This window comes from Granulicella sp. dw_53 (genome assembly GCF_018449545.1).
Classification (GTDB): domain Bacteria; phylum Acidobacteriota; class Terriglobia; order Terriglobales; family Acidobacteriaceae; genus Edaphobacter.
Genome location: NZ_JAAVUR010000002.1, coordinates 344,690 through 572,497 on the forward strand (window position 1 = coordinate 344,690; position 227,808 = coordinate 572,497).

Genomic DNA, 227,808 nt, shown 5'->3' on the forward strand with positions numbered 1-227,808 from the left:
ATGGGCCTATGTGGGATCTGCCAGAGGATAAAGAGTCTATTGCTTTAATCGAGTCCACCTTCGCTGCCGGAAAGCCAATTGCCCTGATGTGCCATGCGCCAGCGGCACTGCGTCGTACCAAGACAGAAGACAGAGCTCCTCTGGTAAAGGGAAGGCGAGTTACGGGTTTCAGCAACACCGAGGAAGAGGCCATGCACTTGACGAAGGCCGTTCCGTTTTTGCTGGAGGACGAGTTGGTTCGCCTGGGCGGACGATATGCGAAGGGACTCGATTGGGCTTCCTTTACGCAGGTCGAGGGAAACTTGATTACCGGGCAGAATCCGGCGTCGTCTGTTGAAGGTGCAAAGGAAGTGCTGAAGCTATTGTCTGTTGCTTAGAGGTGAGCGATAGACGAGGCGCGATTTGCATGCTGCGTCGTCTATCGCTGATTCATCCCGCTAGCAGGATTGCTGTGCGGCGTACCTCAGGGTGTGCCACTGATAGCTGTTCTGAATAAGCGATAAGCGAGGCAGAGCCGGTGTGCTGATGCCTTCTATGCGATATGTAGGGCTGGCTCTCTCGCGATAAAGAATGGCTGTCATACGCGGTTTCTTAACTCTTCCATCCCGCAGTGCCTCAATGCCATTTGAACAGAAGATCAATCAGAGATCCGTAAGGATGCACTTGGCGTCTGTGGTCTTTCGGCGACGCACGGTTCGCGCATTTGCATGGAATCCAAAGTGTTTTCCATTGACGGAATGTTGAGTACACGAACTCTTTTTTTGTCGTTCAACGCCCTTTGAAGAAAGGGAATGAAGATAGTGGTGCGGTGTTTAACTTGACGAGTGAATGAGCAGGCAAAAAGCTCTTCGCTACGGAAGGCAGAGGGAGATTCGACCTTTTCGCTTCAACGGCCAATAGGAGCCCATGGCAGATATAGCGCACAGCCTGCCTCGAATGTGTCACCCCATCTTAGCGAGGGTCGATTGCCGATCGAACTCACGACCAGGAGAGCCGTACATGTTTGAGATGTCCAGTGGTGTCGATGAAGAGGTGGTATCCCCTTCTCGTCGATTTGAGGTTTGCGTTCGTGGGGAACCGATCAGCAGTACGAACGCGCTTCATGGTTTTGCTCTCATGAAGATAAAAGCGGTTCCGTCCATAACCGAGACAGAACGCTTTGCATTGGGGCCTGCAGAGTGGCTGTGGAGTTCTCTGACCTATTGGAAGAGAAGACCGATCCACGTTCCGAGCGAGGTCATGATTGACACAGAGGCTATTCTGACCTCGTGGAAGAGATCGAATCTACTGCGATGAGTTGATCCCGTTTGCGAGCATCGTCCCTGTTAGCTCTATCATCCAATTTCTTTGGGCGGCGAAATTGTTGCAGCGCATCTGCAACGTAACCGCAATGTAGCTGCAACGTATCCGGGGAGAGAACGCTATGAATCGTATCCGAGCTATTGCCATCCAGGCGGCCGTCTTATCGCTTTTTACGGTCAGGGCAGTTGTCGCACAAGATCAGGCGACACCGCCTGCGCCTCCAGCCCAGAGTGCGCCTTCGGCTCCGATGACGAAAGATCAGATCAAAGAGCAGCGGAAGCAGCAGAAGCGTGAAGAACAGGCCGCCAATGCTCAGGCAAAGGCCGCCAAGAGCAATGCGAAGGCCGCGAAGGCTCAGAACAAAGCAGTCCAGGACCAGGAGAAAGCAGCCCAGGCTGCGCATACCGCTAAGCCGGATGCGGCTCCCGCAGAGACTCCGGCCCCGGCCGCAGGGAATTCTTCACACATCTAGAGATTTCAGAGCGGGCGGCTCTTAGAGCCAGTTGAGCCGCCCTGCTCTATTTTCATTTCAGTGAGAGGTGTTCTTTCGTGCTGCTTCGAACTCGTCTCCTGTCTTCCACGCAATGGCTTTCTTCGTTGTTATAACCCTCCAGCCTAACTCCATTCCGAAGCGGTCCAGTTTTGCGTTTCCAGCGAAGTCCCAGTCGGGGTGATAGTTGTCGCTGAAGTTGTGATAGTCGTGGTCTTCATAGTCATTGATCTTCGCTCTTCCCCAGGCCTCATCGTGGCCTTCGTACATGACTCCCGTCTCGACGGAGAAGGCGGGTATTCCCACACGCGACAAGCTAAAGTGATCGGACCGATAGTAGCTTCCCGCTTCGGGTCTGGGGTCCGGTACGATCGCGAATTGAAATTGATGCGCAGTGGCCTCGACGATGGGGAAGAAGTTCGTCCGTTGCGCTCCGTTCACGTTGATCTGCCTGGGTACTCCGATCGGAAGGATCATGTCGTAGTTGATATCCAATGCGATCTCGCTTGCTGGCAATGGAGGATGCTGGCCTAGATATTCGCTGCCAAGCAGTCCCTGCTCCTCTGCCGTGACTGCCGCAAAGATCACGGAGTGCGGAACCTTCAGGCCAGATGCTGCCCAGGCGCGGGCCATCTCGAGCAGCATTCCGCAGCCGGTCGCGTTGTCTACGGCTCCGTTGTAGATGTTGTCTCCGGCCATTCCGGGAACAAATCCGAGGTGGTCGTAGTGCGCTGTGTAGAGGATGGCCTGATCTTTGACCGCGATGGCAGGGACCGCTGGCTTGCCCTGCGACGACTTCGTGGGCGGAGCCAGGATGCCAACCACGTTGGCGCTTTGGAAGGGGCGCACTACGCTCTCTACGTGCGCACGGAGTCGTACTGGAAGCTCGACCGCCTTGAAGCCCTTGCGCCCCGCGGCTGTCATCTGCTCGTCCAGATTCATTCCGCCTGCTGCGAACAACTTTCGAGCGATCTCCAGTTGAATCCAACTGGCGGCTTGTACGCGGGGATTTTCATCGTCGCGCAGATAGGTCTTCTCGCTGGTATTCGAGTTTTTCACCACGTCCCAGCCGTAGCTCGCGAGGTCGGTACGGTGGATGATCAGTGCGCCGACCGCACCCATTCGCGCGGCCTGCTCAAACTTGTAGGTCCATCTTCCGTAGTAGGTCATTGCGCGTCCGCCAAAGAAGGACGGGTCGTCCGAGGGTGGATCTCCGACGATGCACAGGATTACTTTGCCTTTTACATCTACTCCCGCGTAGTCGTTCCAGGCGAACTCCGGCGCTGTTACTCCGTAGCCTACAAAGACGATCGGTGCATTGACATCGACGCTGGCTGTTAGCGTCGGATTGCTTACGGTGTAGTCGTCCGCGTAGCTCAGATCGATGGCCTTGCCTTTGCCGGGCACCAACGTAAACTTCGTCTTCGAGGGAATTGCGTTCATTCCCACAAAGTTGATCTGTTGCAGATAGGTGCCGTTGTCTCCGCCTGGCTTCAAGCCGTAGAGCGCGAACTGTGTCGCGATGTATTGAGCGGCGATCTCCGCGCCTCGCAGCCCGGGGCCGCGGCCCTCCAGGAGGTCGTCCGAGAGAAACTTTACGTGGGCGCGGATCTTCTCCGGATCGATCGACGCCTCTGCCGTGGCTAGAAGATGCTTCGTCGATGTTGCGGCGGCGCTGCTGCTTGCTGCCGTGGGTGCCGCGGTTGTTGGAGCGGCCGCAGCGGGATCCTGAGCTTTTAGACTTCCTGCTCCACCTGCCAGAGTCAAGCCTAAGACGAGCGCCAGTTTCTTCATATTCCGAGCCTCTTTCGAATGTAGCCAAGAATAAGAAAGATATCCTACTAGGACACTGCCTCAGAATTAAAAACTATCGAAGCCGACAACATCGGTCTCTTCAACCGCAGACGGGATCGCAGCGTTCGGCTGGTCCAGCCCTTCCAGCCGCACCTTTCGCATCTCCATTACATCGAGCCGTTGGAGCGCCTTGCGCGTGAGGCCCGTCAAGGGATACTCCGCCAGCCGATTCGTCTTGACCCACTCCAATGCTTCTTCGCGCACTGGTACGGCCTCGAGCAGGGGTTTGTCCTTCGCGCTACGGATAGCGTAGATCTGAACATAGTAGTTTGTATTGGTGATGGAGTGACGCAACCGCAACAGCGGTTCGCGGGCGGTTACGGCGTCCTGCGAGAGCGGCGGCAGCTCCAGCATGCCGGGCATCAGGCTCTCCTCGTTCGCTCTTCGATGGAGCAAAACCTCGGTGAGCGCACCACTCTTACGAAGGTGCAGAAGAAAGGCGACCGGCAGGCTGCGTTGCGCGGTACGCGGAGTCGTCAGGTGTTCGCCGCGCGTCACGCACAGCCCGTAGACCGGGCACTCCAAGCATAGCGGATTCTTGGGGAGACAGATCGTCGCTCCCAGTTCCATCATGGCCTGGTTGTGATCGCCTGCTGCGTTCACGCCCTCTTCCATCTTCTTCTTTGGAACCAAGACTGCTGCCTGCTCCTGCACGAACGCCCGCCCTGCAGCGGTCGCAACCTGGGGGCGTCCGGTCACGCGCAGGAGTACCCGCTCGACGTTTCCATCCACCACGGCGACGCTCTCGCCGAAGGCGATACTCGCGATCGCCGCACAGGTGTACTCCCCGATGCCGGGCAGCGTGCGGAGCCCCACGGAATCGGTGGGCAGAGCGCCGCCAAGCTCCTGCACGATAAACTGCGCGGCCTTATGCAGCATTCTCGCCCGCCGGTAGTAGCCCAGCCCCGACCATGCCGCGAGTACCTCGGCCTCAGGAGCCAGGGACAACGCTACGATGGTCGGAAACTTCCGCAGGAAGTCGTTGTAGTGCTCGATCACCGCTGCCACTCGCGTCTGCTGCAGCATGATCTCGGAGACCCATGTGCGGTAGGGATCGGTTACTCCGCGCCAAGGCAGTTTCCGTGCATGGTTGCGATACCACTGCATCAGCTTGCGCCGAAAGAGTGGTATCTCCGCGGGCCGCAGAGCTTCGCCTTCGGGCCGCACCAGGGGCCTCTCGGCCTTCTTTGTAATCGAAGAAGTCACTCACAGCAGTCTACCGCCAACGGCATCCTCTCCGCCGGAACTTGATGCGTCCTTATCGCTCCTTTCCGGAAAAGGGCCTAAATCGCAGAAACACATTGAAGCCTACAGGCCGCGACCCGTAGATGGGTTGCAGTATCTGGGGGACTCCGTAGGTGGTGACCTGCGCCCCCACCGCGGATCGCACATGGGGCAGCAGATCTATATCGCGGTCGTACCCGAAGGTGTAAGCCTGCACATGGCCGATAGGTTCTTCGTGGAATCCGGGGGGCAACGGATTCTCTCCATTCAACAACTCATTCGTCCGCCCCGCATTTTCGAGCCGTGTCGAGATATAGTTCCGCGTCTTGAATCGTAATGTCGACTCCAGCAGATAGCTGTTGAGCTTTGATTGATCCGTCTGCGAAAGTGTCCGCCCCCACAGTACCGTGCTTGCCCAGTTGCCGTCCTTGAAGGGACGGTTGTACATCGCCGAGGCCGTCATGCGCGTTTGGTTCTCGGTCGGATATAAGCTCTCCGGGCTCACGATATGTCCATACGAATATTGCCCGCTCCAGTTTTTGCCCGGCTGCAACGTGATCCGCGTGGACCATGAGTCGATCTTCCCGTAGTTCACATCCCAGCGGAACTCATCCGGCTCTCTGCCGTGGAAGCCGCTCGCCTCTACCCGCACGATTCCATGGGTCAGGCCCATGGTTAATACATCGGCGGCGATGTGGGTCGAGTCCTCCTGGTGATGGCCCAGCGTTCCTACCGGGTTCTCCGCAGCCGATTGCCGGTGGGGATAGGCGGTTGGCCCCAGCGCCGGATCGCCCATCGCCGCGGCATAGAAGGACAGCAACGTCTTCTCGCCCAGCTTCAAGTCGTATAGGGCCGCGATCTCCATAAGGAAGTCATGGGGATGCTGGCCATCTACGATCGGAACTCCAAACGCCGTCTCGCCCTGTTGAAACAACAACGGATACCGTCTTCCGGTTATCGTCGCGGGCTCCAAGCTGAACATCGTCCGCAAGGTTAGCTGCCCCGGCCCCCACATCCGTTCTCCCATGAACATCAGCCAGTTGGTGGAGAACAGCTTGTCGCCTCCGCGCGGACTGGTCTGCTGCTCCTCCGTTAGAAATACGTTTCCATGGGCCATCAGCATCCACGGCCCTTTCATCGTCATCAACATCGGCGCGGGCGTGGAGTCGGGCTCTGCGCTGGTTCCTGACGATACGTGATGCCTTATCTGTTGCAGGAAGGTCTGGGGACTCATGTTGTCCATCAGCTCCTTCATTCCTGAATTCATCTGCATCCCGGAATCTGTCTTTGCGGATGATTCCTTGGGGCACATCACCATTCCCGGCATCGTCTCCACGCAAGGTTGCGGAGCTGTTTGCTGCTCTTTCTTCTCCATCTGCATTCCAGGCATGGAGTCCTGCGCCGACAGAGCCGACGGCATGATTAAAGCAATGAACGCTACAGCACGAAAGATCTTCATCTACGGTCCCCAGCCTTCGCCGCGTCAACGGACGAAGGCCCTCTACTCAACTTTTTCTGGATCGCCTCGAAGGTGTGTGTCGGCTGCAATCAATGCAGCAGACACAGCTTGGATGAGGCAGATTAAAAGAGAGGGGATGGATCTAGACGCGCAGGCTTACAACCAGAGGATCGACCAGCCTGCCAGGAAGGAGGGATCGTTTCGCTGTGCCCAGATAGCTCACGGATAGATTCGGATCGACAGGGACTACTGAGACCGCCACCCATTGGACAGCAGCGAACGAAGTTGCAGACGGTCCTGCTTTATCGAAGGCTGCAACGGACGTATGACTGCAACTTCCATCAGCGCACTCGCCAGCGCCGTGTACGATTGCCTGTGCCGGTGCGGTCTTCTTTGTGTGCAGGCAATGAGAGTGATCCATCTCCATCCCTGCAATAGGGGCAGATCCGGACATAGCATCCTGCATCGCATGGCACTGCGCAGTCTGTATTTGCAGCCCACAGGCCAGTTCGCAGACCGCTGCCTCGGAAGACACTCCCAACAGGAAGAGCGCTACGACCATCGCCAGCACGTTTTTGATCCGAGTAGACATGAAGCCTGTAGCTATTCTAACGGACGTCTCGGCTCACAAAGGGTAAGCGAGCCGAATCAGCAGTTCTGGTACTTCCAGTTTCGCTGCCTTCCCTCCGCCATCCACTCCACCGCCTGCGCCACCCTCTTGTCTTTGGTTTCCGCGCGCTTCGCCTCGACGATCCACTCTGTGTACTCCCGCTGACAGCTCGGACTGAACGCTGCAAATACCTTCGCCGCGGCTTTGTTCTTCTTCAAGGCGGCAGCCAGCTCCTCCGGAACCTCGGGAGCGGGCTTAACCTTCTTGCTGGCTGGCCTTGTGATCGACGTGGTTCGCTCTCCGGTCAATACGAATCCCGCCGCCTGTTGGAGGTATCCGAGCAAGACCTTGTCGGCTGGCAGATCCTTCAAGCCTGTGATCCTGCCAAAGGCGCCCATCCCACTGTCAGCCTTCGATCCATCATTCTTCAGAACCGCACTTATCTGCGGTCCCCACAGTCCCAGGCTGCAGTGTTGCTTGAATCCAGCCATATTCCCCAGGATCACGCCGTGCAGCATGAAAAACGGCATTCCCCACTTCATCGTCTCTCCCACCTCCGGGGATGCCTTGTGCATCAACTCTCGTATGTGGGTCAGGATCTCCTGGGCGAAGGGCTGCGCTTTGGCGATATAGGCATCGACTCTCGTGTCGTGATTCTGTCGCATAGGGGCTCTCAGATATATTTTGATTTCGGCGGAACTCGGGCCGACGATCTGAGTAGGATTCCGCCTTGGGCGAAAGCATAACAAATATTCTGTTCAGAGAGCGGTCCTTATAACGGCATTTCCATAAAGACATCTGCTCGCGTGTATGGCGATACCCCCGGCGGCAGATGCCGAAATCCAACCGACTCATAGAGATGAATCGCATTCCGCAGCGTGCTGTTTGTCTCCAGCGTTAGCAGCGTCGCTCCCATCGCCCGCGCCTGTGCCACCGTGGCTTTCAGCACCTTGCGTCCGATGCCTCGTCCGCGGGACTCTTCCGACACTGCCATCTTCGCCACCTCATACACGCCGGGCCGCATGGGAATCAAAGCGCAGCATCCCACTGCGCGCTCCTCGATAAACGCCATGACGATGTGGCCGCCGGGCCGCAGAATATATGTCTCCGGATCTCCCAGCATCTCGCGGTCGTGCTCTTCCAACCCGAAGTACGTCTCGATCCAGGCTTCGTTCAAGCTGCGGAAGGCGGCTGCGTCCTCTGCCCTGAACGCTCGAATCTCTACCTGCTTTTCCGCCATCTCCATCTCCATCGTCTTTTCCAAAGTCGGCATTTGCTTGTCCTCTGGGCTTTAAACTATGAGGGCGCCGGCGAGATGTCCAATATCTTGTTCGTTCTTATTATGATGTTCTGAGTATGGATCGAGAGATTGAACTTCGCCACCTTCGCTACTTCGTCGCTGTCGCTGAAGAGCTACACTTCGGCCGTGCAGCCCTGCGGCTTCACCTCGCTCAGCCGCCTCTCTCCCAGCAGATTCGCAAGCTGGAAGAGATCCTGGGCTACGCGCTCTTTGTCCGCACCTCCCGCGCCGTTCGTCTTACCAGCGCTGGAGAGGTCTTCCTCGAACGCGCCCACCGTACGCTCCGCAATGTGCAGGAGGATCTTGAGGAGGCCCGCAGTATTGGCCGGGGAGAGGTCGGCTTCCTGCGCGTGGGCTTCATCGGCTCCGCCATGCTCACGCCGCTTCCGGCTATGTTCGGTGAGTATCGCCGCCGCTACCCAAAGGTTCATCTCCAGTTGCACGAGTCCTTCACCTCCAAGCTCTTGCTGCTCATCGGGGACGAGACGATCGACGCCGGCTTTCTACGTGACGGGGGTCCGACTCCCGGCTTTGAAGTAGAAGTTCTCTTCTCCGAGCCCTTCATCGCGGTCGTCCCCAGAAGCCATCCGCTCGCGACCCGCAAGACCATCTCTGCCGACAAGCTCCGCGACCAGCCCTTCGTCTTCTTTTCCCCAGCCGCCGGCGCCCATGCCTACGAGAAGGCCATCGCTCCCTGCGTGGAACGCGGCTTCCGTCCCCAGGTCGTGCAGGAGGCCCCGCAGTGGCTCACTCTGCTCCGCCTCGTTGGAGCGGGCCTGGGAGTCACGATCGCTCCCGCCTGCGTTCGCCAGATCGCCTCGGATGACGTCGTCTGCATCCATTTGAGCGGCACGCAGGCTCGCAGCGACATTGAACTCGCCTACAGGTCCGGCGAAGACCGCGCCATCGTTGGCAGCTTTGCCTCTATTGCCCGGGAGCACTTTCAGCGCACCCGCCGCTAGCCGGACGCGCGATAGCCAACTACGACAGAAACAGTTGCTCGACTTCGGGCCAGTCCTTTACGCGCCGGAAGCCGGTCACGTTCACGTTATGCGGCGAGCTGAACAGAATCCCTTCGCCCTCAAACCGTCGCAACTGGCGTGGGTTGTCGTCGATCAGATAGTCCGCCCGCAGAATCCCCTTATCTCCGCAGTACACGATGTGGGAGGCCGGAATGAAGGGAAAGTGCTTCTCCAGCCAGCGGTATTTTTGCTCAAATGAGGTGGGGACCTCCATCGCCGCCGTCGCGATAAATACCTCGTAGCGGCTCTGCAGAGCTCGCAGCACTCGCTGGGACTCGGGCATTACCTGCAACACGGAGAAGAAGTCCTCCGACCGCAGGTAACTTTCCAGCATGGGATGGCGGTCCAGCGCGACCACTTCCCATAACCACTTGCCATGCAGGTCGGCCAGAGTGATCTTTTCCTCGTGATCGCGGTTGTAACGGAGGAGATGCTCCGACACTGCATCCGCGATCACCTCGTCCATGTCTACACAAATTCTCTTCACGGCAGGCCAGCCTCTAGTCCGACAATCCTAATTTCTGAGGGAACGAATGATGGAAACAGCGATACTCTCCACAGGAACTGCCTTCTTCTGGGGAGCATCCCGGGCCGGATCGTAGTACAGCAAACGTCCGCAGCTCTCGCATGTCATCATCTCACCGTCGTTATCGCGGTTCCGAAGGTCGTTCCAGCGCTGTGGCCGCACCATCATCTGGCAGGCCGAACACTTCTGGTTAATCCCCTCGGAGACGGCCGTTCCCTTCGACTTTGCGATACGGTCGTAGGTCGAGAGGGCCGCCTCGCCGATCTGGGGCCGAAGCTCCTCGCGCAGCTTCTCTACCGCCGCCAAAGCGATCTTGTCCCTGGCGATGGTCTCCGCAGCCCGCAGCCGCTCCCGCTCCAGAGTTCCAGCCGCATCTGCTACTGCATCGTTCGCCAGCCCGCGTTGCTGCTCCAAGCCCTCGCTTCGCTCCATGCTCTCCAGTTCGAGGTCTTCGAGCTTGCTGATCTCTCCCTGCGCGAACGCCATCTCATGCTCGAATGCCGTGACTTGGACCGTTGTTGTGGCCAGTTCGACCTTCTTTTTGGTTCGCTCGATCTTTGCCTGCAGGTCCTTCACATCGGACTCCTGCCTGCGGCGCAGCGCCTCTTCCTTGGCGATCAGATCCAGCACGACCGAACGCTGTCCCTCGACGGCCTTCAGCTTCGCTTCGAGTCCCGCGACCAGCTTTGGAAGCGCCACCAGCTCGTCGTGCAGCCGTTTTGCCTCCACGTCGTGGGTCTGCAGCACAATCAATTTTTCCAGGTCCGGATGCATCTCTTTTCACCTCGCTACGCCGCTGTCACGTCAAATATCACACAACAGCGGAAAACTCGAATCTACCACTCTCGCCCCTCTGACCGAAGCCTCGGCTGGCATCCTTGCATTGAGCGCATGCGTCCGGTGCGTCATAATGGACTCTATTCTCGAGACGCTCGCCCGCGATGCTGCGGTGACAGAGTACTCCTGCTTCACTCGCCTTCCTTTGGCATCCGACCTTGAAAAACTTCCTCCCGGACTGGATAACAACTATGCAACTTTGGAACGAGTACGAAGGTAGAACGATCGCAGAAGCCTATCCTCTCGAAAAGCTTCTCTCTCCTGAAGGCCGGAGCGCCTTCTTCTCCACCTCGAACGGCACCGGCACTCCCGCCGTCATTCGACTGATCGAGTCGCACTTCGACGAGGCAGAGATTCTGGAGCGCTGGCGTCAGGTGACGGAGATTAAGGAACCGCATCTTATAACCCTCCGCCGTTGCGGTCAGACTGAGCTTGATGGAACCTCCCTCGTCTACGCCGTCATGGAGCCCTCCGACGACAATCTCGCCGAGATTCTCAAGCAACGACCTCTTACGCCCCAAGAGACGCGGGAGATCGCAACCAGCCTCGTCCCCGCCCTGGCGGCTCTGCATGCCCATAACCTCGTCCATGAGCATGTAGAAGCAGCGAACGTCCTCGCCACCGGAACGGTCGTCAAGCTGCGAAGCGACTGCATCCGCGAAGCTCCCGAAGGGGAGGAGGGAGCTGCAGTTCGGGCCCGCGACGTGCACGATCTGGCCGTGGTGCTTCTGCAAGCGCTCACGCTTCGGGATACGCTTCCCGGCACCCCGCTGCCGGCTCCATTCGACGCTGTAATCCGGAACGGCATCAGCGGAGCCTGGGGGCTGGCGGAGATCTCCGCGGCTCTCCCTCCACCAGCGCCTATTGCACCGCTGGCCCGGCCTGTTACGCCTGCCCCCACGACGGCTGCGGCTGCCCAGCCGGCCCAGGCGAGCGCTTCAAGACCCTCACCCGAGCCTCCCGTCGCGCCCAAGCTCGCCCCCAGGGTAACGGACCGCCTGATCAAGCCGGTGGAGACGATGCCTTCCCGCCCTCGCGGTCTCTGGATCGCCGGCGGAGTGGCCGCCCTGCTTGTGCTGATCCTGGTCTGGAGGCACTTTAACGCCACGCCTGTTGCGGCTCCTGTCACCCTTGCCCCAGAGACCACCGCGACCGCTCCGGCTCCGGCTCCGTCGCCGGCGCCCAAGCCTTCGGCTTCCGTGCCCGCAGCCGGGCCGGTATCTGCGGCTCCCGCTGCGTCTTCCGCAGCTCAGCGCAGTCAATGGCGAGTCGTTGCCTACACCTTCAACCATCAGGAGCAGGCGCAGAAGAGGGCCGCAGAGCTCGCCACTAAATACGGATCTCTTCATCCTGAGGTCTTTACCCCTACGGGAAAAGCTCCTTATCTGGTTACTTTAGGAGGCCCTATGGACCGGAATCAGGCCACCGCCGTCAGGAACCAGGCCCGCTCTGCCGGTCTGCCTCGAGATACTTACACGCAGAATTACTCCCGCTAACTGGCGTAAGACCTTCTCAGTCCGAGGGTTCCTAGTTTGGAATTCTCGGCTGAGAGAAGTAATTCAGTGAATCCGACCCTCTCCCCATAGAATCAAACAAGCTCATGGCTACAGCTTCCCTCCAACTGGACGACGCTCGCTCTCTTGGTGCGCCTGTGGTTGAGCGTCCCTGGCGTCCTCGCGTCAACCCGTGGATCGTCGCCATGACGGTCACGCTCGCGACCTTCATGGAGGTGCTGGACTCCTCCATCGCCAACGTCGCCTTGCCACACATCGCCGGAGGACTCGGCGCTACCCAGGATGAAGCCACCTGGGTCCTCACCTCATACCTTGTAGCCAACGCCGTCATCCTTCCTGCCGGCGCGTATATGACCACCTTCATCGGGCGCAAGAAGTTCTACATGATCTGCGTTGCGCTCTTCGGCATCAGTTCCGCCCTCTGCGGGCTTGCGCCCTCGCTGCCGATCCTGGTCTTCTGCCGCATCCTGCAAGGTATCGGAGGCGGCGGACTTGCTCCTTCCGAGCAGGCGATTCTCGCCGACACCTTTCCGCCGGAGAAGCGCGGTCAGGCCTTCGCCATGTATGGCCTTGCAGTCGTCGTTGCGCCTGCCATCGGTCCAACCCTCGGCGGCTATATTACGGACAACTTCGATTGGCGATGGATCTTCTTCCTGAACGTCCCGATCTGTCTCGTCTCGCTCTTTCTCACCAGCCGCATCGTCGAGGATCCGCCTTACGTCAAGAAGCAGGTGGAGCTATCGAAGAAGGGCGGTATCAAGCTCGACTTCCTTGGCTTTGGTCTGCTCGGACTCACCTTCGGCTCCCTGGAGTTCATTCTCGACAAGGGCCAGGAGGATGACTGGCTCGCCTCCAAGCTGATCACCTTCTTTGTCGTCACCATGGTGCTCGCGTTTATTGCCATGATCTGGTGGGAGCTCAAGCAACTTCGCGTCGGCAACCGTCCCATCGTCAACCTCACCCTCTTCAAGCGCCGCAACTTCGCCATCAGCTTCGTCCTGATGTTCGTCCTTGGCTTTACCCTCTACGGTTCGACCATCCTGATTCCACAGTTCGTCCAGACGCTGCTGGGCTATACCGCCGAGCTTGCCGGAATGGTGCTCTCTCCTGCCGGACTCATGATGATGGCCATGATGCCTGTGGTGGGCTTTCTGGTCGGCAAGGTCGATCCTCGCAAGCTCATCGCCTTCGGGTTTCTTCTGCTCACGACGTCGCTGCTCAAGATGCACTCCCTGAATCTTGGCGTCAGTTATGGCTACCTCGTCTTGCTGCGTATCTTCCAGGCCTCGGGGCTGGCGTTCCTCTTCATTCCGATCAATACGATCGCTTATATCGGGGTGAAGCAGTCCGAGAACAACGACGTCTCCGGCCTCACCAACCTGGCGCGTAATATCGGCGGTTCTTGCGGGACTGCGTTCGTCGCTACCATGCTTACTCGTCGGACCGCAGCTCACGAGACCAACATGATCCGAAATCTGACCAGCGGAAATCAGAGTTTTATCGATCAGGTCTCGAGGCTCAAGGGCTCGTTCGGCGGTCACAGCGGAGGCAATATCATGGACGGTCCCGGAGTCCACACCGCACAGGCCTACATCTACAACCAGATGCATCGTCAGGCGGGAATGCTTGCCTATCTCGACATCATTCTCTCCCTCGCCATCTTCTGCGCCTGCATGTTGCCTCTGCTCTTCTTTATTCCACGGCCACCGAAGCATGCCAGCCCTTCCGCTGGACACTAGTCGCTAAGCCCTCGCCATAGCCCCTTGTTATGATCGACTATGGAATTCCTGTGGTCTCTTTTTACGCTTGCTGGTGTCCATCTCATTGCAGTTGCTAGTCCCGGGCCCGCCTTCCTCTCCGTCGTTCAGACCTCCGTTCGCAACCCACGCCGCATTACTTTCCTCCACGTTCTCGGACTTGGATCGGCGGTAGCTCTCTGGGCGGCAGCCACGCTCTTCGGGCTCTCAGCCATCCTCACTGCTGTCGGCGGACTCTATCGTTTTCTCCAACTCGCTGGCGGACTCTACTTCGTGTGGATCGGCGTTCAGTCCTTCCGTCATGCCGCCGATCCTCTTCCACCCTCTACCGAAGTTGCCGCGCACATTCCGCCTCTCCGCGCCTTTAAACGTGGTTTCAGCACGAATATCGCAAACCCTAAGGTGATGGTCTTCTTCGCGAGTATCTTCACCGCGATCCTCAAGCCCGGAACCCCGCTGTGGGTTCGATTCACTGCCATCGCCATCGTCTTTGCCAACGAGACCCTTTGGAACGGCAGCCTCGGGCTGTTGCTGTCCACGCCGCGTGCTCAGAGGACCTACGCCCGCGCCAAGTCGTCCATCGACCGCACCGTTGGGACGGTTATGTTCCTCTTCGGGCTCAAGCTGCTCTGGGGAGCCGCTTACCCCAGCACCCACTAACCCTGCAGTTCAAGACAAAGGCCACGGAGGTCGTTCCCCGTGGCCTTTTATCGTGGTTTCGTTACGTCGGCGTCTCGGTTAGATCGGCCTTGGGTTCCGTTCTTCGAATTGCCGCTGGTGCCAGTAGGGGTAAGACAATGCCGTCTCGCTCGCTGCGTCCAGCTTCGCGATCTGTTCTGCCGTGAGCTTCCAGCCCACTGCGGCCAGATTCGCCTTCAACTGCTCCTCGTTCCGAGCTCCTATGATCACGGTAGAGACGGTCGGCCTTCCCAGGACCCAGTTCAGTGCGATCTGGGGAACGGTCTTGCCGGTCTCCTTCGCGACCTCGTCGATTGCATCGATCACCCGGTACATATACTCTTCGTCCGGTCTCGGTCCGTCGTTCACCACGACCTTGGTCTGGAGGCGGCTGCCTGCTGGGAGCGGTTGGCCGTGACGAATCTTTCCGGTCAGTCTTCCCCAGCCGAGCGGAGACCATACCAGCGCTCCTACTCCCTGATCCAGCGCCAGAGGCATCAACTCCCACTCGTAGTCCCGGCCGATCAGGGAGTAGTAGACCTGATGTCCGACGTAGCGAGACCATCCGTAGCGCTCACTCACGCTCAGCGACTTCATCAGGTGCCAACCCGAGAAGTTCGAGCAGGCGATATAACGTACCTTGCCGTCGCTCACCATCTTGTTCAGTGAGTTCAGGGTCTCTTCCACCGGTGTCGTCGCGTCGAATCCGTGGAGGTGATAGACGTCCACATAGTCCATTCCGAGCCGCTTCAGGCTGTCTTCCAAGGACTGGATGAGGTGATACCGGCTCGATCCCACATCATTCGGTCCTTTTCCAAAGCGGAAGGTGGCTTTGGTCGAGATAAGGACATCTTCGCGCTTCAGGTGGGCGAGCGCCTTGCCCAGGGCTGTCTCGCTTCCGCCCTTCGAGTAGACATCTGCCGTATCGAAGAAGTTCACCCCTGCTTCCATGCAGATATCGACGATCTTCCTTGCTTCGTCGTCGGAGGTTACTCCCCATGCCTGGAAGAACTCGCCGGAGGTCCCAAACGTTCCTGCTCCGAAGCAAAGCTCCGGCACCTTTAACCCTGACCTACCGAGCTGCCTGTATTCCATGTCTTTCTCCTGTTTGTTGCATATCAGATATATCGAATTGTCTATCAATCTGGTTGGGACATCATAAATCTCCTTCGCTATACCTAGACAACATGCAAAAAATTGCGCACCTTGGTTTGGGCGTGCCGCTAAGTCATTGATAGAACATGAAATGCAAGTGGCGCACAAATTGCTTTGGAAGCAGGGCAAGCAGTCATTTCCAATCTCCTGGAGTTACAAATGAGAAAGCTTTATGCTCTCTTCGCACTTGCCCTTGCCCTGGTTCTTACTCCACTCGCCAAAGCCGACTCCATCTCGCTTGAGTCCTACAACGCTGCCAATCACAGCTACAGCTACGCGATTACGTTCGATGAACACAGCGCTACCTTCTTTTTCAGTGGATTTCTTCTGTCCAACCTCACCGATGTAACGAACGCCGTCCTGAGCGGTCCCCTCGACAAGGACTTCAGCGTGATCTTCGACTCCGACTCGGTCGCCGTCGGATCGATCTTCTCGACCGAGTACAGCAGGAAGGTTCCTTTCTCGGTTGGCACGCTGACCGTCTTCTCGCTGGCTACTCCTGGCCTGGTCAGTTACACGCTTCTGGACAGCAACGGTCTCTTCTGCGGACCAGTTGGTGGACCTGTGGGCGATCCGAGCACCGTTCCCGAGCCATCCACGCTGCTCATGATGGGAACTGGTTTGATCGGAGCCGCTGGAGCTGCACGCCGCAAGTTTTTCAGCTAACTGAAATGCTGCAACTAAGAGAGCCGCCTAACCGGGCGGCTCTTTTTATTGCGTGACTGCTTCCACTGGTTTATCCACCTGGGACTGGTAGACCTCTTCCACCCGCTCGACCGTATCGATCTCCTCTACCGGTTTGTCCGTGCGGATCCGCATGATTCGTGGAAACCGCAGTGCAAAGCCGCTGGCGTGACGTTCGCTCCGCATGATGTTGTTGAAGGCGACTTCCAGCACCATAAGCGGCTCTACGGTTCGGAAGTACCCTTGATCTTCGAGGGTGTGTTCCATCATCCAGGCGCTCATCTCTGCGATCTCCGCATCTGTCAGACCGGAGTATGCCTTTCCTACGTTCAGCAGCTTGCCCTCGGCTGCGCGGACCGCGAAGGTGTAGTCGCTTAGGATTCCTGCTCTTCGGCCATGGCCGAACTCCGCTCCTGTCACCACCACATCCAGCGTTGCGAGCTCGCGCTTCAGCTTCACCCATGCCAGGCCGCGCCTTCCGGGCTGATAGATCGATCCTGCTGCCTTCAGCATGACGCCTTCGTTCGCCCTGGCTCTGGCGTCTGCATAGGCTCGGTCGATATCCTCTGCGCTCTCTACCAGGCGCGAGGGCGAGATCATGAGGCGGTCTACTCCGGCGTCTTCCGCCTCTGCAAACATCAGCCCTTGTGCTCCTCTCTTGCGCTCATCGACTGCCAGGGGCGAGCGCGTGATCTCGACCAGTCTCTCGACCACCGTTTCGAGCTTGTTTCGCCTGTCGCGTAGCGGCCAGTCCAGTGCGAGGGCGCCATCGACGTACATCAGGTCGAAGGCCATGAAGACTACGGGAATGGTCTGTCGCCACTCGTTCGAGACTCGTTTCCGGCCGATCCTCTGGCCCAGAACGGCAAAGGGAAGCGCGCGCGCCTCCTTCAGATCCCATCCGAGGATCTCTCCGTCGAGAATGAGCGGACCGGTTCCTGCGGTGTCTACCTTGGCGAACGCTTCTTCCAGCTCGGGGAAGCTTTCGGTGATGTCCTCGCGGTTGCGAGAGTAGATCGCTACTCGTCCTGGCTGTTCCGGATCTCCACAGTGGACCTGCGCTCGCATTCCGTCGTACTTATCCTCCAGGAACGCTTCGATCTCGTGCTTACTTTCTTGATCTGCGGGCAGAGCTTCTTGGCTTTCGCTGTCGCTGAGGTCCGTTGTGCTTAGGACATCCATCGGCGGAGCATCTACGAACTCCTCTGCTTCGGCGTCTATCTCTTCCTCATCTCCTGAGCGGTTCTCCTGCTTCTCTGCTGCGGCCTCTACTGCCACGCTCATCTCCGCCTCTCGTTCGGGGTCGGTCTTCAGAGCTTCTATGAGCTGAGTCTCTGCTTCTGTCGCTGCCTTCCGCTTCTTCGTCTTCTTCTTCGCGGGCGTTGCTGCGGGTTTCTCGGTGAATCGCTCGACTGCTTCCTCTGGGCTATCGACTGGGGAGGCGAGCATGAAACCAAGCGGGTGGAAGAGCCGCATTCGCGCCTCTGCGAGGGTTCCTCCGAAGGCGCGTTGGACGGCGCTTGCCAGATCTGCCTCCAGCATTACGGCGTTTCTTACCTCGGCTACCGAGACCGGAGAGGAGGCTTGGGAGGCTGCTACGGCGATGGCCTCTTCCACCAGGCTCTGCTTCACGCCGATGCGCATATCTCCCAACATCAGCTTGAGGAGGTACTTCGCCTCCAGTGGGGTGGCGAGCCGCAGCATTCGTTCTACATGGCCTGCGCGCGAGGCTGTGGTCTTCGCGACTGCCATGGCAGCGAATGCCTCTGTGACCTCCGAGAGGGTCAGGGAAGGCTGCGGCGCGGCGATGGATTGCAGGAGGTCGAAGGCTGCTGCTCCGAGGTCTCCGTGTCGCCTGTAGGCTGCGGTCAACTCTGCGTCGGTGGCTTGGGAGACCGCGATGAGAGCCTTGGTCAGGAGCGCTCCTCCGGCGTTGAGCTTCCGGGAATCGGCTTCGGCGAAGGGGGTTCCTGCGAGATACAGGGCGAACCATCCGGCGTCTTCGCTGTGTGGAGCGTCGTTGTGCGCCTGCAGGATGGCAGTGGCGATCGCTTCGCGCTTCCTGAGGCGGCTCGCTTCGGCTGCCAATCGTTGCGCCAACTCCGCTAGATCCAGAAACGCAGCCATCGGGAGAGCCTTTCCTGGGAGTATGAGTGGTCCAGAATATGTGGATGCTTCATTTGCAGTTTCCGGTAGTAGACGTGAGGGAAGCTTTGCGAGACCAGCCTTTTTTCAACCTCTTTTGGTTATGAGGAGGCATCGAATGAGGTACGTTGGAAGGGCAACAGTTAACACAAGGAGATTTAACGATGGATCGTAATGCGACCGCAGTCTGGCACGGCAGCATAAAAGAGGGTAAAGGCACCATCACGACGCAGAGCGGGACGTTGAAGGAGACGCAGTACAGCTTTGCTGCGCGTTTTGCCGAAGGCGTGGGGACCAATCCTGAGGAGTTGATCGCAGCGGCGCATGCGGGCTGCTTCACGATGGCGTTCAGCGGGCAGCTGACCGAGGCAGGCTTCACGGCGGACACGATCGAGACGAAGGCAGTGTTGACGCTCGACCTGCACGGGGAAGCTCCGACGATCACGAAGATTCATCTGACGATGACCGCGAAGGTTCCAAACATCGATAAGGCGAAGTTCGATGAGCTGGCGCATAAGGCCGAGGTCGGTTGCCCAGTGTCTCGGGTGCTGAAGGCGGCGGAGATTACGCTGGACGCTTCGCTGGTCTAGTCTGTCAGCCCTGGTTGGGCCCTGCTAGTACGGTCCTGAGCCAGTGTCATGCTTGATGAGCGCCCGCCCCTCCCGGCGGGCGCTATCTTATGGGCAGGGTGCCCCGGTGTGTTTCCCCGGAGATGGGACCCCTCCCCCGCCTTTTTGCGCAAAATCTTCATTTCGCTAGGCTTCGTCCCGGACTTCGCTGGGCTCTTTTGCAGGCCATTTTGACTAAAAGCAACTCGACCTATCGTCGGTCTGGCTGCCTTCGGTCTGCGGAGGGCAAAGTTGTAAAGAGCTTCTGACTCTCCGCGCTGAGCGGTCAGAATGACACCTTCTGTTTCTTTATTCTCTACTTCTATTTTAGCGAGGGGAGCATAACTAAAGTGCCACTTGGATCTCGCTGATGGGAAGCGAGTTACGTGGATTTGGGGCTTGACATGGCTTTTGCTGGGGTATTGCTGAGGAGGTGGGTGTAAAGCTCTGTTTCTACTGTTGTTAGTGCGCGTGGCTGTGGCCGTGGTGATGGTGGGCGCCGACGGCTTCCAGCTCGGGCGGGGCGGAGCAGCCGTGGGTGGTCTCGCAGCCCTTGGTCTCGAACTGGATGGTGGTGTGGGTGATATGGAAGCTGTTGCGAAGGGTCTTGTTGATGCCTTCGAGGATGCATCCGCAGTCGGACATGGGCATGTCGGCGATGGTGACGTGGCTGGCCAGGGCGTGGGAGCGTGAGTCGAGGGACCAGACGTGGAGGTCGTGGACGTTGAGGACTCCGTCGACGGATTGCATGGCTTCGCGGATGTTGGCGAGCTGAAGGTTGCGCGGGGTGCCTTCGAGGAGGATGTTGAGGGTCTCGCGGACGATGCCGAAGGAGCTATAGAGGATCATGCCGGCGATGAGGATGGAGAGCGCGGGGTCGATCCAGGTGAGGCCGGTGAAGAGGATGCCTGCGCCGCCGGCGATGACGGCGGCGGTGGAGAGGGTGTCGCCGAGCATGTGCAGGAAGACGCTGCGGATATTGACGTCTCCGGAGAACTTCCAGAGGAGGGCGGCGACGGTTCCGTTCATCAGAACTCCGGCGAGCGCGACCATCATCATGAGGCCGGGCTGGACGGCGACCGGGTGGCTGAGGCGCTCGATGGCGGTAATGGCGATCCAGACGGAGAGGACGATGAGGGTGACGGCGTTGACGAAGGCAGCAAGGACTCCGGCGCGCTGGTAGCCGAAGGTTTTTTCGGCGGTGGCGGGGCGCGTCTGGAAGTAGACGGCGACGAAGGAGAGCAGGATGGCCAGAAGATCGGAGACGTTGTGGCCGGCCTCGGAGATGAGCGCGAGGGAGTGGGCGCGGAAGCCGAAGTAGAAGGTCGCGACGACGTAGGTCGCGGTGAGCGCCATGGAGATCTGGAGGACGCGTTGCATCTTCCGGTTCGGAGTGGCGACCATGTGCATAAGACTATTTTAGACCTTATGGAGCTAAACCCTGATTTGGAGGATAGTTTTGGCGATTATGCGTGGGAGTGTGGGGTAGATTGCCGGTTGGGCTGAGAGGCGGGGGGCAGATGCGGGGCGAGGGGGTCGGGATGAGCCGCGCCCGGCGGGTAGGAGGCTCCGAGGCGCAGGCCGCTCCAACTTTCGGCGACGACGATGCTGTTGGCGGGGTTGCGGGGGTCGAAGCGGACCTGGATGGGAAGGTCCACGCGGACGTGACGGACGTGCTCTTCGAGGGCGCTGACGTCCTGGGCGCACTCGTAGGTGACGCCGGCGATGACGTAGCTATAGACGAGGACTGCGGGTACGTCCGACGGCGTGGAGTCGCCGGAGGCGATGAGCCACTGGGTCTCGGTGATGCTGCCGTCGGTGATGCGGCCGGTGAGGGCGAGGAGGTCGCGGCGGGCGCGTTCGATCTCGTCGGGGGTGGGCTGTCGGCGGGTGAGGACGTAGCTGGTGACGCCGGCGGCGACCGCGATTCCGAAGCCCACGGCCAGGATGTTCCGGGGGGACCGGAGGAAGAGCGGCAGATGGGTTGGAATGTCCGGAAACACGGTTCGATGAAGGTCTCTGGCGAGAAGAATAGCGTATCGCAGGCGGGTGCGGGAGGCAGAGGGCTGCGAAGAGTTCCATGAGATGCATGGCGCGCCATGGAGACGGGTGGAGTCAACGCACCAGCTTCAGGTTTCCGGTGAGCTGATTGATGAGATGAGCCGGGCCGTAGAGAGCGAGGGCGACGTACTCCAATGCGTCGGCGGTGGTGGCGGCCATGCGGTCGAGGTAGTCGTCGTAGGTGCGGCAGTACTGCGCAAGCCGGGAGAATGCAAAGAGGGAGAGCTCCTGGACGTTGCTGGCCCGGAGGTGCAGCCGCGAGAGCTCTGTCGAGGAGGCAGCCAGGATGGGCATGGGAATCGATACGAGGCTGGAGTGCTGCTGTCCGGAGGCATCGACCGGCGTGGGGCCGAGGATGGCTGACTCATGGCCGCCGATGGAGACGCCGAGCACGGCTACGGCGTTGGCCATGAGGCCTGTCGGCAGGCTCTGATCCACGATGATGACGCACTTCGCGGATATGGGTCTTGGAGGGGCGATCAAGGATGTTTGGGCTTCTGCGTTCATGCTGGGCATGTCGTCTCCTTTCGGGTGTCGAGCCTAATTGGGTAGCGGGGTCGGCTGCGGCGGGACGAGCTTCAGAAGCGCCGCGGCCAGGATTTGTAGACCGGCGGCGACGAGGGAGAGGGTCTTGAAGCCTGCCCTGGTGTAGATGGCTCCGGCCAGGGCTGTGCCGAACATGGCTCCGAGGTAGGTTGTCGCGCTGTTGAGTCCGAGGATCGCTCCCCGTTCCGTGGGCCTGGCGCGGGAGAGCAAGAGGACGATCATGTTGAGGCAGAGATGAGCAGCGATTCCCCAGAGGACCGCTACGGTGAGGATTGCGGTGAAGTTGTGGGTGGAGAAGGCCATCAGGACGTAGACGACGGCGCTGCCCAGGAAGGCGAGCGGAAAGAGGACACGGGTTCCGATGCGGTCTACGAAGCGGTTGGCGATGGCTCCGAGCCCAAAGCCTATGCCATAGGTCAGCACGATGATGCCGGCCTTGCCAGCGGAGATCCCCAAGGTGTGGCGTACCTGATCGCCTAGAAACGCGTAGACGCCGTAGAAGGCTCCGGTGCAGGCGAGACAGAGAGCCAATCCTACCGCGACGCCTGGATAGCGGAGCGGGGCGAGGATGTTGGTTCGACGGCGTGTTGGTTCAGTCGCAGGTGCTTGGTTGGGTAGTTGCCAGATTCCCACGGCTGCGAGGGCGGCGCATGCGGCCAGGGCGAGGTAGGAGAAGCGCCATCCGAACCTCTGGGCGATGAGTGCCGAGATGGGGATGCCGGCCACGAGGGACAAGGACCAGCCTATGAGCACGCGTCCGAGCGACCGAGCCTCTTCGCCGGGTTTGGCGATTACGGTTGCCATGGCGTAGCAGGAGGGCAGGATCAAACCTGCGCCGAGGCCCGCTAGAAGCTGCGCGGCGGCGAGCAGATACGGATGAGTGGCGAAGGCGCTGGCCAGCGTCGCCACGAAGAGAGCGGCGGCGCCGAGGAGGAGGGATCGCTTTGCGCCGATCCGGTCGATGAGCGGAGCAAGGAAGAGAGCGGATGCGGCTGTGCCGCCTCCGTAGGAGGAGATGACCCGGGCAATGGAGAGGGTGTTGGCATGGAGCGAGTGCGCCACGTCGGAGAGGATGGGGCTGAGCATCAAGCCGTTCGAACCGACGACCCCGACGGTGAGCATCAAAATTGATGTTTCGATGATAATCGACGAGTTTGATTGATGGTGTTCACTCATTTAGCGAGTATGTCTTATAAAATTAGAAAATAAGGAGGAATATCTGAAGATGAATGAAACTTCGAATGGGGTTCAACGCAGGCCAATTGGTGCGGCCAAGTTGGACGATACGGATCGAAAGTTATTAGCCTTGCTGGCGGAGGATTCCACCCGCAGCTACTCCGAACTGGGCAAGATTCTTCATCTTTCTGCGCCTGCCGTTCATGAACGTGCGAAGCGGCTGAAGCAGGAGGGCGTGATCAAGGCGACGATCGCTTTGCTGGATGGGGGCAAGATTGGCCGTCCGCTGCTGGCGTTCGTTCATGTCGATACGAAGAGCTGGGCTGTGACTCGTCAACTTATCCAACTCGCCGATCTGCCGGACATTGAGGAGATTCATACGGTTACGGGGGATAGCGCCATGTTGCTGAAGGTGCGGACGCGCGATACGCAGTCGCTTGAGGATTTGCTGGGCCGCATTTACCAGATTGAGGGTTTCGAGGGGACTCGGAGTTATATCGCTCTTTCTACTTATCTGGAGAGGGGCCCTAGCCCGATCCTTTGATTCGCATCTCTGCGGGAAGGGCGCGCCGAGGGCTGGGCTGGGCGCGATAGGCGATATACTGATAGGTGCCCATGAAGCCGTCCTTTTCTTCTTCTCTGCTTGCAAATTCGTCTACGACATTCTCTGACCGTTCTGACCGTAAGGTGGCTGCGATTCCTTTGGCCCATCCCCTGGATCTGGGGGAGGGAAGGCGGATTCGGTCGACCACTGTGATCTGCGTGCGCCGGGGGGACTCGGTGGTGATGGCCGCGGATGGCCAGGTGTCTCTGGGTGCGACGGTGATGAAGGGTACGGCGAAGAAGATTCGCAAGCTGTACAACGACAAGGTGCTGGCGGGGTTTGCCGGGTCGACGGCGGATGCGTTCAGCTTGTTTGCGCGGTTCGAGACGAAGCTGGAGCAGTATGCGGGGAATCTCGGACGGGCGGCGGTGGAGTTGGCCAAGGACTGGCGGACGGACAAGATGCTGCGGCAGCTTGAGGCTCTGCTGATTGTGACGGATGCGAAGCAGACGTTTTTGTTGAGCGGGACCGGCGATGTGATCGATCCGGATGAGGGGATCGCGACGATTGGAAGCGGCGGAAGCTATGCGCTGGCGAGTGCCCGGGCTCTGATGGAAAACACGGATTTGAGCGCGCGAGAGATCGCGGAGAAGAGTCTTAGGATTGCGGGACAGATCTGCATTTATACGAATGACCAGATCATGATTGAAGAGTTGAAGGCGGAGCCGATGACGAGCTTGTAGGCGTGAGTGCAGGTTGCTCACTGCAACGGGTTCGGAGTGAAGAGTTCGCAAGAAAGAGTAGGAATTATGGCAATTTTTTTACCGGGAACTGCGGACGATCAGGCGCTGGCGCTGGATGAGATGACTCCGCGAGAGATCGTGATGGAGCTGGATAAGTACGTCGTAGGGCAGCATGCGGCGAAGCGAGCCGTGGCGATTGCGCTGCGGAACCGGATGCGGCGGCAGAAGCTCTCGCCGGAGCTGGCGGACGAGATCATGCCGAAGAACATCATCATGATTGGGCCGACGGGCGTTGGCAAGACGGAGATTGCGCGGCGGTTGGCGAAGCTGACGAACTCGCCGTTCCTGAAGGTGGAGGCCTCGAAGTTTACCGAGGTTGGGTATGTCGGGCGGGATGTGGAGTCGATTGTGCGGGATCTGGTGGAGATCGCGATCGACATGGTTCGGGAAGAGAAGATGGAAGAGGTGGAGGATAAGGCGGAGCTGGCGGCGGAGGATCGTCTGCTGGATCTGCTGCTGCCGCCTACTCCGGGGGTGACGCCGCCTGCGCCGGGAGTGACGCCGATCTCGCAGGAGACGAGCAACCTGATCGAGCTGCCGGTTGCGGTGTCGGATGAGAGCTCGCCGGAGAGCAAGAGTGCGGATCAGAGCAGCCATGACCGTACGCGGGAGAAGCTGAGACAGCAGTTTCGTGAGGGCAAGCTGGATGAGCGGACTGTAGAGCTGGATGTGCGCGACCGGAATCAGCCGAGCTTCGAGGTGATCACGAACCAGGGCTCGGAGGAGATGGACATCAACCTGAAGGACATGCTTCCGGGGCTGTTCGGGCAGCGGACGAAGAAGCGGAAGATGAAGGTTGCGGAGGCGTTCGAGTATCTGGTGCAGGAGGAAGAGAGTCGGTTGATCGATATGGATCAGGTGACTCGGCTGGCGGTGGAGCGGGTTGAGGACTCGGGAATGGTGTTCCTGGATGAGATCGACAAGATCGCCGGACGCGAGGGCGGTCATGGACCGGATGTGAGCCGCGAGGGTGTTCAGCGGGATATTCTGCCGATCGTGGAAGGGACGACGGTCAGTACGAAATATGGGATGGTTTCTACGGATCACATCCTGTTTATCGCGGCTGGAGCGTTCCATGTGTCGAAGCCGAGCGACCTGATTCCGGAGCTGCAAGGGCGGTTTCCGATTCGGGTGGAGTTGCAGTCGCTGACGGTGAATGACTTTGTACGGATTCTGACGGAGCCGAAGTCTTCGCTGGTGAAGCAGTCGACTGCGCTGCTGGAGACGGAAGGGCTGAAGCTGGAGTTCACCAAGGAAGCGATTCAGGAGATGGCGCAGTTTGCCTTTCGCGTGAACGAGACGACGGAGAATATTGGGGCGCGGAGGCTGCATACCATTCTGGAGCGGGTGCTGGATGAGATTAGCTTCCAGGCTCCGGACCTGTTCAAGAGTCCGAGGGCGGAGATGACCGAGGAGGGTGTGGTCGGCGAGATTGGGGTTTCGGCTTCGCTGACTTCAGAGCCACAAGTGCCTTCGCCTCCGCTTCCGGTGATCGAGCGGAAGAAGGAAGATGGGACGACGGAGAAGGTGATCGTGGTCGATCCGGAGTATGTGCGGCAGCAGGTGGCTTCGATTGTGAAGGACCAGGATTTGAGTCGTTATATTTTGTAACTTGTGTTGAAGCAATAAGCAGGGCGGCCTATTTGGCCGCCCTGCTTATTTGTTGCGATGTTTGTGCGAGGGTGGAAGAAGACAACCGCAGGTCCTTCGACTGCGCCACTCGCGGTGAGACTGCGAGTGGCTTCGCTCAGGATGACAATTTCTGGGTTGTTCTTTCTGTGCTGCTTTTCTCTGCTGGCTTTTCTGTGCTGACTTTTAGGCGTTGGTTTTTATGCGTTGACGGTTTGGCTTAGCTCGCTGAGGCGCTTGGCGAGGAGCTTTTCGAGGTCTTCTAGGGCCTTGGAGAAGCCTTCGATGCCTTCCTTGAGCTTGTCGTGGGCCATGCGGTCTTCGGCGTGCAGCTTCTCGAAGGTCTCCTTGTCCATGGGGATCTTCTTGATGTCCAGGGAGGCTGCGTGGGCGGGGTCGAGCTTGCGGGGCAGTTCGCCCTGGGTGGACTCGAGCTCGGCGAGGAGCTTGGGGGCGATGGTGAGGAGGTCACAGCCAGCGAGCTCGGTGATCTCACCGATGTTGCGGAAGCTGGCTCCCATGACGACGGTCTTGTAGCCGAACTTCTTGTAGTAGTTGTAGATGGTGGTGACGGACTGGACGCCGGGGTCTTCGGCTCCTACGTAGTCTTTGCCGGTGTCCTTCTTGTACCAGTCAAGGATGCGCCCGACGAAGGGGGAGATGAGGGTGACCTTGGCTTCGGCGCAGGCGACGGCCTGGTGGAGGCCGAAGAGGAGGGTCATGTTGCAGTGGATGCCTTCCTTCTCAAGCTGCTCGGCGGCCTTGATGCCTTCCCAGGTGGAGGCGAGCTTGATGAGGACGCGCTCGCGAGAGATGCCGGCCTTCTCGTACTGCGAGATGATGTCGCGGGCGGTCTCGATGGACTTCTCAGAGTCGTAGGAGATGCGGGCGTCGACCTCGGTGGAGACGCGGCCGGGGATGATTTCGAGGATCTTGCGGCCGAAGGCTACGGCGAGGGTCTTGAAGGCGTAGGCTGCGACCTCTTTGTCGGTCGCCTTGTCTCCTGCGCTGTCGCGGGCCTGCTTGAGGACGTCGTCGACGATGGACTGATACTCGGGCATTCCAGCGGCGGTGGCGATGAGCGAAGGATTGGTGGTGGAGTCCTGCGGCTTGTACTGCTTGATCGCGTTGATGTCTCCGGTGTCGGAGACGACGGTGGTCATGCTACGAAGCTGTTCGAGTAACGATGCCATGGTGTTGTTGCTCCTTGTGGTGAATCGTGCCGATTCACGGAATGTCTCGTTTGGAGAGATGGTGGCTCTCGTGAAATCTCTTCAAGTTTAGGATAGTCCGCTGCGGCCTGGGAATACAAACGGGTGAAACTCTTTATAGTGCGGCTGGGTTTTCCTCGGCTGCTGCGGTGTTTTCGAGGATGCTGAGGCCAGCGATCTCTACTTGGATGCGGTCTCCGGGGCTGAGGGAGCCTACGCCGGCGGGAGTTCCGGTGGGAATGAGGTCGCCGGGTTCGAGGGTGATGGCGGCAGTGATGTAGCGGAGGAGATGGGGGATAGAGAAGATGAGGTCGGCGGTGGAAGCTTGCTGGACGATCTTTCCGTTGAGGCGGGTGGTGAGGGTGACGGGAGCTTCGATGGGGTCGATCTCGTTGGATACAAGGGGGCCGGTGGGGCAGAAGGTGTCGAAGCCTTTGCCGCGGGTCCACTGGCCGTCGGACTTCTGGAGGTCGCGGGCGGTGACGTCGTTGACCAGGGTGTAGCCGCGGATGTAGGGGCGGACGTCCTCGTTGGGGCCGAGATGGCGGCAGCGGCGGCCGATGACGATGGCGAGCTCGCCCTCGTAGTCGACGCGGCTGGAGAGGCTGGGGAGGAGGATGGTTCCGCCGGGGGCGAGGAGGGAAGAGGGTGGCTTTAGGAAGAGGAGCGGCTCTTTGGGGAGCTCGTTGCCTAGTTCGGCGGCGTGATCTTTATAGTTGCGGCCGATGCAGAGGATTTTGGAGGGAGTGACCGGGGGTAGGAGGGGAAGAGCCGACAAAGGCTGGGGCTGGAAGGGGCCGGGGAGGCGGGTGGCGGCGAGGTCTTCGGCGGGGACCTCGTTGGGAGTGAGGAGGCGGGTCGCCCAGAGGGTGCCTGCGCGGTCTTCGATGGCGGCGTAGGCGGTGGTGGAGTCGGATTGGAATCGGCAGTAGCGCATGGTCTTCTTTGTCTTGGCCTCCTGTTTTTAGGGGGTTAGGTGGTTTTGGGGATTGACATGTGATTTTGGTGGGAAGATGTCGCAATGAAGTTGACGGTGATTATGGCCAAGAATACACTTGCCGTCCGGAAACGCCTTGAAAAGGGGAATGGGCGTAAAAATCGGTGTGACGAATGTATCAAACTTGGCTGACTGAAGAGGGCTCTTGGTAAGAGGGCCCCTTCGCTCGGGCACTTTGGCGGGTTGGGGAGAGCCCGGGGCTGAAGCCCCTTTTCTTGCGAGTTCTTTTTCGTAGGGCTAAAGCCCTACGCTTAATCCGAACTGCAACTGCAACTGCAATTGCAATTGCAAATACAAAAGCAAGAACAAAAGCAAGAACAAAAGCAAATACAGGGGTCCTTCACTGCGTTCAGGATGACGGCGTAAAACAAGCGACTGCAAGTGCAAGGACAGCAGCAAGGGCGTGACAACTGCAGTAATAAAAACAACTGCAGCAGCAAAAGCCACGACAACAGCCACTACAACTACAACAGCGACAGGCGACAGGCGACAGGCGACAGCAACACCAACAGCAACTACAACTGCAACGGCAAGTGCAACCGCGGGTCCTTCGACTACGTAACTCGCGATGAAGCTGCGAGTTACTTCGCTCAGGATGACAATTTTGGGGGGACAACATTTTTTTGGCAGTGGCAGTGGCAGTGGCAGTGGCAGTGGCAGTGGCAGTGGCAGTGGCAGTGGCAGTGGCAGTGGTGATGGTGTTGGTGATGGTGATGGTGATGGAATGGCGGTGGGGATGGCAGCGGCGGCGGGGGAGATTTGGAGAGGCTTCCTTAGTGTTGCGGGGCGGATTTTGCTTGTCGTGGACGGATTTTTGCTGTCGATTATTTTTGTAAAGACACGCGGTGATGGGAAATATTCCTTTTTGATTGTGAATATTTGTAACGTGGAGTGTTCTTTTGGTGGGTGGTGGAATTGGGTTTTGGTAAGGGGTTGTCCGTGTCACAATCGATTTAAGCAGTGTTCCGGTTTGCTTGCCGCTGATGCGCACAGTTGAGTGGGTCTTAATGTATGGCCCGCTGGTGCGTCCTTTGGAGTCATTCAGGATTTGCCTGCATCCGTTTGGTGGAATCGCTTCCGTCTGCGGGTGTTGACATCGGCGTATGAGTCGAGTCAATCGGTAGTGCTTGGAGGAGTTCGATGAACCAGGAAGTTATGCTGATGCCGAAGCCGCTTCTTCTTTGCCCTACTAGGAAGGTCCGGTCGAAGCTGGTCGATGTCGTGGAGGTATCGGCGACGAAGGGCGACTGGACAGTACCTGCCTTCCAGGAGTTAACCCTTGCGATGAATCTTTCCGATATTCACTGGCGGGATGTACGACGGCAGCGAGAGGAGTTTTCCAAGGCCGGTACGGTGTCGATCTGCAGTTTGCATGAGACGCGAACCCTGGAGATGAGAGACGATTCGGGGTTTGCTGTTGTTCTGCTTCACCGGGATGTTCTGGGGCAGGCACGGCAGGAGAACGGGCAGCCTGAAGAGGCTGAACTGAAGGAGTGCGATGTCGTTCCGGATCCGACGTTGGGCGGTCTGATGACTGTTCTGGTGCGCGAGAAGCGCCAGGGCTTTGAGAGTGGATTGTTTTTTCTGGATGGCGTGGCGACTGCTTTGGCGAGCTATCTGGTGCGGCACTACTCGACGAACCCTCCGATCGAGAAGAGATCTGCCAGCGGGATGGCGCCGTCGATGCTGCGGCGGTGTATCGACTTTATGGAGGCTCACTCTGAGGGGGATCTGCGGTTGAGCGAGTTGGCGCGTGAGGTGAAGTTGAGTACGACGCACTTGATTCGCAGCTTCCGGGAGAGCACGGGGAAGACTCCGTATCAGTTTCTGCTTCACCGGCGTGTGGAGCGGGCGAAGACGCTGATGCGCGACCAACGCGTTTCTCTTACGGAGGTAGGGCTGGCGAGCGGCTTTGCCGATCAACATCATTTGGCGCGCGTCTTTCGACGTGTTACCGGCATGACGCCTAGCAGCTATCGCCGCTCGCTGTAACCTACCGCTCTTTATTTGTAACTTCAATTTGTATCTGTATTGGTTACAGAGCTTGTTGGTAGACGGGTTCGATCCGTAGATGCATTCCTACCCGCTCGAGGAGCGTGCGCGGCCTTTCGGTGTCTTTGGCTGCTATCCGGGCGGATTCGATGACGCCGAGCTGGGCGAGGACGCTGGCGTGATCCCAGTAGACGTGTTCGCTGGCGATCTTGGCGTTCTCAAATTTTACGACGCTTACGGTGGCGAGTTCGACGTATTTGCCGGTGGGCGGCACGTCTGGAATCAACCAGTCCATCGCTTGATCGTGGGTGAAGCGATAGACGGACTCTTCGACGAGGATGTCTTGTGCGATGGCTTGCGAGACGGGTACGGAGGTGATGTCGGCGGGCAGCTGCGAGAGGAAGAGGTTGCGGTAGAAGTTGTAGACTCCATCGCGGCCTCTGCCTCCCAGCGCGATCGGCACCATGAGGACGTGGGGATTGTCCGACATGGTACTTAGTGCGGCTTTGGCATCTTTCAAGACAAATTCGGAGTAGGTATGTTGCTTCCAGACTTCTAGCAGCGCCTGGTTAACACTGCTGGTTGTAGCGTTCGACATAAGCTGTGATCTCCTGTGTGGTTTTGCGCGAGCAAGAAGAGCTTGCGGCCCACATTTCCATCACAACAGTCGACGCGTAAGTCTGAGTGTCCAAAAGGACCATCTGTGCACAATCTGAACACAAATGTATTGCGGCCTAGACGGTGTCTCCGGCCTTGGTCTTGGGGACCACTGGTTCGGGCTTGATTGGGTAGGGTGGGCCTTTGGCTAGAACCTGTTGCATTTCTGCGTCGTAGCCGTAGATGTCGTCGAAGAAGTGGGCGTGGCCGTCTTCTTCGACGATTCCGGTGAGGTAGAAGATGACGATGGGGATGGGAGTTTTGAGGGCGACGGTCTTGTTATCGGGGCCGGCGGTCATGGCCTCGTGAACCTTGTCGAGGTCCCACTCGTTGCCGTCTTTGTCCTTCTGGTTTTGCAGGACCCATACGGCGAGGTCTTCGGGCTTCTGGACGCGGACGCAGCCGTGGCTGAAGTCTCGGCGGGTACGGTTGAAGAGCTCGGTGGCGGGGGTGGAGTGGAGGTAGATGTCGTACTGGTTGGGGAACATGAACTTGACCAGGCCGAGGGAGTTCTTGGGGCCGGGGCGTTCGCGGACCATGTAGCCGCCCTGAGCGACCTGTTTGACGGTGTAGCCGTGCTGGACCTCGCCCTTGGTGTTGACGACCTCGTAGTTCTTGCTCTCGAGGTAGCCGGGGCGGGCGTTCATGTGGGGGACGAGTTCTTTTTTTGCGATGTCGGTGGGGACGTTCCAGTAGGGACGGAAGACGAGGTACTTCATCATGTGGGCGAAGACGGGTGTCTCATGCTCCCCGACGACTTTGCCGACGACGACCTTCATGGTGAACTCGGGCTTGTGCTGGTCGTCGTAGCCGTGGAGGACGAACTCGGGGAGGTTCACGATGAGGGGGGCGTTGATGTACTGCTCGGGGAGCCAGCGCCAGCGCTCGAGGGAGTTCTGGAGCTGGATGACGCGGTCGGTGAGGGGGACGTTGAGGCTCTTGATGGTCTGGGGGGTGAGCTTGCCGTCCTCGGTGAGGCCGTGGCGGTGCTGGTAGGCCTTGATGGCGTCGGAGACGTCCTGATCGAAGGTGGTGGGGGCTGCGTCGGCGGCGAGGTCGCCTTCGAGCTTGAGGCGGGCGGTGAGGGCTTCGGCGGCTTCGTAGCGGCCTCCCACGCTGATGGTCTTGGCGACCACAGGAAGGGGTTCAGCCTGGGCTTCGGCTTGTTGTTTGGCGAGGGTGAGGTAGCGGTCGAGGGCGGCTTCGGTGGCGCGGTACTGGTCGGAGTCGGGTTCGACGGTAGCGATGAGCTTGGGGACGTCGCTCTCGTCGACGGCGTGGTCGGAGACGAACTCGGCGAGGTCGTACTTTTTGGTCTGGACGTTGATGTCGAAGTTGAAGTGGGAGGGGTTGACGCGGCCGATGCGGAGGTCGGAGATGTAGCGCATGACGTTGACGGTCATGGCAACGTCGAACTCGGAGATGGCGTCGGCGGGCTTGCCGGCGAGTTTGGCGATGCGGCCGGGCCAGAGGGAGGCGTCGTAGTCCTCGGGGATGAGTCCCTTGGAGCCGGCGTTCTGGAAGGCCTGGATGAAGGCGGTGGCGGGGGCGGTGGGCTTGCCGTCGCGGGTCCAGGCGAGCTCGTAGTTGCGGTCGTCGTAGAACTGGGTGATGTAGCCCTGATAGTCGGAGAAGTTCGGCCACTTGAGGCTGGGGAGCTTCTTGGTGGCGACGAGGGCCTGGAGGTTTCCGGCGTAGTCGGTGGTGTTTTCCACGGAGGTGGTCTTGCGGTGCTTTTTGCACCCGGCGGCGAGCAGGAGAGCCGCGAAGACACACGTACAGCCTATCCTTCGGAGCGAAGCTTTCATCATGGAGTGCGGAGCCATCCTTAGGCGGTAGTTTTTGGGGGTGTGCAGCTATTATGCAGCACTTCTCCCCTGTTGGATGCAAAAGACGCGGAGGCTCGCTATGGGATGAGGGTTTTCAATGAGGTTACACAGATGAGGGCCTGGGCCACCAGGGTGAGGCCGGTGAGGGAGAGGAAGAGCTTGCGCTGGCGGGTTTCGAGGACGTCGGCGAAGACGCCTCCCACAAAGGTGAAGAGGAAGGGGAGTGCCCAGAGCCAGGGCGCGGTGACGTTCTGGGTGGTGGTGAGGGGCAGGAGCAGCAGGGTGATGAGGAGGGGGACGGTATTGCCGAAGTAGCGGCTGCGGCGCATCGCGGCCCAGACGACCAGGGATACGCCGGTGGCAACGGCGATGGGGCCGTTCCAGGGGCTGGTGAAGAAGCTGCGAGCGGCTTCGAGGGAGAACCAGAAGCGGGCTCCTCCGCCGGTAAAGACGTAGCTGAAGGCGGCTGGCCGGAAGGCGTAGAAGGCGAAGAGGATGACGATGGCTCCCAAGGCAGAGAAGACCAGGATCTGCATGACGTAGCTGCGGCGTCGCTCGGCGAGGTAGAACATGAGGATGAAGGCGGCGACGAATCCTATGAGGGCGGCGAGGAGGTGGGCCGCGGCGGTGAGTCCCAGGGCTACGGTGAGGAGAGCGATTCTGGGCTTCCACTTGTGGCGGGGGCCGTGCATGGCGTGGGCGACGCCGATGGCGGTGTAGACGAGACCGTAGAGGCCCCACATGGCGAGGACGTCGTTGTTGGGGAGGACGGAGAACCGGACTATTTCTGGACAGAAGCAGTAGAGGCCGAGGGAGAGGAAGGCTCCTTCGTTGCCGTAGAGCCGGCGGGAGACCCACCAGAGGCCGCCGCCCAGCCAGAGGGTGAAGAAGACGAAGGGCAGGTGCAGGAGATACTTGACGCTGCCTATCTCGTGGCGCGCCTCCCAGGTGGAGCCGTTGAGGCTGCCCTGGGCGTAGAGGCGGTTCTCGGGTTTGCGGAGTTTGTCTGCTCCGAGCAGGACGAGGCGCTGGAGGGTCAGGGGGAGGCCGGCGACACGGTAGGCGAAAGTGCCGTCGCCGTTGAGGTTGCCGCAGGTGGTGAAGTAGCCTGCCAGGGGCGAGGGCCGCTCCCACATCTCGCGTCCGCAGCGGGCGAAGCGGTAGTCCTTTTGGGAGAGGTTCTGGTGTCCGATGACCCAGAGACACTGCCCCAGGAGCAGGAGCAGGAGCACTCCGGCCAGCCGCTGGGGCCGTCCGATCTCAATCTTTCCAAGCTTCGGCAACCTCATCCTGCGAACACCGGCGAACCCATCCCTTGCCCTCTTGGAGGGCCGGTTCGTTCAGCTACCTGAACCCTCGTCTTTATCGTATCGTGAAGAGATGCAGTCGCTCTCATTCAATCCCGGCCGAGCCTTTCTCTCTTCCAACTCCCCTACCGTTCCCTGGACGGTCGTCTTCGAGGACGAGGGCGTTGCGGGCTACTTTTATGCCTGCGACCGCTCCTACGAGTCTCTGGAGCGGAGCATCCTGGATGCCATGTTGATCTACAACGTCGAGGCGCTGGCCAAGAGCGATGCGGAGCTCGAACGGCCGGAGAGCCAGCGGATTGCGGCGATCGAATGGTCGCGCGATGGTTTGCAGGCGGTTCTTTATCTGGATGGGACCGCGCAGGGGCTCTTCGACTTCGAGGCGCATCGCGGGTACTGCCGGATGGACTTTCCTAACTTCATGTCGGAGCAGGGAGACCAGTGGCTGAAGTCGACGCATGCGTGGTCGGATGCGGCGCTGCACCGGTTCGAGTCGGCGCTTTACGCTTGAACGGGTTCGTTCGAGGAAACTGCGCTTGCCTCGAGGGCCTGCGATTCCATGCGAGCGAGAAACTCCTCTACGTAGGCTAGATTCGACTGGAAGAGCTTGCTGCCCTCTTCGGTCTGTACGTGCTTGAGGGAGACAGCGATCTTTCCCCGGTACCAGGCGATGGCGGCAAAGGGCGGCAGGTTCATCTGGCCGAAGAGGCCGAAGACGCGGGCGATGCCGACGGCACCGATGCCGTCGAGTTTGTCGGCGTCGAAGAGGATTCGGGCTTCGTTGGTGGATGGCTTGACGGTCTCGACGTGCTCTGTGGAGTGCTGCGCGATTACGTTGAGGACTAGATCGATGCGATTGGCGGGGCAGCCGAAGTCTTGCAGAATTTGCTCCGCGGTGCGCACACTTGATTCCACATGCTCGGCCTTTTTCCCGGCGTGCTGTTCGACGTCGTGCAGGAGGACGGCGAGTTCCAGGATCTCGTGGTCTACGTCTTCTATGGTGGCTGCGATCTTTTTCGCATTGGCCCATACGCGTTCTATGTGGTCGAAGCGGTGGGCTACGGATTGTTGGGGGTTGTTCAGGCGTTGGATGACTTCGGTTCTAACGCGGTCTGTCAGGTTCGACATGGTGCTCTATCCCTTTGCGTTTTTCTTGCGAAGGTTCTGATGATTGGTGTGGGTGTTTCGGCTCGTGATCCTGTTGAATGACGAGAAAGAACAAGCAACGGCAACGACAAAGACGAAATACAGGGGTCCTTCGCTGCGCTCAGGATGACGGCGAAAGGCGAGAGACCTTAAGGGACGAGTTGGGCTTGTGGGACGTGGCGGTAGGTGGGGTTGAAGCCCAGGTCGCGGGCTACTTCGAGGATGCGGTCGAAGTGCAGGCTGATGGTGGCTCCGGCCTTCTGGGTGACCTCGTCTTCGATGGGGAGGTCGAAGTCGTCGGCTCCGTAGAGGAGACCCTCGAGGGCGCGCTCGTTCTGGGTGAGGACCGAGGTGCGGATGCGTTGGACGTTGTCCAGGTAGATGCGGCTTAGAGCGAGGTGGCGGAGGTACTCTCCGGTGGAGATCTCGATGCCGCCGATCTGGGTGAAGTAGGGCTTGTAGGTCCAGCAGAGGAAGCTGGCCAGGCCGTTGGTCTGGTCTTGAAAGTGGCGGGTGCGTTCGAGGTGCTCGATGCGCTCGGCGATGGTCTCGTCGAAGCCGATGACCATGGTGGCGGTGGTGTTGAGCCCGGCGGCTACGATGGCGGCCTGGGCTTCGAAGTATTGGGCGACGGTGTACTTGAACTTGCTGTGCCGCTTGCGGAAGTCTTCGGTGAGGATCTCGGAGCCGCCGCCGGTGATCCAGCGGACGCCGGCTTGCTTGAAGCGCTCGGCGGTGGTGGCGTAGTCGAGGTTGGCGTGGTCGGCGAGGTACATGAACTCGGCGATGGTGAGGGCGTAGAACTCGAGGCGGTCGCCGTAGCGGTTGCGGATGGCGGCGAAGAGATCGCAGTAGTAGGAGAGCGGAAGGTAGGGGTTGAAGCCGCCGTTGAAGGCCGCGAGATCGCCGCCGAGGGTGAGGAGCTCGTCGAGTTTGGCGAAGACCTGATCTTCGCTCATGACGTATCCGCCCTCCTGGCCGGGGAGACGGTAGAAGGCGCAGTAGTCGCACTGGGCGACGCAGACGTTGGTGTAGTTGATGATGCGCATGACCATGTAGGTGCAGGCGGAGGGCGCGTGGAAGCGGGCGCGGACCTGCTGGGCGAGGTCGCGGAGCTCGGCGTCGGAGGCGTTCTGCCAGAGCCAGAGCGCATCCTGGGAGGAGATTCTTTCGCGGTGTTCGACCTTGCGGCGGATCTCTTCGGAGGTGGAGAGGAGTGAGCTCACAGTCCTATCCTAGGCTTATGAGCTGTCCGGACTCAAATTTCGTTTTCGCGAGATGAAGGTGGACTGCGCGGACGTGGCCGAATGGGTCGCGCTTATATGGCGGGCGTATTTTGATTGCCTCTTGGTTACATATTCGGATTGGGGGAGTTTTTTGGCAGGGAATAGGGCCTGCCTGGGCCTGGAATAATCTGCCGTTTCATACGTTCTTCCTATTAGAGGAAGCGATGAGTAGCCCGTATGTTTCGAGAAGATAGGGGAGCTCAAGCGCACGACGAAAAGAGCAGGAATGAAACAGGGTCAAGCGGCGCCGCCGAAGGGGTATCTGCGCGCGTCTACGGTCGAATCGAGCCTAGCCTATTTGGGAAGCGTGATATCGCTTCTGGCAAAGGGAACAGATACGGATGGGCGGTTTGCTTTTATCGAATTCCAGACCAAGCCAGGCAATGAGCCTCCTCCGCATGTACATGAGTGGGAGCATGAGCTGTATTACGTGCTTGAAGGGGTGATGGAGTTGTATGTCGAGGATAAGGTCTTCTCGGCTGGGCCGGGGGAGTCTGTGTTCTTGCCTGCGGGGAAGGCACATACTTTTTATGTCCGCTCGCCGCGGCTCCGGACGTTGATGCTCTTTGTGGCGGCGGGGGAGCATGAGGTGGTCTCCGACAGCTACTTTATGCGGATGGGTGAGCCTGCAAAGAGCATGGAGCTTCAAGAGGATGCGATTACGTATCAGACCGACGATCCCAGCCATGGGATTCGAGTGGGCGCGGAGCTGGGTGTGCATCTATTGACGCCGGAGGAGGCTAAGAGGGCGCTGCCGCACTATCCGGGGTTCGGGGCTCATTTGAAGGAGTTGGCGTCGCAGTAGGGCCAGGGCTAAAGCCCTTTTCTTTTGGCTGTCATTTTTCGGAGGGCTGAAGCCCTCCGCTAATCCTGAAGGGCAAGAACTTAAATCCAGCCGCCGTCGATGATGTAGCTCTGGTTGGTGATGGCGCTGCTGTCGTCGGCGGCGAGGAAGAGGGCGAGGCGGGCGACCTCTTCGGGTTGGAGGTGGCGTTTGAGGGCCTGGCGGGAGAGGATCTCGGCGCTGTAGGCCTCGGTGAACCAGAGCTGTTTCTGGCGGTCGGTGAGGATGGCTCCGGGGAGGATGCAGTTGACGCGGATGTTGTGGGGGCCGAGCTCGTGGGCGAAGGAGCGGGTGAGGCCGACGATGGCGGCTTTGGCGGTGACGTAGACGGGTAGGCCGAGGGTGGGGATGGCCCAGGCGATGGAGCTCATGTTGAGGATGGAGCCGCGCTGGCGCTGCTTCATGCCGGGGATGACGGCTTGGGTCACGAAGAACTGATGCTTGAGGTTGACGGCCATTAGGCGGTCCCAGAGCTCGGGGGTGACGTCGGCGGTGGCGTGGCGGGAGTCGTTGGCTGCGTTGTTGATGAGGACGTCGATCCCGGGGAGCTTCGCGGGGAGGTTGGAGAGGCAGAGCTGGAGGGAGGGGATGTCGGTGAGGTCGCAGTAGAGGTAGATGGGGGTGTGGGGGACCAGTGGTTGGAGGCGGGCGATGAGGGCCTGGGCGGCTTCGTCCTGGATGTCGAGGAAGGCGACCTGGGCGCCCTGATGGGCGAAGGCCTCCACCAGGGATGCGCCGATGCCGGTGGCTCCGCCGGTGATGAGGATGGTGCGGTCCCGGAGGCTGGGGTAGGTGGCGAAGGGGGTGGCGGCCATCGGTTGAGTGTATGCGACGAGTTGCGGGTTCGGCTATGAGGTATCGCTGGACCGCAGAGGCTTCGATCGAGAGAGTGTGAGGGCCGCGCTGGGGTTAGTCCCGGCGACGGCCGCTCATGAGCTGGAGGACGGCCAGGAAGATGTTGATGGCGTCGAGGTAGATGGAGAGGGCGAGGGAGACGGCGGGTTGGCCATCGCCGCCGGCGCGGATGCGGGCGAAGTCGCCTACGGTGAGGAGGCTGAAGATGCCGAGAGTCAGCCAGGAGTAGGTGTCGGGGCTAAGGAAGTGGAAGAACATGCTGACGATGCCGACGAGCATGAGGCAGAGCAGCGCGGCGACGGCGATGCCGGTGATTCTGCGGTAGTTGATCTGGAAGAGATAGGCGACGCAGCCCATGACGGCCATTCCGGCACCGGTGGTCGCGGCGGCGTTGAAGACGAGCGCGGGGCCGAAGTTATGGATGTAGCGCTGGATGAGGGGGCCGATCTCCCAGCCCATGAAGTAGGTGAGGGCGAGGAAGAGACCGAGGGCGAGGCCGGGGCTCGAGCGGCGCGCGAAGGAGATGGCGAAGACGAGTCCGAGCACGATGAGCATGCCGGGAAAGGTGCTCCAGGCGGGGGCGGTGGCGACGCCGAGGGAGGTGATAAGGAAGCCCAGCGAGGTGATGGCCAGGACCTTGGCGAGCAGGGAGGCGGTGCCCTCGCGAGGCACATCGATGATGGTGGGATAGGCGTTCATTCGGTAGTCGTTCATTGCCATGGCTTGCTCCAGCGGTGCATGCTTGCTTCGGGTTCTACTTCTCTTGTGGCTGTTCTTTAAGATGCCACACCCTATCATAAGACGCTTTTCCCGCCCTATCGTCATGCGGCGACCAGAAGCCTGTCGCGGGTTTGCGGTACTTTTCCTTACGGAAGCTGAGCTAGGGTAAGGACTTACTCAGCTTATGCGCTCGGGGAGAGGCGGCCAAGGATGGCCTGGGCGGGTGGGGCTAGGTTTTTCTGGGACGGCGGTAGAAGGTGATCCGGCTGAAGCGGAAGCGGCGGGAGAGCTTGACGGCTATTGCGGATTTGTCGGCGAGGCGGATCGGCAAGTTGCTGGGCAGGCGCATGCGGGTGCAGTTGCGGCCGTCGGATTTGGCGGCGTAGAGGGCTTCGTCGGCGCGGGAGAGGAGCGTGATCAGGTCTTCTTTCTCTCCGGCGAGGATGGTGACGCCGATGCTCAAGGTCAGACCGTCACCGAAGGATTTGGCGACGAGCTCGCGGGTTCGCTGGAGGACGTTGGTGGCGTCATCGATGGAGGTGTCGGGGAGGATGAGGAGGAACTCGTCTCCACCGAAGCGCCCGACGTGATCGTAAGAGCGGAGGGCGCTGGTGATGGCACGGGAGACGGAGAGGATGGCGGCGTCGCCGGCGGCGTGGCCGCGGGAGTCGTTTAGCTGTTTGAAGTAGTCGAGGTCGATCAAGGCGAGGGTGAGCGGGGGACCGTGGCGGCGGGAGCGCTCCATCTCGGCCAGCAGAGTGCGTTCGATGCCGCGGCGGTTGAGGGCTCCGCTCATGAAGTCGCGTGCGGCTTCGTCTTCCAGGCGGATGACGAGCTCGTCGTTGAGCAAGAGGAAGAGCAGGAGGCCGGTGGCCATGACGTAGAGGAGGCTGAGAAAAAGCTCGCTGGTCTGGACGGCGTTGCTTTGCATGAAGCGGCTGGAGGGTCCGTGTACGACGGTACCCACGCAGTGGGCGAGGCTGATCAGAGAGAAGATCCCCATGACGGAGCCAAGGGTGCGGAGGTTCCTGCGGCCGGATTGGCGGAAGAGCTCGACAGCGATGAGCATGCGGAGGATGACGTTGACGGAGTCGATGACGAGGATGCGGGGGACGAGGGCGGGGTGCAGCTCGGTGAAGACGAAGAAGAGGAGGGATGCGATGGCGACCAAGGTCCATCCGAGGCGGGAGAAGCGCTGTACTCCGATGAAGCGCTCGATTCCAGAGAGGATAAAGGCGGAGACGCAACAGATGAGGGTGTCGGCGACGACGGTACTGAAGAAGAGCGTTACGGGAGAGGAGTGCCGGCCGAGGGCGAAGAGCAGGCAAGTACCGATGCCAGATAAGAATGCGAGTGAGAAGGAGCCGGCGCCGCGTAGAGCAGGGTGAGTCTTCCACGTTCTGGCAAAGCCAAGAGCGGAGAGGCTCGCTGTCATGAGGAGACAGGCGAGCAAGGTCTTGTTGTCGAGGAATGACACCGGGGACATTGGATTCAGTCTAGTCCAGCGGGAAGGCGCAGGGGGTTACTGGTTCTACAGTAAGGCGGCTAAATCTCGTTTGGGGGTGAGATAGTGGTTGGTCCTCTTCGGCACGATGAGGTTGCACCGAAGAGGAGCGCCGGTTTTTCCGAGGTTCAGCAGGCGTGAGTGTTGAGGAGATGCGGGTAGGGGTGGTAGAGGGCGTTGAGCTTATCGGTGGGGGTCTGCATGACTTCGAGGAAGGCGGTTTGGAAGCTCTGCATGTCCGAGGGGCTGCCGACGGTGACACGGGCGTAGTTGGGCCAAACAGCCCAGACGCGGCCGATCATGACGTTGTGGTGGGCGAGGCCGGTGGCGACGGGACCGCCGGGACGCTTCATGTCGAGCATGAAGTGGTTGGTCTGAGAGGGGGTGAAGGTGTAGTTGTTTTTGGCGAGAAAGTCGAAGGTCTTGTCGCGGGTGTCGCGCATGGCCTGCTTGCGGAGAGGGATGAGCTGCTTGTCGGCGAGCTGGACCTTGGCGCACTGGACGGCGGTGGTGGCCATGGAGTTGACGCCGTAGTGGTGGAGTTTTTCGGCGAGATCGGGACGGGCCATGGCGTAGCCGAAGCGGAGTCCGCCCATGCTGTAGATCTTGGAGAAGGTGCGGGAGACGATGAGGTCTTTGTCCTTGGCGACGAGGTCGATGACGGACTCGGCGTCGGAGAAGTGGATGTATGCCTCATCGACGAGGACGACGGAGCCGGGTGCCTTATTGGCGAGGAGCCACTCGATGTCGGCGCGTTTGACGGGGACTCCGGTGGGGTTGTTGGGATTGCAGACGTAGTAGAGGCCGGCGTTGGGGTCGGCTGCGACCATGGCCTTCATGTCGTAGGAGTAGTCGGCCTTGAGAGGGATCTTGTGGACCGTGGCTCCCTGGGACTCGGCGACGCGCCAGGTCTGCTCGAAGGTGGGGTCGGCGGTGACGAGAGATTTGGTGGGCGAGGTGAAGGCGAGGGCGGTGAAGTGGAGGACCTCACTGGAGCCGGCGTAGATGGTGAGGTAGTCGGGCTTGAGGTCGTGCGAGGCAGCGAGCTCAGCGCCGAACTTTTTTGTCTCGTTCATGTAGTAGCGGTTCCCGTTGACGGCCATCTTATGCATCATGTCGACGGCGGCGGGAGTGGGGCCGGAGGGGAACTCGTTAATGTTGAGCAGGGCGACGTTAGGTGGAACGTCGATGTAGCCGACGGAGGGAACTCCTCCTGCAGCAGAGGCTGCGGCGAAGGCTGCGTTGGGGGCGATGGCGGCGATGGGAAGGGCTGCTCCCATGCGAATGAAGTTGCGACGATTCAGTGAAGAGGATGGGGTCATCACGGCTCCTTGTAAGTCGGAACTACAGGTAGAAAGCTAGCGGTGCGTAGGGTGCACGAATGGATAGCGAGACTGCGGGTGCTGTCTGGGGCTAAGGCTGCTTCCAAGTAGGACCTTGGGAGATTTTGCAGTACGGATCAGATGAACGGATTGGGGCTATTGTGCGGGAGGATGGGTGAAAAGTCCAGCGAGAAGAGAGGGGCGATGCACGCAACGTCTATGCGGATGCCTGGATTGACAGAGGGTAGACCTGATTCTGACTGCCCAGAAAGAGTTATAGACGACAGATGGGGAAGAGACTAGGTTCAGGGCAGATCCTTTCGATGTGGATGAACCTGGCGCGATTTGTGCAAGACGAAGGCACTCGATGATCGCCGTCGGATGCGCTAAGCGAGTTGGGTCGTAGTCGTAGATGCTGCTGGCTGAGGGAACGTACGGCTGCAGTGAAATTGCAGAGTCAACTGTCAACCGAATTGTTTACATAACCAGCGTCTTCGATACGGCGCGATCTTCAAGGGGTCCCGGTTTTTATGAAATTGAATGCTCTCTCTCTCTTTGCAGTGGCCTTGGTGTTGGTGTCAGGAAGTTACGTTGTGGCGCAGTCCAGTTCGACCAGCGCCGGCGTTCCCGCCGAGCCTGTTCAGAACGAATCTTCTCTACAGACCGCTCCTTCTCCCGGGCGTCTGGTGAACCATAATATTCGTCCCTTCTCGACGGTCGGCGTGGAGATTCACGTTGGGTTGCGCGGAGCTGGATTCGACGTGGCGACGCCGGTGGCGAGGAAGTTCAACCTGCGTGCTGGCGCTGATTTCTTCAGCTATGGCACGACCTTCGAGGAGGAAGGAGCCGATGTAAATGCGGATATGCGCCTGCGGTCGGGCCATGCTGCTCTGGACTGGTTCCCGTTCGGTGGAGGATTTCATCTGAGCCCGCAGATCGTATTTGCGAATAACAGCCAGGTGAAGGCTACGGCTCTGATTCCGGCCGGCAACACGGTGACTTTGAACGGTACGGATTACATCAGCAGCAGGACGGATCCTCTGCATGGGGATGGCTCGATTGGATTTCGCACGGTTGCTCCGGGGTTGTCGGTGGGGTTCGGAAATATCGTTCCGCGCTCGAACAAGCACTTCAGCTTTCCAGTGGAGGCGGGGTTCTACTATGTGGGCCAGCCGAGGTTGAATGTCCGGTTTACCGGAAGCGCCTGCGATCCCAGGTTCCCGGCGGCTATCGGATGTGAGTCGGTTGATAACGACCCAGACTTTCAGCGCGACTTAGCGGCCTTCATCAAGCGCAATAACAATAACCTTAGCTATGCGTCTTTCTTGCCTATCCTGTCGTTTGGTGTGGCTTACAAGTTCTAGACGTTGCCGTTGAGATGGATAGGGCGGACCTGGTTGTTCAGGTCCGCTCTTCGGCGTTCTGGGCCTGTAATTTTCTGGGGGCGATGAGTTTCCAGGCAGTGAGAATGTGGGCTGCGAGGTCTTCGTTGGAGATCGTGGCTAGTTCTATTCCGATCCAACCGTTCACGCCGACGTAGGGTGGTCTGAAGAAGGTTTGCGGGGCGGTGTCTACCAGAAGCGCTTGAACACCGGGCGGAGCGGGAAGCCATACCGCGATGTGACCGTCGTGGTGGTGATTGTTGGCGAACATTGCAAAGACCTTCTTGGCGGCGAAGAAGGTGGGCTCGCCGTGAGAGAGCTTCTCGGTTGTTCCGGGCAGGGCGAAGCAGATCTGCCGCACCCTGCGGAGGTGATCCTCGGAGGTGAAGGGTTCGCGTCCCTTTGCCATACGGGTGCTTCCTGTATATCAAGTGGCGAAATCAATCAGGCCCAGAGGTGCGTGAAGCTGTTTTAGATGGTGTCTAGACGTTGAATTTAAAGAACAGAATATCGCCGTCTTTGACTATGTACTCTTTGCCTTCCGATTTCAGGAGGCCTTTTTCTTTTACGGCTTGCTCGCTGCCATATTTGAAGAGGTCTTCGCAGTGGTAGCAGTCGGCTTTGATGAAGCCCTTTTCGAAGTCGGAGTGGATGACGCCTGCGGCTCCGGGGGCCTTGGTGCCGCGGATGATGGTCCAGGCACGGACCTCCTGAACGCCCGCCGTGAAGTAGGTGATGAGGTTGAGCAGGCTATAGGCGGAGTGGATGAGGCGGTTGAGGCCGGGCTCGGCGAGGCCCATCTCCTTGAGGAACTCGTCGCGCTCGGCGGGCTCGAGCTGGGAGATCTCGGACTCCATGGAGCCGCTGATGCGGACGACCTGGCTCTTCTCTTCGACGGCGCGTTTCTCTACGGCGTCGACCCACTCGTTGTGACCGGTGAGGCCGGAGTCGTCGACGTTGGCGACGTAGAGCATGGGCTTGGCGGTGATGAGGTGGAGGTCGCGGGTGTAGGGCTTCTCTTCGTCGGTGAGGTCGACGGTACGGGCGGGGCGGCCGGCTTCGAGGGCTTCCTTGAGCTTGGAGAGAGCGCTGAACTCGGTCTTGATCTTGTGGTCGGCGGAGGTCGATTTGTTGAGCTTCTCGACCTTGGCGTGACGCTTCTCGACGCTGTCTAGGTCGGCGAGGAGGAGCTCGGTGTTGATGATGTCGATGTCGTGGAGGGGGTTGACGCCGCCAGCGACGTGGATGACCTCGGGGTCCGCGAAGCAGCGGACGACGTGGAGGATGGCATCGGTGGAGCGGATGTGGCCGAGAAACTGGTTTCCGAGACCTTCGCCCTTGGAGGCGCCTTCGACGAGGCCGGCGATGTCGATGAACTCCATGGAGGTGGGTACGAGCGACTTGGGCTTGATGAGGGCAGAGATCTTGGCGAGGCGCTCATCGGGCACGGTGACGACGCCGGTGTTGGGGTCGATGGTGCAGAAGGGGTAGTTGGCGGCTTGCGCCTTGGCCGAGGTGAGTGCATTGAAGATGGTGGATTTGCCAACGTTAGGCAGGCCGACGATTCCGCAGTTGAGAGGCATTTTCTGTGTGAGGTCCTTAGGTTCTATTGAAACATGTATGGCAGGAGGTTGGGGCGGCAACAGCGACGGAAGGGCCGGCATCCAAACTTGGTGGTGCAACGCTTGCGATTTTGGGCCATTTCTGGGTTGTGTTCCGCGATGCAGGAACCGATGCTGCAGGGGGTGCGAGAGGATGGCTCTATCTATGTGTCCTATATTTGGTGCAGGATCGAAGCGTTGGCAGCGGGTGGGGTTGGGGCTTCTGTTGATGGCGGCTGGGGTGGGAACCGGCTGCAAGGGGCGCGAGCAGCAGGCTGTGGCGGTTCCGGCGCCGGCTGTTCCAGCGATGAAGCCGGCTCCGTCGACTCCCATCGACACAAAGCGGGAGGAGTTGGGTGGGCCGCGATGGGATCCGCAGTGGGATGTGATTGTGGAGCAGGCTCTGCCGGCGGAGATGCTTTCGACGAAGGTGCCGCGGGATGTGCGGCGGTTCTGTCCGCGGTTTTATGAGTTGGCGGAGGTGGATAAGCGGGCGTTCTGGGCTTACTTCTTCCAGGCTCTGGCGGGAGCGGAGGCCGGCCTGAAGCCGACGACTCGGGTGCGGCATACGGAGCCGGAGGTGGCGGTGACGGATGGAGTGACCGGTCGGGCGGTACGGAGCGAGGGTCTGCTGCAACTGACGTACGAAGATCAGAGGCGCTATGACTGCGACTTCGACTGGGAGCGAGACAAGCAGTTGAAGCCGGACGATCCGGGAAGGACGATTCTGCAGCCGAAGAACAATCTGGAGTGTGGGGTGAATATTCTGGAGAAGCAGGTGATCGAACAGCGGAAACCGCTGCTGTCGCAGTCGGGATACTGGTCTACGTTGAGGCCGGGAGGAGCGAGCTATCGCGTCTTCGCGAAGGAGATGGCGAATGCTCCGGCGGCTTGCGGGGTGCGGGCCGGGGTGAGGCGTGATCGAGTGGCGAAGCGTGTCGCCGCGAAGTAATTCCTTGTGGAGGCGACGGAGTGCGGTTAGGCTGGTCTGGCTGTATCAAGTCGAACAAGATAGGGAGAAGATATGCTGCGGATGAAGGTAGGGTGTAGTTTGGCTGGTCTGATCGTTTCGAGTATGGCTCTGGCACAGGCTCCGGCGGGACCGCCTCCGGTTCCAGGACCGGCGGGTGAGGTGCAACGGAGCTATGCGGCGCAGAAGGACAACATCCTGAAGTCGGCAGAGAAGATGCCGGCGGATCAGTACCAGTACAAGGCGACGCCGGAGGTGCGGACGTTTGCACGGGTGGTCAACCACGTCACCGAAGCTCAGTTTCGCAGCTGCGGGATTGCAAACGGTACGGCTCCGAGCGCGATCATGAAGCCCCCTTCAGATACAGCGGATAAGGCAGCGATCATCGAGGGGCTGAAGGCTTCGTTCGCGGAGTGCGATAAAGCTTACGGCGCCACGACCGATGCGAATTTTGTGGAGTTGCTTACGGCCGGACAAGGCAAGCGTTCGCGAGCTGGGCTGCTGTGGGGCAATGTTTCGCATGACAACGAACAATATTCCGCGCTATCAATGTATCTGCGCTTGAAGGGAATTGCGCCTCCTACCAGCGAAAAGTAACATTCTTTTTGCTTTGAAGGAATGTTGCGAGGGTAGAGTTGTCATTTCTTTAGCATGAGCACATGGAAATGTAACCGAGGGGCACACTTCCGCGTCTTATTGCGAAGGGTAATGATATGGCTTTAGCATCGAGAGCATTTTTATGGACGGGCGCAGTGGTGTGCCTTGGGTTCGCCGTGATCCAATTGATCCGGCCAGAGCTGAAGAACCCACCGGTAACGGCAGAGATACAAGCTCCAGAAGAGGTCCGGCAAATACTGCGGACCTCTTGCTATAGCTGCCACTCCAACGAGACGAAGCTGCCCTGGTTCGACCAGATCGAGCCAGCGTATTGGCTCGTCACGAAAGATGTGAAAAAGGCGAGAAGGCATCTGAATTTTTCTGAGTTTGGAAAGTTGCCAGCGGCACAGCAGAAGGGATTGCTGTTTGAAGCGGTGAATCAGATTCAGATGGGGGCGATGCCCCTGCCCCGGTATTTGAAGGTGCATCCTGAAGCGAAGGTGACGCAGGATCAGGTGGCCGTGCTGCGGAACTATCTGGTTCCGCCGTCGACTGCGTCGGCTGCACCTGCGGCTGCAGCCGACACCACGGCAGGCGATGCTCAGTATGGAAAGTGGATCAAGCAGAGTGAGGGTCCGCTCGAGGTGCAGAAGTCGCCGAATGGCATCGCGTTCCTTCCGGACTATAAGAACTGGAAGACGATCAGCAGCACGGACCGCTTCGATGGTGGCACGCTGAGAGAGATCATGGGGAACGATGTTGCGGTGAAGGCTATTGCCGACAACCACATCAATCCCTGGCCGGATGGAACGGTCTTTGCCAAGGTGGCATGGTTCGAGCAGCCGGATGGGCAGGGCGTGATGCGGACCGGGGCGTTCTACCAGGTGGAGTACATGATTCGGGACAGCAAGAAGTATGCGTCGACCAAGGGATGGGGTTGGGCGCGATGGCGGGGGACCGATCTGAAGCCCTACGGGAAAGATGCGAAGTTCACCAACGAGTGCGTCAGTTGCCATGAGCCTGTGGCAAAGAACGATTACGTGTACACAATGCCGATCGGGGGGCAACAGTGATGAAGATAATTTCTCTCGTGGGGCTCGTCGTATTGTCGAGCGCGGTAGGTTGCTCCAAGCCGAATCCAAGGGTGGAGACACGGTTGAATGAGGACGCGAGGCTGATGGGTGAGCTGACCCCGAATCCGATGCAGGGCAAGGTAATTACGTCGTGGGTGGATAAACGCGATTCGACGATGTCGACGCTATATGGCAACGACGCTGCAGTGAACTATGCGCGAAGGAATGCGGAGATGAAGTATCCGGCGGGATCGGTGGTCTCGCTGGTGACGTGGAACCAGCAGGAGGATGGGCGCTGGTTCGGAGGGAAGATTCCGGCGACACCGAAGTCGGTGGAGGTGGTGTCGGTGGGAACTGGGTACTCGTACCAGCGGTTTGAGGGTTCTCCATTGAAGAGAGTGGAAAACACGGAAGGAGCGGCTCCGAATGAGCGGGCGGCTTATCTTCTATCGCAGCGAGCGGCTGTGCTGCCGTAGCTCACTGCTTGAGCTACCAGCTGAAGCCTCCTGATGGCGGCGGCCATGTTTGATGGAGTTGGCGGAGCAGGACGATTCGGGCAAGGTGGTAGGAGTTGTGGGCGACCAGGCTGATCAGTTGGTCACGGATGGACATGACACGGGTGGCGGTGTCGGGGCGGGAGGGGCAGCTGACGAGCTGATCTAGTTTGGCCTGTGTCGTTCGCTGCGGCTGCAGCTTCTTCTCCGGCCTGGAGGAAGCGATGACGGAGTGCTTCGAATGTTTCGGGGGTGGGACTCTCGGTAGGAGGGAAGCCGTCGGCAGGCTTTGCGGGGAAGGGTGTCTCGATGCCACGAATCCAATCCAGGGTGACCTGTTGCCAGAAGGCAAGGTGCCAGAGTTCTTCGTAGATGGTGTGAGGGATGTTGGGGACCTTGCGATGGGCTAGTTCTTCGGAGATGCCTTCGAGGATGTGGAGTGCGGGGGCTGCCGCACTGTCGCCGATAATAGCCAGGGCTAGTTCAGTCATGGGGTTCCTATTGCCGTGGATTGGGATGTCGCACTGATGCCAAACTGCGTCTTATTTTACGGAATGAGAGTGACATGCCGGTGGAGGTGAGTGCGATGAGCGATCCGTACGATCTGGAGCGGTTTGTAAAGGCGCAGGCTGGAGTATATGAGCAGGTCTGCGCCGAGTTGCGCGCGGGACGTAAGCGGAGCCACTGGATGTGGTTCATCTTTCCGCAGATTCAGGGGCTGGGCAGCAGTCCGATGGCGGTGCGGTACGGGCTTTCTTCGCTGGAGGAGGCTAGGGCTTATCTGGGGCATCGGGTGCTAGGGGCTCGGCTGCGGGAGTGTACGACGATTGTGCTTGGCGTGAGTGGCCGAACAGTAGGAGAGATCTTTGGGGCTCCGGATGATTTGAAGTTTCACTCGAGCATGACTTTGTTTGCGCAGGTCGATGAGGGTGGCGGTTTATTTACTGAGGTGCTGGAGAGATATTTTGATGGGAAGTTGGATCGTGGGACTTTGGCTCGAGTGAGGACCGGGGTTGAATAGAGACAGGTAGGGCGTTAGGAGTCCTATCTGTGGTAGGCTCATGCTGTGCCGCTTAAGAGAAGGTTGCGGAAGGTCATCGATGAGATCAATTCACTCCGGTGTACGGCTGGGCCTGGAGTGATTCGAGAAGAGATTTGGGAGGACGAGGCAGGCAAAGTGGCTCGTTACAACCTTACGTTTATCAACCATTTTCTGACCCAAGTCGATAATGGCCGGGTGCTGGGCTATGACAATAGCCACGGTTATCATCATCGGCATTTCAAGGGAGCGGTCGAGCCGTTTCGCTTTGAGAGCTATGAGGTGTTGTTGGACCGATTCCTCCATGAGGTCAGGGTGCTGCGAAAGGAAAAGTCATGAAGTCGACTGGCATGAAACTGACGATCAGAGCAGATGGCTTTGAAGGCTGGGCGAAGCGCGCGCGGGTGCGGGCGAAGAAGCTGGATCGCGGCGAACGTTTGGCTCCGGAGATGACGATCAATTTCGGGTCTGCGATGGAGATGCTGGAAGTATTGACGGTAGAACGGATGCGTCTGCTGGAGACGACGAGGATGCAGGCATTTTCGGTGACTGGGCTAGCGGCGGCGCTGAAACGTGATCCTAAGTCTGTACGGCGGGATGTGGCGAAGTTGGTGCGTTTCGGGGTGCTTCGAACAAGAGAGGAGATTAATCCCGGACATGGACGAGTGAAGATTGTAGAGCCGGTGGCGCAGCGTGTTGAGATGCGGGCTAGTTTTTAGGGTTGTTGTAAGAGAGCGGTTCGCTTCGCGAACGCCCACCTTACGACGATGAGACTGCCGCGAGGGTGGGCACGCAGTGAGACCGTATGAATACTCATTGGCCGACTTATTTTTCGTACCAGAAGGTGCCGCACAGGTCAGTTGAGTTCTGCATTGCGTCTACGGTCAGGGGCGGTGTCTTCTGTCCTGCGAAGAAAGCAACTTTCAGGTCTCGTCCCGACACGTAGGTGATCATCCACTGCGTATCCTCGGCGCCGCAGAGGCTATTGTGGCGCAGGAACTTTTTGGCGGCGGGTATATTCAGCCGGTATAAGCTGCCGCTTCCTGCTGCATTGCTGTCCGCATCGAAGGCGGCGCTGATCTCTGCTTTTTCGAGGCTGCGGATCCGGGCTATGGTGAAGGACGAAAAGTTGATGGTTATCTTTTGGTCCGACAGTGCAATATCGCCGGTGATGGACTGGGCGGTCGAACTCACTGGATGCCAGTTTCCTTTTTCCTGGGCTACGACTGGGAGGCAGCAGGTCAGCAACGATCCTAGGATTGCTCTTCGTAGATTCTTATTCATCTCGTCTTCTCTTCTTCCGTAAAGGTAAATCAGGGATAGATGCGGTTGAGGGTGCGGGCGAAGGGGATGGTCTCGCGGACGTGGTCGAGCCCGCAGATCCATGCTACGGCGCGTTCGATGCCCATGCCGAAGCCGCTGTGTGGGACGGAGCCGTACTTGCGCAGGTCGAGGTACCACTGGAAGGCGTCGAGGGGTAGGTTGTGGGCTTCGATGCGGGATTTGAGGAGATCGTAACTGTCTACGCGCTGGCTGCCGCCGATGATTTCGCCGTAGCCCTCGGGGGCGAGGACGTCGACGCAGAGGGCCTTGGAGGGGTCGAGCGGGTCGGGCTGCATGTAGAAAGCCTTGATAGCCGCTGGGTAGCGGTGGATCATGACGGGCTTGTCGAACTGGCTGGAGATGTAGGTCTCGTCGGGAGAGCCGAAGTCGTCGCCGTCTTGGTGGCGTGTCTCGATGAGGCCCTTGGCGAAGGCGTCTTCGAGCATCGCGTGGGCTTCTTCGTAACTCAGGCGAGGAAATGGGCCGCGCTCCCCGGCGGGCGTCGGCGCGACGACGGCTTCCAGCTTTTCAACGTCGCGGCCGATGACCTTGAGGTCGGCGCGGTGTTGGGCGAGGACGGTGGTGACGATGTGGGAGATGAAGCCTTCGGCTAGCTCGAGGAGGCCGTCGAGTTCGAGGAAGGCTACTTCAGGCTCGATCATCCAGAACTCGGTGAGGTGGCGGCGGGTCTTGGACTTTTCGGCGCGGAAGGTGGGTCCGAAGGAGTAGACCTTGCCGAGGGCCAGGGCAGTGGCCTCGATGTAGAGCTGGCCGGACTGGGTGAGGTAGGCCTTGTCGTCGTCGAAGTAGTCCATCTCGAAGAGCTCTGAGGTGCCCTCACACGCGTTGGGCGTCAGGATGGGTGGATCGGTGCGGATGAAGCCGTTGGTGTCGAAGTACTCTGCGGCGGCGCGCATGATGGTGGCGCGAACGCGGAGGATGGCGGACTGGCGAGGGGTGCGGAGCCAGAGGTGGCGGTGCTCCATGAGGAAGTCGACGCCATGCTCTTTGAGGGTGATGGGGAATGGAGTCTCGTCGGGGACGCGCTGGAGAACTTCGATGCCTTCGACGTCGAGCTCGAAGCCGCTGGGGGCGCGGCTGTCGGCGCGTACCTTGCCGGTGACGATGACGCTGGATTCGAGGGTGAGGTTCTTGAGGGTCTCGAAGACCTCTTCGGGGACGGCAGCTTTGGGGACGATGCCCTGGATGGTGCCGGTGCCGTCGCGGAAGATGGGAAAGAGCAGCTTACCCGAGGCGCGCAGGTTGTAGAGCCAGCCGCGTAGGGTGATGGTCTGGCCTTCGTGGGCGGAGAGGGAGGCAATGGTAGCGACAGGGCTAAGGTTCGACATGACTCTACGAGTCTACTAAAGCGTCTTCAGTGGCGTGGATTTGGGCGGGGTGAGGGAAGGCTTAACACCGATTTGGTCTTGGTTGTTGGGAGGTAATGCGGGTGGTGACGGGTGCTAGGACTAACTTGCTTTTTCCAGGAGGATGCGTTGCTGGAGGAGGGTGACGAGGGCGCGCTCTTCTTCGCGGAGGGCGTGTTCGTGCTCGGCGATCTCCTTGTCGAGTTTGCGCTTTGCGGAGGCGATGGAGTCGCCGTCGAGGTAGGCCTCGAGGACGACGGGGTGGACGTAGCACTTGCGGCAGACGGAGGGGGTGTTGCCGAGACGGTTGGCTACCGACTTGATGGCTTGCACGATGTTGCGTTTGGCTTCGGTGGGCGAGGCGAAGGGCTCGAAGGCGTGGAGGAGGTCGCAGGCGAGGACGGAGCCGGCCCAGGTGCGGAAGTCTTTGGCGGTGAAGTGCTGGCCGGTGATCTCCTGGAGGTATTGGTTGACGTCGGCGGAGTCGATGCTGTGATGGGTCCCGTCGGGGTCGAGGTATTGGAAGAGCTCGTAGCCGGGAATGTCGGAGCAGCGTTTGACGATGTTGGCGAGACGGCGGTCCTGGAGGTTGATGGTGTGGTGGATGCGGCTCTTGCCTTGGAAGGTGAAGGTGATGTTGGAGCCCTGGACCTCGACGTGACGGTTGCGCATGGTGGTGAGGCCATAGGATTTGTTGGCGCGGGCGTACTCCTCGTTGCCGACGCGGATGAGGGTTGACTCCATGAGGCTGACGATGGCGGCCAGGACCTTCTCGCGGGGCAGGTTAGGGAGCTTGAGATCCTGTTCGACACGTTGGCGGATGATAGGGAGCGCCTGGGCGAAGAGCGTCATGCGCTCGTACTTGGTCTCGTCGCGGACCTCTCGCCAGCGGGGATGGTAGCGGCTCTGCTTCCTGCCGCGGGCGTCTCGGCCGGCGGCCTGGAGGTGCCCGTTGGGGTAGGGGCAGATCCAGACGTCGTTCCAGGCGGGCGGGATGACGAGGGACCTGATGCGGGCCAACGTTTCCGAGTCACGGAGGGGTTTATTGTCCGGGGCGGTGTAGCGGAAACTCTTGCCGTGGCGATGGCGTTGGATGCCAGGTTTGGTGTCGGATACGTAGCGCAGCCCCGCGGCCTTGGCCGATTCGGCGGGGTCGGTGATGAGCTCCGGGGTCGGGATGGGGCTTCGCGAGGGCTTGGGTTTCCTGCTGGGCGCGGACATGAATGGGTGAGATGCGAGGAGAGGCTTCGCGGTTTTAGCGTGATGTGGCAGAGATCAAAGCCGGCCTAGGAGCTTTGGAGCTGATCAGTGAGGCGGAGCTGGTGATCGAAGGTAGCGGAGGCTTTCCGAGTGACGGCGTCGGCGGTCTCTTCGAGCTCGTGGGTGATTTCGAGGATTGCGGGGATCTTGGCGGGCAGAGTGTCGAGGTGGCGGGCTATGTTTTGCCAGTCGATGGTCTCGGGGGTCTTCTCGGAGGTCTCAGCGGGCCAGAGGTGCTCGTCCTTCTGATGCGCGGCGCCGTGGTTGTCGTGAAGATGAAGGGCGGCGATGCGGGGCCTTAGGAGCTCGATGGCTGCGTCGATGGCGGGGGTTCCGCCGCTGAGATGGGCGTGGCCGAGGTCGAGGGCGACGCCTACGTTGTCGAAGTGGCCGACGCGGAGGATCTCAAGGAGATGCTCAGGGGTGGTGACGTCGTTCTGGAGGTTTTCGAGCAGGATTTTGACGCCAAGCGGGTGGGCGAAGGCCTTAAGATGCTCGATGGCGGTGAGGGAGTTCTCGAGCGCACGGAGGTTCCAGGGGTCGCCCTTGAGGCCCAGGTGTAGGGTGAGGGCGGTGAAGGGGATCTGCTCGGCGGATTCCAGGGCGCGCTTGACCTCGTCCATGGCGTCGATGCGGCGGGACTTCTCCGGGTCGATCAGGTTGAGGGTCGGGGAGACGTGGCGGGACCACTGGCTATCCATGTAGAGCGGCTGGTGAAGCGTGGCCTGAACGCCAGCGTCGCGGAACCATGTGGCCAGGTCGCGGACGATGGAGCGGTCGGTGTAGTCGAAGTGGTGGCGGGCAGCGAAGACTTCGATGACGGGGCTGCCGTAGGGAGCGAGGCCGCGGATTATGGCGTCCAGAAGGCCGGGGTGCAGGCGCTGCTGGAGGAAGACGTGGGTAGAGAGACCAGGTTGCATCTTTACTAAAAGTACAACATTGGAAGGTATTTTGATGAGCGGACTGGAAGTCATCGAAGGCGGGTATGCTGCTACGAGGAGAATTCAGGATGAATTATCGGGCTTTAGGACGAACGGGGTGGAAGATTTCGGAGGTTAGCTTTGGGGCGTGGGCGATAGGAGCGGATTGGGGCGATGTCTCGGATGCGGACGCAATGGCGGCGCTGCACAAGGCAGTGGATTCGGGCATCAACTTTCTGGATACGTCGGATACCTATGGAAACGGGCGGAGTGAACGCCTGATTGCGCGGCTAAAGAAGGAGCGGAGCGGCGAGGAGATCGTCGTCGCGACGAAGATGGGGCGGAAGCTGCCGAAGCAGGTCGTGGAAGGGTATAGCGCCGCAAACCTGGCGGGATGGGTCGAGGAAAGTCTAAGGAATCTGAATACGGATTGCCTGGACCTGGTGCAACTGCACTGTCCACCGACCGATGCGTACTACCATCCGGAGATCTTTGGGGCGTTGGATGGGCTGGTGAAGGCGGGGAAGATCCGGTTCTATGGGGTGAGCGTGGAGCGTGTGGAGGAGGCGCTGAAGGCGATCGAGTACGAGAACGTGCAGACGGTGCAGATCATCTTCAACTGCTTCCGGCAGAGACCGGCGGAGCTCTTCTTTGAGCAGGCGAAGAAGCGGCAGGTTGGGATTCTGGCTCGTGTGCCGCTCGCGAGCGGGATGCTGACGGGAAAGCTGACCAAGCAGTCACAGTTCGCGGCAGATGACCATCGCAACTTCAACCGGCATGGAGAGAGCTTCGATATGGGCGAGACCTTCTCGGGAGTGGACTATGACGTCGCGCTGGAGGCGGTGAAGGAGCTGCGTGCGCTCCTGCCAGAAGGTATGACGATGCCGCAGATGGCGCTGCGGTGGATCCTGATGTTCGATGCGGTGAGCTGCGCGATTCCGGGAGGAAAGAAGCCGGAGCAGGTGGCGGACAATGCGCGGGCTTCGGATCTGCCCGCGCTGTCAGATGCAGTGATGGAGGGAGTACGGCGAGTCTACGACGCGAAGGTGAGGGAGCTGGTGCATCAGCGCTGGTAGTCTTTACTCGGCGAGCTTGAAGATGCGGATCTTGACGAGGCGGGCGATGGTGAGGTCCTGAGGGCTTGAGCCAAAGCCTCGGGATTTCATGGCCTGGATGAACTCCGGGGTGACCTTGAAGATTCGCATCTTGACGAGCTCTTCCAGGGTTGGATCGTAGCCCATGGCGCGGATCTGGCGGACCTCTTCGGGATTGACGCCGTGAATCTTCAGTTCGACGAGCTTCTTCGCGGATGGCGTCGGATAGCCGAGCGCGCGGATGCTTTGGACGAAGGGCACGTCGACGTGGAAGATGCTGAGCGAGGCGAGGTTCTTCGCGTCGATGTCTGAGACGCCTTCCTTTTGCAGGGCCTCGATGGCGCCGCCTTGGACGTGGAAGAGGGCATAGGTCTGGAGGTTCTGCGAGGTGATGCCTTGGATGCCGAGCTTCAGGAGACGGGTGGCGAAGGCTGCGTTGGGGGTAAAGGTGAGGTCTCCCGAGAGCTTGAAGTTGTGGATGGAGCCGGAGCATGTGAGGGTTCCGGCCTCGGCGGTGAGGACGGCGTTGATGTGCGCTCCGTCGCGGCCGAGATCGGTGACGACGAAGCCGGAGAAGGACTCGAAGGGCTGCTGCATCTCGTCGGTGTGGCAGTCGCGGCGGGCGTCGCGATTGCTGCGGTCTTCGGCCTCCTTCGGGCAGGTGCCGCGTTCGAGGCGGACCTCGAACCGGTCGGAGCTGGTGGAGACGGCGATGGCACAGTTGCCTTTGAGAGTCTCAAAGGTCTGAGCGGGTGAGGATACGGCGCCGAAGACGGCGAGGAACGTAGCGACGAGCAGGCGGCTAGGTTGCATCATTTTTCTCCCTCCCTGCGAGGATGCGTGGGCGGATCTCTATTCAATTTTTGGAGCGGTGGTTATCTTCTGGTGCTTTCGTCTTCGAGCAGACCCGAGGTTCGGAGTTGAACCAGTTTTTTGATGGTCAGAGGAGATAGGCCGAGTTGTTTGGCTCGGGCGATGAAGGCGTCGTCGATGTGGAAGATGCGAAGTTCGACGAGCTCTTTGACGGTGACGTCAGGAAACTGCTGCTTGGCAGTGCGGGCGAAGTCAGGGGTGATGTTCTGAACGCGGAGCTCGACTAGTTTTTTTGTCGGAATGTTGGAGAAGCCCGCAGCCTTCATTCCGGAGATGAACTCGGGTGTGACGTGGAAGATGCGGTAGGAGATGACGTCCTTGAAGCACTCAGGCTTGATGCCCGCGGCTTGCAGCTCCGTGAAGTATGCAGGAGTGACGCCATGGATCTTCAGGGCGATGAGGTCGTCGACGCTGGGTTTTCCGAAGCCGACCTGCGAGAGGTCATGGGCGAACTCCGGGGTGATACCGTGAATCTTCATGGCCATGTAGTGGTCGAGATCGGTGTCGTAGCCCGCAGCGCGCATCTGGGTGATGTAGTCGGACTTCGAGCCTGAGGCTTGCGTTGGTGCGGTCGCCTGGTCTGGATCTACATCAAGAGCCGGTGCAGCCGCTGGGCTGGGAAGCGCACGCGCTGTGCTGAGTGGCGCGGGAGATGCCAGAGGAGCGGGTTCTGCGGTTGGAGCCTCCAGCGCAGGCGTTGAAGCGGGAACGGTGGCCTTTGCGGCTGCGGCGAGCGGCGCTGTTGTTGCGGCCATTGCGGGGGCGGCGATCGCTGTCTTCGAGGCTGTGGCAAGGCGTTGTGCCGTGGGACGAAGGCTTGCCAGGACCTGCGGGAGTGGCAGCAGGAAGAGGGCGAGAGCGGCGCAGACGCCGAGGATGGAGAAGGGTGCGATGTCGCGGGGCGAGGTTGTCGACTCGAAGGGCTCGGCCTCCGCTTCGCCGAGGATGCGGGCGATGCGCGAGCGGAGGGTGAAGCGGGTTTGGTGACCATCAAGAGCGAGGGCGAGGGGGAACTCGGCGTTTGGGGTGCGAAGGTCGAGGTGCTGGCTGCGCTGCTCTTCGAGGAGGTAGAGCGCTGTGGCGTAGGTCACAGGATCGGCGCAGGCGATGGCGATGTCGTCGCAGCAGAGCTCGCGCTGCTGTCGGAGGTTGGCTCCGACGTACCAGACAGCGGGGTGGAAGAAGAAGAGTGTCTCGATCATGGTCTGGAGGATGTTCCAGAGGTAGTCGGCGCGGCGGATGTGGGCGAGCTCGTGGGCGAGGACGGCCTCAAGCTGCTCGGGGGAGAGACTGGTCAGGGCGGACGCGGGCAGGAGGATGAGCGAGCGGAACATGCCTACCGCGAGTGGGCTCGCGATGCGGGTGGAGAGACGCAGAGCGACGCGGCTTTGGATGCCGATGCGCCGGGAGAGCAGGGCGAAGCGGGCTGCGAGCTCCGGCGGGACCTGCTGGATGGCAGTGCTGCGGAGGCGCTGGATCAACCACCAGCCTCCGATGGTGCGGACGGAGAGGGCGAGGACGCCGAGCATCCAGAGAGCGTCGAGCCAGGGAAGGAGGCTCTCCGCGCGAGGTAGAGCAGCTATGATCTCGGAACGTAGCGCTGTGGTGGAAGCTGCGTCGGCCTTGGATGGGGAAGGCGTCGCGTCTTCCGCCATGATGTCGCTTGTTACGGATTGGGTTGCAGCCAGCGATGCGGTGCGCTGGAGGCGGATCTCTTCGTAGGCAAAGGTGCTGGAGGCAGCGGCGAACATGCCGAGCATCGCGACGAGGGCGAAGAGGTATCGCGTCTGGCTGCGAGCCTGTTCGCGGGTGCGGGTGAAGGAGAGGTCGATTGCCTTGTAGGCGAGCGCGATGGCTGCGGCTTGCCAGCAGAAGTGAATGAGCGTCCAGCCGAGGGATTCGAGATGGTGGGCTTGGTTGAGTTGAGGGATCATCACTTCTCCTTCTGGTCTTTCTTTCGTTCGATGAGTTTACGGATTTCCTGCAATTCGTTGGAACTGGCTGGCTGCATGGCGAGCGCGTGCATGGCGAGCTGGGCGGCCGATCCGGCGAAGAGGCGCTGCGAGAGGTCGCGGAGAAGCTGGCTCTGCGTGTCCTCCTGAGAGGCAGTGGCGCGGTAGAGGTGCGCTTTGCCGGCGACGGTGCGGAGGACGAGACCCTTTTCGGTCATGATCTGCAAGGTCTTGAGGACAGAGGTGTAACCGAGGGCGCGTTCGCGGCTTACGTCGTCGTGGATCTCGCGGACGGTCGCTTCTCCTCTGGCCCAGAGCGAGGTGAGGATCTCGAGTTCGACCTCGGTGGGCTTGGGGAGACTGTGGTGCAGGTGGTTCGTCGGCTTCATGAGAAGAACCTATACGAAGGTGTTCGTAGGTGTCAACGAAAATCTTCGTAGATGGGGAATTATTTTCGATGGCCGGGAATCCGTCAGAATGGAAGACATGCTCTCCGGCTCGACTCCCGAAACCATCTACACCCAGCGCCTCGCTCAGGCTCACGAAGCCCAATCTCACCTCAATCAGCGGGATCGGCGCTTCATTACTGCCAAACTCCTCGCGGGCGGTGTCATCCTTGCCCTGATCTTCTGGTCCTTCAAACATCCTGCCCTCCTCCTTATGGCACCGGTGATCGTCGTGCTTATCTTTCTCTTCGTCGCGCACGAGAGAGTCCTCAAGGCGCTGCGTTTTAACCGTCAGGTCGTCGCCTTCTACCAACGTGGCATCGCCCGAGTCAACGGCAAGTGGCAAGGCACGGGAGAGTCCGGCGACGCCTTCCTCGACCCGCTTCATCCTTACGCCCGCGACCTCGACCTCTTCGGCTCTGCGTCGCTCTTCGAACTGCTCTGCACTGCACGCACACGCGCTGGCGAGTCGACGCTGGCTCGATGGCTGCTCGCCCCTGCCTCCGTCGAAGAGATTCGTCTTCGTCAAGCTGCCGTGGCCGAACTCACTCCATTACTCGATCTGCGGCAGCGCCTCTTCACGTTTGGCGATGACGTCCGCCTCGGAGTCCATCCTGAGGCCCTCTCCCATTGGGGAGAATCTGCCAACCGCAGCATCACTCGACAGACTCGCCTTTCGGCGATGATCTTGTCGGTGCTCTGGCTCGCCAGTTTGGCTGCCCTGGCCATCACTGGGCGCGGCACGTTCGCCCTCGTCACGAGCCTTATTAACCTCGGCTTCAGCTTTCGTCTCCACGGTCGTCTCAACCAGACCATCGAAGCCGTCGAGAGAGCCGCACCCGATATGAAGCTTCTCTCTGAAGTTCTCCACTTCATCGAGACGCAGTCCTTTACTGCACCGAGGCTCACCCAGCTCCAAGCTACTCTGCAACGCGAAGGCGTCCCTCCATCCGCCGCTATCCGAAGGCTGAGCCACATCGTCGAGTCCCTGGAGTCCCGCCGCAACCCCTTCGCTCTCGCTCTGGATCTCTTCATCCTTCGCAGCACACACCTTGCCTACTCTGCTGAGCAGTGGCAGCAGGAGTTCGGGCCTGCTATTCGCACATGGCTTGCAGCCGTCGGCGAGCTTGAGGCGCTTGCTGCTCTTTCCAACTATGCGTTTGAGCATCCCACCGATACCTTTCCTGCACTTGTTACGGCTCCTCGTCCCATCTTCGAAGCCACTGCGTTCGCGCATCCTCTACTGCCTGCTACCGCTGTTCGCAACGACCTTCGTATGGGGAGCGATCTTCAGCTCGTCATCGTCAGCGGGCCCAATATGGCGGGCAAGAGCACCTTTATGCGCGCCATCGGCGTCAATGTGGTGCTGGCGCAGTGCGGAGCGCCTGTGCGCGCCGAGCGCTTTGTGCTCTCGCCGCTGGCTGTTGCCGCCTCCATCTGCATCCTCGACTCGCTGCAGGGCGGTGTCTCGCGCTTCTACGCGGAGATCAATCGGCTCAAGCTGATCTCCGATCTTACTCAGCTTTCCACGCCGGTCTTCTTCCTGCTGGATGAGCTGCTCTCTGGCACTAACTCTCACGATCGCCTGATCGGGACACAGTTCTTCGTGCAGAGCCTGCTGAAGCATGGAGCGATCGGTATCGTCACTACGCACGATCTTGCTCTCACGCGTATTCCCGAGGCCATCGGACCGCAGGCTATCAACTGCCACTTCGAAGACCACATCGAGGAGAACGCCGATGATCGGTCTGTGCGGCTTCACTTCGACTATAAGCTTCATCCTGGCGTCGTCCAGACCAGCAATGCGCTGGAACTGATGCGCTCTATCGGCCTCGATGTAGGCCGCGGGTGATGCTGAGCTAGAATCGGTGCGTTGGGCTCGCGTCGTGCTTGCCCAAGAACCAGGGAGAGATGCAGATGATGCGAGTAGTGCGGAGTTTCGCGATGATAGCGCCTTTGGTGGCGGGAGTTGGGTTCGGACAGAGTACGGTTGCTCCTGTTCCTCCTGTAGCGGCTGGGCAGGCTGTTCCTGCTCCTGCTGTTCCGGTTGTGGCGCCTTCGGCTGCCGATCTGGAGAAGCAGATGGCGGGGATGCAGGCGAAGTTGAATGACTGGCCGCAGTTGAGCCGCTACCGGACGGAGAATGCCGCGTTGGCTCCGGTGGCCGCCGGGGAGAAGCGGGTGGTGTTTTATGGCGACTCGATTACGGACGGCTGGGGACGGCGAGCGAATACGGGTACGTTCTTTCCCGGGAAGCCTTATGTCAACCGTGGGATCAGCGGGCAGACGACTCCGCAGATGGTGGTGCGGTTTCGGCAGGATGTGATTACGCTGCATCCGGCGGCGGTGGTGATCCTCGCGGGGACGAATGACGTGGCGGGGAACACGGGGCCGATGACGGCGGAGATGACGGAGGATAACTTTGCCTCCATGATCGACCTGGCGAAGGCCAATGGGATACGCGTCATTGTGGCTTCGATTACTCCGGCGTTCGACTATCCGTGGCGCCGGGGCAGGGAGCCGGTGGCGAAGATTCGGACGATCAATGCGTGGCTCCAGACGTACTGCGAGGAGCATGGGGCTACTTATCTGGACTACTACTCGGCGCTGACCGATGAGCAGGGCGGGATGAAGCCAGGCACCAGTATCGATGGGGTTCACCCGACTGAGAAGGGGTATGCCATTATGGGTCCGCTGGCGCAGGCGGCCATCGATAAGGTGCTGGCGGAGTAGGGGTGCCCCCCTTGCCTGGGTGTAAGGCGTGTCTTTATCACGACATGCGAGGGGTGGCCTGCGCTAAATTCTTCTAAAGATTTGGCTTGTGGCCAAATCCGTGCACCTGCTTGAGTTACGGTCGTTTTTGTTTTCGATTTTTAAAGAGCAAAGCCCCCGAGTGATTGGGGGCTTTCTTTTTCTTGCTGTTTCTATTTTAGCGATTTGGTCATAACTAATGTGCCACTTTGTTTTAATTTTTATCTTGTTTGGTTTTATTGGGTTGTGGGGCTTGGGTGGGTTTTGGGGGGTTGACAGGTTCTAACGGCGATTTGTTGTTTTGGTTTTGTCTTCACTTCTGTCTTTGGCGTTTTTCTGTTATCCCTTGGGCGGTTGGGGTGGGAGAGGCCCGGGGCTAAAGCCCCTTTTTGGCTCGGCTTTTTTCGTAGGGCTAAAGCCCTACGCTTAATCCCAACGGCAAGTACGAAATACAGGGGTCCTTCACTGCGTTCAGGATGACGGTGTAAAACAAACAACTGCAAGTGCAACAGCGGTAGAACAAGCAACGACAAGTGCAACCGCAGGTCTTTCGACTGCGCCCTCGCGATGAAGCTGCGAGGGCTTCGCTCAAGATGACAAATTTGTGTGGGTTCTTTTGTTAAAGGGATGTGGTTGGGAGAGAGTTACGCGGGGTTTTCGCTTGTTTCTGGTTCTGCGGCGGGGAGGTATCCCATGAAATTTCCGATGGGGCGGTATCCCATGCGGAGATAGACGGGGGCTCCGTCGTTGCTGGCGTGGAGGACGGTTCGCCTGATGCCTGTGGCTTCGTAGGCTGCGTTGAGAGCGTGGCGGATTACTGCGTCCGCGTATCCTTTGCGGCGTGCTTCGGGGAGGGTGGCCACCAGGAACAGCAAGAGGAAGTCTTCGTTCACGATGGCTGTGGCGGTGGAGACTGGTTGGTCGCCCTCGTAGGCGACGAATCCGTAGGCGTGCTCGTGCCAGAAGGTGTGCTCGTGGATGAGGGAGCGGCCGGTATGGATGGGGAGGTTATATCCCATGCAGTTTAGGTCTGCGAAGTCTGTGATGGTTGCTTTATCGGATATGCGTACGAAGCGTAGGGGAGCGTGTGGTTTTACTTCCAGTGGAAGGATGTGGCCTGACATGCCGACCATTGGAAGCGGTACGAATTTTTCTTGCTCTGCGATTTTGGTGAGCTCCTCTTGTGCGGCTCCGCTCAGGTTGTCCAAGGAGACGACCAACCAGCCGGGGTTTTGGTTGGCGCGCATGTAGGTTCGCGCTTGCTGCATTCTGTCTTTTAATGTCTGGGCATCTGAGAGTTGTTCGGTGAGGAAGAGCGTGTTGTAAAAGACGAAGGGGATGTTGGCCCAGGTTATGGTGAGTCCGGGTTTGTCGGTGACGTCGGCCTGGGGGAACGGCTTTGCGAGTAGCTTCCAGGTGGAGATGAATTGGTGGAGGGATTCTGTCAGGCCTGTCGCTGCTTGGTTCATGCTTGCTCCTTGGTTTTGGAGTAACACTGGTGGGTTGGGGATATTCCAGAGGAGGCTTGGGATGGGCTCTCTTTTTTGTTGGGTTTGCTTTTGCGCGAAGGCGGGGTGGGAGAGGGCTCGGGGCTAAAGCCCCTTGTGAGGTGGGCTTTTTTCGTAGGGCTAAAGCCCTACGCTTAATCCGAACTGCAACTGCAACAGCAACAGCAATGGCGACGACAAAAACAAAAACAAAAGCAAAAGCAACGACAACGACAACTACAACTACAACTACAACTGCAAAATACAGGGGTTCACTGCGTTCAGGATGACGGCGTAAAACAAGCAACTGCAACAACAACGACAAAACAGCAACTGCAACAGCGTCGGCTAAAACAGCAACGGCAAGTGCGGCTGCGGGCTGTTGAGGTTCCCACCCTTCGCGAAAGGCAAAGGCGCGAAGGATGGGGCACCCGGGCTGTCGTGTCTGGTTGAGGAGAGCAATGGCAAAAACAGGCAACGGCAAGTGCGACCGCGGGTCCTTCGACTGCGCAACTCGCGATGAAGCTGCGAGTTACTTCGCTCAGGATGACAAATTTTTGGTTGCGCTTGTTTAAAGCATTGTGGCACGGGCGGGGTTGTTTTTAGCTTTCGTATTCGAAGGGTTCGACCTCTCCTTTGCCTTCGAAGAAGGCGTAGATGGCTGGGATGAGGAGGAGGGTTAGGCCTGTTGAGCTTACTAGTCCGCTGATGACGACGATGGCGAGGGGGCGTTGGATCTCTGATCCGGGGCCGGTGGCGAAGAGGAAGGGGACCAGGCCCAGGGCTGCGACGGTGGCGGTCATCATGACGGGGCGGAAGCGGAGTCTTGCGCCTTCGCGTACGGCTTCGTCCTGCTCCATGCCTTCCTGGCGGAGCTTGCGGATGTAGGAGACGAGTACGACGCCGTTGAGGACGGCGATGCCCCAGAGCGCGATGAAGCCCACGGAGGCGGGGACAGAGAGGTATTCGCCGGAGAGGAAGAGTCCGAGGACGCCTCCGATGGAGGCCAGCGGGAGGACGATGATGATGAGTGCGGCGAAGCGTACCGATCGGAAGAGGACGAAGAGCAGGAAGAAGATCGCCGCTACGGTGATGGGCACGATGATCATGAGGTGATGCAGGGCGCGCTCCATGTTGTGGAACTGGCCGCCCCACTCGATGAAGTAGCCGGCGGGAAGTTTTACTTGTTCATTGACCTTGCCCTGGAGCTCTTCTACGAATCCGCCGAGGTCGCGTTCCTGCACGTTGACGCCGACGACGATGCGGCGTTTGCCCATGCTGCGATTGATGAGCGCGGGACCTTCGACGACCTTTACGGTCGCGAGATCTTTGAGAGGGATGCGGGGGCCGGCGGGGGAGCTGATCTGCAGGTCGCGGATGTCTTCGACGCTGTCGCGGAGGAGGTTGGGGAGGCGGACGATGGCCTGGAAGCGGCGCTCGCCTTCGTAGATCTCGGTGGCGGCTTTGCCGGCGATGGCGGTCTCTACGATGTCGTTGACGTCGGCGGCGTTGAGCCCGTAGCGGGCGATGGCGTGGCGATCGATCTCGATGGTGAGGTACTGCTGGCCGCCGACGCGGTCGATGCGTGTGTCCTGCGTACCCTGGATGCCGCTGGCTACGTGGGCGATCTCGCCGGCCTTCTCGACGAGGAGGTCGAGGTCGTCGCCGTAGAGCATGACGGCTACGTCGGCGCGGACGCCGGAGACCATCTCGTCGACACGGTCGCTGATGGGCTGCGACATGACGAGGTTGATGCCGGGGATGGAGGCGAGGCGGGCTCGCATCTGTTCGGCGATCTTGTCCTGGGTCATGCCGCGGGGGCGTTCGTCGAAGGGGGTGAGGGAGGCGAGGACGTCGGCTTCGTTGGGACCGGCGGGGTCGGCGGGGGACTCACCGCGGCCGATGCGCGAGACGACGTTCTCGACGCCGGGCACCTGAAGCATGGACTTGTGCATGGCCATCTCCATCTTGAGCGACTCTTCGAGGGAGATGTTGGGGACGCGGTCTGCGTTGGGGGAGAGGGTGCCTTCCTGCATCTCGGGGATGAAGGCGGTGCCGAGGAAGGGGAAGAGGCAGAGGGCAAAGATGAACATCGCTACGACGGTGACGACGCTGATCTTGCGATGTGCGAGCGCCCACCGCAGCATGGCGTTGTAGGGACGGCGCAGGGTGCGGACGAGGCGGGTGTCGTCCTCGGAGCCGCCCTTGAGCAGGTAGGAGGAGAGGACTGGCGAGAGGGTAAGCGAGAGCACCAGCGAGATGGCCAGGGCGATGGCGATGGTGTAAGCGAGTGGCGCAAACATTTTGCCTTCCATGCCTTCGAGCGTCATGAGCGGGAGGAAGACGAGGATGATGATGGTGACGCCGAAGAGTACGGGCGTGGCGACTTCGGTGACTGCTCCCAGGACGATGTTGATTTTTTCTCGCGTGGTGATGGTGTCTTGGGAGGCGTGACGGGCGTGGCTTAGTTTGGCGAAGACGTTTTCGACGACGACGACCGAGCCATCGACCATGAGGCCGATGGCGATGGCGAGGCCTCCCAGGGACATCAGGTTCGCGGAGAGGCCGATCTGATTCATGATGAGGAAGGTGAGCAGCGGCGTGACCACGAGGGTGGCGCTGACGATGAGGCTGGAGCGGATGTCGCCGAGGAAAAGCACGAGGACGATGACCACGAAGACGATGCCTTCGGCGAGGACCTCGGTGACGGTGTGGATGGAGGCGTCCACGAGCTGGGAGCGATCGTAGTAGGGGACGATTTGTAACCCACCGGGGATCATGTGTTTTTCGTTGATCTCCGCGACGCGTTGCTTGACGCGGCCGACGATCTCTTTGGCGTTGCCTCCGATGGTCATGAGTACGACGCCGCCGACGGCTTCGGTGTAGCCGTTCTTGATCATGGCTCCGTAGCGGACTTCGGTGCCGATGCGGACTTCGGCTACGTCGCGGATGTAGACGGGGGTGCCTCCGCTCTCCTTGAGGACGACGTTGCGGATGTCGTCGAGGTCGCGAACCAGGCCGACAGTGCGGACGAGGTACTGCTCGGCGTGCTGGGGGAGGATGCCGCCGCCGGCGTTGGCGTTGTTGCGGGCGAGGGCGTTGCGGACCTCGCCGATGGTGAGGTTGTAGTAGTGGAGCTTCTGGGGGTCGACGAGGGTCTCGTACTGCTTGACGTAGCCGCCGGTGGAGTTGATCTCGGCGACGCCGGGGATGGAGCGGAGGAGCGGGCGTACGACCCAGTCTTCGAGGGTGCGGCGCTCGATGAGCTCGTCGCGGGTCAGGGTGCGCTTCCGCTTGCTCTCGCCGGGAAGCTCGAGGGTGTACTGGAAGACTTCGCCGAGGGCGTTGGTGATGGGTCCGAGGACGGGAGTGACGCCTTCGGGCATGCGGTCGCGCAGCTCGGAGAGGCGCTCGGAGACCATCTGACGTTCGAGGTAGAGGCTGCTGCCATCTTCGAAGACGAGGGTGATGAGGGAGAGGCCGGGCTTGTTGAGGGAGCGCATGTCGGTCATGCCGGGAAGGCCGGTCATGGCGATCTCGATGGGGATGGTAACGAAGCGCTCGACTTCTTCGGGGGATTTTCCGGAGGCCTCGGTTGCGATCTGGACCTGGACGTTGGCGACGTCAGGGAAGGCGTCCACCGAGAGGTGCTGCGAGGCGTTGACGCCGAAGCCGACGAGGACTAACGCCACGACGACGAGGATGAGACGTTGCCGCAGCGCGCCCGCGATGATGGACTGCAGCATGGCTACTTGCCTCCCTTGATGGCGTTCTGCTTCCGCTGATTGTTGAGGTGGAAGGCTCCATCAAGGACGATGCGTTCGGGTTGGGTGACGCCGCTGCGGAGGACGCGCCGGTCTTCGACCTCGTCGCCAAGTTCGACCTCGCGGAGGAGGAACTTGTTGGGCGCGGTCTCTACGAAGACGTAGTCTTTGTTGTCTTCGCGGACGATGGCGGTCTGGGGGATGGTGAGTTCGCGGGCGGTAGAGCCGGTGAAGATCATGGTGGCGAGCTCATCGGGTTTGAAGAGGGAGTGAGTGTTAGGGAGCTCCATGCGGACTTCGACGGTACGTGTTGCGGGGTCGACGATGGGGGCTACGTAGGAGAGGTGGCCGCCGATCTTTTCTGTTGGCAGAGCGGGGATGCGGACTACGACCTCCATGCCTCGCTGCAGGCGGCCGGCGTCTTCTTCGGGGACGTTGGCGACGATCCAGACGTTGGAGAGGTCTGCGATGGTGAAGGCGGGATCGGCGGGCTGGACGACCTGGCCGATGGTGACTTTGCGCTCGAGCACGGTGCCGCTGTTGGGAGTGACGATGGGGTAGTCGGCGCTGAGGCGGCGGGTTTTCTCGAGGTTCTGGATCTGGGCTTCGGTCATGCCGAGGCCGCGAAGCTGGGTGCGGAAGGATGCGACTTCGGCGTTGGCCTGAAGGAGCTCGGCGCGGCGGCGTTCGAGCTCGGCCTGGCCGATGACGTCGGCGGCGACGAGCTGTTCGGCGCGGCGGGCCGCGGCTTCGGCGAGGGTCTGCTGGGAGAAGGCTTTGACGAGGGAGAGCTGGGTGTCGGAGAGGCTGGTGCTGTGCAGCATGGCGAGGGTCGTGCCTGCGTGCACGTACTCTCCTTCGAAGACGAGGAGTTTGAGGATGCGTCCGGCGACGGGTGAGCCGACTCGTGCGATGCGGCTGGCGTCTGTCTGGACGTGCGCGGATACCTGCAGGGTGCCGAGGACGTCCCGCATCTGTGGGGTGCCGAGTTTGAGGTTGCTGCCTAGCTCGGGGGTTACGGTGATCTCCGCGGGGTCGCCTTGCTCGGCGACTGGGGTTGGTGCGACTTTCTTCTTGCAGCCTTCTGTGAGGAAGATCGATCCGACGAGGAGAGCGGTGAGGGCGCAGGTCTGCAGGCGACGCATGGTCTGCGGGGTGTGTCGGAGAGCGAACATTTAAGGCCTTCCTTCGGGCGCGATGGCACCGAGTTCTTCAAGGTCGATGAGGGCGGACTGACGTGCGAACTGAGCTTCGACGAGGTCGCCCCGGACGCTCTGCAGGACGCGCTGTGCGTCGAGCACTTCCACGATGCCGCGTTCGCCGAAGCGGTAGGCGGCCTTGGCTGCGTCGACGGCGCTCTCCGCTGCGCGAAGCTCGCCGGACTCCAGTGAGACGGTCTGTTGGTCGGCGAGCTGATATTGCTCGTAGGCGCGTTCGGTGGCGGAGATGAGCTCGAGACGCCGCTGATCCAGCTCCGCGTTGGATTGGGAGATGGTGGCCTTCGACTCGTCGATCTGGCCGCGGCGGCGGTCCCAGAGCGGGATTGGGATGCTGACGCCGGTGCGCCAGAAGCGAAGGTCGGGCTGGTTTTCAAACTCGGCGAATAAGGTCGGCTGGGGGATGCGGAGGGCGCGCTCGCGTTGCAGCATAGCCTCGGTGCGTTGGACTTCGGTCTGGAATTGCGCGATGACGGGATGGGAGTTGAGGACAAGCTCGCGAAGCTGGGTGAGGGGTGGGAGCTGGACGCGAGGCTCTAGTGCGCCGCGAGGGTCGAGGTTGGCGTCGGCTGGAGCGGCGATGGCGACGCGAAGCAAGGCGATGGAGTTGGCCAGCTCCAGTTGGGCGCTGCGAACGGTGAAGCTGGCGCGGGCGATCTCGGCTTCGGCGCGGGTGAGTTCGAGGCGGCCCTTCTCTCCGACTCTTACCTCGACTTCGACGCGTCTGCGCAGATCTTCGACGAGGCGAAGGTTCTCCTGGGCGTGTTCTACTTCAACGCGGTGGCGCAGGACGTTGTAGAAGGCCTGCTTGGCGTTGGCAGTGACGGAGCGGGTGACGGCGGCTTCGCCGAACTGGCTGCTGGTTCTGGCGAGCTCTGCGGCGCGACGGCGTGCGGTGCGCTCGCGAGGGATCTCGATGGCCTGATAGCCGGCGTAGTGCTGGAGCAGACCAGGTACGCCGGGGGTTGGGATGGGACGGGCGTATTGGCGGCCCTCGTAGATCTCTATGGTGGGGTTGATGTAGGCCGTCGCTGTTCGCGTGGCTGCCGCGGCGCGGGCGGTGGCGGCTGCTGCTCCACGTAGACGCGGGTTGTTGCGTTCGGCCATGGCGATGGCCTCTTGCAGAGTGATGGGCTGGGCGGAGGCAGTGGGTTGAAAGCTTGGATCCGGTGGAGCTGTGGTGTTGTGAGGCGGAGCGGCAGGGGCGGGCAAGGACAGTTGAGGAGATGGGGACGGAGGGATCGTCTGTGCGGCGCAGGTAAGCGCAGGTAGCAGAACGACAAAGGCGATGCGTCGCAAGGAGATCACGAATGGATCTATGGCAATTGACTCGCCAAACGGAAACGCGGCAAAAAGCGGCTAATCGTGGAGGATCGAGGCTGAGGTGTCCCAAATGGAACAGGGATGACTGCGTAAACCGCCCAAATGGAACATCTGGTCGAGGTATGAAGGTAGCGGGGACGGTGGATATGGGCCAATTGCATATGTAACGATTGGCGGGCCAATTGCAGTGTGTTCTGCGATGCAGATCTCGTTCATGCTTCGCTTTGCGGATCCCACTCTTGTGCCGCCTCTGCCGCGACGGGCAGCGTGGGAGAATGAGGGTATGCCGATCGCATCGACCAGGAGATTTTCCCCGCGTGTAAAGGCCGCGCTGATCGGGGCGATGATAGTTGCGCTGGCGATTGCGACGTGGCTGATCCCGCCGCATGCGGTGGTGCTGCACAATATCCTGCATCACCTGAATATTTTGCCGCTGATGCTGGCGGGGATGATCTTCGGCTGGCGGGGCGCGTTGAAGGCGCTGGTGCTGGCTACGGTGCTGCAGTCGCCCTCGATCTATCGCCACTGGCACCGGATGCCGGTCGATGCACAGGACCAGGTGGTGGAGCTGAGCACCTTTGGAGCCGCGGGTGTCATTGCGGGGATCGTAGCGGACCGTGAGCGAATGCAGCGGCTGCGGGTCGAGGCGACCAAGCTCGAACTCGAACGCGTGTACACGGAGCTAAGCGCGAACATTCAACAGATGAAGAAGACGGAGCGGTTGACGGCGGCGGGGCAGCTTGCGGCGAGTCTCGCGCATGAGATACGCAATCCGCTGGCGAGTATCAGCGGGGCTGCGGGCATACTGGCGCGAGGGCAGGCTCCGGTGGCCAGCCGCGAGGAGTGTCTCGATATTTTGATGAAGGAGTCGCTGCGGCTCAACAAGCTGCTGACGAACTTCCTCGACTTTGCACGTCCTCGGCTGCCGCGTTTTCAGAGGACGGAGCCGGTCTCTGTAATTCAGTCGGTTGCGGTGCTAACGCAGCATGTGGCCACACGGCAGAATGTGGAGCTGCGGCAGCAGATCCCGCTGAAGCTTCGAGAGATCGACTGTGATCCGGAGCAGATCAAGCAGGTGCTATTGAATCTGATCCTCAACGCGGTGCAGGCCACGGAGGAGCATGGGACGGTGGTGATTCGCAGTATGCTGGAGCGCGACAGACTTTGTGTTGAGGTGGTGGATGAGGGGCACGGCATTCCTTCCGAGGATCTTGAGCGCATCTTCGATCCATTCTTCACCACCAAGGAGAACGGTACGGGGCTGGGGCTTGCGATTGCGGCGAACATCATTGCACAGCATGGCGGAGCGCTTACGTGCCGACCCAACACCGACCGCAGGATGGGAATGGTCTTCCGGGTGGAGCTCCCGTTTGAACGGCCGCCGGTGTCGAGCTTCGAGAGTAAGCCAGAGAGAGCGGACCTATCGTGAGTAACAATCGAATTCTGGTCGTCGACGATGACAGTAGTTTGCGCCGGGTCATGAAGATCCAACTGGAGGAGGCGGGATACGAGGTCTCGCTGGCCGCGGATGGTGATGAGGCCTATACGATGTTGCCGGAGCTGCGGCCTTCGCTGGTGATTACGGATCTGCGCATGCCGAACAGCGGGCTCGAGCTGTTACGCAGCGTTGGGAAGGATGGTCTGCAGACGACGGTCATTGTGATCACGGCCTTTGGCACGGTTGAGAGCGCGGTGGAGGCGATGAAGATCGGCGCATACGACTATGTGACGAAGCCACTCGACTTCGACGCGCTGGTGCTGGTGGTGCATCGTGCGATGGAGCGGCAGAACCTGCTGGAAGAGGTACGCACTCTGCGATCGGCGCTTGATCAGCGCTATGGCTTCGAGGGGATTGCGGGACGATCGAAGAATTTTCTGCGAGTCCTCGACCAGGCGGCGCGTGTCTCGCAGCACGATGCTACGGTGCTCATTCAAGGGGAGACTGGCACCGGTAAGGAACTGATTGCGCGCGCGATTCACCATAACAGCCGCCGGCGTAATAAGGCGTTCGTACCGATCCATTGCGGAGCCATTCCGAAGGACTTGATCGAGTCGGAGTTATTTGGCTACACGCGAGGCGCATTTACAGGGGCGTTTACGAACAAGGCTGGACGCATCGAGGCGGCGGACGGCGGCACGCTGTTTCTGGATGAGGTGGGTGAACTGCCGCTCGATGCGCAGGTGAAGCTGCTGCGCGTGCTGCAGGAGGGAGAGCTCGCGAAGGTGGGAGCCAGCACGCCGGTGCGGGTCGATATACGGGTGGTGGCAGCGACGCACAGAAACCTTGCGGCGATGGTGGAGGATGGCACGTTCCGCGAGGACTTGTACTACAGACTGGCTGTTGTGCCGTTGCTAATTCCGCCGCTGCGTGAGCGTCGTCAGGATATTCCGGAGCTGATCGATGTGCTCTTCGACAGGGCGAAGGCGCGGCATGGCCTGACGAACGTCAGCATCTCCGCCGCGGTCCGCCAACGGCTGACGGTGTATCGCTGGCCGGGGAACGTTCGGCAACTGGAGAACGTTCTGGAGCGGATGCTGGTGCTCTCTGAGAGCGATTTGATCTCGGTCGAAGAGCTGCCTGAGGAGCTACAGCCACCTACTTCAGGCAGCGACTCTTTATGGTTCGATCTGCCGGAGGAGGGCATCAGCCTGGAGGGGATCGAACGCGAGCTGATCAGCCGGGCGCTAGAGCGCTTTGGAGGAAATCAGACGCATGCGGCGCGATATCTCGACATCAGCCGGCGCACGCTCATCTACCGCATGGAGAAGCATGGCATCGTTGGAGATTGAGCAGTGAGGGCCGGTGCCGAGTCGTGTCCTGAAGGCATGCCCTAGGTCCATTCCTTCAAGAACGAAAAGGAGTGTTCTCTCAAGAGCACCCCGGTTTGTTTCAGGTCTTGTAGTTTCAACGAGTCGACGATGGGCTGGTGAAGCTCTGCCAGCAGATGCATGGTGCTTAACTTTTTTTGCAAGGTTAGCTGCGATCGCATGCCGATCTCGAGCGATTCCCAGACCTTCAGCAACATCTGGTTCGGTGCGAGGCTGACGATGGTTCGATGAAACTGAACGTTGGCGCGAGCGAAGCCATCCATATCGCCGGAGAGTGCCGCTCCCCGCATCGTCTCCTGCAGCGCTTCGATATTTGCGATCTCGTCTTGCAGTCGCTCCAGAGGGATGAGCTGTGCGGCGATCTCCTCCAGGTAACCGCGCAGGTGATACGCCTCCTGGGTCTCCCGGTTTGAGATCTCGCGGACGCGTGTTCCGCGGTAGTGCTCCGAGATGAGGACGCCGAGTGTCTCCAATTCGCGGAAGGCCTCCCGCACCGGAGCCTGGCTGACGTGAAACTCCTGGGCCAGCTTCAACTCTTTAAGGCGCTCTCCGGGACGGTAGACGCCCTCGGAGATTCGCTTCAGCAGAGTCCATCGGATACGGTCGCGAACGGACTTGTATATCTCCTCGGTGGCTTTTGGAGCCGTCTGTTCCAGCGGAAGAGATGGCTCCACGAGAGCGAGGTCAGGCTTTCGACGCAGAGCAGGAGTGGTTCGCGGATTGACGGCGTCGGCTTTGGGCATAATCTTCGAGGTACGGGCTCTGCCGACTACATCTTTGGCAGCTGGGCTCTATCCCAGCCGCCGCCGAGTGCCTTGATGAGTTGAACACTTGCCGTCATCCGCCGAGTCATCAAGTCGGCGGCAGTGCGTTCATCTGTCAGGGCGATACTCTGCGCGGTGAGAACTTCCAGATAAGTTGTGATACCACGTTTGTAGCGCGTGGTCGATAGGTCTACGGACCTACGAGCCGCAGTTACGGCGCGTTGCTGTGTCGCCAACTCCTGTTCGAGCAGGCGCAGCGCGGCTAGATTGTCTTCGACCTGTTGAAATGCCTCGAGTACATTTTCTCGATAACTGGCTACGACGGCGGCGTGATTATCCCGCGCCTGTTGGGTGACTGCGCGCCGGCGTCCTCCGTCGAAGACGGTCTGGAAGGCGGATCCGCCGACGGACCAGAGGGTGCTAGGACCTTGCAGCAGTGTGCCGATGGCTGTACTCTCGACGCCTCCACTTGCGGAGAGCGCGATCTGCGGATAGTAGGCCGCTATTGCGATGCCGATTTGAGCGTTCGCGGCTGCGACCCTACGCTCTGAGGCGGCGATATCGGGACGGCGCTCCAGAAGCTCGGACGGCACGCCCAAGGGGATCTGCGGCGGAGTCGAGTCGAGCGGGGCGAGCGGGACCGAGAAGGTGGAGGGCGTCTGGCCGATCAGGACGGCGATGGCGTGTTCAAACTGCGCTCTCTCTACGCCGGTCTCGATGTCCTGGGCGCGTGTGGTCTCCAGTTGAGTCTGGGCCTGCGCTACGTCGACGTCCGAGGCGACGCCGCCGTGGAAGCGGGCTTCGGTCAGTTGCAGGGCCTTCTCGAAGTCGATGACGGTTGCATCCAGGAGCTGCTTCTGCAGGTCCAGGCCGCGCAGGGTGAAGTAGTCGAAGGCGAGCTCCGCGTGCAGGCTGAGGCTGACGTTTTCGAGATCGCCCGCGCTGGCCTGCGAGTTCTCGCGGGCGGCTTCGACGGTTCGGCGAACCTGTCCCCAGAGATCGACCTCGTAGGAGACGTCTCCGGACAGGACGGTGTCGCTATATTGCGAAGCGGTGGTCGGGAAGAAGTTGGGACGGTTGTTCGACAGTTGGACTCGTGAGCCGGAGGGCTGCACGCCGACGGTCGGAAAGAGCTGGGAGCGCGCCTGCCGGACCAGGTCACGGGCGCTCATGTACTGCTGGTATGAGACCTTCAAGGTCTGGTTGGAGACGGCGATCTTGTCTTCCAGCGAATTGAGGTACTGATCGCTGTAGATCCCCCACCAGTTGCCCTTGGGTAGCTGATCCTGCGGGGACGCCTGGGCCCAGTTGGACGGCGTCTCTTTGTAGGCAGCGGGAGGCGGCGGCGGCGTTGGCTGGACGTACTTCGGGCCGACCATGCAGCCGCTCAGAGCGAGAAGGCTGCAGGTGAAGGCCAACGAGGCTATCTGGATGGAGGTAGGTCTGTTCATTTGCCTGCGACCTTCGGAACGGCCGCAGCCGCCTTTTGATTTTCTGTACGGACGTCGAGATGCTCGCCGTCGATGATGGAGTCGGGCGGGTTGGCGATGATCCGTTCCTGTCCTGTCAGTCCGGTGGCGATCTCGGTGAAGTCGCCGAAGTCACGACCCATCGTCACAGGCACCAGGGCTGCTGTGTTGTCGCTCTTGGCGATGGCGACCCTCAGGCCCTCCTGGCGAAATAGGAGGGCGCTTACCGGCACGGTTATTGTCGGCACGCTCTCCTTCAGCTTCAGATGAACCTCTGTGTAGGCTCCGGGGAAGAGCTCTCCCTTGGAGTTGTCGACATCCACTTCAACGTTCAAGGTGCGTGAGGTCGGATCGATCGCATTCGCGGTGCGTACGAGCTTGCCCTGGAAGCGGCGGCCAGGGAACTCTGCGAAGGTCAGATCGGCCGTCAGGCCGGGAGAGGCTGCCTGCGAGTAGATCTGGGGCACGCTGATAAAGACACGCAGCTTGTTGAGGGCCGCCATCTGGAAGAGCGAACGGGTCTGTCCGCCGGAGGAGCCGGAGTCGATCAATTGGCCGATATCGGTGTTGCGTGCAGTCACAACGCCGTCGAAGGGTGCGTAGACCTTCTCGAAGCCGACCAACTGTTTGAGCCGGTCCACGTTCGCCTGCGCGGACTTGACGGCGGTGTTGCGGGCGGCGAGATCGTTCAATGCGTTATCCGTATCCTGCTGGGATACGGCGTCCTGCTTGATCAGATCGGAGAAACGGTTGGCGGTAATGGTGGAGAGATGGGCGTTGGCCAATGCCGTTCCAAGATCTGCCTCGGCCTGGGAGAGCTGCTGATCGACCTCGGGCGACTCGATCTCGGCGAGCAGTTGTCCCTGCTTGACGTGAGTTCCGATATCGAAGTACCAGTGCTTGATGTAGCCGTTGGTTCTGGCGTAGATCGGCGCATCCACGAAGGCTTGAATGTTGCCCGGCAACTGGATCTCCTGCGAGGGCGCGCCGCGTTTCGGCTGTACGACCAGAACCGTCGGCGCGGCCAGATCGTTGGTCTCCGCAGCCAGGGCTTTGCGCGATCGCAGTCTCGGAACGATGCCGCTGACTACGAGGAGTGCCACGACGGCAACGAGGATCAGTTGAATGAGAATCATGCGGCCGCGGGAGCGCTTCGGCGGAGCGGCTGAACTGCCACCTTCGTGCGCCCTGCCACTACCGTTATTTGTCGTCGCCGAACGAATGGATTCGGGGTGATCGTTTGGAGATCTTTGTCCTGGATCGTTGCTCATGATGTTTCTCTTTCTCCGTAGTGCAGCCGGTATCCCGGCGTGAAACTTAGTCGGCTAACACAACCGTTGTATGTTTATCCCTTGCATGGACGAGGCTGAAGAAGGTCGGAACAAAGAACAGCGTGGAAAGTGTCGCCAGCATCAGTCCTCCGATTACGGCGCGTCCGAGAGGCGCGTTCTGCTCGCCGCCTTCACCGAGGCCTAACGCCATCGGCACCATGCCGATGATCATCGCCAGCGCCGTCATCAGAACGGGTCGGAAGCGGGTGAATCCGGCTGCGAGAGCGGCTTCGGTCGCTGTCATCTGCTCTTCCATCTGCTCCTTGGCGAAGCTGACGACGAGAATACTGTTCGCCGTGGCGACGCCCATGCACATGATGGATCCTGTCAGTGCCGGAACGCTCAACGTGGTGCGGGTGAGGAAGAGGAACCATACGATCCCAGCCAGAGCCGCCGGCAACGCGGCGATGATGACGAAGGGGTCCATCCAGGATTGGAAGTTGATGACGATGAGCAGGTAGACCAGCACGATCGAAAAGATCAGTCCACCCAGAAGGCCGATGAAGGAGGCGTTCATCGTCTGTACCTGACCGCGGACGACGACTCGCGATCCGCGCGGCAGGTCTTTCTTAGTCTCCGCCACGATACGGTTGATGTCCTTGGAGACGCCGCCGAGATCGCGGCCTTGCACGGACCCGTAGAGGTCCAGCACCGGTTGCACGTTGTAGTGCGATACGGTTCCGGACTCCTGACCATGACGGATGGCAGCGAGGCTGTTCAGAATCTGAGGCGGAGTTCCGGCGGAGCTGGTGATGGGCAGATTGCCCAGGCCTTGCAGAGTGTCCGTCTCGTATTGCGGTGTCTGGGTGGCGATGTTGTAACTTACACCGTTCTTTGGATTCAACCAGAAGGTCGGCGCTGTCTGGAAGCTTCCGCTGAGAGCAACCAACAGGTTGTTTGCGACGTCACGCGCCGTATAGCCCGCCTGCTGCGACTTGGTTCGATCGATATCGATCTGCAGCTTGGGTGCGTTGAAGGCCTGCTGAATTCTCAGGTCGGTGGTTCCCGGGATGTATTTGATCTGGTTGATGAGCTTATTGGCGTAGCGGCGATTTCCTTCGACGTTCTGGCCAACGACTTGGATGTCGATAGGAGCAGGAAGTCCGAAGTTCAAAATCTGACTGACGATATCGGCAGGCAGGAAGTAGAAGGTCACTCCGGGGAACTGCTTCGCGAGTTTGCCGCGGAGTGCGTGAACATACTCGTCCGTGGGTCTGTGCTTCTCTGCGAGGGAGACCTGGATATCGGCGTCGGCGGGCCCGATGGCGGCCGAGTTGCTGTAAGAGAGATTGATACCGGAGTAAGGCAGACCAATATTATCCAGGATGTTCGTCAGCTCGCTCTTCGGAATCTCCTGGCGGATGCTGTCTTCGATCAGATCGCATAGCCGCGCTGTCTCTTCGATACGGGTGCCGGTCTGAGCGCGCACATGGAGTTTGAACTGTCCACCATCGACGGCAGGGAAGAAGTCCTGGCCTAGCCAGGGGTAGAGCGTCAACGACGCAAGACAGGCGGCGAAGAAGCAGATGGTGAAGATGACAGGATGCGCCACCGTGGTCTTGAGCAGGTTGTGATATCCGCCCCTCAGCTTTTCGAAGCCGCGCTCGAAGGCGAGTTGGAAGTGCACCAGCGGGTTCTTGCTCTTGCCCTTATTCGCTTCCGCATGCTCGTCGTGCGTCTTCAGCAGGTACTTGGCCATCGTCGGCACAATGGTGCGGGAGAGCAGATAAGAGGCCAGCATGGCGAAGACGACGGCTTCAGCCAGCGGAACGAAGAGGAACTTCGCCACGCCGCTTAGAAAGAACATCGGCACAAACACGATGCAGATGCTCAACGTGGAGACGAAGGCCGGAACAGCGATCTGCGCTGCTCCATCGAGGATGGCCTGTTCGATCTCCTTGCCTTCTTCCAGGTTGCGATTGATGTTCTCGATCTCAACCGTGGCGTCGTCGACCAGGATGCCGACCGCGAGCGCTAGTCCGCCCAGCGTCATGATGTTGATCGTCTCGCCAAGGGCGCTCAAGGTGATGATCGAGCAGAGGATCGAAAGAGGGATCGATACGGCGATGATGATGGTGCTGCGCCAGCTTCCCAGGAAGATCAGGATCATGATGGCGGTGAGGCACGCAGCGATGACGGCCTCTCGGACTACACCATTGATGGAAGCTCGCACGAAGATCGACTGATCTCCGATGGGCGTGATGCGAAGCGCCTCGGGCAACGTCGCAGCGACCTGCGGGAGCAGTCCGCGAATTCCCTTTACGATGTCCAGGGTCGAAGTGCTGCCTGACTTCAGAACTGTCATCAGCGATCCGCGTTGACCATCGGAACGGACGATGTTGGTCTGTGGCGGGAATCCGTCGCGTACGTGGGCGACATCGCTGACATAGATCGGTGTTCCGTTGACTACCTTGATGGGTGCTTTATTGAGGTCGTCGACGTTATCCGGACTGCCGTTCACTTCGACGTTGTACTCAAACTGGCCCATCTTGGTGGTGCCGGAGGGCAGGATGAGATTCTGGTTTCCGATTGCGTTGGTTACGTCGGAGGGCGCCAGACCCTTGGCCTGCAAGGCCTGCGTGTTCAGGTCGATCTGCACCTGACGCTGTTTGCCTCCATAGGAGTAGGGAATCGCGGTGCCTTCTACCGTGATCAGTTGTGGGCGCAGGAAGTTCTGTCCCAGGTCGTTCAGTTCCTGCTCGGAGAGTCCGTTGCCAGAGAGGGCAAGTTGCAGAATCGGCACGCTGGAGGCGTTATAGGCGATGATGAGCGGCGGAGTCGTGCCCTGCGGAAGCTGCCTCAACTGAACCTGCGAGACCGCGGTGACCTGCGCGATCGCCATGCTGATGTTTACGTGTGGCTGAAAGAAGATCTTCACCACCGCGGTTCCGTTCAGCGACTGCGACTCGACGTGCTCGATGTCATTTACCGTCGTGCTCAAGGTACGTTCGGTGATGGTGACGATGCGGCCTGACATCTGGTCGGCGGATAATCCTGCATACTGCCACACGATGCTTACCACCGGAATATCGATATTTGGAAAGATATCGGTGGGTGTGCGAACAATCGTCACTGGTCCCAGAATCAGAAGCAGGATGGACAGGACGACGAAGGTATACGGGCGCCGTAAGGCTAGACGAACAATCCACATAGAGTTCCCTTGCGGTTTAAAAGCCGGTCATTCGAGCGATAATCCGAGAGGCCGGAATTATCGATAATTTACTTTTAGACGTTCGGGATTTTGCAACGATTCAGCAAATATGTGAAAAGTTGTTTCTGAAAGATAAGAAATCGATGAAGAATATATTCCGCAACGTCCGGGATAGAGATACACAAAAGGCCGGTCTCTATTCCGCATTTGGGAAATTAATTTTCGTGAAGCTTGCCTTCGAAGTCAGCGAGAACTGATGTATTCGAAGACGGCGACGTGAGACGGGAGATGCGTCACGTATGAGGAGAGATCGAGAGGCTGAGGAAGCAAGCTACAATCCCCACAAGCATGAACCTTTACGCTCTGGTACTCGGACTCATTACGCTGACGCTGCTCGCAGTCTCCCTTGGCCGTCTTGGCAAGGTAAAAACCAAGGCTGATTACCTCGTCGCAGGGCGCTCGCTGCCTGCTGTGGTTTTGGTCTTCACTCTGCTTTCGAGCTGGATCGGCTCCGGCTCGCTTCTGGGCGGAGCGGAGAACGCTTACAGGCATGGCTTCTCCGCGCTGTGGCAGGCGGGAGGAGGATGGGCGGGTCTGCTGCTCATCTACTTCATCGCTCCGCGAGCTCGCAAGTTCGCGCAGTATACGATTCCGGACCTGCTGGAGACTCGCTACAACCAAGCGGCTCGCGTGTTGGGCGTGATCGCGATTCTGCTGACCTACACTGCCATTACCAGTTACCAGTTCATCGGCGGCGGCGACATTCTTCACCTGATCTTTCCCGATGTGATCTCTCCTATCTTCGGACGTTACATCCTCGCTGCCTTCGTGATTCTCTTTACCGCGATTGCGGGCATGGCTTCGGTTGCTTACATGGATCTCTTTATCGGTCTGCTTGCGACCGTGACCATGTGTCTCGCTCTGCCTGTGCTCATTCACCACGGTGGAGGTTGGCATGTGATTCATGCCGCGTTGCCGGCTTCGCACTTTCAGGTCTTCGGCGACTTCTCCTTTATCCAATGCCTGGAGTTGTTCCTTCCTACTTGCCTGCTGTTACTGGGCAATCAGTCCATGTATCAGAAGTTCTTCTCTGCGCGCTCGGAGAAGGATGCACGCAACGCCGTGGTCGGCTGGATCGTAGGCACCGTCATTCTGGAGAGCGTGATTGTTGCTCTTGCTGTTACGGGCTCGGCTCTCTTTCCTACCGGCGAGGTGCATGACCGTCCGCGTGAGATTCTCGCTTACATCGGCTTGCATGGCTTCGAGCCCGCTCCGGTGACTACGATCGTTCTCGGTTCCTCTGGCGCTGTCCAGAGCGTTACTCATCTGGCAACGGTTGGCGTCTCGACTCAGTCTCTCTTTCTCTTCCAGTTGCTGGGTGCGCTGCTGATGGGAGCGATCTTCGCGAAGATCATCTCGACTGCCAACAACTGGCTCTTCTCGCCTGCGACGAATCTGGTGAACGATATCTTCGTTCGCTATCTGAGGCCTGATGCGTCCAACAAACAGATTCTGATCGTCAGCCGCTTGATGGTGGTGTTGCTGGGCCTGTGGTCGCTCTTCCAATCGCTTGGAACGGAGTCTGTTCTCAAGAAGGCTCTCTATGCTTATACGATCTACTCCGCGGCGCTTACGCCGGTTATCTTGAGCGCCTTCTTCTGGCGCAGGGCTACGGCCTCTGCAGCGGTTGCGAGCATTGCTACGGGGACGATCGTTACGGTGTGCTGGGACTTCCTCAAGCCGCACCTTCCGGCGATGCTGGCGGAACGCGATGCGATCTTCCCGGCGCTGGTGGCGTCGCTGCTCTGTCTTGCGGTGGTCAGCCTATTTACGCGGCCTCCGTCGGATAGACAACTTAAGCCATTCGGAGAGGCTTGATTCAAGGGGTTGTGCGAAGATCGCGCTGCTAAAAAGTGCGTAAAGAATGCACCTTTTTTCACGATCTTCTTGTATGCTAAACCCCTCAACTGTTTACCGGGCCCACGTTAGACGGCCACTACCCTGCACGGGAATGGGTCAGCCAATGTATGGAGCCAGATGAACCTAGCCTTCCTACCCGACCTGTCCGCACTGGCGATCCTAATCGCCCTGCTGCTATTGCTGCGACGGCAACACTCGCAACAACAGACCGACGTGTGGCTGCTCGGTCTCTTCATTACGTTTATCGAAGCGCTGGCTCATACCTTCTACGCTCCTACGGGAATTCCTAACTCGGCTCTGCATGTGATCGTCCTGGATTGCTATCTCCTGGCGGGTTTGGTCTTCAACTGGGCTTCGGGAGAGACTCCGCTGTCGTGGCGCCGTCGCTTGCTGTATGTCTCGTTGAATGCGTTGCCGTTGCTTGCGATCAACACGCTCTACGGTCTTCACATTCGTACTGTCGGCACTTACCTTCCGATCGTTGGGGTGGGCCTGGTGCTGGGCGTTGTCTCGTCTCTGACGCTTCGACCCAGCCGCATCATGGCGGTCCTTCATCTGTTTGGCTGGATGGGTATGGGCTACCTTCTGAGCCATGCGCAGTTCCGGCCTGCCGTGTATTGGAGCCTCTCGTGTGTGTACACAATCGCCGCGGTCAACTTTTACCGTCGCCTTCCGCCTACCAGTACGGGACGGCTTGCGATTCTTACGGGCTTCTCGATCTGGGCGCTGTGCTTCCTGATTCATCCCTGGATCGTGAACTATCCTGCGTATGCCGACATCGCCTCGCATGTCTGGAATATGCAGAAGTCGCTCATCTCCATTGGCATGATTTTGATCATGCTAGAGGAGCAGGTCTCCTCGAACCAGTGGCTCGCGCTGCACGACGATCTCACAGGTCTTCCGAATCGCCGGTTGTTTGAGGACCGGCTGGCGAATGCTATCGAGCGCTCGCGCCGCAGTAACAGTCCGGTTGCGTTGCTGCTTCTAGACCTGAACGGGTTCAAGAAGATCAACGATTCACTTGGCCATCAGGCGGGCGACCAGGTACTGCGTGAGGTGGCGCAGAATCTGCGCGGCACCCTGATGGCCTCCGATACACTGGCGCGGCTGGGCGGCGACGAGTTCGTCCTGCTGACGTCCAGCCTTGCGGATCATCGGGCTATCGGCCAGCGTGTGGATGCGATCCAGTGTGCGGTGGAGCGTCCTATCGTGCTGGCTGGAAGGCCTACTGTGGTCTCGGCCAGCCTGGGGATGGCGATCTATCCCCATGATGCGCAGGATGCGGATACACTTCTGCGGCTCGCCGACCAGCGGATGTATGCCCTGAAGACCAAGCCTATGGTCTGCGTTCCTGCCTATCAGGATGCGCGGCCACAGGATGTCCGGATGGCTGCCGGCTAGAGGGGTGCCCCCCCCTTGCCCGCGTGTAACCTGATTGTTTGAGTGAGATGGCGTGGAGAGCCCGGGCTAGATTCTTCCAAACAAATGGTTTACGGCCAAATAAGACCAAACAAACGAGTTAGCTTTTCCTGCTGCTGCTTCGGCTGGGATCGCTTTCTCTTGTTTGGATTGCTGTCTTTATTTTATGGAAGTGAGCATAACTAAAGTGCCAGTTTGCCAGCGTTTATTTTTGGGTTGTAAGTCTTTTTATTTTTGTTGTTTGCGGCGGCGGGTGGAGTTTGGATTGCGCTTTGGACTCTTGACATGCGGATTTACGGGGAATCTTTCGGACGTCGTAAGATGGGCGGCTGAGGTAGTTCGGGATGAGACGTGTTGGTTGGGTGGGGGTTGTGTTGGTGGTGGGGCTTTTGGTGGGAGTTGGGACGGCGCAGGGGCTGACGGCCAAGGAGCGGGCGGCGCGGGATGAGGGGTGGCGGCGGGAGATTCGGCGGGCGCTTTATGTTCCGGACCAGCTACCTGCGCTGGAGGCGAAGACGTGGTCGACGTTCTCGCCGGTGGAGGGGGTGTTGGCGGAGCGAGTGACGTACAGGACGGCGGATGGGATGTTGGTTCCGGCGATTGTGTACCGGCCCGATCCGAAGGTGCTGCACTGGAAGGGCAAGCTGCCGGGCATCGTGGTGGTGAATGGGCATGGGTCGGACAAGTTTGGGTGGTATGCGTTTTATAGCGGCATGATGTTTGCGAAGGCCGGAGCGATGGTGGTGACGTACGACATGATCGGCGAGGGAGAGCGGAACGGCGAGAAGAAGAGTAAGGCCGGGTCGCACGATGCGTGGGTGGCTCCGGCCGGGACGGCGGAGGGGGAGGATGCGGGGCGGCGGCTGGCGGGGCTGATGCAGGTGGACCTGATGCAGGCGGTGAGCTATCTGGATGCGCGGCCGGAGGTGGATGCGAAGAGGATTGCGGTGGTGGCGTATTCGCTGGGGGCGTTTGTGACGGGGATTACGGGGGCTCTGGATACGAGTATCCATGCTGTCGTGTTGAGCGGGGGTGGGGTGTATGACGAGGTGGGGCCAGGGTACTTTGAGAACAACAAGCTGCCTTGCCAGGGGCCTCCGATGCGGGCGATGCGAGGGTTGGGGGATCGGGCGGCGGTGTTGTTTGCGCTGAATGCGGATCGCGGGCCGATGCTGGTGATGAATGGGTCGGACGATACGGTGATGGATATGGCGAATCATCCGCCGGAGTGGTTTGCGGCGGTGCGGGGGCGGGCGGTGGAGCTGCGGGGGACGGAGAAGGATATGTTTACGACGATCGTCTATCCGGGGATTAGTCATCGGACTAGTTGGGTGGATCGCGACGGGGTGCTTTGGCTTTCGAAGCAGATTCATTTTGCGATTTGGACGGAGAAGGATATTAATGCCGCTCCGGTGACGCATGTGAGTGAGTGGGCGAAGGCGAATGGGGTGGATATCTCGCGGAACTATATGTTGGAGAGTCGTGAGGGTGGTTTGAATGCCGTGGGGGTGGGGTTTCCGGGGGTGAAGCGGGAGGACTTGATGGTTCTGCCGGAGGAGGATTGGGTGAGGATGAAGGGTGAGTTGACGTTTGAGGGGTGGGTGGCGAGGGTTCGGGGTTTAGGGTCCAGGGCTCAGTTAGGGTTTTAGTTGCGGCTGAAGTTCTTGCTTTTGGGGTTCTTTTTGTAGGGCTCTGCGCTTAATCCTGAACGGCAGAGCAACGGCAACGACAAAAGCGAAATACAGGGGTCCTTCACTTCGTTCAGGATGACGGCGTAAAACAAGCAACGGCAAGTGCACAGCAACGGCAAGTGCAACAGCAAGGAGAACGTTAGGGAGAGGTATTGGTTCCCCAACCATCAGGCGTCCTTAGGATGGGGCACCCGGGCGGTTGTGCGTTATGAGAGGAAGGCGGTCGTGCTTCGCACGATACCCCACCCTATTGCGGTGAGACTGCAAAAGGGTGGGGCACCCGCAGTTGTGGCGGGTAAGGGGTGGGTGGGTCTAAGAGGCTAGTTGGCGGCAGAGGTAGATGGAGACGGGGCGTTTGAAGTATTGGCCTCGGGCGTCTACGGCGCTGTAGCCTTTGGGGCAGATGTACCAACTGGAGCCTTGGCGAGTGGCGTAGTCCATCTTGGTGAAGACGGTGTTCTGGACCTTGCCTGCGGCTATGTCGAGTTGTTTGGGATCGTCGATGTTTACGAAGACGATGGTGATGCGGTAGGGGTCGGAGCAGCGGTTGATGTAGCGAGCGGTCTGGAGAGGGCCGTTGTAGTCCTGGGTGATGCAGGTGACGTGGGGTGGCTCGACGAGGTATTTGCGGAGAGCGGGATCGATGATGGAAGGGTCGATGGCAGGGGTGGGAGCGGGGCTGGGCGCGCCTGGTGGAGGCGAGGTTTGGGCAGCCGACGTTCCGAGGAGCAGCGCGAGGGTGAGGAGAGACTTCATGAGTTACTCCGGCTTGAATTTAGCTTATTGCTTTTCCGGGACGCAAGGGCGGAGTGGCTGCAAAAGCCGGAATCAGTGGTGAATCGCGGTTGGGCTAACGTATAGTGTTGCGCATGAAGGTGCTATGCACATTCGTTTTGGCGATGGCGGCTCTTCTAGTTGTGGTGGGAGCGGCTGCGCAGTCCAGCGAGACGATGAGCCTGTATGCGGATGCGAAGCCGTATAAAGACGATCCGCTGCCGTTGCTGAAGACGAAGGTGTCGGAGTTGGTTGGGCTGAAGGCAGATGGCAGCGAAGTGGTGCTGGCGACGATTCTGAGCAAGGCGGGCGAGGTGATCGTGGCGCAGATGCCGCGGGTTCCGAACCTGATTGCGGAAGAGGATATTGCCCAGGAGCAGCTATCTCCGAATACTGGGGCCTTCCGATACGGCGGACCAGGAAGACAGGTCATCATCGATCCGGTGACGCAGAACAATGCGATGGTTCCTCAAAGTTGGAGGCGGTTTGAGTATGTCATTCAGGCGGAGCATGGGGAAGACGACAGCATCATCTTTAGCGAGTCTCGCAAGGACCTGGAGAAGATTGGCCGTGAGGCGTCGCCGCGAGGAACGGGGTTTGGGTCGCTCTGGCTGATGTTCGTTCCGTCGAATGTGCCGGAGTCGCATTTTCGCTATCTGGGGCGGCAGAACGTGAATCGTCATGCGACGTTTGTGGTGGGGTTTGCACAGGATCCGAAGCTGGTGAAGATGCCGGGAGTTATCCGGATGGAGAGCGGGCCGGTGCCGTTGCTGTATCAAGGAGTGGCGTGGATCGATCAGGAGACGTTCAAGATCGTTCGGATCAGGACGGATTTGCTGGCTCCGCTGCCGCAGATCAAGTTGCAGCAGGCGAGTTCGACGGTGGATTTTAGTGAGGTTACGATTCCGAAGTTTGATGCTCGGCTGTGGCTTCCGAAGAGGGTGGAGATTACGTGGGATTTGAATGGGACCAGGCTGGGGGAGCTACATCGGTATTCGAAGTATCGTTTGTTTACGGCTACTTATAGGATTGTGCCGGATTAATTTGGGGCTACAGGCCCTACGCTTGATCTGAACTACAACAGCAACGACAAAAGCAAAATACAGGGGTCCTTCACTGCGTTCAGGATGACGGCGTAAAACAAACAACTGCAAGTGCAATAGCGGTAGAACAAGCAACGACAAGTGCAACCGCGGGTCTTTCGACTGCCCCCTCTCGATGAAGCTGCGAGGGCTTCGCTCAAGATAACAAATTTGTGGGGGTACTTTGTTTTTGTGGGGGATCTTTTGTTGTTAAAGCGATGTGGTTGTGTGAGGGTTCTTGGATCCCACCCTTCGCAAAGTGCGCGAAGGATGGGGCACCCGGGCGTTTTTGCCTGGGTTGGGAGGGCGACGGCTGAAGGGTTGTGGTGTTGCGTAAAGTTGTGGTCTTGCGTAAAAAGGCCGGCTCGCTTGTTGGCGAGCCGGACTTTTTTGAGCAGTGTTTTTGGTGAGGCGGTTTTATTTGGGTTGGGGGGTGGTGCGGAGGTAGGGCTTGACGGTCTTGTATCCGGGGAAGGTTTTGTCGGCTTCCTCGTTGGAGACTGCTCCGGTGATGATGACGTCGCCGCCTTGCTTCCAGTTGGCCGGGGTGGCGACCTTGTGCTTGGCGGTGAGCTGCATGGAGTCCAGGACGCGGAGGATCTCGTCGAAGTTGCGGCCGGTGGTCATGGGGTACATGAGCTGGAGCTTGATCTTCTTGTCGGGCCCGATGATGAAGACGGTGCGGACGGCCTGGTTGTGCGCAGGAGTACGGCCCTCGGAGGTTCCGGTCTCTTCGGCGGGGAGCATGTTGTAGAGCTTGGAGATTTTGAGGTCGGTGTCGCCGATCATGGGGTAGTTGACCTTGTGGCCGCCTACGTCTTCGATGTCGATGGCCCACTTGGCATGGTTTTCGACGGGGTCGACGGAGAGGCCGATGATCTTGGCTCCGCGGGCGGCGAACTGCGGCTCGAGGCCGGCCATGGTGCCGAGCTCGGTGGTGCAGACGGGGGTGAAGTCCTTGGGATGAGAGAAGAGTACGGCCCAGGAGTCGCCGATCCAATCGTGGAAGTTGATGGTGCCTTGGGTGGTTTCGGCGGTAAAGTCAGGGGCTACATCGTTAATGCGTAATGAAGACATGATGGGTAGTTCTCCTCGAACAACGTTCCTTCAGATTCAGTTTAAGGGCCAGGAGTGCAGTGTATCCAATGGACCGGCCGAATGCTGACCGTTGTTTTAAGTGTAAACGAAGGGGTGCGGGAGGGGATTTTGGGGCTAGACGACGGGGGAGACGGGGTGGTTGCCGGGTTCGGCGGTGACTTCGGGGGCGATGCGGTGGGCCTCGTGGAGGCACTTTTCGGTGGCGGCGGCTTCGATCTCGGAGTTTATTTCGGCTCCGAGGAGGAGCATGAGGCCGGTGATGTAGAACCAGGTCAGCAGGATGATGACGGCTCCGAGGGAGCCGTAGGTGAGGGAGTAGTTGTCGAAGAAGTGGAGGTAGACGCGGAGGATGAGTGAGGCGGCGATCCAGCCGAGGATGCCTATGGCTGCTCCGGGGGTGAGCCAGTGCCAGTAGCTGGCTTTGACGTTGGGGGCGAAGTAGTAGATGACGGCGAAGAAGAGGGTGACGAGGGCGATGGTGATGATCCAGGCGATGGTCTGGAGGGTGATGATGGCGGAGTTGCGCAGGAAGTGGTGGTAGATGTGGGCGCGGGCGACGCGGGTGAGGAAGTCTCCGGCGAGGAGGGTGGAGAGGGTGATGGTGTTGATGATGGCGAGCAGGAGGGTGACGAGGATGGCGGAGCCGCGGGCCTTCCAGTAGGGACGGGTCTCTTTGACCTTGTAGACAGTGTTGAGGGTGTCCTGGATGGCGGAGAAGCCTACGGAGGCGGACCAGAGGGCGGCGACGAGGCCGAAGGTGACTTTGCCGCTGGTGGCGGCGGCGGAGGTCTGGTTGAAGGTGTCGAGGACGATGTTGAAGGCGGCGTGCGGGATGACCAGGGCGAGGTAGTTGAGCAGCGCGATGTAGATGCTGGAGGCGCTGCGGGCGACCAGGCCGAGGATGCTGGCGACGCTGACCAGGGTGGGGAAGAGGGCAAAGAGGAAGTAAAAGCCTAGTTCGGCGGCGCGGCTGAGGAGGTTGTCTTCGTTGAAGGCGTGGAAGGTGCGCTTGAGGATGACGCGGACGGAGGCTCCCTTGAGATCCCAGAGGGAGTGGAGGGGCGAGGCTGAGACGTAGTCCCAGATGAGCTGGGCCTGGGGGTTGAAACGGCCGATGGTGTGGTCTTTACGGTTGGGGATCACGGGTCACGTCGAGGCCGTACTTGAATGGTGCTACAGGTGTAGATGCGTGGTTTGGGCTGAATGGGTTTACTTAGGCGTAATGTCTCTTATGTCGGATGTAGTTTGAGAAGCATCTAACTGTCAGGAGCTTGCTCGCATGGCAGATCTTTGGCAGAACAGGCCCTTTTTCGTACGAAAGTTATCGGAGTTGGCGAAGGTGGCGCAGGAGAGTCACGCGCTTCCCATGTCTGGCGAGGCTCGTCCGCTGGAGCTGCTCGACGGTGGTGAGGCGGGCGTGACCTTTATTGGGCACTCTTCGTTTCTGCTGCGGATGGGCGGAAAGAATGTTCTGGTGGACCCGGTGTTTGCGACGCGGTTGGTCGTCTTGCGCCGACGCCGGAGGCCGGGGTTGGTGCTGAAGGAGATGCCGGCGATCGATGTGGTGCTGATTACGCACGCGCATATGGACCATCTGAATCTTCCTTCGCTGCGGAGGGTGGTGCGGGCGGCGAGGCGTTTGCGGAGGAGCGCTCCGGAGGTGGTGGTGCCGCGAGGGGTGAAGGATCTGGTGGTGCGGCTGGGGTTTTCGCGGGTGAGGGAGATGGAGTGGTGGGAGGAGCAGGAGGTGCAGGGGCTGCGGGTGACGATGACTCCGTGCCGGCACTGGGGGGCGAGGCTGTTCCGGGATACGCACAGGGGGTTTGGCGGGTACTGCGTGTCAGATGGGGTGGTGTCGGTGTATCACTCGGGAGATACGGCTTACTTCGATGGCTTCAAGGAGATTGGCCGGAGGCTAAGGCCGGATGTGGCGCTGATGCCGATTGGAGCCTACTTCCCGGATACCTCGAGGGCGGTTCATACGAGTCCGGAGGAGGCGGTGCGGGGGTTTCTCGAGACGGGCGCGGAGTGGATGGTGCCGATGCACTATGGGACGTTCCGGCTGGGGCGCGAGCCGATGGAGGAGCCGGTGGAACGGCTAGAGGCGGAGGCGTTGCGGCTGGGGATCTCGGAGCGCGTGCGGGTGCTGGAAGAGGGGGAGACGATGAGGGTGGAAGAACGTGGAATGCTGGAGCCGACAGAGCACAAAGAGTTGTTGCGTCCTTCGCTATAACGGGTGCATCCTATGGGGCATATGACAACTTTAGCGGTGGATGCCAAGGCAAGCGGGACGATCACGTTCGGTCACCTTACGGTGAATCGGTTGGGTTATGGAGCGATGAGGATCACCGGCGACGGGATCTGGGGTGAGCCTAAGGACGCTGAGGAGTGTAAACGGGTACTGCGGCGGGCCGTGGAGCTTGGGGTGAACTTCATCGATACGGCCGACTCGTATGGGCCGGAGGTGAGTGAACGGCTGATCGGCGAGGCGCTGGCTCCGTATACGAAGGATTTGATCATCGGAACGAAGGCTGGGTTTACACGGCAGGGTCCGGGGTTGTGGGCGGTGGTGTCGCGTCCGGAGTATCTGCAACAGCAGGTGGAGATGAGTCTGCGGCGTTTGAAGCTGGAGCGGATCGACCTGTGGCAGCTACACCGGATCGATGCGAAGGTGCCGGTAGAGGAGTCGCTGGGCGTGATCAAGAAGCTGCAGGAGCAGGGCAAGATCAAGGATGTGGGGCTGAGCGAGGTGTCGGTGAAGGAGATCGACCAGGCGCGCAAGGTGATTGAGATTGTGAGCGTGCAGAACAAGTACAACATGGAGGATCGCGAGGCAGAGGATGTTGTGGACTACTGCACGAAGAACAAGCTTGCGTTCATTCCGTGGAATCCGATTGGGGCGGGCCGATTGGCGAAGCCGGGCGGGAAGCTCGACGAGGTAGCGAAGCGGCATGGATTTACGGTGGGCCAGTTGTCGATTGCGTGGCTGCTGCACCGGACGCCGATGATGCTGCCGATTGCGGGAACCTCGACGGTGAAGCATCTGGAAGAGAATGTGGCTGCCGCCTCTGTGAAGTTGAGCGAGGCGGAGTGGGATGAGATTGAGGCTGCTTCGAAGTAGCTTTTGAAGGTGGATTACAAGGGCTGCGCGGAGGCGTGGCCCTTGCTGTTCGTGTAGGCGGTTTGTTGCATCGGAGAGATATGGTCACGGATGAGTTGAGTGGGACGTTTGCGCTGGGTGGGGATCTGGTGGTGAACCGGCTGGGATATGGAACGATGCGTCTGATTCCAGATGGGGCGTGGGGTCCGCCGATGGATCGGGTGGAGGCGACGAAGATACTGCGCCGGGCGGTGGAGCTGGGAGTGAACTTTATCGACACGGCGGATGCCTATGGCCCACAGGAGGTGGAGCGGCTGATCGGGGAGACGCTGGCTCCGTATGCGCCGGGGCTGGTGATTGCGACGAAGGGCGGGATGGCGCGGCTGGGTCCGGCGAAGAGCGAGCCGTTGGGGCGGCCGGCGTATCTGCGGCAGCAGGTGGAGATGAGTCTGCGGTATCTGAAGCTGGAGCGGATCGAGCTTTGGCAGTTGCACAGGATCGATCCGCGGGTGCCGGTGGAGGAGTCGCTGGAAGAGGTCGCGAAGTTGCAGGCGGAGGGAAAGATTCGGCATGTGGGGTTGAGCGAGGTGGGGGTGGAGCAGATCGAACAGGCGCGCAAGGTGGTGCCGATCGTCAGCGTGCAGAACAAGTACAACCTGAGCGAACGGAAGCATGAGGCGGTGGTGGAGTATTGCGAGGCGGAGGGGATCGGGTTTATTGCCTGGTATCCGGCTGCTGCGGGGAAGCTGACCGCGCCGGGAGGCAAGCTGGATGCGGCGGCGAAGGCGAGCGGCTACTCGGTGAACCAGGTGTTGCTGGCCTGGTTGCTGAGGCGAAGTCCGGTGATACTGCCGATTCCGGGGACGTCTTCGTTGAAGCATCTGGAGGAGAATGTGGGCGCAGCGGCGGTGCGGTTGGGGGATGCGGAGTGGGCGGAGATTGAGGCTGCAGCCGGGTGATTTCTCATTCCCAAAAAGGGCTACTACCTTTGGGGGATTCCGTGGTCCTAGTTAGAGATTGGTAAACTTCGTGTTGTTATGACTAACACACCCGCTATGACCATCGATCGCAACGAGCTCTTCAAGCTGGCCTGTCCCACCCAGGAAGACACCCCATTTTTCAACCACTGCATGAGACTGGCGAAGTCCAGAGGCCTGTCGTGGGAGGAAGCGCTGGAGTACACCATTGAGATGCGCGGCACGGACCGCATTTAGCTGCCCCCCTGAGGATGCGGGACGCTCTGGATGGAGAAGGGTGAAGAGGTTCGCCCCGGCTCTTCCCATTTTGGAATATTGCTTGGAATGAGATTGCGGTTTATCCGATACCAGAGGTGCGCCACCGATTCCGGTGGCTTTTTTTATTTGGCGGGGAGGGCCGGTGCGGACTCGAGGCCTGCGGACCAGTAGTTGGTGCGGGCCGAGACGGTGAGCTCAGGGTGTTGGGGGAGGCGGACTTCGAGCTTGTGCAGGCCGGGTTGGGGGGATGCGGGTTGGAAGGTGAGTAGGTAGCGGTTGCGGATGTGGGTGGCGAGGGTGCCCAGGTCTTCGTCGAGGCTGTGCTGATCGTCGAAGGTCGCGGCTTCTCCTCCGGTGAGGGTGGCGATGCTGGCGGCTAAGTTCTTGCGCATGGCACCCAGGATGAGGCCGAGTGGCTCGCTAATGCTGAAGTAGTTTTGACCGATGCCGAAGACCGGTGGGTTGAGGTGCGGAGCATCCTTAAATGCGTTTTTGAAGGAGGCTTTCTCAGGCGAGAAGGTAAGGGTGTAGATGGCGGTGTTGGTCTCTGCGGTGGTGCGGAGGATCTCTTGGAGGGGCGTCTTGCTGCCGAGGTCGGTGGGCTGCGAGATGAGGAGGATGGCGCGGCGGTTGGTGGCGGGTTGACTGTCGAGGAGGCGCAGGGAGTATGAGAGGCCATCGAGGATGGCGGCTCTGTCGTCGCCGGGCTCGGGGTGGTTGATGGCGTCGGTCCACTCGGCGACGTTGGAGGTGAAGGGTGAGGCGGCTTCGGGTTTGCTATCGAAGTTGACGATGGAGACCTGGTTTTTGGAGCGAGGCTTGGTGTCGTGTTGGAGCAGGGATTCGAGCATGGTTTCGAGGGCGCGATAGTGCTCGAACTCACGGATGGCGGCGCCGCCGGTTTGGATGAGGACGACGAGGGAGAGGGGTTGGGTGGAGGAGGGTTCGAGTCTGATCTGTTGGGGGATGGTGTTGTCGGTGAGGAGGAAGTCACTGGCAGTGAGGGTGTAGACGACGTCTTTGCTGGTGGTCTGGACGAGAGTGGGGACTACGACGAGGGTGGTGGTGGTGCGGAGGGTGGTCTCCTGCGCGAGTCCGGTGGCTGCGAAGGTGGTTAGCAGAGCGGCTTGCAGGATGGGGCGCATGTCGGGTTGGACTCCAGCGTTATCGGGTTGTTAGGAGGTTTTTCCGTGAATGACGAGTGATGGTTTGGAGGTCTGAATGAAGTCCTTGATGCGTCTTTACTTGGGGGGTGGGACTGGTGAAGGATCGGGCTCTGCGGACCAGTAGTTGGTGCGGGCTGAGACGGTGAGCTCCGGGTGTTGGGGGAGGCGGACTTCTAGCTTATGCAGGCCGGGTTGGGGGGATGCGGGCTGGAAGGTGATCAGGTAGCGGTTGCGGATGTGGGTGGCGAGGGTGCCGAGGTCTTCGTCGAGGCTGTGCTGGTCGTCGAAGGTGGCGGCTTCGCCTCCGGTGAGGGGGGCGATGCTGGCGGCCAGGTTTTTGCGCATGGAGCCGAGGATGAGGCCGAGGGGTTCGCTGAGGTTGAAGTATCCCTGGATAGGGCCTGCGGCGGGGTTGACGACGATGGGTGGGTTGAGGTGCGCCTTGTCTTTGAAGGCGTTCTGGAAGGCGGCCTTCTCTGGGGAGAAGGTGAGGGTATAGATGGTGGTGTTGGTCTCGGCGGTCGTGCGAAGGATCTCTTTGAGGGGCGTCTTGCTACCGACGTCGGTGGGCTGGGAGATGAGGAGGATGGCGCGGCGGTTGGTGGCGGGCTGATCGTCGAGCAGGCGGAGGGAGTAGGAGATGGCGTCGAGGATGGCGGCTCCGTCGTCGCCGGGCTCGGGGTGGTTGATGGCGTCGGTCCACTCTGCGACGTTGGAGGTGAAGGGGGATGCGCCTTCGGGTTTGCTGTCGAAGTTGACGATGGAGACCTGGTTTTTGGAGCGGGGCTTGGTGTCGTGTTCGAGGAGAGACGCGAGCATGGTCTCGAGGGCGCTGTAGTGCTGGAACTCGCGGATGGCAGCGCCGCCGGTCTGGATGAGGACGACGAGGGAGAGCGGCTGGGTGGAGCTTGGCTCGAGTTTGATCTTCTGCGGGACAGCGTTGTCGGTGAGGAGGAAGTCGTTGGCGGTGAGGGTATATACGACGTCTTTGCCGGTGGTCTGGACGAGGGTGGGGACGACGACGAGGGTGGTGGTGGTGTGGAGGGTGGTGTCCTGCGCGAGGGCGGCCGCTGTGAGGGTGGTCAGCAGGACGGCATGGAGGAGGGGGCGCATGTGGGTTGGACTCTAGCTTATGGGTGCCGTTAGAGGACTGCAATTTTCCTCTTGAGTGGGTTTGAAGTTCGTTCGGGTCCTTGCGGTTTTGCAGTGTCGTTTTTAGCCGTTATCCCATACCGGGTGGACCGCAGATCGGAATAAATTGACTTTGATCGTGTTCGGTAAGCGAGCATCTTGAACCTGCCGTGTTATCCGGTCACTGAATGGAGCTGATAGTTCGCTCTGGATCGAAGCAGTGAGAAATCTGTCTGACGTTTGTGAGCCGGAAGACAATCAAGCGGATGTTAGAGCGGCGATGGCTGCGCGTTCTACGTTCCTTAACTTCAAGGAGGATATCGCATGCATTCTTTTAAACATTTGTTCTTTGGAATGGCAGTCATTGCGTCCGCTGGTTCGATCGCGGCGCATGGCGCTACTCTGTGCGTCAACTCGAATGGATCCGACCGCTGTTACAACACCATCTCGGAGGCGGTTACTGTGGCGGCACCGAACGATCAGATCAACGTTGGTCCTGGGACGTATCGTGAGAGCGTCTTGATTACCAAGCCGCTGTCTCTGAATGGAAACAATGCGATCATCGATGCTTCGGGTCTTAGCAGAGGCATCTTTGTCAACGGAATGGCAGCGGCGAAGCTGGCGCAGGTTCACATCTCCGGCTTCACTGTCCGGAAGGCGAACTTCGAAGGCATTCTTATTGCAAATGCGTCTGCGGTTTCGGTCTCGGACAATGTGATTCTGGACAACAACCGTTCGCTAGCGGGTGTTACCTGTCCGGGCATCGAGGCTTTCGAGCCAGGGGAGCAGAATGATTGCGGCGAGGGCATTCACCTTCTGGGGGCCGATCACACCATCGTGACGCACAATACGGTGCGGGGAAATTCAGGTGGGATTTTGCTCTCGGACGATACGGGGCCGACGCACGATAATCTCGTGAGCTTCAACAACGTTATGGACAATAAATTTGCCTGCGGAATTGTGCTGGCCTCTCATGTTCCAGCAACTGTCGCGGGGAGTTCCGTGCCGCCGGGAGTCTTTCACAATACGATCTTTGGGAATCATTCGGAGCATAACGGCTTCGAGGCCGGTGGTGGTGCGGGTATCGGGATCTTCGCTTCGATCCCAGGGGCTGCGTCGTATGGCAATGTCATCGTGAATAACTTTCTCGATCGGAGTGGACATCCGGGCATCGCTTTACATGCTCACGCGCCGGGTCAGAATTTGAACGACAACATGATTGTGGGCAACACGATCTCTGATAACGGTGCGGACACGGCCGATGCCGCGACGCCTGGACCTACGGGCATCAATGTGTTCTCGGTGGGGCCAGCTACCGGAAATATCATCTCGGGGAACTCGATTCAACGCGAGACGGATGATGTTGTGGTCAATGATCCTGCGCTGGTGCAAGTACAGTTCAACAACCTGCTTGGGCGGGATGTTGGAGTGGATAACATCGGCACCGGGACCGTGGATGCCGTCTGGAATTGGTGGGGCTGCTCGAATGGTCCTGAGTCGAGGAGGCTCTGCTCTGCGACTGGTGGCCCGAACGTGATCGCTTCGCCGTGGCTGGAAGTTGCCGCGCCGGTGCAGGCGAACTTCTAAGCGATCCTTGCTTGGTATGAATGCGAAAGCGGCGACTCTCTTCAAAAGAGTCGCCGCTTTGCTGCCTAGGCCAGGACAAACTTTGAGTTTCTATTCTGTCTGTCGGTGAGGAGGAAGTCGTTGGCGGAGAGGGTGTAGACGACGTCTTTGCCGGTGGTCTGGACGAGGGTGGGCACGACGACGAGGGTGGTGGTGTGGAGGGTGGTGTCCTGCGCGAGACCGGTTGCTGTGAGGGTGGTCAGCAGGGCGGCTTGGACGAGGGGGCGCATGTGGGGTTGGACTTGGATGGGGCTCGGTCGTCAGGGACGCTAGGCTGCGAGCTTCTTAGTGAGACGAGGTCTTGGCTTTATGGGCACTGGTGCGGCATGAATTTTGATGGTGGCTTTGAGTCCAAGACGGCTCGCGTAGGTGAGCAATTTCTCGATGCTGATCTTCGAGGTACGGCCGTTCATCAGGTTGCTGACTTGCGGTTGATGTTCGTCTAGGAGTCGGCAGAGATCGCGCTGCGTGTGTCCAGCGGTATCAATATGGCGACGAATAGCGAGAAAGAGATCGCTCTTCACTTTGAGTTGAAGCGCCTTTTCAGGACTAAAGCCGAGATCGTCAAAGACGTTTCCGCGTGTGATGTGGCTAGGCTTTGTTGATTCGCTTTTCATTTTTCTTCTCCAAATTGATTCGTCGAAGGACGTTCGAGAGCCTTCTGGAAGCTAATTGCAAATCGGTCTTTGGCGTCTTTCTTGACGACTTCTCGAAACAGTGAAGGACATGAATCACATTGTCTATCTTCGACAGGTAGAGCGTGCGATACCAGGTGCGACGATCCTGAAGCTTGAGTTCGAAGACCCCCGCGCCTACGGACTGCATAGGTCTTGCGTCGCAGGTAGGACGTTCTCCCTGCTGCATCGCACGAAGTGCATCACCAAATTCTCCGCGAATGTCTTCCGGGAAGCTACGTAGAACTTCGAGAGAGTCGCCTTCCCATACTATGACTGCGATGGGTGACGGAAGAGCGGCAGTCATTCAGTTTATATAACATTTTATATATGCGAATACAAGGGAACCTTTCCCTGCTTGTTTATTCAGTCTTCCAGCCGGGTTTGGATTTGTTTTGTTCATTTTGTTGTTTGAGCCAGGTGTAGAGGGGTTGGAAGTATTCGAGCATGGGGGCGGCGTCGAGGTGGTCGGTGCCGGTCATTTGTTTGAGGGTGATCTGCCAAGGTTGGGACTGGCCGGCGGCGAGCATGGTGTTGAGTTTGTCGCCTGCGGCTTTGCTGCCGTAGAAGGTGCAGCGGTTGAGGGGGCCTTTGTAGCCGGAGGCCTCGCACATGGCCTTGTAGAACTGGAACTGGTAGACACGGGCTAAGAAGTAGCGGGCGTAGGGGACGTTGCCGGGGATGTGGTATTTGGCTCCGGGATCGAAGTCGGCCTCGGTGCGGGCTACGGGTGGGGCTACGCCCTGGTACTTCTCCCGGAGGGCCCACCAGGCCTTGTTGTAGTCGGCGGGTTTGGTCTCGCCGGAGAAGACCTGCCAGCGCCACTTGTCGATGAGGAGGCCGAAGGGGAGGAAGGCGATCTTGTCGAGGGCGGTGCGGAGCTGGAGGGGGATGTCGGCTTCGGGCGGAGGGATCTGGTCGATGAGGCCGAGCTGCTTGAGGTAGGCGGGGGTGATGGCGAGGGCGACCGAGTCGCCGATGGCCTCGTGGAAGCCGTCGTTGGCGCCGTTGCGGAAGAGGAAGGGCTGCTTGTTGTAGGCGCGCTGGTAGATGTTGTGGCCTTCCTCGTGGTGGATGGTGGTGAAGTCGTCGGCGTTGACCTTGATGCACATCTTGATGCGGAGGTCTTCGACGTTGTCGAGGTCCCAGGCGCTGGCGTGGCAGACGACCTCGCGGTCACGGGGCTTGATGAACTGCGAGCGCTGCCAGAAGGTGTCGGGCAGCGGCGCAAAGCCGAGGGAGGTGTAGAAGCGCTCGCCGTAGCGGGCCATGGCTTTGCCGGCTTCGAGCTCGGTGGCGGGCTTCGTGCCGGAGTTGATCTGCTGGTTGAGGGCGGATTCGAGGTCGTACATCTTGAAGGTAGTGAGCCTGGGGTCGGTGGGGGCGACGATATCGTAGATATTGCCCCACTCCTGCGCCCACATGTTGCCGAGGAGGTGCGCGGGGATCATGCCGTCGGGGCGGGTAGCGGCGGCACCGTATTTTTCGATGAGCTTGAAGCGGACGTAGGCGTGGAGCTCCTGGTAGAGCGGCTGGAGCTGGGACCAAGTGCGTTCGAGCTCGGCGGAGAACTGGGCGGGGGTCATGTCGTAGTTGGAGCGCCAGAGGTCGCCGGTGTCTTTGAAGCCGAACTCGGTGGCTCCCTGGTTGGAGAGCTGGACGAGGCGGGCGTACTTGTCGCGCATGGGAGGGGCGATGGAGTGCCAGCCCTGCCAAAGCTCGAGGAGTTCGAGGGGCTTGCGGGACTTGGCCATGAGGACGTCGAGCTCATCGATGCCGAGGCAGCTTGAGTCCGTGGTGGTCTTGAGGGAGTTGGTGGTGGCGAGGTTGGTGCCGCGGCAGTACTTGCCTTTGCCGTACATGCCGTCGAGCGAGGCGGCGACCTGGGTGAGCTCGGCGACGAGCTTGGGATCGGTGGGAGAGCCGTTGAGGCGCAGGAGCATGAACTTGCGGGCGAGGTCGGGTGGGAGCTGGAGCTTCTCGAAGCGGCGTGCCTGGAGGACGATCTCGTTGGTGCGGAGGGCGAAGCGCTCGTTGGCCTTGGAGTTGATGGCCTCGGTGTCGTCGGTGATGTAGGTCTCCTGGACCCAGGCGGCGCGGCCGGCCTCGTTGGACAGGGCGAGGAGGTCCGCCTCGGCCTTGGCCATGAAGGCCTGGGCCTCTGCGACGGTGGGGGGAGCGGGTTTCGCGGTTTGCGCAGGAAGGGTGGCTGAGAACGCAAGGAGCGTCACGGCAAGAAAAAACTGGGGGAATCGCATGGCGGGAGTTTACTGGAGCGGCGGAGAATTTGCGGAACTAAGATGCGTGGTATGACCAATTTCGCGTAGGATTTCCCGGTGCGTTGAAACGCATATGGAGGCGGGATGAAGGTTGCGGCGATTCGGATGGCGGCGGTGGCGGGTGCGGTATTGGGGATGACGGCTGCGGGCTTGGCTCAGGCGAAGGGCCCGGCGTGCGGGGTGGTGCAGCGGTTCGGGGCCAAGGGGGACGGGGTGACGAAGGATACGGCGGCGATTCAGGCGGCGATCGACAAGTGCGCTGCAGGGCCGAAGAGTGCCGGAGGAAAGGGTTGGGCTCCGGGGCGGGTGGTGCTTGCGGGTGGAACGTTTCTGACGGGGCCGATTCTGTTGAAGTCGGGTGTGGTGCTGACGATTGAGGCGGGGGCGACGCTGTTGGGGTCTGTGGACATGGCGGACTATCCGAAGGTGAAGTTTGCGCGGCAGACGACGGTGCAGCCGCTGGTGAGCGCGGTGAATGCGGAGGATGTTCAGATCCAGGGTGGCGGGACGATCGATGGCAACGGCAAGGTGTGGTGGGACTATGTGAAGGGCGTGAAGGAGGCTGGCGTATTGGGGAACGATCATCCGAGGCCGATGGGCGTGGTCTTCGACCACACGAAGCATGTGCGGATGGAGGGCGTGACGGTGCAGAATGCCGGGTTCTGGCAGATCGTGCCGTACTACGCGGATGATGTGGTGTTCCGCAATATTCGGATACTGGCGCCGCACTCGCCGAATACGGACGCGATCGATCCGTTCAGCTCAAGCAATGTTGTGATCGACCATGTGTTTTCGAGCGTGGGGGATGACAATATCGCGATCAAGTCGGGAGCGATCAACTCGCCGGGGCCGGATGCTCCGAGCAGGAATATTACGATTACGGATTGCACGTTCGAGCATGGACATGGGCTTTCGATTGGGAGCGAGATTGCCGGGGGTGCGCAGAATATTCATGCGGAGCGCATCCACTTTAAGGGCACGGACAATGGGATTCGCATCAAGTCGAATCGCGACCGCGGAAACGATGTCAGCAATATTTCGTTCAAGGACATCACGATGGAAGATGTGAAGGTATCCATTTTGATCAGCGAATACTATCCGAAGGCTTTGCCGGAGGGTGAGGTGGCGGCGGAGCCGGTGCAGCGGCTGACGCCGCACTTTCATGACATTACGATCGAGAATCTGAAGTCGACGAATAGCGATTGGGCGGGCGTGATTATCGGATTGCCGGAAGCTCCGGTGAAGGATGTTGTGATGAAGAATGTAAGCATCGAGGCGAAGAAGGGGATGCAGATTGCATTTGCTACTGTTTCAGGAACAAATGTGAACGTGAAGGCAGCGGAGGGCGAGGGAGTTCAGGTGAACAAGACCGCTACGGTGACAATGGCAAAGTAATTTTTGTAACTTTATTAGGCGCTTTTGATGGGATCGAGCGCGGCCTCCACTTCGGCCGCGCTTTTTCCTGTGATACGAAAGGTCTTGGAGCGCCGGGTAGCGCCGGTGAGAAGGACGATGCGCGCAGTGGGGAGGTGCAGGGCGTCGGCCAGGAAGGAGACAAGGGCCTCGTTGGCGCGACCGTCTACGGGTGGGGTGGTGAGGGAGATCTTGAGGGATTCGTCGTGGATTCCAGTGACAGCGTTCTTGCGGGCGCCGGGGTGAATGCGGACGGAAAGGGTGCAGCCGTTAGGGCTATCTTGAGCAAACATATTTGTAGCTTATCCGGTATCTATTTGTTGGAGTGTTCGGTGATGATGAGGGCCTTGGCGGGATGGGCTCCAATACAGAGGTACTGTCGCGGGGTATTGGCATCGATCCAAAAGACGTCGCCGGTATCGAGGTGATGGCGCTGGTTGGCGATGGCGATCTGAAGGCGGCCTTCGATGACGTAGAGGAACTCAGTACCGGTGAAGACCTTGGGAGTGAACTCGCAGTTTTCGCCGGAGGGAAAGAACTCAGCGAGGCAGGGCGTCATGTGGCGGTCCGGGATGAGCGCGCTGAGACTGCTGGAGAGGAAGCGTGAGTTTTCCTTCTGCTTGCTGGTGACGTAGATGCGGTTCTTGTTGTCGAGGCGGCGGAAGGTGACTTTGTCCTGAGGCTGGAAGAAGAACGAGAGATCCTTCTCGAATACGAGGGCGATGCGCGCGAGGTTGCGAAGAGTGGGAACCACGCGGCCTGTCTCAAGTTGAGAGAGAAAGCTGGCAGAGAGGCCAGCGAGCTTACCGAGTTCGACGAGCCCCATGGAGCGCTTGAGGCGGAGACGGCGGATGCGTTCGCCGATGAGCTTTTCGTCGATCTGCTGCTCGATGCGAGCAGGGTCGACGATCTCCACTGCGTTCGCTTCAGGCTGGTGCGTATTGGTGTCTGTTTGGTGAGCTATTGCTTGCGACATTTCGGGGAGGACCTCGGACGGGATTTTCTCATGTGATGTATTTGAAGACGCGAGGATTCATAGTGAACGGACCGAGTCGATATTCGTAAGACTGTGTTCCATTCGATAGTGAAGGCTGCGGCCAACATATTCGAAGAGTATCAAGTTTGAGAAAAAGACTTGTAACAAGTTTGTCTATGCGATGTCGATAGTTTGTCTGCGCAATCTCGATTAAGGTTGTGAGTATTTATTGCGAAGGTAATTGCAATTTTAAGTTGCAAGATATTTGGAATAAAGGAATAAACGAGGGGTTTCTTTGTTCAACGGCAGAAACGCTGTCTGGCTGGGCCTCAATGCGTTTTTTTCGCAGAGCACAATGAATTGATGGGCTTTAGTAAGGAGCAGCGAATCCGAATAGGAGTTACTTCGAATTACTATGAGCCAATCTATCCATGAGATACACGAAGTTAGTTCCCTATCGCCTACAGACGAGCAGACCGCAGAAAAAACAATTTCGATTGCAGAGTATCTTCTGACGCGTCTTGCTGAGGCCGGCGTACGTCATATGTTTGGAGTACCTGGTGACTTCAATCTCTGGTTTCTTGAGAAGACCGTCCAGGATGAACGGATTGAGTTCACTGGTTGCTGCAATGAATTGAATGCTTCTTATGCGGCGGATGGTTGCGCGCGGCTCGCGGGCATCTCGGCGCTTGCGATCACGTATGGCGCGGGCGAGCTTGCGTCTCTCTCGGGGCTCGCAGGAGCCTATGCTGAGCGCGTTCCGATCGTGTGCATCAATGGAGCGCCGCCGCTGTATGCGGTGAAGGAGAGGGCTCGTCTTCATCACTCGCTTGCAGACGGCAACTTCGACAACATGATGGCGTGTTATCGCGAGTTTACTGTCGCGCATACGCGCGTCGAGCCGTTGCGTGCGAGAGAAGAGATCGATCGTGTGCTGCGGGCCTGTGTGCTCGAGAAGCGTCCCGTTTATCTGCAGCTTCCTTGCGATGTTGCCGCTGTTCGCGTGCCTGCGATTACTGCGCCGCTCGATCTCGATCCGCCTGCCAGCGATCCGGGACAGCTCGAACATGCGGTGAAGCGAATTACAGAGCGCCTGTTGCAGGCGCATAGTCCTGCGCTTCTGGTGGACGTGGATGCTGACAGGTTCGGTCTCACCGAGGTGCTGGTGAAGCTGGCTGAGGCGTGTGTTATTCCCATGGCGTATTTGATCCCGGCGAAGGGTGTTCTCGATGACACGCATCCACTGGTGCTGGGGATGTATCGCGGTGCAGCATCTGCAGAGAAGGTGAAGGAGGCTATTGAGGGATCGGACTGCCTTATCTGCATCGGAGCGCGTTTCACCGATGTATCGAGCGGCTACTTTAGCCAATCCTTGCGTGAGGAATTGCTTATCGACGTTCGGCCATACTCGGTCAAGCTGGATGGAGAGACGTTGAGCGGCGTTCAATCGAAGGAGTTGCTGGTAGGACTTCTGCTGGCGTCGCCGAGTGGCATCGCGAGCCTTTCGGAGCCGTCGCATACGCCTCCGCAGCAGACGCCGTTCCAGGTGGGCAAACCGCTTACGCAGACGAGCTTCTGGCAGCATATGGGAGGCTATCTGCGGCCGGGAGACGTTGTCTCGGCGGATATTGGAACGTGTTTCTTCGGGAGCGTTGGGTTGCAGTTTCCCGAGAACGTTACCTTCGTCGCACAACCTATCTGGGCTTCGATCGGCTATTCGCTTCCAGCGTTGTTGGGTTCGTGTCTTGCAGCGCCGGAGCGTCGACAGATCCTGTTCATTGGCGATGGTGCGTTTCAGGTTACGGCGCAGGAGCTGTCGAGTCTTCTACGGCGGAACCTGAAGCCGATCATCTTCCTGATCAACAATGACGGCTATACGATGGAGCAGCTGATCTATGGAGCCGACTCAATCTACAACGATATTCAGCCTTGGCGTTACTCGCAGCTTCCTGCAGTGTTCGGTGCTGCGAGTGCTTCGACGAGTCATGTCGTTGCGACCGAGGACGAGCTTGAACGGGCTCTGCATGCGGCGCAGTATGCGGATACGCTGACCTTTATCGAGGTGGTGTTGCCGCGAATGGATGCTCCGGAGCCGTTGCTGCGCTTCTCGAAGAAGGCAGCGGCTTTTGACCTTCCCAAGGTTTATCAGGAGATCGACTGATTTTATTTCGCTATTGCGCGGCTGGTGGGTAGGTTCGTTTGCCGAAGAGTGCGGTGCCGACGCGGACGCAGGTGCTGCCTTCTTCGATGGCGACTGCGAAGTCGTTGGACATTCCTATGGAGAGCTGGGTGAGCGTGGGATGGAGACGCTGCTGCTGGTCGCGAAGGCCGCGGAGTTGGCGGAAGTAGGAGCGGGCGGATTCGGGGTCTTCGGACCAGGGCGGAACGGTCATGAGGCCGTGAGGTTCGAGGTGGGGAAGTTCGGCCAGAGCGTTGAGGAGGGTGGGAAGATCTTCCGGAGCGAGGCCGTGTTTTGACTCTTCGTGGGAGAGTTTGACCTCGATGAGGATGGGAAGCTGTTTGTTGAGGGCCTGAGCGGCGGTGTTGAGGCGCTGGGCGATCTTGAGGGAGTCGACGGTGTCGATGGAGTGGAAGAGCTCCGCGGCGCGGTTGGTCTTGTTGGATTGCAGAGGACCGATGAGGTGGTATTCGGCGTCGGCGAGGGAGCTGAGGGAGGCTGATTTTTCGGCGAACTCCTGGACTCGGTTTTCGCCGAAGAGACGTTGGCCTGCGGCGTAGGCTTCGAGGATGACTTCGACGGGATGGACCTTGCTTACGGCCATGAGGGCGATGTCCGTCTCGGAGCGGTTGGCGCGGCGAGCAGCGTCGGCGATCTGGTCGTGGAGGCGTTCCAGGTTTTGTGCGATGGACATGCTGGGATCAAGTTTACTGTGTGACGTCGCTTGAGTTCGACTCGGGAGAGTTTAGGGCTGCGGTACTCCGCTGGCGGCGGCGTCGCGGGCGGCTAGCTTCTCGCGGTGGCGGCGGATGTAGTGGGCGGCGATGTCGGGGTAGAACTCGCGAACGGAGGTGAAGGCTACGTCGCGCATGGCGGAGTAGCCGAACTTGGTGGCGAGGACTCCGAAGCTGGTTGCGCCGGTGGGGTAGTAGTAGCGGGAGATGACCTGGGTGAGGACCTTGCCGCCGAGCCCTGCGATATTGGGAGTTTGGCGACCTCCATAGGTGCGGGTGACTCCCTGGCGGCTGATCACGTAGAGCGCGCGGGTGGTGATGCTGTGGCCTTTGCCGAGGGCGTAGAAGCGGGTGTCTTCGTGGAGGATGCTGGGGAGAAGCCATGCGCCGAGGTAGCTGCCGTCGGTCTTATCGAGGAAGCCGCGCCAGGTGTAGGCGTAGAAGCCGCTCATGCCCTTGCCGAGGACGGGATGGGAGTTGAGGCCTTCGGCGGAGGCGGAGGTGATGACGAGAAAGATGAAGGAGGAGTAGTCGAAGGCTTGCCGGGTGGCGACTTTGAAGTTGTATTTGAAGGAGGGTGGAGGCGGCTGGGCTCCGCTGCCGACGGAGCGGAAGTTGGGCATGAAGCCGAGGATGCGTTTGGGCTGTTGGCGGTCCAGGGGGATGGGGTTGCCGTGGGCGTCGAGCTCCAAGGTCAGGGGAGCCTTGGTCTTGGTTTTGGGCTTGTCGCTGTCTTTGGCAATCTGCGCGGTGTCTTGCTGGCTGGCTTGCGGCTCGTAGCCCGCGGGATAGAGGCTGTAGTCGAAGGGGTCGGTAGAGGAGGAGGAGTAGGCCGCGGGGGCCGAGGCGGCTGCAACGAGGAGCTCAGGGGATGGTGAGGGCGCGTCCGGGAGCGCTGTCTGCTGGGCGAAGGCACTGGCAGACAGACATAGGACTACGGAGAGAAGGTAAGTCTGCAAGTACACCATCCTGAATAGCGAAAGGGGAAAGCCCGGAGCTGAGTGGGTATCCTGGGGTTAGACACCTACGAGTGAGTAAAGTTTTCCCTGTCGTATGATTATGCGGGAATAGATCGCCGGGTGGTGTGTTCTGTCTAGACCCCCTCCCCCCGGGTATTTGGGATAAACTCCTTATTCCAATGGGTTTAGTGGGGGACTTTTTTTAGGTGGAGTTTCTTGCGATTCGCACTGTTTTGGGATGGATTGGGAAAGAACTTTGTTTCGGCCGCTCTGAGCGGTCTCTTGCTTTGACTCTTACTTCTATTTTATTGGTTGGGGCATAACTTAAGTGCCACTTGGATGTCGTTGATTGTTATTGGGTTAGGTGGTTTTGGGGCTTGACAGGTGTTTTTGTTGGTTTTCTGGGAGGCGTAGTTGTAAGTGGGGGTAGATAGCTGTTTAGCGGTGGGGTTGCGGAGAGCCTGGATTGGGTGTCCCGGTCGATGAGAACTGAGATGTCAAAAGACTGGAACCTGGGGCAAAACGGGATGGCCCCTTTCGGTTATTAAGTCGCACTCGGTGGTCGCCTTCTCTAAGCAGATTGAAATGCCCTTTCCCCTGAGCCAATATCGATTATGCAACCTTTTGCACGCAAGTTGCTGATCTAACAGGCGTTTTATCTTTTGGTCCTGATATTTTTTTGTTTAAACTGCGACATCACTCATTTTGTAGCACTGAAAGGATTGTTGATGAAGCGCAGTTTTTGTCTAGGTCTACCACTTGCCGCTCTGCTGATCGTATTGATGTCGTCTGTAGGTGCACAGGCCGATGTTCTGTACACATTCCACGGCAACAATTTCAATGGTACGCATGACAACACTTTTTCATTCACCGAGTCTTCCCTTATAACGACAACGGGATTTTTCGAGACCTCCTTTGTCATTGACGGAACTACGTTCACGAACGGTTTTTTCGATGCTGGCTCGGATTGTTTCGGGTTTAGCCAATCGTTGGTAAACGCCTGCGATGGCTTTACGTCCGGGGTCAGTTTTTCAGGTCGTTTTCCAGGGGCCACCACGTTTGGAACATTTAAGATCGACGGCGGAGGTTGCAATATTGGAGGAGGCTCGCTGGTCTGCGAGCTCCTTTCTTCGCTCACGATCTCGCCGGTGACCGCCGTTACGCCTGAGCCTTCCAGTCTCATCCTTCTAGGGACAGGAGCGCTGGGTATTGCTGGAGCAATACGGCGTAGAGTTACCGGTCGGCGCGGACTCTGAGTTGGGTTTGTTGAATCCCCATGAAACGTAATCTTCGCTTGACCTTTATCAATACGGGAGGTTGAGTGTCGGGCTTGCTCGGCTGGGTTGGGTGTTTACGTCCCACCCTTCGCAAAGGCGCGAAGGATGGAGCACCCGGGCTTTGTGGGTTGGGGAAGGAGAACAGTTGGGCTTTGGTGGTTGGGGAAGGAAGGCGGTCGGGCTTTGCCCGATACCCCACCCTATTTGCGATGAGACTGCAAAAAGGATGGGGCACCCGCTTTTGGGGCTGACCCATTTACTTTCGTGATGACTCGCTTTGGGGCTGGCCTATCACTCCCGTGATGGCCCAGCTTTTGTGGCTGGCCTATCACTCACCCCGTGATGACCCGTCTTTGTGGCTGGTTTTAGTGGCCGTGTTCTTCGAGGTATTTTTCGGCTTCCAGGGCGGCCATGCAGCCTGAGCCGGCGGCAGTGATGGCCTGGCGGTAGCGGCGGTCCTGGATGTCTCCGCAGGCGAAGACGCCGGGGAGGATCTTGCCGTTGAGGGTGGTGTAGACGTTGTTCTGGGTGAGGATGTAGCCGTCTTCGTCCAGGTCGAGCATGCCTTTGAAGGCGCGGGCGTTGGGGATGTGGCCGATGCCCAGGAACATGAAGGAGACGGGCAGGATGGACTCTTCGCCGGAGGCGCGGTTCTTGATGCGGAGGCCTTTGACGTCCTTCTCTTCGACCCCGAGGACCTCTTCGACGGTGGTGTTGGAGAGGAACTTGATCTGAGGGTGGGCCATGGCGCGGTCGAGCATGATCTTGCTGGCGCGGAAGGTCTCGGTTCGGTTGATGAGGGTGACCTTGGAGGCGAAGCGGGTGAGGAAGAGGGCCTCTTCCATGGCCGAGTCGCCGCCGCCGATGACGGCGATCTCCTTGCCGGAGGAGAAGAAGCCGTCGCAGGTGGCGCAGGAGCTGACACCGTGGCCGATGAGGGCCTGCTCGGAGGGCAGGTTGAGCCAGCGGGCGCTCGCGCCGCTCGCGATGATGAGGGTGCGGGTGTGGATGATGTCCTTACCGACGCGGAGCTCGATGGGGTGCTTGGAGAGATCGACGCCGTCGAGGTGGGACATGCGAAGCTCGGCTCCGAAGCGGGTGGCCTGCTGCTTCATGTTCTCGATGAGCTCTGGGCCCTGGATGCCCTCGGGCCAGCCGGGAAAGTTTTCTACCAGCGTGGTGATGGAGAGCTGCCCACCTGGCTCATGGCCCTCGAGGACGAGGGGGTTGAGGTTGGCGCGGGCGGTGTAGATGGCGGCGGTGAGACCTGAGCAGCCGGATCCGAGGATTACTGTATCGCGAGTCGTGATGTCGGGCATATTGGCTTCCATAGTGTAAATGCGCCGGGCGAGGAAAGGATTCATGAGGGCGGATTTGGGGTGGTGAGTTGGGGATAGGATGGAGGGATGGCAAATCTTACTTTGGTGTATGGAATGCGGTTGCTGCCGGCGGATGAGGTGGCGGAGGTGGGCGATGCCCCGGTGAAGTTGAAGAACGGGAACGACGCCCGGGTGACGATGCATGTGCTGGAGGGCAGCCGGGAGCAGATCGAGGCGCAGTTGAAGATGAGCCTGGATGCTTTCTTCGATTTTTATCCGGAGATTTAGGGATTTCGACTTAAGTCGGGTTCGCCCAAGAGCGGGTCGCGGTGGGGAAGCAGACGGGCGGTTTGCGGCTACCGTTTGGGTCGTGTGTGCCTGCCTGGCATCTGAAGAAGTGGGCCTGTAGAGAATTTGACGGCATGAAGCTTTCGAAGGAGTCGAGATGGCTGTAGTGAGGCATGGCAGAACGGGGAACGAAGGGTTTCGCAAGCGGGTCGTCATCTTGGGGGGCGGATTCGCGGGGATTCATGCGGCGATGGGGCTGGGGAAGCTGCCGCTGGATGTGACGATGGTCGACCGGAAGAACCACCATACCTTTCAGCCGCTGCTGTATCAGGTGGCGCTGGCGGTGCTGTCGCCAGCGGATATTGCACAGCCGATTCGTTCGATCCTGCGGAATCAACCGAATACCGAAGTCCTGATGGATGAGGCGATGGAGTTCAACCTGGACCGGCGGGAGATCCAACTGAAGTCGGGTGCGGTGCTGGAGTACGACTACCTGGTGGTGGCAACGGGGTCGACGCACTCCTACTTTGGGAAGAATGAGTGGTCGAAGCTGGCTCCTGGCCTGAAGACGCTGGAGGATGCGACGGAGATACGGCGTCGGGTATTGCTGGCGTTCGAGCTGGCGGAGCGGCAGATGCTGGAGACGGGGTCGCATCCGCCGTTGCAATTCGTGATTATTGGCGGCGGCCCGACGGGGGTGGAGCTGGCGGGAGCGATCAGCGATATTGCGAAGTTGTATATGGCGAAGGACTTCCGGCACATCAATCCGTCGGAGGCGCAGGTGCTGATTCTGGAGGGGTCTCCGAGTATTCTTGCGGCTTATCCGCCGGACCTGCAGAAGAAGGCTGCGGAGCAGCTTGCGGGCCTGGGGGTGAAGATCCGGACGGGGGCGCATGTGTCGGACGTTCAGCCGGGGTATGTGATGGTGGGGGAGGAACGGATCGACGCCGTGGTTACGCTGTGGGCGGCGGGTGTGCAAGCTTCTCCTCTGGGCAAGCTGATGGGGTTCGAGACGGACCGGAAGGGGTGCGTGATGGTGGATAAGCACCTGAATCCGGAGGGGCATCCGGAGATCTTTATCTGTGGGGATCTGGCGCATGTGGAGCAGGATGGCAAGCAGGTTCCGGGAGTGGCGCAGCCGGCGATGCAGATGGGCGACTTTGTCGCGAAGAGGATCGCCCGGCTGACGGCCAAGGGACTGGGGACCGATGGGTCGGGGATCGACAGAGGATTTCGATACTTCGATAAGGGCGATATGGCGACGATCGGGCGGAAGGCGGCGGTGGCCAAGATCGAATGGCCTTTCAAGGCGCACTGGAGCGGGTTTCCGGCGTGGATGACCTGGCTGGTGGTACATATCTTCTTCCTGATCGGGTTCCGGAACCGGTTTTCAGTGTTCCGTCAGTGGGCGTTCACGTACCTCTTCTTCAACGATGGCGTGCGGCTGATTACGGGGTCGCAGGAGCTGTCGGGGTGGGTGACGAAGGAGGGAGTGGCGGCGCCGGTGACGGCTGCGCCGCTGGATCTGGGCTCGCCGAAGAGTAACTAGCCGTCTAGCTGGAGTTTTGCGGATTTACGCCTCGGACGCAGCTATGTCCTGTAGGCAACATAGCTGCGGGATCACGGCATCATACATTTGGTGTGTTGTTTTTAATCGAGATTTCATTTCGGTTTCTGCCGGGGGTGAGGCGGAGGCGGCGCGATTTGCTACAGGTGGGATGAGTGCATGATTTAGAGAATTTCGGACTGATGGACATGATCGAGTCTGGTAAGTCTCTGCGCCAGCTCGGAGTCGGAAGGAGGTACATGGAAGAGGCGGCCGATGAGGTCGTCAACTTTTTGTATCAAGGCTTCTCAAAGCCCGATTCGGAGACGAGAAGCGTTGCGCTGGTGCGGTGTTTTAAGACCCATCTTTTCGGATGTCTACCGGTAAGGCTCCAGAATCTGGCACTGATGCGGATGAATGGGATTGTTCCGAGTAGCGGGATGCGCTGTCTGACGCTTCTGGCGAGCAGGGGGGACGAGCCGGCGTGGAATGGGCGGCTGGGATCGGAGCGGCATCAGGTGGTTCCGCTGCCGACGTCGCAGATCGTGGAAGAGGCTCCGATGGTGTCGCGGCTGATCCAGCAGATGGGGCTGGAGCTCGAGCATGTGGTGGGAGTTCCGGCGGACTTGCTGGTAGATTTGGAACAGCGATCTTTCAACGTGTTTCATGTGGAAGAGGCGCGAGGAAGTGAGTATGTGCCCGCCCAGGAGACTTTTGTAGCGCGACATGGGGTGCGGTCGGTATTGGGCATGGGAGGGTTGCTGCCATCGGGCGATTTGTTCGTGGTGGTGATGTTCTCGAGGGTTAGAATCACGCGGGAGACGGCGGAGATGTTTCGTACGCTGGCTCTGAGTGTGAAGCTGGTGCTGTTGCCTTTCTCCGGTGGACGGGTGTTCGTCGAGGATTAAGGCGAGCCGGAGGTGGGGTTGGACGACGTCGAGCAGGAGCGGCTGAGATCGGAGATTGCGACTCTGCGGTTATTGCTCGAGGTGAATGAGGCGACCGCACTGGAACAGTCGCGCCGTGCTGAGCGAGCGCTGCAGACGATGCAACGGGAGATCACGGAGCGGGAGCAGCAGGCGAAGCTGATTCGCGAGATTATCGCGGCGTCGACGGACAGCGTTGTGGTGCTGGACTCAGAGTGGCGGGTGACGTTTCTGAATGAGCAGGCAAAGCAGGAGCTCTCGTCCGGCGAGGAGCTGGTGGGGCAGGTCCTGATGGAGGCGCTGCCTTCGGTGATGGATACGAACTTCATGGGTTACTACCGCCATGCGATGAAGAATCGGGTGACGCTGCTCTTTGAGGAGTTTCATGCGCCGCGCGGTAAGTGGTATGGGGTGAATGTCTCGCCGGTGGGGGATGGGATCGGTATCTTCTTCCACGATGCGACGGAGCGGCGGCGGCGGGATGCGGCGATCCAGAAGACGGAGAAGCTGGCGGCGGTGGGGCGGCTGGCGTCGTCGATCTCGCATGAGATTAATAATCCGCTGGAGAGCGTGGTGAATCTGCTGTACCTGATCGAAAGCTCGCCGGGGGTGGATGGCGAGACGAAGATGTATGCGGAGCTGGCGACTCGGGAGATGGCGCGGGTGAGCCATATCGTGACGCAGACGCTGAAGTTTCACCGGCAGTCGACGCATGCGGCGGAGTGCAAGATGTCGGAGGTGCTGGAGAGCGTGGTGAGCCTTTTTCAGGGCAGGATGGCGACGCGGAAGGTGAGGGTGAAGCGACGTTATGAGGAGCACGATGAGCTGATGTGCTTTGCGGGGGATATGCGGCAGGTGTTTGCGAACCTGATCGGGAATGCGCTGGACGCGATTATGGGGGAGGGGACGATCTGGCTGCGGACGAGGCGGTCGAGGGATTGGAAGACGGGGCGAAGGGGGCTTCGGGTGTGTGTCGCGGATAACGGCGGAGGAATGAGCGAGGAGACGAGGAAGAGCCTCTTCGAGCCGTTCTTTACGACGAAGCCGGCGACGGGGACGGGTTTGGGACTCTGGGTGAGCGAGGAGATTATTCGCAACCATGAGGGTTGGGTGCGGGTGCGGAGCTCGGAGCGGATGGGATGCAGCGGGACTGTGTTTTCGGTGTTCTTTCCGGTTACGGATTGAATTAGGGGCTAGGAGTTCTGGGTTCGGCGGAGGCGCAGGGCCTGGTATGGTTTCGCGGGGAGCTTCAAGGTGGACTTTCCGGAGTGGGTGCCGGGGATGGCGGTGACGGTCATGGCCCAGGGGTCGATGAGCTCGGCGGTGTAGGTGGCGTTCTCCGGGAGAGGGAGATCGTACTGGCCGGGCTGGTGGAAGTCGAAGTAGTAGAGGATGGCGGCGGGCGGGGCTTTGGGGTCGAAGCCGGCGCTGGTGCTGGAGGGGCTGGTGGCGTTGAGGTAGTAGGGGTCGGATGAGGGTTCGAGGCCGAGGGTGGTGGTCTCTTCGAGGATCTTTCGGAGGAAGGCGATGCGGGCGGGGCTGGTGCCGGAGAGCTTGCCGCCGTGGGCCCACCAGATCTTTTGCGTGTCGTTTTCGTTTGCGCTGAGGGTGGGGTCGAGGAAGGTCTCGCCGTGGGTGACGTAGCAGCCGTTGATGATGCCGAGCCAGAACCGGTGGGTGAGCTCTTCGCCGGATAGGTTGCCCCAGCGGCGGTTGATGTCGCCCTCGTACATGATCTCGTCGTAGACGATGGGCTTGTTCCAGGTGCGGAGCCAGAGGGGTGCGGAGGCGAAGTCGTAGGTCTGCAGGCTGGCGTGGGTGACGGCGGAGCTGCCGTAGTTGTACATGACCTTGGCGTGGTGGATGGATCGGAGGTGCTGGTAGGGGTCGAGCTGCTGGGTGAGGCGGAGGAGTGTGTCGAAGTCCTGGGTGGACTTGGCCTTCATGAAGTCGTACTCGTTGGCGAGGGACCACCAGACATTGCGGAAGGAGGAGAGGCGGGCGATGAGGTAGCGGAGGTAACGGTGGTCGACTTCAGTGGGCATGCTGGCGTAGCCCCAGCGGTCGTAGGGATGGAAGAGGATGAGGTCGGCTTCGATGTTGAGGTCGCGGAGCTGGGTGAGGCGCTGCTCGAGGTGCGCGAAGAAGGCGGGATTGAAGCGGGTGTAGTCGTTGGCACCCTGCGGATTTGAGGTGGAGGCGGGTGCGGTGCGGGGGAAGGGGTAGTGCTGGGGCTCGTTGTGATTGAACTCGTAGGATTTGGGGAAGACGCACATGCGGATCTTGTTGAAGGGCGAGGTGCGGAGGGTGTCGAGGGTCTGCTGTTCGAGGGCGTCGCCCTGGTGGATCCAGGCGTAGCAAGTGGTTCCAAAGGGGAAGTAGGGGGTGCCGTCGGCGTAGGCGAAGTGGTGGTTGTTGCGGACGGAGACGGGGCCGTGGTTGTCGGGGGCGGGATGGAGGCAGGTGAAGGCTCCGGTCTGGTTGTTGAGAGCGGGAGCAGAGCTGGAGGTGGCGTACTTCCAGCGACCCTCGGTGTCAGGCATGAAGCGGATCTTGTAGGTTCCTTCGCCGTCGTAGAAGCCGTCGACCTGGATGGAGCGGTGGTCGAGGGTGAAGGTGGCCTGGAGCTGGGTGTCCAGGTAGGGATTGCCTTCGGCGGGGCCTTTGAGGGTGAGCTCGAAGATGTCGAACTTATGGACCGCCGCTGCTGCGGGTGCGGAGGCGGCTGAGGCGATGGCAGGAGTGATCGCGGAGAGGGCGGAGGCCGCAGAGAGCTTCAGGATTTCGCGTCGGTTCATGTGGGGGAAGTTTAGAGCAATTTGTGTCTTGCTGTGGAGCGGATGGAGTTGACGGCTTTATTTCTTGATGAGAAACAGCCACCGACTCGAAGCCTCTTCTGTAGACCTACAGGAGGATTGCTCGAGTAGTGGGAGGATGCGTTGATCGAAGTGTCTTGCTTTTAGTGCCTGACTCTTATTGATACAGGCGGCGGTAGCGGGCGTTGTAATCGAGGTTTGTGCTACGACTGCCTATCGCTCGTGCGGGAACTCCGCCGACGACGGTGTATGGCTCTACGTTCCTGGTAACCACAGAGCCCGCGGCTACCACCGCGCCTTTGCCTATTGCGACGCCGGGCAGGATGAGGGCTCGGGTTCCTATGAAGGCGAAGTCTCCGATGGTGACGGCTTCCTGCATTCCATCGAAGCCGACGGATTGGATATCGTGACTGGCTGTGAGGATACAGACCTCTGCCGAGATGGAGACGTTGTCTCCGATGCTAAGCGTTCCGCGAGTGTCCAGCCTGCAACGCTGATTGATGGTGGTGTTCTTGCCGATGACCAGTCCGCCGGGGGTATCGAACCAGGCGCCCATGAAGATGGAACTTCCCTCTCCGATGCTGGCCTTCATCACGTTGCGGTAGAAGGTGAGACGTATGAAGTGGAAGGGAATGTGGGCCACTATATTGTTGGCAAGATATAGCCTTCCATCCTGCCACATTCTGCGTAAGAAAGAGATCAATGTCTGTCTTCCTCACTTGTGCCGTTCGCGCGATAACACAAGTGATTGCGGTGGTGGAGCTTGAGACTTCAGCGGCGAAGATATCTCGCGATAGAGGTACTTTCCCTAATGCCATGCTACAAAGGTTGGCCAACGATGGCTACACAATTCTGTTTAGATGCGTTGCAGCAGGGATTGAGTTTGCGATTTTTCTGATTGAGACGAAGAAAGAGGCGGCCATTTTGGCCGCCTCTTTGCTTTTGTAACGGTTTTGGTGGCTTATGCGCCGACGGTCTCTGCGACCTTGACGTTGACTGGGGTGAGCCAGTTGTGGCGGTCGGGGAGCAAGCCGTTGACGATGCCGGTGAACTCGTTGTAGAGCGCCTTGGTGATGGGCCCCATGGAGCCGTCGCCGATGGGAATACGATCCACCGAGCTAAGATGATTGACCTCGCAGGCGGTGCCGGTGAAGAAGGCTTCGTCGCAGATGTAGAGCATCTCGCGGGGGAGGGTCTGCTCGACGACTTCGATGCCGAGCTGCTTGGCGAGGGTGAGGATCGAGGTCCGGGTGATGCCGTTGAGCACGGAGTTGGCCAGAGGCGTGGTGTAGAGGATGCCGCCGCGGACCAGGAAGAGGTTCTCGCCGGAGCCTTCGGAGAGGTAACCGTTGGTGTCCAACGCGATGCCTTCGGAGTAGCCGTTGATCTGGGCTTCCATGCGGATGAGCTGCGAGTTCATGTAGTTCGCGCCGACCTTGGCGAGCGAGGGCATGGTGTTGGGGGCGAGACGGTTCCAACTGGAGATGCAGACGTCCGCGCCGGCGTCGCCGGGGATGTATTTGCCCCAAGGGTAGTTGACGATGTAGACCTCTACGGGATTTTTTAGCGGATTGACTCCGACTTCACCATAGCCGCGGAAGGCGATAGGACGGATGTAGCAAGGGGCGACGCCATTGGCTTCGACTACATCGACGACGGCGGCGGAGAGCTGCTCGGTGTCGTAGCCAAGAGGCATGCGGTAGATCTTGGCGGAGTCGATGAGGCGGGCCATATGCTCGGGTAGGCGGAAGATGGCTGCGCCGTTTGGCTGGGCGTAACAACGAATGCCCTCGAAGACTGAGGATCCGTAGTGGACGACGTGTGACATGACGTGGATCTGGGCTTTATCCCATGGAATGAGATTTCCGTTGTGCCAGATATTCTGCGTGGGCTGGATGGGCATTTCGTGCTCCTGGTACGGCTGATTGGCTTCTCGTTCTAGCTAGCTAGTGTGGCTCATCGTTCTAGTGTGACTAAGGGCGGCAGAAAGCTGAAATTTCATTATAACGATGAGGCGTGCGGGACGTGGGAGAATAAGGGGTGATGTTTGATCCGCATGCAATGAGCCTGGCTGGGCTGGAAAACTCGGTTTACGTTCGATTTTCTGTGCTGGCTTTGAGTTCCATTTTCTTCCTGGTGGACCCCTTTGCCGCGCTGCCGACCTTCCTGGCGGTGACGGAGGGAGCCGATGCTGGAAAGCGGAGGCGGATCGCGGGGAAGGCCTCGCTGACGGCGCTGGTATTTCTTTCGGCGTTTGCGGTGGGTGGGCAGTACATCTTCAAGATGTTCGGGATAACGCTGCCGGCGTTCGAGATCGCGGGCGGGATCATTCTGCTGCTGATCGGGCTGGACATGCTGGAGGCGAAGCGGTCTCCGACGCAAGAATCAAGCGGCGATACGGTGGCGGCGGCGAACAAAGAGGACGCGGGGATTGTGCCGTTGGGAATCCCGATGCTGGCGGGGCCGGGATCGATTACCAGCGTGATGGTGCTGGTAGGACAGGCGCAGACGCGCTGGCAGATGGCGGCGATTCTGGGGTCGATCGCGGTGACGGCGGGGATTTGTTACCTGGTGCTGGGGAACTCGGACCGGGTAGGGCGGGCGCTGGGAGATACCGGGATTCGGATCCTGGTACGCATAATGGGGCTTTTGCTGGTGGCGTTGGCGGTGCAGTATTTTGTAAACGGATTGTCAGATCTGGGTGTGATTTCGAAGCCGTAGTGCCGGGGATCAACCGATGATGGAGCTGGGGCGGAGGACGAGGGCTGCACTGCTGTTGGCTGCAGCCGTGGTCTGCGCGGAGCGGCCGGCGTGGGCGCGGTTTCAGCCGGTGACCTGCAAGAACGCGTTTACAGTGGAGCAGGAGCAGACCGAAGGGGCGAAGGTCGCGGCGCAGGTGTACAAGCAGATGCCGGTGCTGCCGGATAGCGATCCGATCTCGCGGTACGTGCAGGGGTTGGGGGCGAAGCTGGTGGAGCAGGCGCCGGGTTACAAGTGGCAGTACAACTTCCACATAGTGGCGAGCGAGGATATCAACGCGTTTGCACTGCCGGGTGGCTCGATCTTCGTCAATCTGGGGACGATTCAGGCGGCAGAGACGGAGGCGCAACTGGCCGGGGTGATGGCGCACGAGATCTCGCATGTGGTGATGCGGCATTCGACCTGCAACATTACGAAGGCGCAGACGCCGAAGCTGGGGTTCGGGATTGCGAGCGTGCTGAGCTCGATTGTGCTGGGAGATTCGGCGTTGGCGTCGGTGGCGCAGGGCGCGCTGGGGCTGGGGGCGAACGCGACGATGATGAAGATGTCCCGCGATGCGGAGCGGCAGGCGGACCTGCTGGGGGCGGGGATTCTGTATGACGCGGGGTACGATCCGCGAGGGCTGCCGCAGTTCTTCGAGACGATCAAGGCGAAGTATGGGGAGGGTGGTTTGTCGTGGTTCAGCGACCATCCGGACCCGGGGAACCGGACGGAAGCTGTGAACAAGGAGATTGCGACGCTGCCGCGACGGGCTGGGGCGACGGTGACGACCGCTGAGTTTACGCGGATCCACGCGTTGGGGATGCAGGCGAAGGTGTACTCGGCCAAGGATGTGGAGGCCGGGGTTTGGCGGCGGACGGGGCTTTATGCGAGCGGCCCGGGCGCTGCGGCGGGGATGGTTCCGGCTATGGAGACGGTTGCAAGCGGCGCCCCGCGGACGGGGAGTGGGGCTACGCGGCTGTCTGGGGTGATGCTGGGGAGTTGCGGCAGCCAGGTGCGGTTTCAAGGTTCGCGGTTTTCGGTGAGCTATCCGCCGTGCTGGAAGGCGGTGGGGGGCCAGGATGGATCGGCTACGGTGGCTCCGCCGGGTGGTTCGGGAAGTGCGGGGCTTACGTATGGGGCGGTGATTGGGTTTGCGAAGCAGGGTGGGGATGGGGTGTCGGATGCGGCGACGCTTTCGGCGGCGACTATGGAGCTGGCGCAGAGGTTGAGCAAGAGCAACGGCGGTTTGCAGCAGGTGAGCAAGCTGCAGGCGCTTTCGCTGGGAGGGCAGATGGCGAATGCCGTGGAGCTGCGCGGGCGATCGGGTGTGGTGGAGGGTGGCGCTCAGCTTGCCGAGCGGGACTGGCTGGTGGCGGTGGCGCGGCCCGATGGGGACTTGAACTACATCGTGTTTGTGGCGCCGGAGCCGGACTTTGAGGCGATGCGTCCGGCGTTTACGGCGATGATGCAGAGCTTTCGTGCGGAGTAGGGGTGGGCTGAAGGCTTTAGTGGACTAGCAGGGCAGAGGCGGCGACCAGCAGGCCCGCTGCGCCGAGAGAGAGTCCGAAGGCGAAGTAGCCGCGGTTGCGGGTGAAGAGGGTGACGGACGAGAGGACGACCGCGATCTGGAGGAGGGCCTCGCCGAGGTCGTAGCGTGCGGCGCGGCGTTCGGAGAGCTTGACCTCGGACTCGAACTCGCGGGCGGCGGCCTGCTCTTCAGCGAGGTCGTGCTGCCACTTGACGATGTGGGCCTTGTACTCGGCCAGCTTGGAGGAGGTGAGGGCTGGGTTGGTGGTGGTCTGGGTGCCGAGGAGATCGACGGTGACGGAGAGGTTGTCCATGCGGATCTTCTTGGCCTGGTACTCGCTCCATTGATCGGCGGCGCGGGACTGCATAAGGACGGCTTCGGTATGGCTGCGATGGCCCAGGACTGTGACCATCGCGACGAGCACTGCGAGGATGGAGATGGCGAGGGAGATGCGTGTGAGGGCTTCGCCCCCGTGTTCATTGGACTCTTTCAAGTGCTCCGAGAATTCCTGGATCTCTGTGGGTTCCATAGGGGGATTTTATTCTCAAGGAGCATGAGGGGCAGAAAGGATAAATTGCAATAAATCTTTGAGGCATAAAGGCGCGTCTTTATTGGCGATGGGGATGTTTTGAACAGATTGGTACGGTTTTACACAAGCGCCTGGGGTTGCGGCGATGGGGGCCGGCTGCTAATCTCAGGAAGTCGCAAAGAGGTCTGGCTAACACGAAAGTGAAGGCAGCTTGCAAGAAACAGAAAAGCAAGGTACTCTTGGTGAGTAGCAAGAAAGCAAGCTTCGCACCTTGGCTCTGGCAGTAAGGGAGTCGGCTCTGGAAGGAACAGAGTTCTGAATGAGGGAAGACGGAGCGCAGTCCAAGTGTTTGATAGCGGTTATGAGCCTAAGGGCCTACCGGCAATCCAACCCAAGCCACTGCAGTTGAAGGGAGGTTTAGGAGCTAAGTGCTCTGCGACTGATTTTCAGTCGTTACGATATTTTGAGTTTTTGCGCTGTGCGAATTTTAGAGTGTTTCCGGCTTCGGTTGTAGGTTTTCGAGAGGTAAATAAAGCCTCAAGAAGGCAAAAAAAGAAGTTGACAAGTCGAAAGAAACTAGATAATCTCGAAAAGTTCGCGCAAAACGTCACAAGCTTTTGAGTGTCTCGCTGGTAAATATTTGCAAGGCCGTAGTAGCCGGCAACAAGCGAGTTCCGCCAAAGCGAACCAAGACGAAAACAGCGCCATCCAGTTCGAGGACACATGTAGTGGCTTATGCCCTGCTGAGTCCTTGATCCAAAACTGCCCGCTTAGGCGAGAGTAGTCGGGATCTTTGACAACATAGTTGAACGTGCCAGTCGTGAGATGATACGAAATTTGGTTTAGTCATTCTCACTAGTAATAACCTCCAGCTCTTTCGAGCAGCTGGGGGCGCTTGATCCACCCCGACCCCTGTCGTTGGGTGGCAAGCAAACCAAGATTAAACGAGAGTTTGATCCTGGCTCAGAATCAACGCTGGCGGCGTGCCTAACACATGCAAGTCGCACGAGAAAGGGACTTCGGTCTTGAGTAAAGTGGCGCACGGGTGAGTAACACGTGACTAATCTACCCTCGAGTGGGGAATAACCTAGAGAAATCTGGGCTAATACCGCATAACACTTACGAGTCAAAGCCGCAAGGCGCTTGGGGAGGAGGTCGCGGCCGATTAGCTAGTTGGCGGGGTAATGGCCCACCAAGGCGATGATCGGTATCCGGCCTGAGAGGGCGCACGGACACACTGGAACTGAAACACGGTCCAGACTCCTACGGGAGGCAGCAGTGGGGAATTTTGCGCAATGGGGGAAACCCTGACGCAGCAACGCCGCGTGGAGGATGAAATATCTTGGTATGTAAACTCCTTTCGATGGGGAAGATAATGACGGTACCCATAGAAGAAGCCCCGGCTAACTTCGTGCCAGCAGCCGCGGTAATACGAGGGGGGCAAGCGTTGTTCGGATTTATTGGGCGTAAAGGGTGCGTAGGCGGTTTGGCAAGTCTTGTGTGAAATCTTCGGGCTCAACCCGAAGCCTGCATAAGAAACTGCCGGGCTTGAGTATGGGAGAGGTGAGTGGAATTTCCGGTGTAGCGGTGAAATGCGTAGATATCGGAAGGAACACCTGTGGCGAAAGCGGCTCACTGGACCATAACTGACGCTGATGCACGAAAGCTAGGGGAGCAAACAGGATTAGATACCCTGGTAGTCCTAGCCCTAAACGATGATTGCTTGATGTGGCAGGTACCCAATCCTGCCGTGTCGAAGCTAACGCGATAAGCAATCCGCCTGGGGAGTACGGTCGCAAGGCTGAAACTCAAAGGAATTGACGGGGGCCCGCACAAGCGGTGGAGCATGTGGTTTAATTCGACGCAACGCGAAGAACCTTACCTGGGCTCGAAATGTAGTGGAATCCGGCAGAAACGTCGGCGTCTAGCAATAGACCGCTATATAGGTGCTGCATGGCTGTCGTCAGCTCGTGTCGTGAGATGTTGGGTTAAGTCCCGCAACGAGCGCAACCCTTATCTTCAGTTGCTACCATTTAGTTGAGCACTCTGACGAAACCGCCTCGGATAACGGGGAGGAAGGTGGGGATGACGTCAAGTCCTCATGGCCTTTATGTCCAGGGCTACACACGTGCTACAATGGCCGGTACAAACCGCTGCAACCCCGCGAGGGTGAGCTAATCGGAAAAAGCCGGCCTCAGTTCGGATTGGAGTCTGCAACTCGACTCCATGAAGCTGGAATCGCTAGTAATCGTGGATCAGCATGCCACGGTGAATACGTTCCCGGGCCTTGTACACACCGCCCGTCACATCACGAAAGTGGGTTGCACTAGAAGTCGGTGCGCTAACCGCAAGGGAGCAGCCGCCCAAGGTGTAATTCATGATTGGGGTGAAGTCGTAACAAGGTAGCCGTAGGAGAACCTGCGGCTGGATCACCTCCTTTCTAAAGAGAACATGTCGGCGTATTTCAATGCCCTGCGAATGCAGGCAGCTCTAGTCTCACGACTATCTGAGTTGAAGTAGCGACCGACAACCATCTGTACAAGCGCAAGCGAGTGCAGATGAGCCTGAACTAAACCTTCTTTATTTCGATATCTGTCAACAACGATAGTCAATAGCGGCGTAGCTGTTATGCACGTTCAACTGTGTCCTCGAAACCTTTCGAGAGAGCTCGATTCCTGGTTCCAGCCCTTCGGGGCTGGAATTCAGCAACAGAGCAGCCTGCGCGTCTATCCCTTGGGATCTACGCTGTAGAGTCGGGCCTGTAGCTCAGTTGGTTAGAGCGCACCCCTGATAAGGGTGAGGTCGGTAGTTCGAATCTACCCAGGCCCACCACCTTTATCCCGATGGTCAGTTATACTGATCTTCAAGGGGCTGTAGCTCAGTTGGGAGAGCACCTGCTTTGCAAGCAGGGGGTCAACGGTTCGATCCCGTTCAGCTCCACCAATATCTTCTCGGAAGTAGTTTCTGCAAGCGATGTCTGCTTGAGGTTGAGTCTCTGCGCTGCAGAGATTGAACCTTGAGCAGGAATGCTCAAGCCGCCCTAGGGTGCGACAGCGATAGCGTAGTAATGCGATTCGCTCACGATTTTTGACAACTGAATAGATTGGGTAAATATAACTACAAGGCTGAGCAGCTAGTCTTTCGGGTAGTTTCTGAAAGCTAACTGTCAATCAGTATTGAGTGTCTTTAGAATATTTTTATACGTGTTACCGGGTCATATCGCGGCATGTAAGTAAAGCCGAGGTTGATCCTGTACGACACAGGCGTGGACTATTATCAAAACGTAGATTGCTCTATGTTGCAAAGGTTGTTTCTTTGCTGCGTGCGAGTAAATTCTATGGTCAAGCTACTAAGGGCGCACGGTGGATGCCTTGGCAGAAACAGGCGATGAAGGACGCGGCAAGCTGCGATAAGCTTCGGGGAGCTGCACACAAGCGTTGATCCGGAGATTTCCGAATGGGGAAACCCACCCAGGTAAAACCTGGGTATGTCCTACTGAATTCATAGGTAGGAACAGGCGAACGGAGGGAAGTGAACCATCTCAGTACCTCCAGGAGGAGAAAGAAACCTCGATTCCGAGAGTAGTGGCGAGCGAAATCGGAACAGCCCAAACCCGTTGCATTAAGGTGTATCGGGGGTTGTAGGGCCTGCAAAAGTAGAGTTACCAATCTGGTTGTTAGCTGAATCTTCTGGAAAGAAGATCCATAGAGGGTGACAGACCCGTAGGCGAAAACGATCCAGACTCGAAGCAGGTACCTGAGTAAGGCGGGGCACGAGAAACCCTGCTTGAATCCACGGGGACCATCCCGTAAGGCTAAATACTCGTTTCTGACCGATAGTGAACCAGTACCGTGAGGGAAAGGCGAAAAGCACCCCATTGAGGGGAGTGAAAAGTACCTGAAACCGTGTGCCTACAAGCAGTGGGAGGACTATGGCCTTCGGGCAATGTCTGACCGCGTGCCTATTGCATAATGAGCCGGCTAGTTATTCTTGTCAGCAAGGTTAAGCGTGAGCGAGCCGCAGCGAAAGCGAGTCTGAATAGGGCGTTAAGTTGGCAGGAATAGACGCGAAGCGGGATGATCTACCCTTGGCCAGGTTGAAGATGGGGTAACACCCATTGGAGGACCGAACCGGTGTTTGTTGAAAAAAGCTCGGATGAGCTGAGGGTAGGGGTGAAAGGCTAATCAAATTCCGTGATAGCTCGTTCTCTCCGAAATAGCTTTAGGGCTAGCGTCGGGTGATTTGGATCGGTGGTAGAGACATGGATGGACTAGGGGGCTTTCCGGCTTACTGAATCCAACCAAACTTCGAATGCCGATCACAACCAGCCCGGCAGTCAGACTGTGGGGGCTAAGCTTCACAGTCAAAAGGAAAACAGTCCAGATCGCCTGCTAAGGTCCCAAAATTACAGTTAAGTGGGAAAGGAAGTCGGAACGCTCAGACAGCCAGGAGGTTGGCTTAGAAGCAGCCATCCTTTAAAGAAAGCGTAATAGCTCACTGGTCAAGCGGTCCGGTGCCGACAATACAACGGGGCTAAAACTGTATACCGAAGCAGCGAATGCATCCCTTTTAGGGGTGCGTGGTAGGAGAGCATTCTCTCGTGGATGAAGCGTAACTGGGAAGATACGTGGACATTAGAGAAGAGACCCTGCCGGCATAAGTAGCGATAATGAAGGTGAGAACCCTTCACGCCGAAAGTCTAAGGTTTCCTGAGGAAGGTTAATCCGCTCAGGGTTAGGCGGTCCCTAAGTCGAGGCCGAGAGGCGTAGACGATGGATATCCGGTTAATATTCCGGACCTCCCAATACCTCGTTATACGATGGGGTGACGCAGAAGGATAAGCAGGACCTCCTATGGCTATGGGGTTCGATACGCGTAAGCTGGTTTCTCTAGGCAAATCCGGAGAGACTTAACAGTGAGGCGTAAAGCAGTAAGCCGTATGGCTGAAAGCTGCTGATTTCATGCTGCCAAGAAAAACCTCTAAGGAGAGGGATTGGGAACCGTACCACAAACCGACACAGGTAGACGAGGAGAATATCCAAAGGCGCTCGAGTGAAAGCTTGTTAAGGAACTCGGCAAATTAGACCCGTAACTTCGGGAGAAGGGTCGCCCCTCAGTGTGCAAGCACAGAGGGGCCGCAGTGAAACGCGAACGGCGACTGTTTAACAAAAACACAGGTCTCTGCAAAGTCAAAAACGACGTATAGGGGCTGACTCCTGCCCGGTGCCGGAAGGTTAAAAGGAGAGGTTAGCCGCAAGGCGAAGCTTTGAATTGAAGCCCCGGTGAACGGCGGCCGTAACTATAACGGTCCTAAGGTAGCGAAATTCCTTGTCGGGTAAGTTCCGACCTGCACGAATGGAGTAACGATCGTTCGACTGTCTTAACGAGTTGCTCGGCGAACTTGTAGTACCGGTGAAGATGCCGGTTACCCGCAGCTAGACGAAAAGACCCCGTGCACCTTTACTATACTTTTACTATGAGTTACGGCAATTGCTGCGCAGGATAGGTGGGAGGCTTTGATACCAGACTTTTGGGTTTGGTGGAGCCAACGGTGAGATACCACCCTGCGATTGTTGTGATTCTAACCTGCTCCCGTGATCCGGGAGAGGGACATAGTAAGACGGGTAGTTTGACTGGGGCGGTCGCCTCCTAAATTGTAACGGAGGCGCGCGAAGCTACACTCAGGTCGTTTGGAAATCGACCGTCGAGTGCAAAGGCATAAGTGTGGTTAACTGCGAGACCTACAAGTCGAGCAGATGCGAAAGCAGGCCTTAGTGATCCGGTGGTTCTGTATGGAAGGGCCATCGCTCAACGGATAAAAGGTACGCCGGGGATAACAGGCTGATCGAAGCCAAGAGTTCATATCGACGCTTCGGTTTGGCACCTCGATGTCGGCTCATCGCATCCTGGAGCTGTAGAAGGTTCCAAGGGTTAGGCTGTTCGCCTATTAAAGCGGTACGTGAGCTGGGTTCAGAACGTCGCGAGACAGTTCGGTCTCTATCTGCTGTGGGCGTAGGAGATTTGAAGAGGGCTGTCCTTAGTACGAGAGGACCGGGATGGACGAACCTCTTGTGTTCCAGTTGTCCTGCCAAGGGCACGGCTGGGTAGCGAAGTTCGGTTGTGATAACCGCTGAATGCATATAAGCGGGAAGCACGCTCTAAGATGAGATCTCCCAACCCAAAAGGGAAATGAAGGGCCCAGGAAGACCACCTGGTTGATAGGCTGGAGGTTGAAGTGCAGTAATGCATGTAGCTTACCAGTACTAATCGCCCGTTCGGCTTGTCCATAGAATTTACTCTGCGCAGTGAGAAAGTCCACTGTTCTAGAGCATTCAATACAAGCTTTGTAGTTATAACTTTTGGATAAAACGCAACATGTAACAAACGTCTAAACCCAATCTATTCAGTTGTGGAAGATCGCGCGAGCGAGATTTCTAAAGTTTGCCGGTGAGTTTACCGCGAGGGTCACACCCGTTCCCATCCCGAACACGGAAGTTAAGCCTCGTTGGGCCGATGGTACTGCACGCGTAAGTGTGTGGGAGATTAGGTGATCGCCGGCATAATACAGAAGCCCCATCTTTTCGAGGATGGGGCTTTTTACTTTGCTTCGGTATGATATCCCGATGGGTATTCTTCAATTGCGAGGTATTTGGAAGCCTAGATTTACGCGAAATGGACTTCTGACGATAGTGGCTGCTGTATCGCTGTTTCGCCTTGGGACGAATCAGCTCTTGAGTGAACAAAAGACAGCGACGCGGCTGAAGACGATTGCGTTTATGACTGACTTCGATGTAAAGGACGACGCGGTTGGAATCTGCAAGGCAGTCATGGATGGAATCGCGCCCGGGGTGCGGATCCTGGACATCACCCATGAGGTGACACCATATGCGATCGAGGAAGGAGCCAGGTTCTTGGCTGGCTCTTCACCTTACTTTGCGGATGATGCTGTGTTTGTCGTGGTTATCGATCCTACGGTGGGGAGTGCACGGAAGGCGATCATTGCCAAGTCTAAGAGAGGGCAATTCTTTGTCCTGCCGGACAACGGGCTGCTGACGTTGGTTCAAGATCGGGATGGGATTATCGCGGCCCGGGAGATTACGAATCCAGCCTGGATGATTGGAGCGAAGCTATCGTCCACGTTTCATGGACGGGATATCTTTTCTCCGGCCGCGGCGCATCTGGCGCGTGGGGACGACTGGACTTCGGCAGGGCCGGAGCTGAAGGTCGCTTCGTTGGTGCGATTGGATATCCAGACAGCCAACGTGGATGCGACGGGACTCCATGGAAGGGTGATCGGAACGGATGGGCCGTTTGGGAATCTGGTCTTGAATGTTCCAGCCGAGACCTTTACGAAGCTGGGGTACAGGCTAGGGGAGAAGGTTCCTTTGGTGCTGGATGGAAAGAAGTATGAGTTTGCCTTCGTAAAGACGTTCAGCGATGTCCCGGTTGGTGAGCCGCTTTTCTATATCGATTCGCGTGGCAGGTTAAGCCTGGCGATCAATCAGAGAGATTTCTCCAAGACGTATGCAGTGTCCGAGGGAGCTGAGATCTCTATCCCGAATAAGCCTTAGGGGACTAGGGATAGAGATTTAGTTATCGTTGTCTTTACCCGGGTTCTTTCTGTTTCGCTCTGTATCTCGTAGTCGCCTGACCTTGTCGATCTGTTGTTCGGTTTTGCGGATGTCCTGTTCGGCGTTGTGGAGCTCGTCTCGTACTTGCTTATCGGAGAGGGTTCGTCCGCCCGAACCTATCGCGGTCTGGCTGCCATCGGCCCCGATTGCGATTCGCGTTCCATTGCTGCCAGCGTAGACGACGCTGCCGTCCGCGCCCTTCGAGTAGTGCGTGCCATCTGAGCCGGTGTAGGCGATGCTACCATCTGCTCTTTTCGAGAGTTTGGTGCCGCTCGGACTGCTATAGGTTGTGCTTCCATCCGCACCTTCGACCAGACGGGTATCGTCCGCGCCGCGATAGACGCTGCTGCCGTCGCTCCCGGCCTTGATGTTCAGACCATCTTTACCGACGATGACTTTGCTGCCGTCGGCGCCCGAGATGATCTTGACGCCATCTTTGCCGATGTAGACGCTGCTGCCGTCCTCACTCGTAATGTTGAAACGGTTGGAGGCTGGGGGTGCGGGCGGGGCTGGCGGGAGGGGAGACAGGTTCGCCTTCTTGAAGGCGATGTCGCCTTCGCTGGTGCTAATGCGGATGAGAGATCCGCCCTTGCCTACAGTTCCCGCGAATTTTTTATGGGATTTGTTCTCTTCGGTGGGAAAGGAGTAGTCGTTCTCGATGTCACCATTAGTGGTTTCAGCCTGGACGGTGAAGTTAGCGTGTTCGGGAACGGTCAAATTGACGGAGCCACTGCGGTTTTCGATGGTGACGTTGCCGAGGGGCGGTGCGCTGGTAAGTTCGACGGAGCCGTTGCGATTGGTGACGGAGAGATCGCCGGAGATGCGGTCGAGCGTGATGTTGCGGTTGCGGGTGATGAGAGTTACGGGGCCAACGGCCTCGGAGGCGGAGAGGTCGGAGTTGTTGGCGATCTCGACCTCGCCGTCGAGGCGCGCGAGCTGAAGGTCGGTGCGGCTGGTGTGGAACTTGACGACGGAGCGAATGCGTTCCAGACGAGTGGTGCCAAAGAATTCGCCGCGGAGGTTTACGGCCCCGCCGATATCGGAGAGGGTGAGGTCGCGGCCTCGGCCTTCGAGGGTTATGTCTCCGGTGACGCTGTGGGCGGCGAACGAGGATCCGCCGTTGTTGATGCGGGTGGTGACGGCTCCGCCGATGGCACTCAGTTCGACGTCGCCGTGATTTGCTGTGACGTTGACCGGGGCTTTGATGGAGTTGACGTGCACGTCGCCGTGATTGGCCATGATGGTGACAGGGGAGACGAGGGGCACGGTGACGGTCAGGTCGGCGTGAGTGCCTTCGAGCGAGGGCACGGTTAGATTGAGGCTGCTCCCGAAGCTTCCATTGGGAGTGGTATTGATTTGGGGGTTGAGCTCTCGAGCGCGGCTGTCCGCGTCCGAGTCGGAGCGGGTGTAGACCTCTTTGTGGACGGTGACGTGGATCTGGTTGTCGTCACTGGTGCCGGAGACCGTAACGTCGCCCCGGGGGTTGCTGATGTTGAGCATCGTATTCGCAGGGAAGGCCTGGTCGAGGGTCTGATCGCTCTCGTGTTTATCGCCGAGGAACTGATCGATGTTGTCCTGATTGATGCTGAAGCCGTGCGCGAGGAAGTTGCGGCCGGCGTCGTTGTAGCCGTTGAAGGCTATTCCAGCTACGACGATCAGGACGAGCAGGGTGATGACTCCGCCTCCGACGTTGTGGCGGATGTAGGGAGCGTTCCCGTTTTGTTGGCTGGCTCGTTGGGCGTTGCGGTCGAAGACCCACTCGATGAGCAAGACGACGCCGATTGCCACCAGGAGCAAAGGCCAAAAGTGGCCGAACCAGAAGCCAAACCGGTAGAAAGAGAGGTGGCCGAGTTGGATAAGGAGGAAGACCACTCCGGCGGCGACGACCAGCAGAGGGCCGACGATGGAGCCACGCCGCATGCCGCGGAGGTGCGCACGGTAGGCGTCGCGCTGGGCCCGCACTATGTCACGCTGGGCTCGGGCCTGATCCCTGAGAACGCGGCGCTGATACTTCCAGTCCGGGCCGTAGGGCGGACCTGGAGGTGGTGGTGGATAGGGTGGAGGATAGCCTGCCATGTTTATCTCCCTTCCTGGTCGTGCGTGTTGTCGGAGGGGACGATGGAGGTGGTGGTGGCGGCTGGGGCCGGCGTGGCTGCCTGAGCGGCGGAGGGCGGATACGGATAGCCGGTCATGACAGTTCTGCTGTAGGCGGCGCGTTCAAAGATGGTCATCAGCCCAGCGACGATGATGAAGAGCGGCCAGCTATGGCCCCAGGAGAGGATGTCAAAGGTGGCCAGAAGAAAGATGACTCCGACGAGGACGATCCAGATGGAGCCGCGCAGGGCGCGGAAGACCCGGATCTGGTAGGTCGAAGTCCCGTCATCGGCGAGGCTGCCGCCGGTATCGGTCATTTTGCGGACGAAGATCCAGATCCCCAAGGCGATAAGAAGGAATGGGGTGACGTGGCGGGCTGGGAAGCCATGCAATATGCCCAGGTTTCCGACGAGGAAGAAGACTCCCAGGCCGATCAGCCAGATCGCTCCGACGGGGAAGCGATTGCGAGAGGCGGCGTTCGGGTCCACGTAGGGATCGTTCGATGGGAAGGGCGCGCCGTAGGGTGGCACAGGCGGAACCGGAGGGACGGTGTAGTTATATCCTTCAGCCGGTGCGCCCCAACTGGAGGCGGGCGGGGTGTAGGGAGGATATCCCGCCGCGGCATAGGGCGGATTGGCAGGATTCGCCTCGTGCGGCATCGGGGCTGCCGCGGGCCAGGCCTTGCCGAAGCCGAGTCTCTCCGCGAGCTCGTTCAGGCCGAAGGGATTGGGAAGCGGGGTCCCCGCGAGACGGGCGCGGGCGGTGTGATTGGCCTCGATGGCCTGGTAGACGATCCAGCCGGCTACGAAGAGGCCGAAGATATCGTGCTCACTGGCTAGACTGACGAGGATCACGAAGACGGCGAGGTGGACGACTCCCTTTGCATACTGGCCGTTGTACATTGCGCCGACGCCCGGAATGAAGCCGAGGAGCGTGGCAAGGGCGGGACTGGGAGAGCCTGGGACGCGAGGCGGCGGGATGACACTGTCGACGACGTAGTTTACGTTTGCCGAATTTGCTTCGTAGGGATAGGACGTGGCGTTCGGGGGCGCTCCCACGCCTGCAAGGCGAGCAGCGAGACAGGGTTCGCAGAATACGGCGGAGCCGACGCTTCGAGTGCACTCCTGGCAGAGGGGCTTACCGCAGTTCTGGCAAAAGGCTACACGTTCACGATCAGAATGGTTTGCACAGTTCATACCAGTCTCCCTTCTTTTATTTTTACTTGGCTGTCGTTCGTGATGCATGGGGCAGTGTCGGGAGAAAGAATTGCAAGGCTCTGCAATAGGGGAGGCGCAGGGGAGAGATCTGGGATGCGACGGACGAGGCCGGCTACAACGTAGCGCGAGTTATCGCCAGGGCTGGCGGCCGGGCTCTCGCGGCGGCTGGTGCCAGGGCGGGGGACAGGTTTGCGTTTTTGGTTCTCCTGATCCGGCTGACCTGTCTGTCCGTTGGGGTTGCCGCCCGAGGGCTTCGCATCGGGGTTGTCGGGGGCAGACTGGACGGGCGCGGCAACGGGGAGGCTGTTCTCTACATCGGAGGAGCGCTGCAGGTCGTGGACGCGGGACTCCAGCTCATAGACGACGCGCAGGTTGTCATAGTAGCGGACGACGTGGGCGTTGGCCTCCGAGAGGCTTCGCTTGAGACTCGAAGGGCGCAGATCGCTTGCCCGGAGTTGAGTGAGTTTGAGGCCGGTGAGATTCAAAGTGAGGGCTACGGAGAAGAACGCCATCGCCGCAGTCATGGCTAACCGGGGTTGAAGCAGATTATGCCCTAAGGCCCGGAGATTGAGGATGGCAGCGAAACGATTGCGGAAGGGCAGAACGTTCGAGGAGCTCGCTGCGGCTTCCAGGTGTATTCCTACCGTGGGGCGGCTCAGAAGCGTATTGGAGGGCACGAGGAAGGGCGAATGCGCGTTTCCTTTCGTGGCCGAAGCAGATGCGCCGCTGGTGCTGGCGAGGATGCGGTCTAAAAGAGCGGCGGAGGGTTCGGGGCGGGGATACTTGAGCATCTCCAGCCAGGCGGTTCCACGTTGGGCGTCCGCCATCATCTCGCTGCAGCTTACACAACTGAGGAGATGGAGATCGAAGATGGACTGATCTGCGGGGGAGAGGGTGCCGTCCAGCGCATCCATCAGCATTGCTTCGCACTGGGCACAATGCTGGGGATTGCCCGACTGCGAGGGCTTTGCGGTGCCGAATTGGTTGAGGTCCTGCTTCTTGTCTGGCACTTAAATCACCTGCCCTTCTATACGTTGCAGAAGCCTTGCAAGTTCCCCGCGACCACGACTGATGCGGCTTTTGACGGTACCTTCCGGGATGCGGAGGACCAACGCAATCTCTTTGTAATCCATATCTTCGAGATCGCGAAGGATGACAGCCTCGCGGAGCTCGGGGGAGAGCTGTTTGAGAGCGGCCTGGACGCGGACTTTGAGCTCGAGACCGGCGACGTGCTGCTCTTGAGAGGGACGGGGATCAGCGAGACGGTCAGCCATGGTGGGGCCATCCTCTTGACCGTCGAAGGTGGCGTCCAGGGAGTCGGAGGCACGGTCGAGACGGGTTCGGCGAAAGTGATCGACCAGGAGATTGCGGGCCAGAGTGGTGATCCAGGTCTGGAAGCTGCCCTTGAGGGTGTCGAAGCTGGCGAGGTTCTTGTAGAGCTTGAGGAAGACGTCCTGGGTCAGATCCTCGGCGTCGGTGGCCGAGCCGGTGAAGCGGTAGCAGATAGCGTAGATGCGGCGATGCTGCGAGACGACGAGCTGCTGCCAGGCCTGCGGATCGCCGGCGATGCATTGGCGGACTAGCCTGCTGACGGCCTCCTGCTCGGCTTCTTGTTCCGGGGTACGCTGCAACTTGGCCTCGGGTGGAGATGTAGATGGTGGAAGCAGTGTATCGCGGGAGGAGGCTGCAGGGGTGGTTTGCGGCAGCGAAGTAACCCTATCGGCACTGGGGCGGGTCAGCCTGTGGAGCGGAAGCCGATGACCGGGGAGGCCGCTCGGAACCGGGATCGCGATGTGTAAAACGCCCATGCGATCTATACGCATGGGCGTTTGGGATTGTTCAACGTCAGATGATTGCTCGAAGAGCCGTCAGATTACAGGGCAGGAGTGAGAACGCCACAGGCGAGGCGGTTTCCGGCGTTGCCAGTCGGATCGGTCTTCATGTCGTCAGCCTTCTCGTGGACCACGATGGAGGTTCCGCCGTTGGCGATAACCGAGTTAGGAGCGTTTGGGTCGAGTGAGATGTAGTTGATGGTAAAGGTGGCTTCGCCGGTGTGACCTTCGCCAACCATGATGTTCTGGGGAAGATCGCCGTCGTGATGACCCATGGGATTCTGGAGACCATGCTGCTTGTTCTCGGGGTTGAAGTGGCCAGCGGCGGACTTGAAGTCTGGGGCTTCGCAGAGGGGTTTGGCGTGAATATGGACTGCGTGCTCGCCAACAGGAAGGTTCTTGAGCTGGATCTTGATGTTTACACCCTTCTTGACCTGCTTAAGGGTGACAGTTCCGGCTTCTTCGCCCTGACTGTTCTTCAGGTCGACCTTGTAGGTCGGACTGGACGATTTCGCGAAGGCGGGCGAAGCGAGGAGGCAAATTGATAGAGCGGCGAGCGGAAAGCGCATAGAGCATTTCTCCTGAAGAAGCTCAATCCAGAATACTCCAGCGATCTGGAGAGGTTTTCGTGATGGGATATAAGATTTTGATGCGAGAAGGTTTCGGCTGGATTAGCGGGATTGAACTCTAGTTTTCTTTGAGGGCGCGATGAATCGAAGAGATTTTTTGCAGGGTTCGGGGAGTCTGGCTGGGTTGGGGTTGGTGGGGTGTGCTCGCCGCGCGGTGGTGGGGGCCGGGGTTCCAGGGTTGCCGTTTTACGATGCGGTTCCGGTGCTGGCGCCGATTCGGGCGCATGAGGACCGGATCTTCCGCATTACGGTGTGTCTTCGTCCGTTCCGGGCGGAGGGTCCGAGGCTGGATGTGGAGCGGGTCGGCGATGCGGTGGTGGTGCATAACTATGGGCATGGCGGAAGCGGCTGGTCGCTCTCGTGGGGTTCGAGCACGATCGCGGTGCGGAAGGCGATGGAGGCGGTCGCGACCGCGGGTGGCAGCAAGGACGTCGCTGTCATCGGGGCGGGAGCTCTGGGGCTTACTTCGGCTTCGCTGCTGCAGCGGGCGGGCGCGAAGGTGACGATCTACGCGAAGGAGCAAGCTCCGTTTGTGCGGTCTTCGCGGGCGACTGGATCCTGGACGCCTGACTCGCGGGTGGCGCTGACGGCCAAGGCTGCTCCGGGATTCGGGGCGCTTTGGGAGGAGATGGCGCGGACCTCGTTTGCCATGTATCAGAGTTACCTGGGGATGGCGGGGAATCCGATCGAGTATACGGATCGCTATGCGCTCTCGGACCTGAGTCCGCAGGAGGAGCAGGCGAAGCCGAGGGAACCGGAGCGGATCGAGTTTGCGCAGTATCGGAGCCGCATTCGGGACCTTACGCCGCGGCCGACCTCTCTGCCGCCGGGAAGTCATCCGTTTCCAACGAAGTATGCGTGGCGGAGCACTTCGCTGACGTTCAATGTGGCGGACTACTCGCGGCAGTTGACTACGGACTTCCTGATTGCAGGCGGGAAGATCGAGACGACCGAGTTTCACACGCCTTCGGAGCTTAGTGCCCTGCCGCAGAAGGTGATCATTAATTGCACCGGATATGGGGCGCGGGCGCTGTGGAAGGACGAGTCGATTACGCCGGTTCGGGGGCAGATTGCCTGGCTGATTCCGCAGCCGGAGGTGAACTATGGGCTGGGCTTCGGGAGCCTAAACGTGCTGGCACGCCGGGACGGGATCGTGATGCAGACCAACGAGCAAGGCGATGCCACGGGGTGGAACGATGCCAACGAGACGCCGGACCGGGGCGAGGCTGACCGGGCCGTGCAGATGCTGGCAGCGATGTATGCCCGGATGGCTGTCCCGGCGGGTGGGCGGCGGGCTTCGGCTTGAGACCCCCTCCCCCGGGGTATTTGCCCAAATTCTTCATTTCATTTGGTTTGGGCTTGGACTTTTCTTGCTGTAGTCGCGGCCTAAAACTGCAACTGCAACGACAAAAAAAATACAGGGGTTCTTCGCTGCGCTCAGAATGACGACGTAAAGCGTAAAACAGCAACTTCAATTGCGCTCCAACTACAGCAGCAGCTACTGCACAGTGCTCTGGCATCTGGTTCGATGGCTTGTCTTTTTTGAAAGATCTTGAGGTGCTTTCGCCTTCGGTACGCTTGGTTGTCTGAACTTTACTTCTATTTCTATTTTATCGAGTGGCGCATAACTTAAGTGCCACTTGGATGTCTCTGGTTTGGAAGGGGTTAGGTTGAATTGGGGCTTGACAAGGTATTTTGCTGGAGATTTTGAGGGTGCGATTGTAAGTGGTTTGTTTTTAGTTGGTTGGGGTTAGCTCTAGCTGCTCGGAGTGGTGTTCGTCGAGGTAGGGCTGGAAGTGGGCGCGGCAGCGGGCTTCGTAGAGGCCGGCGGCTCCGACTACGACGAGCTCCTGGCTTTGGCCGAGCCGCTGGGTGTGGATGGCGGGGGCTCCGCAGGTCATGCAGACGGCGGAGAGCTTGGTGACCTCGTCGGCGATGGCCATGAGGTTGGGGATGGGGCCGAAGGGTTCGGCGTTGAAGGTGGTGTCGAGGCCGGCGATGAGGATGCGCTTGCCGAGGTGGACCAGTTCGACGGTGAGGGAGATGATGGCGCTGTCGAGGAACTGAGCCTCGTCGATGCCGATGACGTCGATCTCGGCGAGGTTGGGGAAGAGGGCGGCCTTGAGGTCTTCGGTGGTGGCGACGGTGACGGCCTCATGGGTCTGGGCGCTGTGGCTGGCGATGGCGGTGCGGTGGTAGCGGAGGTCGATGTCGGGCTTGTAGCAGGCGACGCGCTGGCGGGCGATGCGGGCTCGCTTGAGGCGGCGGATGAGCTCTTCGGATTTGCCGGAGAACATGGGGCCGGTGATGACTTCAATGCGGCCAGGGGCGTGGATGGTCATGGTAGAGAGAGCCTTTGGGGCGGGGTATGTCTTGCTTTCGTTCCAGGAGGGTTTGGTGCTTTCTTGTCTCTTGCGGGAGGTGATCGAGGAGATGCTTGTTTCCCGCGGCCTGGTTCGTCTTTTTATCCTACAGGTGGGTGAGATGGAAAAAGGATTGGCACCTGCGTTTGTGGCCGGGGAAGAGTCTAGATCCCACCCTTCGCATGAGACAAAGGCGCGAAGGATGGGGCACCCGGGAGGTTGTGGTGGGTGAAGAGAACAGGCAACGGCGTTGGGTTGGTGTGAGGTTTGTTCGACCTGGAGTTGTGGGGCTGGGGGAGTAAGGCGGTCGTGCTTCGCACGATACCCCACCCTATTTGCGATGAGACTGCAAAAAGGATGGGGCACCCGCGTTTGTGGCAGGGGAGAGAAGAGGATAGACGACGGTGTTGGGGATGGTAATGGGGGTTGCGGGAATGTCGGAGCAATAGGCACTTGGGTCGGCGAATTTTAACAAAGAAGATCGGGGTTGGCCGTGCTAGTGTTTGGAAACAATGAAGATATGGGCCTTAATTGCAGTTTATGGAGTCGTGTGGCTCATGACTGGATGCGGAGGGACGCCGGCTCCGGTAGTAAAGGCTGTCGACACGAGTCTGCTTGCCGGAAACTGGCAGCTTACGGATTCGATGCCGAGCGGTTTATTCATTTTGGGACAGCAGAATCCTTTCCGGCTTGCGGTGAATTTTGATGTGTCCGGAAATGTGATCTCGGCGACCGGTGTTGTGAATGACCACTGTACGAACAGTTCTGTCCCCTCCGGTGTTTCGTTCGGCTTGCTGTCGACGACTGGCACTATCGCGCCTGATGGGAGCTTTACCGTGCAGACGCAGGGGAATTTACCGGCGTCGCAGATGGTGACGATTCAGGGTTCGATGCCGAAGACTGCTGGCGGGCCATGGTCGGGGACCTACTCCTCTGCGTTGAGCTCGCCATTGCCTGGGGGATGTACGGAGAGTAGTTCGGGATCGTTTACTGCGACCCCATTTGCCCTTGTGAACGGGACCTATGCGGGAGCGGCGACGGGGGGAGGAATTATCAGCGGTCAAGCGGGTGCGCCGGTGGTTCCTCCGCCGACGAGCATCGAGATAACGGTTCAACAGGGCGGAGATGCGTCGATCCAGGTGGGGAGCTTGCGGTTTCCGAAGATCTCGATTCTGACGGGCAGCATACGGGTACAAGGGTCGAGTTGTTTCGCCTCGGGTACGACGGATGGGACGTTGTTGAGCAACATCGAAGGGAACAAGATTGAACTGGTGTTTGCCATGGACGATGGGTCGATGATGCGGCTGTCGGGGTCGCTGACGGATGCGACGGAGTCTCAGATCACGGCCGGCTTGGTGCTTGTGACGGGCGGCCGATGTGGAGCCAGCTCGCCTTATACGTTTGTGGCCAGGGTGCTTGACCGGAAGCCTTGAGTTGTTGGCGACTTGGTCTGACGGTGTGGGTCTGCCGTGTGCTTCATGAAAAACGGGATTTCGTGAGCTTCACTTTCTGATCCTGCCTCTAAGGCAGGACGTGGGAATCCCTGCGGGATTCCCACGTCCTGCAGCCTTTACGACGAGTGGCGTTTGTGGCTGGGGAAGAGTCTAGATCCCACCCTTCGCATGAGACAGAGGCGCGAAGGATGGGGCACCCGGGCTGTTGGGGTGGGTTGAAGAGAACAGACGGCGCGTTGGGGTTGGTAATGTTCTTTTGACCCCGAGTTGTGGGTTGGGAGAAGAAAACGGTCGTGCTTTGCACGATACCCCACCCTATTTGCGATGAGACTGCAAAAAGGGTGGGGCACCCGGATTTGTGGCGGGGGTGGAGAGCGGAGGTCCCACTCTTCGCGAGAGACTATATGGGTGGCATGGATTGGTGGAAGGGTTGTACGGTTCGATTTCTTGAAGGGAATTTCGGTAATGAAGGCGATGAGGGTTACAGGCTGGGTTTTGCTAGGCGTTGCGCTGATCGTTTTGGTTGGGGCGATCACGATCAAGGTGCGTGGCTTTCGAGCGACGGAGGAGCCTTCGCACTTCGAAGCTGCTGTCGCGCGTGGCGTGCGCAACTTCGCCATCCCCAGGGCCGAAGCCCGTCGTGCGAATCCGTACCCGAGCGATACTCTTGCGGTGCAGCAGGGCCGCGAGCTGTTCTTGACTCGCTGTGCTACCTGTCATGGAGTCGACGGACGCGGGACGACGCCGATCGGCAGGAACACCTATCCGCGCGTGCCGGACCTTCATGCAGGTGCGACTCAAGACCTTTCGGATGGACAGATTCACTCCATCATTGAAGACGGTGTGCAACTGAGCGGAATGCCGGCGATGCCTGGTCTCCGTTCGCCGGCAAAGGAAGATAGTTGGGCTCTTGTCTCTTATATTCGCAGCCTGCGCACTCCTTCGAGCGCCGATGTGAGATTGCTGCAGGCCTCCACTGAGGGTGCTCGCTATGTGGGTTCTCAGTCTTGTGAGCGCTGCCACTCGGCCATTTACGAGCGATGGAAGAAGACCCCGATGGCGAATGTCGTTCGCGATCCCCGCGAGCAGCCCGATGCCATCCTTCCCGACCTGAAGACGAACGATGTTGCAAAGTTCACGGCCGACCAGGTGGCACTCGTCTATGGCAGCATCTGGAAGCAGCGCTACTTCACTAAGGTTGGAGACGATTATTACCCGCTATCGGCTCAGTGGGACATCGGCAATAAGAAGTGGATGAAGTACCACGTCGCAGACACGGGCGCCGACTGGTGGGCCGCCTTCTATCCCTCGGACAATATGCAGCGCCCGACCGGGCCGACGTGTGACGGGTGCCATTCGGTGGATTACGACATCCACACGAAGAAGGTCGCGGAGTGGAATGTAGGATGTGAACGCTGCCATGGACCGGGTAGTGAGCACGTTGCTCATCCGACGCGCTTGAATATTCAAAATCCTTCGCAGATGGATTCTGTGGCTTCGAACGATACCTGCATTCAGTGCCACTCGCAGGGCCAACCAAAGACGAAGATCATCGAAGGTAAGGCCTATGACTGGCCTGTAGGCTACGAGGTGGGCAAGCGTCTGCAGGACTACTGGAGTCTTGAAGACATGACGCTTGGGCAGACAGACTTTCTGCACTTTGCGGATGGCACTGCGCATAAGAACCGGATGCAGGGCAATGACTTTATCCAGAGCGTGATGTATGAGAAGGGCGTCACCTGTGCCTCATGCCATGACGTTCATGGAACCGCGAACTATGCTCAATTGCGTAAGCCTGCGGACAAGATCTGTCTCGATTGCCATGCTGCGAACTCGCCGAACGGTCCTCATGTTGCCAGTTTGGAAGAGCATACCCATCACAAAGCTGGAAGCCCTGGCAGTCAGTGCATTGCCTGCCACATGCCCAAGATCGAGACGCAGGGTGTACCTGGAGCTTTTGTGCGCTCACATACGTTCAGGTTCATTACTCCGGCGATGACGGAGAAGTACAAGATTCCGAATAGTTGCACGAGTTGTCATATGGACAAGTCGACCGATTGGGCTACTAAGGAACTTCTTGGTTGGAAAGAGATGTCACCGTGGCGTATTGCTCAGAGGTGATTGTTTGTTTCTGCATGAACCGGGGAGTGGTGATCCTTGGATAGGAAGGCGGTCGTGCTTTCGCACGATACCCCACCCTATTTGCGATGAGACTGCAAAAAGGATGGGGCACCCGCGATTGTGGCTGGGGGATAGCTGAGATCCCACCCTTCGCGAGAGACAGAGGCGCGAAGGATTGGGCACCCGGGCTGTTGTGTGAGTACAGCCGTTGGGTTGTGATGGGGCACCTGGTTTGGTGGGGTTGTGGGTTACTTAGTTGTGGGTTACTTGTTCGATTGTTGTTGGGCTAGTTCTTTGTGGTAGGTGGCTTCGTGTTCTAGTACGGCTTTGTGGTAGCCGTTGGGGTCGATCCAGATGGCGGGGCCTTCTTTGGGGAGGCGGTCTAGTTTGGCCAGGAGGTCGAAGTAGGCTCCGTGTGCGCCGAGGAAGATGTCGCAGGGCAGGGCTTTGAGGGTGGCGAAGGTGTGGTCGAAGTCTGTGGTGATGCCGGGGTAGGCGGCCGGTCTTCCGTGGCTGGGGATGAGCGGTACGCCGGGGTTGAGTCCCCAGCCGCCGACGATGACGACGTTGAGGGTGCGGCCGTTTTCGTGGGTCTGCATGGTCCAGGCGGTGCAGCCGCGGGTGTGTCCGGGGGTCTTGTGGGCGGTGATGGTGGTGCCGCCCAAGGTGACGGTGTCGAGGTCGTGCAAGGTGCGGTCGACGCGGGCGGGAGGGAAGCGCTGGATGGTGGGATCGAAGTCGGTGGCTCCGCCGGATTGGATGACTTCGACGTCGCCGTCCATGACCATGTGCTGGGCGTGGGTCTCTCTGAGGACCTCGGCTGCGCCGGCGGCGTGATCGTAGTGAGCCTGACTGCTGAGGAGGATTTTGGTGTCGGTCCAGCGGAGGCCTAGTTGTTCGACGCTGTGGCGGATCTGGGCGGGGGAGGACTCGAGGTTGGCGTTTATGAGGATGTTGCCCTTGGGGGTGGTGATGAGGTAGGCGGCGAGGTCGCGCGATCCGACGTAGTAGAGGTTGCCGGAGATCTTGAAGGGGGCGATGGGGGTGGTCCAGTCGGCGGGGACGGCGCGGCAGGGCAGAGTTGCGAAGGTGAGGAGTAGAGCGAGGAAGAGGCGAATTTTCATGTGTAGTGCCAAGGTATCGCGGGGAGGAGTGTGGGAATCGCTTGTAACCGCAGGAGTAAACATGGCTCCGCCTGCGGGGAGTTCTTCAGGAGCGCGGGCTGTTGTTTGGTGTTAGGGGAGGGGCTGCCAGAGCTCGAGGCGGTTGCCTTCGGGATCGGTGATCCAGGCGAAGCGGCCGTAGGATGCGTCCTCGCGTTTGGGGTCGATGGAGACGTTTGCGGCGGCGAGCTGGGTGAGGAGGGCGTCCAGGTCGTCGACGCGGTAGTTCACCATGGCGGTTTGTGGGCTGGGGCCGAAATACTCGGTGTCGCTGGGGAAGAGGGACCAGGTGGTCATGCCGGTGGTGGCTGGGACTTCGTCGCTCCAGAGGAAGGTGGCTCCGCCGTAGTCGCTGAGCTGGATGCCGAGGTGTTGGGCGTACCAAGCTGTGAGGGCTTTGGGATCGCGGGCGCGGAGAAAGACTCCGCCTATGCCGGTGACTCTTGCCATGGTGATCTCCCTGCTTGTGCCAGTGAAGCTGAGATGAGGTTAGAGCTTTTCTACATGGACGGCGGTCCCGTAGGCAAGAACTTCCGTGACGCCATTCATGATTTCGTTGGCGTCGTAGCGGAAGGAGATGATGGCGTTGGCTCCCATCTGGTGGGCGTGGAGGGCCATCATGGCGAAAGAGTCCTGGCGGGTCTTTTCGCAGAGCTCGGTGAAGATGGTGATGTCGCCGCCGACCAGGGTTTGGAGGCCGGCTCCGATGGTGCCGAAGATGTTGCGGGAGCGGACGACGATTCCGCGGACGATGCCGAGGTTGCGGACGACCTTGTAGCCGGGGAGCTCGAGCGCGGTGGTGACGAAGGAGGGGTCGAGGGCGGATTGCGGTGGCGGGTAGGTCGACATGAGGGCAGGCCTCCGAAGGCTGCTTCAGGAGGTACGGGCGAGGAGGTCGAGGAGTTCCGTTACGTGGCCCTGGTCGATGGTGTAGGCGGCGAGCTCGATGCCGGCTGCAAGGCCGGGAGCGAGGCCGGCGGTGACGAGGACGGCGGCGGCGTTGAGGAGTACGACCTCGCGGTGGGGGCCGGGGATTCCGCTGAAGATGGCGCGGAGGAGGACGGCGTTGGTGGTGGCGTCTCCGCCGGTGAGGGCTTCGATGGGGACGCGGGTGAGGCCGAACTCTTCGGGGGTGATGGTGCTGAGGGTGATTTTGGAGGTGCCGTCGGGGTGGGTGCGGACCTCAGCGAGCTGGCTGGCGCCGCTGATGGAGAGCTCGTCGAGACCGCCGGAGTTGCCGGTGTCTCCGTGGACGACGAAGGCGTGACGGGTGCCGAGGAGGGCCATGGCCTCGGCGACGAGGGGGACAAGGTGCGGGGCGTAGACGCCCATGACTTGCGAGGAGGCTCCGGCGGGGTTGGTGAGGGGACCGAGGATGTTGAAGATGGTGCGGACGCCGAGGGCTCGGCGGACGGGCATGACGGCCTTCATGGCCGGATGCAGGCTGGGAGCGTGCAGGAAGGCGAAGCGGAGGCGGCGCAGGGCGGCGGTGGCGTCGGAGGGGGAGAGGTCGACGGGGACGCCGAGGGCTTCGAGGACGTCTGCGGAGCCGCACTGCGAGGTAACGGCGCGGTTGCCGTGTTTAGCGACGGAGGCTCCGGCGGCGGTGGCGACGAGGGCGGCGGCAGTGGAGATGTTGAAGGTGCGGCTGCCGTCTCCGCCGGTGCCGCAGGTGTCGACGAGGATGGCCTGCTCGGTGGGCTCGATGGGGAAGGGGGTGGCGGCGGCGCGCATGGTGTCAACGAAGCCGGCGACCTCGGCGGCGGTCTCGCCACGGGCGGCGAGGGCTCCGATGAGGGCGGCGATCTGGATCTCGGAGAGTTGGCCGTTGAGGATGTGCTGCATGAGGTCGCGGGCGTCTTCACGGGGGAGCGTGGCACGGCCTTCGATGACCTGCTTGAGATAGATGTTCGAGGACATTGCATTAAGGGTAGCAGGATGGGAGAGTGGCGTCGTCCTTGTGGGGTGTAGGTGGAAATTGAAGCGGCTTCGAACTGCAAGATGGTGCATGGAAGAATCTTGTGGCGCGGGAATGTTCATACAATCATCGGTTTTGTTTGGCATATAAACTGCTCCGAGCTACTTGCCTGTCTGTCACTCCTGAGAATTTGAGGTCAGCCCCTTGCCGAACCTGTACGCCGGTAGGTTTCCTGCGGTAGTCAACGACGAACAACTCCTCCCCTTTCCCTTACTCAAAACTGGACAACGTCTTTCGGCTGTCTCTGATGTCTCCGATGTCGAGACAGAGGTGGAGTTGGAGGTTGAACGGGTCGTTCCGACCAAGTCTCTGTTGAGCAGAGACTTGGTTTTGGATCACGTCTTTGTGAGTAACGTGCGGTTTTTAGCGATGATCGCGATCGTGTGGGTGCATGCCGAGTTGATGTGGGGCTACTACGCCGGTTCAGCGGCTTATCTGCAGGTGGTTCTGCTGCAGTTGATGAAGTTCGGGACGATCGACTTCTTTCTGATCTCCGGCTTTCTGTTGGGGGAGGGGCTTACGCGATCTTCGCCGCTGCAATATTTTCGGCGGAGGGTGAAGGCTGTCTTTCAGCCCTGGGTCTTTTGGGGTTGCGTGTGGTTTGGGATCGCTCTCTCGGAGAGCCTGATCAAGGTTGGAGGACATGCGCTGGCGGGATCGTCCTTGCGAGTGATCGTGGTGCAGTATTTCAGGTTTGTTTTTACTGAGTCGATCTATTGGTTCGTCCCCAACTTTTTTGTGTGCCTGGCGATCGTGCTGGCTCTTCATCGAAGAGTTTCGGATGTGGTGCAAGGTCTACTCTTTCTGGCGTTCAGCTTGTTTTATGCGGTCAATGCTTATATTGCGGTGATCCCTCCGTTTCATACGGCGGCTTTGTTTGGCTTCGTGTTTTATCTGTGGCTGGGGGCGTTCGCTTATACGCACCGGGCGCGGTGGAGCAGATGGCTCGATGGGGTGCCGTGGTGGAAGCTGATCTTATATACGACGGTCGCGGCTACCACGGCTGTTCTCGAGTTCCATGTCTTGCAGACACGGAACTCACTGGATCCGCATAACACGCTTCGGCTTTCGAATCAGGTGTTCTCGGTGCTGGTAGCTCTGCTGATTGTGAAGTGCAAGAGGACTCTCTATCCGTCGTATATCAAGGTGCGGATGGAGACCTTCGGGATCTTTCTGATCCACCCGATTCTGATGGCCCTGGTTGACATTGGGGTCAAGCCTATCTCGAAGGGGACGAAGAGCTTGTTCTATTCCAATGGACCGATCTCGTTATGCCTGGAGGTGGTCTCGTTCTGCGTGCTTTATTTTGGAGCGTTGATCGCTACCAAGGTTCTTCGGACGGTGCCTCTTCTCGCGTGGACGGTGGGCGGATAGGGTCCGCCCACCGTCCACTATTTCGCGGGAGTGCAGGCGGTTGCGAGGGCTCGGTCGAGCGCGATTGCGCGCAGGGGAGTGGCATCGGACTTATGTGCCGAGAGGTATGTTCCGATTGCCTTGGCCATGTCTATGGAGCAGGTTCCGCTGGCGCGGATGGTGGCGGTCGCCTGCAGTTCCGCCATCAGGGCCGTCTGTACCTGATCCAGTTGCGGACGGATGGTGGCGACCAGGTTGATGGGCGCGTGGGCTGGTGCTTTTCCGGCGCGGCGCCAATCGGCAAGCAGTGCGTATTGAACGATCTTGTTGGCTTCGATCTGGGCTTTGAAGAAGACGGCTACGGGCTCGGGTGCGAGTCCCTTAGACTCTGCGTCCTTTACGGCTCCCTGGATGACCTGCGCTTCGCGAGCGGCGTCCTCGACTGCGGTCTTGCTGTCCCACTTTGAGAGGGCTACCTGTTCTGCGATGGCGAGGCGGCGAGCCGATGTCTCTACCAACGGTTGAAGCTGATCTACTGTGCTCTGTGCCTTTGCCATACCGACGCCACTTACCGCCAAAGCGAACACAGTCGCCAATTGCCTTTGATTGAGCCGCATTGTTCTCCGTAAATTTTTGTAGAAGTTGGAAGATGGGATCCGGATCTTCGATGGATGAACGGGCCGTAGATCTTCATTTGGGATTAACGCGGGCATAGGCAATTTTATTCCTTGGAGTGTCTTCTTCCGATTGTGGTGGAGGATGGGCGAGTGGAATTAATAGAGTTTGATGCCTCAGGGCGGTAACCGCACGTTCGTGCGATTTCAGGATTGCTTGCGGTTAGCTGCGTCCGCTACACTTCTCGCGGCGGGCGGAAATACAAAACATATGAAAATTCACGAGTATCAGGCTAAAGAGATTCTTCGCAAGTACAACGTTCCGGTTCCTGGTGGCGAGATGGCGATCACGCTGGAGGAGGCCGATACGGCGGCCAAGTCGCTGTTTGCGGCAGGCAATGCGGTGGTTGTGGTGAAGGCGCAGATTCATGCGGGCGGACGTGGCAAGGGCGGCGGCGTGAAGGTGGTGAAGACGCTGAATGACGCGAATGCCGCTTCGAAGGCGATTCTCGGGATGCAGTTGGTGACGCATCAGACGGGAGCGGCGGGGCAGAAGGTGCAGCGGCTGCTGATCGAAGAGGGTTCGGCGATCGAGCGGGAGCTGTATCTCGGACTGGTCCTGGACCGGGCGAGCGCGAAGGTGGTGTTCATGGCCTCGCAGGCCGGCGGGATGGAGATCGAAGAGGTTGCGGCGAAGGACCCCGAGGCGATCTACAAGGAGTACATCGACCCGGCGGTTGGATTTCAGCCTTACCAGGCGCGCAAGCTGGCGTTCAAGCTGGGGCTGAAGACGACCCAGATCAACGACGCGGTGAAGTTCATGACCGGGCTGTACAAGGCTTTTATCGACACGGACTCGACGCTGATGGAGATCAATCCTTTCATCACGACCAAGGACGACAAGCTGCTGGCGCTCGATTGCAAGATAAACTTCGACGATAACGCGATGTTCCGGCACAAGGATCTGAAGGAGCTGCGCGATCTGGCGGAGGAGGATCCGCTGGAGGTCGAGGCGAGCAAGTATGCGCTGAACTACATCAAGCTGGATGGCAATATCGCCTGCATGGTGAACGGCGCAGGGCTGGCGATGGCGACGATGGACATCATCGAGTACGCGGGCGGCTCGGCGGCGAACTTCCTGGATGTGGGAGGCGGAGCGAACCAGGAGCAGATCGAGAATGCGTTCGGGATTCTGCTGAGCGATCCGAATGTGAAGGCGATCTTCATCAACATCTTTGGCGGGATTCTGCGCGTGGATGTGTTGGCGCAAGGTGTGGTGAACGCGGCGAAGAAGCTGAATGTGCAGATTCCGATCATTCTGCGGCTTGAAGGCACGAACGTAGAAGAGGGCCGCAAGATTCTGAAGGACTCTGGGTTGAATTTCCTGGTAGGCAGCACGATGAAGGAAGCAGCGGATATGGCCGTTGCGGCTGCGAAAGGTGGCAAGTAATGGCAGTACTGGTTGATAAGAATACGCGGCTGATCGTGCAGGGAATTACCGGCCGTGAAGGCACGTTCCACGCGAAGGGCTGCGCGGAGTATGGAACCAAGGTCGTCGGCGGTGTGACGCCGGGCAAGGGTGGAACGACTCACGAGGGCTGGCCGGTGTTCAACACGGTCGAAGAGGCGGTGAAGGAGACGGGCGCGAATACGAGCGTGATCTTTGTGCCGCCACCGTTTGCCGCGGATGGAATTCTGGAGGCGACTGCTGCCGGGCTTCCACTGGTGATCTGCATTACGGAGGGCATTCCGGTGCTGGACATGGTGAAGGTCTGGGAGGTGGTGAAGAACTCGAAGTCACGGCTGATCGGCCCGAACTGCCCGGGGGTGATCTCGCCGGGTAAGGCGAAGGTCGGCATCATGCCGGGCCGGATTCACAAGGAAGGCTCGGTTGGGATCGTCTCGAAGTCGGGAACGTTGACGTATGAGGCGGTGTACCAGTTGACGACGCGCGGCATCGGACAATCGACGGCGATTGGAATTGGGGGCGATCCGATCATCGGGACGACCCATATCGACGCGCTGCGGTTGCTGAACGACGATCCGGAGACCGAGGCGATCATCATGATCGGCGAGATCGGCGGGTCGGCGGAGGAGGCAGCGGCGAGGTTCATCAAGGAGTATGTCAAGAAGCCGGTGGTTGGGTTTATCGCCGGGCAGACTGCTCCTCCAGGACGCCGTATGGGACATGCGGGCGCGATTATCTCCGGCGGAGAGGGAACGGCCGCTGAGAAGATGAAGGCGATGAGTGAAGCGGGGATTACCGTGGTGAAGTCGCCGGCGGAGATCGGCGAGGCCATGGCGCGGGTGCTGGGCAAGGCCTAAGCGGTTTATCCAGAAGACGGCTTGCACCAAGAATAAAGGCCGGAGGGCGATTGCCCTCCGGCCTTTTATTGGGTTGACGGCTATTTGATGATGTTGCCGGAGGTGTCGCTGTACTCGATGGGTGCGAGGTTGAGGTCCTTGAGGCCGGGTTCGATTTTGGTGCGGTCGCCTACGGCTACGAGGATGAGGTGGTCGGGGTGGACGTCGGTTTTGGCGGCTGCTACGACTGCTTCGGTGGTGACGGCGCGGTAGGCGTCGGGCAGGGTGGCGTAGTAGTCGAGGGGGCGGTTGTAGAGGAAGATCGAGGTCATGGCTGCGGCGGTGGCGGCGGTGGTCTCGAACTGGGCGGGGATGGACTGGACGCGGGCGTCCTTGGCCATCTTGAGTTCGGCTGGGGTGGGGGGCTCGGTTTGGATGCGGTTGATTTCTAGCATCAGCTCTTTGGCTGCGGGAGCGGTAACGTCGGTCTTGACGAGGCCACCAGCGAGGAAGGGGCCGCCCTCGCGGTAGAGCGTGTAGATGGACTGCGCGCCATAGGTGTAGCCGTGGACCTCGCGGAGGTTCATGTTGATGCGGCTGGCGAAGCTGCCTCCAAGGGTGTAGTTCATGACCTGGAGGGCTTCGAGGTTGGGGGTGGAGCGGGGGACGCCGATGCCGAAGGCGAAGAGGGCGGTCTGAGGGGAGCCGGGCTTGTCGACCAGGACGAGACGGAGTTTGGGGGCGGGTGGGGCTGGAGGAAGAGAGATGGCGCTGGCGGCGGCGCCGGTCCAGGAGCCGAAGTAGCGCTCGGCGAGGCTCCGGGCTTCGGGCTCCTTGAGGTCGCCGGCGAGGACGAGGGCGGAGTCTTTGGGGCCGTAGTGTTGGGACCAGAAGGCCAGCATCTGCTCGCGGGTGATGGCCTTGACGCTGTCGACGGTGCCGGAGGTGGCGAAGCCGTAGGGCTGGTCTCCATAGACGAGGCGGGGGCCGACGCGCTGGGCGATGGCGGGGGGCTGGTCGCCCTCTTGTTGGATGGAGACCATGCGTTGATGGCGGATGCGTTCGAGGTCGGTTGGGTTGAAGGCGGGGTGGAGGACGACGTCGGAGAGGAGGTCCATGGCGGCGTCGGTGTTGTTGGTGAGGACGCTGACGCTGGTGCTGGTGCCGTCCATGCTGGAGAGTGCCGCGAGACGGGTGCCGATGCGCTCGGAGTCTTCGGCGAGCTGGGTGGAGGAGCGTTTGGTGGTGCCCTCGGAGAGCATGGCGGCGGTGAAGGTGGCGAGGCCGGGCCGGGTAGTGGGGTTGGTCTCGCCGCCGGAGCGCGAGACGACCGTGGCGGAGAGGACGGGCAGGTTGGAGTCTTCGACGAGGAGGACTTTGAGGCCGTTCTTGAGGGTGAAGGTCTTGGGGACGGGGAGGTGGAAGGTGAGAGCCGGACCCGGGGCTGGGGCGGTCTTTCGCCAGTTCTGGGCGGCTTCGAAGTCGGCGGTGTAGGGCTGGGTTAGCTTGACTTCAGCGTCGGTGGTGGCGGGGCTGCGGGGGACGTCGTCGACGACCTTCTTGCCAGGGATGCAGGAGACTACGACGGCGTGGTTCTGGTCGAGGAACTGCTTTGCGGCCTGCTTGACGCTGGCGATGGTGGCGGCCTGGTAGCGGGCGATGTCCTTGGGGAGGTAGCCGGGGTCGCCCTGGTACTGGTTGTAGCTGTTGAGGGTGTCGGCGATGCCGCCGAAGCCACCGAGGCGCTGGAGGCCGGAGATCTTGCGGGTGACTTCGATGGTGCGGGCGGAGTCGAGCTCATCCTGGGTGGGGCCGTCGGATTGAAGGCGGCCGACCTCCTGCCAGAAGGTGGCTTCGAGGTCTTTGAGCTCGATGCCGGGTTTGGCGGTGATAGTGCACTCGAGGACGGAGGTGAGCTTGAGTGGGTCGTGGGAGCAACTCACAGACTGCGCGGTCTGCTGCTGGTAGACGAACTTCTGGTCGAGGCGGCTGGCCTTTGCGCCGCCGAGGATGTAGGCGGCGAGGGCGGCGTCTGCGTCGCCGGGAGCGTAGGCCGGTGGGGTGAGGAAGGCGATGCGGAGTTGCGGGAGTTTGACGGTGTCGGTGACGGTGGCGCGCTTCTGCTCGTTGATGGCTGGGGTGGTAGCGGTGACTGGATCGACTTTCGGGCCGTGGGGGATGGGGCCGAAGTATTTCGTCAGGAGGGCCTTGAGAGTGGCGGGGTTGAAGTCTCCTGCGATGGCGAGGCTGGCGTTGTTGGGGGTGTAGAACTGCTGGTGGAAGTCGCGGATGTCGTTGATGCGGGCGGCTTCGATGTCGGCGTGGGAGCCGATGACGGCGGCGTAGTAGGGGTGCTCTTTGGGGAAGAGCAGGTGGTAGACCTGCTCGCTGGCGAGCTCGTAGGGAGAGCCTTCGCCCTGGCGGCGCTCGTTGCGGACGACGTCGCGCTGGTTGGTGAGCTTTTCGCGGTCGAGGCCTTCGAGGAGGAAGCCCATGCGGTCGCTTTCGAGCCAGAGGGCGAGCTCGAACTGGTTGCTGGGGACGGTCTCGAAGTAATTGGTGCGGTCGAAGCTGGTGGTTCCGTTGACGTCGGTGGCTCCGGCGCCCTGCACGTACTTGATGTGGGCTTTTTCGCCGACGTGCTCAGAGCCCTCGAACATCATGTGTTCGAAGAGGTGGGCGAAGCCGGTGCGGCCGGCGCGCTCGTTGAGCGGTCCGACGTGATACCAGAGGTCGACGGCGACCAGGGGCAGGCGGTGGTCTTCGTGGGTGATGACGACCAGGCCGTTGGGGAGGGTGAACTTCTCGTACTTCAGCTCAGGGAGCTTGAGGGGCTTTGCTGGCGGTAGAGGCTGGGCGAGGCTCGACACGGAGGCGAACGCGAGGGCAGAGGTCAATATTCCGTGAATCGTGAGGTCTGCAAGCTTGGAGGTGTAACTCGGCATAGATCGAACTCCTTGTGGATTGAGCCTGGAATGTAGCCGCAGCATATCACCTGGGGTTGGCCGTTTCCTCGCTGCGAGCGTTGTTTTCCGGTACGATTGAAGGACGGCTACGACTCTATCAGGAACCTTTTCAGGAGCAGAAAGACATACATGTCACAGCGTACATTCAGCATCATCAAGCCGGATGCGGTCCGCAAGGGCTACACGGCAGCTATCCTCGCCTCGATTGAGAAGGCGGGATTCAAGATTGTCTCCATTAAGCGGTTGTCCATCTCCAAGGCGCAGGCCGAGGGTTTCTATCACGTCCATGCGGCTCGCCCGTTCTTCGGAGAGCTGACGGAGTTTATGAGCTCGGGACCGATCTTCCCGATGGTTCTGGAGAAGGAGAACGCGATTGCCGATCTGCGCAAGCTGATGGGCGCGACGAATCCTGCGCAGGCGGAGGAGGGCACGATCCGCAAGCAGTTCGCGGCTTCGATCGGCGAGAATGCGATTCACGGCTCGGATGCCGAGGATACGGCGGCGTTTGAGATTGGCTACTTCTTTGCGGGGATCGAACTTCAGTAGTTCCCGATTCGGGAGTGCGAGACGGCAGGAGCGATGCTCCTGCCGTCTGTGCGTTTGGGGCTCTATTTTTCGAAGAGCTTGAGGTCGATGGAGTCGCCCATGAGCTTATAGCCGGCGTTGGCGGGGTGGAGGTGGTCGCCGGAGTCGGCAGCAGAGGAGTAGACGGCGGGGTTGGCGGGGTCCTGGGTGGCTTTTTCGAAGTCGATGACGCCGTCGATCTGGTTGGTGGTTCGGATCCACTTGTTGATGGCCTGGCGCATGGCTTCGCCTTCGGGTGAGGCGTACTTCGCTCCGATGTAGGGGGTGAGGGTGGCTCCGATGACCTTGATGCCGTGGGTATGGGCGCGTTCGGCGATCTGTCCCAGGGCGGCGATGAGCTCGTCGGCGGTGACGGGGTTATCCGGGTTGACGGGGTTGGTGGCGTGGCCGATGTCGTTGATGCCTTCGAGGAAGATGAGGTATTTGACTCCAGCCTGGGCGAGGACGTCGCGGTCGAAGCGGGCGAGGGCGCTGGGACCGGCGACGTCGTGCAGGAGGCGATTGCCTCCGATGCCTTCGTTGAGGACGGCCAGCTTGGCGGTCTTCTTGTTGGCCTGGAGTCGGGCGGCGAGGACGTTCGGCCAGCGGGCGTTGGTGTTGCGTGTGCTTTGTGCGCCGTCGGTGATGCTGTCGCCGAGGGTGACGATGGCGGCGGAGTCTCCGTCGAGCTTGACGTCGATGCCTTTGAGGATGGGCCAGTTGAAGATCTCTTTGGGGGCGTCGAGCTGTTTGGCTCCGACGACGTTGCCGGGGGCGGCGTAGCTGGTCTGGAGCGCGGAGGAGTGCACCGTGACCTGACGCATGGGCTGCTCGGGGAGGTAGAGGCTGACGGCTACGTCTGCGAAGGCGGGGAGCTTGAGCGCGACGGGATCGCTGAGGATGAGCGCTCCTGGTGGGATGGTGACGGTGGGGTGTCCGCCGAAGGTGAGGATGTTGGTGGAGGGGAGAGAGACTTCGCTTTGGCTGGCGCTGAGGGCGATGCGGGCCGCGCCGATGGTGAGGGGATCGAGGCCGAACTCGTTGGAGAAGATGACGCGGACGAGTGGGCCGCCGAGGGAGACGCGGACGATCTCGCGGAGGGTGGTGTCGGGGGCGATGATCTGGCCCTCGGGGTTGGTGACGGCGATGGGAGATGCGGCCCAGGTGCCGACCCAGTGATCTGGCGGGGTGGCGGCTGCTGCGAAGGGGGTGAGGGTGAGGACAGGGAGGAGGAGCAGGAGCAAGGGGGAGAGGCTTTTGTTACGACGAGTCATGGGAGTCCTTGTTCGTTTGAACTTGCTTTGCCGCTCCATCTTACCGCTGTTTTCGGGAGTGGCGGCGTTCACGTATAGTGGCGGTGGTTGCGCGATCTGCCACGCGACGGGGTTGGAAGCGATGGGACGGCTTCTTTGGGGATGCTGTTTTTGGCCCGGTTTTACAACATGAATTTCGAGGGAAGAGTGAGGTTGGTGACGATGAGATGGGCACGGGTTATTCTGCTTAGCATGACAACCGCAATCGCAGCACACGCCGCTGTAACGAAGAGTGCCTTTGGAACGACGCCGGATGGAACGGCGGTGGACCTTTACACGTTGAAGAGCGATGCCGTGGAAGCGCGCATCATGACCTATGGTGCGAGGATCGTCTCGATTAACACGGCGGACCGCGACGGCAAGATGGGAGACGTGGTGCTGGGGTACAGCGCTCTGGATGGGTATCTGGGGGACGCGACGACTTATTTTGGCGCGGTGGTGGGGCGATATGGCAATCGGATCGCCAATGGCTCCTTCAAGATCGATGGGCAGGAGTACCACGTTCCGGTCAACAATAATGGGCAGTCGTTGCATGGCGGAATTGTAGGGTTCGACAAGCTGGTGTGGCAGGCGCACCCGATCGCGGGCGGCGTGGAGATGACGCTGGTGAGCAAGGATGGCGACCAGGGGTATCCGGGGACGCTAACGGCGCATGTGCGCTACTCGCTGCACCATAACGCACTGCGGATCGATTACAGCGTTTCGACGGACAAGACGACAGTGGTGAATCTGACGAACCATACCTACTTCAACCTGGCGGGTGGCGGTACGGTGCTGGGCCACGAGATGACGTTGCTCTCCGACCACTACACGCCGGTGAACAAGGTGCTGATTCCTACGGGGGAGCTTCCATCGGTAGAGGGGACGCCGTTCGATTTTCGCAAGGCTACGTTGATTGGGGCGCGCATCGAGCAAGATAACGACCAGCTCAAGATCGCCGGAGGCTACGACCATAACTGGGTGCTGCGCGGAGCCAATGGCGAGGTGAAGACCGCAGCTCGGGTGTATGAGCCGGCGAGCGGACGCGTGTTGACGGTGACGACGACGGAGCCGGGCGTGCAGTTCTACTCGGGCAACTTCCTGGATGGGACGAAGTTCGGCAAGGCCGGTGAGTCGCATGAGAAGCGGTCTGGATTTTGCCTGGAGACGCAGCACTATCCGGATTCGCCGAACGAGCCGTCTTTTCCAACGACTTTGCTGAAGCCGGGTGAGACACGGCACAGCATGACGACGTTTACGTTCTCGACGCACGCGAAGTAGGGCGCGGGTGGAAGGGTTTCCTCGCGAGGCTTCTGGAGAGTCCGTCAGCCGCGGTGCCGCGGCTGACGCGAGGGATATCTTTCTGCGGGCGCTGGAGGAGACCAGCGTTGGCGCCGCGATGGAGCGGCGGTTGGTCTTTGAGGCGGGAACGTTGGTGGTGGATGGGCACCGTTACCTCCTGCATGGGTATGAGCACGTTTTGCTGATCTCGATTGGGAAGGCCGCAGGGGTGATGGCGGGCGCCTTTCTGGGGATTGTGGAGGGTGCGGCGGATCGCATCGAGGGTGTGGTCGCTGGGGCTTGTGAGCAGGAGATGCCGGAGGAGGTTCGGGTGTTTCGGGGTGGGCATCCGAGTCCGAATCAGGCTTCGCTCGATGGGGGGGCGGAGATTTTGCGGTTGCTCATGGGCGCTACGGAGCGGGATCTGGTGGTGTTTCTGGTGAGTGGAGGCGGCTCTTCGATGGTGGAGCAGATGCTGCATGGGATCTCGCTGGAGGAGACGGCGGCGACGCATAAGGCGCTGGTGGAGAGTGGCGCTCCGATCGCAGAGATGAATGCGGTGCGGAAGCATCTCTCGGTGGTGAAGGGGGGACGGCTTGCGGCGGCTGCGGCTCCGGCGGAGCAACTGACGATCTTTGTCTCGGATGTGCCGCACGGCGAGCTGGATGCGCTGGCTTCGGGATCTACTCTGCCTGACCGCAGCACGGTGGAGGATGTGCGGCGGATCGTTGCCAAATATGGATTGGCGGAGCGGATGCCGTCTGTGGTCGCAAGGATTTTGGCGGGCGATCTGATCGAGACGCCTAAGCCGGGAGATGAGGCTTTTGCGAGGTCGCGGTGGAGTTTGCTGTTGGATAGCACTTCGCTCGAAGAGGCGGCTGCTGCTCGGGCTACAGAGTTGGGGTGGACGGTGGTCGTCGACCATACATGCGACGACTGGAGTGCCGAGGACGCTGCGGAGTATCTTGTGACGAGGCTGGAGGAGCTGCGCGCCGTGGGGGAGCGTGTGTGTTTGTTGTCGGCGGGCGAGGTGACGGTGCGGCTGCCTCCTGCTGCGGGGCGTGGTGGGCGGAACCAGCACTTTGCCTTGTTGTGCGCTGAGCGGATTGCTGGTGGGGAGATGGTTGTTTTGAGCGCGGGGAGTGATGGGCTGGATGGCAACAGTCCGGCGGCTGGTGGGGTGGTGGACGGGACTACTGTGAGCCGGGCAGCGGCGGCGGGCTTTCCTGTGGAGCGGGCGCTGGCCGAGTTTGACTCGTATGGGCTGCTCTCTTTGCTGGGGGATGCCGTGGTGACAGGTCCTACGGGAAATAATCTGCGCGACCTTCGAATATTGCTGGCTCCGTAGCTTTGCGAGGGGGCCGGGCGATAGGTGGCGGCTGGTTCTATGATGGTTTTATAGATGAAGACGCGCTTTGCATTTGACCGGGACGGGCTCACGATTGCGTTGCCGGATGGGCCTTCGTATGAGGTGGTGGAGAGCCGGTCTGCGTTGCCACTGACTGACGCGGGGGCGGCGCTGGATGCAGCGTTGGATTCTCCTATTGGGTGCAGGCCGCTGCGGGAGTTGGCGGAGGGCAAGAAGAGCGCGGCGATCTCGGTGTGCGACATTACGCGGCCAGCTCCGAACTGGGTGACTCTGCCTCCGCTATTGCGGAGGTTGCATGAGGCGGGGATTCCGGTGGAGGGAGTAACGATCCTGATTGCGACGGGTCTGCACAGGGGTGCGACGCAGGCGGAGATCGAGACGATTGTCGGTGCCGAGATTGCGTCGAGGTATCGCGTCGTCAATCACGATGCGAAGGTGCTGGATGAGCATCGCGCTTTGGGGTCTACGCGGAGGGGTACACCGGTCTATATCGACGAGCGTTTTATGGCTGCTGATCTGCACATTACGGTGGGATTTATCGAGCAGCATCTGATGCTGGGATTTTCTGGCGGACGCAAGATGATCGCCCCGGGGGTGGCTGCGCAGGAGACGATCAAGGTGATCCACTCGCCGCGCTTTATGCGGGAGCCGATGGCGACGGAGGGCTCGATCGATGAGAACCCACTGCACGAGGAGTTGCTGGAGATTGCGCGGATGGCGCGACACGACTTCCTGCTGGATGTGACGCTGACGCAGAGCCGGGAGATCTCCGGGGTGTTTGCGGGGGAGCCGGTTGCGGCCCATGCTGCGGGCGTGGAGTTTTTGCGCGGTACTTCCCTCGAACGCCTTACGGGGCTGGCGGATGCGGTGATCACGAGCGCGGCGGGGTATCCGCTGGACCTGACGTTCTACCAGACCATCAAGGGAGTCACGGCGGCGGAGCATATCGTGAAGCCGGGCGGCAGGATTCTAGTGCTGGGAGCGTGTCCGGAGGGGATCGGGTCGCCTGAGTTTGCGGATAAGCTGCGGGAGTATCGGGGGCATGAGAGTTATCTCGCTGAGCTGATGAGTAGACCGGTGGAGGTGGATCAATGGCAGCTGGAGAAGCTTGCGTTGACCGAGAGTAGAAATGAGATTTTGTTCTACACGCCGGGGATTGCGAAGGATCAGATGGGCTCGCTGGGGGAGAAGAGTTTTTTGAAGGTGGAGGACGCTGTCCGCGAGCTGCTACGAGGGCTGCCGGAGGGAGCACGGGTGGCGTTGGTTCCTGAAGGGCCTTATGTCTTTGCGCGTGTCGTTGGTGAGGTCGCGAGCAGGGCTTAATGTCGCAACGGGTAGTCTGCTCAGTGTTTTTTGGGAACGCGGAGCCATGTGAGGGGCGATTAGTGAATAATGGTCTGGTTCCTCATGGCTTCTTACTCTTCCAATTCGGTCACAGGGCTGATCCTGTCTCAGACGAGCGATGCGGAGGTGAGCCCGTGCTCTTCGCTGGAGCAGGAGGTGCTATCGCTGTTCGGCTCGCTGCGGGCATCGCTGCTTCGCTACGCCATCTCGTTTGGGCTCTCCATCCATGATGGAGAAGATGTCATTCAAGAGGTCTTCCTTGCGTTGTTCCGGCATCTTCAGCTAGGGCGCTCGCGTGAGAATCTGCAGGGGTGGGTCTTTCGGGTTACACACAACCTTGCATTGAAGCGGCGTATCTCGAATCAGACTGAGAGTGGAGTTGCCGGGACCGATGTATCCATTGCGGGGGAGCTTCGTGATCCTGCGCCTGGTCCGGATGAGCATCTTCTCTTCAATGAGAGACGGGCGATGCTGCTCTCCGTGCTTCGTGCGCTGCCGCAGACGGATCAATGCTGTCTTCGTCTTCGTGCGGAGGGTCTTCGATATCGCGAGATCTCCCGGATTTTGGGGATCTCTTTGGGTTCTGTCGCTGCTTCGCTGGCTCGGTCGCTCGCTCGTATGGAGCGGACCGATAGGAGGTAATGGATGAGAGACCAGAACGATCATTTGTCCGATGAGCAGGTGTTGCTGCTGCTGGATGGCGAGATGTCGGCGGCAGATGAGGCGGTTGCAAATGCTCATCTGGAGCAGTGTCCGGACTGTTACGCGCGACGGGTCAAGATGGAGGGCGTTCTGGCGGAGGTTATCGCGGCGCACCAGGCCTCGGTAGGAGAGCATGTCTTGCCCTCTGCGACGGGACCACAAGCACTGCTCAAACTGAGGCTTCGTGCTGCCGGAGAAGGGCGCGAGTCGTGGACGCGGCGATTGGGGGGTGCGGTCGCGATGCGGCCGCAGCTTTATCTCTATGCTGCTCTGGTGGTCGCGGTTATTGGCATTGGGGCGTTCTACCGGCAGAAGGCGGGAGCCAATCGGCCACGGATTGAATTTGCTTATGAAGCGGGTGGGCGTGTCCCCAACCGTAGCCTGACTCCGGGGGCGACGCGGCCGGTTCAGCTAGCCGATATTTGTTCTGTGCAAGACGACGACCGGGACCCTGCTGTTTCGTCATCCATGCTCAGGACAATTTTTCAAGAGTATGGCATGGCGCCTGACACCTCTGCCAAGGATTACCAGGTCGACTATCTCATCAATCCTCAGTTGGGCGGGACCGATGATATTCGAAATTTATGGCCGGAGCCGTATACCTCGACGGTGTGGAATGCGCGGGTCAAGGACGCATTGGAGGACCGGTTACACCAGATGGTTTGCGACGGGCAGATCGATCTGGCTTCGGCGCAGAGGGATATCGCGACCGATTGGATTGCTGCGTATCAGAAGTACTTCCATACTCCGAAGCCTGTTTAGATCGACTCTTGTCGAGCGAGGTTAGAGAGTCTTGAGGTACGCTACGAGGTCCTGAATCTTGGCCGACTCCAACGAGCCTTTGAAGGGCGGCATCATCCCTTTGCCGTTTTCGATGAGCTTGGTGACTGCCTCGTCGGTGACTTTACTGTTGTCGGAGGTAAAGGTTCCGCGCTGGTAGAACCCTTTCAGGCCCGGTCCGATCTTCTTCTCGGTGGTCTCTGCGTTATGGCAGAGGGCGCATTTTTCCGCAAAGATGGCTTTGCCGCGGACTGCAGCCTCGGAGAGGGGCGCTGCCTTGGGTGGGGCCGGTGCATCCTGAGCCAGCGAGGAACGAAGTTGAACTGCAAAGAGAGTCGCTGCTATGGCGACGACAGCCACCGAAGATACAAAGTGTGATCGCATCCTTAGTCTCCATAATCCTTGAATTGCGTGTTTGGTATGACGCTTCGTTGCGAAAATAAGATTCGTGCAGGGGGTGAATCTTATTTTTCCAGAGAGATCACTCCCCATGGCGATTTACCGGCGGGTATTTTGTGGGTGACGGTATTGGTCGTGAGGTCGACGGCCGAGATGTCGTTCGAAGGACCGTTGGCGGAGTAGAGGGTCTTGCCGTTGGGCGAGAGCGCGATGCCCCAAGGGCGTTGTCCGACTTCAACCGATCCGATGACGGTATCCGTCGCGGTGTTGATGGTGAAGACCTGGTGTCCCCGGCCGGTGCTGACGTAGAGCTTGGAGGCGTCCAGAGAGAGCAAGACTCCCATCGGCTTGATGATTCCCGGCTTGCCGATCGAGATGGTTTTGATCATCTTGTGTTTCTTGGTGTCGACTACGACGACTGTTCCGTCGTTTTCGGCGTTGATATAGGCGCGGCTTCCATCGGGTAAAAAAGCAATCGAACGAGGCCGATGCCCGACTGCGATGGTGGCGACAATCTTGCCCGCCTCGGGATCGAGGACGGCGACGTTGCCCTTCTCTTCGGAGGTGATGTAGACGAACTTGCCATCGGGTGTGATTTTGACGCCTTCGGGCTGTGCCCCCATCTGGAAGGATTTGAGGATGGTGCCAGAGGCGACGTCCAGGATGCTCACCGCGGAGGTGTCTTCGTTGGAGATGAATAGCTGTTTGCCATCCTTGCTGACGTCGAAGTTCTCTGGATCAGGGCCGCCGTGAAGGATGCGGATCACCTTGTTTTGTTTTACATCGAAGACTCCGATGCCATCTGCGCTCCGGTCCGGAGGAGGAAGCGTGCTCTCATCGACGTCGGGGCCTGCGATGGGCGATCCGCTCAAGGCGATATAGAGGGTCTTGTGATCCGGGCTGGCGTGGATGCCGCGCGGACGTTTGCCGAGTGGAACTGTCGCTAGGACCTTGTATGTTACGGAGTCGATTACGGTGAGATCTCCGGAGACCTCGTTGGTCACGTAGATGCGAGGGCCGTTCGACTCTGGTTGTTCAGCTACGGGCTGCGCGGGCTTGTTCGCGGAGGAGCACCCTGAGACGAGGAACGAAAGGCTCATTGCAAGTGGAACAAGAGATAACGGACGCATGGGTTATTTTCCTTTGAAGGTGAAGTTCGCGGAGGTGTTGGTGTGGGGAGTGACGGTAATCTGCTGCTCTTGGGTGCCTAGATTTTCCTGCCAGACTGCGATGCTATAGGTGCCTGCAGGGAGGTTCTTGATCTCGAATGACCCGTCATCTCTTGAGACATCGAAGTAGGGATGCGGCAAGACGCCGATGAAGGCATGCATCCAGCTATGGATGTTGCACTTTACGCGGATCATGATCTCAGGCTTTATGAAATGGCGGCTGAGGGGAGCGTCTCCCGGACCCTGACTGTGGTTCCATTCGCGATTGACCTCTGCCATGGGGTGGATGTTGTGGGTTACGGGATCGGAGTTCGTGACCTGCAGGGTCTGGTTGGTCTGAATGCCGAGTACGCCGGGGCGGAACCAGCAGCCGCTCTGGTCGATCGTGACGGGAGATTTAGGCGCCTCGAAGTTCTTTCCTTCGAGACCCGCCTTGATGTACACAAAGGCGTTCGCGACCGAGCCGTTGGAGCTTACGACCAGAGACTGATCGTAGGCCTTGCCGTGGTGGGCTTCTACGCAAGCAGGGTCTTCCCGCATGTCGATCAGCTTCGGTGAAGGCTTCTTCCCTGAAAACTTGATGGTTCCGGTGAGCGATCCCGCGGTTGCTGGATCGACCTTGTAGAACGATGGCGCAGGTTGTGGGGCGGGGCCGGTCGAAGGTACGTTTTTGGGCGCATTCGAGCATCCCAGCGTCATGACAACGGCGCTAAACAAGCAGCAGTGATTTAACCAATGAAAGATTTTCATGTCAGGTGGTCAGATTACTCCTTCCCCGGGGGTCCTACGTTTGGAGGTAGCTCTCCGGTCAGCGATTTGAGAAACTCCATCAGATCGGAGCGTTCCTGCCCGGAGAGCTGGATCACGCGAATTTCCTTATCCAGATAGGGATTTGAGTTCCCTCCGCCGGCGTAGAAGTCAACGACTTGTTTGAGAGTTTTAAGAGCGCCGTCGTGCATGTATGGGGCGGTATTCGCAACGTTGCGCAGGGTAGGAGTCTTGAAGGCGCCCTGATCTGTCTCTCTCCTCGTCTCGTGGTATCGGCCCACGTCTTTGAAGGTGTCTTCATCGCCTACTCCTTCGCCGATGTTGTGAAACTTGCCATCGGTAAAGAGAGCGTACGTTCTGTCGATGGTGTGGCAGGTTGCGCAGTTGCCTTTCTGAGGATCTTTGAAGAGGGCGAGGCCGCGTATCTGCGCCTGTGTCAGGGCGCTCTTGTCCCCTCCAAAGGCGTACCGGTCGAACGCGGAGTCGCCGCTAAGGATCGTCCGCTCGAAGCTGGCAAGGGCCTTCTCCACTCTCCCGATGGTGATCTGTTTGGAGCCGAATGCGTCGCGGAACATGGACTGATACTTGGGATCGGATCCGAGCTTGGAGACGGAGACCTCGTGGGTCTGGTTCATCTCTACAGGGTCGGCGATGGGACTGGCTGCCTGCTCCTCCAGACTGACGGCTCGTCCGTCCCAGAACTGCAGAGGGAGGTAGGCGGTATTCGCTACCGTGGGGGCGTTACGGACTCCGCCCATTCCGCCTACCCCTCTTGAGATTTGCTGGCCATCGGTGAAGCCCAAAGTTGGGTTATGGCAGGAGGCGCAGGCGAGGGAGTTATCTTTTGAGAGCCTTACGTCGTAGAACAATCTTCGCCCCAGGGCGATGGTTTCTTTGGTGGGAGGATTGTCTGGAGGAATGGGAACTGGAGGCAAGCCTAAAGGCGGCTTGATCTCCACGGCTGTGCCGATGGGCCGCTCACTGACGGGGCTTTTACATCCGCCCAGGAGGCCCAAAAAGCCAAGGATAAACGCGGGGAGAAGAATCCGCCGGAGTGGGGCGGACGTGTTTCCGGGCGGTAGAAGGGCAGCAGGGAAGGTGCCGGCGAGGCCTGTTTGCCAGGATTCTAGAGGTGTGCCCATACTTCATGCCTCTCGTAATGCAAACGATCCACCCCAATTTAACCAGCACGCTGGCGCTTAGCCAATTTACAGTATCGTGGGCTTGCGAGGCGATGAAGCCGGGTCCTCCCAGGTCCTTATAGAGCGCAACTTCCTTGATAGAGAGGAGACGGAGCCGGCCTGCGGTTGGACTCATGCGTGAATTTATGGGTCATGCCGCGACCGTACGACGTATTCGTGGCTTAGAAAGACTCCGGGCAATTGTGTCAGGGAGAGGTTGTTTCAAATTCGAAATGACCTTGACATCGGTCTTATCGCGTGGATAGTATGCTCGCGAAATGAGACGTCTCATGATTTTTGAAACTGAGTCCTGATTCCTCCTTTTATTTTCATGTTTTTCCCCTATTGTTGACGTGGATGATTTCTGGTTAAGAGGTTTAAATGGTGATGGCTCTCGATAGGTTAGACAGGTCGTCTTGGTTTAAAGTAACGCGCACCGTATTGAGCCTGTTCGCAGTCGCTGGCTTCGGATTTACGTCGCTTGTAGCCGCGCACGGTCAGGCGGCGACGGGAGCTCCGGAGTGGAATACGGGCAGCTTCAACCCGGCGCGCGATGCGTGGCAGCGGAATGAGACCAAGATCAGTCCAGAGAACGCGAAGAGCCTTCAGCTGCTCTGGAAGGCAAAGCTACAAGTAAAGACGATGGGGATGCAGTCCTTCCGTGAACCTTTGATTGTCTCCAGTGGAGGTAAGATTCTGGCTCTCCTGGCAGGCAGCTCGAACGAGGTCTACGCCCTGGATGCGGATAGTGGAGCGGTGGTCTGGCAGAAGAAGCTGGCCTGGGCGTCGGACAAGCCGCAGGAGCCTGGGGAAGGGCGTGGATTCATCTGCACGAACGCTCTGAGCGCCACACCGGTTGTGACGCCTCCGGGCGCGAGTGAGAGATTCGTTTACCTCATCACCAGCGATGGTTATCTGCATAGCCTGGCTTTGGGGAGTGGCGATGAGAAAGATGCGCCGCTGCAGGTGCTACCCGCACCCTATGGGAAGCCGTATGGCTTGAACCTCGTCAATAACGTCATCTACACCATTACGGGACAGGGATGCGCGGGCAATCCGAATGCGCTTTACGCTGTGAACCTGGCTAATAAGAAGGTCACGGTCTCGCAGCCTCCGCAAGCTGGCCTTTGGGGTGTGGCTGGTCCTACGATTGGCGCTGATGGAACGATCTATTTTGAGTCTGGAGATGGTGCGTACGATGCAAAGGCCGGACGGCTTTCGACCAGCGTGGAGGCCTTCACCTTTTCGAACGATACGTTGACGCTCAAGGATTACTACACTCCTTCGAACTACGAATGGTTGACCAAGCGCGATCTTGATATGAACGGGACCGCCGTTATCTTTCCGTATAAGGATCGGGAGCTGATGGTGGCTTCGGGCAAAGAGGGCCGCTTCATCCTGCTGGATACGAAGTCCATGGGCGGAGCGGATCACCAGACTCCTGTGTACCGGACTCCACTGATTACAAATACCAATGCGAACTTTCAGACGGAAGGAACCTGGGGAAGCCATGCTTCGTGGCTGGACAAGGATGGCACTCGATGGGTGCTTGCGCCGACGGGCTCTGAGGTTTCGGTGAAGTTTCCGATTACCAATGGCAAGGCGCCGAACGGAGGTGTCATTGCGATGAAGCTGGAGGACAAGGGTGGCAAGCTGGCTTTGGAGCCGGCCTGGCAATCGAGGGACATGATTACCGCTGAACCGCCCGTGATCGCCAACGGTGTGGTCTTCGCGCTTGCGGGAGGAGAGTTTACCGGTCAGGCGAACGATACGGAGGGCGGCCTCTTCAGCTCAGAGCAACGGATTCAGAAGTCGGTTCCGGCGAAGCTGTTTCTCCTCGATGCGAAGACTGGCAAGGAGCTGTACTCCAGCGGGGAACAGATCACTTCGTTTCTGCACCAGGCGGGTCTTTCAGTGGCAGGGGGACGAGTTATCTTCGGTACCTTCGACGGCACGATCTACTGCTATGGGGTCAAGTAGTTTAGGTGTCGGTTAAGTGCCAGATGAGAGCCCGTTGCTTATGTCTGTTTGTCCGTACGAAAGGTAAATCAGATCTAGGTTCTCTGTATTTTGATACGTTCATTGCACATCGAATCGAGGAAGTGAAGTGATGAGAAATTCTCTGGTTTTATCCGTAGCACTGTCTCTCTCTGGTGCTGTTGCAGGCTCGGGTGCGGCCTTTGCCCAAGGTGGAGCTGTCGGCAACTGGACCACCGTTGGGAATGATGCGGGACACAGCAACTGGCAGAAGAATGAGGCGAAGATCTCCAAGGAGACTGCTGGGACGCAGTTCAAGTTTCTGTGGAAGATCAAGCTGGGGTCGACGAAGGAGACTCAGTCTTTCACGGAACCTCTGCTCGCTCTGCGTTTGATCAACGCGCAAGGGTTCAAGGATCTTGCACTCTGGGGAAGCACGGATACTGTGTACGCCGTCGACTCCGAATTGGGAACTCTGGTTTGGAAGAAGACCTACGATGTGCCGGCCGCGAGTGGTGCGGGAGCATGTGGAGCGCGAAATCTCAGCATCGTGATGGAGCCACCTTTGGTCATCAACTTTGGAGCACGCCGTGCCCCGGGCGCTCCACCGCCGCCTGCTCCACCACCTCCGCCACCTCCAAGTCAGCGTCGCCTCGGTGTTGCGGCGGGCGGCGGAGGCTTTGGTCTGAAGGGCCTTTATGTGCTGACGGGCGATGGCATGCTTCACGAGCAGGTTCTGACCACGGGTGTGGATTTTGCTCCGCCGGTAAAGTTTCTGCCGGCTGCAAATGCGAATCCTGATGGGCTGAGTTCGATCGGAAAGACGATGTTCACGCTTACAGGACGCGGCTGCGGTGGCGCGAAGAACGCGCTTTGGGCCATCGATCTAGCGAGTCCCGACTACACCGTTAGCAGCTATACGACTGAGAAGGCTGCTCCGCTTGGGCTCGCTGGTCCGACGCTAGGAGATGGAGTCGCCTATGTGGTAACAGGCAGCGGCACTGTGGGCTCCGCGGCTGACGTTCATCCAAACAGTGTGACATCGGTCACGACCAAAGATATGAAGGTGAAGGATTGGTATGCGCCTTCCGGTGAGGGCAAATTGAGCAACGTCTCTCCGGTCGCGTTTACCTTCAAGCAGAAGAAGCTTGTTGCGGCGCCGGGCAAGGACGGAAGCTATGTCTTGCTGGACAGCGAATCGCTTGGCGGATCGGATCATCACACACCGTTAGCAGAGACGGCGAAGATCTCGAAGGCAAAGAGCGATACCTTTGATAGCCTCGCAAGCTGGCAAGATGCTAGTGGTGCGGCCTGGGTATTGGCATCGGTCTCGGGTCCTCTGGATGCTGCCGCGAAGTTTGAGACGATGAATGGTCCTGCGACGCATGGGTGCATCGTTGCATTCAAGGTGGAAGAGCAGGGCGATAAGACGGTGCTGACTCCTGCCTGGGTCTCGCGGGATTTGATCAATCCTGCTCCGCCCGCAGTTGCAAATGGAGTCGTGGTGGCGCTCTCGCAGGGCAATGCGGCGACGCATGCCACGCTCTACGTTCTTGATGCCACGACCGGGAAAGAGTTGTACTCCAGCAAGGATTCGATCTCAACTTATGCGCATCTTACTGGCGTATCTATTGGGGATGGTCATGCCTTTTTTACTACACATGACAACACACTTTATTCCTTCGGTATTGGATTGGAACACTGATCGGTTCTCTCAACACCCGCAGATTCGAAGGTGCTAATCTGCGATAGCAAATAGCATAGTCACGGCGTGGCTATCCATGAACAAAGAATGAAGGTCAAAGATGCTAAGTAGAGTTCAGGTAGAAGAGGCAATCAAAGCGGGTGCAGGCGTTTTGAGGTTGCAGCCGAGTTGGGTTCCGCGCTCGTTCATGATTCCGGGAAGAAGATTGAAGCTTCATCCGGATGACTTATACGCGTTCGGTGGGCATCGCGGTGGCATCAATGAACGGTGGTTCTCGTCGACGACGAAGGCCTCGAATGGACCGGATACGCTGCCGGACGAAGGCCTCAGCTATGTTCGTCCGGATAAGGGCGAGAAGTTCCTGCTGAAGGATGCGGTTGAGACTGCGGGAGACCTGCTCCTTGGCGCAGATGTAATGAAGCGTGAAGGCGGCTGGAACCTGCTGTGTAAGTTCTTCGACAATATGGGCCCGATTCCGCACCACATGCATCAGAGCGACGAGTTCGCGAAGTTGGTGGGACAGAAGGGTAAGCCCGAGGCATACTACTTTCCGCCACAGTACAACCAGACGCAGAATAATTTCCCCCATACCTATATGGGATTGGAGCCTGGTACGACGAAGGACGACATTCGCCGCTGCCTGGAGAGATGGAACCAAGGCGACAACGGTATCCTCGCCTATGCTCGTGCATACCGGCTTGTTCCCGGTACGGGATGGCAGATCAATCCCGGCATCCTCCATGCTCCCGGATCGCTTGTTACCTATGAACCACAGGTGAATAGCGATGTCTTTGCGATGTTCCAGTCCGAAGTGGATGGCCGCATCGTGGATTGGGGTCTTCTTACCAAGGATGTGAAGCCTGAGCACAGCAAGGATCTCGATTACCTGATCAGCATGTTGGATTGGGAAGGGAACCTCAATCCGAACTTCGCCGAGAGCAACAAGACCTTTCCGAAGCCTGTGAAGCCAGTGGAAGAGATGGAAGCGGAAGGTTATCGTGAGGTTTGGATCACCTATGGGACTTCTTTCTACTCTGCCAAAGAACTTACGGTGTTGCCTGGCCGAAGCGTCACCATCAAGGACAGCGCTGCCTATGGCGTCATCCTGACGCAAGGTCATGGTTTGCTGGCGAAGCAGACGGTGAGCACACCCTCGATGATCCGTTTCGGACAGATGACGGAGGATGAGGTATTCGTCACGGCGGCGACGGCTCAGGCTGGATTGCTTGTCGAAAATAAGAGTTCGTCCGATCCGCTGGTCCTACTGAAGCACTTTGGTCCGGGGAACCCGGACGCGGAACCACTGCGAAAGAAATAAGAGGAACCGTGAGCACAGTACATCAGCATATGAAGCCTGCACTCCACAATGCGATGTGGCCTGGTCTGGTTGGAAAAGGGCCAGACTCCGAGCCACCGATTGACCTTGAGACGATGCTCGACCTTACTGCTGCAGCAGAGGTCGATGGCGTCAAGTTCGATGGTGTCGATCTGTTTCTGTCGCTTCCTCATGTCGACATCGATTCGACCAAAGAGGATTTGGTGCGCCTTACGGACGGAATTGCTAAGCGAAATCTTGTGATTGGATCGATGGTTGCGCCGGTCTGGCCGCCAACTGGCGGCGGTTCGGCGATGGGTTCGGAGGAGGAGCGGAAGAGCTTTCTCACGCAGGTTCGAAAGGCTTGCGAGATCGGGAAGACACTGCGCGAGATTGGCATTCGCCGCTACGGAGTGATTCGCATCGACTCCGCTACAGGGCCTTCCGAGTGGGCGAAGGATCCAGTAGGTAATACGAAGCGGATTGCCAAGACGTTCCGTGAAGCTTGCGATATCGCCGAAGGATATGGAGAGCGTCTCGCGGCAGAGGGTGAGATCTGCTGGGGAGCGATGCATAGCTGGAGGCGAATGGTCGAGTTGCTCGAGATGGTCGATCGTCCCAAGATTATCGGCTTTCAGGCGGATATGGCTCACTCGCTGTTGTATACGTTGGGTTATAACGCTCCGGAAGATCGGTTGTTGCCGGAAGACTTCGACTGGTCGAGCGAAGAGGTGTTGATGGCTGCGCTGCGAAAGCTGACCGATGCGCTTCGTCCGTGGACGATTGACTTTCATGTGGCGCAGAACGATGGAACTGTTCATGGAACAGGCTCGCACGATACGACTGGAAGACATTGTCCTGTGAACGATCCGAACGGGAAGATGGACATCGTCAAGGTCGCTGGACTTTGGATGCGGGACGCGAGTGGCGCTCCGACCAAGGCTTATCAACATATCTGTTGGGATGGTTGCATGTTCCCCAACGCAACCATGACGTCTGCGCAGACGTGGCGAGATGTACTCGGGACGTTGATTGCGGTTCGCGACGCTCACGGTTGGGACTAAGCGGACGCAAGGAAAATTATGGCGAAGAAGACTTTGAATATCGGCCTGGTTGGATATGGATTCATGGGCAAGACGCATTCGAATGCGTTTCTCCAGGCTCCACGCTTTTTCGATCTTCCTTATCAGCCGGTGTTGAAGGCGGTCTGTGCGCGCAATGCGGAGCGAGTGAAGGGCTTTGCCGAGAACTGGGGTTATCAGTCGGTTGAGACGGACTGGCGTGCGCTCATCGCGCGCAAGGATATCGATCTGATCGACATCGCCAGCCCGAACGATACTCATGCGGAGATTGCTATCGCGGCGGCGAAGGCCGGCAAGATGGTTCTCTGCGAGAAGCCTCTGGGACGAACCGCGGCGGAAGGCAAAGCCATGGTCGATGCCGTGAGTGCCGCGAGTGTTCCGAACATGGTCTGGTACAACTATCGCCGCGTTCCAGCTCTGGTGCTGCTCAAGCAGTTGCTGGAGGAAGGGCGGTTTGGCCGCATCTTCCACTATCGTTCGCAGTTCCTGCAGGACTGGACGATTTCGAGCGATCTGCCGCAAGGAGGCGAGGGGCTTTGGCGTCTGGATGCTTCGGTTGCCGGCAGTGGAGTTACAGGCGATCTGCTTGCGCACAACATCGATATGGCCTTGTGGCTGAACGGGCCGATCTCCGAGGTTTCGGGGATGACCGAGACCTTCATCAAGGAGCGCAAGCATAGCCTCACGGGAAAGATGGAGGCTGTCAGTATCGACGATGCCAGCTCGTTTCTGGGGAGATTCCAGAATGGATCGACTGCGCTGTTTGAGGCGACGCGTTATGCGCGTGGTCACAAAGCTCTCTTTACGTTGGAGATCAATGGCGAGTTTGCCTCCGCCAAGTGGGATCTGCACGATCTGCATCGTCTGGAGTTCTTCGACTACCGCGATGAGGGCCGTTTGCGAGGGTGGAGAAGCATTCACATTACGGATGGCGATCATCCTTACATGAAGAACTGGTGGGTTCCGGGACTGCAGATCGGCTATGAGCATACTTTCATTCACCAAGTTGCCGACTTTCTTCGCGCTGTGGGCGAGGGTAAGGCTGTCGCTCCTACGTTTGAGGATGGCCTGGCTTGCGATTATGTAACGGACGCAGTGCTTAGTTCCGCAAAGACAAGACAGTGGGAAGCAGTGCCTTCGGCGCAGCCGAAGTAAGTGCAGTTGAACTTCTAAGGAGCGTGACATGTCAGCTAAATCCGTGGTCTCTCGTAGCATGATGGCCGGCACCTCGTTGGCGTGTGCGATTTTTGCCGCGAGTTTGGTCTATTTGCCTGCTCGCTCGCATGTCGCTGCGCAGCAGGCGGCTCGTCCGGCACAGGCGGGTGGACGCGCTCCGGGCGGCGGATTCTCTCAGCCTGAGCCGATTGACTTTGAAGATCATGAGGGCTGGACGCAGATCTTCGATGGCAAGACGATGAACGGATGGGACGGGACTCCGGAGGTCTGGCATGTTGAGGACGGCGCGATCGTGGGACAGTCCAGCGATGCGCATCCTTCCGGGACGACGAATATTATCTGGCGTGGAGGCGATCCTGGGAACTTCCGGCTCAAGTGCGAGATGAAGCTGGAGGGCGCGGGCGCGAATGGTGGAATTCAGTATCGCAGCCAGAATGTTCCGCCCAGGCCGAGAGTGATTCCTCCGGAGAGACTTGCGCAGATGACGGACGAGCAGAAGGCGCGCATGAAGAAGATGGAGGAGGCCGGCCAGAAGTATGCCAAGTGGAATCTGGAGGGGTATCAGGCTGACTTCGATTTCAATAATCGCTATACCGGCCAGCTTTATGAGCAGGGCACTGGGCGGGGCATTATTGCGTGGCGCGGTCAGATGGTGGCTACCGAGCCTGGGAAGAAGCCGCGGTTGCTCTCCAGTGTGGGGAATCCTGACGATCTGAAGGCGTTTATCAAGCCGGGTGAGTGGAACCAGTACGAGATCGTTGCGGACGGCAATACTCTGGTTCATATCGTGAACGGGCATGTGATGGCCGTGCTGGTCGATACCGATCCGAAGTATGCGCAGGCCAAGGGCTTGATTGCCTTTGAGATTGAAGGCGGTGGAGATCTGAAGATCCTGCACCGCAATGTTTGGCTGAAGAAGCTTCCTTAGGGCTTGTATGTTGGGCTCTGTGGCACCCCTCCCCCCGGTTAATTGGCGCAAATTCTTCATTGCGGTGGGGGTTAGGGTTGGACCTTCTGCGGCCTTTCGGCTTGATGAGTTGGCAAAGAACTGTGGCTCTGCATTGGGCAGAGTCTTGCTGCTTTACTTTTTCTTCTCTTTTAATTGTAGCTACCGGAGCGTAACTAAAGTGCCACTCTTATCTGCTTCATGTGGTGGGGTTTAGTTGGATTTGGGGGTTGACATGGGGTTTTGCTGGGTTATTTGGGGATGTCGGTTGTAAGTGATGGGGTGGGGCGGTTTATGGATGGGACGACGAGCGAGTTCGATTTGGTGTTTGAACCTATGAGCGCTTAGGAGCGATTGGCGGCAGAGAAAGCGGTCGTGCTTCGCACGATACCCCACCCTATTTGCGATGAGACTGCAAAAAGGGTGGGGCACCCGCATTTGTGGAATGGGGGGTGATTGATGGGTGCTAGTGGAGATGGGTTTGGCTCGAGGGAGTTTTTGATGGAGCGGACGGGGCGGCTCTCGCAGGTGGGCGGTGTCACTCCTTTTGCCTATGCGGAGGGGAGGGCCAAGGGAGTTGCGACGGTGCGGGTGCGGACGGCGCGTGGGTTGGAGTTCTGGGTGGTTCCTGACAAGGGGATGGATATCTTTGAGGCGAGTTTTGGGGGCAGGTCGCTTAGCTGGCACTCTCCGGTGGGGATTGTGCATCCTTCTTATTATTCCAATCGCGGGACGGAGTGGCTCCGGTCTTTTGCGGGTGGGTTGTTGAGCACTTGCGGGCTTACTACTGCGGGCGCGCCGTCGGAGGATAACGGTCAGAGCCTGGGGCTGCATGGATCGATCTCGAATACTCCGGCGGAGCAGGTGAGCTGGTCGGAGGAGTGGGATGGGGATGATTGTGTGCTGGCTGTCTCGGGCAAGGTGCGGGAGAGCTCGGTCTTTGGAGATCATCTTTTGCTGCATCGGACTATTTCGACTTCGCTGAGTAGCGCGTCTTTGAAGATTCATGATGTGGTGGAGAACCAGGGGTTCAAGGAGTCGCCTCTTATGGTTCTTTATCACTTCAACTTTGGATTTCCTTTGCTGACGGAGCGCAGCAGGATCTATGGGCCGTCGCAGGGGGTTGAACCTATCGATGATTGGTCTGCGCGGAGCCTCGATGTGTGGGATCGGTTTGGCCCGCCGGAGGCGGGGGTGGGGGAGCGGGTTTACTTTCACCAGATGCAGCCGGATGTGGATGGGAAGGTGACGGTGGTGTTGGTGAGCGATGGGGATCGACCGGAGTTCGGTGTGGCGTTGCGGTATGACAGTGGGACGTTGCCGCAGTTTGTTGAGTGGAAGATGACGGGGACGAATCATTTTGTGCTGGGGCTCGAGCCTGCGAACTGCAAGATCTTTGGGCGTGCCGCGGAGAGGGAGCGGGGGAGTTTGCAGATGCTCTCTGTTGGGGAGAGGCGTGAGTTTCGATTGGAGTTGAGTGTGCTTGATGGGGTGGAGGCGGTGGCGGAGGCGATTCGGGGGAGTGTGGCTGGGTAGTTGTGATTCCCTAACTATCGGGTGATCAGGCGTCCTGAGGTTGGAGCACCTGGGCTGTCGGGGTTGGGGAAAGAAGGCGGTGGGTAGGTTCTACATCCCACCCTTCGCTAGAGACAGAGGCGCGAAGGATGGGGCACCCGGGCTGTTTGGTGCTTGGGTTAGGAGAGCGACCGCTAGAACAGGCAACAGCCAAAACAAGCAACGGCTAGAACAGGCAACCGCAAATGCAACCGCAGGTCCTTCGACTGCGTAACTCGCGATGAAGCTGCGAGTTACTTCGCTCAGGATGACAAATTTTTGGGTGTGTTTGTCTTTGTGGGGCGTGTCTATCCTTGTGGAGTGTCAGCCTTTGTCAAAAGTGTCTTCGTGGAGCGTCCGCCTTTGTTGAAGGGGTCTGTCCTTTGTGTAGCTTTCGTCTTATCAAAGGGTCTGTTCTTGTGGAGCGTTCGTCTTGGTGGGGACTTGTGCCTTGTGAGGTGAGCCTTCCTGGTTAGAAGTCCAGGTGGTCTATGTTGTCTTTGTTGATGATGAGTGGGGTGCCTAGGATGATCTCGGTTCCTCGCATTTGTAGTTTGCCCAGGCGGCCGGCGGCGATGGATGTTGCTTCTTTGGAGATTTGTTTTTGGGAGCTGAGCCAGCCTGCGTAGACGGTGAGGTATCCGAGGTCGCGGGTGTTCCAGAGGACGATGGTCTGGACTACTCCGCTTTTTACGTAGGGTTTGCAGATGTTGGGAAGTGAGAGGCCGATTACGTCCACGTCCTTGCGTCCGGACTGTTGGACTGCCTCTGCCGATCCAGGGACGGCGGGGGCGGAGATGTCCATTATGAGCTTGACCTGCGGGAAGACCTTGAGGATGGTCTGGGTTTGGGTGAAGGCCTTGTCGCGGTCGTCGTCGCTGGGTTGGATGGTGCTGAGGATGAGTTGCGGGTGTTTGGCGGCTACACGTTTTTTGATGTAGGCGATCCACTCGTTCTGATTCTCTGCGCTGAGCGCGCCGGTGATGATGGCGAACTGTCCTCCGGCTGGCATGAGTCTTGCTGCTTCGTCGGTGAGGGTATTGGCGATTCCTTCGGGGGTGGCTTGGTTGAGGAAGAAGTCGCGTGCGTCGGGCTCGGCGTCGGCGTCCCAGGTGAGGACGGAGATGCCGTGTTGTCGGGCCTTGCGCAGGACGGTGGAGATGCTGCCCTTGTTTTCGACGGCGACGACGATTGCGTCTACGCCGCGGGTGATCCAGTTTTCGACGAGCTCGTTTTGTTGCGAGGCGTCGAGGCTGGTGGGGCCGTCCCAGATGAGGTCTATGCCGAGGGCTTGGGCTGCTTCTTCGGCACCCGCTCGGGCGCTGATGAAGTAGGGGTCTCCTTTTGCCTTGGGCATGACCGCGATTACGGGGCGATGGTTTGTTGTGGCTGGGCGAGTTCCCTTTGGAGTGGATGAGTTGTTGCGGCTTCGGAGGGCTATGAAGGCTAGAGCGGCGACCAGGAGTAACGCTGCGATTGCGGCGATTTGTTTTTGGGTTTTGGGGCGTCGCTTCTCTTCTGAAGTTGTGATGCTGTTTCTTTTTGTTCTTAGGCGGTCGATGCTGACGATGGCTAACAGGAGTGTGCCGATGAGTACGCCGGTGAGCTCGGAGGGCAGTGCGAGGAGGTGCATGCCGTTTTGCAGGATGGAGAGAAAGAAGAGTCCCAGCAAGGTGCCGAAGAGGGTGCCGCGGCCGCCGAAGACCGATGTTCCGCCGAGTACGACGGCGGCGATGGCGGAGAGCTCGAAGCCGGTGCCGAGGTCGGACTTTGCTAGTCCCAGGTGGGCAACGTAGATGATGGCGGCGAGGCTGGAGACGATGCCGGAGAGGAGGTAGACGAGCGCCAATCGTCTTTGCACGGGGATGCCGGCGTAGCGTGCGCCCTCGGGGTTGAAGCCTATGGCGTAGAGGGCGCGTCCGATGACGGAGCGGTGGAGCAGGAGGGCATAGCCGATTGCTACCAGCAGGAAGATCGTTAGCTGGATGGGAATCGTATGCCAGAGGTAGCCCTGGCCGAGGAGTAGAAATGATTTTGGGAAGCCGGTGTAGCTTACGGCTCCGTGGGTGATGCCTTCGGCGATTCCGCGATAGAGGGAGTAGGTTCCGAGGGTCACGATGAGGGCGGGGAGCCTGAGGCCGGCGATCATGAGGGCGTTGAGTGCGCCGCTGGCTAGTCCTATGAGTAGGGCGATGAGGATCGCCAGGGGAATCGGTAGGTGGCCGGAGTGCCATGCGAGGCCGAATATGACCGCGGTGAGGCCCACGGTGGAGCCTACCGAGAGGTCGATGCCGCCGGCGATGATGATAGGTGTAAGCGCGATGGAGAGGAGGCCCAGCTCGACGCTGAAGCGGAGGATCTCGAAGAGGTTGGCGAGGGTGAAGAAGCCCGGAGCGAGGACGGAGAAGAGAGCTGCCTCTGCGAGGAGGGCGAGGAGGAGAATCCACTCGCCGTTTTGAAAGGAGGTGCGGCCAGCGAGGTTAGCGCGCGAGGGCTTTGATGGGTGCATTCTTCTCACGATGGCTGCCGAGGATGTTGAGGGTGATTGCACCGAGGATGATTGCTCCCTGGATGGCTTTCTCCCAATAGGCGCTGACTCCTAGAAATGTCAGTGCTGTGCCGATGGAGCCTAAGAGGACTACTCCTAGAACGGTGCCGAGGATGGCGGCGTAGCCTCCGGTGATGGCCGCTCCACCTACGGCTACGGCGGCGATGACCTTCATTTCGAGACCGAGGCCTGAGTTACTGGGTATCTGATTGAAGCGGACGGAGTTCAGCATTGCGGCGAGGCCGGTTAAGGCTCCGGTTAGGGTGAAGACTGAGAATGTAACTCTATTGGTATCGATTCCTATGATGCGGGCGGCTTGTGGGTTGGAGCCGGTGGCGAAGACTGCGCGGCCTACGGAGAGGAAGCGCAGGCTCCATGCGGTTAGGAGGACTAAGACGGTGACTCCGCTGAAGGTTATGGCGGTGTAGGTTGCCTGGGTGAATCCCATCCATTGGAATGAGGCTGGGAGGTTGCCGATCCAGGAGCCCTGCGTTTGCCAGCGGAGGGCGTCGCGAAGGGCCACCATCGTGGCCAGCGTGACGACGATGGAGGGGATGCGGAGGTATCCGACGAGGGCGCCGTTCAGGGCTCCGCAGGCGGCTCCGGTTAGGCAGGCGGTGGCTGCGCTGATTAGAGTGGGTGCTCCGAGGCGTGAGGAGAGGCCGGCGACGACGCTGCAGATGGCGAAGACGGAGCCGACGGAGATATCGATCTGACCGGTGAGGATAATCAGGGTCATGCCGAGGGCGATGATCATGACGGGTGCGTTCGCGAGGAAGAGGTCGGCGAGGTTCTGGCGGCTGAAGTAGCCGGGGGCTATGAGGGCCAGGGCGATCATCAGGAGCAGGATGGTCAGGGCTACGGAGAGCTCGCGGATGTGGGCTTTGATCATTGCGGATGTTCCGCCATGGTGTCGTGGTAGGTGTGGCCGAAGGCGAGGGACATGATTCTGGGTTGGGTGGCCTCGCCGCGGGAGAGGATGCCGGTTATGGTTCCGGCGTGGAGGACGGCGATGCGGTCGCTCATGGCGAGGATCTCGGGGAGCTCGGAGGAGATGAGGATGATGGCTACGCCGCGCTCTGCGAGCTGCATGATGAGCTCGTGGATCTCTGCCTTGGAGCCGACGTCGACGCCCTGGGTGGGTTCGTCGAGGATCATGATCTGTGGATGGATGGCGAGCCATCTGGCGAGGGCTACTTTTTGTTGGTTGCCTCCGGAGAGGGTTCCGGCGGCGGCGTAGATCGAGGAGGTCTTGATGCGGAGGCTGTCCGTGTGGTGGGTGGCGAGGGTGGCCTCTTTGTCGGGCGTGATCAGGCCGTATTGGGAGACGCTGCTTAGATTTGCGAGGCTGATGTTGGTGTCGATGCCCATCTCGAGGATGATGCCGTGCTGGCGGCGGTCTTCGGGGACGTAGGCTATGCCTCGTGCGATGGCTTCGGCTGGAGAGTGGATGTGGCAGGATTCGCCGCGTACTTCGATGCTGGAGGTAGATGGGGTGAGGCCGAAGAGGGTGCGGGCTAGTTCGGTTCGCCCGGAGCCTACGAGTCCTGCCAGGCCGAAGATCTCGCCGCTGCGGACGGAGAAGGAGATGTCGTGGAGTCCGGCGGAGGGGTTGTGGAGGCTGCGGACTTCGATGGCGAGGTCGCCGATGGGGACGCTGCGCTTGGGGAATATCGAGGCGACGGAGCGGCCTACCATGAGGTAGATGAGCTCGGAGCGGGTGACGTCGGCCGCGTTGCGGCAGGCGATGGTTTCTCCGTCGCGCATGACGGTGATGCGGTCGGCGATGGCGGAGATCTCCTCGAGACGATGGGAGATGTAGAGGATGCCTACTCCATCGTGACGGAGGCGGTAGATGAGGCTGAAGAGGTTGTCGACCTCGCGGCCGGTGAGGAGCGCGGTGGGTTCGTCCATTAGCAGGATGCTGGCGTTGGCGCCGATGGCTTTGGCGATTTCTACGATTTGTTGCTCGGCCATGCTGAGGGTTGCGGCGAGGCGCATGGGATCCAGGGAGGAGCCTACCGAGCTGAGCAGGTCGGTGGCCTGGGCTCGCCGCTGTTTCCAGTTCACACGCCGTGAGGAGCTTTCGCCCTCCAGGGCGAGGGCGATGTTCTCGGCGACGGTGAGGTGGGGGAAGAGGGATGGCTGCTGGTAGATGGCGGCGATTCCGAGGGAGCGGGCGATGTTGGGGTCGTTGTGGGGGACGATCTTGCCGGCGATCTCAAGGGTGCCGGAGTCGGCGGAGATGGCTCCAGTGATGATCTTGGTCAGGGTGGACTTGCCTGCGCCGTTTTCACCGATGAGGGCGTGGACTTCGCCTTGCAGGAGCTGCAGGGAGGCGCTTTTGAGCGCTCGTACGCCGGCGAAGTTTTTGGTGATGGAGGACGCCGTGAGGAGAGCCCTCGGAGGCGGGTTCTCGCGAAGTCGGCTGTCAGCTTGCAATGGCAATGCCATCCTCGATGCCTGGATTGAATCGGGAGAGCCCGGGTCCAACTTGCTTTGCTTTCTTGCGTACCAGTGTATGGGAGAGCTGGTTTTTTGATTTCGATGAGTGCTCGGTCTTCGTGAGACGTCTCACTATTTATCTGGATTCGTTGGTGGTTGTCAACTCTTCAGGATCGGAGGGCGGTGCTGGGAGTCCGGGTTTAGGGCGCGTGGGGCCGCATTTACGGGCTTCCTGGAGGCGGGCGCGGATTTCGCTATTTTGCGCGGGCGGTCTTTCGTATCGCTGCTGAATTTTTCTTCGGCTCGACGTAGAACGGGGTGTTCGAGGACTCGCGCGCGATGAGCGTGGCGGGGAGGCGGACCTTCTCGCGGGGTCCGTCTGCGGTCTCCTTGTCGATTCGTTTGAGGAGTACTTCGACGGCGCGGTATCCCATGTCGAAGGTGGGCTGGATGACGGAGGTGATACCGGGTTTGAAGAAGTCTTCCGCGGTGAGCTCGTCGAAGGTGGCGAAGGTGAAGTCGCGGGGGGTGCTGAGACCGACGGCGTAGAGGCTGCGGAGGGCGGCGAGGCCGGTGACTCCGTTGGTGGCGAAGAGGGCGGAGGGTCTTCCGGAGGGTCTTAGCAGACCGTTCTGGCAGATTCTTGCCACTTCGTCCTGCTCGAAGCTGCCGCTCCAGATGAGGGAGGGCTGTACGGGAATGCCGCCCTTCTTGAGGGCCTGGCGGTATCCGCGGAGCCTCTCCTGCTCGTTGTGGAGGGTGAGAGGGCCGGTGATGATGGCGATCTCGCGGTGGCCCATGCCCATGAGGTGAGAGATGCCCATCTCGGCCGCGCCACAGTCGTCTACGCAGACGGAGTCGACGTCGAGGTCCGCGGGGAGGCGGTCGAGGCAGACTACGGGCAGGTTGGAGGTGAGGGAGGCGGAGCGTTCGGGCGACAGGCGCTCGCCGCCGGCGGGGATGAGCAGTATTCCCTCGACCCGCTGGGCACGGAGGAGCGCGATCATATCGGCCTCGCGGGTGTGGCTGCTCTCGGAGTCGAGGACGATGAGGAAGTATCCGCGTTCGCGGGCGGCAGATTCGGCTCCGCGAATGATCTTGGGGAAGAAGGGGATGGTGATGTCGGGGACAACGATTCCCAGCGTGTTGGTCCGGTTGGTCTTGAGACTGCGGGCTATGAGGTTGGGCTGGTAGTTGAGGACGCGGATCGCTTCCAGGACCTTTTGCCGTGACCGATCGCTTACATTCGTCGAACCACTTATGACGTTGGATACAGTTCCTGCTGAAACACCGGCCAGTTTGGCCAGTTCCTTTTGCGTCGGCGGCATAATCGAAATCCTACATGACAGAGAAGCCCTCGAAGAAGCTGATTCCAGAGGAGCGAACGGGAATCGGCGAGGGTTTGGCCAGGGGAGGGATGAATGGTGCTTCCATTCGGTCCAGATATCGTTGCTGATGCGAAGTATTTCATGCCGGAGGGTGAAGATGGCGCTTGACACTAGTTTGCTTGGATACGTAGTATCCGAAACGAAATGAGACGTCTCATTTCGTTTCTTAAGACGACCTTTAGCTCCAATGCGGGTTTATGGAGTTGTTTGGCGGAGTTCTGGAGTTGAGCCAGATCTGGCTCAGGAGACTCAAAGGCTTGAAAGCTCAAGAAGGCCGCAGATTGCCATTCCTGTGGAAGCAGGGAATAATATCTCTGGCGATGGGGGTAGGTTTCGCCTGATTCAAGCGATCTGACGGCGCGATGTGCGATTCAAATTGGCGGTAAAGCGCCTTCGTGCCGAGGTGGGCAGTAAATTGAGGATTCCAGAAGGAGTGAACGTGAATCGACCTACAAAGGTAATTGCGCCTGCAGGACCCGCCAGGCTTATGAAGATGGTGCTTTGGGGAGTAATTGCTTGTGTTGCTTCTACTTCGTATGGGGTGAAGGCCTTTGCTCAGCAGTCGCCCCAGCCGACGCAGCCTCCTCCGAAGGAGCAGAACCAGCAGCACTCCACGGAGCTGCCTCCGGGGGCTGGCCGAGATACCGTCATGCGGGTCTGCAGCAAGTGCCACTCGCCGAATATCCTGGTGGCGAATCCGCGGGACCGGCAGGGATGGGAGGACACCATCACGAAGATGGCCGGGCTGGGCGCGATGGCCACCGATGATGAATTTACCGAGATTCTGGAGTATCTGGCCAAGAACGTCACGCCACAGGCGACTGCCAAGGTCAATATGAATAAGGCAACCGCGGCTGAGATGGAGAGTTCGCTGGAGCTCTCGGTGAAGGAGGCGGAGGCGGTTGTGAGCTATAGAACAAAGAACGGCGACTTCAAGTCCCTGGAGGATGTGAAGAAGGTTCCAGATGTCGACGCGAAGAAGCTGGACGCGAAGAAGGACCGGCTTACGTTCTAAGTTTGATCTCCGTGCAAAATATTTTGCTAACAAACAGCCTCGGCGATGCCGAGGCTGTTTGTGTTTGTGGCTGTGCGAGGGAATGAGAAAGATTGCTGGAGACCTTATACTGACTAGAAGCTAGGTTCCAGGTGAAGGCATCGATGGCCCTTGCGCAGTGACTGCGCGACGGGAAGGGTAGCTCTTCGATTGACCGAACCTCTCGCCGGGAACAGAGTGTTCCGCTCTTTGAGCGGGGCGCCTGCAGGGAGAACTGTACGTGCAACTGCGTTTTCGACATATCGCACGCAATGTGTTCTCCAACTGGTTCGCGACCGGGGCGAACATGGCGGTCGGCTTCTTTCTGGCCCCGTTCCTGGTTCACCGTCTAGGAAATGCGGAGTACGGCGTTTGGGTGCTGGCTATCTCGCTGGTGAACTACCTTGGGCTTTTGGACCTGGGGATGCGAAGCGCGGTGCTGCGGTTTGTTTCGAAGGGCCATACGGTTGGGGATCATGCTTCGGCGGGAGAGGCGCTCTCCGCGGCGCTGTGGGTTCGGCTCCAGATCAGTGTGTTGGTGCTGCTGTTGTCAGCGGGGCTGGCGGCGGCGTTTCCGGTGATGTTCAAGGTGCAGCCGGCGTTGGCGGCGAATGCACGCATCGCGGTGATGATCATTGGGACGACGACGGCGTTGGGGATGTCGCTGGGCGTGTTTGGTGGCGTGCTCTCTGCATTGAACCGGTACGACCTGCAAAGCGTGGTAACGCTGGTGCAGCTGACGGTACGGGTGTCGGGCGTAGTGTGGGTGCTGCGGACGGGACATGGCATCGTGGCGATCGCGTTGTGCGAGTTGACGAGTGCGGTTGTCGGCAATGTGCTGCTGGTGTGGATTGCGCGGCGAATTTATCCGCAGCTTAAGTTGCAATGGACGCGGCCGAAGGCGAGTATGCTCCACTCCCTTTGGATGTATAGCTTTTATGCGTTTCTCACGACGATCGCGGTGCAGCTGGTGTACCAGACGGACAACCTGATTGTGGGAACGTTCATCTCGGCTTCGGCGGTGACGTTCTACTCGATTGGCAACTCGCTCTGCCGATACACGGACCAGTTTGCCAGCTCGATGGCGGCGACGTTTGTTCCGGCAGCGAGCAACTATGAGGCTTCCGGCCATACGGACGGGCTGCGCTCGCTCTACACGAATGGGACGCGCGTCACGCTTGGGTTGGCGCTGCCGATTCTGGTGACGCTGATCACGCGGGGACATACGTTTATCTCGCTGTGGATGGGGCCGAGCTATGCGCACGAGGCTGGCAACGTTCTGGTGATGCTGGCAGTGCCGTTACTGTTTGCGTATGCGAACCGGACGGCGGTTTCGATTGCGTTTGGGGTGGGGAAGCATAAGAAGTCCGCAATCTGGGCGATCTGGGAAGGGGTCGCGAACCTGGTGCTGAGCGTGACTCTGGTGCACTGGTTTGGGATCTATGGTGTGGCGATGGGGACGATGATTCCGAACCTCTTCGTGCAGTTGGTGATCTGGCCACGGTACGTACACGAGCTGGTGGGGATCAAGACATCGACGGTTCTGCGTGATGTGTGGGGACCTTTGTATCTGGCGGCGATTCCATTTGGGCTGGTGTCGTATACGGTGAACAAATATGTGCCCACGCATAGCATCATACTTTTCGTGCTGCAGACAGTGGCGATTCTGCCGGTGTTTGTGGGCGTGATTGCGCTGATGTTTCGGGACTCAATTACTACCTATGTTGTGCCGCGGGTGCGGAGCTTCATGGGAGCGCGGACGAGGGAGACGTAACTCGATGGGGTCAGATTTTTTTCAGTCTCAGTATGGAAACTACCAAGACCTGCCGTTCTGGCGGCATCGTGAGTTTGGCCGTCCGATGGACCTAATGTACGACGCGCGGCTGGCGATGAATCCTTCGTACCGGCGACTGGCGCAGGAGGTAGCGAAGGCTCCGAAGCTGAAGGTCTTGCTGACGGGGGTAGAGGTTCCTTCGCGGCGGAGCGATCTGGAGCAGGTGTTCCGGACGATGGCGGAGAGCCGACATGAGGTGACGACGCGAGCCGCGACGCTGCATGAGGGCAAGGGTAAGTTTCAGAACATCAACCTGGCGCTACAGGAGATGGATCTCAACGGGTACGACTGGCTGGTGGTTCTGGACGATGACGTCGCGCTGCCGCCGAATTTTCTGGATACGTTTTTGTACCTGGCAGATAGGGCTGAGTTGAAGATTTGTATGCCGGCGCACCGGTTTTATTCGTATCAGTCGTATGCAGTGACGCAGCGACGGTGGAATAGCCTGGTGCGGACGACTCGTTTTGTGGAGTGTGGACCGATCACAGCGTTTCGCCGGGATGTGTTTGCGCATGTACTGCCGTTTCCGGAGCTGCGCTGGGCCTGGGGAACCGATCTGGCCTGGTCGGAGCACGGGAAGAGGCAATCCTTTCAGATCGGGATTGTAGATGGGGCACCGATCGCTCACTTGCGTCCCGTGGCAGCCTCCTACGAGAGCCGCGATGCTCGACTTGAAGGGGAGGCGTATCTGGGGGGGATGGGGGTCAACATCACCCGGCAGGAGGCGCTTCAAACTGGCGTGATCTATAAAGGCCTGAACCCGGATGGGACAGGCAGAGGCCGAACGTAGGTAAGGCTATCCTTTTTTGTCGGCGTAGTAGCTGTCGATGGAGATGAAGTATTTGCCGTAGATGAATCCCAGGAGATCCCAAAGTGGGAGCTCTTTGGCGAAGGATGGGCCGGAACCACTCTCGAGGAGATTGGCGGGAGCCGCGGCGAGACCGATCACGGCCTGCCGAAGGCGGTATCGAGGGATTCCAAAGAGGTAGGAGACGGGCTCTTTTCTGGTTTTGTCGGCGATGCCCTGGGAGACTCCGCGCCAGTAGCACCACTTTCGAAAGTAGCGCCGGGTGAGCCGTTCGGCTGGGATGTAGTGGTAGATCGCTAGATCGGGGACGTGGAAGCCGAGGAGTCCAGCGTCGAGGAGCCGGCGATAGAGTTCGGCGTCCTCCTCTGATAAAAGTCCCTTGCCGCTCCGGCCAAGTTTGACGTTATAGAGTCCGACCCGGTCAAAGACGGTTCGCCGAAAGACGGCGTTGCCTCCTTGAAGATTGCCGGGGAAGGGCGGAGCCATGATGGTTCGGGGTTTGGGAGGAATGACGCCGAGAACACCGTTGTAGCCGGGCGGAATCCAGGAAGGCATCGGGATTTCACAGTTGGCGAGATAGGGACCGCCGATGAACTGGGTGGCGGGATCGGAGAACTCGCGAGCGATTACTGTAAACCATTTGGTGTCGATCTCTTCGTCGTCATCGATGAATCCGATGATTTCGCCGTTTCCTGCTGCGATGCCGCCGTTGCGAGCGTGGGAGAGGCCTTGCTTGGTCTCGCGGACGTACTGGAGTGGGATGGGAGCCTCAGCCTGCAAATGACGGACGACTTGTTCCGTGTCATCTTTGCTGTTGTTGTCGACGACCAGTACGGTGACTTCAAGTCCGGGGGGGAGCTCCGCCGTGAAGAGACTGGCTATGGTGCGGCGAAGTAAATCGCTCCGGTTGTAGGTTGGCACGACGACGTCGAGTTTCAAGCTGAGGAGCTCCTTCAGATCATTTCGGAGAGGGCTAAAACAGTGTAGCGGCACCGGAGGTCCCTGTCCCGGAAGATAGCAAGCTTGGCTCTGGTGCTGGCTGTCGAATGGGTGATGGTGTGAGCGCGTGCTTGGATTTGAGGATGGGTCTTATCTTGAATTCCGAGAAGAGAGGCCATTCTATGGGGAGATGGATGCCTTCCCCTGCTTAGTCTACAGACGTTGCGTTTTTTGTTTGGCTTTCAGAGGGGAGCAGTTTGAGGCTGGTCCGGAGGGCGGCGGGGCTAAGGCTGTGGCTGCTTGCTCGCGGATGCCTGGGCGGAGGGATCGATAGGCCGTACTACACTAGGTGAGCATGTTGAATGTCATTGTTCCTACCCTAAATGCGGCAGCAGATTGGCCGCGATTTGCCCCTGCGCTGTTGCAATGCATCGATCCTAAACAGGTGTTGATCGTCGACTCGGATTCGACGGATGATACGGTGCGGCTGGCAGGGGAGGCGGGTTTTGCGGTTCTTTCGATCGCGCGGGAGGAGTTCAATCATGGCGGTACGCGACAGCGGGCAGCGGTCATGGTGCCGGATGCTGAGATCCTGGTTTATCTGACGCAAGATGCGATCCTGGCTGGGCCGGATGAACTCAAGAAGCTGCTCTCTGCATTCGAGGATCCGGCGGTGGCGGCGGCTTATGGGCGGCAGTTGCCCAGGGTGGGGGCTCGAGGGATTGAGAGGCATGCGCGGGGATTCAATTATCCTCCGGTCCCGCAGGTTCGCGAGTTGGCGAGCCGGGAGCAGCTTGGGTTCAAGGCGATCTTCATCTCGAACTCGTTTGCCGCTTACCGTCGCTCTGCTTTGATGGAAGTGGGCGGGTTCCCGTCGGATGTGATCTTTGGCGAGGACACGGTCACTGCGGCGAAGCTGCTGATGGCCGGGTACAAGGTGGCCTATGTCGCTGAGGCATGCGTCTATCACTCGCATGCGTATACCTTGCTCCAGGAGTTGGAGCGCTACTTCGATATCGGGGTTCTGCATAGCCGCGAACGGTGGCTGCTGGATGAGTTCGGCATGGCGAACAGCGAAGGGAAGCGCTTCGTATTCTCTGAATTGAGATATCTCGTGCGGCGCGATATCTTGCAGATTCCGTCGGCGCTTATACGTACCGGCTGCAAGCTTTTGGGGTACAGGCTGGGCAGGTTGGAAGATCGGATAACGCCGAAGCTAAAACGGTCTCTGAGTATGAATGCACGGTTTTGGGAAAGATCTTAGCGATGGGTGGGAAGGTGGATCTCCGGGTTCCAGGTGATCTGGAGCCAGCCGCTGGTGTTGTGGTGTGAGCCGGACAGGTAGGAGGGGATGAGAAAACGCTCGTACTGGGTGAAGATCTGTGCCTGCCAATGTTGGCTTATGCCATAGGAGGCGTTGACGAAGCCGTCGGTAATGGTGCTGCCTCCCGGGAGGAAGTTCGTGCCTCCCTTGTTCTGGCGGTAGCCGGCCTCGACCCGAGTTCGGGCAGAGAACCAGTAGCCGGAGCGAGCTTCGATGGCGCGGCCGTCGCGGCCTACGGCGTTGCCGAGGAGGAAGCCCTTGTTCGTGTTGGCATCCAGGTATTGGTTATTGAGGAGGAAGTGTTGGCCGCCAAAGTCAGAGGCCAGGCCCTCTGAGCTTGCAGCCTCTACGCGCAGGTCCATATGGGGAAGCCAGGGGAGTCGGGCGAAGTAGATGCCTGGGTTCCAGAAGGCGCGGCGGGGAGCGTCGATGGGGTTGGGATCGTCGTCGGAGTAGGCGTCGGCGTAGAGCGTGACGATCTTGCTTAGGAATGGAAGACGATAGCGGAAATCGAAGTTACTCTTGCGGTCTCCTGGGTCCAGTGGGTCGCCATATGGGGCGGCGCCGTTGCCGAGGTAGCTTCCGGTTGAGGTGGAGCTCACGAAGTTTCGCTTGAAGTTGCCAGCGGTCATCGGATGGCCAACGCCGAAGAACAAGGACCAGCGGGTAAAGCTGATCTCCAGGTTGTCGCCGAAGTTGAAGTCAATTTTTTGGCCGTTGTAGTAAGGGCGTGCGGGGTATTTATGGCCGGAGAGCTTGCCGAAGACGATATCGAAGCGATAGGTGCCCAGAGCGGGAAGAAAGGGGATCGGGTGTGGCCGCGTGGAGACGTAGCGAAGATTGTAGGTGGGCTCCGCATTGCTGGAGAAGGAGAGCGCACCCATGGTGCTTGGTCCCCAGTAGAGCTCCTGCTTGCCGAAGCTGAGGGAGTTTCCGGCTGCTGCCACTCCGGCATAGAGCTCGATCGGGCGGGCTCGATTGACGGCATTGAAACCTAGAAAAGGCTGGATCGGTGGATCTCCGTCGTTTTGGATGGTATCGAGGGCGCTGATGAGCTGGTTTTGGGCGGGGGTGTAGGCAGCGTTGCCGGGACCGTGCTGGAACTCTTCTCGGGCATAAAGGAAGAAGCGGCCATGGGTCGCACGAGCGGAGGCGCCGGTAATGAGGCTGGTTCCGCGACCCAGCGGGCGGCCGAAGTCGTTCCACCAGGTCTGCCCGAAGTGAAAGCTGTCGGAGAGGGCTGGTCCGGCGATGGTTCCCGGCCTGGCGTAGACCCATTCCAAGGTGGCGGTGTTGTTCGCGTGGGCTTCGTTGTCGAGTTCGTGGCTGAGGTCGTTCAGGAGGCGGTCTGCTTCGTCCCGCACGCCTGCACTCGTCTCGGACCGGCCTGAGATCTCTTCCGCCTCTTTGATTTGGCGGAGGCACTCCTGCCGCGTCCAAGGCCGTATGGAGATGCTTTGGGTAGGGATGAGTCCGAGGGCGGCCAGCCGTTCGAGCGCGGGGTAGACCCAGCTATCCATCGGCACATTGGTTGAACCGTACCGGTCTGCATCGGCCTGCCCATATGTTGTGGGGTCAGAGGGGTCGTAGCCTCGGTCTTGCGATTCAGCTTCCGGAATGGGAGCTATGGAGGGATTCACGCTGCTGGGAGTGGATGGGATATCCGTCAAGGAACTGGTTTCGGTTGCATCCCAGAGGGGTCTATTTTTATGGGCGGCCAGGGAATTATCGGGAGACGTGCGGCTTGGCGATACCGTGGCAGATGGAGAGTTAGGCAGGGTGACGCCTTCGGACGGGGCCTCCGAGGCTGACTGATAGCCGCTGCCCGTGGGTGCTGGAACGGCCTGCGCAATGCAGTGAGAGTGGTAGGAGAGCAACTGGGAGACTGCACCTAGACAGGCAATACAGATTTCACGGGACATTTTCGGCATGTTCGGCTTTCCCTTACAGTACAAACGGCTGACGTCTCACAGGTACGGAACCGGATGAAGCTGGCTCCTCCCGGGAAAGGTCGCATCCGTTGCCGGACCGAATCTGTTCCCTGCGCACTCAGCATATTTTAGCCGAAGGGGACAGAAGTGTCGCTTGGAAGTGGATGAGGCCGTTGTATGCTTGAGGTACGCAGGCCATTGAAAAAGCGCGTTGAGGCTAACCTTAGTATGGGTCGTGGGATGTTCCGAAGTTTTTCTCTGATGATTCTGTTCGTCGCGGGAACAGGATTTCTAGCTCTAGATGCGAATTCCCAAACTACCGACCAAACTGGGCTGGGGAGCTTTGGCGGCGGAGTGTTGACGGGCAATAGCGGTAGTGGGGCAGGAGATGGCGGCGGCTTTCAGCAGGCCATCCAGGGCTTGCCTCAGAGTACGCCCTCGCGCGGCGTCAACCTTCCAAACGACCAGCAGAACAATCAGGATAGAACCAACACGCAGGATACTAACAATATTAACGGGACGCAGCGGAGGTTAAATCAGCTCCCCCCCGATCCTCCTACCGAATTTCAGCGTCTGGTCGCGACTACGACGGGCAAGATGCTTCCCATCTACGGCGCGAGGTTGTTCCGCAACACGCCATCGACCTTTGCTCCGTTGGACAGGGTTCCGGTTACGCCAGATTATGTGATTGGGCCGGGCGATGAGTTGCTCATTCAAGTGTGGGGGCAGGTCACGCTCAACTCCCGCTTTACAGTCGACCGAGCAGGAACCATTTATGTTCCTCAAGTAGGAAGCATCCACGTCGCTGGACTTCAATTCGCGCAGTTGCAGGAGTTTCTGAAGGCCCAGATGGGCAAGGTCTTCCGCAACTTCGATCTGAATGTAAATATGGGGCAGTTGCGCTCCATTCAGGTCTTTGTCGTCGGTCAGGCGCGTCGTCCGGGGAGCTACACGGTTAGCTCGCTGAGCACGTTGGTGAATGCGCTGTTTGTGACGGGTGGGCCTACGCCGCAAGGAAGTTTGCGCCATATCCAACTGAAGCGTTCGGGCCAGGTGCTTGTCGATTTCGACCTGTACGATCTGTTGCTGCGCGGAGACAAGTCGAAGGACCTACAGCTTCTGCCGGGCGATGTTATCTATATCCCGCCGGTCGGGCCGCAGGTTGCAGTGGCGGGTAGTGTGAATACGCCAGCGATCTATGAGTTGAAGTCGGGGCCAGAGTCCACGGTAGGGGATGCGCTGGAGCTTGCGGCAGGACTGACATCTGTTACGGCGGGAGACACAATCCGGCTGGAGCGTGTGGACGCGCATCAGATGCGCAGCGTCACCAACTTGCGGCTTGATGCAGCGGGACGGTCTGCTCCGTTGCACGATGGCGATGTCCTGGAGCTGGTTGCGATCGTCGATCGTTACAAGGACGGTGTGACGCTTCGGGGAAATGTAGCAAATCCGGGACACTATGGATGGAAGCCCGGCATGCGGGTTGGTGATCTGTTTCCTGACAAAGATGCCCTGATCACCCGGGACTACTGGTTGAAACGTGGACGCCTTGGACAACCCGTTTTGACATACCTTCCTGTTTGCAGACCTACGCCGGGCCTTGGTTCCGATACTGATTTTTCTACTCTCGGCAACGATCAGAGCGTGACTCGCAACTCGAATACTACTTTGGGTAGCAATAACACAACGCAGAATGGCTCTCGTCCCACGCATGTCGCTCAGGACTGTATTCAAGAGTCGCCAAATGTCGAGAATGAGACTGACGAGTCTGGGCGCAACGTTTCTCGTTTCGCAAGCGATTCAACGGATTTGAACCAGCAAAACGGCTCAAACTTATTGAACGGCTCCAACTCAGTGAATGGCTCGAACTCGCCGAACGATTTAAACTCGTTGAACGGAACTCCCCTGCCTAACAATAATGGACAGCCGCGGGGCACGATGCAATCGTCTGGTCCTGGGGGCGGACGTGTCAGCTCTGCGACGGCGGCGCTGGGAGGTACGGGCCAGTTCGAGCCTCGCAACGATGTGAAGTTGAGCGAACCCGATATTGATTGGAGCTATGCAGTTATTGAGAGGCAGGACAAGGAGACTCTGACTACGTCGCTGCTGCCGTTCAATCTAGGGCGCCTGGTCCTGGCCGGAGATAGTTCGCAGAACCTGGAGCTTCTGCCGGGGGATGTGGTGACTCTCTTCTCAAAGGCGGACATCCGTGTTCCGCAGTCACAGCAGACGCGGTTCGTTCGATTGGAAGGTGAGTTTATATCGTCGGGAATTTATAGCGTGCTTCCTGGTGAGACCTTGCAGCAGTTGGTAAAGCGTGCGGGCGGCTTTACTTCGGATGCCTATCTTTACGGGTCGGAGTTTACACGCGAGTCGACGCGGCGGCTTCAGCAACAGCGTATGAATGAGTACATCGACGAGATCTCGCTACAGGCAAGTACCAACGCGGCAAATACGGCGGGCCGAAATGTCAGTGCTTTGGATTCGGCGGCTGCCGCTGCTGCACAAGTTCAGAATCAGAACGTTATTAATAGCCTTCGTCAGGGTCGATCCACAGGCCGCGTTGTGCTGGATCTGCATCCGGACAGCAATACAGTTGCGGCTTTGCCTGAGATTCCATTGGAAGACGGGGACACGTTCATCGTGCCGCATGTACCGTCTATGGTGAGCGTCGCGGGCGCCGTATACAACCCGAACTCGTTTCTCTATGGCGCAAATCGAAGAGTTGGAGATTACCTTCGGCTATCAGGGGGAGGCAATCGCGATGCTGACCGGAAGCGTGCCTATGTCATTCGCGCAGACGGATCTGTAATTAGCAAGCAACAGATCTCCTCTTTGCGGAGAAACGGTTTCGAGTCGCTCCATATTTACCCTGGGGATACGATTGTGATCCCGCTTAATCTGAACAAGGGGACTACGCTTCGCAATGTTGTCGATATTGCCCAGATTGTTGGGCAATTTGGCCTAGCTATTGCGGCTGCCAGCATTGTGTTCTAAAGAGTAGGACTGCACTATTTTCTTTCCCCGCTGATCGGTAACCGTGGGTGAAGGATGGTAATAAGCACAAGTCAGTGCCTAGAGTTGAGAAGCTTGACATGCTTAAATGCCATTGGCTCGGTCGATTCGATCGAGCTAATGGGTATATGGACATTAGCTCATCTGCTGCTAAGATTGAAGTAGGCCGGGATGGCGGAACTGGCAGACGCAGCGGACTCAAAATCCGCCGATCGCAAGGTCATGGGGGTTCGATTCCCCCTCCCGGCACCAAGATAAGCTCCCCAAAATGAATAGGTTACAAAGACCAAAGCCTCTCAGCATGAGAGGCTTTTTCATGCTCGAAAAGCGCTGGTGCCGGTTTTGGTGCCGGTCTGTACCTCATTTGCTATCGTCGATTTGAGGAGGGAGATCGATGCCGAGAAGAAAGGTGGTTCGAAAAGAGCGTGGCGTTTTCGAGAAGGTGCCGGGCTCCGAGATCTGGTGGATTCGCTACATCGTCGATGGTCGCGAGCACCGGGAAAAGGTCGGCAGGCAAAGCGACGCCGTCGACCTCTACCGGATCCGGCGCGCCGACGCTTTACGCGGCGCGAAGATGCCTGCGAACATGAAAAATAAGGGCGTGAAGTTTGAGGTGATCGGCAAGCATGCTCTTGAGTGGTACATCGAACACGGCCGTAAGGATGTTAAGAACTTCCGCATTCGAATGAACATCATCCTGAAGGATTTCGGCAATCGAGTTGCCGATGAAATCAAGCCGTCGGAAATCGATGCATGGCTGAAGAAGCATGACTGGTCGCCTGCGACGAAGAACCGCTACAAGAACGTCTTCGGGAAGACGTTTAAGATTGCATTTGCTGATGGCAAGGTTTCAGGCAATCCGGCTCGACTTGTAGAGCAACGGCCAGAGAAGAATGCGCGACTGCGCTTTCTCTCCGCCGAGGAGGAAGCGAAGATTCGAGAAGCCATCAACATTCGCTGCCCTCGGCACATGCCCGAGTTCGACATTGCCCTGAATACGGGAATGCGAAAGAGCGAGCAGTACAGTTTGGAGTGGAGTCAGATCTCTTTCCGGCGCAAGCGCATCCTGCTCGACGAGACAAAGAACGGGAGCAGCCGTGAGATCCCGATGAACAAAACCTGCGTGAAGGCGTTTGAAGAACTGCACGCAGATCGCCCACATGAGGGACGCATCTTTCAATCGAAATACGGTCGAGATCTCAACGATTCGCGTGCTTGGTTCGACCGGGTAGTCGAGGATGCTGAGGTATCGAGGTTCACTTGGCATGCGTTGCGACACACGTTCATCAGCCGACTGATCATGGCAGGAGTCGATCTGAGAACAGCTCAGGAACTCGCGGGTCACAAGACAATCTCGATGACGGTGCGATACGCGCACCTAGCACCCGAGCACAACCAGGCCGCAATCGAGAAGCTAGATCCCAAGGTCGGATGATGGGCTTTGCTGGAGCGACCCGCCCATAAAAGGTCAACGGCGGTCAATTGCGCGCCTCAGCCTTGCAGCTTCGCTCTCCGATCCAGCTTTTTGCAGCGTATAGATAGCATCCCATACGAGCCGCTCAAGAAGTTCGATCCTCTTGTCTCGCTCCGCCACCGCCGCATCAGAACCGCACCACTGACGGATGATCGCCCACGAAGCACGGTATTGGATACGCTATCGCACCCATGGTCTCGTTTTCGCACCTCATTACTCCTATTGACATTCTTTACGAGTGCTTTCTACACTCCTATTGTCATTCGATAGGAGAGCGGTGAGTGGAACGAAATCAGGCAAATCTTTTGCAGGGCACGCTAGACCTGCTCATTCTCAAGGCCATCGGTGACGGCGAATTTCACGGCCTGGGCATTGCCCGGCGTGTCGAGCAGATCACCGGAGGCACATTCACAGTCAGGCCCGGATCGCTCTTTCCTGCTCTCCACCGCATGGAAGAAGCCGGATGGCTGAAATCGTTCTGGGGCGAGTCGGAAAACAACCGACGCGCCAAGTATTACCAGCGCACAAAAGCGGGCGAACACCAGCTCGGCGTCGAAACCGAGCAATGGACAACCATCTCTCGCGCCATCGGTCGCGCGCTCAAAACAACATAAGAGGGTAAACCGCATGTGGTCCCACATGAGATCGACGCTGCGCAATCTGCTGCACACTCAAAAGGTCGAGTCTGACCTCGACGACGAAATTGCGAGCTACGTCGCTACCGCAACCGACGAAAAGATCGCCGCGGGCCTCGCTCCCGAAGAAGCCCGTCGCCGCGTGCTCGCCGAATGCGGCGGAACCGAGCACGTCAAGCAGGCCGTCAGGAACGGCCGCGCAGGTGCGCTCGCCGAGTCCCTCCTCCAGGACATTCGTTTCGGTGTTAGGCAGTTGCGCCGCAATCCCGCTTTCGCCTGGACCGCAATCATCACGCTTGCGCTCGGCATCGGCGCGACAACCGCAATTTTTTCCGCAGTCTACGCGCTGTTGCTGCGTCCACTCCCCTATCCAGGCTCAGACCGGCTGATGCTTATTTATCAGCACACAAAATATGACGCCATGTCTTCTCTGATCGGGCAAGATTTTGTGGCCGCGCAGTCGACTCTGCGGTCGTTTGAGTCGGTAGCCGGATATACCAACAACGGCGACCAGAATCTGACTGGCGCAGGCGCTCCGATGCGCGTGTTGGTGATTGGAGTTACCGCCAACTTCTTTCCCACGCTGCGCGTACCCCCCGCGCTGGGCAGATTTTTTTTGAGCGGTGAAGACGGCAAGGACGGCCCGGCTGTGGTGATCTTGAGCCATCGTCTCTGGCAGAGCAGGTTGAACAGCGACCCTGCGATCATCGGCCGCACCATCACACTCGCCGGAAAGGCGCAGACCGTGGTGGGAGTTCTGCCCGCGCACTTCATCTTTCCCGACTCGGCAGCCGAGCCCGATCTCTATGTTCCAGCCGGTATCGACGCCGATGCAAGTCTTGGAACGACCAATGTCTCGATCTCGCTCGTCCAGACAATCGCTCGTCTCCGCGACGGTGCGACGCTGCCGCAGGCACAGGCGGACCTCAAGCTTTTTGCCGATACGCGGGTGAAAGGCTACGCCCCATTTTTCGTGAACTGGGCGGAAGGCCGCCAGATTCTTGCCCAGCCGCTGCAGCGTTATCTCGCCGGAGACGACCGCGAGCCGCTCTTGATCCTGCTTGCATGCGTCGCAGTCGTGCTGCTCATCGCCTACGCTAACGTAGCCAATCTGCAACTGGCACGCAGCGTCACCCGTGAACCCGAGATGGTACTGCGCGGCGCGCTCGGCGCAGACCGCTTACGCCTTATCCGCCAATCGCTGGTTGAAAACCTCACGCTCTCGGCAATTGCCTCCGTGCTCGGTCTCGCAATCGCCGCCGCAGTCACATGGCTCATCCACCACAGCAGCATGCCCGGCCAACTCTCCTCCGGCTCGCCCGTTGCGGATCTGCTTCAGGCGCCATTCGGCAAGCTGAGCGCCGCCGTCGAAGTCAACGGGTGGGTTCTCGCATTCACCGCAGGCCTTGCGCTCTTGACCACAATTCTCTTCGGCCTCGCTCCCGCTATCGGCTCCTCGCGCTCCGATCTGAGCACCACGCTCCAGGGCGCAGCACGCGGCGTCTCCTCGGGACGCCAGCAACGGCGGTTGCGCAGCGTTTTGCTTGTCTCTGAGATCGGTCTTGCCGTGATGCTGCTCACCGGCGCGGGCCTGTTGATCCGCAGCTTTACGCATGTACTTCAAAATGACACCGGCTTTGATCCACGCCAGTGCCTCACTGCGAGAATGCAGCGCAACCTCTCCGAGGAGCTGGAAAAGACGAGAGCTTTTGCGCACCAACTGCTGCCGCAAGTGCAGGTGCTGCCCGGGGTAAAGGTGGCGGCCATCGGCAGCGCGCTTCCACTTGAAGACAACGGCTGGAACAGGACTCTCGCCTTCGGAGACAGATCGCCACTTCCCGTTGGACAGCGGCCCGGGGCCTACATCATTAGCATCAGTCCCGAATACTTCGCCGTCACAGGCACGCGCCTGCTCCAGGGCCGTACCTTCACCTATCAAGATAACGCCGCCGCCGTTTCCGTTGCCATCGTCAATCAGGCGTTCGCCCACAAGTATCTCAACGGCGACGCGCTCGGCAAACAATTCAGAATCAACATCAACGGCCAGTTTATCCCCAACACCGCCGTCGGCATTGTGCAGGATGTCCGCTACGACGGCCTCGAAACGGATGTCCGGCCTGTCATCTATCTGCCGTTCGATCAAGCGCCATATCGCGAGGTGAACATCCTACTGCGCACCAGCGTCGAGCCCGCCTCGCTGACCGCGGCCATGCGAAAGGCGGCCATAAACATCGACCCGACGCAGCCGCTGTTCGACGTGGCAACAATGGAGAGCCGCCTATCGCAATCGCTTGCCCAGCGGCGGCTCATCATGCTGCTGATCGTTTCCTTCGCATCGCTAGCCATGGTGCTCGCCGGCATCGGTGTCTACGGAGTATTCACCTACTGGGTCAGCCAGCGCCGAAAGGAGATGGCCATCCGTCTCGCCCTCGGCGCATCGCGTCCTGAGCTGTTGCGTCTTACCGTCTCGCAGGCCATGCCTCTCATCCTCGCCGGCGGTGTCATCGGCATCGCTGGCGGCTGGTTCCTCAATCACCTCCTGGCCAGCATGCTCGTCGCCGTCAAGGTGCATGATCCCGTTTCGCTCTCGCTCGCCTGGGCTCTGATGACGTTGATTGCCCTGGTGGGAAGCTGCGTGCCGGCAAGAAGTGCTGCGCGTACCAACGTTATTTCCGTTCTCCATTCAGAATAGGAACTCGAAAGCTCCAAGCAATTGCAAGAAGTTAGGATTAGTCCTCATATCGAAAGTAATCCAAGCAAAATTCGGGACGGCTCTCAACGAGTGCATTTCCCTGTTAGCAACATTCTGGATTCCATTTGAGATGCTTCCGTCTATGTAATCTGCGCAATTGTCTCCGTGTTATCTCAGGACTGTTTTGTTGGTAGGGCCGTAGGTGTGCTCATGGAACTGGAAATGCTAAGATTGGGTTATCCGATCCCAGAAAGCGCAAGGAGCCTACAGGTGAGATCGTTCAGACTCCGGGCCATTATTGTCGCTGCGCCTCACTCTTTCGCGACCGTTGCTTATGCCCAAATTGATTCGACTGCGCATAGGATCAGCTTGTGAAGGTGGACAGAGATGGCAAGCTGGAAGTCCTAGATTGGGAGGCACCGGACGACCTCTCGTTCTGCTCCCTAGCCTCGGCGGCACGGCCCACGTCTTTGCTTGAACTCACCGCAACTTACCGCGTATTCATCCCAGGGGTGGCGGAGTCTATCGAGGCTTTTACAAGGAAGGGCCCGAATTGAGACGGCGAACGATCGTGTGTGGCCGCGAATGGATCTTCGCGAGATGCCGGTCGTGGGAAGACTCGGTCAGCTCAGCTGGCGCGAATCGCCAAGTGACACGTCGATAGAATTCGACTACTTCCGAGATACCGACCTCTCAGGAACTCCGGCGTTCCGCCACGGGAAGGGCAAAGCTCCCACCGACTACTTGCCCTGTGACCTTGTTTCGTATGGTCCGAACTTGGCGATGATGGCGTCGCTTTCATCAAGATTCGTTGTGATGGCTACCTCAAAGGAACGTCCTTCCGGAGGTACACGTATGACGACATGGCCATTTCCGCTCTGGATCTCTCTCAGGCGTTTTGTTGCGATGATGTTTTCAGGTTTGAGAGCCGTCGAATACACATCACGAGGTCCGGCATAGAGATCCTGGCTCAACATGTTGCCCAGAGAAGGAATTGTAGGATGCGCTGAGTCCCACGCACTCACGATGAATGCTCTTGGGCGAAGAGAGCCAACCCAATTCGCTCCGCAAGCATTTACATATCCATGATGGTTCGCCACAGCTACATCTACGGGGCCTGTTGCCTTTGCGACCGCCGATTCAATATCGCCCCACGGTTGCCGACCGTGGGCGACGTCGTGATCCATGTCACCGGCTGAAAAATAACGGAATTCTCCATAAGAGAGCCGCAGTGCGACCGAGCACTTATTTTCGGTTGGATAATCCAGTGCGGCTAGAGTCTTGAGTGGAGGAAATGTGTCGATCGCATCATTATCTTTTCCATTCCAGACTTTTCCGTTGGCGGCCAAATTCTGCACTGTAAACGTTGGGTAGGTCTCCGGACTTGAGCGACGAAGTGCTATCTGTCTTGAGGATCCGGGCACAAAGCGTTTCACGGTTCCGCCGCCTTGCACGAAAGAAGAGATGAACTTCCGATAGTTGAGTTGATGAGGATCGTTCAATTCAATGGGGTAGTTGTAGTCGGGATAAGCCCGGTCGAGAATTATCTTGATCGGCAGTTGTTCGTGAACATCCATGACCCCAGTGAGCTGGTAGGGTCCCAGACGAGATATGGCTGGCTTTGGAGTCAAGAGATCAAGCCCACCCATGTGATCGGGGTGCAGGTGGGTCAGAATGAAATAGTCGATCTCCGGTTGCCGACCAGATGGCATATGACGCGAAATGTAACGTGCGATCCATTCCCCCGGTCTGCGAGATGCATTAGGAAGATGTGAAATGCGGTATTTCTCATCGCTGTCCCAGTCGGACGCGGTATGCAACGCGCCGGCGTCAATCAAAATCGTGGTCCCATCGGGACAAACAGCAAACGCTACATTGCCCCGACCGGTCGAGATGTGATGAATGTCCAAGGCGCCGGGCCTCCAAGGCTGCAGCTTTGCACCAACGACTGGAGTGGCTTGAGATGGAGCCGAGACGTTTTGGGCACGATTGTCCATGGGTAGCAAGGAACCAACACCCGCTGCAGCAAAGCCTCGCAGAGCTGCACGACGTGAAATGAAGGGAAGATTATTAGGCACGGTAGTCACCTTTCCTGTGATATCTGGTTGTCAAGAGAGTGTGTCGAGGCTGCGAGATGTACTAGCTAAGGTCCGCATGAAGGGTCTCAATCCGGCGGTTCGTCAGATCGCGGACGACGACGCTGACTGCTCTCGATCCGGACTCTCGCACGTGATAGAGGAGATATCGGTCATGGTCCAGTCCGACCTCTTCTGGATGTACCTCCCGATCGTCGATGTGCATGGATACAAGTTCGCTTTGCTGTTCGTGGAGAACCGCTTTGTTCGGGCCATCGCCTAACCCAAAGCGCAAACGCACTCGGATGCTCAGACCCCCTTTCGGCGCGCCAGCCTCGAAAGGCATGTTCGGCCGAAGAACCGTCAGCATGGCTAGGGACCGATTAGAGCGGCTACCGGTCCACCATGACCAGTCCTGCTCTCGGTCGGCGATGAACCGACGCACCTCGGGCAATGCGCCACTCCATTCGATCTGGTGGTTCGTGGATGAATCCCGTCGAACAGCCAAGACCCATTTGTTGTCCATCGCCTTGAGGAAGCCATCCCAAGAGGGATCTTCAGCGAGATAGAGGGTTCGAAAACCTTCGAGCTGGCTTGTCCACCACCAGCTCTCTCCACCATGAGAGTCCTGTAGACCAATCATCGCGAGCCGTCCCTCCCACTCCATCAGGAAGGGTTCGAAATCGAGAAAATCATCGAGTCCGAAATGAAAGCTGCTGATTGCGCCATAGTCGCCTGTACGGCATGCCTCGTCCAGCAGAATGCGTGTCAGTTCCTCGTTTTCATTGAACTGCCACACCATACGTCCCTTGTCTTCACGGATAGCTTTGATGCGGGTATCGCGAAACTCGGTCCAGGGCAATGCAACCTCTTTCTGAGGAGGATAGGGTCCGAGCTGAACATCCCCTGGAGCGACCAGGTCGTCCAGATGGCTATAGGTCCCGAAGCCGCGAACGCTTGTGTAGGTCCCGTACTCCTCATCGCCGCGGGCGAATTGAACGTTGACACCCTGTACGCCGGCGATCCGTTGCGCCTCTGCGATCCACGGGCGCGAAGCGTTCTTTGCCGTCCACAGATGAATGTTTAACCTCTCGGCCAGCACGACAGCTTCGCTCGGGCTGCCATTTCCCGGCGCCTCGATCTGCGCGCTATAAACCTTGAGCGTCGAAGGCAGCGGCGGGCTCCTGCGAGCAGGCCGTGGGCGAATCGGACCCGATGCCGAAGCGCCTAGTATTCGTAACGCATCAAGAGCATAGTAGGTTGCCGTAAGGTTTGGGTTGGCCAGCGCCGAACTTCGGAATCCGCCTCCGTCCGTGAACTGGTCGTGGATCCAGCGGACACAGCCGTCCGTATCACGCGGCCTGGAGTTCGCCTGAGATAGCAGAGAGACTGCTGCCCACGTATAGATCATGTTCTCGCATCGCCCGAGCTCAGGAACAGGACACCAGGTAAACCCTCCGGTGTCTCGCTGGCAACTCCTTATCCAGGCGATTCCGACAGCCGGAAGATGCACCTGCTGTCCGAGATCCTCCAGTGCCTCCATGCCCCAAAGAGTATTGACGATGTGCCCATCGGAGCCATCAGTAGCAGCGCTATTGTTGAATGTGCCATTCGGCCTTCTACGCAGTTTGAAGTAGCGCTCCCACGCCGTTGAAGAGAGATCCTTATCCGTGCTGATCATCTTTCTCAGGCGGACAGCCATAGCCTGATGCTGAAGCGTTGGATAGGCATTCTGTTCAAAGTAGGTGTTATAGACAAACGGCTCCTGCAACATCGCAAGTTTGTCTGAACCGATGGGCTTGCCCAGCCAGCTCAATACTTGCGCCTGTTCATAATCGATCCTCCAGAGGGGCTGTTGAGAAAGCCCGTCGGGGATCGGGTAGTGCGAACGCGCAAAATCAGCCAGAACTTCTGCCTCGGGAACTGGCGACTGCAGCATCCGATAACACCCGACAGCAGCAAACGTCGGCGTGATATGGGCTTTCGTTCTCGAAAGCCACCCGTAGCCGCCCCCGGACTTCCGATGACGGCGGACAAAGGCAAGTATCCTATCTCGGGAATACCGCACCGAATCCGTGCTTCCGAAGGATGGCAGGCAAGCCGCAAACGGTAGAGAGGAGAGGCCGCGAGCGAATGCTCGCCTCGATATAGTTCTGCTGTCCATCAATGGCTTGGTTCCTATCTCGTAATCGAGATGGCTGGTGTCCACGAATGCCGTGGATCTGCCGCCATCGTTCAAGAGGTCACGATGCCGACTATATGGGATAGCCGGCATCAACGGTTGAGAGAGTCGGAGAGCTTAGAAATTCAGCTTGCCAGTGAATCGAATGACCCTCGAATCCGCGGCACTTCCAAAGGTCGAAGTGATCTGGCCGAAGTTGCTGTTCGAGACGTTGTTTGCTGGCACCGCGAAATTGGGCGTGTTGGTGAGATTGAAGGCCTCTCCGCGCAACTCCAAATGCAGTCGCTCCCTGATGGGGAATTCTCTGGAGATTCCCAGATCAAGATCGGTATTCCCAGGTCCTCGTAGCGAGTTGCGGCTCGCCGTTCCGAAGCTGGCTGTTGTGACGGGTGCGAACGCAGTTGTATCGAACCAGGGAGAAAACTTCCCAATCCCATGCAGCGTAGCAACATGAGGTGAGATCTGGTTCGCGACCTGCGTATTGAATGCAGCATTGAGCGAGGTAGCAGAGGCCACAGGGGTGAACGGCAACCCCGTGTACTTTGAGATCACCCCGTTCACCTTCCATTCTCCGGCAATTGCTCTGGCGATACCAGCCTCACGCAGGAACGCATGACCCTTTCCGAAAGGAAGCTCGGCGGTGAAGCCCATGTCGAAAACATGCTTGCGATCGAAGTCACTGACGGCGCGGTTGCGATACTGATAAGCAACTGCGTTGAAGAGCGGCACGCTGTCATCGTCTGAAGCTTCATCGATCGACTTGCTGTAAGTGTACGAGGCGGTCAGCAGCACCCCATGTTTGAAGGGATGCTTGAGATTGAACTGCAATCCGTCGTAGTGGGCCGTGTTGTACGGAAGAATGACCTGTGTTTCGGCATTGCGCCCGAAGGCAGTGTAAAGTGGCTGGCCCGCGGCCCCAAGTCCGGGAGTCTGTCCTGCATTCGCTTCGAAGTACGTCGTCTGCCGAATGGTCTGCGTTCCCACGTAGCTTGCGGTGAGGTCGAAGCCCGCAGGCAGCGACCGCTCGATCGTGAAGTTCATCGATTCGACATAGCCTCTGCGGAAGGTGCCCGCTGGCAGCGTCTTTGTATAGGCGGCGAGCGGAAGCGCGACGGTACCGTCACTGCTAATCGCGGGTGCGACAGTCGCATATCCGGGGATGCCGGTTACGAAGTTGCCGGCCGCCACATAAGAATTGTTCGCATTGATGGTTTGGGCGATCGTCACCGGGTAAGGATCGCGCATGGCACGAGTGAATGGATAAGGATCGATGCTGATTCCATATCCACCTCGAACGACGGTCTTGTCATCGATACGGTAGGCGAATCCAAAGCGAGGAGCGAACTGTAGTTTGCTGGCATTCGATCCAGCTCCGGTCGGCTGTCCGTTGGTTCCTCCAAGGACCATACGGTTTGTTGGGAAGTCGTATCGATCCATGCCGGACATGATTGGATATATCTCCCAACGAAGGCCGTAGGTCAGTGTCAGGCGATGGGAAGCCTGCCACTGGTCCTGTGCGTAGACACCGTATTGCCACTCCGTTTCAGAGATGGGGTTCTCGAACTGATAGCTTTTTCCAAGCGAGTCAGGAAGTCCCAGCAGGAACTGTGCAAATGAGTTGGCCGAGGTCGGAGACGCCCCTCCTTTGAGAGCCGTGACACCGCCGGTGAAGGTAAAACCGCCACGCGGACCAAACCCCCTCTGCGGTTGATACTGGTTCAGATGATTGTTAAGCATCTGCGTTCCGAAGCGGATGGTATGAGAACCAGCAACCCACGTTAGATTGCCAACGTACGTGTAAGTAAAGTCATTTTTCAGCTCTGGGGTATAAGCATCCGGATTGCCGAGCGTCTCAAGCCCGGTAATCGCGAAGGAGGGCAGGCCCGCCTGGTTAGGATCGGCCCCGTAGCTTCCGTTGCCGTTGCTATTGGTTCCCGGGATTCCAAGGCCCGGCCCGAGGTTCCTGGCGAAATCGGCTTCAAACCAGGCGAGACCGTTATGACCAACGCCGAAGTTCGCATCGAACAATATGTTTTGCGAGAAAGTACGGGTATAGCCGATCCCGCCGATGAAGATGCGAGTCTCGCTGTAGCCGGAGCCCGAGTTGCTTCCTCCGGGGCTAAGACCCGTACCTCCGCCGATCCCCAACGTGCTCGGAGACATAACGTCCGCCCGGAGGTAGCTCAGTTTTGCAAACATCGAAGATTTCGAATCGATCTGCCAGTTAACCTTTTCGTCGAAGGAGAAGCGGTCCAGACTGTACGTGCCTGCAACTGAGAGGTTGTTCGAGGTCCCGGGAAGATTGGCGTGCGGGATAAGAGCGAGAACTCGTTGCGCCGCGGGACTGATGCCGCTCTCAATCGCATTTCGTCCATCAGCGTTCTTGCTGGCTAGGGTCGCTCGCCCCGTTCCGTCAGAGTTGCCGGTACTAGGATCGTAAAGCGTCGCCATACCCGTAAAATCCCCATTTCGCTCCGCGTCTGTTGGGACTGAGACGATCTCGGGAAAGAGCTGGCGCTGCGATAGACCTTCAAAGCCGGAGAAGAAGAAGAGTCTGTTGTGAAGGATCGGACCGCCGATGTTCGCCCCGAATTGGTTCAAAATATTCTTTGGCGCCGAACTGCTCGCACCCGAGAAGTAGGTCTTGTTGTAGAAATAATTTCTTGCGGAGAGTGCCGAATTTGTATTCTCCTCCCAGAACGTTCCGTGAAACTGATTCGTTCCGGATTTGGTTAGGACCGATACGACTGCGCCGCCGGCCAGACCTTGCTCAGCCGTGAAGCTGTTCGTCACGATGTCGACGGATTGGATGTCTTCGGTCGGCGGGTTGTAGAGGGTGTGGTGCGGAAGATAGACCTGCTGAATGGCCGCACCGTCAACAGCGGTTTCATTGTTATTGCGGGACGACCCGTTGATGTTGGTCGTCAAGGACCGGGAGGGAGTGTCCATTACGGAATTTTGGTATCGCGAAGGAGTTGCGCCGGGCAGCAGGCTAAGGAGGCTCTGATAGTTATTGAATCCTCCGATCGGAATATTGCTCAGCCCTCTGGTCGTAAGCTCGCCATGGATCGTCCCGCTATCGGTTTGTAGCTCAGTGTTCGCTGCATTGACCTCCACCGTCTGCGAGGCCCCAGCCACGCTGAGCCTCTCATCGGCTCGCACAATGAGGTTCGCTCGAACGTTGAATCCCGTCTGCTCGACTTGCGAGAACCCACTGGCGGTCACTTGGACCTTGTAAACACCAGGCAGCAGATCGCGAAGATCGTACCCACCCTCATTGTTTGTCGCTTGCCTGTGCTCGATTCCAGTCTGGACCTCGGTCGCAACGACAGTTGCACCCGGAACTGATTTTCCGCTCGGGTCGGTCACTGTTCCAACAAGAGTGCCGTACAGAACCTGGGCATGCGCGAGGCAACTGAACTCTATCGGGGCGAGTATCAGTACCGCGACTCCGATCGTCCGTAAAAGTGAATTCATCTGGCTCATCTCCTCAAAGTATTGCGTCTGGCGTGCTCAAATTTCGTGAAACTCAGGGTCCCTGACTCGCGCGGAGGCAGGCCCTGTTGGGCAGAATGCCTTGCCGGTTCGTGAGAGAGGTACACAGCGAATCTCTGCGACCGCCGTGGCGCAAACAAGTGGGATGGGGGTGGGAAACAGATGCTCCGCAGCTCATCGATGGCGTGGGAACGTTGTTCCCACCCTGGCGTATGTGTCTGATACGCAGCCGATTGCAGATGCCACGCCAGAGCAGCCGCGGTTTGTTAATTTACGGTTACTGCTGCCTTCAGACCGCTTGGCCAGACGGGAACGCTCCCGCGATTCACCATTTGGTACGTTCGGGAATGTAACATTTGGAGTGAACCACATCAGCTAATCTACCCATGGAAAATTTTCACGAAAACGTACGCAAGCAACTCGAGCGTCTTGCTGTCAGCGCGGAGTTCGGGCGAACGGATCGCATGGTGCGCTTTTTGCGTTTTGTGGTGGAACGATCTTTAGAAGAGGATGCGGACGCGCTGAGGGAGAGACAGATAGGCATTGAGGTGTTCGACCGTCCCTCTGATTGGGACCCGAAACTCGATAATGTTGTCCGGAGCGAGGCGAGACGGCTCAGAGCCAAGCTCGATGCATACGCCGCCAGTAATAACCCGGATGAGACAGTCCGCATTACGATTCCCAAGGGAGGCTATGTTGCAGAGTTCGTCGAGCTCCCCTCAAGTCGCACGCCTCCAGAGGTCTTATCGCAATCCCAGAGCACAGTCACTTCTGCTGAAGGCTTTTGGCGCCGCATTAAATCGCCGGTTTCTGTCGCGGCGGCAAGCGTCCTTGTAGTTCTGGCTGCGGTAGGGAGTTCGTCGCTCATCTCTCTACGCAGGTCTGTCCAGGCGAAAGCCGACAGCTTCGACATCGTGCCTTTTTCGAACGAGATCGGACAGCAATTCAGCCCCTCGATTGCCCCTGATGGCACCCGAGTCGCCTATGTCTGGGACGGCAACGCGGACAACTACGACATCTATATAAAGGACCTGAAGACGAGCGCGGTCGTCCGCTTAACCGACGACAAACAGCCTGACATCCATCCCGCATGGTCACCGAATGGCAGAGAGGTCGCATTTCTTCGGCGATCCCAGTCCGGCACCGAAGTCTTCGTGAAACCCGTAGGCGGCGGTGCAGAACATGCGGTCGGCGCCATTCGGGATACAAGCGGTCTTTGGGCCTCCGAGAACCCTTTTTCCGGCTGCCAAAGTCCAACTTGGACCCCGGACGCTCGGCAATTGTTGCTGACGGATGGTCTTGGCAAGGACTACGGAGCCGGTCTCGTTCTCATATCCGTCGACTCGGGTACCGAGAAACCCCTCACCTCGCCTCGCCCACAGGATGAGGATTGCTATCCGAGGTTCTCTCAGGACGGGAAGCGAATAGCATTTGTACGCTATATCAGCCACGGAGCCGGAGAGATCTTCACCATGGCCGCCGACGGCACGGACCTCAAGCAGTTGACGACGGACCACAGGAATATTCGCGGGGTCGATTGGGCTTCCGATGGACGGCACCTCATCTTTGCCTCCAATCGGCGAGGCTCATACGAACTCCGCGAGATAGATAGGAATGGGGGCGAGTCGCAACCGCTGCCGTCCGATACCGCTTCCGCATCGGAACCTGCTATCTCACGCACAGGCGACTGGATGGCGTTCGTCGAGAGCGACGAGAACTGGAATATATGGCGGGTGCCCATCCAGAACGGTCGCATCGGGTCCCCGAAGCGCTTTCTGGCTTCGCGGGGCCGCAACCACTCCCCGAGTTTCTCTCCGGACGGTCAGACGATTGCCTTCGTATCGGATCGATCCGGAACTCCCGAGATCTGGTTCGCCAATGGCGACGGGAGCAGTATCAGACAGATGACCCACTTCGGGGGACCTTGGCTTGGAACGATTCGTTGGTCTCCTGATAGTAAGGCGATCGTCTTCGATGCAAGGCCGAATGGGAACTCTGAGATTTTTACGATGTCCACCTCGGGAGGAAAACCAACCCTGCTTGAGCACCAGCAATTTGAGGTACGTAGACCAGGGTGGTCACGCGATGGAAAATCGGTGTACTTCGACACTACCCGAGGCGGTATGCCTCAAATATGGAGACGGACCTTAACCACGGGCGCTACTCGGCCAATCGCTCCACAGGATACGTTGTATCCGTCTGAATCCATGGACGGTCAGACGCTGTTTTTCTTTAGTGGAAACGGGCGAGGAGAGCATAATATCTGGTCCGAGAGAACTGATGGGAGTGAACTAAAGCAAATACCGGGGGTTCACCCCGATCCGGACCTGGATTGGGCAGTGAGCAAAGATGGAATCTACTTTGCGGTAAGCGATGCAGCCTCGGCGAGGCTCAATTTTTATTCTTTCCGGGACGCCCGTATTACGGCGGCTGGAAAGCTCGCGCAGGCTCTGTCATTAGGTACACCAAGCTTGGTTGTGTCTCCTGACGGCAAGTGGCTTTTGTATGCCTGTATCGATAGCACCAAAAGTGATATCAAGATTCGTCGTGAGTCTGCTTTGGTAAGAAATCGCTAAGCGGAACTTCCGCCCATGGCCCGCGTCGTTCGTTTAACTCGCTTCGCTTTACCTAGGGCATCGAAGGACACTGATAGTTAGCTCGTAATTGACTAGCCGGATGCCGCAAGTCATGTGCTATTAGTTCAGCCTGTCTTCCGCTCGTCTCGAATGTCAGCGAGCCAGGATTGAAACCAATCATCCTTCTCGGCAACATTGCTGAAGAGATCTGAGCGTAGTTCTTCCTTGTATCGTCTCTCGAACAACTCGAGATCGAAAGGGAACGCGCGGGATAAATGCATAACATCGTCATGGGCTCGGTCGAGGTTGCGGCTCAATTTCGAGAGTGCGACATCGTAGGGTCCATGACCCGCAGGTGAAGCCTCTCGAACTTGTCCGGAAATAAATCAGTCAAACGGGATTCATATCCATACGGCACAGAAGCGACGCCCACAATGTCAATATAGAGACGGTGCCTTCGGGCGAGATCCGTACCTCGTCCGGCAATTTCCATTAGCTTTACACTCATGCTTCTCGGCGCAACATCGAGCACATCGAAATCACTCGTTGTTCGCAGATTGCCATAGCATTCCGTGACTACGAATCCTCCGAGACAAGGCAATGCCGTGACCTCTTCGACGGCATCTAGTTCGTCTTTCGCTCCGCAGTGCTCCGGCAGGCGTTGCATGAGCTGCAAGTCGAGTCCAACGACGAAGCCCAATCGCTTCTGCCGGTTGCGCAACTTCATCTCAGAGAGTAGCCAGGTCCGCATACCGGAGAGGAATCCATGGCAGACCTTCGGCAATACGCGTATCCAGGTCGGGGCGGTCCAGAGCATCAAGCAGCAACTCGGCTGGTTTTGAGAAGGCAGGCCTCCCATATGACTGAAACCGTGATAGCCCAAACCTCCTAGCTCGTCAGCAAGCTTCGTTTCGTCTTCATGCCGATTTGGGTTCAACGGTAGCAACGTTGGCTCCCCGCTGCGCGATTGGTGAGGATCTCGTACGGTTAGCACGGAGAGCTGATTTAGCTGGTGCCGCACAATCCGAGTACATTTACTTCTTTTCGAGGTGCGGGATAGTCTTGAGTTCGCTCTATTTATCTGCTTGCCATGGTTTATTCACATCGGCCACGAGTGCCCCATGCCGCAACGAGAGATGCCTTCGAAACACTATTGCTCAGCCCGCAAGACGATTCGGGTGATCCGCACGAACGAATCGCTGCAAATCCGAGAGAGGGATGAGAACCCGCGCCCCGATCCGTCTCGTTGAGAGTTGCTTATTTGCGACCAGATAATCTACGGCGCGCGCGCTTATCGAGAGCAGATCGGCTGCCTCTCTTCTGCCCACGAGCAGCTTCTGGCTGCTTGCTACAAGCGCATTCATTGGCGGCTTCTTGCCTCTTGCGTTCACGTCTTGCATCTTGGCACTCCGATTCGGGGATTTCCTTTGTCGCATTGCTGATTTCGATACTGATGTTTCCACTGAACCTTCGCATTCTTCAAACTGCGGACTATTGCCGTGATCTAGGCATAGCCTCTCGCGACAGGACAGCGTTGTCTAATACTTTTCATTTATCGGGTGATATGTTTCAGCTATCACCTCGACAGACATCTCGGAAGACACATCTTGTTGTGCGGCGTAAGTTTGGCCAAAACTAACTTTCCTGTTGATAACGCCGCCAGAGATTGACAGAATTTCCACAGGCGGAGGTGCGATTTTCCCGCTCGTTTGCAGTGAATGCCAGCGCATTACATCCTGTCGAGCGGTGCGTTATGTATGAATGGGCCGAGCTTCGTCACTTTCGATATCTCCTTACGATCCTGGAGAAACAAGGATTCCGGGCAGCTGCGGAAGAGTTGCGAACCGCGCAGCCCAACCTTAGTGTTCAGGCAAGACAGTTCCAGGAGAATGCTTCCGTCCGACTCTTCCGAAAGATGAAAGGCGGACGGATCAGGCCTACGGATACTGGGATTGCATTCAAGGTACTTGCCCGGATCCTGTTGGAGACGCGTGATGAAGTGTTAGATGCTCTCATAGCAATTGAGCGCGGTGATATCCAATCCGTTCGATTTGGATTACTCCCCTGGTGGATCAGGAATTGCTCCGAACTTTTTGCGATCTACACAAAGAGATCCTTCCTGCCTGCCCGATACGTCCAACCCATGGAGACACGGCGCATCTAGCGGAAGAGATTCTATCGGGAAAGGTCGATGCCGCCATTGTCACCTTGCCCTTGCGGCATCCGGATCTGAGGATTCAAGAGTTACGGCGAGATCGGCTCGTCGTCTGCCTACGGAGAGATAATCCACTGGCGACGAAGTCATCTCTGCAGCCTTCGGACTTGCAGGGCAATCTCACTATCCTTTATCACCCACAACGACATCCCGAAGCTCACGAGCGTCTGCTTGAACTCCTCGCAGACGCCGGGATACAGATTGAGGAATACTCTTGTGCATCGCACCCTTCCGAGATGCAGACGCTGGTCAAAGGCGGGCACGGCTTCGCATTGATTCGAGAAGGAACAACGCTCGATGAAGAGTTAACGACTCGTCCCGTTCTGGGCGTGGACTGGACCGTGGATACAGCTCTGATCTATCACAAGACGCGTCATCCCAAGACCGTTCCCATCCTGGCTAAGCAACTCCCCAAGCCACGGCCTCAAGATAACAAAGAGACGATGCGGAGCAAGGCGTCTGTTTCCGCTCTAGCGTCAATCGCGGCAAGAAAACGTCCTCCCAGTAGTGCGAAAGATGGACCTGTTCAGATGACGCTCATCGGCTAGAAGTTGAAGCATTGACGTGAAATAGAACGAGGTGATACTTCGTAGCTATCACCCGATAAATATTACGTATTAGACGAGAGGGTAACGTGAGCCTAATCATCACTGCATATCCCGACTGAGACCAGTCGATGGAGGTGCCGATGTTCCGAAGTGATCATGCCGTATCCAGCAAGACAGCCCACCTTGCCAAGCGATTGGCGCAGCCCTTTTCTAAGCGAAATCTCTTTCATGCGGCGCGTGTGATGTGGCCTGCACTTGTCGCGCTTACCTTCACCGGCGTTGTCCACGCCCAGGGAACAATGGACTTCTCCGGGGCACAAACTTTAATGACAACTTTCAGAACTTTTGCGATTTATGCGGGCGCCGTCATCTGTTTCGGCGGACTCATCTTCGCTGGAATTCGCATGATGAGTGGAAGGTTCCAGGTCTCGAAGCAGGGTTTCAAGACCATCATCAAAGCGGATGTCGTCCTGAATGTGCAGAGCGCGGTTGCTCTGAACTTTGTACTCCCGGTCGGAGCTACGTCGGAGAGCCTGACCATCGACGCGACTTCGCCGGCGATGAATACCACCGACGCCACCGTCAGTACAGTCGTCGATCGGAAGTTCATAGAGAACCTCCCTCTGAACGGAAGAAGTTTTCAGGACCTAATCTCGATGACGCCAGGCATTGTGACGCAGAGCCCGCAGAGTTCTGGTCAGGGGGTGGGGGTCGGTGGAGACTTCAGCGTCAATGGGCAGAGGACACAATCCAACTACTACACCGTAGACGGTGTGACAGCCAATACTGGTTCGGGCAACGGAGGCGGCGTAGGAGAGGCTGCCACCGGTGGAACACTGGGAGGATCGACGGCCCTGGGAACGACCCAAACACTGATCTCGGTTGACGCGCTGCAGGAGTTTCGGGTTCAGAGCTCGACCTACTCCGCCGAATTCGGCAGATCGCCGGGCGGACAGTTTTCCCTCGGAACACGCTCCGGGACCAACTTCATCCACGGAAGCGCCTTCGACTATCTCCGCAATAACTTTTTCGATGCGAATGATTGGTTCAACTCGCACTACGGCAAACCGACGCCTGCTCTTCGTCAGAATGATTTCGGCGGTACAGTCGGAGGCCCAGTCTGGATCCCTCACCTCTACAACGGTCGAAATCAAACTTTCTTCTTTGCCTCGTATGAAGGGCTCCGTCTGACGCAGCCAACCGCCGCGACCATTCAATATGTTCCGGATCAATTCATGCGGCAGCAGGCGGTTCCAGCCATGCGCGCTATTTTGAATGCCTTTCCGCTTCCAAACGGAATGGATTATGGGACGGTTGCTAGCCCGAACCTCGCGGAGTTCGTGGCCCCGTTCTCTCTGCCCAGTACCATCGATTCCACCAGCATCCGGATCGACCATACGCTTCGTCCCAAGGTTGCGCTCTTCTTCCGCGTAGGCAACACACCAAGCTCCACCGTCGGCAGGCCTTACTTCGCCCGGACGACCACAAGCATCAATGCACAGAGCTACACCTTAGGGGCAACGGTCCAGTTCTCGAATCAACTGACGAACGAGTTTCGGCTCGGATATGCACGTTCCGACTCCAGGCAGCTTGGAGTGTTGGACAGCTTCGGCGGTGCCACCCCAATCGATCTGGCAGCGGCGATGGGTGCCGGTGCCTATCCGCAGGCGCAACCGGTGATCACGATTTCAATCACAGGAATCGGATCGCCGCTGATAACACCCTACAACGGACGCAATGCGAGGCGACAGTGGAATGCGGTAGACACGGTGAGTCTGCTCAAAGGGGTCCATGCGCTCAAGTTTGGCTTTGACTACCGCCACATTAAGTCACCCATTGCTCCCCCGACAGTGGAGCCGTACGCGATCTTCCTCAGTACGCAAGAGGTTCTGAGTGGCGCGCCGAGCGCGCCCTATGTCTATAACTTTGTTCCGGCCACCCCGCTCTTCCACCAGGCCGCTTTGTTCGTACAGGATGAATGGCGCGTTCGTCCGCAGGTTCACCTCTCTGGCGGAATTCGCTGGGAGCTGAATCCGCCGCCGACTGAGCAACACGGTCGCGATGCCTACACCTTGTTGGGAGATATCAATAGCCCCGCTACCCTCGCGCTTGCGCCGCAGGGAACGCCTTTGTGGAAGACAACCTGGTATAACTTCGCTCCCCGGATTGGGCTGGCGTGGACGGCACACGATCAAGCGCTTCCGACGAAGCCAGCTCTGAAGGCAAGTCCACAGGCAGATCCCGTTCAAAAACGTAAGACTCCACGATGTGGGTCCGTCCACCATTCAGACGCAGATCGTAGTCCCGAATGGCAGGCAGGTTATATCCAAACAGGCGGTGCGCTCCTTCGACCGTGAGCGAAAACATATCCCCAATCTCCAGCAGCATGCTCAGGGTGGGATGGTCTCCGGTGCGGCGCAGGTTCGACAGCAGGTTCTTCGTGACGAGTTCACGCCGTTCTAAGGCGTGCCGCTCGCGATCGTTCGACGGCCTGATCTGCCGATGCAGGTCGCGGAGATGAATCAGCGCATCAAGGATCTCGGGCCGGGGAACGTTGTGATACACAGCGAAGGCCTCTCCTCTACGAACTCAGCGTCGGAGTTGCGACCTCGCGGAATCAGGGAACGAGTGTCACACACCGTTTGTAGACATCGCGTACATGACTTCTTTGCCGATGGAACAAGCCTTCTACGAGCCACAATCCCCAGAGTTGGGTAAGGCCTGTATTAAGTTGTTCCTTCCTGTTGCCTTTGTAGCAAGTTTGCCTCGACCTCTGAAAATCTGCAAGAAGAACGAAGTTTCGGATGGATGCAGCGCAAGCTTCGACCTGAAATCAGCTCTTTGACGGGAGAACTACCACCTTATGCGAGGGAGGAGGCTCCTCCTCCCTGGCTCCAGCCGCGCGCGGCTTCCGCCACCCACCTCTGCGGGCCTGTGTCGAGATCGTTACGAAACTCAATTCGGAGGTAGTAGAGGGTGACAGATGCTCTAGCAGTCGCTTTCAGGATTTGCGATCATGCTTCCGTCGTGACGCACTATGAGTTGTTACGAAGCGTATCCGTCAGTTTCACTGCACCGAGCACGTTCGTGATGCGCTTGAGGTTGTATGCCATCGTCGCGAGTCCGATTTCGATCTTTGCACCGGATGACCCACGCATCAACAGACGTGGATGTCCGAAGATACGGTACTTCATGGTAGCGAAGGGGATGCTCGACGGTGGATCGGCGCAGCCTCATCGCTTCTGGTGTCACCCGCTCCTGCATGCGGTTCAATGCGTCTTCGTACAGATGCCGAGCCAGGCCACGTCTTGGAGCCTGAGTGCAGCGTGACTTCAACGAACAGGAGCCGCAATCGACAGACGAAGCCTTATACATGGTGTAACGGTCTTTGTGATTGGTATGTTTCCGCAACAGTCTCTTATCACCAGGGCAGACATAGGTATCGCTATCCGGTTCATAACGGAAGTCTGTACGACCGAAAAGAGTGCCATCGCCTGATTGTTTACTGTGCGCATGACAGGAACGTACGGCACCATGTTTGCCGCTTCGCAGTATGCAACCTGTTCTCCATTGGAATAACCGGCGTCGGCCACTACCTTGAAGCTATCCATCTCAAGTGCCTTCTTAGCAGCCTCAGCCATCGGCTTCAGGCAACGGATATCAGATGCGTCGAGGGCCACTGCGTGTGCCACGATCAGTGCGTGTTCCGTATCGACGGCAGTTTGGACGTTGTACGCCGGAAGGGCGGTCTGACGCACAAGCATATAGCCAGCGTCCGGTTCAGGATGCTGCTTCAGCTTTTCGAGCGCAGCTTGTACCGCAGCCGGATCAATGTTTACCTGTTGTTTTTCGTCGGCTTTCTCGACACTATCAAGGTAACGTCGCAGAGCAAGTCGGTCGCGAACGCTATCGACGCTAGCCACAGCGCGAAACTTCGAGCCATCGATTGCGATCCACTCACCTCGGATGAGTCCACAGCCGCGTGCAAAGCGGACAAGCTCTGCCCCAGCCGCCGTGACTGCATCGCGGTGCATCCGACGGAATTCAGCGATACTCTTATGGCCTGGATACAAGCGTCCTATAAGCCACATCAACTCGACGTTTCAGCGGCACTCAGCTTCCAGGCGCCGCGACGAGCGGATCTGGTTCAGATAGCCGTATAGATACAACTTCAACAAATCACGCGGATCGTAGCCAGGTCGTCCTGTCTCAGCCGCCTGTGCGCGCTCGAAGCCAAGCTGCGATATCGTGAGCTTCTTGACGAACGCGTCAATTACGCGGCACATATGGTCGGCTGGTACAAAATCGTCCAAAAATACAGGAAATAATGTTCCTTGATTTCGTCCCTCGCCCAGGATATAGCCCATAAGAAGAAATGCCTCCGCTAACAAAGCAATCTTCTCAGGAATCCGTGTTTAAAAAGCCTTCCTTCTGAGTAATTAGGCAGCTCTTCTCTAACGCAGCGCAACAGATTGAGCATCCTTGAAATACTGCAAGCACGCGAGCAAATGGGTGCTCTCTCCGTCGACATTGCTCACGACAATACGAGGTAATTGCACTTTACCGCTGGGTGCCACAATGACCTCGTAAATTCCCCCGTCCGCTTGAACACCGTAGGCTTTCGCAATCGCTTGATCTGGGTCAGAAAGCAAGGGGAAGGTGAGGCCATTCTCATCGGCCCATTTCTGGTTGCTTTCGGGAGATGTACGGCCGATACCTATCACTGAAGCAGTGTAAGAGCTGTACTTCGCAAGATCGCGTTGAAGTTCGCGCGCAATGAGACCAATATCCTCGCTCGAATGATCTCCGAAGAAGAAGAGAATGACCCAATCTCCTTTGTACCCTTTGAGGGAGACCGGTGAGCCGGACTGTGACTTCAAACTGAAAGCTGGTGCTACATCTCCGGGCTCGGGAAGGCCGAAGGCGAAGGGGCTGACTGCCATTAATAGCGAGCAGACTACGATGCGATGTATAAGAGGGTATGTCATAGCGCGTCTCCGATCACTTCTTCATTTCTTTGTAATCATGGCCGCCTTGATGCAGAACCAGATAATCCACCGTGCCCTTGTCGTCGGCATGAAATTCAATCTCAGCGTCAACTACCTTCATGAAAAACTTGGACTCTGATTCCGGGAAAATAGGGAATTTCTTCTGTCCGGTAGCCTGTGTGAAGAGTTGATCTCCTTCGAGTGTGTAGGCAATAGTAAAGGTCGGTGTTGCGATATAAGTCCCCACATATCGCTCAAGCACGTTTCGATCAACCTTGGCTAATGTCCGGACAGCAGGTTGAAAATCAGGCCAGTCGTACTCTACTGCGATGCTTCGCATCACTTCGTTCGCGATTTCCAGCCCCCCAGCGGCGTTGGTCATGACGACCGCTCCGTCCCCATCCTTTTCGTAAGCAACAAACAGGCTCTGAAAGCCCTCATTCACTCCTCCATGAGTAAAGTATGGCTTCGCGTCAGATCCTCCAACTTCGACACCGAGACCCCAGTGGTTCTTGCCAGGCGTGAGCATAGCGGTTGTCATTGCAGAATTGAGAACGTGATTCGATTGTCCCATCAAAGACCTTTGGACTTCTATGAGGTATTTCGCGAGATCGGAGGGAGTAGTCCACAAGCCAGCGGCAGCCATTTCAGGATATGTATGCGCTCCCCCAGGTACGGGGTGACTATCAGTCATGTAGGGGATGGCTGCATCTGCCATCAGCGAAGGCGGCAATGGCTGCTCATAGGTACTATGTGTCATCCCAATGGGACCCAGAACCGTGCTTGCCATCAGCTTGGGAAAGACTCATGGGTCACGTCCAACAAAGTCTGCTGCATCACAGTAAACCCGCCGCCCGAGTAGTTCCATTCGGCGCCGGGTATCTTCTCGATTCGAATCGGAGCTGTGTTTGCCGGCTTCGTGCCGTCCAGCACCTGTATCAGGGTGGGCAGCGGTGACCCGGCTGCGTAGCCGGGAAAACCATGCACCGTCATGCCCGCAGTATGAGTAAGCAATTCACGTAGAGTTACCGTGGCCCCTGGAGCCAAGGTGCTCGGAGGAATATGCCAGGATGTAAGCGCTTGATTGATATCTGCATCTAGCGAAAGCTTGCCAGTCTGTACCTGATGGAGCGCAGCCATCGCCGCCACAGGCTTGCTGATCGATCCGGCCTGAAAGAGCGTCTCCTTTGTTACCGGTTTTCCATCCGAGCCCCGAACGCCGAATCCTTCTGCCCACACCAAGGTGCCGTTGTGAACAACCGCAACGCTAACAGCCGGGATCTTTAGCTCTGCCATGCGCGCTACCAGGGTCTTGCATTCTCGGGGCTCACCTTGAACTAGCACTGGCGGCTGAAGGCAATCGGTCACAGGAGCGGCATGTGAGTTATCGCTTGCCACCAGAATTGGCTCAGAAGCTCGCACACTCGGCATTGTCACGAACATGATCCCAATCCAAAGGAACGCCTTTATCTTCATCTGTGATCCTCAATTTCCTCTTAACAACAACGCAAACAGAGTGACCGGAATGCTTCAATGACCGCTCAAGCCACTGTCTGTTCTTCGGTTTCCTTACAGCCTACGAAGGCTGAAGATGGATGTCCCAATATCCAGATAGACGGAAAGCTAAGCAAAAAGCTCGATTATTTATTCGCAAATTCAAATCATTTCGAAGTTAGCCTGCACTCGAATTGCCAAGCAGCCGACATCTCCAAGGGCGCGAACCTGCTCTATCGGGTCTGGACAATGCATCGGTATTGATAAGCACACCTGCCGTTACTCGGCTCCCGGTCTGTCCCAACTCGCAAGTGGGATCGGCTACGATTTTCGCGATCGAAAAGTTTCGTAACAGTCTCGTGTCCTGCCCGCAACGCCGACCCTGACAATTCCTGTGCGCTGACGCGCACGGATGCGGAAACCAAACCTCGCTGAGGGCTCCGCCCTGGCGCGGCGCAAGAGTTTCCCCATAATTTTTCTGCGAAAAATCACTGCGCTTCGCTTGCCTCCGCTTCGCTCCGGTGGGAGATACCCCTCTCTTGCGCCTTGCCGCCCCGCCTTCGCCAGGAGGCGTTCGGCATGTAGGGACATGCCACGCATGGCATGAAAAACAACGGCTCAGGCCAAGGAGGAAACACCCCATGAAAGAGAGCCACCACCAACCTCGTCACCCCCGTCAATGAAACCCCAAAACAGCCGCAACCACGGCAGACGGCGAAAGAGATCATTGCCGCCAATGTAAAAAGCCTGATCGAACAGCTTGAGGCCGGACACTCGGATGCGCTCACCGCCTATCTGAACGCCATGAGCCGTTTTCATTCGTATTCCTTCGGCAACGTCCTCGAAATCGCGAGACAGCGTCCCGGAGCAACGCGCGTGGCAGGCATGTATGCGTGGAACCAGCTTGGTCGCCGTGTGATAAAAGGCGAGAAGGGCATCCGCATTCTGGCTCCCATCATTGGCATCAAGCGCAAACGCGAGGAGGAGGCCGAGAAGGACATCACCAGGCAGAATATCCGCGTCCTCGTTGGCTTCCGCAATGCCTATGTCTTCGATGTGGCCCAGACCGAGGGAGCCGAGCTTCCCGCGATGCGCGAGGTCTACGGCGACGTTGGCGAGAACCACGACCGTCTTGTTTCCTTCATCGAGCATCAGGGCATCGCGCTTGTCTATACAGATAACATCGCTCCCGCTCTCGGCATGAGCTATGGCGGACGCATCGCCATCCTGCCCGGTCAATCGAAGGCGGAAACCTTCGCCACATTGGTCCATGAGCTGGCGCATGAAATGTTGCACAAGGCCGAACGCCGCACCACGACCACCAAGGTTGTGCGTGAAACCGAGGCCGAAGCCATCGCCTTTGTGGTTGGCAAAGCCGTAGGTCTGGAGGCCGGTTCCGCGAGCGCGGACTATATCCACCTGTACCACGGCAATGCTTCGCTTCTGGCCGAGAGTTTGGAGGTGATCCAGCAAACCTCCGCCGTCATCCTTGCCGCATTGCAGCCGCCAACCGCAGAACAGGCGGCGATGCCGGATGCAGAACTGGCGAAGGTGGCGTAGCCCAATCTCCCCACCCACCGGAGCGGAGATAGGGAATCGTGTCCGCTCCACAAACTCAACGCAGCATCTCGCCCAAAGGAGGGCATCATGCAGGACAGCAGCGCATTCCAATTCATCGCCATCGACCAGATTCATGAGTCCACCACTTACCCGCGCCAGACCTTCGAGCCGTCCAAACTGGACGAACTCGCCGAGTCGATCCGTCAGCACGGCCTCATTCAGCCCATCACCGTCCGTCCCAACAACGAAGGCTTCGAGATCGTAGCCGGGGCGAGGCGCTTCCGCGCCGCACAGCTTGCCGAACTGTTTTCGCTCCCCGCCCGCATCGTGGAGCTGGACGATGCCGCCGCGATGGAGTGGCAGCTCGTTGAGAACTCGCAACGTGTGGACGTTCACCCTTACGAGGAGGCGCAGGGCTTTCAGCGCCTCTTAGACCTGCCCGGCTACGACGTGGCCGCGCTGGTGGCCAAGTCCGGCAAGAGCGCAGCCCACATTTATGCGCGACTGTCTCTCCTGCAACTCATTCCCACTGTGGCCGAAGCGTTCGTGCAGGAACGCATCACCACCAGTCACGCCAACCTCATCGCCCGTCTCCCACAAGAGCATCAAGCCGATGCCTTCGAGAACTGCTAGCGCAAGGACTGGCAGGACAAGGAAGCGCACCTGCTTCCGTCTAAGCACCTCAGCGCATGGATTCAGGCCAACCTCTATCTGAACCTTGCCGATGCTCCGTTCGATCGCGAAGACACCACTCTCAAAACCGAGGCCGGAGCCTGCGTCACCTGCCCCCGTCGCAGCGGCTTCAACACAAGTCTCTTTGCCGACGTGCAGGGTGACCAGTGCTTGGACGGTGCCTGCTTCCAAGCCAAGGTTACGGCGCACATCGACCGCGAGGTTGCCGCGCGGCCGGAGCTTGTCACCATCGAGACCGCATGGCGTTCGCCCAAGGAACAGCGTCCCGGCGCCCTCAACAAGAACCAGTACCGCGAACTTGCGGAACCCGACAACCCCGACGCCGAGCCGCCGTACCCCAGCGCTAAATCCGCCATCGTCGTCTTCGGCAAGCATCTTGGACGCACGGTGACGGTCTGTCTGGACGACGAGTGCCCGGTACATACCAACCATGTCCCGAGCGTGTCTGTTGCCCCGCCGCCACCATCGATGCCAGCCGCTTCCGAAGAGGAGACGGAGGAAGAGACCGCGCAGCGCGAGGCTGACCATGAACAACGCATGGCCGAATATCAAGCCGAGCAAGACCGCCAAGCCGCCGAACGAAAAGCCGAGTTCAAGCGCCAACAGAAGAAGTATGAAGAGGAGACCAGACGACGCGAGAAGGCGCACAAAGCCCGTCTCGCCACCCTGGAACGCATCGTGGCACATGCACCCGCCTCGTTCGACGCCGCGCAGCTTCGCCTCTTCGTGGAACTGCTTTTGCACCTATCGCCCTATGGTCTCTTCGAGGAAGTGGCCGAGCACCTCGTCCAGGACCCCGACCACAACGATAAGACCGAGAATGAAATTCTCAGTGACGCATTAGTTGCCTGTGCCGATGACAAGCTGATGGGGTTTGTCCTTCGTCTCTTGCTCACTACACACACCGACTTTCCGCTTGGGGAGCAACCCGACCTGCTCGCTAAAGCAGAAGCCGTCTTCGCTCCACCCAAGCCCAAGGTCGTCAAAGCCAAACAGAAAGAGAACAAGAAGCCCGTTGCCGTCTCGACGCCCGCCAAGAAGAAAGCGAGCCGCAAGAAAGCAGCCTAACCTCCCTCCGCAGCAAGGCCCCGGATTCGTCCGGGGCTTTTGCGGACGCCGGGAGAACCCCCTTCGGTTTCTCCCGGACTCTCTCCCCGCCTGCCTTCCGCCTCCGCTCGCCGGCTGCGCGGCGGAGACGTTCCCCCTCCGCGCCTTCCCCTTGGAAGCGCTTCGCGCAGTCAAGCGCACTGCCCCTACAAGGCGTTTTCGATGGGACGAACCTGAAGGATCGCTGTCCCAGACCCGAAGTACCGTTTCTTCATCCAGAAGGCTACGTTGACCAAGCCGATCAGGGCGGGGACTTCGATCAACGGACCGACAACGCCGACGAACGCCTCGCCTGAGTTCAGACCGAAGACCGCCACGGCAACGGCAATTGCAAACTCGAAGTTGTTTCCGGCAGCCGTGAAGGAGAGCGTTGCGGATTGCGCGTAGTTCGCCCCTAACTTCTTGCCCATCCAGAAGCTCACAAGGAACATGATGAGAAAGTAGATGACCAGTGGCACCGCGATCTTCACCACATCGAGGGGCAATCGCACGATCAGGTCGCCCTTCAACGAGAACATGATCAGGATCGTGAAGAGCAAAGCAATGAGCGTGAGCGGGCTGATACGGGGGATAAAGCGGGTGCGATACCAGACTTCGCCCTTGAGTCGGATCAGAACGAATCGCGTGAGAATTCCGGCGACGAAGGGAATGCCAAGGTAGAGGCCGACACTTTGGGCAATCTGGCCGATGCCGATATGCACGACGCTTCCTTCCAGGCCAAACCACTTAGGCAGCACTGTCAGAAACGCCCAAGCGTAAAGGCTGTAGAAGAGCACCTGGAACACGCTGTTAATGGCCACAAGACCCGCAACGTAGTCAGTGTCTCCTTCGGCTAGTTCATTCCAGACTAGGACCATCGCGATACATCGGGCGATGCCGATCAGGATCAAACCACGCATGTACGCTGGTTCGCCCCGCAGAAAAGCGATGGCCAGGAGGAACATCAGGACCGGACCGATGATCCAATTCTGCGCGAGCGACAAGCCCAGGACACGCTTGTTGCGAAAGACCTCTCCCAGCTTCTCGTATCGAACCTTCGCCAGTGGCGGGAACATCATGATGATGAGCCCGATGGCAATCGGAATGTTCGTTGTACCCGTCTGAAAACGGTTGACGAAGCTCGCGGAAGATGGGACGAAGTGACCGATCGCAACACCGATCGCCATCGCGAGGAAGATCCAGAGTGTCAGGAAGCGATCGAGAAAAGAGAGCTTCTTACGGGCAGCCGGGGCGCAGATCTGCCCTTGAGTAAAGGGGGCGGTGGACATCAGCAGGTCTCGCAGGAAGATTCTTGAATCGTTGTCGGAAGTGGAGCGCCATCAAGGGATGCGTACTTCGAGGGAGAGCAACAGGCTTTCGTCAGTCGCGCACGATCCGCATTCATTGCCTTGTCTTCTTTGAGCCACCCAAGAGTCTGTTTGAGTATCTGCGCGGCTCCAAGGTGCGGAGGCGTCACGATCCGATAGTGCATCCACTTTCCTTCGCGCCGCGCAGCGACGATGCCCGCAGTGCGGAGATAAGCCAGATGTCTTGAAATCTTGGGCTGGGGTCCACCGAGAATCTCGACAAAGTAACAAACACAAACTTCCTGTTCGCCCATGAGGTTGAGGAGGCGCAGCCTGGTGTTGTCGCCAAGAGCCTGAAAGAACCGTTCGACATTGAATATCTGTTTCGCCATGACTTAACGTATACGCCTTGACGAATACGAAAGCAAGATATATAGTCGCCTAAGCGAATGTGAGGAGGCAGCATGTCAGAGCAACTCTTGGAATCGGTGAAGTCGAAGTACGGCGCGGTCGCACAAAGCACTCTCTGCAACGATCACGCCGGAGTTCAGGCGGTCGCGGAAGCGTTTGGATATACGGCAGAAGAATTGACCTCGATCCCCGCCGAAGCCAACATGGGACTCTCCTGCGGTAATCCGACTGCCACTGCCCACATCCGGGCGGGCGAAGTGGTCGTCGATCTCGGCTCGGGCGGTGGACTCGATGTGTTTCTCGCAGCGAGGATGGTCGGTCCATCTGGACGCGCCATTGGAATCGACATGACCACGGCCATGATCGAGCGCGCACGGACTAACGCCAGTGTCGGAGGCTACACCAACGTCGAGTTCTATCAATCCACCATCGATCAGATTCCCCTCCCGGACGCCTCCGTCGATTGCGTCATCTCCAACTGTGTCGTGAATCTCGCTCCCGACAAGCCTGCCGTCTTCCGTGAGATCGCTCGTATCCTCAAGCCGGGCGGAAGAGTCGCGATCAGTGATATCGCCCTCAAGCACGAACTCCCTGAAGCCGTTGCGCAAAGCATGGCCGCGTATGTGGGCTGCATTGCGGGAGCCATCAAGATCGATGACTACAAGAGCGGCCTGCTCGAAGCAGGCTTTGAGCACGTCCAGATCGTAGACAGCGGTGCAGATCTAAACGCCTATGCCAAGGTTGAAAACCAGGCGGCCTGTTGCTCCCCTGCGATGGACGCGGCGAATCCTCTCCAGATCATTGAATCCGCTTGCTGTACCCCAGCGTCGGGTGAGACTTCACTGCACGACGACCTCACGGCCCTTCTCTCGCAGTACGACGTGAACGCCGCTGCAGCGAGTGTGAAGGTCTATGCCATCAAGCCTCTGACAAGAGAGTCCTAAGGTTGCTGTAACCCCGACCTGTTCCGATGGAAACGAGTCTGGAAGGAAACATATGAAAACGATAATCTTTGCCTGCGTCCACAACGCTGGCCGCTCTCAGATGGCGGCGGCTTTCTTCAACCAGTTCGCCGACCCTGCGAAGGCAAGAGCCATATCCGCAGGAACGGAACCGGGATTGAGAGTGCATCCGGAGGTTCTGTCCGTTATGCACGAAGTCGGGATTGACCTTAGCAACGCGACGCCTCAGAAACTAACGCAGGAACTTACGGAAGGTGCCTCACTGCTGATCACGATGGGCTGCGGCGACAAGTGCCCCTACGTCCCTGGCTTGCGCCGAGACGACTGGCCGCTCCCTGATCCCAAGGGTCTGCCTGCGGACGAAGTGCGCGGCATCCGTGATGACATCATGGGCAGAGTCAAGAATTTGATCGAGACCGAGGGAGCAGGGAAAATTAACTAGGCTCGGATACCCTGGCTCGTGCAGGCATAGTACGCCACGACACCGAAGAAAATCGCCACTGCCGCGACCGGATGCAGTAACCACCCGAGCACACCAGCCAAGATATAGAGTAGGACCCCTATGGCTGGACGTACCAGTTGGGTTGCGAACATGCTCGGCGGTACGCCGGGTTTTACGAGCTCGGGGTGACGATGCAAGTAAGAAAATGCCGGCAACCATGCCGCCGACATGAGCCCAGCAATGAGCGCGTAAAGAACTACAGCGGCCTTTTGATCTACAAGATTGCCATCTACGAAGGCGCTCGCCAACACACCCGTCGGAAACGGGATCAACGCTACTGTTCCGAGAATACCGAGATTAATCCAATTCATAGCCAGGTCTATCTTGCGAAGGCGCTCAAAGAGATAGTGGTGATTGCACCAAATAACTCCCACGTTGATAAAAGCCACAGCATAAGCAAGATAAGAGGGCCATTCCTTTAGCAACTCCCCTGCCAATCTTCCCGGCGTGGCGCTGGGGCGGTGAATCTCAATGACGAGCAGAGTAATAATGATGGAAAAAGCACCGTCGCTGAGTGCTTCCAGGCGAGTAGGCCCGGCAAGATTCGGCTCTTGGTCCTTTGGTACCTCGGCCTCATTTTCAGCGGTTCCAGCATTCGAGACCTGAAGATCTGAAGGAGAGAAGGCGGCCTTCCTCTGTAGAAACGCTCGAAGATCTCGTTGCATGGTCATTCTGTCCTTGTCGCGCGAAAGAATCGGCTTTGTAACAGACCGTATTAACGCTCAGTCGGATGGGAACTCCGGTTCTTGCTCTCGAATTCGGTTCTACATCCATCCACATGCCGAGGACGATGGTTTGGCCCAATGGAATAGATGAGAGAGCTGGCTCACGTCTGCTGGGAGTGTTCATAGTTTTCATCGAAGAGGTCAGTGCACTGTGCTTGTTGATGCGACAAGTCGTGCGTAGGCCCTGTCCGGCGTTTCGATACACAAGGTCGAGTTGAAGATTATGCGGCTCAGCCGGCATTCCGAAATGTGAGGTTGTAGCGAATTCGACCGAGACGCGGATGTTCACCAACCTTCAACGTCGCAATGCGTGATAGCGCAATCTAGCGGGGCCTCCCCACACGAGTACATCTCCATGTATGACCTGGATGCGTTGTGTTTTGTCCCGGCGTTCCAAACCGCCAAAGAGGAAGGTCGCGGGCAGTCCTAACGAAACGGAGACGATAGGCTGCGTGAAATCACTCTCGTTCTTGTCTTGATGCAACGACAGTCTCGTACCGGGTTCATAGCGATTGATGAGACACGCATCCGGGACGAAGTTCGGAAAGCCTGCCTCTCTTGCGGCGCTTACTGCGAGCTCTCGAAATGCCGTGGGCATGGTCGCCCAGGGGCGATTCACCTCTGGGTCGATCCCGTCGTATCGATAGCCGGTTCGGTCCGTTACCCATCCGAGCGAGCCACAGTTCGACATGGCAACTGACATACGGAATCCACTCGGCGTCACCATATTGCGGAACGGCGACCGGACGACGACACCTTTGAGGGAAGCAAGCACCTCCTCTTCGACATCAAGCGCAAGCCCGGCAAGTATCGCGGTGCCGGCACCGAGGATATCTCTCGGTAGCGGTGCAAGTGGCTCCATGTCAAAAAAAGCGATGTGTTCATGACTTCCTCTAGTTGGCATCGTGAAAGATGATTCCAAGGGTATGACGCTCTCCTGAGCGCAAGCGGCTGACGCCGTGACGGAGGTTGACGCGATAAATACCCCGCGTGCCCTGCACGGGCCGGTGGTGAACCGCGAAGGCCACGGCGTCCCCCTGGCGAAGCGGAACGACCTCAGGTCGCGATTGCATACGAGGCCGTTGCTCCGTGAGCACGAATTCGCCCCCGGTGAAATCTCGCTGCGGCTCGGAAAGCAGGATTGCTACTTGAATCGGAAAGACGTGCTCTCCATAGAGGTCCTGGTGGAGGCAGTTGTAGTCGTCGGGGCCGTATTGCAAGAGCAGTGGGGTGGGTCGAGATTGCCCTGCGTCGTGGCATCGCTGGACAAAATCGGCGTGGTTTTCTGGATAGCGCACCTCGATTCCCATAGCATCGTTCCAGCGATTCGCGACTGGAGCGAGTTGAGGATAGAGCGCCGTGCGAAGACCATGAATGATAGGCACGAGCGGGTAGCTGAAGTATTTGTATTCGCCCCGTCCGAAGCCGTGCCGTCCCATGATGACGCGACTGCGGAAGATTGACTCCTCCGGATAGAGAGAAGCGACCGCCTTGCACTCGTCTGCGGAGAGCACGCTCGGCAGCAGGGCGCTTCCTTGCTCATCGAGGTCTTTCCTAATCTGACCCCAATCGAACGCATGGACGCGTGTGACAGCTCCTTCGGACGGAATGGAGCCTGCGCTGGTTTCCCTGGCTACTTGAGCTTCATCTGCGAATAAGGTATTCATGCGTGTGCCTCTCGATCCAACAGTGCTCGTTTGCGCTCCACGCCCCAGCGATACCCGGAGAGCGCTCCATCGTTTCTGATGACACGATGGCAAGGGATTGCGACGGCCAGCGTGTTCGCTCCGCACGCCTGTGCGACTGCTCGTACGGCCTTCGGCATACCGATAGCCTTTGCAACATCCGCATAGCTGGCAGTCGTACCAACCCGGATTTGCTGCAATGCCTTCCAAACCCTTTGTTGAAACGCTGTACCGCGAATATCTAAAGGCAGGTCGAGTCCGACGCCCGGCCTTTCGATAAGGCCAATCGCCTTGGCGACTAAATCCTCGTAGCCACTCTCGTCGCCGACGAGCTCTGCCTTGGGAAATTGGTCTTGCAGATCGCGTACCAGCAGAAGCGGGTCATCACCCATGAAGACGGCACAAACGCCACGCTCGCTCTTGGCTAACAGGATGGAGCCGAGGGAGCACTCCGCGATCGCGAAGTGAATCACGGTGTTTGCGCCGCCGTCCCGGAAGCTGGTTGGCGTCATCCCGAGAACCTCGTTCGCGCTCTCGTAGAAACGGCTGTTGGAGTTGAACCCAGCATCGTAGATCGCGTCCGTTACCGACTGACTCTTCCCAAGGGTCTTACGGACACGCTTCGCTCTGTGCGCGGCGCCGTAGCCGCTCGGGGTGAGGCCAGTGATCGCCTTGAACGTGCGATGCAGATGAAAGACACTCATCCCCGCGTGCTTCGCAAGCTTCTCAAGAGAAGGAGTCTCCCCGGAGCGCTCGATGAGACGGCAGACCTTCTCGATCTTGGCCGTGTTGGCCTCAGTCAGCGAGAGTCCAGCCGGCTTGCATCGTCTGCAGGCCCGGAACCCTGCTTTCTCCGCCGCCGAGGTCGTCGTATAAAAGCGGACGTTTTCTGGGCGCGCGAGGCGAGCGGCACAGGACGGACGGCAGTACACTCCCGTTGTCTTCACCGAATAGAAGAATTTCCCATCCGATTCCTTGTCCCTCGCTACGAGCAGCAGCCAGCGAGGATCGCTGGTGGTCTCAGCGGCGTGTTTCTCGATTTCCATCTGCCTGTTCATTGCAACTCCTTCAAATCTTACTTCTCAACCTTAGCGAGATGCCTCAGCGACAACACTCCGAATCTTGCTTTCAAATTCAAAGGATAGGATCACGATTGGAGACCTCGTGACCAAGCCCTCTACACCCAACGAATTGAAGCTATCGACAGAGCAACGACCATTCCACGCGGCGACACGGCATCTCGCTTCCAAGGACGCGGACTGGAGACAACTCATTAGACAAGTCGGGCCGTGTACGCACCTTCCTAAGCCGGCTCGGGAGCCGTACGAGGCCTTAATACGCGCCACTGCATATCAACAACTGCATGCCAAGGCGGGCGACGCAATCCTCACCAAGTTCATAGCACTGTTCGGCGGGCAGGCGTTCCCGACTCCCGACCGCATTCTGGCAACGGATTTCGACTCGCTTCGAGCGTGCGGATTCTCAGGGAGGAAGATCGAGACAATTCACGAGATCGCGTCGGGCTCCCTGAGTGGCCTGGTACCAGGCCGGAAGGTCGCGGACGAGATGTCTGACGAAGACCTCATCGCAAGACTGGTGACTCTCAAAGGGATTGGTCGATGGACCGTTGAAATGTTCCTGATCTACACCCTGGAGCGGATGGATGTATTACCAGCGGATGACTTTGGAGTCAGAGAAGGACATCGGCGATTGAAATCGCTACCCAGAACGCTTTCTGCGAAGGAAATCGCGGGAGAAGGGCTGCGGTGGAGTCCCCATCGAACCATTGCCGCGTGGTATCTCTGGCGCGTACCACGCGACGGGTCTACGAAAGGTTGAGTTGCTTCTGAGATGTTATGTTGGCTGCTTCTAATTCCAGCAGCCAACGCATCCGTTCGAGGCCACCAGCATAGCCCGTGAGGCCTCCGTTGCTACCGACGATACGGTGGCACGGGATGATAATGCTGATCGGGTTCCTGCTGTTCGCAAGTCCCACGACACGGATGGCTAGGCGATTCCCTAACGAATCCGCGACCTCTCCGTAAGAGCGCGTCTTCCCATACGGGATTGTCTGCAGCAGGTTCCACACCGATTGCTGGAAGGTCGTTCCGTGTAGCGCGATCGGCAAGTCGAAGTGAGTGCGCTTGCGTTCAGAATGCCCAATGGGGACTCCATCAAGAAATGCTCAATCATTGGCATTGTGCCTTCCTTCCAGCGACGGGCTTGCCCGCGCGAATATTGGTTGCTACGACCTTTGCGATCCGCGTCGCCACACTCAGCGGTTCTTCGTGTGACCAGAATCGAAGAACGGTCCAACCTTCCAAACGAAGCTGTTCTGTCGTGTCCTCGTCTCGGCTCTTGTTTCCCTGGATCTTCGTTGCCCAATAGCCCGCATTTGTCTTGGGTGGCGCATGATGTTCCGGACATCGACGCCAGAAGCAGCCGTCGACGAAAACCGCGATCCTCGCATTTCGAAAGACCAGGTCGGCAGTTCTCCTGAGGTCTCGTAGTGGCCGCGCCGAAACGCGATAGCGCATCCCTAACGCATGTACGGCTGACCTCACAGCGATCTCAGGTTTTGTGTCTCTGGACTTGTTCCCCTGCATCACTCGACGTACAACTGGCGTACTGGCCCACGAGCCCTTAGGCACTTGAGCTGGAACGACGGCACCGTCGGGATTCCTTGATGCGTTCCTGTTTAACATCGCCTCCTCATTTCGCTTCTGTTTCAAGCGTTCTCAGAAGGTAGCAACTTCAATCCTTCATCTCACTCCGTTCCTTGCTTCCGAATTCCAATCTTCTTGAGCGAAGTCCGTCCTCGAATTTGAAGGCAAGATACAGAGTGTCTCTCCACATACATCGGAATAACTTTCGAGATGCAGAGGCGACCGCCATGCTGGCCTTCGCCAACATCCACTGCATATGGAGAACACTATGTCGAAAGAACAAGAGAATAAAACCATCGTAGGTCGTTGGTTCACCAGCTTCTGGGGACCCACATGCGACCTCAGCATCGTTGACGAGCTCGCCGCACCGGACATGCTCTTGCAGTATTCGTTGCACGAGCCCCGTCGCGGACACGCGGACATCAAAGCGTTCATGACTGATTTCCGCGCCGCATTCCCAGACCTCAGCTTCGGCGGAGCGGCAGACCTCATCGCCGAAGGCGACTATGTCGTTGGCCGCTGGGTCGGTGGCGGCACGCACGGCGGTCCGGCATTCTCCGACTTTCTGGCTGGGTCGTTACCGGCTGCGACGGGTCGCAAGATGCACTTCACCGGAACCACGGTGCTGCGTCTGGAGAACGGCAAGATCGTCGAAGAGATTGGACTCGACGATGGTGTTACCGCGCTCACGCAGCTCCGCCTTATTCGAGTTGTCTAACAAATAGCGGCGGCCGTTGGCCAGACGGTTGCCGCTTACACCATCTATCGCGCTTTAATTCGGAGCCTTTGAAAACACAAGTCTGCTCGGGCATGTCAGTTGTTGGAAAATCGCCAACGAGCGTTTCGCGTAGGAAGTCGGGCTGGAAACGTGAATCTGCCTGCAATTACTACTCGACGAGCGCAGGTGCCATACCGTGCAGAATGCGGTCGGCATGTTTCACGATGTCCACATGTCCATAACGACTTTCGATCATGTGAACCGAAGTTCCCATCTGATCGGCGAGGAGATACGCGTCGACTCCCTGATCCAACCGGAATGTAGCGTAGGAATGTCGGAAGCAATAAATCGTACGCGGCTCGCCGTGCATGCCCTCACGCAGACCCGCCCTCTTCAGAAGGTCTGCAACCAACGAGTTATAGAGAGTTTTCGCGGGCTTGCCGGTGATGCTCGTAAAGACCACATCGATCGATTCTGTAGCTTTCGAGAGGATGCGGATTCGCTCCAGATAATCTCCGACGGTCTTAGGTGCAACCACCTTTCGTGACTTTCCCTTGCCCTGGACAAACAACACGACAAGATCCCGCCCTTCGCAATCTTTCGCAGCCATAATGTCGCGCCAGCGCAGATTCCTCAATTCGGCAGGCCGCAGTCCAGTATTACAAGCGATCAAGATCATATGATAGGCAACCGTTCGATGCCAGATGCTCGAAGGATTATCGGCCTCCGCGATCCAATCGCTCCCGACAGAATTCAGATTGCGGTATTCCATCGCTGTGAACGCGTCGCGACGCACGGTTTTGACCTTCGGACGATTGTCAAAACGCTGATTGGAGGAAACGTAGTTTTTCTTGATAGCGTACTTCATCACCGCGCCGAAGATGGACATCTCGATGCGAATGGTCGAATCGCTGATGATGGGGATTATTCGATCTTTGGAGGGTTTTACTTCAATCGGCCTTAGCCGGGCGCCCAGGGTCCGCCGAACCTTGGTGCGTCGCTCGGCTTCTCGGTCCGCGAAAGCTTGCGCCATACCGTCGGTGATTTCCCGGACGCCGTTGCACTTGATGCGCCCTGCGCCTTCGTACCGCCGCCATGCCGGATAGCCGCCCCAAAACTCGTCTCCGATAAGGTGGACATGGGTCGAACCTACATATCGGTCTAATGCCCCTTCGATGATTGCGCGGACTTTGCTGTGTCGCGCTGTACTGATCTCTCCTCGTAGCGCGCGCGCCTCCTGGGCGACGAGATACTTTCGGCCCACCTCGCGGAAGAGGGGCGTAAACATAGGAATGTCATACTTCATGCGAAGTCGAATGTCCGCGTCGTGTTCTAGCGCTCGCTCTCGTGCTACATCGATATCTGGAGTCTCAAGCGAAACCGTCTTGTAGCGATCCGCGTTGGGTATCTTCATGCGGCAGGACCACATTCGATGCTTGACGTCACCACGTCGGAAAATGATTAGACCAGGTTTAAGTTCTTCTTTGTCGGTAACAAACATCATCTTCGTTCAACATGTTGCCTTGTAGACTACTTCCCGGAGAAATCCGTTCCGCAGGAGCCGTTCCCGATGGGTGCGGGTCAGTTCCTTCGACCGAAACACACGGCGGCCCTTCGTCTGGAGCGCACGAAGTGCGGTGAGGGATTCCGCAAGCTTTTCGTTTGGTTTCGGCATTTTTTGCCTCGCGGGGACGACGCACAAGCTCCTCGTGCTGTGCGGATACAAGCATATTACGTCGTATACGTACGAGCAAATAGCGTCGCGTGCCTACAAGCGTAAAGCGTCGAACCAAACAATAATTTGGGCAGAGGTCTCCCCAATGGAATGGGGCGGAGGTCGTGGGTTCGGTCTGGGTTTGCCCATTCAATCAGACTGATGAAAGCGCACTCGTAACCGGCTTTCGCGGCAGCGGTGCTGGAAGAGCAATTTTACAATAATGAGCAATATAAGGCCCATAAAATGCGTATTTTGTGTATCATATTGCTTGTTATGGGGAAGATAACACCATCGCTCGTGCCACGGGTTTCCCGCTTGCTCGACGGGGTCGGCGCTCATTTAAAGCTCGCGCGGCTCCGACGCAAATATTCGGCGGAGACCGTGGCGCAACGCGCAGGAATCACGAGGCGCACCCTATCTAAGGTGGAGCAGGGAGACCCGGCGGTTGCGCTGGGCGTATACGCGCGGGTGATGCAGGTATTGAGGTTGGAAGACGATCTGGCGCTGCTGGCCAAGGACGATGAACTGGGTCGAAAGCTGCAAGATGCCGGAATCACTGCCAAACTTAGAGCCCCTAAACGCCTCGCAGTCGCGAGGAATGAGATCGCACTCGATCAAGCAGAAGGAAGTAGCTGATGGCTGCCATAGATGCAGTCGAGGTCTATCTGGATGCAGACGAAACAGCCGAGCCAGATCTGATGGGAACACTCCACTGTCAGCGGAGCGGCAAGGGGGAACTTTTCTCTTTCAAGTATGCCAAGGCGTGGCTTGATCAGCCGGAAGCGTTTGCCTTTGACCCTGACCTCACACTCGGCGAAGGTCATCAGTATCCTTCGGCGGATCGATCCAACTTCGGCATCTTTACCGATTCGTCCCCGGACCGCTGGGGACGCGTACTGATGCAGCGCCGGGAAAATGCGCGTGCGCGTCATGAAGGAGTTCGTCCACGGACGCTGACGGAGTGGGATTTCCTGTTGGGCGTCCACGACGAAACGCGACTCGGCGCACTGCGATTCAAACGGCCAGGCGGCCCGTACGTCGATAGCGATACAAGATTCGCCGCGCCGCCTCTGACATCGCTGCGGGAGTTGCAAGCGGCGAGCCTTCAGTTTGAGCGGCACTTGAACGACGAGGAACATCCCGACTACGCGAAGTGGCTCGCTCAACTTATCGCCCCTGGGAGCTCTCTCGGAGGAGCGCGTCCCAAGGCTTCCGTCCGAGATGAAAAGGGAGCCCTCTGCATAGCCAAGTTCCCGAGCCGCCAAGACACGCGAGACATCGGAGCTTGGGAGCTGGTGGCCCATTCACTCGCACGTAAATCGGGCATTCAGGTTCCGGATGCCAGACCACTCCATTACGCTGAGAGTGCATTCACGACCTTTCTCGTTAAAAGGTTTGACCGCACGGCTAAAGGAGGGCGTGTCGCTTTTGTCTCGGCAATGACTTTCACACAGAGGAAGGACGGGGAAGCAGGAGCGAGCTACCTGGAGCTAGTTGACCTCCTGCAATCCGGAGGTGCCAACACCCATGCCGATTGTGAGCAACTGTTCCGTCGAGTTCTCTTGAACATTCGCATTCACAATACAGACGACCATCTCCGCAACCACGGTTTCTTCGTCGATGCACAGGGGATTCGTCTTTCCCCGGCCTATGACATCAATCCCTCCGTCGATCGCGATGAGCTTTCGCTTGCCATCGACGAAACAGAGAGCGCTTGTGATATTTCCGTCGCCATGAATGCCTACAAGACCTACGGGATCTCCTCCGCTCAGGCGGACGCAGCGCTAAAGTCTGTTGAAGCGGCTGTGGCGGGATGGAGAACAGAGGCTGCCAGGTTCAGAATTTCCAGAGCGGAGCAGGACTTTATGGCAGCCGCGTTCGAATAGAGCTACTTCCGCGCCACATGCTCCCGCTAAGGGAATACGATCGCTTCGATACTGGCGAGAATGCCCGCCGGCTCCTGCATGAGCTGCGGTGTTGCGGATCAAGCGCGACCGAGCACCGATCGGAGCGTGGCTCGATGCACTTGACTCCCGAGCACCCAAGAACGTCATTGTCGTCGCCATGGCCAACAAGCTCGCACGCATCGCCTGGGCTGTGCTCTCCAGCGGCAACGACTACAGACCCGTCGCCGCGTAACGGAGCGGAAAAGACGCCTGCGGCTTGGAAGCGTTGACGCGCTCCCACTTTCCCGCACTACCACGACGACTAAAATTTCCCCACCGAAGTCTGCACAGGAGCAGCAAGGACGAAAAAACAGTCACAACGGCGTGTCCGCAGCCTGGTACTGAGAATGGTCTTCAACGACCGACCGCCTTAGAAGGACAGACACGCGCGCAACTCATCATGGCCAGGAGACCATCTCCACCAAAAGCGCTGAATACATTTGCGCAGACTTGTCTTCTCGACCAAACTTCCCCTTGCAGTCCCGCGGCGGACCATATATTCCCAGTAGTTATCGGGTCTCATTGAACACGTTCGCCGAGATGCACTCACCGAAACCCGCTATCCGACGGGATCAGTGTCTGGGACCTGCGTCTGTCTGAGAGGCCCGGGCCAGTGCTTGCGTGTCGATATACTCCCGGATACCCTTCAGTTTGCCATTCTGAAGGGTAATGTCGAAGACCCAGTGGTCCTCGAAGGGCTTATCCGTCGCTTTGATCTTCCCCACAGCCACGCCGATGGCCAGCACCCGATCTCCTTGCGCCACAAATTCGGGAGGCTTTGGGTATGTCATTTCCACTTCTTCGGAAGCCTTCCGAAGCGTTCTCGCAACTCCCGCGTGCCCACGGTGCGTGCCGGCCAGCGGCCAGTCTTCGCCCGGAATGATCCACTCGATGTCTTCCGCAACCAGCGAGAGCAGGGCCTGCTTGTCGCCGCTGCCCATTGCCGCAAAGAAATCTTTCACAACCTTTACATTCTGTTCGGTGCTCATCGAATCTTTCCTTTCCTTCCTCAAGCGAGTCCGATTGAATGGGACATTCCGCAATCATCTCTCTCGAACCCAAGCCCACGGTCGCAAAACCGACTACTGCTGCTTCTTAAAAACATTCTGAAATATGAGCTGACCCCAAGTGCGGCCTCGTGCATGCACCAGCCATCCGCTCTCGTCCAGCTTTCCCAGCTTGACGGGTGCGAACCCGAGTTGTTTGGCCAGGGCTGCCACGGGAGCAACCGCGTCCTCATCGTCGCTCGAAAGGAAGACAACCCGATGACCACCGTCGATGACCGGATCGATAGCCAGCGTGGCCGCAACCAAATGATTGAATCCTTTTACAAGCTTGGCGCCGGGGAATGACTTCGCGACGAAGGCGGAGGACGGGAGACCATCGAGCTCCTCTAGCGGGACAGGGAACGAGTTCATCGCGTCGATGACCGTCTTGCCTTCCCAGCTCGGCAAGACCTTCGCAATCTCGCGATGCTCACCGAAAGGGACCGCCAGGATGATGGTGTCGGCCTCGAGCGCATTCTGCAGCGACTTGGCAACGACGGTTGGTCCAATCGCCCGAGCCTGCGGGGCTAAATCCTCGGACGGCCGACGGCTTGCGACGGTCACTGCGATGTTGTTACGCGCGAAGGCGTGGGCGAGGGCCTGGCCTATCTTGCCGAATCCAACAATTGCGTAGCTCATATTTTTCTCCGATACCTGTTGGTGTTGCTTTCCCACGGATCGAATCCCGGTGAATGCGTTAGCGACCATCCACTCACCGGGGCCCGCCGATCTCAAACGGCCGTCATGCCGCCATCAACGAACAACTCCACGCCGTTCACGTAACTGGCGTCGTCAGAAGCAAGAAACACTGCAACCGTCGCGATTTCGTCAGGTTGACCCATCTTGCCGCGTGGGATGAGAGATTCGAAAAACTCCCTTGCTTCCTTGGTGAGGACTTCTTCCTGCATCGGTGAGGTAACAGCTCCCGGGACCAAGAGGTTCACCCGGATTTTCCTGTCTTTCAGCTCATTGACCCATGTGCGTGCGAAGGAGCGCAGCGCCAACTTGCTCGCGGCATATACACCGAAACCCGCGAAGCCCTTTGCCGAAGCATTGGACCCGGTCATGATGATCGACCCGCCGTCGCTGAACAGCGGCAACGCCTTCTGGACTGTGAACAACGTGCCGCGCACATTCAGGTCGAAGGCTACATCGAAGTGCTCCTCGGTAATCTGACCCAGTGGCAGCGGCTCGCCCTTGCCGGCGCTCGCGAACAGGATGTCGATCTTGCCTTTCTCCCGCTTCACCGTATCGAACAGGCGGTCCAGATCGTCCAGACTGGCTGCGTCACCGCGCACGCCGGTGACGTTCCGGCCAATCGCCTTGACGGCCTCATCGAGCTGCTCTTGCCTGCGGCCGGTGATGAAAACATAGGCGCCTTCTTCGACGAAGCGCTTGGCGCTTGCTAGCGCCATACCGCTCGATCCACCCGTGATTACTGCAACTTTCCCTTCAAGCTTTCCCATGATTTTTCCTTTGATAAATGTTTTAATTTCGTTCGATAAGGTTTTTTCGCGGTGGTCTGGCAGGTCAGCCACCTTGGTGATTCGGCGCAATGTCAGACGGCCGAGAAGCCGCCGTCGACAGCGAAATCCATTCCATTCACGTAGCTCGAATCGTCTGAAGCAAGAAACAGGGCTGCCGCCGCAATCTCCTCAGGACGACCCATCTTTCCGCGGGGGATCAGGGACTCGAACATCTCCCTCGTTGCCCGGTCGAGACGCTGGGAGTCTGGCGTGTCGACCTGCCCCGGACTCAACACGTTCACGCGGATTTTTCTGGCCTTCAGTTCGTTCAGCCACGTACGTGCAAAGGAGCGCAATGCCGCCTTACTCGCCGCATACACGCTGAAACCAGGGAAACCTTTTACGGATGCAACGGACCCGGTCAAGATGATCGAGCCGCCGTCGTTGATCAGCGGCAACGCCTTCTGAGTTGTAAACAAAGTTCCGCGGACTATCAGGCCGAACTCCCGATCAAAATGCTGCTCAGTAATCTCGCCCAGCACAGCTGCTTCGCCCTTACCTGCACTCGCAAATAGAATGTCGATTTTGCCCTTCTGCTTCTTCACCGTCTCGAACAGCTGGTCGAGGTCGTCGAGATTCGCCGCATCACCAAGCACGCCAGTCGCGTTCCGCCCAATCAGCTTGACGGCCTCATCGAGCGCCTCCTGCCTGCGGCCTGTGATGAATACGTAGGCACCTTCCTCCACGAAGCGCTTGGCGCTTTCCAGCGCTAAACCGCTCGATCCGCCCGTGATGACTGCAACCTTACCTTCAAGCTTTCCCATACTTGCTCCTTTATGTGCCGTGTAACATCCGATA

At 58.7% G+C, this 227,808-nt stretch carries 195 protein-coding genes, 3 tRNA genes, 3 rRNA genes and 1 pseudogene (1 of these 202 running past the window's edge); 96 read left to right on the forward strand and 106 right to left on the reverse strand.

All coding sequences use genetic code 11. The features are described from left to right. Positions 1-377: the 3' portion of a type 1 glutamine amidotransferase domain-containing protein gene (locus HB393_RS04365; RefSeq protein WP_213803926.1), read on the forward strand. Its footprint begins 310 nt before the window's first position; 377 of the gene's 687 nt are visible here — the last part of the coding sequence; the start codon falls outside the window, past its left edge; it ends in the stop codon at positions 375-377. A gap of 1,046 nt (positions 378-1,423) precedes the next feature. Next, on the forward strand, positions 1,424-1,774 hold the full coding sequence (locus tag HB393_RS04370) for a hypothetical protein (RefSeq protein WP_213803927.1): 351 nt from the start codon (positions 1,424-1,426) through the stop codon (positions 1,772-1,774). 57 nt (positions 1,775-1,831) lie between these two features. Here the strand turns inward: HB393_RS04370 and HB393_RS04375 are convergent, their stop codons facing one another. The 6 genes from HB393_RS04375 to HB393_RS04400 all read right to left on the reverse strand — a co-directional run bounded on the left by HB393_RS04375 (position 1,832) and on the right by HB393_RS04400 (position 8,212). Continuing rightward, a complete protein-coding gene (locus HB393_RS04375; protein WP_213803928.1) occupies positions 1,832-3,586 on the reverse strand; it encodes a M28 family peptidase in 1,755 nt (584 codons plus the stop codon). Positions 3,587-3,652: 66 nt separating this feature from the next. Then, positions 3,653-4,852 carry an A/G-specific adenine glycosylase gene (locus HB393_RS04380; protein ID WP_345945023.1) on the reverse strand — a complete coding sequence of 400 codons (1,200 nt, stop codon included), beginning with the start codon at positions 4,850-4,852 and terminating at the stop codon, positions 3,653-3,655. Between the two features lie 52 nt (positions 4,853-4,904). Beyond that, complete coding sequence (locus HB393_RS04385; RefSeq protein WP_213803929.1) at positions 4,905-6,329, reverse strand: hypothetical protein; 1,425 nt, start codon at positions 6,327-6,329, stop codon at positions 4,905-4,907. A 142-nt stretch (positions 6,330-6,471) separates the two neighbouring features. Continuing rightward, complete coding sequence (locus HB393_RS04390) at positions 6,472-6,921, reverse strand: hypothetical protein (RefSeq protein WP_213803930.1); 450 nt, start codon at positions 6,919-6,921, stop codon at positions 6,472-6,474. 56 nt (positions 6,922-6,977) lie between these two features. Beyond that, positions 6,978-7,604, reverse strand: a complete 627-nt coding sequence (locus HB393_RS04395) for a YdeI/OmpD-associated family protein (RefSeq protein ID WP_213803931.1) — start codon at positions 7,602-7,604, stop codon at positions 6,978-6,980. A 107-nt stretch (positions 7,605-7,711) separates the two neighbouring features. Beyond that, a complete protein-coding gene (locus tag HB393_RS04400) occupies positions 7,712-8,212 on the reverse strand; it encodes a GNAT family N-acetyltransferase (protein ID WP_255550785.1) in 501 nt (166 codons plus the stop codon). Between the two features lie 83 nt (positions 8,213-8,295). Between HB393_RS04400 and HB393_RS04405 the strand changes: the two genes are divergently transcribed. Next, positions 8,296-9,201 carry a LysR substrate-binding domain-containing protein gene (locus HB393_RS04405; protein ID WP_213803932.1) on the forward strand — a complete coding sequence of 302 codons (906 nt, stop codon included), beginning with the start codon at positions 8,296-8,298 and terminating at the stop codon, positions 9,199-9,201. Positions 9,202-9,220: 19 nt separating this feature from the next. Here the strand turns inward: HB393_RS04405 and HB393_RS04410 are convergent, their stop codons facing one another. Both HB393_RS04410 and HB393_RS04415 read right to left on the reverse strand, forming a co-directional pair. Further along, on the reverse strand, positions 9,221-9,748 hold the full coding sequence (locus HB393_RS04410) for a 5'-3'-deoxyribonucleotidase (protein ID WP_345945024.1): 528 nt from the start codon (positions 9,746-9,748) through the stop codon (positions 9,221-9,223). Between the two features lie 27 nt (positions 9,749-9,775). After that, positions 9,776-10,561, reverse strand: coding sequence for a C4-type zinc ribbon domain-containing protein (locus HB393_RS04415; RefSeq protein WP_213803933.1), 786 nt, complete (start codon positions 10,559-10,561; stop codon positions 9,776-9,778). Positions 10,562-10,815: 254 nt separating this feature from the next. Between HB393_RS04415 and HB393_RS04420 the strand changes: the two genes are divergently transcribed. The 3 genes from HB393_RS04420 (at position 10,816) to HB393_RS04430 (ending at position 14,555) form a co-directional block, all read left to right on the forward strand. Next, on the forward strand, positions 10,816-12,120 hold the full coding sequence (locus HB393_RS04420; protein WP_213803934.1) for an SPOR domain-containing protein: 1,305 nt from the start codon (positions 10,816-10,818) through the stop codon (positions 12,118-12,120). A 104-nt stretch (positions 12,121-12,224) separates the two neighbouring features. Next, positions 12,225-13,877: a DHA2 family efflux MFS transporter permease subunit gene (locus tag HB393_RS04425; protein WP_213803935.1), complete on the forward strand. Its 1,653-nt coding sequence runs from the start codon at positions 12,225-12,227 to the stop codon at positions 13,875-13,877. Between the two features lie 39 nt (positions 13,878-13,916). Next, complete coding sequence (locus HB393_RS04430) at positions 13,917-14,555, forward strand: LysE family transporter (RefSeq protein WP_213803936.1); 639 nt, start codon at positions 13,917-13,919, stop codon at positions 14,553-14,555. 78 nt (positions 14,556-14,633) lie between these two features. Here HB393_RS04430 and HB393_RS04435 read toward each other — a convergent pair whose 3' ends face one another. Next, on the reverse strand, positions 14,634-15,668 hold the full coding sequence (locus HB393_RS04435) for an aldo/keto reductase (protein ID WP_213803937.1): 1,035 nt from the start codon (positions 15,666-15,668) through the stop codon (positions 14,634-14,636). Positions 15,669-15,887: 219 nt separating this feature from the next. Between HB393_RS04435 and HB393_RS04440 the strand changes: the two genes are divergently transcribed. After that, a complete protein-coding gene (locus HB393_RS04440; protein WP_213803938.1) occupies positions 15,888-16,394 on the forward strand; it encodes a PEP-CTERM sorting domain-containing protein in 507 nt (168 codons plus the stop codon). A 45-nt stretch (positions 16,395-16,439) separates the two neighbouring features. On the opposite strand, the gene HB393_RS04445 is transcribed toward HB393_RS04440, so the two are convergent. Further along, on the reverse strand, positions 16,440-18,539 hold the full coding sequence (locus HB393_RS04445) for an ATP-dependent DNA ligase (protein ID WP_213803939.1): 2,100 nt from the start codon (positions 18,537-18,539) through the stop codon (positions 16,440-16,442). A 182-nt stretch (positions 18,540-18,721) separates the two neighbouring features. Here HB393_RS04445 and HB393_RS04450 point away from each other — a divergent pair, with 182 nt between their 5' ends. Continuing rightward, positions 18,722-19,147 carry an OsmC family protein gene (locus HB393_RS04450; protein ID WP_213803940.1) on the forward strand — a complete coding sequence of 142 codons (426 nt, stop codon included), beginning with the start codon at positions 18,722-18,724 and terminating at the stop codon, positions 19,145-19,147. Positions 19,148-19,627: 480 nt separating this feature from the next. Here the strand turns inward: HB393_RS04450 and HB393_RS04455 are convergent, their stop codons facing one another. From HB393_RS04455 to HB393_RS04470, 4 genes are all read right to left on the reverse strand, one after another. Further along, complete coding sequence (locus HB393_RS04455) at positions 19,628-20,575, reverse strand: cation diffusion facilitator family transporter (protein ID WP_213803941.1); 948 nt, start codon at positions 20,573-20,575, stop codon at positions 19,628-19,630. Positions 20,576-20,631: 56 nt separating this feature from the next. Next, positions 20,632-21,168 carry a hypothetical protein gene (locus HB393_RS04460; RefSeq protein ID WP_213803942.1) on the reverse strand — a complete coding sequence of 179 codons (537 nt, stop codon included), beginning with the start codon at positions 21,166-21,168 and terminating at the stop codon, positions 20,632-20,634. 112 nt (positions 21,169-21,280) lie between these two features. After that, positions 21,281-21,742, reverse strand: coding sequence for a DUF2000 domain-containing protein (locus tag HB393_RS04465; RefSeq protein ID WP_213803943.1), 462 nt, complete (start codon positions 21,740-21,742; stop codon positions 21,281-21,283). Positions 21,743-21,766: 24 nt separating this feature from the next. Continuing rightward, complete coding sequence (locus tag HB393_RS04470; RefSeq protein WP_213803944.1) at positions 21,767-22,948, reverse strand: MFS transporter; 1,182 nt, start codon at positions 22,946-22,948, stop codon at positions 21,767-21,769. 49 nt (positions 22,949-22,997) lie between these two features. Here HB393_RS04470 and HB393_RS04475 point away from each other — a divergent pair, with 49 nt between their 5' ends. From HB393_RS04475 to hslU, 3 genes are all read left to right on the forward strand, one after another. Further along, a complete protein-coding gene (locus tag HB393_RS04475; RefSeq protein ID WP_213803945.1) occupies positions 22,998-23,492 on the forward strand; it encodes an Lrp/AsnC family transcriptional regulator in 495 nt (164 codons plus the stop codon). A 71-nt stretch (positions 23,493-23,563) separates the two neighbouring features. Then, positions 23,564-24,235: an ATP-dependent protease subunit HslV gene (hslV, locus tag HB393_RS04480; RefSeq protein WP_345945026.1), complete on the forward strand. Its 672-nt coding sequence runs from the start codon at positions 23,564-23,566 to the stop codon at positions 24,233-24,235. Between the two features lie 66 nt (positions 24,236-24,301). Then, the gene (gene hslU / locus HB393_RS04485) at positions 24,302-25,906 is read left to right on the forward strand and encodes an ATP-dependent protease ATPase subunit HslU (protein WP_213803946.1); all 1,605 of its coding nucleotides are present in this window, start codon (positions 24,302-24,304) and stop codon (positions 25,904-25,906) included. Between the two features lie 218 nt (positions 25,907-26,124). Here hslU and HB393_RS04490 read toward each other — a convergent pair whose 3' ends face one another. From HB393_RS04490 to HB393_RS04500, 3 genes are all read right to left on the reverse strand, one after another. Beyond that, positions 26,125-27,117 (reverse strand): transaldolase, encoded by a 993-nt coding sequence (locus tag HB393_RS04490; RefSeq protein ID WP_213803947.1) that lies wholly within the window; start codon positions 27,115-27,117, stop codon positions 26,125-26,127. A 133-nt stretch (positions 27,118-27,250) separates the two neighbouring features. Continuing rightward, on the reverse strand, positions 27,251-28,072 hold the full coding sequence (locus tag HB393_RS04495; RefSeq protein WP_213803948.1) for a fumarylacetoacetate hydrolase family protein: 822 nt from the start codon (positions 28,070-28,072) through the stop codon (positions 27,251-27,253). 297 nt (positions 28,073-28,369) lie between these two features. Next, positions 28,370-28,591 (reverse strand): hypothetical protein, encoded by a 222-nt coding sequence (locus HB393_RS04500; RefSeq protein ID WP_213803949.1) that lies wholly within the window; start codon positions 28,589-28,591, stop codon positions 28,370-28,372. Between the two features lie 109 nt (positions 28,592-28,700). Between HB393_RS04500 and HB393_RS04505 the strand changes: the two genes are divergently transcribed. Both HB393_RS04505 and HB393_RS04510 read left to right on the forward strand, forming a co-directional pair. After that, entirely contained in the window at positions 28,701-29,129 is a 429-nt protein-coding gene (locus HB393_RS04505; RefSeq protein WP_213803950.1) for a hypothetical protein, read from the forward strand. Between the two features lie 143 nt (positions 29,130-29,272). Further along, entirely contained in the window at positions 29,273-30,124 is an 852-nt protein-coding gene (locus HB393_RS04510) for an AraC family transcriptional regulator (protein ID WP_213803951.1), read from the forward strand. A 43-nt stretch (positions 30,125-30,167) separates the two neighbouring features. Here HB393_RS04510 and HB393_RS04515 read toward each other — a convergent pair whose 3' ends face one another. The 3 genes from HB393_RS04515 to HB393_RS04525 form a co-directional block, all read right to left on the reverse strand. Then, positions 30,168-30,722 carry an ester cyclase gene (locus tag HB393_RS04515; protein ID WP_213803952.1) on the reverse strand — a complete coding sequence of 185 codons (555 nt, stop codon included), beginning with the start codon at positions 30,720-30,722 and terminating at the stop codon, positions 30,168-30,170. Positions 30,723-30,858: 136 nt separating this feature from the next. Further along, positions 30,859-32,592, reverse strand: a complete 1,734-nt coding sequence (locus HB393_RS04520) for a L,D-transpeptidase family protein (RefSeq protein ID WP_213803953.1) — start codon at positions 32,590-32,592, stop codon at positions 30,859-30,861. 95 nt (positions 32,593-32,687) lie between these two features. Further along, on the reverse strand, positions 32,688-33,899 hold the full coding sequence (locus tag HB393_RS04525; RefSeq protein WP_213803954.1) for a hypothetical protein: 1,212 nt from the start codon (positions 33,897-33,899) through the stop codon (positions 32,688-32,690). A 91-nt stretch (positions 33,900-33,990) separates the two neighbouring features. On the opposite strand from HB393_RS04525, the gene HB393_RS04530 reads away from it, so the two are divergent. Then, a complete protein-coding gene (locus HB393_RS04530) occupies positions 33,991-34,428 on the forward strand; it encodes a DUF2251 domain-containing protein (protein ID WP_213803955.1) in 438 nt (145 codons plus the stop codon). On the opposite strand, the gene HB393_RS04535 is transcribed toward HB393_RS04530, so the two are convergent. Next, positions 34,419-35,045 carry an HD domain-containing protein gene (locus tag HB393_RS04535; protein ID WP_213803956.1) on the reverse strand — a complete coding sequence of 209 codons (627 nt, stop codon included), beginning with the start codon at positions 35,043-35,045 and terminating at the stop codon, positions 34,419-34,421. The two genes, HB393_RS04530 and HB393_RS04535, sit on opposite strands and share 10 nt — an antisense overlap. Positions 35,046-35,212: 167 nt before the next feature. Beyond that, positions 35,213-36,289, reverse strand: coding sequence for a radical SAM protein (locus HB393_RS04540; protein ID WP_213803957.1), 1,077 nt, complete (start codon positions 36,287-36,289; stop codon positions 35,213-35,215). Positions 36,290-36,575: 286 nt separating this feature from the next. Here HB393_RS04540 and HB393_RS04545 point away from each other — a divergent pair, with 286 nt between their 5' ends. Next, positions 36,576-37,154, forward strand: coding sequence for a cupin domain-containing protein (locus tag HB393_RS04545; protein ID WP_213803958.1), 579 nt, complete (start codon positions 36,576-36,578; stop codon positions 37,152-37,154). 80 nt (positions 37,155-37,234) lie between these two features. On the opposite strand, the gene HB393_RS04550 is transcribed toward HB393_RS04545, so the two are convergent. From HB393_RS04550 to HB393_RS04565, 4 genes are all read right to left on the reverse strand, one after another. Continuing rightward, positions 37,235-38,008, reverse strand: coding sequence for an SDR family NAD(P)-dependent oxidoreductase (locus HB393_RS04550; protein WP_213803959.1), 774 nt, complete (start codon positions 38,006-38,008; stop codon positions 37,235-37,237). Between the two features lie 94 nt (positions 38,009-38,102). Beyond that, a complete protein-coding gene (locus tag HB393_RS04555; protein WP_255550786.1) occupies positions 38,103-38,768 on the reverse strand; it encodes a Bax inhibitor-1 family protein in 666 nt (221 codons plus the stop codon). Positions 38,769-38,997: 229 nt separating this feature from the next. Next, on the reverse strand, positions 38,998-40,254 hold the full coding sequence (locus HB393_RS04560; protein ID WP_213803960.1) for a GGDEF domain-containing protein: 1,257 nt from the start codon (positions 40,252-40,254) through the stop codon (positions 38,998-39,000). A gap of 146 nt (positions 40,255-40,400) precedes the next feature. Next, complete coding sequence (locus HB393_RS04565) at positions 40,401-41,594, reverse strand: pyridoxal phosphate-dependent aminotransferase (protein WP_213803961.1); 1,194 nt, start codon at positions 41,592-41,594, stop codon at positions 40,401-40,403. A 530-nt stretch (positions 41,595-42,124) separates the two neighbouring features. Between HB393_RS04565 and HB393_RS04570 the strand changes: the two genes are divergently transcribed. After that, positions 42,125-42,958, forward strand: coding sequence for a hypothetical protein (locus HB393_RS04570; protein ID WP_213803962.1), 834 nt, complete (start codon positions 42,125-42,127; stop codon positions 42,956-42,958). A gap of 37 nt (positions 42,959-42,995) precedes the next feature. Here HB393_RS04570 and HB393_RS04575 read toward each other — a convergent pair whose 3' ends face one another. Next, a complete protein-coding gene (locus HB393_RS04575; RefSeq protein WP_213803963.1) occupies positions 42,996-43,385 on the reverse strand; it encodes an MmcQ/YjbR family DNA-binding protein in 390 nt (129 codons plus the stop codon). Positions 43,386-43,458: 73 nt separating this feature from the next. Continuing rightward, complete coding sequence (gene ychF / locus HB393_RS04580) at positions 43,459-44,559, reverse strand: redox-regulated ATPase YchF (protein WP_213803964.1); 1,101 nt, start codon at positions 44,557-44,559, stop codon at positions 43,459-43,461. Between the two features lie 184 nt (positions 44,560-44,743). Between ychF and HB393_RS04585 the strand changes: the two genes are divergently transcribed. The 4 genes from HB393_RS04585 to HB393_RS04600 all read left to right on the forward strand — a co-directional run bounded on the left by HB393_RS04585 (position 44,744) and on the right by HB393_RS04600 (position 47,693). Beyond that, positions 44,744-45,529, forward strand: a complete 786-nt coding sequence (locus HB393_RS04585) for a hypothetical protein (RefSeq protein ID WP_213803965.1) — start codon at positions 44,744-44,746, stop codon at positions 45,527-45,529. 72 nt (positions 45,530-45,601) lie between these two features. Beyond that, positions 45,602-46,144, forward strand: coding sequence for a DinB family protein (locus HB393_RS04590; protein ID WP_213803966.1), 543 nt, complete (start codon positions 45,602-45,604; stop codon positions 46,142-46,144). Between the two features lie 116 nt (positions 46,145-46,260). Beyond that, positions 46,261-47,217: a heme-binding domain-containing protein gene (locus tag HB393_RS04595; RefSeq protein ID WP_213803967.1), complete on the forward strand. Its 957-nt coding sequence runs from the start codon at positions 46,261-46,263 to the stop codon at positions 47,215-47,217. After that, positions 47,217-47,693 (forward strand): cytochrome P460 family protein, encoded by a 477-nt coding sequence (locus HB393_RS04600; protein ID WP_213803968.1) that lies wholly within the window; start codon positions 47,217-47,219, stop codon positions 47,691-47,693. Before HB393_RS04595 ends, HB393_RS04600 begins: the two co-directional genes overlap by 1 nt. A 122-nt stretch (positions 47,694-47,815) precedes the next feature. On the opposite strand, the gene HB393_RS04605 is transcribed toward HB393_RS04600, so the two are convergent. Next, the gene (locus tag HB393_RS04605) at positions 47,816-48,202 is read right to left on the reverse strand and encodes a DinB family protein (RefSeq protein WP_213803969.1); all 387 of its coding nucleotides are present in this window, start codon (positions 48,200-48,202) and stop codon (positions 47,816-47,818) included. Between the two features lie 74 nt (positions 48,203-48,276). Here HB393_RS04605 and HB393_RS04610 point away from each other — a divergent pair, with 74 nt between their 5' ends. The 3 genes from HB393_RS04610 to HB393_RS04620 all read left to right on the forward strand — a co-directional run bounded on the left by HB393_RS04610 (position 48,277) and on the right by HB393_RS04620 (position 49,469). Continuing rightward, positions 48,277-48,732 (forward strand): DUF1810 domain-containing protein, encoded by a 456-nt coding sequence (locus tag HB393_RS04610; RefSeq protein ID WP_218623882.1) that lies wholly within the window; start codon positions 48,277-48,279, stop codon positions 48,730-48,732. Positions 48,733-48,795: 63 nt separating this feature from the next. Continuing rightward, a complete protein-coding gene (locus tag HB393_RS04615; protein WP_213803970.1) occupies positions 48,796-49,089 on the forward strand; it encodes a DUF6516 family protein in 294 nt (97 codons plus the stop codon). Continuing rightward, complete coding sequence (locus HB393_RS04620) at positions 49,086-49,469, forward strand: hypothetical protein (protein ID WP_213803971.1); 384 nt, start codon at positions 49,086-49,088, stop codon at positions 49,467-49,469. The genes HB393_RS04615 and HB393_RS04620 overlap by 4 nt, the downstream gene beginning before the upstream one ends. Positions 49,470-49,575: 106 nt before the next feature. Here HB393_RS04620 and HB393_RS04625 read toward each other — a convergent pair whose 3' ends face one another. The 4 genes from HB393_RS04625 to HB393_RS04640 all read right to left on the reverse strand — a co-directional run bounded on the left by HB393_RS04625 (position 49,576) and on the right by HB393_RS04640 (position 53,620). Beyond that, a complete protein-coding gene (locus tag HB393_RS04625) occupies positions 49,576-49,944 on the reverse strand; it encodes a hypothetical protein (protein ID WP_345945029.1) in 369 nt (122 codons plus the stop codon). A 119-nt stretch (positions 49,945-50,063) separates the two neighbouring features. Then, complete coding sequence (gene asnS / locus HB393_RS04630) at positions 50,064-51,422, reverse strand: asparagine--tRNA ligase (protein ID WP_213803973.1); 1,359 nt, start codon at positions 51,420-51,422, stop codon at positions 50,064-50,066. A gap of 120 nt (positions 51,423-51,542) precedes the next feature. Continuing rightward, positions 51,543-52,661, reverse strand: coding sequence for a DNA topoisomerase IB (locus tag HB393_RS04635; protein WP_213803974.1), 1,119 nt, complete (start codon positions 52,659-52,661; stop codon positions 51,543-51,545). A gap of 65 nt (positions 52,662-52,726) precedes the next feature. Next, the gene (locus tag HB393_RS04640; RefSeq protein ID WP_213803975.1) at positions 52,727-53,620 is read right to left on the reverse strand and encodes a sugar phosphate isomerase/epimerase family protein; all 894 of its coding nucleotides are present in this window, start codon (positions 53,618-53,620) and stop codon (positions 52,727-52,729) included. Between the two features lie 89 nt (positions 53,621-53,709). Here HB393_RS04640 and HB393_RS04645 point away from each other — a divergent pair, with 89 nt between their 5' ends. Next, positions 53,710-54,696: an aldo/keto reductase gene (locus HB393_RS04645; protein ID WP_213803976.1), complete on the forward strand. Its 987-nt coding sequence runs from the start codon at positions 53,710-53,712 to the stop codon at positions 54,694-54,696. A 3-nt stretch (positions 54,697-54,699) separates the two neighbouring features. Here HB393_RS04645 and HB393_RS04650 read toward each other — a convergent pair whose 3' ends face one another. Genes HB393_RS04650 through HB393_RS04660 form a run of 3 tightly spaced genes read right to left on the reverse strand, consistent with a single transcriptional unit; the run spans position 54,700 to position 57,928 of the window. Then, positions 54,700-55,530: a hypothetical protein gene (locus tag HB393_RS04650; protein WP_213803977.1), complete on the reverse strand. Its 831-nt coding sequence runs from the start codon at positions 55,528-55,530 to the stop codon at positions 54,700-54,702. A gap of 59 nt (positions 55,531-55,589) precedes the next feature. Further along, positions 55,590-57,521: a M56 family metallopeptidase gene (locus HB393_RS04655; RefSeq protein ID WP_213803978.1), complete on the reverse strand. Its 1,932-nt coding sequence runs from the start codon at positions 57,519-57,521 to the stop codon at positions 55,590-55,592. Continuing rightward, positions 57,521-57,928 (reverse strand): BlaI/MecI/CopY family transcriptional regulator, encoded by a 408-nt coding sequence (locus HB393_RS04660; protein WP_213803979.1) that lies wholly within the window; start codon positions 57,926-57,928, stop codon positions 57,521-57,523. The genes HB393_RS04655 and HB393_RS04660 overlap by 1 nt, the downstream gene beginning before the upstream one ends. An 88-nt stretch (positions 57,929-58,016) precedes the next feature. On the opposite strand from HB393_RS04660, the gene HB393_RS04665 reads away from it, so the two are divergent. Both HB393_RS04665 and HB393_RS04670 read left to right on the forward strand, forming a co-directional pair. Continuing rightward, positions 58,017-59,837: a mismatch repair protein gene (locus tag HB393_RS04665; RefSeq protein WP_213803980.1), complete on the forward strand. Its 1,821-nt coding sequence runs from the start codon at positions 58,017-58,019 to the stop codon at positions 59,835-59,837. A 92-nt stretch (positions 59,838-59,929) separates the two neighbouring features. After that, complete coding sequence (locus HB393_RS04670; RefSeq protein ID WP_255550787.1) at positions 59,930-60,718, forward strand: SGNH/GDSL hydrolase family protein; 789 nt, start codon at positions 59,930-59,932, stop codon at positions 60,716-60,718. A 662-nt stretch (positions 60,719-61,380) separates the two neighbouring features. Here the strand turns inward: HB393_RS04670 and HB393_RS04675 are convergent. The 4 genes from HB393_RS04675 to HB393_RS04690 all read right to left on the reverse strand — a co-directional run bounded on the left by HB393_RS04675 (position 61,381) and on the right by HB393_RS04690 (position 68,512). After that, positions 61,381-62,205 carry a GNAT family N-acetyltransferase gene (locus tag HB393_RS04675; RefSeq protein ID WP_213803982.1) on the reverse strand — a complete coding sequence of 275 codons (825 nt, stop codon included), beginning with the start codon at positions 62,203-62,205 and terminating at the stop codon, positions 61,381-61,383. 620 nt (positions 62,206-62,825) lie between these two features. After that, positions 62,826-65,969: a CusA/CzcA family heavy metal efflux RND transporter gene (locus HB393_RS04680; RefSeq protein WP_213803983.1), complete on the reverse strand. Its 3,144-nt coding sequence runs from the start codon at positions 65,967-65,969 to the stop codon at positions 62,826-62,828. Between the two features lie 2 nt (positions 65,970-65,971). Then, positions 65,972-67,162, reverse strand: a complete 1,191-nt coding sequence (locus HB393_RS04685; protein ID WP_255550788.1) for an efflux RND transporter periplasmic adaptor subunit — start codon at positions 67,160-67,162, stop codon at positions 65,972-65,974. Continuing rightward, positions 67,163-68,512, reverse strand: coding sequence for a TolC family protein (locus tag HB393_RS04690; protein ID WP_345945033.1), 1,350 nt, complete (start codon positions 68,510-68,512; stop codon positions 67,163-67,165). A 298-nt stretch (positions 68,513-68,810) separates the two neighbouring features. Between HB393_RS04690 and HB393_RS04695 the strand changes: the two genes are divergently transcribed. Together HB393_RS04695 and HB393_RS04700 are read left to right on the forward strand one after the other, a co-directional pair. Then, positions 68,811-69,956 carry an ATP-binding protein gene (locus tag HB393_RS04695; RefSeq protein WP_255550789.1) on the forward strand — a complete coding sequence of 382 codons (1,146 nt, stop codon included), beginning with the start codon at positions 68,811-68,813 and terminating at the stop codon, positions 69,954-69,956. Next, positions 69,953-71,317 carry a sigma-54 dependent transcriptional regulator gene (locus HB393_RS04700; RefSeq protein ID WP_345945034.1) on the forward strand — a complete coding sequence of 455 codons (1,365 nt, stop codon included), beginning with the start codon at positions 69,953-69,955 and terminating at the stop codon, positions 71,315-71,317. The genes HB393_RS04695 and HB393_RS04700 overlap by 4 nt, the downstream gene beginning before the upstream one ends. 41 nt (positions 71,318-71,358) lie before the next feature. On the opposite strand, the gene HB393_RS04705 is transcribed toward HB393_RS04700, so the two are convergent. Genes HB393_RS04705 through HB393_RS04720 form a run of 4 tightly spaced genes read right to left on the reverse strand, consistent with a single transcriptional unit; the run spans position 71,359 to position 78,071 of the window. Next, positions 71,359-72,099 (reverse strand): GntR family transcriptional regulator, encoded by a 741-nt coding sequence (locus HB393_RS04705; RefSeq protein WP_213803984.1) that lies wholly within the window; start codon positions 72,097-72,099, stop codon positions 71,359-71,361. Between the two features lie 26 nt (positions 72,100-72,125). Further along, positions 72,126-73,571 (reverse strand): efflux transporter outer membrane subunit, encoded by a 1,446-nt coding sequence (locus HB393_RS04710; RefSeq protein WP_213803985.1) that lies wholly within the window; start codon positions 73,569-73,571, stop codon positions 72,126-72,128. Continuing rightward, complete coding sequence (locus HB393_RS04715) at positions 73,568-74,860, reverse strand: efflux RND transporter periplasmic adaptor subunit (protein WP_213803986.1); 1,293 nt, start codon at positions 74,858-74,860, stop codon at positions 73,568-73,570. The genes HB393_RS04710 and HB393_RS04715 overlap by 4 nt, the downstream gene beginning before the upstream one ends. 46 nt (positions 74,861-74,906) lie before the next feature. After that, the gene (locus HB393_RS04720) at positions 74,907-78,071 is read right to left on the reverse strand and encodes an efflux RND transporter permease subunit (protein WP_213803987.1); all 3,165 of its coding nucleotides are present in this window, start codon (positions 78,069-78,071) and stop codon (positions 74,907-74,909) included. A 348-nt stretch (positions 78,072-78,419) separates the two neighbouring features. Between HB393_RS04720 and HB393_RS04725 the strand changes: the two genes are divergently transcribed. From HB393_RS04725 to HB393_RS04735, 3 genes are all read left to right on the forward strand, one after another. Then, positions 78,420-79,949 carry a sodium:solute symporter family protein gene (locus HB393_RS04725; RefSeq protein WP_213803988.1) on the forward strand — a complete coding sequence of 510 codons (1,530 nt, stop codon included), beginning with the start codon at positions 78,420-78,422 and terminating at the stop codon, positions 79,947-79,949. 159 nt (positions 79,950-80,108) lie between these two features. Further along, positions 80,109-81,392: a GGDEF domain-containing protein gene (locus HB393_RS04730; RefSeq protein ID WP_213803989.1), complete on the forward strand. Its 1,284-nt coding sequence runs from the start codon at positions 80,109-80,111 to the stop codon at positions 81,390-81,392. 362 nt (positions 81,393-81,754) lie between these two features. Continuing rightward, complete coding sequence (locus tag HB393_RS04735) at positions 81,755-83,059, forward strand: alpha/beta fold hydrolase (protein WP_213803990.1); 1,305 nt, start codon at positions 81,755-81,757, stop codon at positions 83,057-83,059. Positions 83,060-83,413: 354 nt separating this feature from the next. Here HB393_RS04735 and HB393_RS04740 read toward each other — a convergent pair whose 3' ends face one another. Further along, a complete protein-coding gene (locus HB393_RS04740) occupies positions 83,414-83,857 on the reverse strand; it encodes a hypothetical protein (protein WP_213803991.1) in 444 nt (147 codons plus the stop codon). 113 nt (positions 83,858-83,970) lie between these two features. Between HB393_RS04740 and HB393_RS04745 the strand changes: the two genes are divergently transcribed. Next, positions 83,971-84,918, forward strand: coding sequence for a hypothetical protein (locus tag HB393_RS04745; protein WP_213803992.1), 948 nt, complete (start codon positions 83,971-83,973; stop codon positions 84,916-84,918). Positions 84,919-85,374: 456 nt separating this feature from the next. Here HB393_RS04745 and HB393_RS04750 read toward each other — a convergent pair whose 3' ends face one another. Beyond that, positions 85,375-86,034, reverse strand: a complete 660-nt coding sequence (locus tag HB393_RS04750; protein ID WP_213803993.1) for a peroxiredoxin — start codon at positions 86,032-86,034, stop codon at positions 85,375-85,377. A 135-nt stretch (positions 86,035-86,169) separates the two neighbouring features. Further along, entirely contained in the window at positions 86,170-87,198 is a 1,029-nt protein-coding gene (locus HB393_RS04755) for a YihY/virulence factor BrkB family protein (protein WP_345945037.1), read from the reverse strand. A 136-nt stretch (positions 87,199-87,334) separates the two neighbouring features. Between HB393_RS04755 and HB393_RS04760 the strand changes: the two genes are divergently transcribed. The 4 genes from HB393_RS04760 (at position 87,335) to HB393_RS04775 (ending at position 90,369) form a co-directional block, all read left to right on the forward strand. Beyond that, positions 87,335-88,288 (forward strand): MBL fold metallo-hydrolase, encoded by a 954-nt coding sequence (locus HB393_RS04760; RefSeq protein ID WP_213803994.1) that lies wholly within the window; start codon positions 87,335-87,337, stop codon positions 88,286-88,288. Between the two features lie 21 nt (positions 88,289-88,309). After that, positions 88,310-89,176 carry an aldo/keto reductase gene (locus HB393_RS04765; RefSeq protein ID WP_213804127.1) on the forward strand — a complete coding sequence of 289 codons (867 nt, stop codon included), beginning with the start codon at positions 88,310-88,312 and terminating at the stop codon, positions 89,174-89,176. 80 nt (positions 89,177-89,256) lie between these two features. After that, complete coding sequence (locus HB393_RS04770; protein WP_213803995.1) at positions 89,257-90,114, forward strand: aldo/keto reductase; 858 nt, start codon at positions 89,257-89,259, stop codon at positions 90,112-90,114. A 78-nt stretch (positions 90,115-90,192) separates the two neighbouring features. Then, on the forward strand, positions 90,193-90,369 hold the full coding sequence (locus HB393_RS04775) for a hypothetical protein (RefSeq protein ID WP_213803996.1): 177 nt from the start codon (positions 90,193-90,195) through the stop codon (positions 90,367-90,369). Between the two features lie 143 nt (positions 90,370-90,512). Here HB393_RS04775 and HB393_RS04780 read toward each other — a convergent pair whose 3' ends face one another. Both HB393_RS04780 and HB393_RS04785 read right to left on the reverse strand, forming a co-directional pair. Further along, positions 90,513-91,535, reverse strand: a complete 1,023-nt coding sequence (locus HB393_RS04780) for a VWA domain-containing protein (RefSeq protein ID WP_213803997.1) — start codon at positions 91,533-91,535, stop codon at positions 90,513-90,515. 96 nt (positions 91,536-91,631) lie between these two features. Then, the gene (locus HB393_RS04785) at positions 91,632-92,669 is read right to left on the reverse strand and encodes a VWA domain-containing protein (RefSeq protein WP_213803998.1); all 1,038 of its coding nucleotides are present in this window, start codon (positions 92,667-92,669) and stop codon (positions 91,632-91,634) included. Between the two features lie 342 nt (positions 92,670-93,011). Here HB393_RS04785 and HB393_RS04790 point away from each other — a divergent pair, with 342 nt between their 5' ends. Continuing rightward, positions 93,012-94,274, forward strand: a complete 1,263-nt coding sequence (locus HB393_RS04790) for a right-handed parallel beta-helix repeat-containing protein (RefSeq protein WP_213803999.1) — start codon at positions 93,012-93,014, stop codon at positions 94,272-94,274. A gap of 65 nt (positions 94,275-94,339) precedes the next feature. Here HB393_RS04790 and HB393_RS04795 read toward each other — a convergent pair whose 3' ends face one another. Continuing rightward, positions 94,340-94,543, reverse strand: coding sequence for a hypothetical protein (locus HB393_RS04795; protein ID WP_213804000.1), 204 nt, complete (start codon positions 94,541-94,543; stop codon positions 94,340-94,342). A gap of 39 nt (positions 94,544-94,582) precedes the next feature. After that, positions 94,583-94,930, reverse strand: coding sequence for a helix-turn-helix transcriptional regulator (locus HB393_RS04800; protein WP_213804001.1), 348 nt, complete (start codon positions 94,928-94,930; stop codon positions 94,583-94,585). 109 nt (positions 94,931-95,039) lie between these two features. Here HB393_RS04800 and HB393_RS25060 point away from each other — a divergent pair, with 109 nt between their 5' ends. Next, complete coding sequence (locus tag HB393_RS25060; RefSeq protein WP_255550790.1) at positions 95,040-95,231, forward strand: hypothetical protein; 192 nt, start codon at positions 95,040-95,042, stop codon at positions 95,229-95,231. Positions 95,232-95,349: 118 nt separating this feature from the next. Here HB393_RS25060 and HB393_RS04810 read toward each other — a convergent pair whose 3' ends face one another. Continuing rightward, positions 95,350-97,245: a M2 family metallopeptidase gene (locus HB393_RS04810; protein WP_213804003.1), complete on the reverse strand. Its 1,896-nt coding sequence runs from the start codon at positions 97,243-97,245 to the stop codon at positions 95,350-95,352. A 105-nt stretch (positions 97,246-97,350) separates the two neighbouring features. Here HB393_RS04810 and HB393_RS04815 point away from each other — a divergent pair, with 105 nt between their 5' ends. Continuing rightward, entirely contained in the window at positions 97,351-98,661 is a 1,311-nt protein-coding gene (locus HB393_RS04815) for a glycoside hydrolase family 28 protein (RefSeq protein WP_213804004.1), read from the forward strand. Positions 98,662-98,675: 14 nt separating this feature from the next. Here the strand turns inward: HB393_RS04815 and HB393_RS04820 are convergent, their stop codons facing one another. Next, a complete protein-coding gene (locus HB393_RS04820) occupies positions 98,676-98,972 on the reverse strand; it encodes a DUF167 domain-containing protein (RefSeq protein WP_213804005.1) in 297 nt (98 codons plus the stop codon). Between the two features lie 20 nt (positions 98,973-98,992). After that, on the reverse strand, positions 98,993-99,655 hold the full coding sequence (locus HB393_RS04825; RefSeq protein ID WP_213804006.1) for an XRE family transcriptional regulator: 663 nt from the start codon (positions 99,653-99,655) through the stop codon (positions 98,993-98,995). 415 nt (positions 99,656-100,070) lie between these two features. Between HB393_RS04825 and HB393_RS04830 the strand changes: the two genes are divergently transcribed. Further along, positions 100,071-101,816 (forward strand): thiamine pyrophosphate-binding protein, encoded by a 1,746-nt coding sequence (locus HB393_RS04830; protein ID WP_213804007.1) that lies wholly within the window; start codon positions 100,071-100,073, stop codon positions 101,814-101,816. Positions 101,817-101,826: 10 nt separating this feature from the next. Here the strand turns inward: HB393_RS04830 and HB393_RS04835 are convergent, their stop codons facing one another. Both HB393_RS04835 and HB393_RS04840 read right to left on the reverse strand, forming a co-directional pair. Next, positions 101,827-102,528: a YggS family pyridoxal phosphate-dependent enzyme gene (locus tag HB393_RS04835; protein WP_213804008.1), complete on the reverse strand. Its 702-nt coding sequence runs from the start codon at positions 102,526-102,528 to the stop codon at positions 101,827-101,829. Positions 102,529-102,579: 51 nt separating this feature from the next. Next, positions 102,580-103,527, reverse strand: coding sequence for a hypothetical protein (locus HB393_RS04840; RefSeq protein WP_255550791.1), 948 nt, complete (start codon positions 103,525-103,527; stop codon positions 102,580-102,582). A gap of 728 nt (positions 103,528-104,255) precedes the next feature. Between HB393_RS04840 and HB393_RS04845 the strand changes: the two genes are divergently transcribed. Then, entirely contained in the window at positions 104,256-104,783 is a 528-nt protein-coding gene (locus tag HB393_RS04845; protein WP_213804010.1) for a PEP-CTERM sorting domain-containing protein, read from the forward strand. A gap of 386 nt (positions 104,784-105,169) precedes the next feature. Here the strand turns inward: HB393_RS04845 and trxB are convergent, their stop codons facing one another. Beyond that, on the reverse strand, positions 105,170-106,123 hold the full coding sequence (gene trxB / locus HB393_RS04850) for a thioredoxin-disulfide reductase (protein WP_255550792.1): 954 nt from the start codon (positions 106,121-106,123) through the stop codon (positions 105,170-105,172). Positions 106,124-106,210: 87 nt separating this feature from the next. Between trxB and HB393_RS04855 the strand changes: the two genes are divergently transcribed. From HB393_RS04855 to HB393_RS04870, 4 genes are all read left to right on the forward strand, one after another. Continuing rightward, positions 106,211-106,411: an allantoinase gene (locus HB393_RS04855; protein ID WP_213804012.1), complete on the forward strand. Its 201-nt coding sequence runs from the start codon at positions 106,211-106,213 to the stop codon at positions 106,409-106,411. Between the two features lie 157 nt (positions 106,412-106,568). Continuing rightward, positions 106,569-107,960, forward strand: coding sequence for an NAD(P)/FAD-dependent oxidoreductase (locus HB393_RS04860; protein WP_213804013.1), 1,392 nt, complete (start codon positions 106,569-106,571; stop codon positions 107,958-107,960). A gap of 257 nt (positions 107,961-108,217) precedes the next feature. After that, a complete protein-coding gene (locus HB393_RS04865; RefSeq protein WP_213804014.1) occupies positions 108,218-108,865 on the forward strand; it encodes a hypothetical protein in 648 nt (215 codons plus the stop codon). Positions 108,866-108,883: 18 nt separating this feature from the next. Continuing rightward, positions 108,884-110,068, forward strand: coding sequence for an ATP-binding protein (locus tag HB393_RS04870; RefSeq protein ID WP_213804015.1), 1,185 nt, complete (start codon positions 108,884-108,886; stop codon positions 110,066-110,068). 8 nt (positions 110,069-110,076) lie between these two features. On the opposite strand, the gene HB393_RS04875 is transcribed toward HB393_RS04870, so the two are convergent. Together HB393_RS04875 and HB393_RS25505 are read right to left on the reverse strand one after the other, a co-directional pair. Next, positions 110,077-111,681 carry a DUF5060 domain-containing protein gene (locus HB393_RS04875; protein WP_218623883.1) on the reverse strand — a complete coding sequence of 535 codons (1,605 nt, stop codon included), beginning with the start codon at positions 111,679-111,681 and terminating at the stop codon, positions 110,077-110,079. Positions 111,682-111,856: 175 nt separating this feature from the next. Beyond that, positions 111,857-112,402, reverse strand: a complete 546-nt coding sequence (locus tag HB393_RS25505) for an acyltransferase (protein ID WP_275951533.1) — start codon at positions 112,400-112,402, stop codon at positions 111,857-111,859. Here HB393_RS25505 and HB393_RS04885 point away from each other — a divergent pair. Further along, entirely contained in the window at positions 112,402-112,647 is a 246-nt protein-coding gene (locus HB393_RS04885) for a hypothetical protein (RefSeq protein WP_213804016.1), read from the forward strand. The genes HB393_RS25505 and HB393_RS04885 overlap by 1 nt on opposite strands. Before the next feature lie 13 nt (positions 112,648-112,660). On the opposite strand, the gene HB393_RS04890 is transcribed toward HB393_RS04885, so the two are convergent. Continuing rightward, complete coding sequence (locus HB393_RS04890; protein WP_213804017.1) at positions 112,661-113,602, reverse strand: branched-chain amino acid transaminase; 942 nt, start codon at positions 113,600-113,602, stop codon at positions 112,661-112,663. Between the two features lie 140 nt (positions 113,603-113,742). Here HB393_RS04890 and HB393_RS04895 point away from each other — a divergent pair, with 140 nt between their 5' ends. Together HB393_RS04895 and HB393_RS04900 are read left to right on the forward strand one after the other, a co-directional pair. Further along, positions 113,743-114,420 carry a MarC family protein gene (locus tag HB393_RS04895; protein WP_213804018.1) on the forward strand — a complete coding sequence of 226 codons (678 nt, stop codon included), beginning with the start codon at positions 113,743-113,745 and terminating at the stop codon, positions 114,418-114,420. 16 nt (positions 114,421-114,436) lie between these two features. Next, complete coding sequence (locus tag HB393_RS04900) at positions 114,437-115,930, forward strand: M48 family metallopeptidase (RefSeq protein ID WP_255550793.1); 1,494 nt, start codon at positions 114,437-114,439, stop codon at positions 115,928-115,930. Positions 115,931-115,946: 16 nt separating this feature from the next. Here HB393_RS04900 and HB393_RS04905 read toward each other — a convergent pair whose 3' ends face one another. Then, the gene (locus HB393_RS04905) at positions 115,947-116,498 is read right to left on the reverse strand and encodes a DUF4337 domain-containing protein (RefSeq protein WP_213804019.1); all 552 of its coding nucleotides are present in this window, start codon (positions 116,496-116,498) and stop codon (positions 115,947-115,949) included. A 940-nt stretch (positions 116,499-117,438) separates the two neighbouring features. On the opposite strand from HB393_RS04905, the gene HB393_RS04910 reads away from it, so the two are divergent. The 6 genes from HB393_RS04910 to HB393_RS04935 all read left to right on the forward strand — a co-directional run bounded on the left by HB393_RS04910 (position 117,439) and on the right by HB393_RS04935 (position 124,069). Further along, positions 117,439-118,938 (forward strand): 16S ribosomal RNA (locus tag HB393_RS04910). A 315-nt stretch (positions 118,939-119,253) separates the two neighbouring features. After that, a tRNA-Ile gene (locus HB393_RS04915) sits at positions 119,254-119,330 on the forward strand. A gap of 35 nt (positions 119,331-119,365) precedes the next feature. Beyond that, positions 119,366-119,441: transfer RNA gene (locus tag HB393_RS04920), tRNA-Ala, on the forward strand. A 396-nt stretch (positions 119,442-119,837) separates the two neighbouring features. Continuing rightward, positions 119,838-122,786: ribosomal RNA gene (locus HB393_RS04925) — 23S ribosomal RNA — on the forward strand. A 155-nt stretch (positions 122,787-122,941) separates the two neighbouring features. Further along, a 5S ribosomal RNA gene (gene rrf, locus HB393_RS04930) occupies positions 122,942-123,058 on the forward strand. Together the 16S, 23S and 5S rRNA genes with 2 tRNA genes alongside form the textbook arrangement of a ribosomal RNA operon. A 171-nt stretch (positions 123,059-123,229) precedes the next feature. Beyond that, positions 123,230-124,069, forward strand: a complete 840-nt coding sequence (locus HB393_RS04935; RefSeq protein ID WP_255550794.1) for an SAM-dependent chlorinase/fluorinase — start codon at positions 123,230-123,232, stop codon at positions 124,067-124,069. 18 nt (positions 124,070-124,087) lie between these two features. On the opposite strand, the gene HB393_RS04940 is transcribed toward HB393_RS04935, so the two are convergent. The 5 genes from HB393_RS04940 to HB393_RS04960 form a co-directional block, all read right to left on the reverse strand. Next, positions 124,088-126,205 carry a DUF4097 family beta strand repeat-containing protein gene (locus HB393_RS04940; protein ID WP_213804021.1) on the reverse strand — a complete coding sequence of 706 codons (2,118 nt, stop codon included), beginning with the start codon at positions 126,203-126,205 and terminating at the stop codon, positions 124,088-124,090. Between the two features lie 2 nt (positions 126,206-126,207). Next, positions 126,208-127,419, reverse strand: a complete 1,212-nt coding sequence (locus HB393_RS04945; RefSeq protein ID WP_213804022.1) for a B-box zinc finger protein — start codon at positions 127,417-127,419, stop codon at positions 126,208-126,210. Beyond that, on the reverse strand, positions 127,416-128,450 hold the full coding sequence (locus HB393_RS04950; protein WP_213804023.1) for a zf-HC2 domain-containing protein: 1,035 nt from the start codon (positions 128,448-128,450) through the stop codon (positions 127,416-127,418). Before HB393_RS04950 ends, HB393_RS04945 begins: the two co-directional genes overlap by 4 nt. Further along, complete coding sequence (locus HB393_RS04955) at positions 128,451-129,248, reverse strand: RNA polymerase sigma factor (protein ID WP_213804024.1); 798 nt, start codon at positions 129,246-129,248, stop codon at positions 128,451-128,453. Positions 129,249-129,313: 65 nt separating this feature from the next. Next, positions 129,314-129,841 (reverse strand): superoxide dismutase family protein, encoded by a 528-nt coding sequence (locus HB393_RS04960; protein WP_213804025.1) that lies wholly within the window; start codon positions 129,839-129,841, stop codon positions 129,314-129,316. Positions 129,842-129,980: 139 nt separating this feature from the next. Here HB393_RS04960 and HB393_RS04965 point away from each other — a divergent pair, with 139 nt between their 5' ends. Then, complete coding sequence (locus HB393_RS04965; protein ID WP_213804026.1) at positions 129,981-131,207, forward strand: FAD-dependent oxidoreductase; 1,227 nt, start codon at positions 129,981-129,983, stop codon at positions 131,205-131,207. Positions 131,208-131,637: 430 nt separating this feature from the next. Here the strand turns inward: HB393_RS04965 and HB393_RS04970 are convergent, their stop codons facing one another. Next, positions 131,638-132,243 carry a thymidine kinase gene (locus HB393_RS04970; RefSeq protein ID WP_213804027.1) on the reverse strand — a complete coding sequence of 202 codons (606 nt, stop codon included), beginning with the start codon at positions 132,241-132,243 and terminating at the stop codon, positions 131,638-131,640. A gap of 578 nt (positions 132,244-132,821) precedes the next feature. Between HB393_RS04970 and HB393_RS04975 the strand changes: the two genes are divergently transcribed. Both HB393_RS04975 and HB393_RS04980 read left to right on the forward strand, forming a co-directional pair. Beyond that, positions 132,822-133,697 (forward strand): hypothetical protein, encoded by an 876-nt coding sequence (locus tag HB393_RS04975; RefSeq protein WP_213804028.1) that lies wholly within the window; start codon positions 132,822-132,824, stop codon positions 133,695-133,697. 486 nt (positions 133,698-134,183) lie between these two features. Then, complete coding sequence (locus HB393_RS04980; protein WP_213804029.1) at positions 134,184-135,839, forward strand: c-type cytochrome; 1,656 nt, start codon at positions 134,184-134,186, stop codon at positions 135,837-135,839. Positions 135,840-136,102: 263 nt separating this feature from the next. Here HB393_RS04980 and bla read toward each other — a convergent pair whose 3' ends face one another. The 4 genes from bla to trpD form a co-directional block, all read right to left on the reverse strand. Beyond that, on the reverse strand, positions 136,103-136,963 hold the full coding sequence (bla, locus tag HB393_RS04985; protein WP_213804030.1) for a subclass B3 metallo-beta-lactamase: 861 nt from the start codon (positions 136,961-136,963) through the stop codon (positions 136,103-136,105). 111 nt (positions 136,964-137,074) lie between these two features. Continuing rightward, positions 137,075-137,452 (reverse strand): VOC family protein, encoded by a 378-nt coding sequence (locus HB393_RS04990; protein WP_213804031.1) that lies wholly within the window; start codon positions 137,450-137,452, stop codon positions 137,075-137,077. Positions 137,453-137,491: 39 nt separating this feature from the next. Continuing rightward, the gene (locus tag HB393_RS04995; RefSeq protein WP_213804032.1) at positions 137,492-137,851 is read right to left on the reverse strand and encodes a YbjQ family protein; all 360 of its coding nucleotides are present in this window, start codon (positions 137,849-137,851) and stop codon (positions 137,492-137,494) included. Positions 137,852-137,875: 24 nt separating this feature from the next. Beyond that, the gene (gene trpD / locus HB393_RS05000; protein ID WP_345945041.1) at positions 137,876-139,012 is read right to left on the reverse strand and encodes an anthranilate phosphoribosyltransferase; all 1,137 of its coding nucleotides are present in this window, start codon (positions 139,010-139,012) and stop codon (positions 137,876-137,878) included. A 112-nt stretch (positions 139,013-139,124) separates the two neighbouring features. Between trpD and HB393_RS05005 the strand changes: the two genes are divergently transcribed. Next, positions 139,125-140,354, forward strand: a complete 1,230-nt coding sequence (locus tag HB393_RS05005; RefSeq protein ID WP_213804033.1) for an acyltransferase — start codon at positions 139,125-139,127, stop codon at positions 140,352-140,354. Between the two features lie 17 nt (positions 140,355-140,371). On the opposite strand, the gene HB393_RS05010 is transcribed toward HB393_RS05005, so the two are convergent. Then, on the reverse strand, positions 140,372-140,950 hold the full coding sequence (locus tag HB393_RS05010) for a chorismate mutase (protein ID WP_213804034.1): 579 nt from the start codon (positions 140,948-140,950) through the stop codon (positions 140,372-140,374). 268 nt (positions 140,951-141,218) lie between these two features. On the opposite strand from HB393_RS05010, the gene sucC reads away from it, so the two are divergent. Beyond that, positions 141,219-142,397 carry an ADP-forming succinate--CoA ligase subunit beta gene (sucC, locus tag HB393_RS05015; protein WP_213804035.1) on the forward strand — a complete coding sequence of 393 codons (1,179 nt, stop codon included), beginning with the start codon at positions 141,219-141,221 and terminating at the stop codon, positions 142,395-142,397. Then, positions 142,397-143,272 carry a succinate--CoA ligase subunit alpha gene (sucD, locus tag HB393_RS05020; RefSeq protein WP_213804036.1) on the forward strand — a complete coding sequence of 292 codons (876 nt, stop codon included), beginning with the start codon at positions 142,397-142,399 and terminating at the stop codon, positions 143,270-143,272. The genes sucC and sucD overlap by 1 nt, the downstream gene beginning before the upstream one ends. 80 nt (positions 143,273-143,352) lie before the next feature. Here sucD and HB393_RS05025 read toward each other — a convergent pair whose 3' ends face one another. Continuing rightward, on the reverse strand, positions 143,353-146,196 hold the full coding sequence (locus tag HB393_RS05025) for a pitrilysin family protein (protein ID WP_213804037.1): 2,844 nt from the start codon (positions 146,194-146,196) through the stop codon (positions 143,353-143,355). 150 nt (positions 146,197-146,346) lie between these two features. Here HB393_RS05025 and ndk point away from each other — a divergent pair, with 150 nt between their 5' ends. Then, on the forward strand, positions 146,347-146,763 hold the full coding sequence (gene ndk / locus HB393_RS05030; RefSeq protein WP_213804038.1) for a nucleoside-diphosphate kinase: 417 nt from the start codon (positions 146,347-146,349) through the stop codon (positions 146,761-146,763). 62 nt (positions 146,764-146,825) lie between these two features. Here ndk and HB393_RS05035 read toward each other — a convergent pair whose 3' ends face one another. After that, positions 146,826-148,055 (reverse strand): SGNH/GDSL hydrolase family protein, encoded by a 1,230-nt coding sequence (locus HB393_RS05035; protein ID WP_213804039.1) that lies wholly within the window; start codon positions 148,053-148,055, stop codon positions 146,826-146,828. 231 nt (positions 148,056-148,286) lie between these two features. Here HB393_RS05035 and HB393_RS05040 point away from each other — a divergent pair, with 231 nt between their 5' ends. From HB393_RS05040 to HB393_RS05060, 5 genes are all read left to right on the forward strand, one after another. Further along, on the forward strand, positions 148,287-149,354 hold the full coding sequence (locus HB393_RS05040; RefSeq protein ID WP_255550795.1) for an aldose epimerase family protein: 1,068 nt from the start codon (positions 148,287-148,289) through the stop codon (positions 149,352-149,354). A gap of 7 nt (positions 149,355-149,361) precedes the next feature. After that, the gene (locus HB393_RS25610; RefSeq protein WP_345945042.1) at positions 149,362-150,702 is read left to right on the forward strand and encodes a DUF4147 domain-containing protein; all 1,341 of its coding nucleotides are present in this window, start codon (positions 149,362-149,364) and stop codon (positions 150,700-150,702) included. A gap of 54 nt (positions 150,703-150,756) precedes the next feature. Further along, positions 150,757-152,046 carry a nickel-dependent lactate racemase gene (gene larA / locus HB393_RS05050; RefSeq protein WP_213804040.1) on the forward strand — a complete coding sequence of 430 codons (1,290 nt, stop codon included), beginning with the start codon at positions 150,757-150,759 and terminating at the stop codon, positions 152,044-152,046. A gap of 69 nt (positions 152,047-152,115) precedes the next feature. Beyond that, the gene (locus HB393_RS05055) at positions 152,116-152,709 is read left to right on the forward strand and encodes a sigma-70 family RNA polymerase sigma factor (RefSeq protein ID WP_213804041.1); all 594 of its coding nucleotides are present in this window, start codon (positions 152,116-152,118) and stop codon (positions 152,707-152,709) included. A 3-nt stretch (positions 152,710-152,712) separates the two neighbouring features. Then, positions 152,713-153,531, forward strand: coding sequence for a zf-HC2 domain-containing protein (locus HB393_RS05060; protein ID WP_213804042.1), 819 nt, complete (start codon positions 152,713-152,715; stop codon positions 153,529-153,531). A 21-nt stretch (positions 153,532-153,552) separates the two neighbouring features. On the opposite strand, the gene HB393_RS05065 is transcribed toward HB393_RS05060, so the two are convergent. The 4 genes from HB393_RS05065 to HB393_RS05080 form a co-directional block, all read right to left on the reverse strand. After that, positions 153,553-153,933, reverse strand: a complete 381-nt coding sequence (locus HB393_RS05065) for a cytochrome c (protein WP_213804043.1) — start codon at positions 153,931-153,933, stop codon at positions 153,553-153,555. 80 nt (positions 153,934-154,013) lie between these two features. Beyond that, positions 154,014-155,078 carry a beta-propeller fold lactonase family protein gene (locus HB393_RS05070; protein WP_213804044.1) on the reverse strand — a complete coding sequence of 355 codons (1,065 nt, stop codon included), beginning with the start codon at positions 155,076-155,078 and terminating at the stop codon, positions 154,014-154,016. 3 nt (positions 155,079-155,081) lie between these two features. Continuing rightward, positions 155,082-155,816 carry a carboxypeptidase regulatory-like domain-containing protein gene (locus HB393_RS05075; protein WP_255550796.1) on the reverse strand — a complete coding sequence of 245 codons (735 nt, stop codon included), beginning with the start codon at positions 155,814-155,816 and terminating at the stop codon, positions 155,082-155,084. Between the two features lie 65 nt (positions 155,817-155,881). Next, entirely contained in the window at positions 155,882-157,027 is a 1,146-nt protein-coding gene (locus HB393_RS05080) for a cytochrome c peroxidase (RefSeq protein ID WP_213804046.1), read from the reverse strand. A 480-nt stretch (positions 157,028-157,507) separates the two neighbouring features. Here HB393_RS05080 and HB393_RS05085 point away from each other — a divergent pair, with 480 nt between their 5' ends. The 7 genes from HB393_RS05085 to HB393_RS05115 all read left to right on the forward strand — a co-directional run bounded on the left by HB393_RS05085 (position 157,508) and on the right by HB393_RS05115 (position 166,803). Next, positions 157,508-159,046, forward strand: a complete 1,539-nt coding sequence (locus HB393_RS05085; protein WP_213804047.1) for a PQQ-binding-like beta-propeller repeat protein — start codon at positions 157,508-157,510, stop codon at positions 159,044-159,046. A gap of 130 nt (positions 159,047-159,176) precedes the next feature. Then, the gene (locus HB393_RS05090) at positions 159,177-160,748 is read left to right on the forward strand and encodes a hypothetical protein (RefSeq protein ID WP_213804048.1); all 1,572 of its coding nucleotides are present in this window, start codon (positions 159,177-159,179) and stop codon (positions 160,746-160,748) included. A gap of 100 nt (positions 160,749-160,848) precedes the next feature. Next, the gene (locus HB393_RS05095; protein WP_213804049.1) at positions 160,849-162,066 is read left to right on the forward strand and encodes a hypothetical protein; all 1,218 of its coding nucleotides are present in this window, start codon (positions 160,849-160,851) and stop codon (positions 162,064-162,066) included. Between the two features lie 8 nt (positions 162,067-162,074). Then, the gene (locus HB393_RS05100) at positions 162,075-163,127 is read left to right on the forward strand and encodes a TIM barrel protein (RefSeq protein ID WP_345945043.1); all 1,053 of its coding nucleotides are present in this window, start codon (positions 162,075-162,077) and stop codon (positions 163,125-163,127) included. Between the two features lie 18 nt (positions 163,128-163,145). Then, positions 163,146-164,300: a Gfo/Idh/MocA family oxidoreductase gene (locus tag HB393_RS05105; RefSeq protein ID WP_213804050.1), complete on the forward strand. Its 1,155-nt coding sequence runs from the start codon at positions 163,146-163,148 to the stop codon at positions 164,298-164,300. Positions 164,301-164,328: 28 nt separating this feature from the next. After that, positions 164,329-165,249, forward strand: coding sequence for a DUF1080 domain-containing protein (locus HB393_RS05110; RefSeq protein ID WP_213804051.1), 921 nt, complete (start codon positions 164,329-164,331; stop codon positions 165,247-165,249). Positions 165,250-165,726: 477 nt separating this feature from the next. Then, positions 165,727-166,803, forward strand: coding sequence for an aldose 1-epimerase family protein (locus HB393_RS05115; RefSeq protein WP_213804052.1), 1,077 nt, complete (start codon positions 165,727-165,729; stop codon positions 166,801-166,803). Positions 166,804-167,293: 490 nt separating this feature from the next. Here HB393_RS05115 and HB393_RS05120 read toward each other — a convergent pair whose 3' ends face one another. The 4 genes from HB393_RS05120 to HB393_RS05135 form a co-directional block, all read right to left on the reverse strand. After that, on the reverse strand, positions 167,294-169,330 hold the full coding sequence (locus HB393_RS05120) for a substrate-binding domain-containing protein (protein ID WP_213804053.1): 2,037 nt from the start codon (positions 169,328-169,330) through the stop codon (positions 167,294-167,296). Next, entirely contained in the window at positions 169,302-170,261 is a 960-nt protein-coding gene (locus tag HB393_RS05125; protein ID WP_218623884.1) for an ABC transporter permease, read from the reverse strand. The genes HB393_RS05120 and HB393_RS05125 overlap by 29 nt, the downstream gene beginning before the upstream one ends. Then, a complete protein-coding gene (locus tag HB393_RS05130; protein WP_255550797.1) occupies positions 170,258-171,817 on the reverse strand; it encodes a sugar ABC transporter ATP-binding protein in 1,560 nt (519 codons plus the stop codon). The genes HB393_RS05125 and HB393_RS05130 overlap by 4 nt, the downstream gene beginning before the upstream one ends. A gap of 251 nt (positions 171,818-172,068) precedes the next feature. Beyond that, the gene (locus tag HB393_RS05135; protein ID WP_213804055.1) at positions 172,069-173,142 is read right to left on the reverse strand and encodes a LacI family DNA-binding transcriptional regulator; all 1,074 of its coding nucleotides are present in this window, start codon (positions 173,140-173,142) and stop codon (positions 172,069-172,071) included. A 499-nt stretch (positions 173,143-173,641) separates the two neighbouring features. Here HB393_RS05135 and HB393_RS25615 point away from each other — a divergent pair, with 499 nt between their 5' ends. The 3 genes from HB393_RS25615 to HB393_RS05150 all read left to right on the forward strand — a co-directional run bounded on the left by HB393_RS25615 (position 173,642) and on the right by HB393_RS05150 (position 176,859). Continuing rightward, the gene (locus tag HB393_RS25615) at positions 173,642-174,217 is read left to right on the forward strand and encodes a helix-hairpin-helix domain-containing protein (RefSeq protein WP_213804056.1); all 576 of its coding nucleotides are present in this window, start codon (positions 173,642-173,644) and stop codon (positions 174,215-174,217) included. A gap of 259 nt (positions 174,218-174,476) precedes the next feature. Beyond that, positions 174,477-176,009, forward strand: coding sequence for an oligosaccharide flippase family protein (locus HB393_RS05145; RefSeq protein WP_213804057.1), 1,533 nt, complete (start codon positions 174,477-174,479; stop codon positions 176,007-176,009). Positions 176,010-176,013: 4 nt separating this feature from the next. Next, on the forward strand, positions 176,014-176,859 hold the full coding sequence (locus HB393_RS05150) for a glycosyltransferase (RefSeq protein WP_213804058.1): 846 nt from the start codon (positions 176,014-176,016) through the stop codon (positions 176,857-176,859). A 6-nt stretch (positions 176,860-176,865) separates the two neighbouring features. On the opposite strand, the gene HB393_RS05155 is transcribed toward HB393_RS05150, so the two are convergent. Then, positions 176,866-177,816 (reverse strand): glycosyltransferase, encoded by a 951-nt coding sequence (locus HB393_RS05155; protein ID WP_213804059.1) that lies wholly within the window; start codon positions 177,814-177,816, stop codon positions 176,866-176,868. A gap of 355 nt (positions 177,817-178,171) precedes the next feature. Between HB393_RS05155 and HB393_RS05160 the strand changes: the two genes are divergently transcribed. Further along, positions 178,172-179,080, forward strand: coding sequence for a glycosyltransferase family 2 protein (locus HB393_RS05160; RefSeq protein ID WP_213804060.1), 909 nt, complete (start codon positions 178,172-178,174; stop codon positions 179,078-179,080). Here the strand turns inward: HB393_RS05160 and HB393_RS05165 are convergent. Next, positions 179,077-181,071, reverse strand: coding sequence for a capsule assembly Wzi family protein (locus HB393_RS05165; RefSeq protein WP_255550798.1), 1,995 nt, complete (start codon positions 181,069-181,071; stop codon positions 179,077-179,079). The genes HB393_RS05160 and HB393_RS05165 overlap by 4 nt on opposite strands. A 261-nt stretch (positions 181,072-181,332) precedes the next feature. On the opposite strand from HB393_RS05165, the gene HB393_RS05170 reads away from it, so the two are divergent. The 5 genes from HB393_RS05170 (at position 181,333) to HB393_RS05190 (ending at position 188,887) form a co-directional block, all read left to right on the forward strand. Further along, on the forward strand, positions 181,333-184,068 hold the full coding sequence (locus HB393_RS05170) for an SLBB domain-containing protein (RefSeq protein WP_213804061.1): 2,736 nt from the start codon (positions 181,333-181,335) through the stop codon (positions 184,066-184,068). A 183-nt stretch (positions 184,069-184,251) separates the two neighbouring features. Beyond that, a tRNA-Leu gene (locus tag HB393_RS05175) sits at positions 184,252-184,338 on the forward strand. Positions 184,339-184,480: 142 nt separating this feature from the next. After that, entirely contained in the window at positions 184,481-185,521 is a 1,041-nt protein-coding gene (locus HB393_RS05180; RefSeq protein WP_213804062.1) for a site-specific integrase, read from the forward strand. 320 nt (positions 185,522-185,841) lie between these two features. After that, entirely contained in the window at positions 185,842-186,174 is a 333-nt protein-coding gene (locus tag HB393_RS05185; RefSeq protein WP_213804063.1) for a PadR family transcriptional regulator, read from the forward strand. Between the two features lie 25 nt (positions 186,175-186,199). Then, complete coding sequence (locus HB393_RS05190) at positions 186,200-188,887, forward strand: ABC transporter permease (RefSeq protein WP_213804064.1); 2,688 nt, start codon at positions 186,200-186,202, stop codon at positions 188,885-188,887. A 740-nt stretch (positions 188,888-189,627) separates the two neighbouring features. Here the strand turns inward: HB393_RS05190 and HB393_RS05195 are convergent. The 3 genes from HB393_RS05195 to HB393_RS05205 form a co-directional block, all read right to left on the reverse strand. Further along, a complete protein-coding gene (locus HB393_RS05195) occupies positions 189,628-190,965 on the reverse strand; it encodes an MBL fold metallo-hydrolase (protein ID WP_213804065.1) in 1,338 nt (445 codons plus the stop codon). 61 nt (positions 190,966-191,026) lie between these two features. Continuing rightward, positions 191,027-192,901, reverse strand: coding sequence for a prenyltransferase/squalene oxidase repeat-containing protein (locus HB393_RS05200; RefSeq protein WP_213804066.1), 1,875 nt, complete (start codon positions 192,899-192,901; stop codon positions 191,027-191,029). Positions 192,902-193,261: 360 nt separating this feature from the next. After that, entirely contained in the window at positions 193,262-196,621 is a 3,360-nt protein-coding gene (locus HB393_RS05205) for a TonB-dependent receptor (RefSeq protein WP_213804067.1), read from the reverse strand. Positions 196,622-197,025: 404 nt separating this feature from the next. Between HB393_RS05205 and HB393_RS05210 the strand changes: the two genes are divergently transcribed. Beyond that, on the forward strand, positions 197,026-199,215 hold the full coding sequence (locus tag HB393_RS05210) for a PD40 domain-containing protein (protein WP_213804068.1): 2,190 nt from the start codon (positions 197,026-197,028) through the stop codon (positions 199,213-199,215). 313 nt (positions 199,216-199,528) lie between these two features. On the opposite strand, the gene HB393_RS05215 is transcribed toward HB393_RS05210, so the two are convergent. Then, positions 199,529-200,032 carry a hypothetical protein gene (locus HB393_RS05215; protein ID WP_213804069.1) on the reverse strand — a complete coding sequence of 168 codons (504 nt, stop codon included), beginning with the start codon at positions 200,030-200,032 and terminating at the stop codon, positions 199,529-199,531. A 936-nt stretch (positions 200,033-200,968) separates the two neighbouring features. On the opposite strand from HB393_RS05215, the gene HB393_RS25085 reads away from it, so the two are divergent. The 3 genes from HB393_RS25085 to HB393_RS05230 all read left to right on the forward strand — a co-directional run bounded on the left by HB393_RS25085 (position 200,969) and on the right by HB393_RS05230 (position 204,335). Further along, complete coding sequence (locus HB393_RS25085) at positions 200,969-201,379, forward strand: LysR family transcriptional regulator (protein WP_255550799.1); 411 nt, start codon at positions 200,969-200,971, stop codon at positions 201,377-201,379. Then, positions 201,283-201,978: a LysR family substrate-binding domain-containing protein gene (locus HB393_RS05225; protein ID WP_345945045.1), complete on the forward strand. Its 696-nt coding sequence runs from the start codon at positions 201,283-201,285 to the stop codon at positions 201,976-201,978. The genes HB393_RS25085 and HB393_RS05225 overlap by 97 nt, the downstream gene beginning before the upstream one ends. 140 nt (positions 201,979-202,118) lie before the next feature. Then, entirely contained in the window at positions 202,119-204,335 is a 2,217-nt protein-coding gene (locus HB393_RS05230) for a TonB-dependent receptor plug domain-containing protein (RefSeq protein WP_255550801.1), read from the forward strand. A 678-nt stretch (positions 204,336-205,013) separates the two neighbouring features. Here the strand turns inward: HB393_RS05230 and HB393_RS05235 are convergent. The 5 genes and pseudogenes from HB393_RS05235 to HB393_RS25620 all read right to left on the reverse strand — a co-directional run bounded on the left by HB393_RS05235 (position 205,014) and on the right by HB393_RS25620 (position 209,279). Beyond that, positions 205,014-206,345 (reverse strand): annotated as a pseudogene (locus HB393_RS05235) (IS1182 family transposase). An 87-nt stretch (positions 206,346-206,432) separates the two neighbouring features. Then, complete coding sequence (locus HB393_RS05240; RefSeq protein ID WP_213804071.1) at positions 206,433-206,966, reverse strand: redoxin domain-containing protein; 534 nt, start codon at positions 206,964-206,966, stop codon at positions 206,433-206,435. Positions 206,967-206,979: 13 nt separating this feature from the next. After that, positions 206,980-207,756, reverse strand: a complete 777-nt coding sequence (locus HB393_RS05245) for a serine hydrolase (protein WP_213804072.1) — start codon at positions 207,754-207,756, stop codon at positions 206,980-206,982. Further along, on the reverse strand, positions 207,756-208,262 hold the full coding sequence (locus HB393_RS05250; protein ID WP_213804073.1) for a serine hydrolase domain-containing protein: 507 nt from the start codon (positions 208,260-208,262) through the stop codon (positions 207,756-207,758). Before HB393_RS05250 ends, HB393_RS05245 begins: the two co-directional genes overlap by 1 nt. Before the next feature lie 816 nt (positions 208,263-209,078). Next, positions 209,079-209,279: a hypothetical protein gene (locus HB393_RS25620; RefSeq protein WP_213804074.1), complete on the reverse strand. Its 201-nt coding sequence runs from the start codon at positions 209,277-209,279 to the stop codon at positions 209,079-209,081. Here HB393_RS25620 and HB393_RS05260 point away from each other — a divergent pair. The 3 genes from HB393_RS05260 (at position 209,184) to HB393_RS25095 (ending at position 211,781) form a co-directional block, all read left to right on the forward strand. Further along, positions 209,184-210,020 (forward strand): ArdC-like ssDNA-binding domain-containing protein, encoded by an 837-nt coding sequence (locus HB393_RS05260; protein WP_213804137.1) that lies wholly within the window; start codon positions 209,184-209,186, stop codon positions 210,018-210,020. The two genes, HB393_RS25620 and HB393_RS05260, sit on opposite strands and share 96 nt — an antisense overlap. An 87-nt stretch (positions 210,021-210,107) precedes the next feature. Then, the gene (locus HB393_RS25090; RefSeq protein ID WP_255550802.1) at positions 210,108-210,653 is read left to right on the forward strand and encodes a ParB/RepB/Spo0J family partition protein; all 546 of its coding nucleotides are present in this window, start codon (positions 210,108-210,110) and stop codon (positions 210,651-210,653) included. A gap of 210 nt (positions 210,654-210,863) precedes the next feature. After that, a complete protein-coding gene (locus tag HB393_RS25095) occupies positions 210,864-211,781 on the forward strand; it encodes a hypothetical protein (RefSeq protein WP_255550803.1) in 918 nt (305 codons plus the stop codon). 185 nt (positions 211,782-211,966) lie between these two features. Here HB393_RS25095 and arsB read toward each other — a convergent pair whose 3' ends face one another. Both arsB and HB393_RS05275 read right to left on the reverse strand, forming a co-directional pair. Next, positions 211,967-213,088, reverse strand: a complete 1,122-nt coding sequence (gene arsB / locus HB393_RS05270; protein WP_213804075.1) for an ACR3 family arsenite efflux transporter — start codon at positions 213,086-213,088, stop codon at positions 211,967-211,969. Next, positions 213,088-213,498: a metalloregulator ArsR/SmtB family transcription factor gene (locus tag HB393_RS05275; RefSeq protein ID WP_213804076.1), complete on the reverse strand. Its 411-nt coding sequence runs from the start codon at positions 213,496-213,498 to the stop codon at positions 213,088-213,090. Before HB393_RS05275 ends, arsB begins: the two co-directional genes overlap by 1 nt. A 72-nt stretch (positions 213,499-213,570) precedes the next feature. On the opposite strand from HB393_RS05275, the gene arsM reads away from it, so the two are divergent. Then, positions 213,571-214,461, forward strand: coding sequence for an arsenite methyltransferase (gene arsM / locus HB393_RS05280; protein ID WP_213804077.1), 891 nt, complete (start codon positions 213,571-213,573; stop codon positions 214,459-214,461). 52 nt (positions 214,462-214,513) lie between these two features. Then, positions 214,514-214,921 (forward strand): arsenate reductase ArsC, encoded by a 408-nt coding sequence (locus tag HB393_RS05285; protein WP_213804078.1) that lies wholly within the window; start codon positions 214,514-214,516, stop codon positions 214,919-214,921. On the opposite strand, the gene HB393_RS05290 is transcribed toward HB393_RS05285, so the two are convergent. The 4 genes from HB393_RS05290 to ada form a co-directional block, all read right to left on the reverse strand. Further along, a complete protein-coding gene (locus HB393_RS05290) occupies positions 214,918-215,646 on the reverse strand; it encodes a TMEM175 family protein (RefSeq protein WP_213804079.1) in 729 nt (242 codons plus the stop codon). The genes HB393_RS05285 and HB393_RS05290 overlap by 4 nt on opposite strands. A 355-nt stretch (positions 215,647-216,001) precedes the next feature. Next, positions 216,002-216,628, reverse strand: coding sequence for a DNA oxidative demethylase AlkB (gene alkB / locus HB393_RS05295; RefSeq protein ID WP_255550804.1), 627 nt, complete (start codon positions 216,626-216,628; stop codon positions 216,002-216,004). Continuing rightward, positions 216,600-217,373, reverse strand: a complete 774-nt coding sequence (locus HB393_RS05300) for a 2OG-Fe(II) oxygenase (protein WP_213804080.1) — start codon at positions 217,371-217,373, stop codon at positions 216,600-216,602. Before HB393_RS05300 ends, alkB begins: the two co-directional genes overlap by 29 nt. Further along, positions 217,370-218,449: a bifunctional DNA-binding transcriptional regulator/O6-methylguanine-DNA methyltransferase Ada gene (ada, locus tag HB393_RS05305; RefSeq protein WP_213804081.1), complete on the reverse strand. Its 1,080-nt coding sequence runs from the start codon at positions 218,447-218,449 to the stop codon at positions 217,370-217,372. Before ada ends, HB393_RS05300 begins: the two co-directional genes overlap by 4 nt. 106 nt (positions 218,450-218,555) lie before the next feature. Between ada and HB393_RS05310 the strand changes: the two genes are divergently transcribed. Continuing rightward, positions 218,556-219,230, forward strand: coding sequence for a DNA-3-methyladenine glycosylase (locus HB393_RS05310; protein WP_213804082.1), 675 nt, complete (start codon positions 218,556-218,558; stop codon positions 219,228-219,230). Here the strand turns inward: HB393_RS05310 and HB393_RS05315 are convergent. Both HB393_RS05315 and HB393_RS05320 read right to left on the reverse strand, forming a co-directional pair. Further along, positions 219,217-219,519: a methylated-DNA--[protein]-cysteine S-methyltransferase gene (locus HB393_RS05315; RefSeq protein WP_275951534.1), complete on the reverse strand. Its 303-nt coding sequence runs from the start codon at positions 219,517-219,519 to the stop codon at positions 219,217-219,219. The two genes, HB393_RS05310 and HB393_RS05315, sit on opposite strands and share 14 nt — an antisense overlap. Positions 219,520-219,580: 61 nt before the next feature. Further along, positions 219,581-220,096, reverse strand: coding sequence for a very short patch repair endonuclease (locus HB393_RS05320; RefSeq protein ID WP_213804139.1), 516 nt, complete (start codon positions 220,094-220,096; stop codon positions 219,581-219,583). Between the two features lie 229 nt (positions 220,097-220,325). On the opposite strand from HB393_RS05320, the gene HB393_RS05325 reads away from it, so the two are divergent. Continuing rightward, a complete protein-coding gene (locus HB393_RS05325) occupies positions 220,326-220,775 on the forward strand; it encodes an ester cyclase (RefSeq protein WP_213804083.1) in 450 nt (149 codons plus the stop codon). 169 nt (positions 220,776-220,944) lie between these two features. Here the strand turns inward: HB393_RS05325 and HB393_RS05330 are convergent, their stop codons facing one another. Beyond that, entirely contained in the window at positions 220,945-222,189 is a 1,245-nt protein-coding gene (locus HB393_RS05330; protein WP_255550805.1) for a site-specific integrase, read from the reverse strand. A 576-nt stretch (positions 222,190-222,765) separates the two neighbouring features. Here HB393_RS05330 and HB393_RS05335 point away from each other — a divergent pair. The 3 genes from HB393_RS05335 to HB393_RS05345 all read left to right on the forward strand — a co-directional run bounded on the left by HB393_RS05335 (position 222,766) and on the right by HB393_RS05345 (position 224,631). Next, a complete protein-coding gene (locus tag HB393_RS05335; protein WP_255550831.1) occupies positions 222,766-223,128 on the forward strand; it encodes a helix-turn-helix transcriptional regulator in 363 nt (120 codons plus the stop codon). Then, complete coding sequence (locus HB393_RS05340; RefSeq protein WP_213804086.1) at positions 223,128-224,378, forward strand: HipA domain-containing protein; 1,251 nt, start codon at positions 223,128-223,130, stop codon at positions 224,376-224,378. Before HB393_RS05335 ends, HB393_RS05340 begins: the two co-directional genes overlap by 1 nt. An 88-nt stretch (positions 224,379-224,466) precedes the next feature. Continuing rightward, positions 224,467-224,631 carry a hypothetical protein gene (locus HB393_RS05345; protein ID WP_255550832.1) on the forward strand — a complete coding sequence of 55 codons (165 nt, stop codon included), beginning with the start codon at positions 224,467-224,469 and terminating at the stop codon, positions 224,629-224,631. A gap of 379 nt (positions 224,632-225,010) precedes the next feature. Here the strand turns inward: HB393_RS05345 and HB393_RS05350 are convergent, their stop codons facing one another. The 4 genes from HB393_RS05350 to HB393_RS05365 all read right to left on the reverse strand — a co-directional run bounded on the left by HB393_RS05350 (position 225,011) and on the right by HB393_RS05365 (position 227,774). Then, positions 225,011-225,427 carry a nuclear transport factor 2 family protein gene (locus HB393_RS05350; protein ID WP_213804087.1) on the reverse strand — a complete coding sequence of 139 codons (417 nt, stop codon included), beginning with the start codon at positions 225,425-225,427 and terminating at the stop codon, positions 225,011-225,013. A gap of 93 nt (positions 225,428-225,520) precedes the next feature. Continuing rightward, positions 225,521-226,192, reverse strand: coding sequence for an NAD(P)-binding domain-containing protein (locus HB393_RS05355; RefSeq protein WP_213804088.1), 672 nt, complete (start codon positions 226,190-226,192; stop codon positions 225,521-225,523). Positions 226,193-226,215: 23 nt separating this feature from the next. Further along, entirely contained in the window at positions 226,216-226,950 is a 735-nt protein-coding gene (locus tag HB393_RS05360) for an SDR family oxidoreductase (protein WP_213804140.1), read from the reverse strand. 92 nt (positions 226,951-227,042) lie between these two features. Beyond that, positions 227,043-227,774 carry an SDR family oxidoreductase gene (locus HB393_RS05365; protein ID WP_213804089.1) on the reverse strand — a complete coding sequence of 244 codons (732 nt, stop codon included), beginning with the start codon at positions 227,772-227,774 and terminating at the stop codon, positions 227,043-227,045. Between the last annotated feature and the right edge of the window lie 34 nt (positions 227,775-227,808).

Excerpts from the sequence above, each read along its gene's own strand:
- HB393_RS04370 (WP_213803927.1), top strand. The coding sequence starts at position 1,424 with ATGAATCGTATCCGAGCTATTGCCATCCAGGCGGCCGTCTTATCGCTT.
- HB393_RS04375 (WP_213803928.1), bottom strand. The coding sequence starts at position 3,586 with ATGAAGAAACTGGCGCTCGTCTTAGGCTTGACTCTGGCAGGTGGAGCA.
- HB393_RS04385 (WP_213803929.1), bottom strand. The coding sequence starts at position 6,329 with ATGAAGATCTTTCGTGCTGTAGCGTTCATTGCTTTAATCATGCCGTCG.
- HB393_RS04390 (WP_213803930.1), bottom strand. The coding sequence starts at position 6,921 with ATGTCTACTCGGATCAAAAACGTGCTGGCGATGGTCGTAGCGCTCTTC.
- HB393_RS04395 (WP_213803931.1), bottom strand. The coding sequence starts at position 7,604 with ATGCGACAGAATCACGACACGAGAGTCGATGCCTATATCGCCAAAGCG.
- HB393_RS04400 (WP_255550785.1), bottom strand. The coding sequence starts at position 8,212 with ATGCCGACTTTGGAAAAGACGATGGAGATGGAGATGGCGGAAAAGCAG.
- HB393_RS04405 (WP_213803932.1), top strand. The coding sequence starts at position 8,296 with ATGGATCGAGAGATTGAACTTCGCCACCTTCGCTACTTCGTCGCTGTC.
- HB393_RS04415 (WP_213803933.1), bottom strand. The coding sequence starts at position 10,561 with ATGCATCCGGACCTGGAAAAATTGATTGTGCTGCAGACCCACGACGTG.
- HB393_RS04420 (WP_213803934.1), top strand. The coding sequence starts at position 10,816 with ATGCAACTTTGGAACGAGTACGAAGGTAGAACGATCGCAGAAGCCTAT.
- HB393_RS04425 (WP_213803935.1), top strand. The coding sequence starts at position 12,225 with ATGGCTACAGCTTCCCTCCAACTGGACGACGCTCGCTCTCTTGGTGCG.
- HB393_RS04430 (WP_213803936.1), top strand. The coding sequence starts at position 13,917 with ATGGAATTCCTGTGGTCTCTTTTTACGCTTGCTGGTGTCCATCTCATT.
- HB393_RS04435 (WP_213803937.1), bottom strand. The coding sequence starts at position 15,668 with ATGGAATACAGGCAGCTCGGTAGGTCAGGGTTAAAGGTGCCGGAGCTT.
- HB393_RS04440 (WP_213803938.1), top strand. The coding sequence starts at position 15,888 with ATGAGAAAGCTTTATGCTCTCTTCGCACTTGCCCTTGCCCTGGTTCTT.
- HB393_RS04445 (WP_213803939.1), bottom strand. The coding sequence starts at position 18,539 with ATGGCTGCGTTTCTGGATCTAGCGGAGTTGGCGCAACGATTGGCAGCC.
- HB393_RS04450 (WP_213803940.1), top strand. The coding sequence starts at position 18,722 with ATGGATCGTAATGCGACCGCAGTCTGGCACGGCAGCATAAAAGAGGGT.
- HB393_RS04455 (WP_213803941.1), bottom strand. The coding sequence starts at position 20,575 with ATGCACATGGTCGCCACTCCGAACCGGAAGATGCAACGCGTCCTCCAG.
- HB393_RS04465 (WP_213803943.1), bottom strand. The coding sequence starts at position 21,742 with ATGCCCAGCATGAACGCAGAAGCCCAAACATCCTTGATCGCCCCTCCA.
- HB393_RS04470 (WP_213803944.1), bottom strand. The coding sequence starts at position 22,948 with ATGAGTGAACACCATCAATCAAACTCGTCGATTATCATCGAAACATCA.
- HB393_RS04475 (WP_213803945.1), top strand. The coding sequence starts at position 22,998 with ATGAATGAAACTTCGAATGGGGTTCAACGCAGGCCAATTGGTGCGGCC.
- hslV (WP_345945026.1), top strand. The coding sequence starts at position 23,564 with ATGAAGCCGTCCTTTTCTTCTTCTCTGCTTGCAAATTCGTCTACGACA.
- hslU (WP_213803946.1), top strand. The coding sequence starts at position 24,302 with ATGGCAATTTTTTTACCGGGAACTGCGGACGATCAGGCGCTGGCGCTG.
- HB393_RS04490 (WP_213803947.1), bottom strand. The coding sequence starts at position 27,117 with ATGGCATCGTTACTCGAACAGCTTCGTAGCATGACCACCGTCGTCTCC.
- HB393_RS04495 (WP_213803948.1), bottom strand. The coding sequence starts at position 28,072 with ATGCGCTACTGCCGATTCCAATCCGACTCCACCACCGCCTACGCCGCC.
- HB393_RS04505 (WP_213803950.1), top strand. The coding sequence starts at position 28,701 with ATGAAGCTGCGAGTTACTTCGCTCAGGATGACAATTTTGGGGGGACAA.
- HB393_RS04510 (WP_213803951.1), top strand. The coding sequence starts at position 29,273 with ATGAACCAGGAAGTTATGCTGATGCCGAAGCCGCTTCTTCTTTGCCCT.
- HB393_RS04515 (WP_213803952.1), bottom strand. The coding sequence starts at position 30,722 with ATGTCGAACGCTACAACCAGCAGTGTTAACCAGGCGCTGCTAGAAGTC.
- HB393_RS04520 (WP_213803953.1), bottom strand. The coding sequence starts at position 32,592 with ATGATGAAAGCTTCGCTCCGAAGGATAGGCTGTACGTGTGTCTTCGCG.
- HB393_RS04525 (WP_213803954.1), bottom strand. The coding sequence starts at position 33,899 with ATGAGGTTGCCGAAGCTTGGAAAGATTGAGATCGGACGGCCCCAGCGG.
- HB393_RS04530 (WP_213803955.1), top strand. The coding sequence starts at position 33,991 with ATGCAGTCGCTCTCATTCAATCCCGGCCGAGCCTTTCTCTCTTCCAAC.
- HB393_RS04535 (WP_213803956.1), bottom strand. The coding sequence starts at position 35,045 with ATGTCGAACCTGACAGACCGCGTTAGAACCGAAGTCATCCAACGCCTG.
- HB393_RS04545 (WP_213803958.1), top strand. The coding sequence starts at position 36,576 with ATGAAACAGGGTCAAGCGGCGCCGCCGAAGGGGTATCTGCGCGCGTCT.
- HB393_RS04550 (WP_213803959.1), bottom strand. The coding sequence starts at position 38,008 with ATGGCCGCCACCCCCTTCGCCACCTACCCCAGCCTCCGGGACCGCACC.
- HB393_RS04555 (WP_255550786.1), bottom strand. The coding sequence starts at position 38,768 with ATGGCAATGAACGACTACCGAATGAACGCCTATCCCACCATCATCGAT.
- HB393_RS04560 (WP_213803960.1), bottom strand. The coding sequence starts at position 40,254 with ATGTCCCCGGTGTCATTCCTCGACAACAAGACCTTGCTCGCCTGTCTC.
- HB393_RS04565 (WP_213803961.1), bottom strand. The coding sequence starts at position 41,594 with ATGACCCCATCCTCTTCACTGAATCGTCGCAACTTCATTCGCATGGGA.
- HB393_RS04570 (WP_213803962.1), top strand. The coding sequence starts at position 42,125 with ATGAAATTGAATGCTCTCTCTCTCTTTGCAGTGGCCTTGGTGTTGGTG.
- HB393_RS04575 (WP_213803963.1), bottom strand. The coding sequence starts at position 43,385 with ATGGCAAAGGGACGCGAACCCTTCACCTCCGAGGATCACCTCCGCAGG.
- ychF (WP_213803964.1), bottom strand. The coding sequence starts at position 44,559 with ATGCCTCTCAACTGCGGAATCGTCGGCCTGCCTAACGTTGGCAAATCC.
- HB393_RS04585 (WP_213803965.1), top strand. The coding sequence starts at position 44,744 with ATGTGTCCTATATTTGGTGCAGGATCGAAGCGTTGGCAGCGGGTGGGG.
- HB393_RS04590 (WP_213803966.1), top strand. The coding sequence starts at position 45,602 with ATGCTGCGGATGAAGGTAGGGTGTAGTTTGGCTGGTCTGATCGTTTCG.
- HB393_RS04595 (WP_213803967.1), top strand. The coding sequence starts at position 46,261 with ATGGCTTTAGCATCGAGAGCATTTTTATGGACGGGCGCAGTGGTGTGC.
- HB393_RS04600 (WP_213803968.1), top strand. The coding sequence starts at position 47,217 with ATGAAGATAATTTCTCTCGTGGGGCTCGTCGTATTGTCGAGCGCGGTA.
- HB393_RS04605 (WP_213803969.1), bottom strand. The coding sequence starts at position 48,202 with ATGACTGAACTAGCCCTGGCTATTATCGGCGACAGTGCGGCAGCCCCC.
- HB393_RS04610 (WP_218623882.1), top strand. The coding sequence starts at position 48,277 with ATGCCGGTGGAGGTGAGTGCGATGAGCGATCCGTACGATCTGGAGCGG.
- HB393_RS04620 (WP_213803971.1), top strand. The coding sequence starts at position 49,086 with ATGAAGTCGACTGGCATGAAACTGACGATCAGAGCAGATGGCTTTGAA.
- asnS (WP_213803973.1), bottom strand. The coding sequence starts at position 51,422 with ATGTCGAACCTTAGCCCTGTCGCTACCATTGCCTCCCTCTCCGCCCAC.
- HB393_RS04635 (WP_213803974.1), bottom strand. The coding sequence starts at position 52,661 with ATGTCCGCGCCCAGCAGGAAACCCAAGCCCTCGCGAAGCCCCATCCCG.
- HB393_RS04640 (WP_213803975.1), bottom strand. The coding sequence starts at position 53,620 with ATGCAACCTGGTCTCTCTACCCACGTCTTCCTCCAGCAGCGCCTGCAC.
- HB393_RS04645 (WP_213803976.1), top strand. The coding sequence starts at position 53,710 with ATGAATTATCGGGCTTTAGGACGAACGGGGTGGAAGATTTCGGAGGTT.
- HB393_RS04650 (WP_213803977.1), bottom strand. The coding sequence starts at position 55,530 with ATGATGCAACCTAGCCGCCTGCTCGTCGCTACGTTCCTCGCCGTCTTC.
- HB393_RS04655 (WP_213803978.1), bottom strand. The coding sequence starts at position 57,521 with ATGATCCCTCAACTCAACCAAGCCCACCATCTCGAATCCCTCGGCTGG.
- HB393_RS04660 (WP_213803979.1), bottom strand. The coding sequence starts at position 57,928 with ATGAAGCCGACGAACCACCTGCACCACAGTCTCCCCAAGCCCACCGAG.
- HB393_RS04665 (WP_213803980.1), top strand. The coding sequence starts at position 58,017 with ATGGAAGACATGCTCTCCGGCTCGACTCCCGAAACCATCTACACCCAG.
- HB393_RS04670 (WP_255550787.1), top strand. The coding sequence starts at position 59,930 with ATGATAGCGCCTTTGGTGGCGGGAGTTGGGTTCGGACAGAGTACGGTT.
- HB393_RS04675 (WP_213803982.1), bottom strand. The coding sequence starts at position 62,205 with ATGAACCAAGCAGCGACAGGCCTGACAGAATCCCTCCACCAATTCATC.
- HB393_RS04680 (WP_213803983.1), bottom strand. The coding sequence starts at position 65,969 with ATGCTGCAGTCCATCATCGCGGGCGCGCTGCGGCAACGTCTCATCCTC.
- HB393_RS04685 (WP_255550788.1), bottom strand. The coding sequence starts at position 67,162 with ATGTTCGCTCTCCGACACACCCCGCAGACCATGCGTCGCCTGCAGACC.
- HB393_RS04695 (WP_255550789.1), top strand. The coding sequence starts at position 68,811 with ATGCCGATCGCATCGACCAGGAGATTTTCCCCGCGTGTAAAGGCCGCG.
- HB393_RS04705 (WP_213803984.1), bottom strand. The coding sequence starts at position 72,099 with ATGCCCAAAGCCGACGCCGTCAATCCGCGAACCACTCCTGCTCTGCGT.
- HB393_RS04710 (WP_213803985.1), bottom strand. The coding sequence starts at position 73,571 with ATGAACAGACCTACCTCCATCCAGATAGCCTCGTTGGCCTTCACCTGC.
- HB393_RS04715 (WP_213803986.1), bottom strand. The coding sequence starts at position 74,860 with ATGAGCAACGATCCAGGACAAAGATCTCCAAACGATCACCCCGAATCC.
- HB393_RS04720 (WP_213803987.1), bottom strand. The coding sequence starts at position 78,071 with ATGTGGATTGTTCGTCTAGCCTTACGGCGCCCGTATACCTTCGTCGTC.
- HB393_RS04725 (WP_213803988.1), top strand. The coding sequence starts at position 78,420 with ATGAACCTTTACGCTCTGGTACTCGGACTCATTACGCTGACGCTGCTC.
- HB393_RS04730 (WP_213803989.1), top strand. The coding sequence starts at position 80,109 with ATGAACCTAGCCTTCCTACCCGACCTGTCCGCACTGGCGATCCTAATC.
- HB393_RS04735 (WP_213803990.1), top strand. The coding sequence starts at position 81,755 with ATGAGACGTGTTGGTTGGGTGGGGGTTGTGTTGGTGGTGGGGCTTTTG.
- HB393_RS04740 (WP_213803991.1), bottom strand. The coding sequence starts at position 83,857 with ATGAAGTCTCTCCTCACCCTCGCGCTGCTCCTCGGAACGTCGGCTGCC.
- HB393_RS04745 (WP_213803992.1), top strand. The coding sequence starts at position 83,971 with ATGAAGGTGCTATGCACATTCGTTTTGGCGATGGCGGCTCTTCTAGTT.
- HB393_RS04750 (WP_213803993.1), bottom strand. The coding sequence starts at position 86,034 with ATGTCTTCATTACGCATTAACGATGTAGCCCCTGACTTTACCGCCGAA.
- HB393_RS04760 (WP_213803994.1), top strand. The coding sequence starts at position 87,335 with ATGGCAGATCTTTGGCAGAACAGGCCCTTTTTCGTACGAAAGTTATCG.
- HB393_RS04765 (WP_213804127.1), top strand. The coding sequence starts at position 88,310 with ATGACAACTTTAGCGGTGGATGCCAAGGCAAGCGGGACGATCACGTTC.
- HB393_RS04770 (WP_213803995.1), top strand. The coding sequence starts at position 89,257 with ATGGTCACGGATGAGTTGAGTGGGACGTTTGCGCTGGGTGGGGATCTG.
- HB393_RS04775 (WP_213803996.1), top strand. The coding sequence starts at position 90,193 with ATGACTAACACACCCGCTATGACCATCGATCGCAACGAGCTCTTCAAG.
- HB393_RS04780 (WP_213803997.1), bottom strand. The coding sequence starts at position 91,535 with ATGCGCCCCATCCTGCAAGCCGCTCTGCTAACCACCTTCGCAGCCACC.
- HB393_RS04785 (WP_213803998.1), bottom strand. The coding sequence starts at position 92,669 with ATGCGCCCCCTCCTCCATGCCGTCCTGCTGACCACCCTCACAGCGGCC.
- HB393_RS04790 (WP_213803999.1), top strand. The coding sequence starts at position 93,012 with ATGCATTCTTTTAAACATTTGTTCTTTGGAATGGCAGTCATTGCGTCC.
- HB393_RS04795 (WP_213804000.1), bottom strand. The coding sequence starts at position 94,543 with ATGCGCCCCCTCGTCCAAGCCGCCCTGCTGACCACCCTCACAGCAACC.
- HB393_RS04800 (WP_213804001.1), bottom strand. The coding sequence starts at position 94,930 with ATGAAAAGCGAATCAACAAAGCCTAGCCACATCACACGCGGAAACGTC.
- HB393_RS25060 (WP_255550790.1), top strand. The coding sequence starts at position 95,040 with ATGAATCACATTGTCTATCTTCGACAGGTAGAGCGTGCGATACCAGGT.
- HB393_RS04810 (WP_213804003.1), bottom strand. The coding sequence starts at position 97,245 with ATGCGATTCCCCCAGTTTTTTCTTGCCGTGACGCTCCTTGCGTTCTCA.
- HB393_RS04815 (WP_213804004.1), top strand. The coding sequence starts at position 97,351 with ATGAAGGTTGCGGCGATTCGGATGGCGGCGGTGGCGGGTGCGGTATTG.
- HB393_RS04820 (WP_213804005.1), bottom strand. The coding sequence starts at position 98,972 with ATGTTTGCTCAAGATAGCCCTAACGGCTGCACCCTTTCCGTCCGCATT.
- HB393_RS04825 (WP_213804006.1), bottom strand. The coding sequence starts at position 99,655 with ATGTCGCAAGCAATAGCTCACCAAACAGACACCAATACGCACCAGCCT.
- HB393_RS04830 (WP_213804007.1), top strand. The coding sequence starts at position 100,071 with ATGAGCCAATCTATCCATGAGATACACGAAGTTAGTTCCCTATCGCCT.
- HB393_RS04835 (WP_213804008.1), bottom strand. The coding sequence starts at position 102,528 with ATGTCCATCGCACAAAACCTGGAACGCCTCCACGACCAGATCGCCGAC.
- HB393_RS04845 (WP_213804010.1), top strand. The coding sequence starts at position 104,256 with ATGAAGCGCAGTTTTTGTCTAGGTCTACCACTTGCCGCTCTGCTGATC.
- trxB (WP_255550792.1), bottom strand. The coding sequence starts at position 106,123 with ATGCCCGACATCACGACTCGCGATACAGTAATCCTCGGATCCGGCTGC.
- HB393_RS04855 (WP_213804012.1), top strand. The coding sequence starts at position 106,211 with ATGGCAAATCTTACTTTGGTGTATGGAATGCGGTTGCTGCCGGCGGAT.
- HB393_RS04860 (WP_213804013.1), top strand. The coding sequence starts at position 106,569 with ATGGCTGTAGTGAGGCATGGCAGAACGGGGAACGAAGGGTTTCGCAAG.
- HB393_RS04865 (WP_213804014.1), top strand. The coding sequence starts at position 108,218 with ATGGAAGAGGCGGCCGATGAGGTCGTCAACTTTTTGTATCAAGGCTTC.
- HB393_RS04875 (WP_218623883.1), bottom strand. The coding sequence starts at position 111,681 with ATGAACCGACGCGAAATCCTGAAGCTCTCTGCGGCCTCCGCCCTCTCC.
- HB393_RS04885 (WP_213804016.1), top strand. The coding sequence starts at position 112,402 with ATGTCTGTCTTCCTCACTTGTGCCGTTCGCGCGATAACACAAGTGATT.
- HB393_RS04890 (WP_213804017.1), bottom strand. The coding sequence starts at position 113,602 with ATGCCCATCCAGCCCACGCAGAATATCTGGCACAACGGAAATCTCATT.
- HB393_RS04895 (WP_213804018.1), top strand. The coding sequence starts at position 113,743 with ATGTTTGATCCGCATGCAATGAGCCTGGCTGGGCTGGAAAACTCGGTT.
- HB393_RS04900 (WP_255550793.1), top strand. The coding sequence starts at position 114,437 with ATGATGGAGCTGGGGCGGAGGACGAGGGCTGCACTGCTGTTGGCTGCA.
- HB393_RS04905 (WP_213804019.1), bottom strand. The coding sequence starts at position 116,498 with ATGGAACCCACAGAGATCCAGGAATTCTCGGAGCACTTGAAAGAGTCC.
- HB393_RS04940 (WP_213804021.1), bottom strand. The coding sequence starts at position 126,205 with ATGGCAGGCTATCCTCCACCCTATCCACCACCACCTCCAGGTCCGCCC.
- HB393_RS04945 (WP_213804022.1), bottom strand. The coding sequence starts at position 127,419 with ATGAACTGTGCAAACCATTCTGATCGTGAACGTGTAGCCTTTTGCCAG.
- HB393_RS04955 (WP_213804024.1), bottom strand. The coding sequence starts at position 129,248 with ATGGGCGTTTTACACATCGCGATCCCGGTTCCGAGCGGCCTCCCCGGT.
- HB393_RS04960 (WP_213804025.1), bottom strand. The coding sequence starts at position 129,841 with ATGCGCTTTCCGCTCGCCGCTCTATCAATTTGCCTCCTCGCTTCGCCC.
- HB393_RS04965 (WP_213804026.1), top strand. The coding sequence starts at position 129,981 with ATGAATCGAAGAGATTTTTTGCAGGGTTCGGGGAGTCTGGCTGGGTTG.
- HB393_RS04970 (WP_213804027.1), bottom strand. The coding sequence starts at position 132,243 with ATGACCATCCACGCCCCTGGCCGCATTGAAGTCATCACCGGCCCCATG.
- HB393_RS04975 (WP_213804028.1), top strand. The coding sequence starts at position 132,822 with ATGACTGGATGCGGAGGGACGCCGGCTCCGGTAGTAAAGGCTGTCGAC.
- HB393_RS04980 (WP_213804029.1), top strand. The coding sequence starts at position 134,184 with ATGAAGGCGATGAGGGTTACAGGCTGGGTTTTGCTAGGCGTTGCGCTG.
- bla (WP_213804030.1), bottom strand. The coding sequence starts at position 136,963 with ATGAAAATTCGCCTCTTCCTCGCTCTACTCCTCACCTTCGCAACTCTG.
- HB393_RS04990 (WP_213804031.1), bottom strand. The coding sequence starts at position 137,452 with ATGGCAAGAGTCACCGGCATAGGCGGAGTCTTTCTCCGCGCCCGCGAT.
- HB393_RS04995 (WP_213804032.1), bottom strand. The coding sequence starts at position 137,851 with ATGTCGACCTACCCGCCACCGCAATCCGCCCTCGACCCCTCCTTCGTC.
- trpD (WP_345945041.1), bottom strand. The coding sequence starts at position 139,012 with ATGCACCATCTTGCAGTTCGAAGCCGCTTCAATTTCCACCTACACCCC.
- HB393_RS05010 (WP_213804034.1), bottom strand. The coding sequence starts at position 140,950 with ATGCGGCTCAATCAAAGGCAATTGGCGACTGTGTTCGCTTTGGCGGTA.
- sucC (WP_213804035.1), top strand. The coding sequence starts at position 141,219 with ATGAAAATTCACGAGTATCAGGCTAAAGAGATTCTTCGCAAGTACAAC.
- sucD (WP_213804036.1), top strand. The coding sequence starts at position 142,397 with ATGGCAGTACTGGTTGATAAGAATACGCGGCTGATCGTGCAGGGAATT.
- HB393_RS05025 (WP_213804037.1), bottom strand. The coding sequence starts at position 146,196 with ATGCCGAGTTACACCTCCAAGCTTGCAGACCTCACGATTCACGGAATA.
- ndk (WP_213804038.1), top strand. The coding sequence starts at position 146,347 with ATGTCACAGCGTACATTCAGCATCATCAAGCCGGATGCGGTCCGCAAG.
- HB393_RS05035 (WP_213804039.1), bottom strand. The coding sequence starts at position 148,055 with ATGACTCGTCGTAACAAAAGCCTCTCCCCCTTGCTCCTGCTCCTCCTC.
- HB393_RS05040 (WP_255550795.1), top strand. The coding sequence starts at position 148,287 with ATGACAACCGCAATCGCAGCACACGCCGCTGTAACGAAGAGTGCCTTT.
- larA (WP_213804040.1), top strand. The coding sequence starts at position 150,757 with ATGAAGACGCGCTTTGCATTTGACCGGGACGGGCTCACGATTGCGTTG.
- HB393_RS05055 (WP_213804041.1), top strand. The coding sequence starts at position 152,116 with ATGGTCTGGTTCCTCATGGCTTCTTACTCTTCCAATTCGGTCACAGGG.
- HB393_RS05060 (WP_213804042.1), top strand. The coding sequence starts at position 152,713 with ATGAGAGACCAGAACGATCATTTGTCCGATGAGCAGGTGTTGCTGCTG.
- HB393_RS05065 (WP_213804043.1), bottom strand. The coding sequence starts at position 153,933 with ATGCGATCACACTTTGTATCTTCGGTGGCTGTCGTCGCCATAGCAGCG.
- HB393_RS05070 (WP_213804044.1), bottom strand. The coding sequence starts at position 155,078 with ATGCGTCCGTTATCTCTTGTTCCACTTGCAATGAGCCTTTCGTTCCTC.
- HB393_RS05075 (WP_255550796.1), bottom strand. The coding sequence starts at position 155,816 with ATGACGCTGGGATGCTCGAATGCGCCCAAAAACGTACCTTCGACCGGC.
- HB393_RS05080 (WP_213804046.1), bottom strand. The coding sequence starts at position 157,027 with ATGGGCACACCTCTAGAATCCTGGCAAACAGGCCTCGCCGGCACCTTC.
- HB393_RS05090 (WP_213804048.1), top strand. The coding sequence starts at position 159,177 with ATGAGAAATTCTCTGGTTTTATCCGTAGCACTGTCTCTCTCTGGTGCT.
- HB393_RS05095 (WP_213804049.1), top strand. The coding sequence starts at position 160,849 with ATGCTAAGTAGAGTTCAGGTAGAAGAGGCAATCAAAGCGGGTGCAGGC.
- HB393_RS05105 (WP_213804050.1), top strand. The coding sequence starts at position 163,146 with ATGGCGAAGAAGACTTTGAATATCGGCCTGGTTGGATATGGATTCATG.
- HB393_RS05110 (WP_213804051.1), top strand. The coding sequence starts at position 164,329 with ATGTCAGCTAAATCCGTGGTCTCTCGTAGCATGATGGCCGGCACCTCG.
- HB393_RS05115 (WP_213804052.1), top strand. The coding sequence starts at position 165,727 with ATGGGTGCTAGTGGAGATGGGTTTGGCTCGAGGGAGTTTTTGATGGAG.
- HB393_RS05120 (WP_213804053.1), bottom strand. The coding sequence starts at position 169,330 with ATGCACCCATCAAAGCCCTCGCGCGCTAACCTCGCTGGCCGCACCTCC.
- HB393_RS05125 (WP_218623884.1), bottom strand. The coding sequence starts at position 170,261 with ATGATCAAAGCCCACATCCGCGAGCTCTCCGTAGCCCTGACCATCCTG.
- HB393_RS05135 (WP_213804055.1), bottom strand. The coding sequence starts at position 173,142 with ATGCCGCCGACGCAAAAGGAACTGGCCAAACTGGCCGGTGTTTCAGCA.
- HB393_RS05150 (WP_213804058.1), top strand. The coding sequence starts at position 176,014 with ATGGGGTCAGATTTTTTTCAGTCTCAGTATGGAAACTACCAAGACCTG.
- HB393_RS05160 (WP_213804060.1), top strand. The coding sequence starts at position 178,172 with ATGTTGAATGTCATTGTTCCTACCCTAAATGCGGCAGCAGATTGGCCG.
- HB393_RS05165 (WP_255550798.1), bottom strand. The coding sequence starts at position 181,071 with ATGCCGAAAATGTCCCGTGAAATCTGTATTGCCTGTCTAGGTGCAGTC.
- HB393_RS05170 (WP_213804061.1), top strand. The coding sequence starts at position 181,333 with ATGATTCTGTTCGTCGCGGGAACAGGATTTCTAGCTCTAGATGCGAAT.
- HB393_RS05180 (WP_213804062.1), top strand. The coding sequence starts at position 184,481 with ATGCCGAGAAGAAAGGTGGTTCGAAAAGAGCGTGGCGTTTTCGAGAAG.
- HB393_RS05190 (WP_213804064.1), top strand. The coding sequence starts at position 186,200 with ATGAGATCGACGCTGCGCAATCTGCTGCACACTCAAAAGGTCGAGTCT.
- HB393_RS05200 (WP_213804066.1), bottom strand. The coding sequence starts at position 192,901 with ATGCTGCAGTCGCCAGTTCCCGAGGCAGAAGTTCTGGCTGATTTTGCG.
- HB393_RS05205 (WP_213804067.1), bottom strand. The coding sequence starts at position 196,621 with ATGAATTCACTTTTACGGACGATCGGAGTCGCGGTACTGATACTCGCC.
- HB393_RS05210 (WP_213804068.1), top strand. The coding sequence starts at position 197,026 with ATGGAAAATTTTCACGAAAACGTACGCAAGCAACTCGAGCGTCTTGCT.
- HB393_RS05215 (WP_213804069.1), bottom strand. The coding sequence starts at position 200,032 with ATGCTCTGGACCGCCCCGACCTGGATACGCGTATTGCCGAAGGTCTGC.
- HB393_RS25085 (WP_255550799.1), top strand. The coding sequence starts at position 200,969 with ATGTATGAATGGGCCGAGCTTCGTCACTTTCGATATCTCCTTACGATC.
- HB393_RS05230 (WP_255550801.1), top strand. The coding sequence starts at position 202,119 with ATGTTCCGAAGTGATCATGCCGTATCCAGCAAGACAGCCCACCTTGCC.
- HB393_RS05240 (WP_213804071.1), bottom strand. The coding sequence starts at position 206,966 with ATGACATACCCTCTTATACATCGCATCGTAGTCTGCTCGCTATTAATG.
- HB393_RS05245 (WP_213804072.1), bottom strand. The coding sequence starts at position 207,756 with ATGGCAAGCACGGTTCTGGGTCCCATTGGGATGACACATAGTACCTAT.
- HB393_RS05250 (WP_213804073.1), bottom strand. The coding sequence starts at position 208,262 with ATGGCAGAGCTAAAGATCCCGGCTGTTAGCGTTGCGGTTGTTCACAAC.
- HB393_RS25620 (WP_213804074.1), bottom strand. The coding sequence starts at position 209,279 with ATGAAAACGGCTCATGGCGTTCAGATAGGCGGTGAGCGCATCCGAGTG.
- HB393_RS25090 (WP_255550802.1), top strand. The coding sequence starts at position 210,108 with ATGCAGGACAGCAGCGCATTCCAATTCATCGCCATCGACCAGATTCAT.
- arsB (WP_213804075.1), bottom strand. The coding sequence starts at position 213,088 with ATGTCCACCGCCCCCTTTACTCAAGGGCAGATCTGCGCCCCGGCTGCC.
- HB393_RS05275 (WP_213804076.1), bottom strand. The coding sequence starts at position 213,498 with ATGGCGAAACAGATATTCAATGTCGAACGGTTCTTTCAGGCTCTTGGC.
- arsM (WP_213804077.1), top strand. The coding sequence starts at position 213,571 with ATGTCAGAGCAACTCTTGGAATCGGTGAAGTCGAAGTACGGCGCGGTC.
- HB393_RS05285 (WP_213804078.1), top strand. The coding sequence starts at position 214,514 with ATGAAAACGATAATCTTTGCCTGCGTCCACAACGCTGGCCGCTCTCAG.
- HB393_RS05290 (WP_213804079.1), bottom strand. The coding sequence starts at position 215,646 with ATGCAACGAGATCTTCGAGCGTTTCTACAGAGGAAGGCCGCCTTCTCT.
- HB393_RS05300 (WP_213804080.1), bottom strand. The coding sequence starts at position 217,373 with ATGAATACCTTATTCGCAGATGAAGCTCAAGTAGCCAGGGAAACCAGC.
- ada (WP_213804081.1), bottom strand. The coding sequence starts at position 218,449 with ATGAACAGGCAGATGGAAATCGAGAAACACGCCGCTGAGACCACCAGC.
- HB393_RS05320 (WP_213804139.1), bottom strand. The coding sequence starts at position 220,096 with ATGTTAAACAGGAACGCATCAAGGAATCCCGACGGTGCCGTCGTTCCA.
- HB393_RS05325 (WP_213804083.1), top strand. The coding sequence starts at position 220,326 with ATGTCGAAAGAACAAGAGAATAAAACCATCGTAGGTCGTTGGTTCACC.
- HB393_RS05330 (WP_255550805.1), bottom strand. The coding sequence starts at position 222,189 with ATGAAGATACCCAACGCGGATCGCTACAAGACGGTTTCGCTTGAGACT.
- HB393_RS05335 (WP_255550831.1), top strand. The coding sequence starts at position 222,766 with ATGGGGAAGATAACACCATCGCTCGTGCCACGGGTTTCCCGCTTGCTC.
- HB393_RS05340 (WP_213804086.1), top strand. The coding sequence starts at position 223,128 with ATGGCTGCCATAGATGCAGTCGAGGTCTATCTGGATGCAGACGAAACA.
- HB393_RS05350 (WP_213804087.1), bottom strand. The coding sequence starts at position 225,427 with ATGAGCACCGAACAGAATGTAAAGGTTGTGAAAGATTTCTTTGCGGCA.
- HB393_RS05355 (WP_213804088.1), bottom strand. The coding sequence starts at position 226,192 with ATGGTCGCTAACGCATTCACCGGGATTCGATCCGTGGGAAAGCAACAC.
- HB393_RS05360 (WP_213804140.1), bottom strand. The coding sequence starts at position 226,950 with ATGGGAAAGCTTGAAGGGAAAGTTGCAGTAATCACGGGTGGATCGAGC.
- HB393_RS05365 (WP_213804089.1), bottom strand. The coding sequence starts at position 227,774 with ATGGGAAAGCTTGAAGGTAAGGTTGCAGTCATCACGGGCGGATCGAGC.